The following is a 230,686-nucleotide window of genomic DNA, read 5'->3' as shown; positions in this document are numbered from 1 at the left end:
CCGGCCCGGCGCGGCACCTGGCCGGCCCGGCGCGGCACCTGGCCGGCCCGGCGCGGCACCCGACCTGGCCGACGGGGTACCCGGGCCGGCCGCCGGCTGACGACGCGACCCGGGCCCCGCCGGGCAGCGGTCAGGGGCGGTCCAGCAGGCGGCGGGGATTGCCGACGAGGATCGTGTCGACGACGGTGGGGTCGCCCCCGGCGAGGTCGGCGATCGCCGGGCCGATCCGGCGGAAGAGGTGGTCGTAGCCGTTGCCTCCGTTGCGGCGGAGGTTCGCCTGCGTCCAGACGTCCGCGCCGATCACGAGCTGCCCGCCGAACCCCTCGCTCAACAGCCACCCGACCATGTCGAGCCGCTCCGCGTCGGTGGGATTGCGCAGGGCCGGCGTGCCGTAGTAGAAGTCCGAGCCGAACGTGTCGTAGGCGAGCACGGCGCCCGCCTGGGCGATCTCGCGGTGGTAGCCGCGGTCCCACCGCTCGTCGAGGTGGCCGATGACCACGCGGTCCGCCGGCATCCCCTCCTCCAGCAGCGCCGCCAGCACCGGTACGCCGCCCGCGCCCCGGAAGGACAGGTGCATGTAGACGGCCGCGCCGGTGCGGGCGCCGGCCCGGCCGGCGGCGCGCACCATCCGCCACTCGGCGTCGGTGATCGGCCAGCTCGTGCCGATCTCGCCGAGCAGGGCGGGCCTGATGCCGGTGTCGCCGATGCCGTCGGTCAGCTGCGCCACGAGCAGCTCGGTGAGCTCGTCGACGCCCGCCGCCCGCACGTGCGCCGGCATCGTCTCCTCCACGTAGAAGCCCGAGCCGACGCAGACGTGCACCCCGGCGCGACGCGCGATCTCCGGCAGGTCCCCGACGCGCCGGCCCATCCCCTCCAGGGTGAGCTCCACGACGGCCGAGCCGCCGGCCGCCCGCACGTGGGCGAGCTCCTCGGCGGCGACGTCGGGGTCGTGCAGGATCAGGTTCTCCTCCAGCGACAGCGCGTTCCACCGCAGGTACGACGCGAGCTGCGGGCCCATCGGCACGCCCACGGGCGGCAGCTCCCGGGGCGGCTTCGACCAGATGCGCAGATCGCTCAGCAGGTGCTCGTGCATGGACGTCGGCCCGAGCTGCTCCGGCGCGATCGGCCCGAGGACGGTGTGGATCGGCATGATGCTCCTTCTGGTCGGACTCGGACTGTGGCTCGGACTACGACCCGGACGGTGGCTCGGACTGCGACCCGGACTCGGGCAGGGCTCAGGCTCGGGAGTGGGGGCCCGGGGCCCGGGCCACCACGGCCGCGCCGTCGGCGCGGGGGTCGCTGGCGGCCTGCAACGCCGCGCCGTCGCGCCCGGCGCGGCTGCGCACGACCTGGACGTGGCCGGCGGCGTCGGCCCGGCCCGGGAACCAGGCGACGGGCAGGCCGGCGGCCCGCGCCGCGTCGACCACCCGGTCGTCCACGCCCGGCTCGGCCACCAGGGTCAGGTCGGCGTGGCCCAGGTCGACGTCGCCGACCACCCAGCGCGGCCGGGCCAGCACCTCGTCGAGCGGGCGGGCCAGGTCCGTCGTCGCGGGGACCAGCTGGGCCAGGATCCACGGCTGGGCGCGGCCGCCCTGGCAGCCCGCGACGACCGTGGCCTCGGCGGAGTGGACGATGACCGGGCAGAGCGTGTGCGGGGGCCGGGCCCCGGGCACGAGCCGCGCCGGTGACGCGGGGTCGAGGCTGAACGCCGAGCCCCGGTTGTGCAGCACGACGCCGGTCTCCGGTTCGAGCAGGCCCGCGCCGAAGGTCTGGTAGACGCTCTGCACGAGCGAGACGCTCCACCCGGCGTCGTCGCTGGCCACCACCGCGACCGTGTCGCCGTGGGCGGGCGGCTCGGCCGGGCCGGCGGCGGCCGCAGGGGCGTCGAGCCGCAGCAGGGCCGCCAGGTCGGCCCCGCCCGTGCGGGGGTCGCCGAGGAACCCGGCCCGGGCGGCGACCCCGGCCAGGCTGGCGTCGAGCAGGCGCGCCGGGTCGGGTGCGCCGTCGCCGTCGGCCACCGCAGCCGCGACGCCGAGCAGGACCGCCCCGACGGACGGGGGCGGCGCGACCGACCAGGCGCGCCCGGCGATCTCCCGGGTCACCGCCGGGCCCGTCTGCGGCCGGTAGCCGGCGAAGTCGGCGAGCGTGTGGGCACCGCCCAGGGACCCCAGCAGCCGTACGATGGCCCGCGCCGTCTCCCCCTCGTACAGATCACGCGGGTCGGCGGCGAGCCGGCGCAGCGTGGCCGCGAGCGCCGGCTGGCGCACCGTCGCCCCCTGCCGCAGCGGCCGCCCGCCGGGCGCGAACACCGACCGCAGCCCCGGGTCGGCCAACACGGTGTCGCGGCGGCTGTCGAGCGCGCGTTCGAGCCCCGCGCTGACCCGGGTGCCGGCCTCGGCGACGGCCGCCGCCTCCCGCAGCGGCGCGGCGAGCGGGAGCAGCGCGCCGAGCCGGGCCAGCTCCAGCCAGCCCGCGACGACCCCGGGGACGGTGACGGAGTGCGCACCCTGCCCCGGCATGGTCCGCCACCGCGTCGCCGGCCGGTCGATCCCGCGCGGCGCGGTGCCCGCCGCCACCACCGCCGTCGTCTCCCCCTCGGGCGAGCGGACCACCGCGATGAGGTCGCCGCCGAGGGCGCACTGGTGCGGGTAGACCACGGTGAGCATGCAGGCGGCGGCGAGGGCCGCGTCGAGGGCGTTGCCGCCGGCCGCGACGGCGCGCTCGCCGGCGCGGACGGCCTCGTGGTGCGGGGCGGCGAGGGCGACGGTCATGACCCCGACCTGCGTCGCGCGGCGACGGTGGCAGCGTCGTGCGGTACGTCGTCGAGTCTGCTCACGCGGCCCCCACTTTCCAATCAAGGGATCCAAAAGTAGCATGCGTGGATCCAACCCGCGAGGGGAGCCGCCCCATGGACCACCACGTCAGCACGCTGCCGAACTACCGGCGTGACGACGTCGACGCCCACCCACCCCTGCTCAGCCCCGGCTACCGGTCGACGGTGCTCCGCGCGCCGAGCCAACCGCTGGTGTACCTGCCGCAGCGGCTCACGGAGGTCACCGGGCCGCTGCTCGGCGAGGGCCGGCTCGGCCCGCTCGACCACGACCTGACCCGGCAGCACGACGGCGAGCCGCTCGGCCAGCGGATCATCGTGCACGGCCGGGTCCACGACGGCGACGGGCGGCCCGTGCCGCACACCCTGGTGGAGATCTGGCAGGCCAACGCCGCCGGCCGCTACCGGCACGCGGTGGACAACTGGGCGGCGCCGCTGGACCCCCACTTCGACGGCGTGGGCCGGGTCCGCACCGACGAGCGGGGGCGCTACCGGTTCGTCACGGTGCAGCCGGGCGCGTACCCCTGGCGCAACCACGACAACGCGTGGCGGCCCGCGCACATCCACTTCTCGCTGTTCGGCCGGGCGTTCACCCAGCGCCTGGTGACGCAGATGTACTTCCCCGGCGACCCGCTGTTCTTCCAGGACCCGGTGCTCAACTCGATCCCCGACCCGGCGGCGCGCCAGCGGCTGATCGCCCGCTACGACCACGCGACGACCCGCCCCGAGTGGGCCCTGGCGTACGAGTTCGACATCGTGCTGCGGGGTCGGGAGAGCACGCCCTTCGAGAACGAGGACGACGATGAGTGAGCGCCACGGCGTGACCCCGGCCCAGACCGTCGGGCCGTACCTGAGTATCGGCCTGCGCTGGCCCGACGGCCCGCACGTGGTCCCGCCCGGCACCCCGGGCTCCTTCTGGGTGCGCGGCCGGATCACCGACGGCGCGGGAGCGCCGGTCGTGGACGCCCTGGTCGAGAGCTGGCAGGCCGACCCGGACGGCCGGTTCGACCACCCCGACGACCCACGCGGCGCGCGGGCGTCGTCGGTGGCCGACTTCCGGGGGTTCGGGCGCAGCGAGACCGACGACCAGGGGTGGTACGCGCTGCTGACCGTGCGGCCCGGGGCCCTGCCCGCGCCGGACGGCGGGACCGAGGCGCCGCACCTGAACCTGTCGGTGTTCGGGCGCGGGCTGCTGCACCGGGTCGTGACCCGGCTCTACTTCCCCGACGAGCCGGCGGCCAACGCCGCCGACCCCGTCCTGCGCGGTGTCGACGCCGACCGGCGGGGCACGCTCGTCGGCCGGGAATCCGCCGACGGGGTGCGCTTCGACATCCGGCTCCAGGGTGACGATGAGACCGTCTTCTTCGCCGTCTGACGGCCTGTTCTCGGGCCTGTCCGGCGACCCCGGGGTCGACGCGCAGCTCGCCGACCGGGCGCTGCTGCGGGCGCTGCTGGACGCCGAGGCCGCGCTCGCGGCCGCCGGGGCCGACTGCGGGGTGCTGCCCCGGGCGGCGGCCGAGGCGATCGGGGCGTGCTGCCGGGCCGACCTGTTCGACCCGGCGGCCCTCGGCCGGGCCGCCGAGGACGCCGGCAACCCGGTGGTGCCGCTCGTGCGGCAGCTCACCGCGGCCCTGCCCGAGCCGGCCCGCGCCTGGGTGCACCTCGGGGCGACCAGCCAGGACGTCCTCGACACCGCGCTGATGCTGGTCGCGGCGCGGGCGGCCGGGCCGCTGCTGGCCCACCTGGACCGGGCCGCCGACGCCGCGGCCCGGCTGGCCGCCGCCCACCGCGACACGGTCATGCTCGCCCGTACCCTCGGCCAGCAGGCCGCGCCGACCACGTTCGGCCTGAAGGCCGCCGGCTGGTTGGTCGGCCTGGCCGAGGCCCGGACCCGGCTCGACGCGGTCCGCGCGGCGCTGCCGGCGCAGCTCGGCGGCGCGGTCGGCACGCTCGCCGCGCTCGGCCCGGCCGGGCCGGCGGTCGCCGCCCGCTTCGCCGCCCACCTCGGCCTCGCCGCGAGCCCGCTGCCCTGGCACACCCGCCGCCAGCCGCTGCTCGACCTCGCCGCCGCGCTCGGCGGGCTGCTCGCCGCCGCCGGCAAGACCGCGCTGGACGTCGGGCTGCTCGCCCAGGTCGAGGTCGGCGAGGCGGCCGAGGGCGGCGCGGCCACGGATGCCGGGCCGGGCCGGGGTGGCTCGTCGGCGATGCCGCACAAGCGCAACCCGGTCGACTCGGTCCTCGTCGGCGCAGCGGCGCGGCGCGGGCCCGGCCTGGTCGCCACCCTGTACGCCGCCGCCGTGCAAGAGCACGAGCGGGCCGCCGGAGCCTGGCACGCCGAGTGGGAGCCGCTGCTCGACCTGCTGCACCTGGCCGGCGGCGCGGCCGCCCGCACCGCCCGGATGCTGGGCGGGCTGCGGGTCGACGCGCGCCGGATGCGGGCCAACCTCGACGCCACCGGCGGCCTCGTGCTGGCCGAGGCGGTGGCCGCGCGGCTGACGCCCGCCCTGGGCCGGGGCGCGGCGCACGACGTCGTCGCGCGGGCCGCGGCCGGGTACGACTTCCGCGCCGCGCTGCTGGCCGACCCCGAGGTCCGCGCGCACCTGGGTCCGCGCGAGATCGACGAGGCGCTCGACCCGTACGGCTGGCTCGGCTCCGCCGGGCTCCTCGTCGACCGGGCGCTGGCCGACCACCGCGCGCACCGGGCCGGGCCCTCGTGACGTCCCGCCTGCACGCCACCGTCGACGGCCCGCCCGACGCGCCGGTCCTCGTGCTCGGCAGCTCGCTGGGCACCACCGCCGCCATGTGGGAACCGCAACTGGCCGCCCTGACCGCCCACTTCCGGGTGGTCCGGTACGACCACCTCGGCCACGGCCGCTCGGCGGTACCGCCGGGCCCGTACACCATCGAACTGCTCGGCCGGGAGGTGCTGCGCCTGCTCGACGACCTCGACGCCCGGCGCGTGCACTACGCCGGGCTCTCCCTCGGCGGGATGGTCGGCATGTGGCTGGCCGCCCACGCGCCCGAGCGGGTCGGCCGGCTCGCGCTGCTGTGCACGTCGGCGGCCCTGGGCCCGGCGCGGATGTGGCACGACCGGGCGGCGGCCGTGCGCGCCGGCGGCCTGCCGGCCGTGGCCGACGCCGTGGTGGCCCGCTGGTTCACGCCCGGCTTCGCCGCCGCCCGGCCGGAGGCGGTCGCCGCCTGGCGGGCCATGCTGACCTCGACGCCGGCCGACGGGTACGCCGCGTGCTGCGCGGCGATCTCCACGATGGACCTGCGCGACGACCTGACCGGCATCCGGGCGCCCACCCTGGTCGTCGCCGGGACCGACGACCAGGCCACCCCCGTGCCGCACGCCCGGCTGATCGCCGAACGGATCCCCGGGGCCCGGCTGGCGATCGTCGCCGACGCCGCGCACCTGGCCAACGTGCAGCAGCCCGGGCAGGTCGGCCGTCTGCTGCGCGACCACCTCGCCGAGGAGACACACCGTGACGCCTGAACCGGCACCCGAGCCATCCGGTCCCCCGCCCGAGCGCGACCGGCACGCCGCCGGCATGGCGGTCCGCCGGCAGGTCCTCGGCGACGCCCACGTCGACCGGGCCGTCGCCGCCACCGATGCGTTCACCGCCGACTTCCAGGACCTGATCACCCGCTACGCGTGGGGCGAGATCTGGTCGCGCCCCGGGCTGGACCGGCGCACCCGCAGCGTGATCACCCTCGCGGTCCTCGCCACCCTGCACCACGACGAGGAGCTGGCCATGCACGTCCGGGCCGCCCTGCGCAACGGCCTCACCCCGCAGGAGATCAGCGAGGTCCTGCTCCAGGTCGGCGTCTACGCCGGGGTGCCGGCGGCGAACCGGGCGTTCGCCGTGGCCCGGCGGGCGTTGCGGCAGGAGGACGAGTGACCGACGCGGCACGACGTCCCCGTTGACGGCCTCCACCGCCGGGCACTACGTTCGACATGAGTACACCCGTCCGCATAGCGAACACGTTTGCGGACGACGACAGCACAGGAGGCGGAGGGCGATGGCGAAGATCGTCTCGCTGGCCGACGGAATCGCCGAGCTGGTGCACGACGGGGACGTGGTGGCCCTGGAGGGGTTCACCCACCTCATCCCGTTCGCCGCCGGTCACGAGATCATCCGGCAGGGGCGGCGCGGCCTGACCCTGGTGCGGATGACCCCGGACGTCATCTACGACCAGCTCATCGGGGCCGGCTGCGCCAGCCGCCTCGTCTTCTCCTGGGGCGGCAACCCCGGCGTGGGCTCGCTGCACCGCTTCCGCGACGCCGTGCAGCACTCCTGGCCGGTGCCCCTGGAGCTGGAGGAACACAGCCACGCGGGGATGGCCAACCGCTACGTCGCGGGCGCCTCCGGCCTGCCGTTCGCCGTGCTGCGCGGCTACACCGGCACCGACCTGCCCCGCCACACCGCCACCATCCGCAGCGTCGACTGCCCGTTCACCGGCGAGACGCTGACCGCGCTGCCCGCGCTGCGTCCCGACGTGACCGTGGTGCACGCCCAGCGCGCCGACCGGGCCGGCAACGTGCAGATGTGGGGCATCACCGGCGTGCAGAAGGAGGCCGTGCTGGCCGCCCGCCGGTCCCTGGTCACCGTCGAGGAGCTCGTCGACGAGCTGACGCCGGTGCCGGGGCAGGTCGTCCTGCCCGGGTGGGCGATCACGGCGGTGGCCCGGGTGCCCGGCGGCGCGCACCCGTCGTACACGCAGGGCTATTCGGTGCGCGACAACGACTTCTACCGCGACTGGGACGCGATCAGCCGGGACCGCGACACCTTCCGGGCCTGGATCGCCCGGCACGTGCTGACGACGGAGGTGCCGGCGTGAGCGCGGCGGACTGGTCGGCCGACGAGATGATGACGGTCGCCGCCGCCCGGCAGCTGCGCGACGGCACCGTCTGCTTCGTCGGGATCGGCCTGCCCAGCACCGCGGCGAACCTGGCCCGCGTCACCCACGCCCCCGGCCTCGTGCTGGTCTACGAGTCGGGCTGCCTCGGCGCGAAGCCCGACCGGCTGCCGCTGTCCATCGGCGACGGCATCCTCGCCGACACCGCCGACGCGGTCGTCTCCGTGCCGGAGGTGTTCAACTACTGGCTCCAGCCCGGCCGCATCGACGTCGGCTTCCTCGGGGCGGCCCAGCTCGACCGCCACGGCAACATCAACACCACCGTCATCGGCGGCTCCTACGCCGACCCGGCGGTCCGCCTCCCCGGTGCCGGCGGCGCCCCGGAGATCGCCGCGTCCTGCGGCGAGGTGGTCGTCATCGTCCGGCAGAGCCGACGCACGTTCACCGAACGCGTCGACTTCGTCACCTCCGTCGGCTACGGCGCGGGGCCGGGCGACCGGGCCCGGCTCGGGCTGCGCGGCGGCGGCCCCCGGACGGTGATCACCGACCTCGGCGTCCTCGAAGCCGACCCGGCCACCGGCGAGCTGACCCTCACCCGGCTGCACCCCGGCGTCACCGTCGAGCAGGCCCGGGCGGCCACCGGCTGGCCGCTCGCCGTCGCCGACGGGCTGACCACCAACGAGCCCCCCACCCCCGACGAGCTCGCCGCGCTGCGGGCCCTGCAGGCCACGCTGAAGGCGACGCCATGACCCGCGACGTGTACGTGCTCGACGCCGTCCGCACCCCCATCGGCCGCCACGGCGGCGGCCTGGCCGGCGTACGCCCCGACGACCTCGCCGCGCACGTGGTGCGGGAGGTCGTCGCCCGCAGCACCGGGCTCGACCCGGCGCGCATCGACGACGTGCTCCTCGGCGACGCCAACGGCGCCGGTGAGGACAACCGGGACGTGGCCCGGATGGCCGTCCTGCTGGCCGGCCTGCCGCCGTCGGTGCCCGGCGCGACCGTCAACCGCCTCTGCGGCTCCGGCCTGGAGGCCGTCATCGGCGCGTCCCGGGCCGTCGCCCTCGGCGACGCGTCGATCTGCCTCGCCGGCGGGGTGGAGTCGATGAGCCGCGCGCCGTGGGTGCTGCCCAAGCCCGAGGGGGCCTACCCCCGGGGGCACGAGACGCTGCACTCCACCACGCTGGGCTGGCGGATGGTCAACCCGGCGATGCCGCCGCAGTGGACGGTGGCGCTGGGCGAGGGCGCGGAGATCCTCGCCGAGCGCCACGGGATCACCCGCGAGCGGCAGGACGAGTTCGCGCTGGGCAGCCACCAGCGGGCCGACCGGGCCTGGCGCGCCGGCGCGTACGCCGACGAGGTCGTCCCGGTGCCCGGCACCGACGTCGACCGGGACGAGAGCATCCGGCCGACGACCACCGCCGAGGCGCTGGCCCGGCTCAAGCCGGTCTTCCGGCCCGCCGGCACGGTCACCGCCGGCAACTCGTCGCCGCTGAACGACGGGGCGAGCGTCCTGCTGATCGCCGACGAGGCCGGCGCCCGGGAGATCGGGCGCGCGCCGCTGGCCCGGATCGTCTCCCGGGCCGTCACCGGGATCGAGCCCCACCTGTTCGGCATCGGCCCGGTGGCCGCCGCCGAGGAGGCACTGCGCCGCGCCGGCCTCGGCTGGGCCGACCTCGACGTGGTCGAGCTCAACGAGGCGTTCGCCGCGCAGTCCCTGGCCTGCCTGGCCCACTGGCCCGACCTCGACCCGGCGATCGTCAACCCGCAGGGCGGCGCCATCGCCCTCGGCCATCCGCTCGGGTCCTCCGGGTCGCGCATCCTCGGGTCGCTGGCCTGGCAGCTGCACCGCCGCGGCGGGGGCCGGGGGCTCGCCGCCATCTGCATCGGGGTGGGCCAGGGCTTGGCCGTCGTCCTGGAGGCGTGACGGGACGACCGGTCCGGGGCGCCGACGCCGCGCGACCCACGGGGCACCGGTGCCTGCCGCCGCGGGCGGCGCGGCTACGCTGGCCACCGACGGTGACCGGGTGCGCCAGGCCGCCCCGGGCGACCCTGCGGCAGGAGACCGAGTGACCGAGGCGCGATCCGGGGAGTTCGTCCAGTCGCTGGAGCGCGGCCTGGCCGTGATCCGCGCGTTCGACGCCGAGCACCCCCGGCTCACCCTCAGCGAGGTGGCGCGGGCCACCGGGCTGACCCGGGCCGCCGCCCGGCGCTTCCTGCTCACCCTGGTCGAGCTGGGCTACGTGCACACCGACGGGCGGCTGTTCTCGCTGCGCCCGCGCGTGCTCGACCTCGGCTACGCCTACCTGTCGGGCCTGGGCCTGCCGGAGGTCGCCCGGCCGCACCTGGAGGCGCTGGCCGCGCAGGTGCGCGAGTCCTGCTCGGTGTCGGTCCTCGACGGCGACGAGGTGGTCTACGTCGCCCGCGTCGCCACCAGACGCATCATGACCGTGGGGATCAGCGTCGGCAGCCGCTTCCCCGCGTACGCGACGTCGATGGGTCGGGTGCTGCTCGCCGCGCAGCCCGCCGACTGGCTGGACGACTACCTCGCCACGGCGCGGCTGCGGCCGTTGACCCGGCACACCGTCACCGACCCGGCCCGGCTGCGCGCCGCCCTGACCACGATCGCCGCGCAGGGCTACGCGATCGTGGACCAGGAGCTGGAGGAGGGGCTGCGCTCGCTGGCCGCGCCGATCCACGGGGAGGACGGGTCGGTGGTCGCCGCGATCAACGTCTCCGCGCACGCCAGCCGCGGCTCGTCCGAGACGATCCGCACGGAGCTGCTGCCGCCCCTGCTGGCCACCGCGAAGCGCGTCGAGGAGGACCTGGCGGCCGGTCCGGGCCGGTGAACCGGCACCGGACCGGCCCGCCACCGCGCCGGCGGCGGATGCTCCGCCTCAGCGCGCCGGCACGGCGACCCGCTGCCTCGGGCCGAGGTGCCGGGCGTACGCGCCGGTGGTGAAGAACGCCGGCAGGTCCTCGCCGAACGCCGTGTCCTCGACGATGCGCGCGGCCCGCTCGGCGCGCTCCCGGTCGGCCGCCCCGCGACCCGTCACCAGCTCGGCCAGCTCCTGCGCGAGGATCGACCGGACCAGCTCGTCGGTGACGCAGCCGCCGTCGGCAAGCGGGGTGCCGTGGTGCAGCCACTGCCACACCTGGCAGCGGGCGATCTCGGCGGTCGCCGCGTCCTCCATCAGGTTCCACAGGGCGACCGCTCCGGCGCCGCCGAGCCACGCGTCGATGTAGCGCAGCGCGACCGCGATGTTGGCGCGCACCCCGGCGGCGGTGACCTGGCCGGGGGTCTTGTCGACGGCGAGCAGGTCGGCGGCGGCGACGCTGACGTCGTCCCGGAGCCGGTCGAGCTGGTGCGGGCGCTCGCCCAGCACCGCGTCGAACTCCTCCCGGCAGGTGGCGACCAGGCCCGGGTGGGCGACCCACGAGCCGTCGAAGCCGTCGCCGGCCTCGCGCCGCTTGTCCGCCCGCACCCGGTGCAGGGCCACCTCGTTGACCTGCGGGTCCCGGCTGGGGACGAACGCGGCCATCCCGCCGATCGCGTGCGCGCCCCGCCGGTGGCAGGTCGCCACCAGCAGCTCGGTGTACGCCCGCATGAACGGCACCGTCATGGTGACCTCGGCCCGGTCGGGCAGGACGAAGTCCGACCACTGCCCGAAGTTCCTGATCACGCTGAAGATGTAGTCCCACCGGCCGGCGTTCAGGCCCGCCGAGTGCTCGCGCAGCTCGTAGAGGATCTCCTCCATCTCGAAGGCGGCGGTGATCGTCTCGATGAGGGTGGTGGCCCGGATGGTGCCGCGCGGCAGGCCCAGGCGCTGCTGGGCGAAGACGAAGACGTCGTTCCACAGCCGCGCCTCGTGGTGGCTCTCCAGCTTCGGCAGGTAGAAGTAGGGTCCGGCGCCCGCGTCGAGCTGCCGCCGCGCGCAGTGGAACAGGTAGAGCCCGAAGTCGACCAGGCTGGCCGAGATGGGCCGCCCGTCCACCGCGATGCCCTTCTCCACGAGGTGCCAGCCGCGCGGCCGCACGACGATCGTGGCCAGTTCGTCGCCGAGGGCGTAGCGCTTGCCGCGCGCGTCGGTGAAGTCGATGCGCCGGTCCAGGGCGTCGATGAGGTTGAGCTGCCCGGAGACCACGTTGTGCCAGGTCGGCGAGGTGGCGTCCTCGAAGTCGGCGAGCCACACCCGCGCCCCGGAGTTGAGCGCGTTGACGGTCATCTTGCGGTCGGGCGGGCCGGTGATCTCGACCCGCCGGTCGAGCAGGCCGGGCGCGGGCGGGGCCACCCGCCAGGTCGGGTCGGCGCGGATCGCGGCGGTCTCGGGGAGGAAGTCGGGGAGCTGACCGGTGGCGTACCGGTCCCGGCGGGCCCGCCGGGTGTCCAGCAGGGCCACCCGGCGGGCGGCGAACTCGCTGTCCAGCTCGACCAGGAACTCCAGCGCCGCCGGGGTGAGGACCTCGTCGAACCGGTCGGCCATCGGGCCGATGATCTCGTACCTCATGCGAACTGCTCCTCCTCGGTGGAACCGCGCAGGGCGGTGGTCTCGGCGGCCGGGTTGAGCACGGTGCTGATCAGGTCGAAGTAGCCGGTGCCGACCTCGCGCTGGTGCTTGACGGCGGTGTAGCCGGCCGGCTCGGCGGCGAACTCCCGCTCCTGCAGCGAGACGTAGGCGGACATGCCGTCGGCGGCGTAGCCGCGGGCCAGGTCGAACATCGAGTAGTTGAGGGCGTGGAAGCCGGCCAGGGTGATGAACTGGAACCTGTAGCCCATGTGGCCGAGTTCCCGCTGGAACTTGGCGATGGTGGCGTCGTCGAGGTGCTTGCGCCAGTTGAACGACGGCGAGCAGTTGTAGGCGAGGAGCTGGTCCGGGTGCTCCGCCTTGATCGCCTCGGCGAAGCGCCGGGCGATCTCCAGGTCGGGGGTGGAGGTCTCCATCCAGAGCAGGTCGGCGTGCGGGGCGTAGGCCAGGCCCCGGGCGATGCACGGCTCGACGCCGTTGCGCACCCGGTAGAAGCCCTCGGCGGTGCGCTCGCCGGTGACGAAGGGCCGGTCCCGCTCGTCGACGTCGGTGGTCAGCAGCGTGGCGGCCTGGGCGTCGGTGCGGGCGATGATGACCGACGGCACCCCGGCGACGTCGGCGGCGAGCCGTGCCGCCTCCAGGGTGCGGATGTGCGCCCCGGTCGGCACGAGCACCTTGCCGCCGAGGTGGCCGCACTTCTTCTCGGCGGCGAGCTGGTCCTCCCAGTGCACGCCCGCCGCGCCGGCCGCGATCATGGCGGTCATCAGCTCGTACGCGTTGAGCGGCCCGCCGAAGCCGGCCTCGGCGTCGGCGACGATCGGGGCCAGCCAGTCGGTCCCGTTCTCGTCGCCCTCGGCGGTGGTGATCTGGGCGGCGCGCAGCAGGGCGTTGTTGATCCGGCGCACCACGGCGGGCACCGAGTTGGCGGGGTAGAGGCTCTGGTCGGGGTAGGTGTGCCCGGCGAGGTTGGCGTCGGCGGCCACCTGCCAGCCGGAAAGGTAGATCGCCTTGAGCCCGGCGCGGACCATCTGCACGGCCTGGTTGCCGGTGAGCGCGCCCAGGGCGTGGACGTAGTCCTCGCTGTGCAGCAGCCGCCACAGCCGCTGCGCCCCGTGCCGGGCCAGGGTGTGCTCCTCCTGGATCGCCCCGCGCAGGCGCACCACGTCCTCGGCGCGGTAGCCGCGGCGCACCCCCTGCCAGCGGGGGTCGGTCTCCCATTCGGTCCGCAACTTCTCCACGGCGTTCTGCATGATGTCGTCTCCTCGGCTGTCGTGACGCCGGCGCTCCGTCGTGCCGCCCAGCGGCGTGACCGCGGTGCCCGTCCCGGCGTGTCGCCAACGGTCACACGGCGTCGGCGGTGCGGTCGAGGGACGGAAGAAGCCAAGTTCTGAGAAGTTCGCGCCCCGTCTTGCGAAGTTGCGAAGGGTTATATTTGCAGCCTGCCAATGGCGCTGGGCTGCCGAAAGACCGACGAGGAGGTGAGGGCGATCAGCAAGACCTTCGCGGGCGCCCGGCTGCGCCGGATGCGCGAGGACCGCGCGCTGAGCCAGTCGCACCTGGCCCGCCTGCTCAACATCTCCCCCAGCTATCTCAACCAGATCGAGCACGACGCGCGCCCGCTGACCGTGCCGGTGCTGATGCGGATCACCGAGGTCTTCGGCGTCGACCCGACGGTGTTCGCCCCGCGCGACACCCCGCGGCTGGTCGCCGGGCTGCGCGAGGCGCTCCCGGGGCGGCCGAGCGTCGCCGACCTCACCGAGCTGGCCACCCGGCTGCCCGAGGTCGCCGAGGCCGTCCTCGACCTGCACCGGCGCTACCGGCAGGCCGACGAGCAGCTCGCCGAGCTGCTCGGCGACCGGGAGACGATCGGGCGCAGCCCGCACGACCGGGTGACCGAGTTCTTCTACCGGCGGCAGAACTACGTGCCGGACCTCGACGAGGCGGCGGAGCGGCTGGCGGCGACCATCGGGCTGCGCCGCGGCGAGGTGCGCTCCGCGTTGCAGGACCGGCTCGCCGAGCGGCACGGCGTGCAGGTGCGCCGCGACGACGCCACGCTGCTCGGCGACGAGCTGCACCGCTACCGGCCGCAGACGCGCACCCTGCACCTGTCGACGTCGCTGCGGGCCGGGCAGGAGGCGATGCGGATGGCGGCGCAGATCGCGCTGCTGGAGTTCGCCGACGTGATCGACGAGATCGTGGAGGAGGAACGCTTCGACGACGTGCAGACCCAGATCCTCACCCGGGTCGGCCTGGCGAACTACTTCGCCGCCGCGCTGATCCTGCCCTACGAGCGCTTCCTGGCGGCGGCGGAGCAGCGCCGCTACGACATCGACCTGCTCACGCAGCACTTCGCGATGGGCTGGGAGACGGTCTGCCACCGGCTCAGCACCCTGCAGCGGCCCCGCGCGCGGGGCGTGCCGTTCTCGTTCGTCCGGGTCGACCGGGCCGGCAACCTGTCCAAGCGGCAGTCCGCCACCGGCTTCCCGTTCTCGCTGACCGGCGGCACCTGCCCACTGTGGAACGTCTACGAGGCGTTCAGCTCGCCCGGCCGGGTCGTCGTGCAGGTCGCCGCGATGCCCGACGGGCAGCGCTACCTGTGGATCGCCCGCACCATCACCCGGCACCACGGCGGCTACAACCAGCCGGGGAAGGTCTACGCGATCGGGCTGGGCTGCGAGACCCGGCACGCCGAGCGGCTGGTCTACTCCGCCGGGATCGACCTGTACGCGGCCGACGCCACCACCTCGATCGGCCCCGGCTGCAAGACCTGCGAGCGGATGACCTGCCCGCAGCGCGCCGCCGCGCCGATCACGGGCCGGCTCGACCTCGACGAGAACCGCAGCACCTTCATCCCGTACCCGCTGAAGGGCTGACCCCGCCCGCCGGGCCGGTCCGGCGTACGCCGTCAGCCCGCCGGACGGTAGTCGAACCAGTCGAACGCCGCGCTGCCCTCGGTGACGTACATGCCGATGACCCGGCCGGTGAAGCCGGCGGCGACCTCGGTGGACAGGTAGCGCCCGTCGAGCTCGGCCAGCACCCGGGGGCCGTCGGAGGTCTCCACCTCGAAGGCCACCATGTCGCAGGCGGCGGCGCGTACACCGAAGGGCGCGGCACCGGGCGACAGGTCGGCGGCGCAGGTCACGGTCGGCGGACGGAGGTCGTGGGTCCGGGTGGCGATCGTCAGGACGAGCGGCCCCGGGGGCACGGCGAGCTCGGCGAAGACCTGCCGGAACGGGCCGACCCGGCCGACGACCCGCACGCGGCCGGCGGACACCTCCAGGTCGTAGTGGTGCGCCTCGTCGATGCGGATGGTCAGCCCGGCGGTGCCGCCGCCCGGGTCCAGGCGCGCGCTGGCGCGGCAGTCGTGGTGCCGCTGCCGGGTGGCCACGATGGTCGCGCCGGCGCGGTCCAGCGTCGTCCCCGTGGCGTTCAGGGTGAGCCAGCCGGGCCGCGCGGTCAGCGACCAGGCGGCATCGGGCCGGGAGCGCGGCGAGACCCAGCCGGGGGCGAGGACGGCCGCGTCGAAGTCGTCGTGGTACGCGCCCGCCTCGGCCGGGGCGGCGAGCGCCGGGGCGCTGCCGGCCGGGGCGGCCGTGACCTCCTCGACGGGGTCGACGACGGGCCACCCGTCGACCCAGCGCACGGGCACCAGGAAGGTCTCGCGGCCCAGGACGTGGTAGGGCGGCCACTGGCCCTTGGCCCGGATGCCGAGCAGGACCATCCACCAGCTGCCGTCGAGGCTCTGGACCAGGTCGGCGTGCCCGGTGGCCTGCACCGGCAGATTGCTGCCCCGGTGGGTGAGGATCGGGTTGGTCGGTGCGGGTGCGAAGGGGCCCCGGGGGCTGCGCGACCGGGCGACCGAGACGGCGTGGCCGGTGTGCGTGCCGCCCTCGGAGAGCAGCAGGTACCACCAGCCGTCGATGCGGTAGAGGTGCGGGGCCTCGGGGTACTGGCCGCCGGTGCCCGACCAGAGGGGGATCGGGCCCTCCAGCACCCGGCCGGTGTCCGGGTCGATCCGGTAGGACTTCACCCCGGAGGTGGTCAGCCAGCAGTTCCCCTCGTCGTCCCAGGCCAGCGACGGGTCGACGTGCGGCAGGTCGAGGTAGACCGGGTCGGACCACGGCCCGGCGGGGTCCTGCGCGGTGACGATCAGGTGCCGGCCCAGGCTGACGTTGGTGGTGACCACCCAGAACCGGCCGTCGTGGTGGCGGATGGTCGGGGCGTAGACGCCCTGGGAGGCCGGGGTGTCCGCGGGGAGTTCGAGCTGGCTCGGGCGGTCGAGGACGTTGCCGACCTGCCGCCAGTTGACCAGGTCGCGGCTGTGCAGCAGCGGCACGCCCGGGAAGTATTCGAAGCTGGAGCAGACCAGGTAGTAGTCGTCGCCGACGCGGCAGATGCTCGGGTCGGGGTAGAAGCCGGCGACGACCGGGTTGCGGTAGTGCGGGTCGGCGGACGGGCCTCCGGGCACGAGCACCACCTTCGAAAGTGTTCTCGATAACATTTCGGAAACTGGATGCTACGAGAAAGCCCCAGTGGACTCAAGCGCCCCCAGGGCGCCACCTGGCCGAAGTGGAGCCGCCTGCCAGCGCGGCGACACCGACCACACCCAGGGCATCCGCCACCCGCGACGCCGGGGGAAGAACTTCACGAAACCTAAACGTCATATCTTGACGGCGGGCACATGCATCCACGAGAGTCCATATGGGCAAGCTGGCGCGCCGTCGGGAGCTCGGACGCCGGCAGACATCCGCGCACGGCGGCGTCAGGACGCCGGACGTGGCCGTTGTTAACGTTAACGGCTTCGTTCCACCCGCTGTCCTGATCGCCGCACCGGCACGGGTGACCGGTCGGCGGATCGACGGGCTTCACCGGGTCAGCGCGAGTTCGAAACGCCAGCGACCGGGCAGGTACGCCACCCTCCACACACGCCCCGACCGTGGGCAGGTCAGCCTGCCGGGAACCGCTCCCGGCCGGATCGGCCACGTCCGGGCTATCAACAACGGCTCGCCGTCGACACCACCGCCCGCCCCGGCACGAAGGAGACGTCTGATGTCCACACCTGGATCCCGGCCGACATCCGTCGCGGCCGCGGTGCTGCTGACTCTCGGCATAGGCGCTGCGATGGTCGGCGGCACGCCCACGACGACGTCCCTGACCTGCGTCAGCCTCTGACCGGCACGACTTGGAGAGATCATGTCTGAAGTGACCCGAAGGAACGTGCTCAAGGCCGGGGCGGCGGGGGCCGGGGCCGCGCTGGTGCCGGCCGCCTGGAGCGCCGTCGCCCGCGCCGACTCGGCGGTGCCGCCGCAGGCGCTGGCCGCCGGTGACATGGCGCTGTGGTACGACGAGGGGGCCGGCACCGACTGGCTGCGCGCGTTGCCCATCGGCAACGGACGCCTCGGCGCCATGGTCTTCGGCAACGTCGACACCGAGCGGCTGCAACTCAACGAGGACACCGTCTGGGCCGGCGGCCCGTACGACTCCGCCAACACCCGGGGCGCGGCCAACCTGGCCGAGATCCGCCGCCGCGTCTTCGCCGACCAGTGGTCCTCGGCGCAGGACCTGATCAACCAGACGATGATGGGTACGCCGGGCGGCCAGCTCGCCTACCAGACCGTGGGCAACCTCCGGCTCGCCTTCGGCTCGGCCAGCGGCGCGTCGCAGTACACCCGCACCCTCGACCTCACCACCGCCACGGTCACCACCACGTACGTGCTGGGCGGCGTCCGCTACCAGCGTGAGGTGTTCGCCAGCGCCCCCGACCAGGTGATCGTGCTGCGGCTGACCGCCGATCGGGCGAACTCGATCACGTTCACCGCCACCTTCGACAGTCCGCAACGGACGACCATGTCGAGCCCGGACGCCAACACGATCGCCGTCGACGGCATCTCCGGCAACATGGAGGGCATCAACGGGTCGGTGCGGTTCCTCGGCCTGGCCCACGCGATCGCGACGGGCGGCACGGTCAGCAGCTCCGGCGGCTCCCTGCGGGTCTCCGGGGCCACGAGCGTGACCGTGCTGATCTCGATCGGGTCCAGCTACGTCAACTACCGCACCGTCAACGGCGACTACCAGGGCATCGCACGCACCCGGCTCAACGCGGCCAAGGGCGTGGCCATCGACCAGCTGCGCAGCCGCCACGTCGCCGACTACCAGGCGCTGTTCAACCGGGTGACGATCGACCTGGGGCGCACGGCCGCCGCCGACCAGCCCACCGACGTGCGGATCGCCCAGCACGCGAGCACCAACGACCCGCAGTTCGCCGCGTTGCTGTTCCAGTTCGGGCGCTACCTGCTGATCTCCTCCTCGCGGCCGGGCACCCAGCCGGCGAACCTGCAGGGCATCTGGAACGACTCCCTGGCGCCGTCCTGGGACTCGAAGTACACCATCAACGCCAACCTGCCGATGAACTACTGGCCGGCCGACACGACGAACCTGTCCGAGTGCTTCCTGCCGGTCTTCGACATGATCAAGGACCTGACGGTGACCGGCGCGCGCGTCGCCCAGGCCCAGTACGGCGCCGGCGGCTGGGTCACCCACCACAACACGGACGCGTGGCGGGGCGCGTCGGTCGTCGACGGGGCGCTGTGGGGCATGTGGCAGACCGGCGGGGCGTGGCTGGCCACGCTCATCTGGGAGCACTACCTGTTCACCGGCGACCTCGGGTTCCTCCAGACCAACTACCCGGCCCTGAAGGGCGCCGCGCAGTTCTTCCTCGACACCCTGGTCGCCCACCCGACGCTCGGCTACCTGGTGACGAACCCGTCGAACTCGCCGGAGCTGCCGCACCACTCGAACGTCAGCGTCTGCGCCGGCCCCACGATGGACAACCAGATCCTGCGCGACCTGTTCGACGCCGCGGCCAAGGCCAGCGAGGCGCTCGGCGTCGACACCACCTTCCGGTCGCAGGTGCGCACCGCCAAGGACCGGCTGCCCCCGAGCCGCGTCGGCTCGCGCGGCAACGTCCAGGAGTGGCTGGCCGACTGGGTGGAGACCGAGCGGACCCACCGGCACGTCTCCCACCTGTACGGCCTGCACCCCAGCAACCAGATCACCAAGCGCGGCACCCCGGCCCTGCACGAGGCCGCGCGCAAGACGCTGGAGCTGCGCGGCGACGACGGTACCGGCTGGTCCCTCGCCTGGAAGATCAATTTCTGGGCCCGGCTGGAGGACGCCGCCCGCGCCCACAAGCTGTTCAAGGACCTGGTGCGCACCGACCGGCTCGCGCCGAACATGTTCGACCTGCACCCGCCGTTCCAGATCGACGGCAACTTCGGGGCCACCTCCGGCATCGCCGAGATGCTGCTGCAGAGCCACGCCGGGGAGCTGCACGTGCTGCCCGCGCTGCCGACGGCGTGGCCCACCGGGCAGGTGGCGGGCCTGCGCGGCCGGGGCGGCTACACCGTCGGCGTGGCCTGGACCAACAGCCAGATCGACGAGATCGCCATCCGCGCCGACCGCGACGGCACGCTGAAGCTGCGCGCCCGGCTGCTCACCGGCAGCTTCACCCTCGTCGACGTCACCGACGGCAGCACGCCGGCCGTCACCCGCCCGGAGACGGACGTCGTCGCGCTCACCGTCCGCGCCGGCCACACCTACCGGGCGGCGCGGCCCGGGGTCACGCCGTCACCGACCCTGACCCCCACCCCGACGACCACGCCCACCCCCACCACCACGCCCACCGGGTCACCGACGCCGACGCCGACCCCGCCGCCGACCAGCTCGCCGCCGTCGTCCGGCGCGCGGGCGACGTACGCGGTGACGGGGTCCTGGTCGGGCGGCTTCCAGGGCGAGGTCACCGTCACCGCCGGCGCGACCGCGATCCGCGGCTGGACGGTCTCCTGGACGTTCCCCAACGGCCAGGTGATCAGCCAGATCTGGGGCGGCTCGCACACCCAGAGCGGGTCGAACGTGTCGGTGCGCAACGTCGACTACAACGGGGCGCTGGCCGCCGGCGCCTCCACCACGTTCGGCTTCATCGCCACGACGACCGGAACCAACAACCCGCCGACGAACCTCACCTGCACCACCACCTGACCGGCGCGGGGCGCGTCGTCGCGCCGGGCGGCCTTGGGCGCCGCCCGGGCGGGGGCGCGCCCCGCCCCGCCCACCCTCAGAGCGGCTTGAGGCGGGCCTTGAGCAGGCAGAACTCGTTGCCCTCGGGATCGGCGAGGACGTGCCAGGACTCCTCGCCGGTCTGGCCGACGTCGGCCCGGCGCGCCCCGAGCGCGAGCAGTCGTTCGAGCTCGGCGTCCTGGTCGCGGTCGGTGGCGTTGACGTCGATGTGCAGCCGGGGCTTCGCCCGCTCCGGCTCGTCGGTGGGGGCGAGGATGATCGTCGGCTGCGGGCCGCCGAACCCCTCGCGCGGCCCGATCTCGATGCTGCCGTCGCCCTCGCGGTCGAGCACCACGTAGTCCAGCACCTCGCACCAGAACCGCGCCAGCACCTCGGGGTCGCGGCAACTGAGCACGAGTTCGCTGATCCGACAGGCCATCGACGCCACCTAACAGTGAGGGGAACAAGCATCGCGCTCCCGACGGCGGGAACACGCCGGAGACCGTACCGGGCGGGGTGGGCCGACGCGACGGGTTTTCAGCCCTCGCCGGGCTCGCCGGTGAGGACCACGTGCAGGTTGCGGGGCCCGTGGACGCCCTCGACCCGGTCGAGTTCGATGTCGCTGGTGGCCGACGGCCCGCTGATCCAGGTCAGGGGGCGGCGCGGGTCGAGGCGGGCGAGGGCGTCCGGCACGGTGGCGACGACCTGGTCGGCCCGCAGCACGCACACGTGCACGTCGGGCAGCAGGGTGACGACCCGGCGGCCCTGGTCCGGGGCCCCGTCGAGCACGATGGTGCCGGTCTCGGCGACGGCCACGGCCGCCGCGGTGACCACGCCGTCGACCGCGGCGATCCGCGCGGCGTCGAGGCCGTCGTCGGTCACGGCGGTGACTCCGGGCGGCAGCCAGTGCGGGGGCAGCCCGGGCGGCACCACGACCCGCCGGCCGCCGAGCACCTCGTCGACGACCCGGGCGACGTCGGCGTCCGCGCACCGGTGCACGGTCGCCCGGTAGTCGGTGAGCCGGTCCGCGAGCACGTCCAGGTCGGCGGCCACGGCGCCGGCGGGACGGTAGTCCCGGGGCACCTCGGCCGGCGGGGGCGCGGGTGCGGCCAGCGCGGCCCGCAGGCGGCCGAGGATCAGGTCGCGGGCGGTCACCGGTCGGCCCACCACTGGCGGAAGGTCTGCGGCGGCGGCTCCGGCAGGTCGCGGCTGGCCGTCCAGCCCGACAGCGGCGGGGGCAGGCCGCGCCCGCGCGGGCCGGCGAGCCGGCTCAGCTTCGCGCCGCGCTGCGCGGCCGCATACAGCGCGGGGTGGTCCATCGTGTACGCGGCGGCGGCCATCGCCGCCGCCTCGCCCCTCGGGTGCGGCGCTTGGCCGCGCAGGTGGACGAGGATCGACGGGATGTCGATCATCACCGGGCAGGCGTCGTAGCAGGCGCCGCAGAGCGACGACGCGTACGGCAGGGAGGCGTTGTCGGCGACGCCGGTGAGCTGCGGGGAGAGCACCGCGCCGATGGGCCCCGGGTAGACCGACCCGTAGGCGTGCCCGCCGGTGCGCTCGTAGACGGGGCAGACGTTGAGGCAGGCCGAGCAGCGGATGCAGTGCAGCGCCTCCCGGCCGACCGGGTCGGCGAGCACGGCGCTGCGGCCGTTGTCGAGCAGCACCAGGTGGAACGCCTGCGGGCCGTCGCCGGGGGTGACGCCGGTCCACATCGAGGTGTACGGGTTCATCCGCTCCCCCGTCGACGCCCGGGGCAGCAGTTGCAGGAAGACCTCCAGGTCGCGCCAGGTGGGCACGACCTTCTCGATGCCCATAACGGTGATCAGGGTCTCCGGCAGGGTGAGGCACATCCGCCCGTTGCCCTCGGACTCGACGACGGCGAGGGTGCCGGTCTCGGCGACGGCGAAGTTCGCCCCGGACACGGCGACCCGGGTGCTCAGGAACGTCTCGCGCAGGTGCCGGCGCGCGGCGGCGGCCAGGGCCGCCGGCTCGTCGGTGAGCGCCGGGTCCACCCCGGGCATGGTGCGCAGGAAGATCTCCCGGATCTCGGCGCGGTTGCGGTGGATCGCCGGCACCAGGATGTGGCTGGGCCGGTCGTCGCCGAGCTGCACGATCAGCTCCGCGAGGTCGGTCTCGACCGGCTCGATGCCGGCGGCTTCCAGGGCCTCGTTGAGGCCGATCTCCTGGGTGGCCATCGACTTGACCTTCATCACCCGGTCGGTGCCGGCCGCCCGGACCAGGTCGGTGACGATCCGGTTGGCCTCGACCGCGTCGGCGGCCCAGTGCACCGTCCCGCCGGCCCGACCGACCGCCGCCTCCAGCTGCTGCAGCAGCTCGGGCAGGCGGGCCATGGTGTCCGTCTTGATCGCCCGGGCGGCGGCCCGCAGCTGCGGCCAGTCGGGCACCTCGCCGATCACGGCCGCCGACCTGGCGCGGATGGTGCTGGTGGCGTGGCCCACGTTGCGGCGCAGCTGGGCGTCACCCAACGCCCGCCGGGCGGCCACCGGGAACGGCTCGTCGCCGCGCAGGTGCCCGACGCCGGGCGGGGCGGTGGCGGGCATGCCGAGGAAGGTCTCGGTCATCGCGCACCTCCGGTGGCCGGCGTCGCGACCGCCCCGCCGGCCGGGTTCGCCTCGGTGCTGGCCAGGATCTCGGCCAGGTGCACGGTGCGCACGCCGGCGCGCAGCCGGGACAGCCCGCCGCCGATGTGCATGAGGCAGGAGGCGTCGCCGGCGGTGCACACGTCGGCCCCGGTGGCCAGCACGTGGCGCATCTTGTCGGCGAGCATCGCCGTCGACGTGTCGGGGTTCTTCACCGCGAAGGTGCCGCCGAAGCCGCAGCACTGCTCCGCCTGCGGCAGCTCCACCAGCTCCAGCCCGCGTACGGCGCGCAGCAGGCTCAGCGGCCGGTCGCCCACCCGCAGCATCCGCAGCGAGTGGCACGTCGGGTGGTACGTCACCCGGTGCGGGTAGTAGGCCCCGACGTCGGTGACCCCGGCCACGTCGACGAGGAACTCGGACAGCTCGTACGTGCGCGCGGCGACCTCCTCGGCCCGGCCGGCGAGCCGCTCGTCGCCCGCCCGCCGGGCCACCGTGGCGTGCTGGTGCCGCACCGATCCCACGCACGACCCGGAGGGCGCCACCACCACGTCGTACGGGGCGAAGACGCGCACGTGCCGGCGGACCAGCCGCAGCGCGTCGTCCGGGTAGCCGGTGTTGACGTGCATCTGCCCGCAGCACGTCTGGTCCTCGGGGAAGACGACCTCGTGCCCGAGGCGCTCCAGCAGCCGCACCGTCGCCACCGCCGCCTGCGGGAACAGGGTGTCGGCCAGGCAGGTCACGAACAACGCGACGCGCATCCTCCACCACCCATCCGCTCCTGCGCGGCCCGCCAGGCCGCCTGGTCGCCCCTCGGCTCGTACCGGACGAGGCGCTGCGTCGCACGCAGCAGGCCCCGCAGCGCGGACAGGTCGCCACCGACCGCGCCGGCCGCCCGGGCCTGCACGAGAATGTTACCCAGCGCGGTGGCCTCGACCGGCCCCGCGACCACCGGCAGCCCGCAGGCGTCGGCGGTCAACTGGCAGAGCAGCTCGTTGCGGGCACCCCCGCCGACCACGTGCACGACGTCGACCGACCGGCCGGACAGCTCCTGGGCCTGGCGCACGGCCCGCCGGTGGGCCAGCGCCAGGCTGTCCAGGACGCAGCGGACCGTGGCCGCCGGGGTGTCCGGCACCGGCTCGCCGGCGCGCCGGCAGGCGTCGGCGATCCGCGCCGGCATGTCGCCGGGCGGCAGGAACACCGGGTCGTCGGGGTCCACCACGGACCGGAACGCCGGCTGTTCGGCCGCCTGGCGCAGCAGGGCGGACAGGTCGACGTCGCCCCAGGTGCGCACCGACTCCTGCAGCAGCCACAGGCCCATCACGTTGCGCAGGTAGCGGACGGTGCCGTCGACACCGGCCTCGTTGGTGAAGTTGGCCCGCCGGCTCGCCTCGGTGAGCACCGGGGCGTCGAGTTCGACGCCGACCAGCGACCAGGTGCCGCAGGAGACGTAGGCGAACCCCTCGCCGGCCGCGGGCACGCCGACGACGGCGGACGCGGTGTCGTGGGAGCCGACCGCCACCACCTCGGGGGTGCCGGGCAGCCCCAGGTCGGGCCGGACCGGGCCGATCCGGGTGCCCGGCGGGTGCAGCGGCGGCAGCAGTCCGGCGGGAACCCCCGCCTCGGCCATCAGGTCGGTGGCCCAGGCCCGGCGGCGCAGGTCGTACAGCTGGGTGGTCGAGGCGTTGGTGACCTCCGCGCCGAGGCGGCCGGTGAGCCAGTAGGTGATCAGGTCCGGGATCAGCAGGAGCCGGTCGGCGGTGGCCAGCTGCGGCGTGCCGGCCGCCGCGACCAGCTGGTAGAGGGTGTTGAACGGCAGCCGCTGCAACCCTGTGGTGGCGTACAGCCGCTCCCGGCCCAGGTGCTCCTCGACCCGCTCGGCGACCCCGTCGGTGCGCGCGTCGCGGTAGTGCACGGGGTTGCCCAGCAGCGCGCCGGTGGCGTCGAGCAGCCCGTAGTCCACGGCCCAGGAGTCGACGCCGACGCTCGTCACCGGGCCGGCGGCGCGCAGCCCGGCGACGACCCCCTGCCACAGGCGGAGGATGTCCCAGTGCAGGGTGCCGCCGACGCGGACGGGCACGTTGGGGAACCGGTGCGCCTCGGTGAGCGCCACCCGCCCCGGGCCGACGCGGCCGACCATGACCCGGCCGCTGGACGCGCCGAGGTCGACCGCGGCGACATCGACGACGGCGCTCACCGGAGGAAGGCCGCCGCGACGCCGGCGTCGACCGGGACGTGCAGGCCCGTCGTGTGGGACAGCTCGCCGCCGGTGAGCACGAAGACGGCGTTGGCGACGTGCTCGGGCAGCACCTCCCGCTTGAGCAGGGTGCGCTGGGCGTAGTACTCGCCCAGCCGCTCCTCGGGCACCCCGTAGACGGCGGCCCGCTTCGCGCCCCAGCCGCCGGCGAAGATGCCGGAGCCGCGCACCACCCCGTCGGGGTTGATGCCGTTGACCCGGATGCCGTGGCCCCCGAGTTCGGCGGCGAGCAGCCGGACCTGGTGCGCCTGGTCGGCCTTGGCCGCGCCGTAGGCGACGTTGTTGGGGCCGGCGAACAGGGAGTTCTTGCTGGAGATGTAGACGATGTCGCCGCCCATGCCCTGGTCGACGAGCACCCGGGCGGCCTCGCGCGAGACCAGGAAGGAGCCCTTGGCCATCACGTCGTGCTGGATGTCCCAGTCCGCCTCGGTGGTGTCCAGCAGCGACTTCGACAGCGACAGCCCGGCGTTGTTGACCACGAGGTCCAGGCCGCCGTAGGCGAGCACCGCCGCAGCGACCGCGTCGGCCACGGCCCCGGCGTCGGTGACGTCGACCGGCACGGCCACCGCGACGTCGGCGCCGCCCAGCTCACGGGCCACGGTCTCGGCGGCGGCGGTGTCGCGGTCGGCGACGACCACGCAGGCGCCCTCGGCGGCGAGGCGGTGGGCGATGGCCCGGCCGATGCCGGAGCCGGCCCCGGTGACCAGCGCGATCCGGGTGGCGAGGGGCTTCGGCTTCGGCATCCGGGCGAGCTTGGCCTCCTCCAGGGCCCAGTACTCGATGCGGAACTTCTCCGCCTCGTCGATCGGGGCGTACGTCGACACGGACTCGGCACCGCGCATGACGTTGATGGCGTTGACGTAGAACTCGCCGGCGACCCGGGCGGTCTGCTTGTTGGGGCCGTAGCTGAACATGCCGACGCCGGGGACGAGGACGATCGCCGGGTCGGCCCCGCGCATCGGCGGGCTGTCCGGGCTCGCGTGCCGCTCGTAGTAGGCGCGGTAGTCGTCGCGGTAGGCCGCGTGCAGCTCCTTCAGCCGGGCGACGGTCTCCTCCAGCGACGCCGACGGCGGCAGGTCCAGCACCATCGGGCGGACCTTGGTGCGCAGGAAGTGGTCGGGGCAGGAGGTGCCCAGCGCCGCCAGGGCGGGGTGCCGCTGCCGGGCGACGAAGTCGAGCACGACGTCGCTGTCGGTGAAGTGGCCGACCTGCGGGCGGTCGGTCGACGCCAGGCCGCGCAGGACCGGCGCGAGCGCGGCGGCGCGGGCCCGCCGCTGCGCGGGCGGCAGCGGCTCGTGCCCGGCGATCACCGGGCCGAACGGCTCGGGTCGGCCGTGCCGGTCGAGGTACGCCTGCGCCGTGCGGATGATCTCCAAAGAGTGGCGTTCGCACTCCTCGCTGGTGGCCCCCCACGCGGTGATGCCGTGCCCGCCGAGAACGACCCCGATCGCCTGCGGGTTGGCCCTGGCCACGGCGGCGATGTCGAGGCCGAGCTGGAACCCGGGCCGCCGCCACGGCACCCACAGCACCCGGTCGCCGAAGATCTCCTTGGTGAGCGCGGGCCCGTCGGCGGCGGTGGCGAGGGCGATGCCGGCGTCGGGGTGCAGGTGGTCGACGTGCGCGGCGTCGACCAGCCCGTGCATGGCCGTGTCGATCGACGGTGCCGCCCCGCCCCGCCCGTGCAGGCAGTAGTCGAACGCGGCGACCATCTCGTCCTCCCGGTCGACGCCGGGGTAGACGTCGGCCAGTGCGCGCAGCCGGTCGAGCCGCAGCACCGCCAGCCCGGCCTCGGTCAGGGTGCCGAGGTCACCGCCGGAGCCCTTGACCCACAGCAGCTCGACGGGCCCGCCGGTCACCGGGTCGGTCGCCTCGCCCTTGGCCGAGGTGTTGCCACCGGCGTAGTTGGTCGTGGTCGGGTCGGCACCGAGCCGGTTGCTGCGGGCCACCAGTGCCTGAACCTCGGAGTGCATTCCTTGTTTCCCCTGTCTGCGTTTCTCGGCCGGCGCTCAGGCGTCCCAGCCGGCCTGCTGTCCGCCGACGCGTTCGGCGCGGATCTTGTCGAAGTAGCCGGAGCGGGCGTACGCGCCCATCGGGTCGGGGTCCAGGCCCGCGTCCGCGCGCAGTTCGGCGAGCAGGGGCCGCACGTCGGTGTGGTAGGCGTCCATCAGCACCGCGTTGGCGGCGAGCACATCACCGGCCTGCTGGGCGGCGGCGAGCGCGTCGGCATCGACGAGCAGGGCCTTCGCGGTGGCCTCCTGCACGTTCATCACCGACCGGATGACCGCCGGGATCTTCGGCTCGATGTTGTGACACTGATCGAGCATGAACGCGACGCCAGCCTCCGGACGCAGGGCATCGGCCAGCACGATCTCGTGCATGATCCGGAACAACTGGAACGGATCCGCCGCACCCACCATCAGATCGTCGTCGGCGTAGAACCGCGAGTTGAAGTCGAAACCACCCAACTTCCCGGCCCGCAACAGAACCGCCACGATGAACTCGATGTTCGTCCCCGGCGCATGATGCCCGGTATCGATCACCACCTGCGCCCGCGGCCCGAGCTGGAGGCAGTGCGCATACGCCGTGCCCCAGTCCGGCACATCCGTGGCATAGAACGCCGGCTCGAACAACTTGTACTCCAACAACATCCGCTGGTCGCCGCCCAGCCGGCCGTACGTCTCCCGCAACGCCTCCGCGAGACGGTCCTGCCGGGCGCGCAGGTCGTCCTGCCCGGGATAGTTGATGCCGTCGGAGAACCACAGCTTCAGATCCCGCGAACCGGTGGCGTCCATGACATCGACGCACTCCAGCAGGTGCGCGACCGCCTTGCGGCGCACCGCCGGGTCGGGGTTGGTGACCGAACCGAGCCGGTAGTCGTCGTCCTGGAAGACGTTGGCGTTGATCGCACCGAGGGCCACGCCCTGCTCCTTGGCATGGCGGGCCAGATCCGCGTAGTCGTCGACCCGGTCCCAGGGGATGTGCAGTGCGACGGAGGGGGCGACGCCGGTGAACCGATGCACGGTGGCCGCGTCGGCGATCTTCTCGTACGGGTCGCGCGGCACGCCCTCCTGGGCGAACACCTTGAACCGCGTACCGGAATTGCCGAACGCCCAGGACGCCGTCTCGATGCGCTGGGCGCGCAGGGCCTGCTCAAGCCGGTCGCGGGTCGCTCCGGTCTGGGTCATGGTGCTTCTCCCGTCCGGGCGGCGAGCTGCGCCCCGGGTTGGTCCAGCCGCCGTACGGCACGTCCGACTGCCTCGCGACGCACCTGAATCGTTTCATGCGCGTCCCGAGATAGGACCGTAGGGTGCGCGCCAGCGAACGTCAAGAGGTTCAAGCGCTTTCCCGACGTCATACGGCCGGCTGGCCCACGCCGCGGTGCCGGCCCTCGCGATCCGATCGTGTCAGCACAATTCCGACAGCAGACCCTTGCACCCCATAAAACGTTTTAGGCCGACGATCTCCAGCACCTCCGCGCGGACCTTCAGGTGTCCGGGGGTCGGGGTGGCGGCGCGGAGGCCCCAGGTCCGCCACCGCGAGGGGGCGGGCCACCGCGCGGTCCTCCCGAAACGCAGTCGAATGACAGAGGCCCCACGACGCCCGCCGCACCAGACTGACCGGCGAGCCGTCGCGGCGGGCTCCGCCCCGGCTCCGCACATCCCGATCCCCACCTGAGAGGACCCCCATGTCCGAGGAGAACAAGCGGATCGTCCGCGACTACTTCCGGGAACTGGACCGCGGCCGGACGACCCCGCTGCACCTGTGCACCGACGACTACCGCTTCCACCCTGCCGGGCTGCCGTCCATGGACCGGCAGGGGGTAAAGGAGTTCGGCGACGCGTTCTTCGCCGGCATGCCCGATCTGCGGCACCCCCTCGACGAGTTGATCGCGGACGGCGACCACGTGGCGCTGCGCTGTCGATACGAAGGCACCCACCACGGGGAACTGCTGGGTGTGCCCGCAAGCGGGCGGCGGGTGTCGGCGGTCGGCATCGGCGTCATGCGAATCGAGGCGGGCAGGATCGCGGAGTTCTGGGTCTCTCCGGACCGGTTGACCATCATGCAGCAGATCGGTGCCCTGCCGGCGTAGTCAGGCAACCGGCCCACGACGGGGTCCTGCCGACCATCCGGCCCGACCATGGCCGCCGCCCGCAGGAGCCGGACAGACAGGACCGCCGTCGCGTAGGTCACCGGCTCCCGTGACGGCCCCGGCGGGAAGTCGAATGACCGATGTGAGGCACCAGTTCGCCGAACAGGATTGGTTCGACAATCAGCCGAACGGGCGACAGGAGCCTTGCCATGCAGACAGTTCTCATCACCGGCGCCTCATCCGGATACGGGCGGGAAACCGCACGGCACTTCCTCGAGCAGGGGTGGAACGTCATCGCCACGATGCGGACGCCGCGCGCGGACGTCCTGCCCGAGTCGGACCGGCTCCGCGTCCTCGAACTCGACGTGACCAGGCCCGACACCATCACCGCCGCGTTCGCCGCGGCGGGGCCCGTCGACGTCCTGGTCAACAACGCCGGCGTCGGGCTGATCGGCGTGTTCGAGGGCACGCCCATGGCCCGGGTACGGGAGATCTTCGAGACCAACACCTTCGGGGTGATGGCCACCACCCAGGCGGTGCTGCCCCAGTTCCGCGAGCGCGGCTGCGGGGTCGTGGTCAACGTGACCTCCAGCGTGGTGCTCGGCCACATGCCGCTCTCGGCGGTCTACAAGGCCAGCAAGATGGCCATCGAGGGCTTCACCGCGTCCCTCGCCCTGGAGCTCGCCGAGTTCGGCGTGCGGGCGAAGACCGTCGAGCCGGGCGCCTGCCTGACGACGAACTTCGCCGCCGGGGCCACGAGTCACGCCGACCTCACCGGGTCGCTGGACGGGCTGGTCCCGGCGCCCTACGAGCCCTTCGCGAAGAAGGCCCTCGGCGGCTTCGTCAACCAGGACCTGTTCACCAGGGAGAGCGACGTCGCCGAGGCGGTGTGGCGGGCCGTCCACGACACCACCGGCCAGTTGCGGTTCCCTGCCGGCCCCGACGCCGTCTGGCTCGACCAGGCGAGGTGATCCAGCCGGACCGCGCGGTGAGGCGCGGTCCGGGCGGTCCGGCCCTGCGGCGTCCGGGGTCGGACCGCGTGCACCACGAAGACGCGCCGCCTCAGCGATAGGACCACCCTGTGAGCTGCCTGGCCAGTGAGCACGACACCGACACCCGCATCCGTGAGCTGCTCGCCGCGCACGGCACACCGCTGGCCCGGTTCGTTCGGGGGCTGACCATGGGCAACCGGCACACCGCCGAGGACGTGGTGCAGGAGACCCTGATCCGGGCGTGGCGCCACCTCGACTCGCTGCCGCCGGACAGCGGGGGCAGCAGCCGGCGCTGGCTGTTCACCGTCGCCCGGCGGCTGGTCATCGACGAGGCGCGGCGGCGGCAGGCTCGCCCGGTCGAGGTCGCCGCCCAGGCGGACCAGGAGTATGGCGTGACCGGCGACGAGACGGCCGGCACGGCGATCGCGAGCCAGGCGCTACGCCAGGCGGTCGCTCGGCTCAGCGCAGACCACCGCCGGGTGTTGCACGAGGTCTACTTCCGTGACCGGACAGTCGATGAGATCGCCGCCGAACTGGGCATTCCGGTCGGCACCGTGCGCTCCCGTGTCTACTACGCGCTGCGGGCCCTCCGTGCCGCGATGGGAGAGGGCTGACGGGGGCAGGGGCTGCCACACTCCCCCGGGTGCGTACCCGGCTCTGCCGTCGCCGGCGGTCCCGGCTGGCCGGCGGCGGGTGAGCCCGGAACCCGGATCGTGGTCACGGTGGTTCAATTGCGGCCATGCCGCTCGACGAGTTGCGCACCCTGCTGGACCGGCACGCCCGCCCCGACCTGAGCACCGGCATCGCCGACGTGCGCATCTTCCGCGCCGATCGGCCCAACCCGCCGACGCCGACCACCTACGGCAAGGTGCTGGCCCTCGTCGCGCAGGGCACGAAACGGTTCGCACTGGGCGACCGCGTGTACGAGTACCAGGCCGGCGACTATCTCGTCGCCTCGGTCGACCTGCCGGTGACCGCGCACTTCGCCCGGGCCAGCCCGGAGGAGCCGGCGCTCGGCTTCGGCCTGACCCTCCAGCCGGCCGCCGTCGCCGAGGTGCTGCTGCAGGCGGACCCCGCGGGCCTGCCGGCAGCCGGCCCCGGCGCACCGGCCGGCCTGGCCGTCAGCAGGGCCCCCGTCGAGCTGCTCGACGCCGCCGTCCGCCTGCTGCGCCTGCTCGACCAGCCCCGCGACATCCCCATGATCGCGCCCCTGATCAAGCGGGAGATCATCTGGCGGCTGCTCACCGGCGAGCAGGGCGGCGTCCTGCGCCAGTTCGGCCTGCCCGACAGCAGCCTCAGCCACATCGCCCGGGCCGTCCAGTGGATCCGCGACAACTACGCGCAGCCCTTCCGCGTCGAGGACGTGGCGCAACAGGCAGGCATGAGCGTCTCCGCGTTCCACCGCAACTTCCAGGCCGTCACCTCGATGAGCCCGATCCAGTACCAGAAGCAGATCCGCCTGCAACGCGCCCGGCTGCTGCTCGCCGCCAACCCCGGCGACATCGCCGGGGTCAGCCGCCGCGTCGGCTACGAGAGCCCCGCCCAGTTCAGCCGCGAGTACCGCCGGCAGTTCGGGGGCCCGCCCCGCCAGGACGCGGCCCGCCTGCACACTGGCACCGCCGCGCGGGTCGCGCCCCGCGACAGTTGACCGGAACTCGCGTTCTCTTGCCCGATCCTGCCCGCCTGCCCGACGAACGGCCGGACGACGGATCACCGCCGGTAGCCTGCCCGGGCAGAGGGTCGAGGTCGGCCGGGCCGACGGACAACGACGGGCGCGTGAGGTACGGGTGGCCGGTAGCGAACTGTTCGGACGCCACGACGACCTGGCTCAGCTCGCCGAGTTCCTCGACGGGGTGCGCCGTGGCGGCGGCACGCGACTGATCTGCGGCGAGCCGGGGGTCGGCAAGTCCGCCCTGATGACCGCCGCGACGGAACTCGCCCTCGCCGACGGTATGCGCGCGCTGCGGGCGTCCGGGTCGGAGTTCGAGGCCGACGTCAGCTACTCCGGCCTGCACCAGCTGCTGCTGCCCGTGCACGCAGCCCTCGACCGCCTCCCACCCGGTCCGCGCGAGGCCCTGTCGGTGGCGCTCGGCTTCGGTGTCGGCACGCCACCGGACGTCCTCCTGGTCTGCAACGCCGCCCTGCTGCTCGTCACCGAACTCACGGCCGACGGGCCGGTCGTGCTGGTGGTCGACGACGTGCACTGGATCGACCGCGCGAGCGCCGTCGTCCTCGGCTTCGTCGCCCGGCGGCTGGCGGGTCGCCGGGCCGGGTTGTTGGCGTCGACCAGGACGGGATCGGTGAGCTTCCTCGACCTGCGAGGGCTGTCCGAGCACGTCGTCGGGCCGCTCGACGACGGGGCCGCGGGGCGGCTGGTCGACGCCTGCCACCCGCAGCTGCCGGCGCGGGTACGTCGCCGCCTGCTCGACCTCGCCCAGGGCAACCCCCTCGCGCTGATGGAGCTGCCCGCCGCGCTGCTGGGTTCCGTGCGGCGCACGGGGACGCAACCCGAAGTGGTCCCCCTCAGCGACCGGCTACAGGCGATCTTCGCAGCCCGGTTGACGGGGCTGCCCGAGGCGACTCGGCGGGTGCTGCTGCTGGCCACCTTCGAGGGCACCGGCGACGTCCGGGTGCTCCGCGCCGCGCTGCCCGACCAGTCCAGCCTGGCCGACCTGGCCCCCGCGGAGCGGGCGCAGCTCGTCCGGGTGGACGACGCCACGGCCCGGATCGCGTTCCGGCATCCGCTGATCCGCTCGGCGATCGTGGCCATGTCCACCCACGAGGAGCGCCGCACCGCGCACGTCGCCCTCGCCGGAGCCCTGGTCGACGACGAGGAACGCCGCGCGTGGCACCTCGCGGCGGCCTCCGTCGGCCCGGACGAGGCGGTGGCGGAACTCCTGGAAGAGGCGGCGCACCGGGTGATGGGGCGCGGGGACGGGTTCGCGGCGGTGGCGGCCCTGGTCCGCGCCGCCGAGCTGAGCACCACGAGCGCCGGCCGGGGACGGCGGCTCGCCCAGGCCGCGTACATCGGCGCCGAGGCCAGCGGCACCATCGACGACGCGAAGACTTGGCTGACCGACGCGCGTCGGGCGGCTCCCGACTCGGCTGGTTCGCTGCACGCGGGCAACGCGACCGCCTTCCTCATGATCAACGGGGACGGCGACGTGAACACCGCCCACCGGCTGCTGGTGGGTGCCATCGAGACCGGCGACCACGGCTACCGGGCCGACGACCCCGCGCTCGTCGAGGCCATGCACACCCTGCTGCTGCTGTGCTGGTACGGCAGCACGCCGGAGTACTGGGAACCGTTCTTCGCGATGCTGCGCCGGATCCGGCCCCGGCCGCCGGACGTGCTCGCGCTGGCGAGCGACAGCTTCGCCGACCCGGTGCGCACCGGGAAGGCCGCGCTGGGTCGGATCGACGCGGTGCTCCGCACGCTGACCGAGAACGAGGACCCCACCCGCATCATGCGGATCGGCACGGCCTCGGTGTACCTCGATCGTCTCGGCGACTCGCGGGAGGCATCCTGGCGGCTGGTCGAGCACGGGCGCAACGGCGGGGCGCCCCGCCGGCACCTCGGGGCCCTGATGCACCTGTGCCTCGACGACTTCCTGACCGGCCGGTGGGACGAGGCCGAGGAACTCGCCGCCGAGGGTCAGCGGGTCTGCGACACCACCGGCTTCTCGTTCTTCGCGTGGTACTTCCGGTACAACCGGGCGATCCTCGCCGCCGGCCGGGGACGGTTCGACGAGGCGTACGCGCTCGCCGACGAGATCACCCACTGGGCGCTGCCCCGGGGGGTGGCCGCCGCCGCGCTGTTCGCGCAGCATCCCCGGGCGCTCGCCGCCTTGGGGCAGGGTGACTACGACGCCGCCTTCGGGCACGCCGCCGCGATGTGCCCGCCCGGTGTGCTCGCCTCCCACGTGCCGCACTGCACCTGGGTCATGTTCGACCTGGTCGAGGCGGCCGTACGCACCGGGCGCACGGCCGAGGCGCGGGCACACGTCCAGGCGATGCGGGACGCGGACGTGGCTGGATTGTCGTCCCGGATGGCCCTGCTCCAGGCCGGCGCGGAGGCCCTCGTCCTCGACGACGACGAGTCAGTGGCCGGCCTGGAGGTCCTGCTGGCCGACGCCGCGACCCGACGGTGGCTGTTCGACAGCGCCCGGGTGCGGTTGGCCCTCGGGGAGCGGCTGCGGCGGACCCGGTCGTCGGCGGATGCGCGGCGGCACCTGCTCGCCGCACGGGACGGGTTCGCCGCCATGGCGGCCGAGCCCTGGCTCGCCCGGGTGGAGGGGGAACTGCGCGCCTGCGGCTACCGACCGGTCCCTCGCCAGCGGGGTGGCCTGACCGCGCTGACCGCGCAGGAACTCCAGATCGCGGAGCTGGCGGCGAGCGGCATGACGAACAAGCAGATCGCCGAGCGCCTGTTCCTGTCCCACCGGACCGTCGGCGCCCACCTGTACCGGATCTTCCCCAAGCTGGGCGTCACGTCGCGGGCCGCGCTCCGGGACGCTCTGTCGTCGCCTGCTGCTGAGCAGACTGTGCGCTGAGCTCGTCGGCCTGCGTCTCCTTCGCCTCAAGCAGCCGCTCCAGGAGCCGGCGGGTGGTGGGGTCGTCGTCGCCGATCCAGCGCACCGCCTCCTGCAACGTCTGGACGAGAATTCGCGCCCCGACGAGGTTCTGCGTCACGATACCGACGACGTCACCGTCGGGAAACGCCCGGAAGGCGACCCGCGACCGGACGCTCAGGTGCTGTGGGTCGTAGTCGCCGACGCACCCGAGTTGCCGGATCCGGGTCGCGACCAGCCGCGCGTCGCCACGGTCGCGGTCGGCCCCGGCGAACAGAAGCTCCGCGAGCAGACGGGCCGACGGGGCGCGGACGCCCAGCGCGTGCTGCTCGTACTGCAACGAGGACACGACCAGGCTCGCCAGCAGCACGTTGAGCAGGCGCGTGATCGCCGTCAGGTCGGCCCGGTTCGACGGCGTGACCGGCCCGTCGTCGAGGTCGAACAGGGCGCGGTCGCGGACCTCGCGCATCCGCAGCACGGTGGGCGGCGATGCGCGGTGTTCCCGTCCTGGTGGCGTCACGCCGTCGATCGTGCGGCGCGGCTCCCGGCCCGCGCATCTGTCGAATGACCTAACCAACGGGCTGAGGCATCGACGCCGGGCGGCCCTCGCGGCTTCGGACCGGATCGCGTGACCCCTCGCACCCAGGGGCGGGGCCCGCCGTGCGCGGCACCACCGGCTAGGTCATCCACGGTCGGCGACCCACATTTCGGAAGTCGGATGACAGATGAAGGCCGACCGGCTGGCACCGAGAGTGGAGCCCAGCAGGCAATACCGTCGCCGCCGACCTCCGGTGGCAGCCGCCGAGGAGAGTGCCCGATGAGCATCAGCTACGGATTCCACGCCACCATGACCGCCCAGCCCGGCAAGGGCGACGAACTCGTCGACTTCCTGCTCGCCTCGCCGTCGCTGGCGAACGAGGACTGCGTCGTCTTCCTGATCGGCCGGTCCGCCACCGCCTCCGACATCGTCCACGTCACCGAGGGCTGGACGACCGAGGAGGCGCACCACCGGTTCTTCGCCACCGCCGAGGCACAGGCCCTGGTGGCGCAACTCCAGCCGCTGATCGTCGGCGAGCCGGCGTACCTCGACGAGGTGCCGGTCGGCGGCAAGGCCGCCATCTGAAACCCGCCCGCCCGTCTGTCCGTCCACATCGAACACGACAGGAAACCCCTCATGGCACTGACACGTCCCCCCTTCGACCCCGAGCTGCGCGCGCTCCTGGCCGACATGCCGCTCGTACCCGAGCTCAACCGCGAGGTGCTCCCGCAGATCCGGCAGTTCTCGACACTGCCGGTGGAGCCGCTGCTCGAAGGCCGGGCGATCGACCGGCGCGAGGTCGACATCGCCGGCCCGGACGGCACGGACATCCCGCTGTCCGTCTTCCGCCCCGCCGGCCCGGAACACACCGCCCCGGCCCCCTGCGTCTACTGGATGCACGGCGGCGGAATGGTGATGGGTGACCGCTTCTCCCAGCTCGACATCCCCCTGGAATGGCTCGACCGGTTCGGCGCCGTCGTGGTCTCCGTGGACTACCGGCTGGCCCCCGAAGCCACCGGCACCAGCCTGGTCGACGACTGCTACCACGGCCTGCTGTGGGTGGCCGAGCACGCCGACGAGCTGGGCGTCGACCCGGGCCTGATCGTCGTCGCCGGGATCAGCGCCGGCGGCGGCCTCACCGCCGGGATCGCCCTGCTGGCCCGCGATCGCGGCGGCCCGCCGCTCGCCGCCCAGGTGCTCATCTGCCCCATGCTCGATCATCACAACGACACCACCTCCAGCCGCCAGTACGCCGGCGAGCCCGGGGTGTGGACGCGCGAGATGAACGAGTTCGGCTGGCGGTCGGTGCTCGGCGACCTGGCCGACGACGCCGTGCCCGGTCACGTCTCCCCCGCGACGGCCGACGACCTGTCCGGCCTGCCGGACGCCTACGTCGATGCCGGCACCGCCGAGGTGTTCCGCGACGAGGCCGTCGCGTACGCCACCCGCATCTGGGCCGACGGCGGCCAGGCCGAGCTGCACGTCTGGGCGGGCGGCTTCCACGGGTTCGACGCCCTGTACCCGCAGGCGCGGATCTCGGCCCAGGCCCGCCGCGCCCGCACCGACTGGCTCGCCCGGGTCCTGGACCCCGCCGCCGGGCCGGCCCGGCCGCAGCTCTCCGGGCAGCGAGCCGGGCGATGAACGACAACCACCGGGTGGCGTTCCTGCGCGAGTTCCTGCGTGACCCGTTCACCGTCGCCGCGGTCGCCCCCAGCGGTGGGCCGCTGGCCGATCTCGTCACCGCGCCCGTGCCCGGCGTCGGCGAGCCGCTGGTGGTCGAACTCGGCCCCGGCACCGGGGCGTTCACGGCTGCCATCCAGCGTCGGCTCGCCGGCCGGGGCCGCCACCTCGCGGTCGAGGTCAACGAGCGGTTCGCCGGCCTGCTGGCCGCCCGGCACCCACGGCTCGACGTCGCCGTGGCCGACGCACGCGACCTCGGCGACGTGTTGGCGCAGCGGGGCCACGGCCGGGCGGACGTGATCGTGAGCGGGCTGCCGTGGGCGGCGTTCGCCGGGGGCCAGCAGGACGAGCTTCTACACGCCGTCACCGACGCGCTCACCCCGGACGGGGCCTTCACCACGTTCGGCTACACGATCGCCCGCTGGGCCCCGGCAGCCCGACGACTGCGGCGGGCGCTGGGCGACCGGTTCGAGGAGGTCGTGACCGGCCGCACGGTGTGGGCCAACCTACCGCCGGCCTTCGTGTACTTCTGCCGGCGGCCCCGGGCCACCGCGCGGCCACGCACGCTGGTGTCCCTGGCCCGCTGAGAACGGAACCCCGAGACGGGTTGGCCATGGGGAGCAGCGGACGTGTCCGGCGCGGGGTGGTCGCCAGGGGGCGGTGGCCATACCCCCCGGGAACGGCTCAGAACGCCCGGAAGGAGTGGTACTCGCCGGCCGGGAAGGTCCGCAGGGTGCCCAGGCCCACCGCCGCGCCCGCGCAGTCGGCGCTGCGGAACGCGAGGACCTGCTCCACACCGCCGGCGGCGGCCAGGGAGTCGGCGCCCGCCGGGAACGCCGTGCAGGCGCCGTCGGGCTCGGCGACGTGCAGCACCGGGGTGGCGAACGTGCCCTGGTAGAAGGTAAGGCCCGCAGCCGGCGCTGCGTGCGCCGGCAGCGCCATCGCGGCGGTGGCCCCCGCAGCGAGGGCCAGGCCGATGACGGTACGAATGATCCGCTTCCTCATGCTGCTGCCTCCTGTGCTCGACGAGCTGTCTGTGCGCTTCCGATCCACCATCCATCGAGATGCATGAGTTCTCAACGATCGCGCCCGGTGAGATACTCGACAGATCTATCTGCCCGAGCCGATGAATTCGACGGGCTCGCCTACGTGTCACCCGGCCGGAGGGCAGCACCTGCGGCGGGAACCCGGCGCGTGGGGGTTGACCGGGGGCTCAGCTCCCGGCCCGGCGCAGGAACTCCACGCTGTGCCGGGTCCACTCGTCCTCGACCGCGCAGGTGCGCTCGATCGAGTCCTGCCGGGGCAGCCAGTGCTCGACGATCTGGTTGATCCCGCGCTCGACCGGACGGACCCACGCCACCATCGCGGCGTAGTCCAGCAGGCCGGTGCCGAGCGGGCAGCCGACCAGCGAGAAGCCCACCCAGCCCGGGGCCCGGGTGAAGGCGAAGTCCTTGACGTGCAGGTTCACCACGTACGGCGCGGTGCGCTCCACGGTGGTGGCGGGCAGTTCGAGCCGGGCCACGCAGTTCGCCGGGTCGAGGCACACCCCCAGGTGCGGGTCGTCCACTCCGCGTACCACCGCGAGCAGGTCGTCGGTGGCCACCTGCTCGTAGGTCTCCAGGCCGATGGTGACGCCCCGGGCGGCGTACCCGGGCAGGGCGGCGGCGAGCAGGGCGACGGCCTCGGCGACGGTCGGCCGGTGCGCGGCGGTGTTCAGCATGGTGCGCACGAAGCCGACGTCGAGCCGGCCGGCCAGGTCCAGGTAGCGGGCCAGGTGCGGGCCATCGACGCCCCGGGTGCCCAGCTCCAGCCGGACGCCGAGGGCGGACGCCCGGCGGCGCAGCCGCTCCAGCTCCCCGTCGGACGCCTCCTCGATCGGCGGGTAGTCGCAGACCTGGAAGACGGTCGCGCCGGCCTCGGCGGTCCGCTCGACCATGTCGGTCAGGGACAGCGGGCGCTGCGCCGCCGTCCAGCGCCAGAAGAACGAGTACGTGCTCAGGCCGATGGCCACGGCGGCTCCCCGGTGCGGGCCGGCGCGCCACCGGCGGTGTCTGCGGTGTCCCCGGTGGCGGCACTGTCCCCGGCGGCACCGGTGAGGGCGGTCGCCTCGTCGAGGATCGCGGCCAGGGCCGCCGGGTCGTGGGCGAACCGGCCGAGGAAGAGCCCGTCGACCCGGTCGCCGAGCCGGCCGAGCAGCCCCGGTCCGGCGCTGCCGCCGTAGATCACCCGGCTGCCGGCCCGGCCCGGCTGGTCGGCGATCCAGTCGCGCAAGGGACCGGTGACGGCCCCGATGTGCTGCGGCGGGGCGGGCTCGGGCCGGCCGATGGCCCACCACGGCTCGTACGCCAACACCACGGGACCGGGCGGGGCGGCGGCGAGGGCGGCGCGGGCCTGGGCGACGCAGTCGGCGGCGGCCGCCGGGGCGTCGACCCGGTCGGGCTCGCCGACGCAGAGCACCGGCGTCAGGCCGTTGCGCAGCGCCGCCGTGGTCTTGGCGGCGACGACGGCGTCGTCCTCCCCGAAGAGGGTACGGCGCTCGAAGTGCCCCACCTCGGCGTAGCGGCAGCCCAGCTCGGCGAGCAGCGCGCCGCTGGTGCCGCCGGTGACCGCGCCCCGGTCGGTGTGGTGCAGGTCCTGGGCGCCGACGTGGACGCGGGTGCCGGCGAGGACGCCCCGGACCGGGGCGATCAGCGGCGTCGACGGCAGCACGAACAGCTCGACCCGTCCGGCCTGGACGGCGTCGTGGGCGCGGGCCAGTCGCGCCACGTCCGCGCACCAGCGCAGCGTCTCGCGTTGCCCGAAGTACATCTTGAGGCTGACCCCGACGGTCAGCGGCCGGTCGCGCATCGGCTCAGCACGACCCGGTCGACTCGTACGTCGACATCAGCCGGACCTTCGCCCCCGACGGCGACGAGTCGTCGAAGTCGTAGCCCAGCCACTCGCGGGCCAGCCGGCGGGCCAGCTCCGGCCCGATGACGCGCTGGCCGAAGGTGAGGACCTGGGCGTTGTTGCTCAGGATGGCCCGTTCGACGGAGTAGCTGTCGTGGGCGGTGACCGCGCGGATGCCGGCGACCTTGTTGGCGGCGATGGCCACGCCCAGGCCGGTGCCGCAGACCAGCAGCGCCCGGTCGGCCCGGCCCGCCGCGACGATCTCGGCGGCGGCGATGGCGACGATCGGGTACGCGGTGTGCCCGTCCGCGTCGACGCCCACGTCGATCACCTCGGCCACCCGCTCGTGGCCGCGCAGGTCGGCCTTGAGCATCTCCTTGTACTGGTAGCCGGCGTCGTCGGCGCCGACGACGATCCGCAGTCTGCTGGCGCTCATCGCGCGGTCTCCTCTTCACGGGTGGGTGCGGTGGCGGCGGCTCCGCCGACGGCGTCGGCGACGGCCGCCAGGATCAGGGCGAGCGAGACCGCCCCCGCGTCCGGGGCGCCGACGCTGCGGTGGGCCAGGGGGCGGGCCCGACCGACGCGGGGCACCAGGTCGGCGGTGGCCCGGGCCGCCACGTCGGCCACGGCGGCGGCCTCCCGCCAGGCGGCGGCGACCGGCTGTCCGGCCTGCACGCGGTCGGCCAGCGTGGCGGCGAAGGGCGCGAACGCGTCGACGAGGGTCTTGTCGCCGACGGCGGCCCCGCCGACCCGGGTGACGTCGGCCAGCGCCCGGGAGACCGCCCCGGTCACCCGCGCGGCGGTCGGCTCGCGGTCGTCGCCGAGGGCCACGGCCGCCCCGCGCAGGGCCACCCCCCACAGCGCGCCGGAGGTGCCGCCGCCGGCGTCGGCCCAGGCGTCCCCGGCCCGGGTCAGCGCGGTGCCGACCCCGGCGCCGGCGGCGACGGCGGCCACCGCAGCGGCCACCGCGGCGTTGACGCCCCGGCTCATCCCGATGCCGTGGTCGCCGTCGCCGGCCAGGGCGTCGATGCGGCCCAGCTCGTCGGCGTGGGCGTCGACGGCGTCCCGCGCCGCCACGAGCGCGCCGAGCAGGCGGCGGCCGGCGGCCCGCGACGCGGGGCTCGCGGGCGGCACGGGTTCCTCCGCCTCCTCGGCGAGGACCGGCGCGGGCGGCGCGGCGGCGGTGGCCGACAGGCCGCGCCGGAAGCCGGGGGCGTCGGCCGGGGCGCACCACAGCGGGACCAGCTCGTCGGTCAGCCAGCACACGGTCAGCGAGACGCCGGCCATCTCGAAGCTGGTCACCAGCTCGCCGACGGCTGGGGCGACGACCTGCACACCGGCGGCGGCGAGCAGCTCGGCGACCCGCCGGTAGACGACGAACAGCTCCTCGTACTTGACGCTGCCCAGCCCGTTGAGCAGGACGGCGGCCCGCTGGCCGGCGGGGGCGTCGATCCCGGCCGGCAGTTCGGCGAGGACGGTGTCGACGAGGAGCTCGGCCAGGCCGTCGGCGCTGGGGCGGTCCCGCTCGTCGATGCCGGGCTCGCCGTGGATGCCCAGGCCGACGGCCATCCGCCCGCCGGGGACCGCGAACAGCGGGGCGGCCGCGCCGGGCAGGGTGCAGCCGGTCAGGGCGACCCCGAACGAACGGGTCCGGGCGTTGGCCAGCCGGGCGATCCGCTCCACCTCGTCGAGGTCGAGCCCTCGGTCGGCGGCGGCAGCGGCCACCTTGAACACCACCAGTCCCCCGGCGATCCCCCGCCGCCGGTCGGCCTGTTCGGCCGGGGCGCTGGCCAGGTCGTCGGTGACGGCGACGGCGCGGCAGTCGACGCCCTCGGCCTCCAGGTGCACCCGGGCGGCGGTGAAGTTGAGGACGTCGCCGGCGTAGTTGCCGTATGCCAGCAGGATCCCGCCGCCGCCGGACGCGGCCCGCGCCACCGACCGGACCTGCCGGGCCGACGGGGACGCGAAGACGTTGCCGACGGCCGCGCCGTGGGCGAGGCCGTCGCCGACCAGGCCGGCGAACGCCGGGTAGTGTCCGCTGCCGCCGCCGACGACGACGGCGACCCGCCCCGGTGCGGGGGCGGCCGCCCGGACCACGCCGCCGCTCACCCGGCGCACCAGTCCCGGGTGGGCCGCGGCGAAGCCGTCGAGGGCCTGCTCGGCGAAGCGGGCGGGGTCGTTGGACAGGCGGGTCATCGGGCCGGCCGCACCGCGTCGATACGCAGCATCCGGGCGATGACGGAGTCCAGCTCGGCGTCGTCGAAGATGCGCTTCCAGTCGTCGCGCACGATGGTCTCCCGCCCGTAGTCCATGGCGATGAGGCACGCCTCGGAGAACGGGTTGGAGCCGCGCAGCGAGTTGCTCAGCGCCACCTGGATGTGGCCGAAGAGCATCGCCTTCGCGGCCGGCTCGGGCACGCCGACGGTGTGGACGGTCTCGTGCAGCGCGTCGCGGAGCAGGCCGCTGATCATGCAGGCGACGGTCTCGACCAGGGTCGGCTCCAGGACGGCGAGCTGCTTGACGGTGACCCAGTGCACGTCGAGCACCGGGCCGTACATGATGCGGACGACGTCCTCGACGCGCGCCCGTACGGCGTCGTCGCCGGACTCGAGCGCGGCGACGACGTCCTGGGCGGCGGCGACCCCGCCGAAGGTGTCGGCGTACTCCTCGCCGGTGGTGCGCTCCAGGAAGACCGACGGGTGGCAGGGGTGGGCGCAGGCGAGGTGGATGTCGTCGCGGCGGGCGAGGACGCCGGCGTAGGCGGCGGCCGGGTCGAGCGTGAGCACGACGGCGCCCGGCTTGAGCAGCGGCACGAGCTGCGCGGAGATCTCCCCGAGCAGCACGTCGGGAACGGCGAGGACGACGACGTCGCTGTCGGCGGCGGCGGTGGCCGTGTCGCTGAGTTCGCGGCCCTCGGCGGTCACCCGGGCCTGGGCCGGCGGGTGGTTCTCGCAGTAGCGGACGGTGTGGCCGCTGCGCTGGAGGTTGGCCGAGATCCGCAGGCCCATCTTGCCGCCGGCGCCGACGACGGTGATGACCAGGTCCGAGGTGGACATGAGGGGCTCCTCACGAGGGTGGCAGAGAGTTGGCGAAGGGTGGGGCCGGCGGGCGGCGGGAGGCGGGCGGTCCCGGGCGGATGCCACGGGGTCACGGCCCGACGAAATGAAACGTTACAGTAGATGGCGCGGGACGGTCAACGGGCCGCCTCGCGACGGCGACCTACAGCCGGTCGTACGCCACCAGGGTGAGGAATTCCGGCAGCTCGTCGGCGAGGGCGACGCGCGCGAAGACTTCCCGCGCGTCCTCCGGGCGACCCTGTCGCCACACCCGCTCGCCGACCTCGGCGGCGATCCGCGCCATCTCCTCGGCGAGGATGCCGGCCACCAGGTCCCGGGTGACGACCCGCCCGTCGGGGAGCTGCGCGCCGTGCCGGATCCACTGCCAGACCTGGGATCGGGCGATCTCGGCCGTGGCGGCGTCCTCCATCAGGTTGTCGATCCCGGCCGCGCCCCGACCGGTCAGCCAGAACGACAGGTATTGAAACGTCACACTGACGTTGCCCCGCAGCCCGGCCTCGGTGACCGACCCCGGGGTGGCCGCCACGTCGAGCAGGTCGGCCGGGGTCGTCGTGACGTCGTCGCGCCGCCGGTCGATCTGGTTCGGCCGCTCCCCCAGCACCGCGTCGAACGCCGCGCGGGCCACCGGCACCACGTCGGGGTGGGCGACCCAGGTGCCGTCGAAGCCGTCGCCGGCCTCACGGCGCTTGTCCGCGTCCACCGCCGCCACGGCCCGGGCGTTGGCCTCCGGGTCGCGGCGGGACGGGATGAGGGCGGCCATGCCACCCATCGCGAACGCGCCGCGCCGGTGACAGGTGGCCACCAGCAGCTCCGTGTACGCCCGCATGAACGGCACGGTCATCGTCACCGCCGTGCGGTCCGGCAGCACGAACCCCGGCCGATCCCGGAAAGTCTTGATCATCGAGAAGATGTAGTCCCAGCGGCCGGCGTTGAGCCCGTACGAGTGCTCCCGCAGCTCGAACAGGATCTCGTCCATCTGCAGCGCCGCCGGGAACGTCTCGATCAGCACCGTGGCCCGGATGCTGCCCCGGGGCACCCCGAGCGCGTCCTGGGCGTGGACGAACACGTCGTTCCACAGCCGCGCCTCCAGGTGGTGCTCCAGCTTCGGCAGGTAGAGGTAGGGTGCGCTGCCCCGCTCCAGCAGCCGGCGGGCGTTGTGGAAGGCGAACAGCCCGAAGTCCATCAGCGCCCCGGCGACGGGGACGCCGTCGACCAGCAGATGCTTGTCGACCAGGTGCCAGCCGCGCGGGCGGACCAGCAGCGTGGCCGGCGAGTCGACCAGCCGGTACCGCCGGCCGTCGGAGGCGTCGTGGGTGATCGTCCGGTCGATCGCGTCGGTCAGGTTGAGGTGGCCCTCGACCTGGTTGCGCCAGGTCGGGCTGTTGGCGTCCTCGAAGTCGGCCATGAAGCCGCAGGCCCCCGAGTTGAGGGCGTTGATCACCATCTTGCGGTCCGTGGGGCCGGTGATCTCGACACGGCGGTCGGCGTAGTCGGGGCGGGGCGCGGCGACCCGCCAGTCGCCGGCCCGCACGTCGGCGGTCTCCGGCAGGAAGCCGGTCGGCGCGGGTCGGGCGGTGCGGGCGGCCAGCAGCTCCCGCCGGCGCGGGTCGAAGCGGCGGTGCAGCTCGGCCACGAATTCCAGGGCGGCCGGGCTGAGCACCTCGGCCCGCGCGCGCTCGCTCAGCGGCGGCGCGGCGGAGTAGGAAACGGTCACGGTGGCTCCTCCAGTCTCGGCGGCGACCAGAGGGCCGCCATGCACCAGCTCTCGGCGGCCGGGGCCGCTGGCGCCCGGCCGGGGCGGTTCAGTCGGGTTCGCGGGGGACCAGTTCGTGGCGGGGGTGGTGGCCGCGGATCACGCGGATCACCTCGTCCACCATCAGGTCGAAGAAGCGCGGCTCGCTGGCGGCGGTGACCCCGGCGATGTGCGGGCTGAGGAAGACGTTGGGCAGGGCGCGAACGGGGTGCCCGGCCGGGATCGGCTCCGGGTCGAACACGTCGAGGCAGGCGACGATGTCGCCGGTCGCGAGCCGGTCGAGGAACGCGGCCGAGTCGACGACCGCGCCCCGGGACACGTTGACGAAGACCGCGCCGGGCCTGAGCAGGGCGATCTCGCGGGCGCCGAGCAGGCCCCGGGTGGCGCTGGTCAGGGGGGCCAGGCAGACCACCACGTCGGACCCGGAGAGCACGCCGTCGAGGCTGGTCAGGGTGAGGTCGTAGACGTCGGCGAGCACCCGGGGCGCGTACGGGTCGTGGGCGAGGACGTTGACGTGGAACGGGGCGAGCAGTTCCAGCAGCCGCCGGCCGATGTGGCCGAGCGCGATGATGCCGACCGTCCGGCCGGTCAGCTCGCCGTTGCGGTAGCCGGGGTCGTCGAGGAACACGCCGCGGTCAGGCCAGAGCACCTCGTCGGCGACGAGGCGGCGGAACAGCGCCCCGGCGTTGCGCAGGCCGACGAGCATCAGCGCGAGCGCCCACTCGGCCACCGGGTCGGAGGAGCCGTTGGTGGTGTCCACCGCCCAGACCCCCCGGGCACGGGCGGCGGCGACGTCGACGCGGTGGGCGAAGCGGTCGCCGTGGGTGTCGCCGACGAGACGCAGCCGGGGCGCGGCGGCCAGCACCTCGTCGGTGACCCGGGGGCAGCCATGGCTGACGACCAGCGCGTCGAGGTCGGCCACGAAGGCGGTCAGCCGGGCGACGGTCGCCGGGTCCGTCGGCGGCGGCGCGGTGGAGCGGTCCGGTCCGTCGAACTCCAGCCAGGCCACGTCGGCGACCCCGGCGAGGCGGGCCAGCGCGGCCTCGGTGACGAAGCGCTCCCGGGTCGCCCGGTTGCACGCGACGCCCACCCGGGGGCGGGGCGGCGGGGTCACGTGCGGGCGGGGCGGCGGGGTCACGTGCGGGCGGGGCGGCGGCGGGGTCATGCGCGGACTCCTTCCGGGTCGCCGAGCAGCCCGGCGAGGGTGCCGCCGAGGACCAGCGGCAGGTCGGCCGGCGCGATGAAGTCGCAGTGCCGCCGCACCGCCTCCAGCGACTGCCGGTACGTCATCGCCGCGCCGGAGGCCGGATGGTCCGAGCCCCACACCAGGCGCCGGGGGCCCCACGTCTCGTAGTACGCCCGGACGACGTCCAGCGCCGCCCGGTGCGGCACGTCCCAGGGGTCGGCCGCGCCGTACTGGAGGCCGGAGACCTTGACGATCAGGTTGGCGGGGGCGGCCGGGTCGAGCACCCGGGCCAGGGCGTCGGCGACGCCGCCGGGCCAGGGCGGCACCAGGGCCAGGTGGTTGCACAGGATGGGCAGGCCGGGCACGGTCGCGGCGAGCGCGCGCAGGTCGGCGTGCCAGGCCGGCCCGGCGGCCAGCCCCATGAGCAGGCCCCGGCGCTCGGCGGCGGCGAACAGCGCCCGGGCGTCCGCCGAGCGCAGCCACCCGTCGTTGTCGGGGCCGAGGTAGTGGCTGATCCCGGCGAGCGGGTACCGGTCGGCGAGCGCGGCGAGCCGGTCGGCGGCCCCGGCCGTGTGGTGCCGGGGGCTCCACCGGCTGTCCAGGTCGGCGAAGTGGTGGAGCCGCCCGGGGTGCCGGGCCACCGCCGCCGCGACGTAGTCGTTGTTGTCGGCGTTGCGGTCGATCTCGGCGGCCACCACGACCGCCCGGTCCACCCCGGCGGCGGCCATCTCGTGCAGCAGCACCTCGACCCCGCCCCGGGTGGCGTCGTCCGGCACGGGCGGCCGGTACGGCCAGCGCGGCCAGGCGTGGGTGTGCGCGTCGACGATCACCGGTTCAGCCCTTCAGCGACCCGGCCGCCAGGCCCTTCATGATCTGCTTGTTGATGAACACGTAGACGACCAGGATGCCGAGCACGGTGGTGCAGATGCCGGCGAAGAGCGGGCCGTAGAGGGTCGAGCCGTACTCGCCGTTGAAGTTGAGCAGGCCCACCTGGATGGTGCTCAGCTCCTTGCTGGTGTTGAAGGTCAACGCGATGAGCAGGTCGTTCCAGACGGAGAAGAACATCAGCAGGCCGAGGGTGAGCAGGCCGTTGCGGACCATCGGCAGGCCGACGGAGAAGAACGCCCGGAACACCCCCGCCCCGTCCAGCGTCGAGGCCTCGAACAGCTCCCGGGGCACGGCCCGGAAGTAGGCCGCCATCAGGAACACCGTCAGTGGCAGGCCGTGCCCGACGTAGGTGAGGATGAGCGGCAGCAGCGAGTCGGTGAGGCCGAGGCGGAAGTAGATCGTGAACAGCGGCAGCAGGATCAGCTGCAGCGGCAGCATCATCCCGCCGACGATGAGCAGCAGGACGGTGTTGCGCCCCTTCCAGACCATCACCTCCAGGGCGAACCCGGCCGCCGCGCCGAGGGCGAGGATGAAGAACAGCGACGGCAGGGTCACCAGCAGGCTGTTGCGGATGACGGTGCCGATGCCGCCGAGTTCCCACGCGTCGACGTAGTTCTGGAAGTTCAGCTCGCGGGGCAGCGACCACAGCGGCTCGGTGATGAACTCGTTCTCGGTCTTCAGCGAGCTGGCGAACATCCAGAACAGCGGGTAGATGGTGATCACCAGCAGGACGGCGATCACCAGGCCGGTCCAGGCGCGGTTGCCCACCCGACGCCAGTTGACGCCGCGGCGGCGCGACGGCGCGGGCGGGGCAGGTGCGGTCGCGCGGGTCGCCACCGGCGCGGAGGGGTCCGTACGTGTCGCCATGGTCAGCCCTTGGTGAGGTCTCGTCGGGAGGAGCGGAACAGGAAGAGCGTGACGGTCAGGCAGATGGTGGTGATCAGGATCGCCAGGGTGCTGCCGTAGCCGTAGTCGCTGTAGAAGAACGAGGTCTGGAACATGTAGAGGTTCAGCGGGGTGGTCGACGTCCCGGGGCCGCCGTTGGTCAGCGCCACCACGGAGTCGAAGACCTTCAGCGAGGAGTTCAGGCTGAAGATGATCGAGGAGATCAGCACCGGCAGCGCCAGCGGCAGCACGATGTGCCGCAGCAGCCGCCAGCCGACCGCCCCGTCGAGCCGCGCGGACTCCAGGACCTCGCCGGGGATGTCGAGCAGGCCGGTGTAGAGCAGCACCGCGTAGAAGCCCATGGTGCGCCACAGGTCCATCAGGATGATGACCCAGAACGCCTTGCTGCCGGTGGAGAACCAGTCGGTCGCCCCGAACCCCAGGACGTCGAGCAGGCTGTTGGCCGGGCCGGTCTGCGGCGCGATGGCGAACATCTTGGAGAACAGCAGGCCGACCGCGACGGTGGGCAGCACCACCGGGAAGAAGACCAGGGTACGGATGAGCGCGGAGGCCCGGCGCAGCACGAAGACGTAGAACAGGGCCAGCGCCAGGCCGAGCAGGATCTGCCCGACCGTGATGACCAGGGCGTAGGTCACGGTGAACCGCAGCGAGGTCGGGACGATCGGGTCGTCCAGGAGCTTGCGGAAGTTGTCGAGCCCGACCGGGCGGAAGCCCTCGATCACGTTGCCGGTGGAGAAGGCGTAGAACAGCGACCACACCGACGGCACCAGCATGATCGCCGTGTACATGAACAACGCGGGCCCGAGCAGGATCGCGATGGCCCTTTTGTCACCGAATACTCGGTCCATTGATTACCCGTCCCAACCAAGGATGCCTGACCGGTGGGGCCGTCCACCGGGCGGCGGTCACCCGCCGCCGCCCGGTGGACCGGCCCGCCGGAACTACTGTGCCGCGGAGAGGTCGTTCTGGAGCAGGCTCATGTACTGCTCGGGCTTCATGGCACCGGTGAGCAGCGGGGCGGCGTTGGCGCTGGCGTCGCCGGTCGCCTTGGTGTTGAACAGGGCCTCGAACCACAGGACCGTGGAGGTGCTGGCGTCGATGCGCTTCTGCAGGTCCTGAGTCAGCGGCGGGACGTTGGCCACCGGCTTGCCCATCTTGAAGCCGGAGAAGGCGCCCTGGGTCTCCATCAGCCCGCTGGCGTAGTTCTCGGCGATGCACTTGAGCCAGCCGCCGACCTCGGGGCTGTACTGCTTGGCGGAGATCGCCGTCGGCGCGCCGACGTTGGCCGGGTACTGGTCGATCGAGCCGCTGCCGCCGGTGACGGCGGGGACGGGCATGAACCCGATCGCGTCGCCGAGGGGGTTCTTCTTCGGGTCGTTGATGCTGGCCAGCAGCCAACTGCCCATGTACATCATGGCGGCCTTGCCGTTGAGCAGGTTGGCCGTGGCGGTGTCGTAGTCGACGGAGGTGACCCCGTCGACGAAGTAGCCGGCCTTGCCGAGGTCGGCGATCGCCTGGGCGGCCCGGACGTACTCGGGGTCGGTCAGCTTGGCCTGCCCGTCGGCGACCTTCTTCAGCGCGTCGGGGCCCAGGTCACGCAGGATGTACGCGCCGACCCAGCGGCTGATCGTCCAGCCGGTCTTGCCCGAGGCGGTGAACGGGGTGATCTTGGCGGCCTTCAGCTTCGCGGCGGCGGCGAGCAGCTCGTCCCAGGTGGCGGGGACGGCGATGCCCTGCTCCTCGAAGATCTTCTTGTTGTAGAAGATGCCTTCGATGTTGTACTGGAACGGGATGGTCGGGTACACGCCACCGCCGTAGAGCTTGTCGATCGTGTCGGACGCGGCCGGGGTGAGCTTGTCGGCGACGCCGAGGTCGGTCAGTGCCTTCTTGACGTCGACGAGCTGACCGGACTTCTGCAGCGCCCCGTCCTTGTTGATCAGGGCGTTACCCCCGGCGAACAGGACCGGGAGCGCGTCCTGGCCGGCGAGGAGCTGCACCTTCTGCTGCATGTTGCTGCTGGGGGTCTGCTCGATCTTGAGCGGCAGCGCGTCGTTCTGGGCCTTGCACTCGCCGGCGGCGAGCCGGTTGAGCTCGGCGGGGATCTGGGTGTTCTCGGTGGTGAACAGCGCCGAGAACGCGGTGGGCTTGGAGGCGGAACCGGACTTGGTGCCGGTGCCTGCCGCACTGCATCCCGAAACCAGCAGGGCGGCGGCGCTGACAGCCGCTACTGTGCGTAGTGTGGGGTGCGTGCGAGCAGCTCGCCAGGTTCTGATCACGGGTGCTCCTCGGGGGCAGGGATGGTCGTGCGAAGCAACGCGCATAGCCGGCCGGCCTTTAAATCGTTTCAACGGACGGATGCTACCTGCGTCACATCCGCAGTGTCAACAGGCTGTTTCCCGCTTGTAACGCGGCCCGGCCGCCGCCCCAGCTCTGCCGGTCGACGGGGCGACAGCAACACGGAGCAGGGCGGAATGCGCGCACGCCGGACAGGCAGCGGGTGGCGCACCGGCAGACGGGCTTGCCAGCACCGTTCTGAAACGTTATACATGCAGGGCCCCTCGCCGCCCGCCGCCGTCGGCCTCGTCCCGCCCCCGGGGCCACGAGGAGCAGCCGCGCGCCGTCCGGGCGCGCCTGCCCGCCACCGACCACGGAGTGCAGATGCCATGACCGACAGTGACGGCGACGCAGGTGTCTGCGTCCTCGTGCCCGATGAAGAGGGCGCGGCGGCGCTGACGGCGTACCCACTGCTGCGCCCGCAGCTGCTCGGGCCCGGCGGGGAGCCGACGGCCGGGCAGCGCGACCACGCCGTCGTCCTCGTGCACGGCTTCCACCCGGTGGAGCGCACCCTCGCCCTGCTTCCCCGGCTCCCCCACGTCCGGCTCGTGCAGACCCTCAACGCCGGCTACGACGGCTGGATCGGCCGGCTGCCGCCCGGCGTGGGCCTGTCCAACGCCCGTGGCGCGCACGGCGCGGTCGTGGCCGAGTGGGTCGTCGCGGTGCTGCTCGCGCACCACCGGGAGCTGGCCTTCTTCGCCGAGGCGCAGCGCCGGCGGCGCTGGGAGCGCCGGACCGGCCGGTCGCTGGCCGGCAGCCGGGTGGCGGTCCTCGGCGCCGGCGACATCGGCCGGCACCTCGCGGGCCTGCTGCGCCCCTTCGGCTGCGAGGTGACCCTGGTCGGGCGGCATGCCCGCGCGGGCGTCCTGTCGACCGTCGGGTTCGCCGCCGTCGCGGCCGAGCAGGACGTCGTCGTCCTCGCGCTGCCGGCCGGCCCGGACACCGACCGGATCGCCGACGCGCGGTTCCTCGCCGGGCTGCGCGACGGCGCGGTGCTGGTCAACGCGGGCCGGGGCACCCTGGTCGACACCGACGCGCTGCTGCGCGAGACCGGCGGCGGCCGGTTGCACGCGATCCTGGACGTCACCGACCCCGAGCCGCTGCCGCCCGGGCACCCGCTGTGGGACGCGCCGAACGTCACCCTCACCCCGCACGTGGCCGGGGTGACCGAGGGGATCGCGGCGCGCGCCTGGGCCGTGGCCGCCGCGCAGATCGACCTGTTCGCCCACGGCCGGCGACCCGACAACCTGGTCATCGACCCCACCTGAGCCAACCGGACACCTCCACCCGAAGGGAACCTCCCGCGACATGACAGCCCCACCCGCGCCGTCGGCCCGCCCGCTGGCCGGCCGCCGTGCCGTCGTCACCGGCTCCGGCGGCGCCCTCGGCCGCCGCATCTGCCGGGCCCTCGCCGACCAGGGCGCCGCCGTGGCCGGCCTGGACATCTCCGCCGAGGCCGCCGCGGCCACCACCGCCGACCTCACCGCCCGGGGGGCCACCGCCCGGCACGACGCGGTCGACCTGCTCGACTTCGCCGCCGTCGTCGCGGCGGCCGACCGCACCGCCGCCGAGTGGGGCGGCATCGACATCCTGGTCAACACCGCCGGTGGCGGCCTGGTCCGGCCGTTCGCCGAGCTGACGCTCGACGAGTGGCAGACCCAGCTCGACCGCAACCTCACCAGCGTGTTCACCTCCACGCGGGCGGTCCTGCCGCACATGCTGCCCGGCGGCTGGGGGCGGATCGTGTCGCTGTCGTCCATCGCCGCCGTGCGCGGCGGCCGGCTGGTGCGCAACGCCACGGCGTACGCGGCGGCCAAGGCCGGGGTGATCGGCCTGACCAAGGCGCTGGCCATCGAGCTGGCCGAGACCGGCATCACCGTCAACGCCATCGCCCCCGGGGCGCAGGCCACCCCGGGCCGGGACCGGGACACCCCGCAGCGCCGGGAGGAGCTGCTCGCCCAGATCCCCACCCGCACCCTCGGCCAACCCGACGACCTGGCCGCCTCGGTGGTCTTCCTGTGCCAGGAGTCGGCCGCGTACATCACCGGCGTCACCCTCGCCCAGGACGGAGGGCACTCGATTTGACCACGGAACCGACCGGGACGCCCGAGGCCGGACAGAGCCGGCTCGACCGGGGACGGCGGGCGTTCAACGAGATCTACGGGCCGGGCGCGGCCGACGTGTTCCTGCAGCGCCGCTCCGGCCTCGGCGCCGACCTGGCCCGCTTCGGGCTGGAGTTCAACTTCGGCGACGTCAACTCCCGGCCCGGCCTCGACCTGGCCCGCCGGGAGATCGCCACCCTCGCCGTGCTCATCGGCATGGGCGGCGCGGACCCGCAGATCGCCGGGCACACCAAGGCCGCGCTGCGGGTCGGCCTCACCCCCGCCGAGATCGTCGAGGTGGTGATCCACTGCGTGCAGTTCGTCGGGTTCCCCCGGGCGATCAACGCGCTCGCGGTGGTCCGCGCCGCGCTCGCCGACGCCGGGGTCGACGTCGACGACCCCGACCCGCCCGCCCCACCGCTGCCCGAAGGGAGCTGACATGTCCACCGCCCCGAAGGAGGCCGGCATGCCCACCGTCGTCCTCGTCGGCACCCTCGACACCAAGGGCCCCGACTACGCGTACCTGGCCGAGCGGCTGCGCGCCCTCGGCGTCGACGTCCTCGTCGTGGACGCCGGCACGGCCGCGCCGCGCGGCCTCACCCCGGACGTCACCGCCGACGAGGTCGCCGAGGCCGCCGGCACCACCGTCGCCGAGCTGGTCTCGGCGGGCGACCGGGGCGCGGCGGTCACCGCGATGGGCCGGGGCGCGGCGGCGGTCGTCGGCCGGCTGGTCGCCGCGGGCCAGGTCGACGGCGTGCTGGCCGCCGGCGGCTCCGGCGGGTCGTCGATCGCGGCGGCGGTGCTGGCCGCCTGCCCGGTCGGGCTGCCGAAGCTGCTGGTCTCGACCATGGCCTCCGGCGACGTCTCCCCGTACGTCGGGGCGAAGGACGTCACGATCATGTATTCGGTCGTCGACGTCGCCGGGGTCAACCGGATCTCCCGGCTCGTGCTCGGCAACGCCGCCGCGGCGATGGCCGGCATGGCCCGCGACCGGTCCCGCGCCGACACCGCCACCGACGCCCGGCCGATCGTCGCGGCCAGCATGTTCGGCGTCACCACCCCCGCCGTCGAGGCCGCCAAGGCCCGGCTGGAGGAGCTGGGGTACGAGGTGCTGGTCTTCCACGCCACCGGTGCCGGGGGCCGGGCCCTGGAGGGGCTGGCCCAGGCCGGACTGCTCGCCGGGGTGTTGGACCTGACCACCACCGAGCTGGCCGACGACCTGGTGGGCGGGGTGCTCACCGCCGGGCCGGACCGGCTCACCGCCGCCGGGGCGGCCGGTGTGCCGCAGGTGATCGCGCCCGGCGCGCTGGACATGGTCAACTTCGGGCCGGTCGACACCGTGCCGGAGCGCTTCGCCGACCGGCTGTTCTTCGTGCACAACCCGACCGTGACCCTGATGCGCACCACCGCCGACGAGATGGCCGAGCTGGGCCGGCGGATCGGCGCGAAGGCCGCCGCCGCGACCGGCCCGACCGAGGTGTTCTGGCCCGACGGCGGGGTGAGCGCGCTGGACGCGCCCGGTCAGCCGTTCGCCGACCCGGCGGCCGACACGGCGTGCCGCGACGCCCTCGCGGCGGCCCTCGCCGCGCACGGCCGGACGCTGCACCGCGTCGATGCGCACGTCAACGCGCCGGAGTTCGCGGCGGCGATGGCCGACACCCTGCACCGGCTGATCCAGAAGGGAGCCTGAGATGGAACGCGCGGAGGCGCTGCGGCGGCTGCGGGAACAGGCGGTCGCCGGCCGGCCGATCGTCGGCGCGGGCGCCGGCACCGGCCTGTCGGCCAAGTGCGCCGAGGCCGGCGGGGCCGACCTGATCATCATCTACAACTCGGGCCGCTACCGGATGGCCGGGCGCGGCTCGCTCGCCGGCCTGCTGCCCTACGGGGACGCGAACGCGATCGTGGTCGAGATGGCCGCCGAGGTGCTGCCGGTCGTGCGGGACACCCCGGTGCTCGCGGGCGTCTGCGGCACCGACCCGTTCCGGCTGATGCCCCGCTTCCTCGACGAGCTGGCCGCGATCGGCTTCACCGGGGTGCAGAACTTCCCCACCGTCGGCCTCATCGACGGGGTGTTCGGACAGAACCTCGCCGAGACCGGGATGGGCTTCGACCTGGAGGTCGAGATGATCCGGCTGGCCGCCGAACGGGGCCTGCTCACCTGCCCGTACGTCTTCGACCCCGAGCAGGCGGCGGCCATGACGGCGGCCGGGGCGGACGTGCTGGTGCCGCACATGGGGCTGACCACGTCCGGCACCATCGGCGCGCGGACCGCGCTGACCCTCGACGAGTCGGTCGAGCGGATCCAGGCCATGCGGGACGCCGCCGTGGCGGTGAACCCGGACGTGCTGGTGCTCTGCCACGGCGGCCCGATCGCCGAGCCGGACGACGCCGCGTACGTGCTGGCCCACACCACCGGCGTGGTCGGCTTCTTCGGCGCCTCGTCGATGGAACGCCTGCCGGTGGAGCGCGCCCTGACCGCCCAGGTCCGCGCCTTCAAGTCCCTGCCCACCTCCTGAAGCCAACCCCCGATCGGAGACCCCCATGCCATCCACCCACATCCCCGCGCACGACGTGGAGACCTTCAGCTTCGACTGGGGCACCATGAAGTGGTTCGTCTCGCCGGTGACCATCCCCGGGGCCGTCAACTCCCAGGGCGAGGTCATCATCAACCCGGGGCAGGGCCACGGCCGGCACCTGCACGCCGGCGCGGACGAGCTGATCTACGTGGTGTCCGGGGCGGGGGTGCAGACCGTCGGCGACGACGAGTTCGCCATCGCCGAGGGCGACATGGTCTACATCCCCCGTGGCACCCTGCACTCGACGATGAACTCCACCTGGCGCACCCTGCGGCTGCTGGTGACGTACACGCCGGGCGGCGAGGAGCAGGCGCTGACCGGGCTGCCCGACTTCTGCCGCCACCCGGCGGGTGAGGTCGTGGCCTGGCAGCGGCCGGGCGCGTGAGCGTCCTGCGGCTGGGCGCCGGCCAGCGGTGGACCGTGGACGGGCCGGCCTGGAGCGACCTGTCGGCGGTCGGCTGGTTCAGCCTGGAGCGGGCCGGCTTCCGGTTCGACCGGCATCACCACTCCTGCCCCGAGTACTGGGCGGTGGTCGAGGGCCGGGCCCGCGTCGCCGTCGGGGCGCAGGAGTACGACGTCGCCCCCGGTGACCTGGTCTGCACGCCGGCCGGGGTGGAGCACGACATCCTGCGGGCGTACACCGACGACCTGCGGCTGTTCTTCTTCGTCGCGGCCGTTCCCGAGGGCGAGCCGGCCGGGCACCTGCACCGGGAGCCGGAGTTCGCCCTGGGCCACGACGTCGGGCGACCCGGACCGCCGGCCGGCTGACCGGTCGCCACGACGATCGGGGCGGGGACCCTGCACGGGTCCCCGCCCCGATTCGTGTCCGGCAGCGGGTCAGGCGCGGGCGCGCAGGGTGTCGCCGACGGCGGCGAGGTTGTCCAGCCGCATCTCGGAGTACTTGCGGGACAGGATGATGCCGTCGGCGCCGCCGTCGAGCGCCGCGGTGACCGAGGCGCGGACCTCCTCGGGGCTGGTCTTCTTGACGTGCTCCGGGGTGGGCACGTCGAGGTCCAGCCCCGGGTACACGGCGGCCCGGCCGGCGACGGCGGCCACGGTGCGGCGGGTCTCCCGGGTGACGTAGTCGGCGGACAGGCCGGTGGCGGGCAGGTCGTCGAACCGGACGGCCTCGTCGTAGCCGAGCACGCCCCGGTAGAGGTCGTAGAGGGTCTGCTCGTCGACCCCGGCGAAGATGCTCCGGGCCACCTGCCGGATGTGGTGGTGCAGCCGGTAGCCGGCGCAGTTGTTGTAGAGCACCGGCTTGACGAAGTCGGCGTACTCGGCGAGGGCGGTGAAGTCGGTCTGGGCCCGGTAGAGCGGGGAGAACGAGTTGTGGTGCCAGACGTGCCAGCCGACCTGCACGTGCGGGGCGAGGAACTTCGCGGCGCCGTAGAGCTGGCGGCGCAGGGCCTCGAAGCCGTCGGTCCAGAGCTGCTCCCAGGCGAGGATCTCCGGGTACTCGGTGAGCAGGCGCAGGAAGCGCACGAAGCCGCTGTCGCCGCCGGGGTCGGCCCCGCCGTGGGCGAGCCGGTGCAGCGCGACGTACCCCTCGCGGGCCCGGCGCACGTCGATGCCGCGGCGGTGGCCGGCGGTCTCGCAGTGCGGGCAGAAGCAGTACGGGTTGCCGTCACGGGCGAAGCCGCCGTCGCCCAGGACGTTGCCGAGCGGGCCGTGCCGCTCGGAGCCGAACATGAGCCCGTCCAGCGGGTAGCTCTTGAGCTGGTCCTCGATCAGGCCGAGCCACCAGGCGACGTAGTCGGGGTTGCGCACGCAGGCGTACGGGTCGGCGCGGCCCCAGGCGTCGACCTGCAGGACCTTCGGCCAGTTCGGCACGTGCCGGGTCAGCCCGGAGTGGGTGTTCTCCAGGACGAACGAGTAGACCCTCATGCCGCGCCGCCGGGCGGCCGGGATGACCTGTTCCAGCACGTCGAAGCCGGCGACCTCGCGGTCCGGGGCGCGGAACGGCCCGAGCGCGGTGTTGGCGTAGAACTCCGGGTGCTGGGTGACGTACGAGCCGCCGACGTGGTGGTGGTCGAGTTCGCGGGCGCCGTGGCCGGGCCAGGGGCGGCTCACCACCTGCCGGCCCTGCAGGCCACGGTCGAAGGACTGGGTCGCCACGAACACGGCGTCGACCGCCGCGGCCTCGCCGACGATGTCGAGAACCTGGTCGACGCCCTCGTCGACGAAGGAGATGGCACCGATCTGGATTCCCACCAGGGACCCCACACGCTCTCCTCGGGGGTGCGCGCCCGCGGCCGTCCCGCCGTGGGGCGGACCGCGCGTCGGGGCGGGTCAGCGGCACGGCGGCGACGGAACCGGAGGCTGAGACGTTTCAATCTGCGACCCACGCTATGCCCGTCACCACCGCCGGTCAAGCGGCGTTACGACTCGACACCCTGCGGCACGACACTTGTGAAACCTTTCATTGACTCGTAACGTACCCGGTGCCACCGGACGGTCGAGAGGAAGCCCATGAGCAACGCCGACCCCGCGCCCCGGACGACGGTCCAGGCGCCCCGCGTCGCGCACGTCGACCCGGCGATCGGCATCGGCGAGCCCGCCCCCCGGCTCTCGTTCCGCGTCACCGACGCCCCCGCCGGCTGGCGGCAGGTCGGCTACGAGGTCGAGGTGACCGGGCCGGACCGGGCCGCCCACCGCAGCGGTCGCCTCGACTCGGCCGACTGCGTGCTGGTGCCCTGGCCCGCGCCGCCGCTGCGCCCCCGCGAGCGGTGCGAGGTGCGCGTACGGGTCTGGGGTGCCGACGCCGACGAGCCCACGCCGTTCAGCGACCCGACCACCGTGGAGGCCGGCCTCGACGCGGACGACTGGCAGGCGGAGTTCGTCTCCGGCGACTGGGCGGTCGACCCCACGGTCGAGCAGCCCCCGCCGCTGCTGCGCCACGAGTTCGACGTCACCGGCGAGGTCACCCGGGCCCGGGTCTACGCCACCGCCCTCGGCGTCTACGAGCTGGAGCTCAACGGCGCCCGCGTCGGCGACCAGATCCTCGCCCCGGGCTGGACCAGCTACCACCACCGGCTGCGCTACCAGACCTACGACGTCACGGGGCTGCTGCGGCCGGGCCGCAACGCCGTCGGCGGCTGGCTCGCCGAGGGCTGGTACGCGGGCCGCCTCGGCTTCCACGGCGGCCACCGCACCGTCTACGGCAGCCGGATCGGCCTGCTCGCCCAGCTGGAGATCGAGTACGCCGACGGCCGGCGGCAGCTCGTCGCCACCGACGGCTCCTGGCGGGCCGCGACCGGGCCGCTGACCGCCTCCGGCCTGCTCGACGGCGAGCACCACGACGCCCGCCGCGAGCCCACCGGCTGGTCCTCGCCCGGCTTCGCCGCCGACGGCTGGACCCCGGTGCGCGTGCTGCCCCGCCCGGCGGCGGCCCTGGTCGCCCCGACCGGCCCGCCCGTGCGTTGCGTGCAGGAGGTGCCCGTGGCCGAGGTGGTCGACGCCACCGGCGGACGGATCATCCTGGACTTCGGGCAGAACCTGGTGGGCCGGCTGCGGATCACGGTCACCGGCCCGGCCGGGCAGACGGTGCGGCTGCGCCACGCCGAGGTGCTCCAGGACGGCGAGCTGTTCGTCCGGGCGCTGCGCGGGGCGAAGGCCACCGACTCGTACACGCTGCGCGGCGGGGGCGTCGAGACGTGGGAGCCCCGGTTCACCTTCCACGGCTTCCGCTACGCCGAGGTCACCGGCTGGCCCGGCGAGTTCGATCCGGCGGCGGTGGTGGCCCGGGTCCACCACACCGACATGGTCCGCACCGGCACGTTCGAGTGCTCGGACCCGCTGGTCAACCGGCTGCACGACAACGTCGTGTGGAGCATGCGGGGCAACTTCCTGGACATCCCGACCGACTGCCCGCAGCGCGACGAGCGGCTGGGCTGGACCGGCGACATCCAGGTCTTCGCCCCCACCGCCGCCTTCCTGTACGACTGTGCGGGCATGCTCTCGTCGTGGCTGGTCGACCTGGCCGCCGAGCAGCTGCCCGACGGGACCGTGCCGTACTTCGTGCCCCGCATCCCCGCGCCGAGGTGGGAGCCGCCGCAGCCGACGGCGGTCTGGGGCGACGCCGCCGTGCTCACCCCCTGGACGCTCTACGAGCGCTACGGCGACCGCGACGTGCTGGCCCGGCAGTACGCCAGCGCGAAGGCGTTCGTCGACCTGGTCGACCAGCGGGCCGGCGCGGACCACCTGTGGGACAGCGGCTACCAGCTCGGCGACTGGCTCGACCCGACCGCCCCGCCGGACGACCCGGAGGACGCCAAGGCCGACCGCTACCTGGTCGCCACGGCCTACTTCGCCCGCTCCACCGGGGTCCTCGCCCGGATGGCCGAGGTGCTCGGGCGGCACGCCGACGCACAGCGCTACGCCGCCCTCGCCGCCGCCGTCACCGAGGCGTTCCAGCGCCGGTACGTGCTGCCCTCCGGGCTGCTCGACAACGACGCGCAGACGTCGTACGCACTGGCGCTGCGGTTCGGTCTAGTGCCGGCCGGCGGCCCGCGCCGGGCGGCGGCCCGGCGGCTGGCCGAGCTGGTCGAGGAGGCCGGCTGGCGCATCGCCACCGGGTTCGCCGGCACCCCGGCCATCTGCGACGCGCTCGCCGACAACGGCGAGGTGGAGACCGCGTACCGGCTGCTGCTGAGCACCGACTGCCCGTCCTGGCTGTACCCGGTGACCACCGGCGCGACCACGATCTGGGAGCGCTGGGACAGCCTGCTGCCCGACGGCACGGTGAACCCGGGGCAGATGACGTCGTTCAACCACTACGCGCTGGGCGCGGTGGCGGACTGGCTGCACCGCACGGTCGCCGGCCTCGCCCCGGCCGAGCCCGGCTACCGCCGGCTGCTGGTGCGGCCCCGGCCCGGCGGCGGTCTGCGGCACGCCCGCGCCGCGCTGCTGACCCCGTACGGGCCGGCGGCGGTGGGCTGGCGGCTGGCCGACGGCGAGCTGGCCGTCGAGGTGACGGTGCCGGCCGGCGCGACCGCGCGGGTCGAGCTGCCCGGCGCCGAACCGACGGAGGTCGGCTCCGGCGCGCACCGGTTCACCGTGCCCTGGAGCGAGGCGGCCTGACGGCCCCACGGCCCGGCCCCGGGGGCGGGGTCGGGCCGCCACCCCGCGCCCGGCGGGTCCGACACGTGGTCGGGGGGACGGTCAGACGCCCGGTGCGGTGGGCCGCGCCACCCGGGGCTTCGGCTCGCGGATCTCGGCCACGTCGATCGCGTCGAGGCGGGCCAGCACCTCCGCGTCCGGGATCAGGGCGGCGGCGCGACCGGCGGCGGCCACCTCCTCGGGGTTCTCCGCGCCGACGATCGCGGCGGCCACCGTGGGCCGGGACAGCAGCCAGGCGACGGCCAGCTCGTCGGCGCGGTGCCCGGCGGCGGCGGCGATCTCCTCCACCTGGGCGGCGGCGGCCTGCTGGGACGGGGTGAACGCGCCGCCGCCCCACCGGGACTCCCCCGCGTGCGCCCTGGTGCGGGCCGCCGCCCCGGCGAGCAGCCCTCCGGCGAGCGGGCTGAACGCCACCACCGACAGCCCGAACCTGTCGGCGAGGGGGACGATCTCCGCCTCCACGCCCCGGGCGAACAGGTGGTAGCGCACCTGGAGGGCGACGGGCGGGTGCAGCCGCCGGTCGTCGCAGATCCACAGCGCGTGCACGGTCTGCCAGGCCGGGAACGTCGACAGCGCGCAGTGCCGGGCCTTGCCGGCGCGGACCAGGTCGTCCAGCGCGGCGAGGGTGGTCTCCAACGGGGTGGCCGGGTCGGGGTGGTGGGCGTAGAAGACGTCGACGTGGTCGGTGCGCAGCCGGCGCAGGCTGCGGTCGAGCTGGGCGAACAGGTGCCGGCGGGACAGTCCCCGGTCGTTGACGCCCGGGCCGACCGGCTCCTGCGCCTTGGTGCACAGCACCACGTCGTCGCGGCGGCCGGCCAGGGCCCGGCCGAGGATCTCCTCCGCCGACTCCCGCTCGGCGGCCGGGGGCACGCCGGGGCGGTCGAAGTGCGGCAGGTTGCCGTACGCGTTGGCGGTGTCGACCAGGTTGATGCCGGCGTCGAGGGCGGCGCCGACGACAGCGTCGGCGCGGGCGGCGTCGGGCGCCACGCCGAAGGTCGCCGTGCCCAGGGCGATCCGGGAGACCCGGATGCCGGACGGGCCGAGCAGCGCGTACCTCATGGTTGTCCTCCTCGTGGCTGCCGGTCGACCACCACGCAGGGGGTGGGCGTGCCGGCGGTGCGGGCCGGTTCGCGGCGCAGCGTGCCGGCCACGGCGTGCAGCACCTCGGCGGTGGGCGGGAAACCGCCGGCGGGCGGGTCGTCGGCGAGGCAGGCCAGCAGGTCCAGCCCGCCGGCCGGGCCGCGCAGCCGCAGCCCGGTGGTGCCCGGCGGCGTCGCCCCGGGCAGCCGCCGCCAGCCGGCCGTGCCGGCCAGCTCCCGCAGCGCGAACCACACGGGGTACGCGGCGAACGCGTCGCCGGCCGGCTCGCCGACGCCGCGCAGGCCGGTGGTGTGGCACAGCGACACGCGGGCCACCCCGGCGGCGGCGAAGCCGGCGAGCGCGGCCACCGTCCAGGCGGCGTGGAACACCGACCGCTGCCGGGCGAGCCCCGGGCCCCAGCCGTACGCGGGGCCGGGCGTGGCCGCCCCCCACGAGTCCCAGTACGGCAGGTGACCGACCGGGCCGACCAGCAGCGGTCGGCCGCCCGCCAGCTCGGTGGCGGCGGCCAGCACGGCGGGGTGGCTGTCGAGCGACGATCGCACGGCGGCCCGGTCGACGTCGTGCGCGCAGGACGCGATCGGGAACGTGACGACGTCCAGCTCGTCGACCGGCGGCGCGGCGAGCAGGGCGGCCAGGTGGGCGCGGCTGCCGCCGCCGATCGCCACGCCCGCGCCGAGGCGGGGGCGCAGGGCGCGCACCAGCGCGGCGGAGGTGCGGGCGGTGCCCGCGTCGAACGCGAGGACGGTGGTCAGCCGGCCGTCGAGCAGGCCGGGCAGCTCGGCGGCGGGCCCGGGGTCGGTGGGGTCGGCGACGAGGGTGAGCACGACCGGCACGTCCAGGGCGCGGGCCGCCGTGGCGTCGGCGGCCAGCAGGTCCCGCCACCGGGGGTGGGCGAGGTCGGTGGTCAGGTGGAGGAAGGCCGGCCGCAGCTCGGCGACGGCCGCGAGGGCGGCCGGCGGCAGCGCTCCCCCGGAGTGCTGCAGCCCCAGCGGGGGCATGACGCCGGCCGGGGTGGCCGCGTCGGGCCGGCGGGGGCGGGCGCGGGCCGGGCTCGGCCGGCCCGGGGCGGCGGTGATCCGGAGCCGGTGGCGCAGCACGTCGCCGGGGCGCAGGACGATCGGGCGGGGCCCGGCCAGCGGCGGCGTGTAGGTCTTGAAGCCGTCGTCGGACCAGTCGCGGTGGTCCTCCACCTCGAACTCGCCGCCGTCGAGTTCCAGCACGACGCCGGTGGGGGCGAGGTCCAGCTCCATCCGGGCGCCGGCGGCGAACACCGGCGACCGGGCGACGTGCCGGGGGAACGCGAACCCGGCCGGGATCCCGCCCGGGTGGCCGCGCACCGGGCGTCCGGCCTGGTCCCCGGGGTGCAGGACGGCCGGGCCGACCCGGTTGACCCGCACCGTGCGGGTGCCGGCGGGCCGGGACTCGAACACGACGTCGAAGCCGTCGGGGACGGCCCGGATCTCGCCGCGCAGGTCGAGACCGTGCCCCGGGTAGCGCGCCGTGAACGTGGCGGCGGGCCCGTCCCGGCCGGGCGGGGCGAGGGTGTACGCCAGCGCCGCCCGCTCGGTCGACCAGTCGGTGGCCCGCACGGTGTGCAGGACGCGGGTGAGCACCCGCCGCCCGTCGAGACGGACGTCCTCGATCCCGCGCGCCGTGAGCCGGGCCGACCACCGCCCCAGCGCGAGGTCGTGCCACGGTTCGGCCGACTCCCGGTCCCCCCAGGCCAGCTCGTCGGCCCCGCCGGTGTCAGGCACCCCAGCCGGCCTGCTGTCCACCGACGCGTTCGGCGCGGATCTTCTCGAAGTAGCCGGAGCGGGCGTACGCGCCCACCGGGTCCGGATCCAGGCCCGCGTCCGCGCGCAGTTCGGCGAGCACGGGCCGCACGTCGGTGTGGTACGCGTCCATCAGCACCGCGTTCGCCGCGAGCACGTCACCGGCGTCCTGGGCGGCCCGCAACGCGGCCCGGTCGACCAGCAGCGCCTTCGCAGTGGCCTCCTGCACGTTCATCACCGACCGGATGACCGCCGGGATCTTCGGCTCGATGTTGTGACACTGATCGAGCATGAACGCGACGCCGGCCTCCGGACGCAGGGCATCGGCCAGCACGATCTCGTGCATGATCCGGAACAACTGGAACGGATCCGCCGCACCCACCATCAGATCGTCGTCGGCGTAGAACCGCGAATTGAAGTCGAAACCACCCAACTTCCCGGCCCGCAACAGGACCGCCACGATGAACTCGATGTTCGTCCCCGGCGCATGATGCCCGGTGTCGATCACCACCTGCGCCCGCTCACCGAGACTGAGACAGTGCGCGTAGGCGGTGCCCCAGTCGGGCACGTCGGTGGCGTAGAAGGCCGGCTCGAACAACTTGTACTCCAACAACATCCGCTGGTCGCCGCCCAGCCGGCCGTACGTCTCCCGCAACGCCTCCGCCAGCCGATCCTGCCGAGCACGCACGTCGTCCTGACCCGGATAGTTGATGCCGTCGGAGAACCACAACTTCAAATCCCGCGAACCGGTCGCGTCCATGACATCGACGCACTCCAACAGGTGCGCGACAGCCTTGCGGCGCACCGCCGTGTCCGGATTGGTCACGCTACCGAGCTTGAAGTCATCGTCCTGGAAGACGTTCGCGTTGATCGCGCCCAGGGCCACGCCCTGCTCCTTCGCATGACGGGCCAGATCCGCGTAGTCGTCCACCCGATCCCACGGAATGTGCAGGGCCACCGTCGGGGCCACCCCGGTGAACCGGTGCACGGTGGCGGCGTCGGCGATCTTCTCGTACGGATCCCGCGGCACACCCTCCTGCGCAAACACCTTGAACCGCGTACCAGAGTTGGCGTACGCCCAGGAGGCCGTCTCGATGCGCTGCGCGCGCAGGGCCTGCTCAAGCCGGGCCCGGGTGGTCGGGGACAGCTCAGGCATCGGGTGCCTCCCCCGGTGCGGGGGCGCCGGGGGATCCCGGGCCCGTCCCGGGCAGCAGCGGATTGGCCACCATCGCTCCGATCTCGGCAAACGCGTCGTGAAACGTTTCATGCACCTGTTACGCTCACGGTAGGTCGCCACGCACGGCACGTCAAGGAGTTCGGCCAACTCGCCCTGCGTGTAACCTGGGGGACGGCGTTTTCCCGCCCGACCGTAGTTGACACGTTTTAGAAGGCGGCTCCCTGCCGGGGTCGCACCGGTGCCGCCGGCTGACGGCGACCGGCTGGCAAGGCGACGAGGAGCGAGGGCGATGACGGCCAGCATCAAGGAGGTCGCGCGCCACGCCGGGGTGTCCATCGGCACGGTGAGCAACGTGCTGAACCGGCCCGACCTGGTCGCCGAGGCCACCCGGCGGCGCGTCCTGGACGCCATCGCCGAGCTGGGGTACGTCCGCAACGACTCGGCGCGGCAGCTCCGCGCCGGGCGCAGCCGCCAGATCGCCATCGTGGTGCTCGACGTCACCAACCCGTTCTTCACCGACGTGATCCGGGGCGCCGAGGCCGCCGTCGACAAGCACGGCGTGATGGTCGTCGTGTGCAACAGCGGCGACGACGACGAGCGCGAGCGCCGGCACCTGGAGCTGCTGGAGGAGCAGCGCGTACGCGGGGTGCTGATCACCCCCGTGGACGACTCGCGCGGCTCCCGGCTGGAGCAGCTCATCCGCCGGGGCACCCCCGTCGTGCTGGTGGACCGGGGAGCCGGCCGGCACAGCCTGTGCTCGGTGGCGGTCGACGACGTGCTCGGCGGTCGCCTCGCCGGCGACCACCTGGTCGAGCAGGGGCACCGGCGGATCGCCTTCGTCGGCGGTCCGCTCAGCATCGCGCAGGTCGCCGACCGGCGCGCGGGCGTCACCCAGGCGCTGGAGGGCAACGCGGAGCTGATCAACGTCGCGACCCCGAACCTGACCGTCGGCGCGGGCCGGTCCGCCGCCCGCGAGCTCACCGCCCTGCCCGCGGCCGACCGGCCCACCGCCGTGATGTGCGCCAACGACCTGATCGCCCTCGGCGTGCTCCAGGAGCTGACCCGGCAGGGCATCCGGGTCCCCCAGGACATCGCCATCGTCGGCTACGACGACATCGAGTACGCCGCCGCCGCGGCGGTGCCGCTGTCCTCGGTGCGGCAGCCCCGCGAGCAGCTCGGCCGCACGGCCGCCCAGCTGCTCCTGGAGGAGGTCGACAACGCCGGGCAGCACCAGCACCGGCACGTGGTCTTCCAGCCGGAGCTCGTCGTGCGGGAGTCCAGCGCCCGGCCTGCGCGGCGGCGACCGCGGCAGCCGTCGGTCGCCTCCTAGCGGCGGTCGCCGCCGCGCAGGCCCGGTCAGAAGTCCTCGTCGAAGCCGACCGTCCCGGTCACCCCCACCTGGTAGGCCGACACCCGTCGTTCGAAGAAGTTCGACAGCTCCTGCACGTCCTGCAACTCCATGAACGCGAACGGGTTGCGGCTGTGGTACATCGGCTCGATGCCGAGCGTGGCCAGCCGCCGGTCGGCCACGTGCTGCAGGTACTCGCGCATGTCGGCCAGCGACAGCCCGGACACCCCCTGCTCCAGCAGGTCGGCGGCGAACTGCACCTCGCACTCCACGGCCTCGGCCAGCATCTGCCGCACCTGCCGCTCCAGCTCCGCGTCGAACAGCTCCGGCTCCTCGGCGCGTACGGTGTCCACCACGTCGAAGGCGAACTCCATGTGCATCGACTCGTCGCGGAACACCCAGTTGGTGCCGGAGGCCAGCCCGTGCAGCAGCCCCCGGGAACGCAGGAAGTACACGTAGGCGAAGGCGCCGTAGAAGAACAGCCCCTCGATGCAGGCGGCGAAGCAGATCAGGTTGAGCAGGAACGCCCGCCGGTCCTCGCGCGTCCGCAGCTCCCGCAGGTCATGGATCGAGTTGATCCAGGTGAAGCAGAACTCGGCCTTGCGGGCGATCGACGGGATGTTCTCCACCGCCGCGAACGCCGCGAACCGTTCCCGCTCGTCCGGCACGTAGGTGTCCAGCAGGTTCAGGTAGAACTGGACGTGCACCGCCTCCTCGAACAGCTGCCGGGACAGGTAGAGCCGGCCCTCCGGGGAGTTGACGTGCTGGTAGAGGTTGAGCACGAGGTTGTTGGCGACGATCGTGTCGCCGGTGGCGAAGAACGCGACCAGCCGGGACACCAGGTGCTGCTCCGCCGGGGAGAGCCGGGCGAGGTCGGCGAGGTCGGAGTGCAGGTCGACCTCCTCGACGGTCCAGGTGTTCTTGATCGCGTCCTTGAACCGGTCGAAGAACCGGGGGTAGCGCATCGGCCGCAGGGTCAGGTCCATCCCGGGGTCGAGCAGCAGGTGCCGCCGGCCGGCGGTGGAGCGGGGTTCGGAAACGGTCGTCACTGGCACGCCTCGCAGCTCTCGGGGTTCTCCAGGGAGCAGGCCAGCGCCTCGTCGGCGCTCACGGCGACGACCGGCCCTGCGGTCGGGGTGACCGCGACGGTGGCCTGCTGGATGCGGGTCGCGGGACGCGAGCGCAGGTAGTAGGTGGTCTTGAGCCCGGACTTCCAGGCGTACAGGTACATCGAGGAGAGCTTGCCGATGGTCGGCGCGCTCAGGAACAGGTTGAGCGACTGCGACTGGTCGACGTACGGGGCGCGGGCGGCGGCCAGGTCGATCAGCGCGCGCTGCGGCAGCTCCCACGCCGTGCGGAACAGGCTCCGCACCGCCTCGGGCAGCTCGGTGACGCCCTGCACCGAGCCCTCGTCCCGCTTGATCCGCTCGCGGATCGCCGGGGTCCACAGCCCGCGCGCCTTCAGCTCGCGGACCAGGTACGTGTTGACCTGGAGGAACTCGCCGGACATGGTCTCGCGCTTGAACAGGTTGGACACCTGGGGCTCGATGCACTCGTAGCAGCCGGCGATCGAGGCGATGGTGGCGGTCGGCGCGATCGCGACCAGCAGCGAGTTGCGCAGGCCGTGCGCGGCGATCCGCGCGCGCAGCGCGGCCCACCGCGACGTCTGCGTGACCCGCGCTCCCCACAGGTCCGGGTGCAGCTCGCCCTTGGCGGCCCGGGTCTGGGCGTACGCCGGGTGCGGGCCGAACCGCTCGGCGAGCCCGGCGGAGGTCTCCAGCGCGGTCAGGAAGATCTCCTCCTGCACCCGGGTCGACAGCTCGCGGGCCTCCGGCGAGTCGAACGGCAGGCGCAGGGTGAACAGCGCGTCCTGCCAGCCCATCAGCCCGAGCCCGACCGGCCGCCAGCGCGGGTTCGACGCCGCCGCCTGCTCGGCCGGGTAGTAGTTGATGTCGATCACCCGGTCGAGGAACACCACCGCCGTGCGGACGGTCGCGCGCAGCCGGTCCCAGTCGACGCCGTCGGGGCCGACGTGCGCGCCCAGGTTGACCGAGCCGAGGTTGCACACCGCCGTCTCGGCGTCGTCGTTGACCTCCAGGATCTCGGTGCACAGGTTCGACAGGTGGATCACGTTGCCCGGCTCGCCGGTCTGGTTGGACAGCCGGTTGGACGCGTCCTTGAACGTCATCCACCCGTTGCCGGTCTGCGCGAGCGTGCGCATCATCCGCCCGTACAGGTCGCGGGCGCGGACCGTGCGGACGGCCTTCTTCTCCGCCGCCCGGTACGCGGCGTCGAACGCCTCCCCGTACAGGTCGGGCAGCTCGGGGGCGTCGGACGGGTCGATCAGCGACCAGTCGCCGTCGGCCTCGACCCGGCGCATGAACTCGTCCGGGATCCAGTTGGCCAGGTTCAGGTTGTGGGTGCGCCGGGACTCCTCGCCGGTGTTGTCCCGCAGCTCCAGGAACTCCTCGACGTCCGGGTGCCACGGCTCCAGGTAGACGCAGGCCGCGCCCTTGCGCCGGCCGCCCTGGTTGACCGCCGCCACCCCGGCGTCGAGCGTCTTGAGGAACGGCACGATCCCGTTCGACCTGCCGTTGGTGCCCCGGATCAACGCGCCCCGGCCGCGCACCCGCGACCAGGAGATGCCGATGCCGCCGGAGAACTTCGACAGCTTCGCCACCTGGTGGTAGCGCTCGTAGATGGAGTCGAGTTCGTCGCGCGGCGAGTCGACCAGGAAGCACGACGACATCTGGGTGTGCCGGGTGCCGGAGTTGAACAGCGTCGGCGAGCTGGGCAGGTACGCCAGGGCGGACATCAGGCGGTAGAAGTCGACCGCCTCCCCCGCCGTCTGCGACAGCCCGCAGGCCACCCGCAGCAGCCAGTACTGCGGCGTCTCCACCACCAGCCGGGTCTGCGGGTGCCGCAGCAGGTAACGGTCGGCGACCGTGCGCAGGCCGAAGTACTCGAACCGCAGGTCCCCGGCCGGGTCGACGGCGTCGTCCAGCTCGCGGGCGTGGGCGGCCACGAAGGCGGCCGTGCCGTCGCCGATCAGGCCCAGGCCGTGGGCGTACCGGATGGACTGGCTGAAGCTGTCCACCTCCTGCCCGCGGACCTCCTCGGCCACGTACGCGGCCAGCAGCCGCGCCGCCAGCTTCGAGTACTGCGGTTCCTCGCCGATCAGCTCCGCCGCCGTCTGGATCGACAGCTTGTCCAGCTCGGCCGTGGTCGCCCCGTCGTACAGGCCGCTGATCGTCTTCGTCGCCACCCGCAGCGGGTCGACCTCGTCCAGGTCGGCGACCCAGCGCTGCACCGCCTCGACGATCTTGTTGACGTCCACCGGCTCGGTGTCGCCGTCCCGCTTACGGACCTGCATGACGTGCCGGCGTTGCCCCGGCCCCGCCTGTTCGCGCGTCGCGCTCATGTTCGCCCTCCTCAAGCCCGTCCCCGAGGTCGAGGGCGCGCGGGAGGACGCCGCCGGACACCCGCGACGGCACAACCCGCCGCCGCTGCCGGCTGATGGCGTCGGCCGTCCCACGCGGCCTTCGACCGCCGCACGCGTCGCGTGCGGCACGCTGGCAGGTCTTCGGACTCGCGGGCGTCATGCTCGGTGCCTACTGGCCGTCGCTTCCCAGGCCCGGCCGGGCCCAGTGCTTCGTTGACGGCGGTCGTTCCCACTCACCGCTGCGGGGCAGCCCCGGAATCACACCGGGTTCCCTCTTGCCTCGACCACCGTGGACCGATGGCCGAACCAGCTACGGGTGACACCATATATGGGCGCAAGGCGAAGATGGCAACACCAGATGATGTGTCGGGCGAGTCGCCGCGCAGCGTGACCCCACCCTCGCGCCGGGTGAGCGGCGACCGCGGGCCACCGGCCGGACGACGGGCCAGCCCGCAGGTGCGCGGGCTGGCCCGGATCCGGGGTTGCGGCCGGCTAGGAGGTCTTCAGGCTCCACTGCTGGTTCGCGCCGCCGTTGCACGACCACAGGACGATCTTCGTGCCGTTGGCGGTGGCGGCGCCGCTGGCATCCAGGCAGAGCCCCGACGCCACGCCCGTGATGGTGCCGTTGGCGTTGACGTTCCACTGCTGGTTGCTGCCGCCGTTGCAGTCCCAGATCACGACCGTGGTGCCATTGCTGGTGCCCTGGCCGTAGGCGTCCAGGCACTTGTTGCCGTACACCTGGAGCTGGCGGCTCGACGTGTAGGTCCACCGCTGGTTGCTGCCGCCCCCGCAGTCGAAGAGCTGCACCTGGGTGCCGTTGGTCGTCGTCGAGTTCGGCACGTCCACGCAGCGGTTGGACTGGGTGCCGACGATGGTGCCCTGCTGGCCGTTCCCGCCGTTCGCCGGGGGCGGCGGCGCCACCACGGCCGGCGCGGCCGACACGACGGTGGCCCGGTCCAGCGCGACGGGGCCGTTGCCGACGACCCGTACCCGCACGACGTGTTGCCCCTGCGTGAGGGTGCCGCTGTTGTACAGCGCCACGTTGCCCCGACGGGCGGACGCCTGGAAGCTGACCGTCTGCTCCGGGCCGCCGTCGACCGAGACGGCGGCCGAGCCGTGCGACGGGTCCTGCACCCCGAACAGCACCACGCGGTTGCCGGTGACGGTGAGGGTGGCCGTGTCACCGGCCGTGCCGCTGCGGGTGTAGTCCTTGCTGAAGGTCTGGTTGTCCCCGACGGCCTGCCAGCTCCCCGCGTAGGTGAAGCTCTGCCGGTCGTTGACGTCGACCGGGAAGCCGAACGTGTACGCGCCGCTGGTCGGCACGATCGGGTCGGTGGACGCGGTCGTGTTCACGGTGACGTTCGCCGACGTCAGGCCCGGCGCCGACGCCGTCAGCGTCACCGCGCCGGTCTGGCCCAGCGCGCTCTTGAGGTACACCGCGCCGGTGCCGGCCTCCAGGGCCAGCGGGCTCTCCCCCACGACCGCCCCGGGCCCGGTGACGGTGAACGACACGGGGGCGCTGTTGGTGGGTACCACCTGGTTGTTGCTGTCGAGGGCCTTGACCACGACGCGGGTCATGTCCCCGCCGTCGGCCTTGATCGCGGAGTCGTCGGCCGTCAGCGTCAGCCGGGTCGCCGCGCCCGGGGTGTGCCGGGTGTCGGTGGCCACGACCTGCCCGCCGATCCAGCAGTCGGCCCGCAGCTGCCCGGTGCTCACGGTGATCCCGGTGAACTGGAACATCGGGTGCGGCAGGCTCGTGTACGCGTTGGGGTTGATGCGTCCCCGGGACGCGCCGTTGACGAACAGCTCGACCTGCTGGCAGTTGCCGCCGACGTAGACGGTGCCGCTGGAGACGCCGGGCGTCCACTGGCTGGCGATCGACACGTACGGCCCGTACAGCGCGGGGTCGCGCTGCGAGGCGTACGCGGCGGCGGCGATCTTCGGGATCCGGAAGATGTCCGAGACGCCGTGGTAGCAGGTGTAGTCCTGGCAGGACGGCGGGGTCACGAACGTGGTGTTGTAGTCGAAGGCCGCCCAGCCCAGCGCGCCGGCCATGTTCGACCTGCCGGCGGCGGTGTTCTGCACGTTCAGGTGCACCCGCATCGTGTTGACCTGCGTCTGCTCCGGGTCCCACGACTTGTGCGGGGAGGTGTGCCCGACCGCCTCGGTGACCAGCCACGGCAGCACGGTCGGCGCTTCGGCGGTGCCGGAGAAGTCGTTGTAGGTGTAGACGTCCTCCAGCAGCTCGCTGCCCTTGAAGTTGCGCACGCCGCCGGTGGGACGCGACGGGTCGAGCTGCCGGGCCAGGTTGTTGGTGCGGGTGTAGAAGTTGTGGTTGTCGCCGGACTCGTTGATCCGCACCCCCCACAGCACGACCGACGGGTGGTTGCGGTCGCGCATCACCATCTCGCGGACGTTCTCCACCGCGATGTCCTGCCAGGCGGTGTTGCCGATGTGCTGCCAGCCGGGGATCTCCTCCATCACCAGCAGGCCGATCTCGTCGGCGCGGTCGAGGAACTCCGGGTCCTGCGGGTAGTGCGAGGTCCGCACGATGTTCGCGCCGAGTTCGTACTTGATGATGTCGGCGTCCTTGGCCTGGAGCCGGTTGGGCGCGGCCCGGCCGATGTAGGGGTAGGACTCGTGCCGGTTGAGCCCGCGCAGCTTCAGCGCCTGGCCGTTGATGTAGAACTTGCCGTCGCTCTTGTTGAACTGGATGGTCCGGATGCCGATCCGGGTCTTGTGCTCGTCCACGTAGGTGGAGCCGTCGCGCACCTGCGTGTAGACGGTGTAGAGGTACGGGCGGTCCGGGTGCCAGGCGGTGGGGTTGGCGATCGTGCTGGTGTCGTAGGCGAACTCGACGGCCGACTGCGCCCCGATGGTCTGGGTGGCCGTGCCGGTGGCCACGACGTTGTTGGTGGCGTCCACGACCTGGGTGACGACGGTGACCGACCGGGACTGGGCGCTGTCGTTGCGCACCCGGGTCCGCGCGTTGACCGTGTTGGTGGTGGGGGTGGTGAGGTACGTCCAGTCCACGTGCACCGGGTCGGCGACGATCATGTTGACGTCGCGGACGATCCCGCCCCAGACGTAGTAGTCGATCGCGCCGCCCTCCGGCGGGATGTCGTTGCGGGTCATGGAGTCGACCTTCACCGCGATCACGTTGTCGGCGCCGCCGATGGTGAGGTACGGCGTGATGTCGTACGTGAACGACGTGTAGGCGCCCTTGTGCTGGCCGACGAAGGTGCCGTTGACGTAGACGTCGGCGACCTTCGCGACGCCCTGGAACTCGACGGCGATGCGGCGGCCGGCGTACTGGGTGGGCAGCGTGAAGTGGCGGCGGTACCACGAGGCGGGCACCTCGAAGTCGCCCTTGGGGAAGCCCTTGTGCGGGTGGGTCCGGTAGTAGGGCAGGGTCACGGGGACGAACCCGCTCTCGTCCAGCCCCACGGCCTGCCCGGCGCCGCCGGACACGTCACCGGAGAACAGCCAGTTGGTGTTGAAGTTGAGCACGGACCGGTTGGACCCCTGCGGAACGTAGGGGGCGGCGGACGCCGGTCCCGGCGGCCCGATCAGCACGAGCGCGGCGGCGGTGACCAGCGCCGTGAGGGCAGCGGCTAGCTTTCGCATTGTCCTCCCCATCTCTCGGGAATGCGGGTTGAAGAACCGGGCCGTCCGGGCACCAGCGCCCGGCACCGGAGTTGACATCGGCGTCCTCACCCCCGCGTGGCCGCCAGCACCGACCTGACCGGGGACGGCCAGCTTGACGACGCCCGTCCGGGTGCAGGCACGGCTGCTGCGGCACGTGCGCTCCCCCGCCTGGCGGAGGGTGACGGGAGCATGGCCAACGTAATTCGTATGACATCTGATGTCAATATCGTTACATGGGAGTACGTCGATGAATAGTGTGGCTCGTCCTGCGGTGCGACTTCGACTGCACCGCGTCGGCCACCGGCGGCACCAGCGGCTACCACTACACGTGGCAGCCGCTGATCCCGATCACGGTCTTCTACGACGACCAGGGCCCGGCGAGCAGCGGACACTGCTCGGCGTACGTCGACAACGTCGTGCGGGTGACGGTCACCAGCGGCACCGAGACCGCCAGCACGGACATCCGGTTCCCCTGCTCCTGAGGGATGCCCGGATCACCCGCCGAGCCGGGCCAGCCCGGCGGCGAGCAGGCCGGGCACGGCACCACCCACCGTCTCGAAACCGGATCCGACGGTCATCCCCTCCACGAACCGGCGGTGCACGCCCTCCGCGATCACGGCCAGCTTGTAGTAGCCCAGCGCCTCGTAGAAGGTCAGCTGCGTGAGGTCGCGGGACGTGCCGGCGGCGTAGCCCGCCACCAGCTCGTCGCGGGTCGGGAAGTGGTCGCTGCCGGTCACCGGGCAGCCGTGCGGCAGCACGGGCGCGCACACCGGGTCGGTGTAGACCAGCAGCAGACCCAGGTCGGTGAGCGGGTCGCCGATCGTGGCCATCTCCCAGTCGAGCAGCGCGGCCGCCCCGGACAGGTCCGCCGAATAGATGATGTTGTCCAGCCGGAAGTCGCCGTGCACGATGCCCGGCGCGGACTGCGGCGGCACGGCGGCCGCCAGGCGTCGGTGCAGTTCGTCGGCGTCGGCGGACGACCGCGTCGCGACGACGTCCCACTGCCGCTTCCAGCGGTGCACCTGTCGCAGCAGGAAGCCCTCCGGTCGGCCGAAGGCGTCGAGGCCGACGCTCGCGGGCGCCACGGAGTGCAGCCGCAGCAACAGGTCGATCATCGAATGCCCGACGGCGCGCACGGTCGACGGCGCGAGGACGGCGAGTTGCCCGGGGTCGCGGATCACCACGCCGTCCACCCAGGCCGCGAGGCTGAACGGCGCCCCGATCACGGCCGGGTCCGCGCAGTACAGCACGGGTGCCGCGACCGGCACGGTCGAGCCGGCCAGGGCGGCGGTGACCCGGAACTCGCGGTGGATGTCGTTCGCCGAGGGCGCGATGGTGCCGAACGGAGGACGCCGAAGCGCCCACGACCGGTCGCCGGCGTGGACGGCGTACGTCAGGTTGGAACGCCCGCCGTCCACGAAGTCCACCCGCAGGCCCCCGGTGAGGCCCGGGATTTTGTCGGCCAGGTACGCCCCCAGCGCGGGCAGGTCCAGCGAACGCAGATCGGCGGTCATGCCGGCAGCGCTCCCCGCACCGCCGCCTCGCGCTCCCGGGCCCGGCGCTTGACCGCCCGGCGGGAGATCGCCCAGCGATGGGTCTCGCTCGGCCCGTCGTAGATCCGGAACGGACGCACCTCCCGCAGGTAGCGCCCGAGCATGAGGTCGCCCGAGACGCCGAGGGAGCCGCAGATCTGCAGCGACCGGTCGACGATCCGCCACACCGCCTCCGCGACGAACGCCTTCGCGACGGAGGTGGACTGCGCGGCGCGGCCCCCGGAGTCGAGCTCCCACGCCGCCCGCAGGATGAGGGCGCGGCTGGCCTCGATCTCGATCTCGCTGTCGGCGAGCATCTGCTGGATCATGCCCAGGTCGGCCAGCGCCGACCCGAAGGCCCGCCGGCCGGCCGCGCGGTCCAGCGCGATGTCCTGAGCGTGGCGGGCCAGGCCGAGCCACCGCATGCAGTGCGTCAGGCGTGCCGGCGCGAGCCGGACCTGGGCGTTGTCGAACCCCTGGTCCACCGCGCCGAGGACCCGGTCGGCCGGGACGAAGCAGTCCTGTAGCACGAGCTCGCCGTGCCCGCCGACCATCGCCTCGTCGAGGGTCTCGATCGTCCGGACCAGCTCCAGCCCGGGGACGTCGGTGTCGACCAGGAACATCGTCGCGCCGCCCCGGTCGCCGGGCTGGCCGGAGGTGCGGGCCATGACGATGGCGAACGCCGCCCCGTCGGCGCCGGTGGTGAACCACTTGCGCCCGTTCAGGACCCACCCACCCGGCACCGGGCGGGCGGTGGTGACGAGCGCGCTCGGGTCGGATCCCGCCCCCGGCGCCGGTTCGGTCATGGCGAAGCAGGACCGGATCAGCCCGGCCGCGAGCGGGCGGAGGTATCGCTCCTGCTGTTCGGGGTCGGCAACCGCCGCCAGCAGGTGCATGTTGCCCTCGTCGGGGGCCGCGATGTTGAGCGCCAGCGGGCCGAACAGCGAGTAGCCGGCCTCCTCGAACACGAGCGCCTGTCCGCGCCGGTCGATGCCCAGGCCGCCCCATCGTGGGGGCAGGTGCGGACAGAAGACCCCCGCCTGTCTCGCCGCGGCCTGCAGGTCGAGCCGCACCTGTTCCGGCAGCGCATGGGCGCTGCCCCGGTGCTCGCGCTCGACGGCGAGCACCGTGTCCCGGACGAACGCCCGGGTGCGTTCGGCGACGGAGCGGGCGGCGTCGTCGGGGGTGAGATCCACGGCCAAGGCTGCCTCCGGTGCCATCAAACTGAGCTAACGCTCACTAGCCGATACAGGGAAGCAGGCTCGCGAGGGCGTGTCAACATGTGCCGGTGGAATTCCGGAAGATGGACGACCAGGCACGCCCGCACGGCCCCGCCCCCACCCCCGCGGGCGGTCGACCGGATCGGGGCGAGCGGGTCCGGGCTGCGGCGCTCGACCTGTTCGCCGCCCGGGGCTACCAGCTCACCACGATGGACGAGATCGGCGAACGCGCCGGGATCCGGGGACCCAGCGTGTACAAGCACGTGCGCTCGAAGCAGGACCTGCTCGCCGGGATCATGCTGCGCACCATGACGGCGCTGCTGGAGGACCAGCAGGTCGCCCTGGACGGCGGCACCGACGTCGAGAGCCGGCTGCGCCGGGCCGCCGAGGCCCACGTGCGCTACCACGCCCGGCACGCGGCGGAGGCGTTCGTCGGCAACCGGGAGATCAACAGCCTGGACGAGCCGCACCGCAGCGACGTTCTCGACCGGCGCGCCACCTACGAGCGGCGGCTGCGCCAGCTCATCACCGACGGCGTCGACCTCGGCCGGTTCCGGGTCCCGTCGGCCCGGCTCGCCTCGTACGCGATTCTCGACATGGGCATCGGCGTGGCGATGTGGTTCCGGCCCGACGGCGAGTTCACCGAGGACGAGGTCGTCCGCCAGTACGGGGAGATGGCCCTGCGGATCGCGGGGCACGACCACCAGGCCGGTTCACACATCTGAACCTGTTGACAGTATCTGGAACAGGCGGAAACAATGGCCGGACTCTCCAGCCGAACGAGACGGAACCCTCTGTTATGGCGAGCAGTGCCCGAGCGGGCCGTGCCGATCGGGACGGGCCCCACAGCAGCCTCAGCTTCGAACCCCTGACCCCGACCGCCTTCCTCGACCGGGCCGCGGCGGTGCACGCCGACCGCTTGGCGGTGGTCGACGGCGCGCTTCGGCTGACGTACCACCAGTTCCACGACCGGTGCCTGCGCCTGGCCGGCGCGCTGGCCGACCTCGGCGTCCGGCCGGGTGACCGGGTCGCCGTCCTGGCGCCGAACACGCACCTCATGCTGGAGGCACACTTCGGGGTCCTCTACGGCGGCGCGGTCCTCGTCACGCTGAACACCCGACTCTCCGCCGACGAACTGCGCTACATCCTCGACCACGCCGGCTGCCGGGTCCTGCTGCACGACCCGGATCTCGCCGGGTTCGCCGCCACGATCGTGCGGGCGCTGCCCGGGGTGCGGCTGGTCAACGGCGGCGCGGAGTACGAGCGACTGCTCGCCGCCGCGCCACCGCGCCGGGTGCCGGTGACCGACGAGCGTGCGCTGATGGCGTTGAACTACACCAGCGGCACCACCGGCCGCCCCAAGGGGGTGATGTACCACCACCGGGGCGCCTACCTCCAGTCGCTGGCGATGGTCGCTCACTTCGGGCTGGGCGCCGACACCGCCTACCTGTGGACGCTGCCGATGTTCCACTGCAACGGCTGGTGCTTCACCTGGGCGGTGACCGCGGCCGGCGGCACCCACGTCTGCCTCCCCCGGGTCGCGCCGGACCGGGTCTGGGAACTGATCCGCGACGAGCGGGTCACCATGCTGTGCGCCGCGCCCACGGTGCTCGTGTCCCTCGCCGAGGCCGGCGCGGCCGGCGCCGTCGCGGGCCGGCAGGTCACGGTCGCGGTCGGCGGCGCGCCGCCGTCGCCCAGCCTGCTGCGCCGGTGCGCGGCGCTCGGCTTCGACGTCACGCACCTGTACGGACTGACCGAGACCTTCGGCCCGGCGGCGATCTGCGACTGGCGGCCGGAGTGGGACGACCGGCCGGCCGCGGAGCAGGCGACGCTGCGCGCCCGGCAGGGCGTGGCCAACGTGGTCTCGTGCGAGCTGCGGGTGCTGGACGCCGACGGCCGCGACGTCCCTGCCGACGGCGAGACGGTCGGCGAGGTCGCGATCCGCGGCAACAACGTCATGCTCGGCTACTACCGGGACGAGGCGGCGACCCGGGAGGCCGGACCGGGCGGCTGGTTCCGCACCGGCGACCTCGGGGTCCGGCACCCCGACGGCTACCTCCAACTGCGCGACCGCGCCAAGGACGTGATCATCTCGGGCGGGGAGAACATCTCGTCCATAGAGGTCGAGGCGGTGCTGTGCAGCCATCCCGCGGTGCTGGAGGCCGCCGTGGTCGCGGTGCCCGACGAGCGCTGGGGCGAGCGGCCGGTGGCCTTCGTGACGCTGCGGCCCGGCGCGCCCGCCGACCCGGACGCGCTGCGCGCCCACGTGCGGGCCCACCTGGCCGCCTTCAAGGTGCCCGACCGCATCGAGTTCGGCGACCTGCCCAAGACGGCCTCCGGCAAGGTTCGCAAGGTCGAGCTGCGCGCCACCGCCCGGTAGGGCGGGGCCTGCCGGCACTCGACAGGCCCCGCCCGGCCGGGAGGGCCTACCGGCCCTCGGCCACCACCAGCACGTCCAGCGTGCGCGGACCGTGCACCCCCTCGACCCGGTCGAACTCGATGTCGCTCGTGGCACTGGGCCCGCTGATCCAGGTCATCGGCCGGGTGGCGTCGAGTCGGGCGACCGCGTCCGGCACGGCCGGCACGATCTGCTCGGCACGCACCACCACCAGGTGGTAGTCGGGAACCAGGGTGACCGCGCGCCAGCCCTGGCCCGGCCCCGAGTCCAGCACGATCGTGCCGGTGAGCGCGATCGCCAGGGCGCAACCGGAGACCACCCCGTCGAAGGCGTCGAGCGCGACCGGGTCCGGTGGCGCGCCGCCGCCGATCACCTGCCAACCGGGCGCGGTCCACCGCGCGGGCAGGCCGTGGGGGACGCAGATGCGGGTCCGGCCGCGCTCGCCCAGGATGCCGGCGATCGCCCCGCCGACCTCGTCCGCACCGCACCGGTACGCGCTCGCCCGGTAGTCGGTCAGCCGCTCCACGAACAACCCGACCGGGTCGTCGGCCGGACGCGCGCCGACGCCCCGGTAGTCCCGGGGCACCCCGACGCCGGGCGGCTGCGTCCCGACGGCGAGCCGGACCCGGCGCAGCACCTCGGCCCGCGCGGCGTCGGCGTCGCGTCCGGTCCCGCCGCTGGACACGTCGCGGCTCACCGCCGCCTGCCCCGGGCCCGGAACGGGCGGCGCGGCGGGCGGGGCGCGTCCCGCGACCTCGTCCACGCCGACATCGGCGGCGGCAACCGGCGGATCCAACCGGTACGCCGGCCCAGGACCCGCCCCAGCCACAGCGCCCGTAGGGCGGCGGACCAGCGCCCCGGGCTGGACATGAGCCAGCCGAGCACCGACATCGCGGCGGCCTCGGACGTCGGCAGCCGCCGCTGCCGCGCGCCCGCCGCCACCGCCTGCGCCCGCAGGTGCACCAGCATGCGCGGGATGTCGATCGCCACCGGGCACGCGTCGAAGCAGGCCCCGCACAGGGTCGACGCGAACGGCAGGTGGGGGTGGTCGGCCACCCCGGTCAGTTGCGGGGTGAGCACCGCGCCGATCGGCCCGGGATAGACCGAGCCGTACGCGTGTCCGCCCGTGCGCTCGTAGACCGGGCAGACGTTCAGGCACGCCGAGCACCGGATGCACCGCAGGGCCGCCCGACCAGCCGGGTCGGCCAGGGTCGCGGTGCGCCCGTTGTCGAGCAGCACGAGGTGGAACTCCTGCCCCTCCACCGCGCCGGTCCACATCGACGTGTACGGGTTCATCCGCTCGGCGGTCGACGAGCGGGGCAGCAGTTGCAGGAACACCTCGAGGTCGCGCCAGCTCGGCAGGACCTTCTCGATCCCCATGACGGTAATGAGGGTGCGGGGCAGGGTGAGGCACATCCGCCCGTTGCCCTCGGACTCGACGACCGCCAGGGTGCCCGTCTCGGCGATCGCGAAGTTCGCCCCGGAGACGGCCACCCGCGCCGTGAGGAACCGCTGCCGCAGGTGGGCTCGTGCCGCCTCGACCAGCTCGGCCGGCTCGTCGCCGAGCGCGGGGTCCACCCCGGCCATCTCGCGCCGGAAGATGTCGCGGATCTCCCGCCGGTTGCGGTGGATGGCGGGCACGAGGATGTGACTGGGGTGGTCCCGGCCGAGTTGCACGATCAGCTCGGCCAGGTCGGTCTCGACGGCACCGATGCCGCCTTGGGCCAGCGCCTCGTTGAGGCCGATCTCGGCGGTGACCATCGACTTGACCTTGACCACCTCGGTCGCGCCGGCCTGCCGGACCAGGTCGACGACGATGGCGTTGGCTTCCGCCGCGTCCCGGGCCCAGTGCACCGTGCCGCCCCGGGCGGTCACCGCCCGTTCGAGCTGGAGCAGGTAGCGGTCGAGGTGGTCGAGCACGTCGTCCTTGATGGCGGCTCCGGCGGCCCGGAGCTGCTCCCAGTCGTCGAGCTCGGCGACCGTCTGCAGTCGCCGGCCACGGATGGTGCGGGTGGCGTGCGAGAGGTTGCGCCGCAGCTGGTCGTCGCGCAGCGCCTCGGCGGCGGCGGTCGGGAACGGCGTCGCGGCGTGCAGGTTGCCGACGCCGGGCGACGCGGTGGGCAGGCCCAGGAACACCGTCACGGTCGTCTCCTCGGGTGCGGCGGAGCACCGGGCGGTGCCCACGGTCGATCTCGGGTCGCGGCCAGGATCTCGGCCAGGTGCACGGTGCGGGCCCTCGCCGCCGCGCGCGAGAGCCCGCCGCCGAGGTGGGTGAGGCACGAGGCGTCCCCTGCGGTGACGACAGTCGCCCCGGTCGCGTCGACCGCCCGCAGCTTGTCGGCGAGCATGGCGGCGGACACCGACGCGTTCTTCAGCGCGAAGGTGCCACCGAAGCCGCAGCAGGAGTCGGCGTCGGGCAGGTCCACGAGCTCGATGCCCTCGACCCGGTCCAGCAGTCGTCGCGCCCGGTCGCCGGTGCGCAGCAGGCGTAGCGCGTGGCACGCCTGGTGCAGCGTCACCCGGTGGGGGAACCACGCACCGACGTCCAGCACGCCGCGCACGTCGACGAGGAACTCGGAAAGCTCGTAGGTGCGTGCCGCGACGGCCGCCGCCTCGGCGGCCAGCCCCTCGTCACCGGCCGCCCGGGCGAGCTCGACGTGCTGGTGCCGGATCGCCGCCACACACGAGCCGCTGGCCACGACGACCGCCTCGGCGTCGGCGAACGCCGCGACGTGGTTGCGGACCAGGGCCAGCGCCTGGTCCGGGTAGCCGGAGTTCACGTGGAGCTGACCGCAGCAGGTCTGTCGCCGAGGCACGGCCACGTCGAGGCCCAGCCGTTCGAGCACCGCGACCGTCGCGGCGCCGACGCGGGGCACCAGCCCGTCCACGAGGCACGTGACGAACAGCGCCACCCGGACCGGGGACGGAGCTGACGCGACGGTACGGGCGCAAGGCCCGGCATCCTGGCCCAATCGATGTCCTTTCGGCGTGCCGCCCGACCCGGTGACCCACGGGCGGCGACGAGGTTGTATGGTACCAGTATCAAAACCACGGTTCATCTACATGAACAGGTCCGTTCCTATGAGCACTCTCGTCAAGTCGGCAGACCGCACGCTGGCGATCCTCGACCTGCTGACCGAGCACCGTGACGGGTTGACCCTGACCGAGGTCCAGCGCCGCCTGGAGTTCCCCAAGAGCAGCACCTACGTGCTGCTCATGACGATGACGGCCCGGGGCTTCCTCGAACAGGACCCGGACACCCGCCGGTTCCGCATCGGCATCCGGCTGTGGCAGGCCGGCCAGAGCTACGTCGCGATCAACGACCTGGAGAAGGTCGCGCTGCCGTACATGGAGACCCTCCGGGACACGCTGAACGAGACGGTCCAGCTCGCCACCCTCGACGGCACCGACAACGTCTACATCGCCAAGGTCGATCCGGATCACCACCTGCGCCTCGCCTCCCGGGTCGGCGTGCGCCTGCCGGCGTACGCGACCGGCATCGGCAAGGCACTGCTCAGCCAGCTCGACGAGGACGACCTGCGGGACCGCTTCGCCGACACGGAGTTCGTCCGGTACACGCCGCAGACCGTCGCCTCGCTCCCCGAGCTCGTCGCCGCCGTCCGGCAGGCCCGCACGCACGGGTACGCGATCGACAACTGCGAGTACACCCCGGGCGTCTTCTGCGTCGCCGCCCCGCTGAACGGCCTGCGGGCCACCACCCGGGCCGCCATCAGCGTCTCCATTCCCGAGGTCCGCAAGACACCCGAACTCATCCGGCGCACCATCGACACGCTCTGCTCCACGGCCCACCAGCTCTCGCTGCGCCTGGGCTACCGGGACGGCGCCGCACCCACGACACGAAGGGACTGACATGGAGTTGTTCCGCTTCGGCGCTCCCGGCAAGGAACGCCCGGCCGTGCGCCACGAGGGCCGGGAGTACGACCTCACCGGGCTGACCGCCGACCTGGACGGTTCCTTCTTCGAGACCGACGGCATCGAGCGGGTGGCCGCCGCCCTCGCCGCCGGCACGCTCGACCCGGTCGACACGGCCGGGCAGCGGATCGGCGCACCGATCGCGCGACCGCCCGCCGTGGTGTGCATCGGAATGAACTACGCGGCCCACGCCACGGAGTCCGGCGCCGCACCGCCGCAGCACCCGGTGGTCTTCCTCAAGCACCCCGGCTGCGTGGTCGGCCCCGACGACGACGTCGTCCTGCCGCTCGGGTCGACGAAGACCGACTGGGAGGTCGAGCTGGCCGTCGTCATGAAGCGCACGCCGCGCCACCTCACCGACCCGGCCGACGCCCTGGACTACGTGGCCGGCTACGCGCTCGCCAACGACCTGTCCGAGCGCGCCTTCCAGATCGAGGTCTCCGGCGGCCAGTGGTCCAAGGGCAAGTGCGCGGAGACGTTCAACCCGCTCGGGCCGGTGCTGCGCCCGGCGAGCGAGCTCGACCCCGGCCGGCTGCGGCTGCGGTCCTGGGTCAACGGTGAGCCCCGGCAGGATTCCAGCACCGCCGACATGATCTTCTCGGTGCCCGAGCTGATCGTCCACCTCAGCCAGCACATGCTGCTGATGCCGGGCGACGTCGTCAACACCGGCACCCCGGAGGGCGTCGCGCTGTCCGGCCGGTTCCCCTACCTCAGGGTCGGCGACGTCGTGGCCCTGGAGATCGAGGGCCTGGGCCGGCAGGAGCAGACCGTCGTCGGGCACCGAGCGGCCGGCTGACCCCGCCGCTTCCCGCTGTCCGGCCGGGCCGGACAGCGGGAAGCGCACCCCGGGCACGTCACCGCCCGGGCGGCTCGGCGACCAGCCCGTCCGGGTACGCGGTGAGCTGGTCGGCGTCGTAGAGGGTCAGCGGCACGTCGGCGACCCGTCGCACCCGCTCGTGCGCCGCCATGGCCTCGTAGATGTTCTCGCAGATCCCGATCGGATGGTCGGAGTCCAGGTTGCGGCGGGTGAAGTAGGCGTCGGTGACGGTGACGACGCCGACGGTGCTGTCGATCTCGACGGCCATCGAGGCGCGGTGGTGCGACCCGGTCCACCAGGTACGGATGCCGGGCACGACCTCGTCCTCGTCGGCGAGCAGCCGGACCCGGTCCCACGCCTCGTGGGTGAGGTGGTGCAGCACCTCCGGCGACAGGCAGGACCAGCGGTCGTCGTGCGGGTGCTTCGTCGTCCGGTGGAAGTGGGTCCACCCCCGCTCGGTCAGGCAGATCTGCGCGCGGGGGAAGAACGGCACGTTCGACGTGGTGTAGAGCTGCAACGGAGTGAGCAGGACGTGCGTGATGTCCTCGGGGGCGAGGCCATGGGCGGCCAACTGGTCGGGCAGCCACTGCCCGGGGGCCCGCCGCAGGGCGGCCCGCTCGCCGAGGAAGGTGGCCCACCGCGCGTTCATCGGGCCCAGATCCCGGGCCGGGCCGGTGCTCACCAGCGCGTTGACGCCCGGGCCCTGGATCAGGACCGCCTGGAAGGCGAGCCGGTACCAGCGGTCCCAGTCCGACATCCAGTACACCTCGGGCCCCGGCACGTCACCGTCACCGAGATGAAGTAGCCGCACGCCGTACATGGCGTTCCTCCTTTCCTTGGGGTCGGCCGGCTGGGGTCGTCGCCGCGCCGTCACGGCCGCAGCACCGCCTTGACCACGTCCTGGCGGCCCCGCATCAGCTCGGTGAAGATGGTGGCCCCGTCGGCGAGGTCGAACGGTGAGGTCCAGTCCAGCGCGACCGTCTCCGCGAGGGCGACCGCGTGGGCGAACTCGGCACCCGTGTAGCAGTACGAGCCCACGACGTGCTTCTCCTCCCGGACGATCTGCTGTCCGTCGAAGCCGGCGTCGCCGCTGAGCAGGCCCACCCAGACGGCCGTGCCGCCCGGACGCAGGCGCTGCACCGACAGCCGGTGCGTGGCCGCGGCGCCCACCGCGTCGATGATCACGTCGAACTCGCCGGTCAGGGTCGGGCCGACGGCCGCCGCGCCGAGGCGCTCGGCCACCGCCAGGCGGGCCTCGGACAGGTCGCAGACCGTCACCTCGTCCGAGTACTGACGGGCGACGAGCAACGAGACCAGGCCGATCGTGCCGGCGCCCAGGACCGCGATCCGCGCGCCCTCGGCCGGGCGGGCCAGGTTCAGGGCGTGCACGGCGTTCGCCAGCGGCTCGATCATCGCGGCCGTCTCGAACGACATCGTGGGCGCCAGCGGGTGCAGCGCGTGCTCGGGCACCGCCACGTGCTCGGCGAACGCGCCGGGCCGGTGGATGCCGAGGATCTGCCGGCGGCGGCACAACTGCTCGCGGCCGAGGCCACACAGGTCGCAGGTGCCGCAGCTCAGCAGCGGGTTCACCGTGACCCGACGCCCGTCGCTCGTGGTGCCGGAGAACTCGTGTCCCATGATCAGCGGCGGGCTGCGGAAGTGGGAGTCGCCGATGCCGTGCAGCTCGCTGCCGCAGATGCCGACGGCGCGGACGGCGACGACGACCTCACCGTCTGAGGGTACGGGCGGCGCGACGTCGAGCAGTTCCACCGTGTTCGGCCGGGTGAAGACGAGAGCGCGCACCGGTCAGCCCGCCGTGGTCAGCAGGTCGCGCAGGATCTCGGCGGCCCGCCGCTGCAACTGCGGCAGCGACACCGTCGACAGGTACGCGAGGTGGGGGGTCACCAGGGCCCGCGGGTGCCCGGCCAGCTTCGCGGACGTCTGCTCGGGTGGCTCGCTGGCCAGCACGTCGAGCGAGGCGAAGCCCAGCGTGCCGGCGTCGAGCGCCGCCAGCAGGTCGGTCTCGACCACGAGGGCGCCCCGGGCCGTGTTCACCAGGTGGCCGTCGGCCCCGAGCGCGTCGAGCACCGCGCGGTCGACGATCCCGCGCGTCTGTGGCGTCGCGGGCACGTGCAGGGTGAGGTGGTTGACCGCAGCGGCGAGCTCGACCAGCGTCGGGTGCGCCGTGACGCCGGCGGGCACGTCGGAGACGAACGGGTCCCACACGTGCACCGGGAAACCCAGGGCGAGGGCCCGCGAGGCGACCTCGCGGCCGATGCGGCCGAAGCCGGCGACACCGACGGGGTCCTGCCCGGGCGGCAGCGCGGGGGCGATGCCTGCGGTGGTCCACCCCACGTCGGCGCACGACCGGCTGGCCGTGGTGAGCCGGCGGTTGTGCGCGTAGACGGCCGCCATGCTGTGGTCGGCGACCTCCGCCAGGCAGTAGTCGTCGACGTTGCGCACCTCGACCCCCCGCCGGGCGGCGGCGGCCAGGTCGATGTTGTCCAGGCCGATGCCGTAGCGCACTACGGCACGCAGCCGGGGCAGCCCGGCCAGCACCCGGTCGGTGATGGGCGCCCACTGCACCAGCAGCCCGTCGGCGTCGCCGGCGACGTCGAGGACGGCGTCCTCGGTCCTGGCGTCGAACCGGCTGACCGCGAAGTCGCCGGCCAGCACGGCTCGTTCGATCGAGCCGTCCCCCAGGTTGGTGTCGGTGATGACGATGTTGGTGGTCACTGTCGTTCCTCGAATCACTAGTCGATGCGCCCCGCGGGGCGGGCGGTGCTACCGGGAGCCGGCGAAGGACGAGTCGTCCCCGAGCCCTTCGGGCCCCATGGCGAGGTAGCCGCCGTCCACCGGCAGTTCCGTGCCGGTGATGAAGCTGGCGTCGGAGGAGCACAGGAAGGCGATGGCGCGGGCCACCTCCACCGGCTCCCCGAGGCGGCGCAGCAGGTGGAACCGGCCCCAGACCGGCTCCCAGGCGGCCCGGTCGCCGCCCGCCGCCCGGCTGACCTCGGGGGTCCAGATCCAGCCGGGGCTGACCACGTTGACGCGGATGCCGTCGGGGGCGAGGTCCATCGCCATGCACCTGGTCAGCGTGACGATCGCGGCCTTCGTCGTGTTGTACGTCCACCGGGACCGCTGCGCGACGTGCGCCGAGATGCTGGCGGTGTTGACGACCGCCGCGCCCGGGGCGCGGGCCAGCAGGGGGTGGGCCGCCTGCACGACGTTGCTGATGCCCTGCACGTTGACCCGCAGCACGTGGTCCCAGTCGGCGCCGGTCACGTCGAGGCCACGGGCCAGGAACGTCGCGGCGCAGTTGACGACGAGGTCGAGGCGTCCGTGCCCCGCCGCCACACCGGCGATCACGTCCTGCACCGCGGCCCGCTCGGCGACGTCGACGACGGCGGCGGTCGCGGCGCCCCCGGCGGCCTCGATCGCGGCGACCGTGGCGGACAGACCGGCCGGGTCGATGTCCATCGCGACGACGTGCACGCCGCGGGCGGCCAACTCCTGCGCCGTCGCGGCCCCGATGCCCGAGGCTGCCCCGGTGACGGCACCGACCCGACCGATCCACTCCATGTGGTGTTCCCTTCCTCAGGCCGCCGGTCGCGTGACCGGCGGCGGCGTCAGTTCGTGACCCAGGCGTTGGCGAAGGTGGGGACGCTGTAGCGCAGCCGGCTCGGCTCGTCGTAGTCGGCGCTGTGCATTCGCTTCGACCAGATGAAGCCGATCGGCGCGCTGGTCGTCCACACCCAGGGCAGTTGGGTGGTCAGCACGGTGTCCGCCTCGTTCCACAGCTGCTTGCGCTTGGCCGGGTCGGACTCGGCGCGCGCCGCGGTCACCCGGGCGTCGAACGTCGCGTCGGTGAACCCGCCGGTGTTCAGGTCGCCACCGGAGTACAGGAACCGGTAGGGCAGCAGGTCCGGCGTCAGGAAGCCGGCCATGGTCCAGCAGATCGCCTGGTACTTCTTGCCGAAGAAGGCGGCCACCCACGCCGAGTAGTCCAGCGCGTCGAGCTTGACGTCGAAGCCGGCCGCCTTGAGCTGCGCGACGATGACGTCCGTGGCCGGGCGGATGGTGTTGCACGTGTAGGAGAAGCTCGGCTTCCGGCCCGTCGCCGTCTCGTACTCCTTGACCAGCGCCTTGGCTCCGGCCAGGTCGAAGCCCGGGTCGGCGGCCGTGCCGTGGAAGGCGTTCCCCTCGGGGAACAGGCTGACCGCCGGCTTGCCGAAGCCCTCGGTGGTCAGGTCGACGATCTCCTGCCGGTTGAGCGCCTTGGACACCGCCTGCCGCAGCCGCAGGTCGTCGAACGGCGGCTGGGTCAGGTTGAGGATGACGGCGTCCTGGTCGCCGCCCACCCCCTGGACGAAGTTGACCTGGCTGTCGGCCTTGGCCGTCTGCATCAGGGTGGGGTTGACCGTCGACATCAGGTCGATGTCACCCGCCTGCAGGGCCTGGTAGGCGCTCTGCGGGTCGGCGATCGTCTTGATGACGACCTGGTCCAGGTAGACCTGCCGGTCCTTGTTCCAGTAGTTCGGGTTACGCACCAGCTCGACCGGCTTGCCGGGCGACCAGGACTTCAGCTTGAACGGTCCGACGCCGGCCGCGTGGGCCGTGTAGTCGTCGCCGTGCTGCTTGAGGGCGGTGGGCGAGGCGATGTAGCCCGCGGTGCCGGAGCCGTCGTAGGCGAAGGCGTACGGCAGGCTGGCGAAGGGTTCCTTCAGGCGCAGCAGCACGGTGGTCTCGTCGGGGGCCTCCACCGACTTGACCGACGACAGCAGCGCCGCGGCCGTGGAGCCCTTGGCCATGCCGCGCTCCAGGTTGAACTTCACCGCCTCGGCGTTGAAGGGCGTGCCGTCGCTGAACTGGACCCCCGTGGGCAGGGTCATCGTCCAGGTCAACTTGTCCGGGCTCGCGGTCAGCGACTTGGCGAGATTGGGCTGGGGCTGGTCGCCGAGCTTGGGAACGACCATGAGGGTGTCGTAGATCGACGAGCCGACCAGCGCCATCGCGTTGGCGGATCCCTTGCTGGGGTCGAGGGTCGTCACCTCGACCGCCAGGGCGACCGTCAGCGTCCCGCCGGCCCGGGGCGCGGTGTCGCCACCGGTGTCGCCGGTGCCGGCCTTCGTCGTGCAACTGGTCAGGGCCACCGCCAACAGGGGGGTCAGCAGCAGGGCTGTCGCCCGGCCGAAGCGGCGGCGGGCTGGGGGAAAAGGCATGTCGGGGCCTTTCGGATGACGGGTTCGGGGGTGGTGGAACCGTGTCGCGGCGAGCCGACCGGGCAGCCCGGAGGCTGGGTCAGACCGTGTTGGACGGCTGCGCCGCGACACGCGGGGTGGTCGACGGGAAGGGATGGACGCAGGCCACCTCGTGGCGCGGCGCGATCTGCCGCAGCGGAGGCGACGACGTGGTGCAGGCGGTGGTCACCGACGGGCACAGCGTGGCGAACCGGCAGCCGGCAAGCTGGCGGCCGTCGACGTCCTCGGCGCCCGGGGTGGGCTGGACCCGGGGCGCCCGGGCGGCGGCCAGGTCAAGGGAGGGTACGGAGTCCTGCAACATGACGGAGTAGGGGTGGCGCGGGTCGTGCGCGATGTCGAGGGCGCCGCCCTGTTCCACCACCCGGCCGGCGTACATCACCGCCGTGCGGTCGCACAGCGACGCGACGACGCCCAGGTCGTGCGAGATGAACAGCATGGCCAGCCCCTGCTCGGCGCGCAGCTCGGCCAGCAGTTCCAGGATCTGGGCCTGGATCGAGACGTCCAGCGCGGAGACCGGCTCGTCGCAGACGAGGATCTCGGGGCGCAGGATGGTGGCGCGGGCGATCGCCGCGCGCTGGCACTGGCCGCCGGAGACCTCCCGGGGCCGGCGGTGGGCCAGTTGTTCGGTGATGCCCACCCGGTCCAGTTCGGCGAGGGCACGCCGACGCCGCTCGGCGGGGGTGCCGTGCCCGTGCACCCGCAACGGCTCGGCGACCGAGTCGAGCAGGGACCGCTTCGGGTTGAACGACGCCGCCGGGTTCTGGAAGATCGCCTGCACGGACCTGCGCAGCCGGCGGTCGTGACGCCGCACCGGCTCGCCGTGCAGGAGCAGGGTGCCGCCGCTGAGCGGGACGAGGCCCAGCATGGCCCGGGCGGTGGTGGACTTGCCGCAGCCGGACTCGCCGACCAGGCCGAGGATCTCGCCCCGGTGCAGTTGCACCGAGACCTGCGAGACGGCCTCGACCGAGCCGGTGCCGTAGCGGACCGAGCCGTCCCTGAGTTCGAACACCGGGGCGCTGCGCTCGGCGGTCATTCCGCCACCTCCCTGTCCTGGCGCGGCGCGACCGCCGCGCCGACCGCCGGTTCGCCGGGGTGCCAGCAGGCGAACTCGTGCCCGGCCCCCGCCGCACGAGCCGTCATCGGCGGCTGCGCCGTGCGGCACCGGTCGGACGCGAAGCCGCAGCGGGGCGCGAACCGGCAGCCGGGCGGCGGGTCCAGCAGGTTCGGCGGCAGCCCCGGAATCGGCCTGGGCAGGACCTGCCGCGCCACGTCCGCCCGCGGGATGGCGGCCATGAGGGCGCTGGTGTAGCGCATGCCGGGGCGGGCGAAGACGTCGGCGACGGGACCGCGCTCGGCGATCCGGCCGGCGTACATCACCGCCACCCGGTCGGTGTGCCGGCCCACCACGCCCAGGTCGTGGCTCACCATGACGAGCCCGATGCCGAACTCCCGGCACAGGGCGTCGAACAGGTCGAGGATGCGGGCCTGCACGGTGACGTCCAGGGCGGTCGTGGGCTCGTCCGCGAAGATCAGCTTGGGTCGACCGGCGACGGCCATGGCGATCGCCACCCGCTGCCGCATCCCACCGGACAGCTCGTGGGCCCGGGACCGGGCCCGCTGCGCCGCCAACGGGATGCCCACCGTTTCGAGCAGTTCGACGGCCCGGGTGGCGGCCTGCCGGCGGGTCACCCGGGGATCGCGCCGCACCGCCTCGGCGATCTGCTCCCCGATCGGGGTGATGGGGTGCAGGGCGCTGAGCGGATCCTGGAACACCATGGCGACCTCCCGGCCCCACAGGGCGCGGCGGCGCCGCTCGCTCAGATCGAGCACGGCGTGGCCGGCGAGCCGGACCTGGCCGGTGACCCGGGCCGCCCTGGTGCGGGTGAGGCCCATCGCGGTACGCGCCAGGACGCTCTTGCCCGAGCCGGACTCACCGACGATCCCCAGCCGCTCGCCGAAGCCGAGGTCGAGGCTGACCTGGTCGACGGCGCGCACCGGCCCGGCCGGGGTCGGAAACTCCACCACGAGGTCACGGATGCTCAGCAGGGCGTCCCCGGTCATCGCACACCGCCCGTCACGGCGTCCGCCCCGGACAGGAACCGGTCGGCGAGCAGGTTCAGGCTGAGGATCGTCAGCAGCATGAACACCGCCGGCACCACGATCAGCAACGGGTCGTTCGCGATGAAGGACCGACCAAGATTGATCATGCTTCCCCACGAGGGTTGAGGCGAGGGCACGCCCAGGCCCAGAAAGCTCAGACCGCCCTCGATGAGGATCGCGGTGCCGATGCTGACCAGCGCGTACGACAGCACGGCGGTGCGGATGTTCGGCAGCACGTCCCGCCAGAGGATGGACCGGGCCGGTGTGCCGATCACCAGGCTGGCCTCCACGTACTCGCGGCCGGCCACCGCCAGGGTCTGCGCCTTGGCCAACCGGACGAACACCGGTGTCATCGGCACCGTGATCGCGATCAGCACGTTGGTGATCGAGGCGCCGAGGAACGACGCCAGGGCGAGGGCGAGGATGAGACCCGGGAAGGCCAGGATCACGTCCACCACGAACGAGACGACCGCGTCGAACCGGCCGCGCAGGTAGCCCGCCAGCATGCCCAGCGGCACCCCGACGAGCGCGGCGGCGGCGACCGACCCGAAGCCGATGAACAGGGAGACCCGCGCCCCGGACAGCGCCCGGGCGAGCAGATCGCGCCCGTAGTTGTCCGTGCCGAGCAGGTGCGCGGCGGACGGCCCGCTCAACCGGTCGGTGGCCGCCATCTTCTGGTCGTCGAGGCCGAGCACGGTCGGCAGCAGCAGCATCGACAGGACCAGCAGCACCAGCCAGGCCATGGACAGCAGGTCGGTCACCCGCCACCGTCGGCCGGACCGCGCGGGGGTCCTCGGCGGGGCCGGGGCGACGGTGGCCGGGGCCGTGGGTGCGACGTCGAGGCTCATCGGGTCACCGCCTTGCTCCGCGCCCGCAGCCGCGGGTCGATCAGCCCGTAGATCAGGTCGACCGCCGCGTTGATCAGCACGAACGCGGCGGCGATCACCAGCACTAGGCCCTGCACCTCCGCGTAGTCGCGGGCGCTGACCGAGTGGGCGAGTTCGGCGCCGAGCCCGGGCAGGCTGAACAGGGTCTCCACGATCACGTCCGAGCCGATCAGCACCCCCACGGTGACACCGACGGAGGTGGTGAGGTTGAGCAGGCTCGGCCGGAAGGCGTGCCGCATGGCGGCGCGGAGCGGCGAGATGCCCTTGGCCCGGGCGACCTGCATGAACTCCTGGCCGTACGTCTCGACCAGGTCGGCGCGCAGCACGCGCTGGTAGAGCGCGAACGGTGCGGCGGCCAGCGTGAGCGAGGGCAGCAGCAGGGAGCCGAGGTGCTGGCCGATCCCCGCGCTGACCGGGACGTAGCCGTTCGCCGGGTAGAGCCCGAGCTGGACCGCGAACACCCAGATCAGGACGAATCCGACGACGAAGTTGGGCGTCGACAGGACGGTGAAGACCCACAGGCTCATCCCCCGGTCGACGGCCGAGCCGCGGCGGGCGGCGGCCGCCACGGCGGCGGGGATCGCGGCGGCGATCGCGATGAGCTGGCTGAGCACGATCAGCTCGATCGTGACCGGGGCCCGCTCGGCGATGATCTGGGCGACCGTCTGGTTGGTCGCGTAGGACCGGCCGAGGTCACCCTGCAACGCGTTGCCGAGCCAGCCGAGGAAGCGTTCCAGGAACGGCCGGTCCAGCCCGAGCTGCTCGTGCAGCGCGGCCACCGCCTGCGGCGACGCGGACTCGCCGAGGATCGCCTGGGCGGGGTCGCCGGGCAGCAGGCTGAGGCTGAGGAAGCAGAGCAGCGACACCACGAACAGCACCGCCGCGAGGCGGACGAGCTTCAGCAGCACGGTACGGGCCAGCGGCCACCCGGGGGTCACGGCGCGACCAGCCCGTGCACGGCGACGGTGTGCCGGCCGGGGCCGAGCCGCAGCTCGGTGCCGCCGACGCCGCCCTGGCCGGCCGCGACGAGCCGGGCGCCGGCCGGTGCCCGGACGGTGGCGTACGCGGTCGCGGGGATCCGCAGCTCGTGCTCGACCACGTCGCCCGCCCAGCGCCACGAGCTGCCGATCGGGCCCGCCGGGCTGTCGTAGGCGGCGCGGGCCCAGCCGAGCGCGGCGGAGTACGCGGCCCGCACCGTGATCTCCCCGGTCCAGGTGGTCTCGGTGGCGTCGATGCCGGCGACGTGCTCGAACAGGAACCGGCCCACGGCGCCGAGCGCGCAGTGGTTGAAGGAGTTCATCTCGGCCGTGGCGAGGGTGCCGTCGGGGCGGATGCCGTCCCACTTCTCCCAGATCGTGGTCGCGCCCTGGTCGACCATGTACAGCCAGCTCGGCATCTGCCTGCGCAGCAGGAGTTCGAGCGCGAAGTCCGCGTGCCCGTGCGCGCAGAGCACGGGCAGGACGTGCTCCACGCCGTGGATGCCGGTGGTGACGTGACCGACCCGTTCGATGGCCGCGCGCAACCGGTCCGCCGCCTCCTGGGCCTCGGCACCGGTGAGCAGCCCGTATCCGACCGCCTGCGCGTACGCGGCCTGGGTCGCATCCTCGACGCCGCCGGTCGCGAGCGGGAACGCGGCACGGTACGCGGCGCGGATCTCCGCCGCCCGGTCCGCCAGCCGGGCCGCCTCCCGGTCCCTGCCCAGCCAGGCCGCGATCTGGGCGAGCTGGACGAAGGAGCGGTAGCTGTGGGCGGTGTCGACGATGGCGGTCGGGGTGGTCGAGTAGGCGCCGGTGTAGGCGTACCCCGGGTGCAGCTCCAGGCCGTCGCGTTCCGGCAGCGACAGCCAGTCACCGAAGTCGGCCCCGACCTCGTTGACCCGCAGCCCGGCCGGGTTGGCCCGGTCGACGTGGTCGAGGAAGCGGACCATCGACGCGAACAGCCGCTCGGCGGTCGGCAGGTCCCCGTACCGCTGCACGAGCAGGTGGACGAGGCGGATGAAGCCGTCGGACCAGCCGGGCGCCCCGGGCCGCATGCTGGAGGGCGGAATCGCCGGGGCGTAGTTGCGGATCTCCCCGTCGGGGCCCTGGGTGTCCGCCGCGTCCCGGGCGAACTTCGCCAGGAAGGCGGACACGTCGAAGTGGTACGCGGCGGTCGGCGCGATCGCCCCCGCGTCCCCCAGCCAGCCGAGGCGTTCGTCGCGCTGGGGACAGTCGGTGGCCACTTCGAGGAAGTTGTCACGGATGGTCCACGCCACGTTGGCCGCGAGGCGGGTCAGGTGCTCGTCGGAGCAGGCGAACTCGCCGACCGGGCTGGGCAGTCCGGTGACGGAGACCGCCTCGATCGAGGTGTCGGGCAGCAGGGTGAAGTTGTGGTGCGGCAGCTGGCTGGGCAGGCCCCAGACCTCCGCGTAGCGGAACCCGTGCATGGTGAACGACGTGGCGAGCTGGTGCGGGCCGGCGTCGGGCACCACGAAGCGGTCCTCCTGGAAGGCCCCGCGCAGGTTGTCGCGGTAGACGAGCTGCTCGGGGGTCAGGATCTCGCCGTGGCGCACGATCAACTCGACCGACGGCAGGCATCTCGTGGTGAGCTTCGTCCAACCGACCAGGTTCTGCCCGAAGTCGAAGACGGCCGGGCCCCGGGCGTGTTCGTGCACGAGCCGGCCGGTGTGCACCTGGTAGGTCGTGATCGGGTCGTGGGGCTGCGGTTCGACCGGGGGCGTGACCCCGGCGAAGGGTTCGGCCGGCGCCCAACCGGCGTCGTCGAAGCCGGCCAGCCGCCAGCCCGGCGGCTCCTGCCGCAGGTCCTGGGACTCACCGCGCAGCAGGTCCGTCGCCTGCAGGGCCCCGTGTCCGGCGCGCCAACCGGCGCCGGTCGAGGCGACCGGCCTGCCGTCGATCTCCAGTTGGGCCAGCAGTGCCGGCCGGTCGCCGTAGAAGCCGGGCTCGCGCAGCAGTCCGAGGCGTCCGGCGTACCAGCCGTTGGCCAGGACGGCCGCCAGGGTGTTGCGGCCCGGACGCAGTGCCGCCCCGCAGTCGAAGGTCTGGTGGTAGACCCGGGTGCGGTAGTCGGTCCAGCCGGGGCGGTAGAGCGCGTCGGCGGTCAGCTCGACGCCGTTGAGCCACAGCCGGTACAGCCCGAGCGCGCTCGCGTAGACCCGGGCGGTGCCCACCTCGTCGACGTCGAACTCGTGCCGCAGGTACGGGCAGGGGTCCCAGCTCTCCCGCCGGTAGGTGGGCACGGGTGCGCTGATCCAGGTGGCCGACCAGTCCCCCGGGTCGGTCAGCCCGACCTCGAAGGCCGCCGTCGCGCTGCTGACCGGGCGGCCGGAGCGGTCGGTGGCGGTGACCCGCCAGTAGCGGCGGTCGCGCGAGGCCAGGGGCGGGCCCGCGTACACCGTCCAGGGCCGGGCGCAGGTGGCGGCCCAGGCGAGGTCCCTGTCCGACTCGACCGCCTGCCTGGAGGCCGCCACGGACACCTGGAACCCGCGATCCTGGTCGATCTCCGCACCGCCCGGCACCGACCAGGACAGGTGGGGTGCCGTGCCGGGCACGCCGAGTGGCGCGACCCGCCCACCGACCCGCATCCCGCGCGGCCCGCACCCCGGCTCGGCGGTCATCGCGCGCCGGCCGATGTCGGTTGTTGGCACCGATTGTTTACAGGGATTTTGCACACGCCCGGCATCGTCTGCCAGGCCGCGCTCGACTGTCAAGGATAAGAACATAAGTTCATATACATGAACCTCCCGCCCCGCTCCTCGCTGACCAGCGCATTCCCGAACTCCACCGGAACGTCGTCCGCGCTCCGCGACCGGACAGGAGGCGCCTCCACCGTCCGACCGACCCGGCCACCCTCCGTCGCCGGCATGTCCGGCCGGCGTCACCCCGCAGGCTGGTGGCGACACCCGAGTTCCGGATCCACCGCCCGATCGATGGTGTCGGTGCGACGATGACAGGCGTGGGAACTCCGAGAACCGCCCCGCCCGCCGTCTCGCCGCTCACCGGCGAGCCGATCAAGCGCGCCGACGCCGAGCGGCTCGCGGGGGTGCTGAAGGCGATCGCCGACCCGGCCCGGCTGCGGCTGCTCAGCCTGATCCAGTCTTCCCCGGAAGGCGAGGCGTCCGTCAGCGACCTCACCGCGCCGCTCGGGCTCTCCCAGCCGACGGTGAGCCACCACCTGCGGATCCTCACCGAGGCCGGCCTGCTCGAACGCGAGAAGCGCGGCGTCTGGGCGTACTACCGGCTGGTGCCGTCCGCGATCGCGGCGATCGCCGACCTGTTGACCCCGCCCCGCAAGCGGGCGACGCGGAAGACCCGCTGAGCGGAGCACCCGCCCGCGGCGGAGCGCAACCGGCGTCAGCCGGCACCTGGTGCCGGGCGCGCCTACCAGCTCGTCAGCAGCAGGTGGTTGATCGCCAGGGCCACCCCCGCCTGCACGGCGAGCCACGTGCGGCGGTCGGCGGGCGGGATCAGCGCCGCCCCGGCCATGAGCCAGGCGGTGAACGGCAGCCAGATGCGTTCGACCTCGGCCTTGCTGTAGCCGGACAGGTCCGCCGCGACGATCGCCGCCGTGGCGGCGAGGGGCAGCAGCCAGGTCGCCTGCTCCGCACCCGGCCGCCGCAGCGCGACGGCCCGCCGGCCGGCCAGCGCCGCGCGGCGCAGCAGCACGGCCGCCGCCGGACCGGCCGCGGCGACCACGAGCGCCAGGTTGGCCCAGACCCAGTAGCCGTACGCGCGGTCGGCGGCGATGCCCTGGTAGTAGCGCTCGACGACGAGATGGTAGCCGGTGGGCCACCAGAAGCCGGCGGCCGTGAAGACGGCCACGACCGGTGCCGCCCCGGCGAACGCCCAGCCCACGGTGCGCCGGTGCCGGCCCGCCAGCACGACGACCGCCAGGGCGACCGGGGCCATCAGGACGAGCCCGTAGGAGAGGTAGCAGCCAAAGGCCAGCAGCGCGCCACCGGCGACCGCGCCCACGGCACGCCCCCGGGTGACGCCGTGCGCCAGCAGGGCGACGCCGGTGGCGGTCACCCCGGCGAACAGCCCGTCGGCCGACACCCCGGACCAGACCGCACCGGGGAACAGCACCGCGAACGGCAGCACGGCACGGGCCGCCGCGCCGGTGCCGAGCAGGCGTACGGTGTGCGGCACGGCGACGGCGACGAGCGCCGCGGCCAGGATGCACAGCACCCCTGCCCAGCCGCCGCCGCCCAGCCCGACCCGGTCGAGCCAGACGAAGACGAGCAGCGCACCCGGCGGGTGGCCGGACACGTGCGTGGTCCAGGAGTCCGGCTGGAAGTCGAGGATCCGGGTGGTGAAATCCCCCAGCATGGCGGGGATGTCGGTGACGCCGGGAACCTCGTGCAGATACTCGTGGACGGTGGTCAGCCGGCCGGCGACGCCGCGCCGCCAGCCGTCGACCAGGGCGAGCGACAGCGTCCAGGCCACGGCGGTGGCGTAGGACAGCGCCAGCAGCGGCCGCCAGGGCAGCCGGGCGGCCAGCGCCGGCCCGCGCCAGCAGACCAGCGCGGCCAGCAGCAGCGCCGCCGGTGTGCCGGGGCCGGCGTGCGGCAGCCAGTGCGCCGACAGCGGCGCCGCGCTGGCGTACACCGGGCGGCCCAGCAGGTACAGCACGCCGCCGGTGACGGCGGCCGCCGCGAACAGGCCGAGCGCGACGGCGGCGGCGATCAGGTCGGCCCGCGGCGGACGCCGCCCCCGCTCCGTCGAGGGGGACGACACCGCGCTCGGCAGCCGGACGCTCATCCGCGCAGCGGCGCGTGGGCGAACTCCGTGATCCCGTCGGCGAGCCCCACGGCGGCCCGGAACCCGAGTTCGGCCTCGGCCCGGGCGGGCGAGGCGACCACGTGCCGCACGTCGCCGAGCCGGAACTCGCCGGTGACCACCGGCGGGGGCCCGCCGGCGGCCCGCGCCAGCTCCGTGGCCAACTGGCCGACGGTGGCCGGGCGACCGGAGGCGACGTTGTACGCGCGCCAGCCCGTGCGCGTGCCGGTCGCCTCCAGCGCGGCGAGGTTGGCCGCCGCCACGTCGCGGACGTGCACGAAGTCGCGGCGTTGGCCACCGTCCTCGAACACCCGCGGCGCCCGCCCGGCCTCCAGCGCGGAGCGGAAGATCGCCGCGACCCCGCTGTACGGCGTGTCGCGGGGCATGCCGGGCCCGTACACGTTGTGGTAGCGCAGCGCCACGACGGTGCCGCCGGTCTGCCGGGCCCAGGCCGCCGTGAGGTGCTCCTGGGCGACCTTCGTGGCGGCGTACACGCTGCGCGGGTCCAGCGGGGCCTCCTCGTCGACCAGTCCCGGGGTGACGGCGGCGCCGCAGCTCGTGCAGACCGGCTCGAAGTGACCGGCGGCCAGGTCGGCGACGCTTCGCGGCGCGGGGCGGACCGCACCGTGCCCGGCGCAGGCGTAAGCGCCCTCGCCGTAGACGACCATGGAGCTGGCGAGCACGAGCCGGTGCACGCCCGCGCGGGCCATCGCGGCGAGCAGGACCGCGCTGCCGAGGTCGTTGCAGCCGACGTACTCGGGCAGGTCGTCCAGGTCGACGCCGAGCCCCACCATGGCCGCCTGGTGGACCACCACGTCGACGCCGGCCAGGACGCCGGCGACGGCGGGCCGGTCCCGCAGGTCGAGCCGGACGAGCGGGGCCCCCGCCACGGTGTCCGGCAGCGGCAGGCGGTGTGCGCCGGGATGGCCGGCGTCCACGACGGTCACCCGGTGGCCGGCGTCGTGCAGGGCGGTCACGACGTGGGTTCCGATGAATCCGGCGCCGCCGGTAACGAGTACGTGGGTCACGGCGCCGACGGTAGAGCCGGGACGCGGCGATCCGCCCCGGCCGCGGCCTACCGTCAGCGGTTCGTAAGAACTCCGGGCCGGGTCACCGTTCCGTAAGACTCTGTCACCGTCAGGTAAGGATTTCCGGGCGGATCAGGTCCTAGCGTCCGCGGCATGACCGATGTGGTTCTTCCCTGCCGCAACGAGGCCCCGGCCCTGCCCGACCTGTTGGCCCGGATGCCGGCCGGCTACCGGCCGATCGTGGTGGACAACGGCTCGACCGACGGCTCGGCGGAGGTGGCCCGCGCCTGCGGTGCCGAGGTGATCAGCGTCGCCGAGCCCGGCTACGGCGCCGCCGTACACGCCGGTGTCCTGGCGGCCGACCCCGGCGACGGCGTGGTGTGCGTGATGGACGCCGACGGGTCCTTCGACCCGGCGCAGCTGCCCCGGCTGGCCGACCCGGTGCTGGCCGGCGAGGCGCACCTGGGCACGGGGCGGCGCCGCCCGGCCGCGCGGGGGGTGTGGCCCGCGCACGCCCGGGTCGCCAACGCCGTCCTGGCCCGTCGGCTGCGCCGCACGACCGGCCTCGACATCCACGACATCGGGCCGATCCGGGCCGTGCGCCGCGCCGACCTGCTGGCGCTGGGGCTGCGCGACCGCCGGTTCGGCTACCCGTTGGAGCTGCTGATCGCGGCGGGCCGGGCCGGCTGGCGGGTCGTCGAGGTCGACGTCGACTACCACCCCCGGGCGGCCGGCACCCGCTCGAAGGTGACCGGTACCGTGCTCGGCACCGTCCGCGCCGTCCGGGACATGAGCGCGGTGCTGGCCCGGTGAGCGCCCCCCAGGTGCTGGTGCTGGCCAAGGCCCCGGAGCCCGGCCGGGTCAAGACGCGGCTCTGCCCGCCCTGCACCCCCGAGCAGGCCGCCCGGATCGCCGCAGCGGCCCTGGCCGACACCCTCGACACCGTCGCCGCGGCCACGGCCGGCGCGCGGATCCTGGTCGTCGACGGCGACCATCCGGCCCCGGCGGGCTGGGCGCGGCTCGCCCAGCGCGGCGGCCCGCTCAGCGACCGCCTCGCCAACGCGTTCGCCGACACCCGCCCGGTCGCCGACACCCGCCTGGTCGCCGACCATTGCGGGACGGCTGCGGCGACCCTGCTGATCGGCATGGACACCCCGCAGCTCACCGCCGCGCACCTCGACGCCGCCGTGGGGCTGCTCGGCACGGCGGACGGGCCGGACGCGGTGCTCGGCCCGGCCGACGACGGCGGCTGGTGGGCGCTGGGCCTGCGCGAGCCCGGCCACGCCGAGGCCCTGCGCGCGATCCCCACCTCGACGGCGCACACCGGACGGCTCACCCTGGCCGCGTTGCGCCAGCGCGGGCTGCGGGTCCACCTGCTCCCCCGCCTGCGCGACGTGGACACCGCGCCCGACGCGCACGCCGTGGCCGCGCTGTGCCCACCGGGCAGCCGGTTCGCCGTCGCCGTCGACGCCGACGTGCCGTCAGCGGCGGCGGTCGGCCGGTGAACGCCGTCGCGGTCTTCGACGCCGTGTTCGACCGGGCCGCGTCGGGCGTCCCCGCCGCGTTCACGGCCCGGCACTCCAGCGGCGGCGAGCTGCGGTTCGACCCGACCGTCTGGTGCCGGGACGCGACCGCCGGGGACTCGACGCTGCTCGCCCGCTGCACCGGGCCCACCCTCGACGTCGGCTGCGGACCCGGCCGGCTCACCGGCGCGCTGATCGCCGCCGGCCGCCCCGCCCTCGGCATCGACATCAGCGCCACCGCCGTCCGCCTGGCCCGTGGCCGCGGCGCGGTCGCGCTGCAACGCGACGTCTTCGACCCGGTGCCGGGCACCGGCCGCTGGCAGCATCTGCTGCTGGCCGACGGCAACATCGGCATCGGTGGTGACCCGCACCGGCTGCTGCGCCGCTGCCGCCGGCTCCTGACGGCCGACGGCCGGCTGCACGCCGAGGTCGCGCCGCCCGGCACGCCCGCCTGGTCCGGCACCGCCATGGTGCAGGCCCCCGGCGGCGTCGGCAGCCCGCTGAGCTGGGCCTGCGTGCCCCTCGACGACCTGCCCGCGCTGGCCGACGCCACGGCGCTGCGCATCCTCGACACCTGGACGGCGGCGGGCCGATGGTTCGCCACCCTCGGCCCCGCGTGACCGGCCGTCCGACCGCGCTGCGGCGGTTCGCCCGCTGGTGGTCGACGCCGCTGCCGGCACCGCCCGCGGCGCTGCGGCGGGGACCCATGCGCGCCGGCGCGTTCCCGTCCCGGCTGCGGTCGACGCGGCTGACCAGTCAGCTCGGCGTCGCCCTCGGCGTGGCGTTCGCCGTCTGCTTCCTCACCGGGCTGCTCAGCCACCTGGTCCAGGATCCGCCGGGCTGGTTCCGGTGGCCGGCCCGCCCGGTGGGGCTCTACCGGTTCACCCAGGGCCTGCACGTGGCGACCGGGCTCGCCACGGTGCCGCTGCTCGGCGTCAAGCTGTGGTCGGCCTACCCGCACCTGTTCGCCTGGCCGCCGGTCCGCTCGGTCGCCCACGCGCTCGAACGCGCCAGCGTCGGCGTCCTGGTCGCCGCCGCGCTGTTCCAGGTGGTCGGCGGCGTCCTGAACGTCTCCCGCTGGTACGCGCCGATGCCGTTCTTCTTCACCGCCGGGCACTACTGGGTGGCGTGGCTGGCGGTCGGCGCGCTGCTGGTGCACGTCGGCGTACACCTGCCGACCGTGCGCGGCGCGCTCGCCCGCCCCGCCGCCGGGACGCCGCCGGACCGGCTGAGCCGGCGCGGGCTGCTCGGCGGCGTCGCCGCCGCGGCCGGGCTGATCACCCTGACCACGGTCGGGCAGACCGTCCGGCCGCTGTCCGGCCTGGCGGTGCTCGCGCCCCGCCAGCCGGACGTGGGGCCGCAGGGGCTGCCGGTCAACAAGACCGCGGACAACGCCGGGGTACGCGCGCGGGCGCTCGACCCGTCCTACCGGCTGGCGGTCGTCGGCCCCGCCGGGCGGGCCGACCTGGATCTCGCCGCCCTGCACGCCTTCGCGCAGCACACCGCCGACCTGCCGATCGCCTGCGTGGAGGGGTGGAGCGCCACCGGGCGGTGGACCGGCGTGCGACTGCGGGACCTGGTGGCCCTCGTGGGCGGCGACCCGGACCGCGCGGAGGTCCTCGTCGAGTCGCTGGAGGCCGCCGGCCGGTACCGCGCGTCGACCGTCGCGCCGGCCCATGCCCGCGACCCGCTGACGCTGATCGCCCTGCGGCTCGACGGTGCGCCCCTGCACCCCGACCACGGCTACCCGGCGCGGCTGATCGCCCCGAACCGGCCCGGCGTGCTCCAGACGAAGTGGGTCGCCAGGATCACCGTGCGGGAGCCGCGATGAGAGTCCGCAGCGCGCTCGTCGCCGTCGGCGTCCTGCTGATGGGGTACGCCGTCGTGGGCGGCAGCGCCGACCCCGACCTGAAGCCGGCGGGCGTGCTGCTCTTCCTGGCCGGGGTGCTGGCCGGTCACGACCTCGTCTGGATGGTCGTGCTGCTGGCTGGGGGCGCGGCGGTCGCCCGATTCGTCCCGCGCCGGCACCGGCCCGTGGCGCGTGCCGCCGCCGTCAGCGCCGCCGCGCTCACCGTCGTGGCGGTGCCGCTCGTCCTCGGCTTCGGCCGGCCCCCGGACAACCCCTCGGTGCTGCCGCTGCCGTACGGCCGCAACCTCGCCGCCGTCCTGCTCCTCGTCGCCGGCGCGGCACTGGCGGGGGGCCTGACGGCGGACCGGCGACGGCGGTTGACGGCGGGCCGTGGGAGGGGCCGGCCGGCGGCGGGCCGTAAGCAATCCGAAAGACCCGGCGGTGGCGGCCCGCCGCCCGCCGGTCGGTAGCGTGGCCGGGATGGGACACCGGGTGCTGGTGGTCGACGACGACCCCACGGTCAGCGACGTCGTGCGGCGCTACCTGGAACAGGACGGCTGCGAGGTCCGGCTGGCCGCCGACGGCGCCGACGGCCTCGCGGCGATCGCCACCCACCGGCCCGATCTCGTGGTGCTGGATCTCATGATGCCCGGCATCGACGGCCTCGAGGTGTGCCGCCGGATCCGCAGGCAGCTGCCGGACCTGCCGGTGATCATGCTCACCGCCCTCGGCGAGGAGGCCGACCGGGTCCTGGGGCTGGAGGTCGGCGCCGACGACTACGTGACCAAGCCGTTCTCCCCCCGCGAACTCGTCCTGCGGATCCGTTCGGTGCTGCGTCGCGCCAGCGGGCACACCACCGGCCCGGCCGACCTCACCCGGCTCGTCGATGCGGAGCTGACCGTCGACACCGCCCGCCGCGTCGCCGAGCGCGACGGCGCGCCGCTGGCGCTGACCGTCCGGGAGTTCGACCTGCTGGCCTTCCTCATGCGCCACCCCGGGCGCGCGTGGTCCCGCGCCGATCTGCTGGACAAGGTGTGGGGCTGGCAGTTCGGCGACCAGTCGACGGTGACCGTCCACGTCCGCCGGCTGCGCGAGAAGATCGAGTACGAGCCGGCCGAGCCGCGCCGCATCCGCACCATCTGGGGCGTCGGCTATCGCTACGACCCGCTCGACGGGGGACCCCAGCGGTGACCGACATGCTGCTCATCGGGCTCTACGCCCTCGTCGCCGGAGGCGTCGTCGGGCTGGCCGGCGCCGGGGCGCTGCGGCTGCTGCGCGGCCGGTCCATCCTCGTCCACGTGCTGGTGCTGCTCACCGTCACCGTGCTCGCCGTGGTCGTCGGCGTCGCCACGGTCGCCCAGGCCATGTTCCTGTCCCCGCACGACCTGTGGGTCGTCCTCGTCACCGTGAGCGCCTCCGCGGTGATCAGCCTCGCCGTCGGCGCCGTCTTCGGCAGCCGGCTGGCCGCCTCCGCGGTCTGGGCGCAGGCGGCCCGGGACCGGGAACGGCGGCTGGAGGCCGGTCGGCGCGAACTCGTCGCCTGGGTGTCGCACGACCTGCGCACCCCGCTCGCCGGGCTGCGGGCGATGGCCGAGGCCCTCGAGGACCGCATCATCGACGACCCGGCCACCGTCGACGAATACCACCGGCGCATCCGGGTCGAGACCGACCGGATGACCCAACTCGTCGACGACCTGTTCGAGCTGTCCCGGATCAACGCCGGCGCGCTGCGGCTCGCGCCCACCACCGTGCCGCTGCGCGACGTCGTGTCCGACGCGATCGCCGGCGTCGCCCCGCTCGCCGCCCGCCGCCGGATCCACCTGGTCGCCGCGGACAGCGGCTGGCCCCTCGTCCGCGCCGGCGAACGCGAACTCGCCCGCGTCGTCAGCAACCTGCTGATCAACTCCGTCCGGTACACCCCGGAGGACGGCACCGTGCACATCGCGGCCGGCCACGAACGCGACGCCGTGTGGCTCGCCGTCTCCGACACCTGCGGCGGCATCCCGGAGGAGGACCTGGACCGGGTGTTCGACGTCGCCTTCCGCGGCGAGCGCGCGCGCACCCCGGGCGCGGCCGGCTCCGGTGGCGGCGGAGGGCTCGGCCTGGCGATCGTGCGCGGCCTCGTCGAGGCACACGGCGGCCGGGTCGACGTGCGCAACACCGGCCGCGGCTGCCAGTTCGAGGTACGTCTCCCCGCAACCTGATCCCGGGTGCTCGAAGCTACCGGGCAGGGCCGTGTCGGAAGCGGCGTACGGGCGGTGGGATCACGGTCGCCGGCAGAGGGCTCGCGTTCCGCGCCTGCCGAGCCGCGCGGGCTCAACCGGTTCCCTGTCGTTCACACCCGAGCCGCTGCGCAGGTGGTCTGGGCCATCAGTGCCCGCTGTCGTACTCGTCATGTGGGGCGTTCTACCTGGCGGACGCACCGGACGCGGGTCCCGCCTCGACGATCGTCTCCGCGTACGTCTGTCCGGAGACGGGGACCGACACCCGCAGGCCGGGTCGCCGCCGAAGGGTGGTTGCCCTCCGGCGGCGCCCGATGGTGGGGTCAGTTCCGGTTGATCGTGAAGGTGGATGTGGTGTTCTTGATGTCCTGCGCGTTGTTGCTCAGTCGCAGGTTGGTGAAGGTGACGGAACCGACGGCCGGACCCTGGCCCGCTTCCGGCATCTCGTTCACCCAGATCCCGAAGCCGGACTTGGCGTCGAACGCGTCACCGCTGCGACGCGCGCCGCTGATCGAGATGTTGGTGAAGACCGTGTCGGTGACCGGGAACTGCGGCTGGCCGCCGACGTAGTTGGTCTGGAACATGATGCCGCTGTAGGTCGGGTCGACGATGTCGACGTCACTGACCCGGATGCCCTGGAACACCTTCGACGCGGAGAAGACCCAGATCGCGGGGAAGGTCTGGGCGCCCCAGAAGTGCCCGCCGGCCCGGACGATGGAGATGTTCTCGAACCGGGTGGGCGGGTTGGCGCCGAAGCCGTTCATCGGATAGCCGAAGTCGAGCGAGCTGATCGTGATGCCGGAGTAGACCAGCGTGTCGGCGATGTAGATGTTGCGGAACGTGTTGCCGTAGCCGCCGTAGACGGCCACCCCGGCGGCCCGCCAGGTCAGGGTCGAGGTCAGGTTCTCGTAGACGTTGTCCTTCATGTCGGCGCCGCCGGCGTCGATCGCCGAGAACAGCGCGAAGCTGTCGTCGCCGGTGGCCCGCGCGTCGTTGTTGCTGACCAGGTTGTTGGTGCTGCCGTTGGTCATGTTGACGCCGTCGGCGAACATGTTGCGGATCCGGGAGTTCTTGATGGTCATGTAGTCGGTGTTCGCGCCCCAGTAGAGGCACACCATGTGCTCGTTCCAGATGTTGTCGATCACGATGTTCGACACGTTGGCGAAGTCGAACACCTTGCCCGGGCCGTCGATGCGTGAGGTGTAGTTGCCGAAGTAGGCGAAGTTCGCGAAGGACGAGCCGGCCGCCGAGTTCTCGGCGCGGAAGCCGATGTCGGTGTTGTCCTGGCCCGGCGGGGCGGTGAACCGGGTGTACCAGGGGCCGGCCCCGGTGACCTTGACCGCCTTGCCGTACACCTGGAACTTCGACGCCGTGGAGTAGGTGCCGGCGGGCAGGTAGACGCCGACCAGGTTGCCGGTGGTGTCCATCCGCACCCGGTCCAGGGCGTTCTGCACGTCGGAATGGGTGAAGCCGGCCGGCGTGGTGTACCTCGCCGGGTCCGGGTTGGCGATCGGCGCGACCTGCTCCGTGTTGATGAAGTCGATCGCGTACGTGGTGGTGTTCGCCGGGTCCTTCTGGAGCCGGATCCGGCTGCCGGCCGGGACGGTCGAGTTGAGCATGACGTTGGCTTCGTCGTAGATGTGCCGCGGGCCGCCCGCGCCCGGCGAGTTGCCCGGGCTGGCCTCGGCCCCGTAGAGCCAGGCGTAACGGGAGGTCAGGTCGATGGCCTTGTGGAACGTGCCGTTGACGTAGATGTTCAGCGTCGAGTCGATCCCGCCGCCGCCCGGGGCGTCCGGGATGGAGAAGCGGGTGACCAGCGTGTTGGTGCTGGCCCGGGTGGTCCACTCGACGTAGCTGCCGGTCGAGTTGAGGGTGACCGCGCGACGGCCGGACGCCTCGCCGGCCAGGTCGCCGACGGTCCGGTTCGGCCCGACCACGGCAGCGCCGCCGCCGACCACGCCGTCCTCGGCCTCGTACATGTCGTACGGCATGTTCGCGCCCCGGCCGACGAACAGCGGCCGGTCGCTGGTGTTGTTGGCCTGCTTGACCGGCAGCTCGTTGCCGTCGGCGGCGAGCGCCACCCGCACGGTGTACTTGCCGTTCGCGGCGGTCCAGGTGCCCAGGTCGACCGGGGCGACCGTGGCCCCGGCGTTGATCACACCGGAGTGCGAGCCGGTCAGCGTGCGCACGACGGTGCCGGCCTCGTTGAGCACGGTGAGCGTGATGCCGTGCGCGCCCGACGCCGAGGCGACGGAGCCGGCGTTGCGCAGGGTCACCGAGAACGTGACGACGCTGCCCGCCGACGGGTTGCCCGGGGCCCAGCCGACCACCGAGGCGACCAGGTCCGAGCTGGCGACCGGGTTCACCACCAGCGCCGAGGGGTGGGTGTAGCTGTTGTTCGTCTCGTCCTGCTCGATGACGGCGTTGGCCTCGTCAGCCTTGGCGCTCAGCGGGTAGCTGCCCGCCGCGCGGGTGCCGATGTCGGCCGAGACGGTGGTCGACGCGCCGGCGGCCAGGGCGCCGACGGCGGCCGTGCCCACCCGGACGCCGCCCAGGTACAGGTTGACGTTGGTGGCGGCGGACGTCGCCGTGCCGGCGTTGCGCACCGTGGCCGACACGGTGACCGCGTCGGTCTCGGTCGGGCTGGCCGGGCTGGCCGACATGCCGGTGACGGTCAGGTCCGGGTTGGCCGCCGGGACGCCGATCACCTGGAACTCGGCCACCTGGCCGCCCGGGGCGCCGGAGTTGGCGGTGAAGGTCAGTCGCACGTCGGCGGCGGTGGCGGAGACCGGGATGGTCACCGTGTTGCCCGAGCCCGGGTTGAAGGCGTAGCCGGCCGCGCCGACCAGGCCGGTGAACCCGGAGGCGCTCTGCTCGCGGCCGAGCACCTGCACGGTCTGGGTGCGGGCGCCCCACGTCGAGTCGGGGTTCAGCTTCAGCACCACGGCGCTGACGGCGGCGTTCGACCCGAGCTGCACGGTCAGGGTGCCCGGCAGGCCGTTGCTCTCCCAGTACGTCGCCGTGTCGTTGTCGTTGGCGTTGGCCGGCATGAAGGTGTGCACGTACCCGGAGGCGGTGACCGGCTTGCCGACGGCGAGGTTGGTGCCGGCGGTGCCGGTGCCCGTGCGGGTCACCGGGTTGCTGTTCGCCGACTGGTTACCGGCGGCGTCGCGGGCCCGCACGTGGTACGTGACCGTGGCGCTGGCCGGCTGGTCGTCGGTGTAGGTGAGCACGTTCCCGGCGACGCTGCCGCGCAGGGCACCGTTGGCGTAGACGTCGTACCCGGTGACGCCGGTGTTGTCGGAGGAGGCGCTCCAGGTCAGCCGGATCTGGCCGCTGGCCGGCTGGGTGTAGGCCAGGTTCGCCGGGGCGGTCGGGGCCTGGGTGTCCCCGGAGGTGTTGCCGTAGACCTCGAACTCGGAGACCTGGCCGGCCGGCCAGCCCGTGTTGGCGGTGACGTTCAGCCGGACGTACCGGCTGGCGGCGGCGGTGAACGTGATGGTCACCGTGTTGCCGGTGGCCGGGTCGAAGGTGTAGCCGGCGGACGCCTTCAGGGTGGTGAAGGTCGAGCCGTTCGTGCTGCCCTGCACGGACAGCGTCTGGGTGCGGGTCTGCCACGCGGCGGCCGGCGGGAGCTTCAGCACCACCCGGTCCACGGTGACGGTCGAGCCGAGGTCGGCCTGGAGCCACTGCGGGAAGGCGTTGTTGGCGCTCTCCCAGTAGGTGCTGGCGTTGCCGTCGTTGGCGTTGCCCGGGCCGTAGTTCTGGCTGACGCTGCTGGCGGTCATGGTGGCGGAGATGCCGGCGAGGGCCGCCGCCGTCGCGGGGGCCGGCGCGGGCCCGGTGGCACCGGCGCGCGGCGCGGCCTCGGCGTCCGTCGCGGGCGCGGCCCCGGCGGGCCCGCCGGGGACCAGCAGGCCGGCGGCGAGCAGGCCGGCGGCCAACATCCGGCCGGGGGTACGTCGTCTCGTGCTGTTTCCGGGCATGGCGGAGCTGCACCTTCTTTCGGGGGTGGTGGTGCCCGCCGGTGGGCGGGGGTGCCACGGCGGGGTGGGGCTGCCGGGGCCGGTCGGTCGTGGGGACGCACCGACCGGCCGGGGCTGGCGCGCTGGCGGTGACGCCGTCGGGCCCGGTGACGCCGTCAGGCCGAGTGGACCTCGAACTCGGAGAGCTGGCCGGCCGGCCAGGCGGTGTTGCCGGTGAAGGTCACCCGTACGTGCCGCCGGGTGGTGGCGGGGAAGGTCACGGTCACGGTGTTGCCGGTGGTCGGGTCGAACGTGTACCCAGCCGAGGGCTTGAGCGTGGTGAACGCCGAGCCGTCGGTGGAGCCGAGGACGGAGAGGGTCTGGGTGCGGGTCTGCCAGGCCGCCGCCGGGGGCAGCCTCAGCACCACCCGGGACACCGACCGAGCGGCGCCCAGGTCCACGGTCAGCGACTGCGGGAAGGCGTTGTTGGCGCTCTCCCAGTAGGTGTTGGCGTTGCCGTCGACGGCGTTGCCGCCGCCGTACACGTCGGCGTGGCTGGTCTCGCTGACCGGACGTCCCTGCGCCAGGTTCCCGGTGGGCGGCGGCGTCGTGGGCGGGGCGGTGGTCGGCGGCGGAGTCGAGCCGCCGCCGTACACCTCGAACTCGGAGACCTGGCCCGCCGGCCAGCCGGTGTTGCCGGTGAAGGTCAGCCGCAGGAACCGCCGGCTGCCGGCCGGCAGGGTGATCGACACGGTGTTGCCGGTGGCCGGGTCGAACGTGTACCCGGCAGAGGCGAGGATCGTCGCGTACGCCGAGCCGTCCGTCGAGCCGGCGACCGCGAGGGTCTGGGTCCGGGTCCCCCAGCCGGCCGGGAGCCTCAGCGCGATCCGGTTGGTGCTGACCGCCGCGCCGAGGTCGACCGTCAGCGTCTGCGGGAACGCGCCGTTGGCGCTCTCCCAGTAGCTTGCCGCGTTGCCGTCCACCGCGTTGCCGGCGACGTAGTTCTGCGACACGCTCGACGCGGTCACCGGCCGGCCCTGGGCCAGGTTCCCGTTGCCCGGCGGGGGCGTGGTGGGCGGCGGGGTGGTGGGCGGGGCCGTGGTGGGCGGCGGGGTGGTCGGGGTGCCGGTGGGCGGGGTGGTCGGCCCGTTGCCCCACTGCGGCGTCGGCCACGGCCCGCAGTACGGGGTGGCGGTGTACCAGCCGGAGTTGCCGGAGCCCTGGGTGACCTGGAATCCGCTGCCCACGCAGTTGTGCACCGGGTTGCTCTGCGCGATCCCGGTGGCCCGGACGCCGGTGAACGACACCTGGCTCGGCGCCTGCACCTGGAGCGCGTACGTTCCCGCGCCGTCGATGCGCACGTTGGTGAGGTTGATCCCGCTGCTCTGCCCCTCGATCCAGTGCAGCGCCGCGTAGGAGCTGTCCAGGATGTCGGTGTCGGTGATGTTGACCGTGGCGCCCTGGATCGCCTCGTTGAGGGCGGAGAACCAGATCGCGCCGACGCCGAAGTTCCAGTTGTAGTCGGAGTTTCCGTTGCGGATCAGGGTGTTGCGGGCGATCGTCCAGGTGCCCTTGACCGCGGTGTCGCCCTGCACCCCGGGGTAGCGGTTCGCGACGTGGATGCCGCCGCCGTTCGTCACCGAGTCGGCCGTCACGTTGTCGGTGATCTTGATGTCCCGGCCGCCGTAGCTGACCAGGTGGTTGGCCAGGATGGTGACGCCGATGGTGTTGCGGGTGAACGAGTTGTTGACGTTCGGCACGCTCTGCGCCCACATGGCGAGCGCGTCGTCGCCGGTGTTGCGGACGAAGGTGTTGGTCACCGTCGAGTTGGTCACGCCCCAGTGGAAGTTCACCCCGTCGGCGGTCTGGTCGAGGATCCGGCTGTTGCGGATGGTGAAGTTGTCCATCGGGCCGTCCATCCAGGCCCCGACCTTGGTGTGCTGCATCCAGACGTTGTCGACCACCGAGTCGGTCATCGCCCCGCCGATGGCGTTGACCTGGTCGTCGTCGATCCGCTCCCGGACGTCGCCGATGATCGCGAAGTCCCGCAGCGTGACGTTGCGGCTCGGGCCGCCGGCCTCGTGCGGCCGGATCTCCCCCGTGTAGCCGCCGCCGGGGACGTACTTGCCGTAGACGCCGGCGGCGCGCTTGCGGTCGGTGGGGTGCCGGCCGCCGAGCACCGAATACCACGGACCGGCGCCGCGCAGGGTCACCCCGTCGACGACGACGTGATCCCAGAGGGTGAAGGTCCCGGCCGGGATCCAGACCGCGCGGCCCTGGGCCCTGCCGGCGTCGACGGCGGCCTGGAACCTCGCCGTGGAGTCGGTGGCCCCGCTCGGGTCCGCGCCGAAGTCCGTGACGACGTCGAGCACCCCGGCGGGCTTGGCGATCGGCGTGCCGACCAGCTCGAAGTCGGCCAGGTCGATGGTGAACGTCGGGGACTGCGCGGTCGAGGAGACCTGCAACCGGATCTTCGTGCCCGCCGGGTAGGTGGTCCCGAACATGGTCCGGGTCTCGTCGTAGAAGTGGTGCGGGTTGGTGTCGCCCGGATTGTTGTTGAACGGGTAGCCGCCGTAGTACCAGCCGTACCGGGAGGTCACCGGCACGGCCTTGACCAGGCTGCCGTTGGCCCGCAGGTCGATGCTGGCGTCCCGGCCGGTGCCGGCGGCGTTGTCGGGCAGGCTGTAGCGGAAGGTCACCGCGTTGGCCGGGGCGGTCAGGGTGAACTCGACGTACTCGCCGACGGCGTCGAGGGTGACCGCCTCCCGGCCGGACGCCTCGGACGGCAACTGGCCGTAGTAGCGGGTCGGGCCGATCCGGGTGCCGTTGTGCGCCGCCTGCTCCGCCTCCTGCTCGACGAACGGCACGGTCGCGCCCCGTCCGGGGATGTCGAACGGGGACAGCCCGGCGGCGCGGGCGGGGGTGGCGGTGGAGAACGAGACGACCGATACGGCCGCCGCCACCAGCGCGACGCCGGCGAACGCGGCCAGCACGGCACGGGCGGGTCTTCCGAGGGATGCGACGGTGGTGCCGGTGTTGCCGGTGGTGTGGTGGGCCATGCGGGAAGTTCTCCGTTTCGTCATCAGGCCAGGTCCCCCTGGACTGGGCGGTTCGCGGTAGCTGCCTCTCCTTCGGGTCGGGCTTGTGGTCCTCGCCGGCCGCGGCGGCAGGCCGAGGGCGGGTCGGGACGCCGAAGTGGGGGGTGGGTGGCGCCGGCCGGGCGGGACGGACCGGCCGGCGCCATGGCCGGGTCGGGTCAGCCGGCCGACGTGGGACCGGCGGCGGGATCCTCGGCGGTACGCAGCCAGACGGCGGTGTCCGGCGGGAGCAGGTCGCCCTCCAGCGGCCCGCTGGCGAGCAGCCGCGCCTCGTGCGGGGGCAGCGGCACCGGGGCCCCGCCCAGGTTGACCAGGCAGGCGAAGCCGGCCCCCCGGGCGAAGCCGAGCACCCCGTCCGGCGCGGCCAGCCAGCGCATCTCCCCGTCGCCGAGGCCCGGCTCCGCACGCCGGATGCCGATCGCCGCCCGGTACAACTCCAACATCGAGTACGGGTCGCCGGTCTGCGCCCGGACCGTGCGGTCCTTCCATTCGGCGGGCTGCGGCAGCCAGGGTGTCCGCACCGCGTCGTCGGGGCTGAACCCGAACGGCGGCGCGTCGGCGGACCAGGGCAGCGGCACCCGGCAGCCGTCCCGGCCGTGCCCGGAGCGGCCCCACATCGGGTCCTGGCGCAGCTCGGTCGGGATGTCCTCGACCTCCCACAGGCCCAGCTCCTCGCCCTGGTAGACGTAGACCGCGCCGGGCAGGGCCAGGGTGAGCAACGCCGCCGCGCGGGCCCGTACGGTGCCCAGCTCCAGGTCGGTGGGGACACCCTCGCGTTTGGTGGCGAAACTGAACGTGGTGTCCGCCCGGCCGTACCGGGTGACGTGCCGGGTCACGTCGTGGTTGGACAGCACCCAGGTGGCGGGTGCGCCGACCGGGGCGTGCGCGGCGAGGGTGTCGTCGACGCACCGGCGCAGCGCCGCCGCCTCCCAGGCGCAGCCGAGGAAGTCGAAGTTGAACGCCGAGTGCAGCTCGTCGGGGCGCAGGTAGTTGGCGAACCGCTCCCGGTCCGGCAGCCACACCTCGCCGATCAGCGCCCGGTCGCCCGGGTACCCGTCGGCGATCCGCCGCCAGTCCCGGTAGACGTCGTGCACCGCGTCGAGGTCGACGAAGGGACTGGGCGCGCCGTCGACCACCTCGGGCAGCGCCGGATCCTTCATCAACAGGGCGGCCGAGTCGATCCGGATCCCGTCCACCCCCCGGTCGAGCCAGAAGCGCAGGATGTCCTCGAACTCGGCACGCACCCTCGGGTGGTCCCAGTTGAGGTCGGGCTGCTCGGGAGCGAACAGGTGCAGGTACCAGTCGCCGGGGGTGCCATCCGGGTTGGTGGTCCGGGTCCAGGTGCCCCCGCCGAACTGGGACACCCACTCGGTGGGCGGCCGGTCGCCGCCGGGGCCGCCGCCGGGGCGGAACCAGAACAGCTCCCGCTCGGGGGCGTCCGGGCCGCCGGCCAGCGCCGCCCGGAACCAGGGGTGTGCGTCGGAGCAGTGGTTGGGCACCACGTCGACGATGATCCGGATGCCCCGGTCGTGCGCCTCGGCGATCAACTCCTCGGCCTCGGCGAGGCTGCCGAAGACCGGGTCGATGTCCCGGTAGTCGGCGACGTCGTAGCCGGCGTCGGCCATCGGCGAGGGGTACCAGGGGCTCAGCCAAACGGCGTCGACGCCGAGGCCGGACAGGTGGTCCAGGTGTGCCCGGATCCCCTCGATGTCGCCGATTCCGTCGCCGTTGCCGTCGGCGAAGCTGCGCGGATAGATCTGGTAGATCACCGCACTGCGCCACCACGGACCAGCAGCTGATGTGGACACGGACACCTGCTTTCTCAGTCGTACCGGCTGTCTCGGTGGGGTCGGGGTGCCGGCGCGGGTCAGCCCTTCACGCCACCGGCCGACAGGCCGCTGACGATGCTGCGCTGGAAGACCAGGAAGGCCACCACCATCGGGATGCTGGCGATCACCAGGCCGGCCATCATCTCGGTGGGCGGCACCTGGCTGACGTTGGAGAGGCGGCTCAGCGCGACGCTGAGGGTCTGGGCGTCGGTGTCCTGGAGCACCAGCAGCGGCCAGAGGAAGTCCTTCCAGATCGCGATGATCGAGAAGATGGAGACCACGGCGAGCACCGGACGCGACAGCGGCAGCACGATCGACCAGAGCACCCGCAGCCGGCCCGCGCCGTCCAGGCTCGCCGAGTCGAGCAGGTCGTCGGGGATCTGGTCGAAGAACCGCTTCAGCACGTAGACGTTGAACGCGTTGGCCGCGCCCGGCAGCCACAGCGCCCACGGGGTGTTCAGCAGGTTGACGTGGAGGATCGGCACGTCGGTGACCGTGAGGTAGGCCGGCACCAGCAGGGCGGCGGCCGGCAGCATCAGGCTGGCCAGCATCCCGGCCAGCACCACGTTGCCGAAGCGCGGTCGCAGCTTGGACAGCGCGTACGCGGCGGTCACCGCGACGACGAGCTGGATCAGCCAACCGCCGACGGCGTAGTAGACGGTGTTGGTGAAGTACCGCAGGATCTGCATGTGGTCCCACGCCTCGGCGTAGGTCTGCGGGTGGAACGACTCCGGCACGAAGGTCGGCGGTGTCTGGGCGAACTCGGCCGGCGACTTCACCGCGCCGGTCACCATCCAGTAGAGCGGGAAGAAGAAGACCAGCGCGAACACGACGGTGACCACGCCGAGGACGACGAGGTAGACGACCCTCCCCCGGCCCCGGCTCAGCTCGGTTTCCGAGATCAGGGTACGGGTGGCCGGTGGCCCGCCGCGCCGCTGGCGGCCCCGCCGGTTCTGGTCGGCCGGCGCGGCGACCGGTGGCACCGGCGGCGCGGGCGGAGCGGTGAGTGTCATGGCGGGCTCCCTCAGTCGGCGCGGCGGGTGAGCCGGAGGTAGATGGCGGAGAAGGCGCCCAGCACCACGAAGAGCAGCACGCTCATCGCCGCCGCGAGGCCGAAGTCGTTGTTGACGGTGAAGGCGTACCGGTAGATCAGGATCATCACCGTCACCGTGTCCGGGTTGGTGGTGCCGGTGAGCTGGTACGGCTCGATGAACACCTGCATGGTGGCGATGACCTGGAGCAGCAGCAGGACCAGCATGATGAAGCGCAGCTGCGGGATGGTGACGTGCCGCAACCGCTGCCAGACCGAGGCGCCGTCCAGCTCGGCCGCCTCGTACAGCTCGCCGGGGATGCTCTGCAACGCCGCGAGGTACATCAGGGTGGCACCGCCGAGGTTCGCCCAGGTGGAGACCAGGACCAGGGAGATCATCGCGGTGCCGGAGGACTGGGTCCACTGCGACTCCGGCAGGTGCGCCCCACGCAGCAGGGTGTTGAACAGGCCGTTGCCCGGGTCGTAGAAGTACTTCCAGAGCAGCACCACCACGATCGGCGGCAGCATCACCGGCAGGTACACCGCGATCCGGAAGAACCCCTTGAAGTGGCGCAGCTCGTTGAGCAGGATCGCCAGGGCCAGCGGCACCAGGTAGCCCAGCACCAGCGCCAACCCGGTGAAGACCAGGGTGTTCTTCCACGCCGTCCAGAACAGCGGGTCGGCGAAGAGCGCCTCGAAGTTGTCCAGCCCCACCCAGTACGGGTCGGTGACGAAGTTGACCTGCTGGAAGCTCAGCAGGACCCCGCGCGCCAGCGGATACCAGGAGAACAACGCGAAGCAGGCGATGCCGGCCGCCAGGAAGGCGTACGCCAGGAGGTTGTCGGAGATCGAGCGGCGGAGCCGTGCGCCGCGCGGCCCGCGCGAACCGGCCGTGACGACCGCCATGCCATGTCCTTTCGTGCTCGGGAGGGCCCCAGCCAGCCGCTGCGTGCGGGGGCCCTCACCGGTCGTCGGCTCGGCTACTTCACGCCGGCCAGGATGGTGTCGACCTGCTTCTCCGCGTCGGCCAGCAACTGGTCGACGTTGGCGTCACGGTCGGTGAGCACCTTGAGCATCGCCACGTCCAGCACCGCGTAGACCTGCTGTGCGTTCGGCGGCTCGAACTTCACCGGGATGGAGTCCATCGCGGCGACGAAGGGCGCGTAGTTCTCCTGCGGCACGTTGGCGTACTTCTTGTCCGCGGCGGCCTGGGTCGCGGCGGCCTCCCCGGTGAAGATCTGCGGCTCGGGGAGCCCGACCGGCAGCTTGTTCTCCGCCGCCCACTTGTTCTCCGCCTCGAACCGCTCGGCGCTGGTGAACCAGAAGGTCAGCCACTTCAGGCCGGCCCTGATCTTCTCCGGGGTGGCCTTGGCGTTGAACATGTAGCCCTCGCCGCCGCCGAGGGTGCCCTTGCCGTCGGGGATCGGGCCGAGGCCGTAGTCGGCGAAGTTGCCCTTGTACTGGTTGACGATGGTGGGGATGTTGTCGGCCGGCGCGACGTACATGCCGAGCTTGCCGGAGCCCATCAGCTGGAGCAGGTCGGCCCACTCCAGGGACTGCCGGGCACCCATGCTGTCGTCGGTCCAGCGCATCTCCTTGAGCTGGTTCAGCACCTGCCTGCCCTGGTCGCTGTTGAACGCGGCCTTCCAGGTGCCGCCGTCGTGGACGGCGACGTCGCCGCCGACGGAGTACAGCTCGGTGGTGAAGTGCCAGCCGCCGGTGTTGGACTTGCTGTACTCGCCGTAGCCGACGGTGCCGTTGCCGAGCGCCGCGATCTTCTTCGCCGCCACGCGCACGTCGGCCCACGTCTTCGGCGGGTTGTCCGGGTCCAGCCCGGCCCTGGTGAACAGGGGCCGGCTGTAGAGCAGGCCGGAGGAGTAGTTCTTGTAGGGCAGGCCGTACAGCTTGCCGTCGGCGCCGGAGAACACCTTGCGCAGGTCCGGCTTGACCTGGTCGACGACCGGGAAGTCCTTGGCGTACGTGCTGATGTCCGCGACCTGGCGCTTGGCGATCAGGTTGGCCGGGTCGGTGAAGTAGACGTAGAAGACGTCCTCGAGCTGCCCACCGGCCAGCTTCGCGGAGAAGGTCTGCGGGTCCATCTTGCCCTCGCGGGCGTCGATGTCGATGTCGGGGTTCAGCCGCTCGAACTCTGCGACGTTGTCGAGGAAGCGCTGGTGGTTGGCCGCCTCGGTGGCGGGCGGCAGCCCGTTCACCGTGATGGTGACCTTGCCGCCGGAGGCCGACTTCTCGTCGTCGTCACCGCACCCGGCGGCCGACAGCGCCACCCCGGCGACGAGGAGCAGCCCGAGCGCGCTGCGCAGGCTGGTTCTGGTCATGGAGACACCCTTCCTGGGCGAATGTGATCCGACTCTCAAAGCTGCCATGTTTCGTGGCGATGACGATACAAAGTCGAACCTCTTGCCGCAAGAAGTAGACGGCAAAGCGAAAAAAGAGGACTGGGCTCACCCTGGGTCGCGTCGGGGAGGATTCGCGGGCTCTCCACCAGGTTCTTCGCATTGATCCTGTCGAGTGTCCGGTCGCCTCAGCCCCGACCGCACGGAGTTCGCGCAGGGTGCCGCGGCACCGGTCCGGACACCGGGAGCTGACGCCGGAACGGCGGGCAGCGAGGGCCGGCCCGGCGGGACGCCGGGCAGCGAGGGGACGCCGCGCACAGGGGGACGCCGGGCACGCCCCTGCGCGGACGCGATCGGGCAGCACCGGGGGCAGGACTACCCGGCGGCGGGGTCAGCGCCGGCCGCCGCCGTCGGGCTCAGCGCCGGGCCACGAAGTCAACGCCCCCGGCGGGTCAACGCCCGGGTGCCGGGCCCGTCGAACCGCGGACCACCAGCTCCGGCTCGAAGAGCAACTCGTCGCGCAGCACGCCGGCGCCGTCGATCTGGGTGACCAACAGGTCGACCGCCGCCTGACCCATCGTCTCGATCGGCTGGCGCACCGTGGTCAGCGGCGGGTCGGTGCAGGTCATGAACGCCGAGTCGTCGAAGCCGACCACCGACACGTCGTCGGGCACCGACAGCCCGAGCCGGCGCACCGCGCGGATCGTGCCGAGCGCCACGACGTCGCTGGCGCAGATCACGCCGGTGACGCCCCGGTCCACCAGCTTGGCGGCGGCCACCCGGGCACCTTCCATGGAGAAGCTGGACCGCTCGACACACTCGTCCGGGTCCCGCCAGCCGGCGATCCGGGCCAGCGCGGCCAGCTTGCGCCGGGAGGGCACGTGGTCCTCCGGGCCCAGCACCATGCCGATCCGCTCGTGGCCGAGCGACCGCAGATGCCCGTACGCCTGTTCCACCGCGACCGCGTCGTCGGTGGAGACCCGGGGAAAGTTCAGCTCGTCGATGCCGGCGTTCACCAGCACCACCGGGAGCCCTCGATCGGTCAGCCGCCGGTAGTGGTCGTGCGAGGCGGCGGCGAGCGCGTACGAACCGCCCGCGAAGATGATGCCGGACACCTGGTGATCGAGCAGCATCTCGACGTAGTCCGACTCGGACACGCCGCCGATGGTGCGGGCGCAGAGCGCCGGGGTGTAGCCCCGCTGGGCGAGCGTCCCGGTGACCACCTCGGCCAGCGCCGGGAAGATCGGGTTCTGCAGCTCCGGGAGCACCAACCCGACCAGCCGCGCCCGCTCCCCCCGCAGCTTGGTGGGCCGCTCGTAGCCCAGCACGTCCAGCGCGGTGAGCACGGCGGTGCGGGTGGACTCGGAGACTCCGCCACGGCCGTTGAGCACTCGGCTGACCGTCGCCTCGCTGACGCCCGCCTTCCGGGCCACCTCGGTCAGTCGCTTCGCCACGCCGCAATGCTACGACATCGCGCTGCAAAAAATAAACAAGCCGATGACGTGCGCAGTCATCGTCCTGACGTCATCCGTCCATTTCCGGGTGACCCGCATGCTTGCGGTCGGCATTGGTTGATCGGCCCCCGGGGCCGCCGCGCGTCACGCAACCCCACCCGCACTCCGGCAGCCCCGGGCGCACGTTCAGCGCGGCGGCCCCGGGGGCCGATCAACGCGCGTCCAGCTCCGGCTGGTCGGCGTCGGCGATGGCGTGCTCCTCGTCCACCCATCAGCAGCATCCGAGGATCTGGGCGGCTCCGGCCCACCCGAACGGCGGATCATCAAATCGTCAGCTATGGATTTACGGTAGGCAGGCAGTCAGTCGCCGCTCCGGAAGGACTCTCTATGCCCCAGCCGCTCCGCCGCCGGCTCACCCGCCTCGCGATTGTCGCCACCGCCGCGGCAGCCGTCAGCTTCACAGTCCAGCCGACCCCGGCCGTCGCCGTGCCATTCGATTGGAACGGCTACTTCACGACCTACGAAGAGTGCGAGGCCTACCGCATCCAGGCCAGCTACTGGGGCGAGGTAAGCAACAGCTGCGAGTACCGCACCCTGCCCGACAGCGAATACAACGGCTGGTACTTCCGGGCCTGGCTGCCGGGGTAGGACCACCGGGGCGACCGGATCAGGTGGCGGCAGCGCGGGCCGGGCTCGCGCGTCCCGCCCTGCCGCCACCGAGGCCGTCGACCGCAGCCGGCACACCCGCCGAGCGACCGCCACGACACGGGAGGACGCCCCCGCAATCCTTCCGATGATCTCCCGCGAGGACGCCCAGCCCAGACCACCGCGCCAGGTGGTCGCGCCCCCTGGACACCCGGGCACGAAGCCGTTCCACCTCGCCGATCGGTCACCGCCCGGCAGGCGCCCTCCCACGTGCTTGACCGCTCAACTTTTCGGCGATAGCTTTGATGTCCATCGATCGATATCCCTCGAAGCAGGTGGACCATGCTGTGGAAATCCATCGCCGTCGCCGCGTCCGTCGCAGGCGTGCTGGCCACCGCCCCCGCCGCCTCGGCAGCACCCTCTCAGGTATCAGCCGAAAGTTGGGGAGCCGGCAACTGCCCGCAGGGCATGCTCTGCATCTGGCCGAACTGGAATCACCCGCCGGAGGGCCCCACGGCGACCCCGTCCCTGACGACCAACAGCGAGTGGTCCGGCAACGTCCCGGCGTTCAACTTCTACAACTACACGTCCAAGAAGGCCGAGATCACCTGGTCCTACACGTATCTCGGATCGCCGCTCTCTGGCACGATCTGTGTCTACCCCGGCGGCGACGGGGACCTGTACGTGCCCATGTACGTGACGAAGGTGACCTGGCAGCCGCGCACCTGCTGATCCCGCCGGGGCGCTGACGTCCCGCACCTGAGCCCCGCCCCGCTGTTTCGGCGAAGCCGTCCACGGACGGCCGGACGATCATCGGCGTCACACCACAAAGGGCTGACCCGCTTTCCCGGGGCAGCCCTTTGAACTGCGTCCAAACGCAACCAGTAGCGGCTCCCGCTGGTTCCGTCGTGGCACCGGTCGCCGCCCGCACGCAGTGCCCCGGGCCGGCCGACCACTCGAAGGAGGCTTCGATGCCCAGGTTGAACCCACTGCCGAGGGTGGGCCCGCGGCGGCATGCCTGGCGGGTCGGGTTGGCCACCGGCACGGCGGCGACGATGCTCGCGGGCACTGCGGTGTTCGGCCTGCCGTCGGCCTCGGCAGCGACGGTGGACACGTCGGCCTCGTACGTGTTCGTGAACCGGCACAGCGGCAAGGCGATGGACCTCTACGACTGGTCGACGGCGGAGAACGCGCCGGTGAACCAGTGGACGCGCAACGACCTCGCGGTGCAGCAGTGGCAGTTCGTCGACGCCGGCGGCGGCTTCTACAAGGTGCGGTCGCGGCACAGCGGGAAGGTGCTGGAGTTGCCGAACGCCGCCGACGGCACCCAGTTGGTGCAGACCACCGACCGGGGCTCCGCCACGCAGCAGTTCCGGTTGCAGGACTCCGCCGGCGGGTTCGTGAGGTTCGTCAACCGGCAGTCGAGCAAGGTGATCGACCTGTGGGAGTGGTCGACGGCCGACGGGGGCCGGTTGGCCGGATACTCCAACGTGGACGGGGCCAACCAGCAGTGGCAGCTGGTGCGCCCGGGTGGCGGGACGCCGACCACGCCGCCGGCCTACCCGCAGCCCGGCAGGGTCGCCGGGGACGTCGGCGTCCACGATCCGACCGTGGTCAAGCGGCCCGACGGCACCTACCTCGTCGCGCACACCGGTGACGACATCACACTGAAGACCTCGCCCGACCGGACCACCTTCCGCAACGCCGGCACGGTCTTCCCCGGTGGCGCGCCCTGGACCACCACCTACACCGGCGGCTCACGCAACCTGTGGGCGCCGGACCTGTCGTACCGCAACGGCCGCTACTACCTCTACTACTCGGCGTCGACCTTCGGCTCCAACCGCTCGGCCATCTTCCTGGCCACCAGCACCACCGGCGCGTCCGGAAGCTGGACCAACGAGGGACTGGTCATCGAGTCGCGCACGTCGGACGACTTCAACGCGATCGACCCGAACCTCATCGTCGACGACCAGGGCCGCTGGTGGCTGAGCTTCGGTTCGTTCTGGTCCGGGATCAAGATGATCCAGATCGATCCGGCCACCGGACGCCGGCTCGGCACGTCGATGCACAGCCTCGCCAGCTACGGTCCCGGCATCGAGGCGCCCGTCATGGTCAAGCGTGGTGCCTGGTACTACCTGTACGTCTCGTTCGACCGCTGCTGCCAGGGCGCCAGCAGCACCTACCGCGTCATGGTGGGCCGGTCGGCGAGCCCGACCGGGCCGTTCGTCGACCGGGCCGGACGCGCCATGCTCTCGGGTGGGGGCACCGAGATCCTCGCCTCGCACGGCAGCATCCACGGCCCCGGCCACCAGGCGGTCCTCGGCGACAGCGACGGCGACTGCCTGTTCTACCACTACTACGCCGACAACGGCGCGTCGCTGCTCGGCATCAACCGCATCGGCTACGACGCGGCCGCCTGGCCCTACGTGTACTGACGCGGCAGCCGCCCCCCGGTGCCCGGCGCGGGCCGGCTCCGTCTGCTCGCCCCGAACGTGCTGGGCGTCGGCGGGCCCGCCGGCGAGTCCAGCGCGAGGGTGCCGGCGGGTCCTACGGTGGGCACGGACCGCCGACCGAGGGAGAGACGTTGTCGCCGTCGCACCGCCCAGCCCGTTGGAGTGTCGCCGCCCTCGTCCTGAGCCTGGTCGCGGGGCTCCTCGGCTGCACCGCGCCCGGGGCCGAGCGGACGGATCGACCATCCGTGCGGGTCGAGAAGACCCAGGAGAGCCTGCGGCACAGGGTCACGTCGCCCGCCGAGGGCCCGCCGCCAGCCTGGTCGGTGCCGCTCCGGCGGCTCGACCAGGAACTGGGCGAGATCGATCCGGTGATCCTGGTCCCCGACACGAGGGACCTGCGGGCCGTGGACCGCGCCACCGGCCAGGAACGGTGGCGTCATCCGTTCACCACGGGCTACCAGTATGTGATCGCCGGTGAATCGATCGTGGCCGCCGACAGCGACGACGGCGGCATGGAGGTGCTCGACGCGGCCACCGGCGCCACCCGGTGGCGGACGGCGGAGAGCCAGGACGTCGTCGTCCACGAGCAGACCGTCTACGCCAGGGAGTGCGCCGGCACCGGCGGTTCCGCGACGTGCACGATCGTCGGCCGGGACGTGCCGAGCGGCCGCCAACTCTGGGAACGGCCCGCCGACCGGTTCGCCAGGGTGAGCGACGTGACCCTCGGTGCCCGCACGCCGTACGCGCCGGTCAGCGGCCGGTACGTCGCGGTGCGGCTGAGCACGTCCCCCCGGTCAGCCGCCTACGCCCCGGTCGCTCCCACCACCGGTCGGGTCGGCGCCGGACGGCTGCCGAACCGGGCCTGGTACGGCTTCGTGGCCGGGGACCTGCTGGTGACCACCGACAACGACCCTGCGCGGGGTGAACAGCGTTGCACGGTCAGCATCGCCACCGTCAACGCGGCCACCGGAGACAAGGGCTGGTCCGGCGTGGTCTTCAGCGGACGCAGGGAGGACGGCGAGTGCGGCAAGCGGTTGGCCCACCACCACAGCGGGCTGACCCTGATCGGGACCGGCACCCGGCTTGTCGCGGTCACCGCCGACGGACGGCCGCAACTGGTCGACCTGCGCACCGGTCGGACGGTCTGGAAGGGTGCCGCCGCCGGGGTGCCGATCGACGGTGACGACCGGTCGGTGCTGGTGCGGGGCAACGTCGATACGGGTGGGCTGGCGTTGCTGGACCTGTCCACCGGCGTGACCCGCTGGACAGCGCCGGATCCGATGCTGTCGGGCGCGTCGGCGAGCTGGCGGTCGGCGGTGACCGAGGGGCTGGTGGCGGTGAGCGCGGCGGAGGACGACCGGCCGATCGTGCTCGTGTACGAGGCTCGCACCGGCCGTCAGCTCGGCCGCTATCCGGGCTGGCTCGCCGGAGCCGGAGAGGACTGGGTCGCGGTCAGCCACACCGGTCCCGACGGCCTCGCGGTGGACCTGCGCGCCTTCTGACCGATCAGCCGGTGCCGCCCAGCGAACCCACACCGACGCCCGTCGATATTGCCAGGGCCGATCCATACGTGTTGGAATAGCTCATATCGCCGCAGCGCGGGGGCAACCGCGCTGAGCACGGCCAGCACGGGAGCATCGCAGTGTCGGCAGTGCGCCGCTTCGGCGGACGCTCGCCTGTCACCTCGCCGGGCCATCGCCCCGATGAAGGGCACCATGCCGGGCGGGCGCTCCCGCCCGCCACACATGTCCCCGGCAGATGCCCCCGACGGCCGACGCGCCCGACGCCTGGCACTCGGGGGCATCCGATCGGCCCGCCAGCACACCACGAACGGCAACGAGGTGAGAAGCGATCATGGTTTCCCGAGCGAACTTCGCGGGGTGGTATCGCCACCGCCTGGTGTGGGTGGCGGTGATCCTGCTGGCGGTGGCGGCCAGCGCGGTCGCACTCAACCGGGCCGCCGGTCAGGAGGCAGAGCCGGCGGATCTGCAAGCGCAGATCGTGGCGCGGATGCGCACCACGCTCGAACAGGCGGACCCGGGGCAGCACAACCACGCCGGACACACCGTCCAACAGGGCGCCACCGAGGAGAAGCCGCCGGTGATCTGCGGGGTCCGCGTCTACGGCTACGAGCCGGCCGAGGCCACGACGCTCGCCGACGTCCAGAAGGTCTACGGCTTTCACCTCTGCGGAATCGCCGAGCAGAAGCGCCCCTGGGACGTGGCGGTCAAGCTGGCCGGACCCTTGATCATGGACATGTCCACCGAGCCCCTGGGCATCCAGGTCGTCGAGGCGACAGAGGGCGTCAGGTTCATCGACCGGCTGTGGCAGATGTTCCCGGCCAAGTACGCGACGTTGGCGCAGGAGGAGGCGCTGGCCGCCAAGGAGATGGCCGACCTGCGCCGCCGGTACGACGCCGCAGCCGGGCTGTGACCACATCCCGCCGGCGCCGCCCGCGCTGACGTACGCGCTGGCCGCCGCCGGGGACGCGCCCCGTTCGCTGACCAGTCGCACCGACACCCGTGCGGCTGAGCCGGAGGAACCGGGTGACACGCGGTCGCGTGTCACCCGGTGGTGGCCTTACCGAGGCACCCAGGCACTTTCGGGCGTGAACCCTCCGAATCCGGCAGGAAGCTGTTGCCAGGGACTTCGAAGGCCCCCCGGCGCAGTCGTCGTTCATGAACATCGCAGCACTCCGACTGTTGGTGTTGATCGCGGAACGCGCACGGTCTCCCCAACCGGCGTCCACCAGACTTACGCACGTACCGGGCGATACCAGAGAGCTCAGGGTGAGCCGCTCACCGGTGAAGTTGGTGCCCTCGAAGAGGCAGAGCATGTTAGGGAACGGGCAGGCGTCAACGGCTGGCGTGCTACGTGCGACGGGGTCCGGACTCGCCGTGGCGGGGGCCGAGACGGCACCCAGAAGCGCTGCCAGGAGGCCGAACACCACCAAGGTGTGTGACAGCCGCCGAACGGTCGGTGGAACAGACTGAATCATCATCCCCATACCTTTCTCTGCTCCGACTGGTCTCGATGCCGCACCTTCGGCTGCGGTGGCGCGGACGGATGACGAACCCGGGTCGGGCGGGTTCAAGCCGAGTGAAGACGCGCTGAGGTTGGTCTTCCAACGGAAGGCGGGCGTCATGTCGCTGAGGGACTGCGTTCAGTGTTGTGCGCGGGTGACGCCTGATCGGGTGCGGGACCAACGTCCGAGAAAGTCGAGTCGTCCACTGACGATTGCCGAGGGTAGGAGTAGTACGCTCCGGGCAGCGCGTCTGCGGTGTCGGTAAATCAGGACTTGCACCAATTGCTCCGCAATCATCGCTGCTAGTCGATGTGGTGCCGAGTCGCAACTTTTGTGGATGGCCTTCGGACGGTCGCCTCATCGGGGCTGGGGCGGCGGTCCGACCATCACGGCCCGGGCATCGGTTTCGAGTCGATCGATGCGTACACCACGCCGCGGAGCGCCGCCCCGGCCACCTCCAGCCGCCGGCATGTCGACCCCGTCGTGGTCACCGGGAACGGCTGCTCGGCCGCGTGTACACCAGCTCGGGGGCCCGGGGCGGACCGGGCCCGCCACACGTCGGCACCGGCGGCGGCCCGCATGGCGGTGGCCAGGCGGGGCAACTGCCAGCACTCCCCCGTCATCGGGCAGCCGGCCGCGCAGGTGCAGGTCGCGCAGCCGGCGCAGCGGCGTCACGCCGGTCGGCCAGTGTGCGAGCGACCGGCGGTAGCACTCGGCGGCCAGGTCGGCCCGGCCCAGCTGCCCGTGCACCTGGCCGGCGCCGAACCAGGAGACGTGACCGTACGGGAACTGCAGGTGCGCGGCCCGCAGGTACGTGCCGAACACCCCTGGCGGCCCTGCCGACGTCTTGACGAAAACCTTTTCGGGGGCCAGTCTGGTCGACGAACACGTCAATCGATGCACATCGTTTTCAACCTGGCCGGCACGGCGGTTCGCCCCTCGCCGTCACACCGGCCGAGAGGAGAACCCATGGTTCCACCGATGAACGGCGCCCGGCTGGCGGTCGTCCTGGCCGCTACGCTGGCCACCACCGCCGGTGCGGCGCTCATGGTCACCGGAGCGCAGGCCGCCGCAGCCGGCTGCCGCGTCGACTACCGAGTGACCAGCCAGTGGTCGGGCGGTTTCGGCGCCGACGTGACGGTCACCAACCTCGGCGACCGGGTCGACGGCTGGACGCTCGCCTGGTCCTACACAGCCGGCCAGACGGTTTCGCAGGCGTGGAACGCGAGCGTCAGCCAGAGTGGCAGCCGGGTGACCGCGACGAACGCCTCCTACAACGGTTCCCTGGGCACGGGTGCCGCGACCTCGTTCGGCTTCAACGGCACCTTCTCCGGCACCAACCCGGCGCCCGCCTCGTTCACCCTGAACGGCACGACGTGCACCGGAGCGCCGACGACGCCAACGCCGAGCACGCCTGCGCCGACCACACCGACGCCCACTCCCACCTCCGGCCCCACGACGCCACCGCCCACCTCCGGCTGGAACCCGCCGGCGAACCTGGCCGGCCCGCTCAACCAGGTCTGGCAGCACGTGGAGCAGACCTACAACAACGGCAACCCGCTCGGCTTCCGCAACTACGGCTGGGACCAGCTCTTCGCGAACCGGGGCGCGATCAACTACTGCGTCCGGTGGGACTCGTCGGCCACCGTGACGGCCGCCCAACGCGACCAGATCCAGGCCGCATTGGCCCGCCAGTACAAGAAGTGGATCAGCGTGATGGTCGGCCACAACGGCTTCCCCTACACCGACGTGCCGGTGAAGGTGGTGGGCTGGGCGGTGCGGGACCGCAACCAGTTGCAGTGGTCGGACAACTCGGTCGACATCTACGTCAACAACATCCGGGAGAACGCGCCGCAGTGCAGCGAGCCGTGCGGCCGGTACTTCAACCAGAACGGCCAGTACCCGAACTGCCCGGGTGGCGCCGCCCACCACTACGACCACTCGCTCTGGCTGACCGACGGCTTCGCCGGTGGTGCCGGCGGCGACTGGGGGCAACGGATCGGCCGCGAGTACTTCATGGGCAGCCTCGGCAGCGACAACATCCACATCCTGCTGCACGAGATCGGCCACACCTACGGCCTCGACGACTTCTACGACTGGGATCCGCTGCCCGGCCAGGGGTTCATCATGAAGGCCGGCAGCGCCACCACGATCACCGAGTTCGACACCTGGATGTTGCGCGACTGGTGGCGGCACCTCAAGAGCCGGTACGGCTACTGACGAAGGACGGCCAACCGATAGCACCCGAAGGAATCCCTTCCGTCCCGCGGCGGCGGCGCTCGCCGTGGTCCCGGCCGGTGCCGACGTGGCGTCCGGCGGCACCTCGCCGAGCCCGCAGCGCCCGACCGGCAACCCGGCACCCACACCGACCGCGCCGCTTCCCCCGCGACGGCACACCGCCGGGCACGGGAGTACCCGGACCCGCACCGGCCCGCATGGCGCCTTCCTGACCTGCTGTCCGCCGACCGGCCCGACCCCGAGCGGGTCGGGCCGGTCGAGGCCGGACCGCTGCGCACCTCAGGGGCGCGACCGGCAGCCACCCACGGTTCGGCGCACGACACGAAGGCGCCGAGGTCGCCGGCCGGGATGGTGGAGTCGCCGCCGACCACGCCGCCGAAATGCCGAACGACGCCGCAGCCGGAGGACCGGTTCCGAAGAGGGTTTCGAGAATCCGTTCGCATCACCCACACCGGCCGCTCGCGGGAGTCGTGCTGATCCACGACACCAAAAGGTTTTCGGGCTAGTTCGGACCTTCGGCATGTTGTCGAGCGCAGCAGAAGCAGCCATCGAGCAGCGCGAAGAGTTGACACTTCCCGATCCAGTGATATCTTCCTGAAAAGGTTTTCGGCTCAGGTCGGTAGGGCAGCCGGCAGGGCGAGCCGGTGGTCGACGGCCGGGCGTCGACCACCGGAGGGCGGCCCCCTCCCGCCGCCGCAGGTCACCACCACCCCCACCCCCGTCACGGACCGGATGTCCGACCTGTCACGACGCACCTCCCACCCCGACAACGAAAGGTCTCGGTGAGTACCCATGGACACGTGGGATCCTCCCGGAAAGCCATCCCCCGCCCGGACCCGGCGGCTCGTCGGCGCGGCGCTCGCCACAGTGGTCGTCGCCGCGCTCACCCCGGTGACCGCGAGCCCCGCACAGGCCGCGCAGCCCATCGGCTATCCCACCTTCGGCGGCCCGGCGGTGCCGCCACCGCCGGTCGGGTACACCACCGGCGACATGATGCGGTCCATCTACGACGCGGAGAAGTCGGGCACCGACTTCTGGATCGACCGGCTCCTGTCCCGCTCCGGCGGCAGCGACCCGTCCGACGCCGACGGCGGGATCCTGATGACCCGCGGCCGGGCGCTGTTCATGAAGCAGCACGACCCCGCGGTGATCGGCTTCGGCGGCCGGGTGGCGTACTGGGAGAGCATCAGCGACGCCGCCGCGTACTCGATCGCGCTGAGCCCGGGGACGTTCACCGAGCAGAGCAGCCAGCGCTGGCAGGCACCCAGCCACTTCCGGAGCGTCTACGCCAGCGGCTCGGTGCAGGCCACCGTCACGAAGTTCATCACCGACAACAACGTCGCGGTCACCAACCTCGCCATCCGCAACGGCGGCAGCGCGCCGACCACACTCACGCTGCGGGCCACATCGCCGTACGCCTCGTCGGGCAGCGGCAACGAGCTGACCGGGTCGACCGGGGTGAAGAACGGTCTCACCACACTCACCACCCGGCTCGCCGGAGACGGCTTCGCCGTCTCCGGCGGCGCGCTGACCCGCTCGATCACGATCGCCGCGGGCGCCACCGTGCAGACGAAGGTGGTCATGGGGTTCACCGCGCGGGAGATCCCGCAGTCGGCCACCGACTACGCCAGCTACCGCGACGCCACCCCCGACGCGGCGTTCGCCACGCACGTCCGCGCCTACCACAAGTGGTGGGCCGACAACGTCCCCTACATCGACGTGCCGGAACCGGCGATCAAGAAGAACATCTACTACCGCTGGTGGCTGATGCGCTTCAACAGCCTCGACGCCAACATCCCGGGGCAGACGTTCCAGTTCCCGACGTCGGTCGAAGGCGCGCTGGGATACAACAACGCGATCGCGCTGACCCAGCCGATGCACATCGACGACCTGAAGTACCTGCGCGATCCGAAGTACGCCTACGGCGACTGGCTCTCGGTCGGCCAGGTGTCCCGGGGCGGCCGCTTCGTGGACAACCCCGGTGACCCGGAGAACTGGTCCAACAGCTACACCCAGTACATCGCCGAGGCGGCCTGGCGCAGCTACCAGTTGCACGGCGGCCAACCCGCCATCGCCGCGAGCCTGGCCCGCTACGCCGAGGGCGACGTCAAGGGACAGCTCGGCTACTACGACCGCGACGGCAATGGGATCATCGAGTACGACTGGGGCGCGTTGACCGGCAACGACGCCGACGCGGTCTCGTTCCACTGGCGCTCCGGCAACCTGGACCGGGCCGAGGGCGCATACCAGTACAGCGGCGCGCTGGCCGCCGCCCAGGCGTACGACGCGGTCGGCAACGCCGCGAAGGCCGCCGAGATGCGCACGTTGGCCACCCGGATCCAGAACGCGATCGTCAACGTGCTCTGGAACCCGTCGAACAACCTGCTGGAACACCGGCACGTGGCCACCAACGCCCACGTCCCGTGGAAAGAGATCAACAACTACTACCCGTACGCGGTCGGCCTGATGCCGGCGACGGACCAGTACAAGCAGGCGCTGCGGCTGTTCGCCGACCCGGCGGAGTACCCGATCTTCCCGTTCTACACCGCCAACCAGCGGGACAAGGCCGCCGCAGCAGCCGCGGGCAACCCGGGCAGCAACAACTTCTCCACCATCAACTCGACCGTGCAGTTCCGGCTCTACTCCTCGGTGCTGCGCAAGTACCCCAACCAGTGGATGAGCGCCGAGGACTACAAGAAGCTGCTCTACTGGAACGTCTGGGCGCAGTACGTCAACGGCGACACCCGCTGGCCCGACGCCAACGAGTTCTGGGCCAACTGGAACCCGGGCAGCCAGCGCATCGACTACCGCTCCTGGATCCACCACAACATCCTGGGCAGCAGCAACTGGACCGTGATCGAGGACGTGGCCGGCCTGCGACCGCGCAACGACAACAAGGTGGAGCTGTCGCCCATCGCCATCGGCTGGCCCAACTTCACCGTCAACAACGTCCGCTACCGCAACAGCGACCTGACCATCGTCTGGGACGACCCGGGCGACGGCGTCGTGAAGTACCCCGGCGTCCCCGAGGGCTACTCGATCTACGTCAACGGCAGCCGGGCCGTCACCGTCGACAGGCTGGTCCCGTTCGTCTTCGACCCGGCGGGCGGCACGGTGAGCTTCCCCGGCGCGACCGCCGGCGTCACCTTCAGCACCGCAGTGCCCGGGATGCGGGCGCCCAACCAGGTGGTCCTCAGCGACGCCAGCACGGTGGACCTGCTCGCCAAGGCCGGGGTGGACCTAACCGCCGCCCTGCCCAACCTGGCCGCCGGCGCCACCGTGACGGCATCGACCACCGCGAGCGGCACCAGCGCCACCGCGGCGATCGACGGTTACCCGACCAACGAGCCGTTCTGGGGTGCCGGCGGGTCCAACGCCCAGGACTGGTACGAAATCAACCTCGGCTCGGCGAAGACGGTGGACGAACTACGGCTGTACGTCAAGGACAGCCGGCCGGCCAGCACCACCTACCGACCGCCGGCGTCGTACCAGGTCCAGTACCACGACGGCAGCGGCTGGGTGAACGTCACCTCGCAGGTCGGTACGCCGGCCACGCCGCAGGGCAACTACAACGACGTCAGGTTCACCGCCGTGACCGCCCAGCGGATCCGGGTGCTGCTGACCCATGCGGCCGGCTCCCGGTCGGGCCTGACCGAGGTGCAGGCATACCGCCGGGGCGGCACCACCCCACCCCCACCGGCCGGCAGCTCGTACGAGGCCGAGGCGTCCGGCAACACGCTGTCCGGCCAGGCCGCGACGCGGTCGTCGGCCGGCGCGTCGGGCGGCGCGCTGGTCGGTTACGTCGGCAACGGCGCCGGCAACACGGTGCGGTTCAACAACGTCACCGTGGACACGGCCGGCCCTCGCACGGTCACCGTCTCCTACGCCTCGGCAGAGGCGAGGTCGATGCAGATCAGCGTCAACGGCGGCACCGCGGTCACCGTGAACGCACCGGGCAGCGGCGGCTGGGACACCATCGGCACGGTCGCGGCGACCGTGACCCTCGCCGCCGGAACGAACACGCTCACCTTCGGCAACACCGCCGGCTGGGCACCCGACCTCGACCGGATCCAGATCGGCTGACCGCGGTGGGTGGGTGGGGCCACCACCCACCCACCCGCCTCCTCACCCCACCGAAAGGAACGCCATGAAACCGTCCCGGCACCCCCGTCGGCACACCGGTGGGGCCGCCGCCGCGGCGCTGTTGGTCACCGCGCTCCTGCCCCTGCTACCCGGCACACCCGCCCAGGCCGTCGACGCCTTCGGCACCACCATCGTCAACCAGGCCAACGGAAACTGCGTCGAGGTGCCCGGTGGTGCCGCCACGAACGCACTGCAACTCACCCAGGCCGGCTGCAACGCGGGCACCCGGCAGACCTTCACCGTCACGCCCGTCGCCGGCACGACCGACCGGTACACCGTCACGACCCTCACCGCCGGTAGTTGCGTCGACATCTCCGGCGCGTCCACGGCCGACAACGCGGCGGTCATCCAGTACACCTGCCACGGCGGCGCCAACCAGCAGTTCCGGCTCGCGGCCAACGGCACCGCCGGGACCGTGAACCTGGTCTCCGTCGCCAGCGGCAAGTGCGTCGCCGCGGCCAACGACTCTCCCGCAGCCAACACCGCGCTCGTCCAGCTGCCCTGCACCACCGCCACGAACCGGACCTGGCGGCTCACCGGCTACCCGGGTGGCGGACCGAACCCCGCTCCCCGTACGTACGCCAACCCGATCAAGGCGAACGGGCCCGATCCGTGGCTGACCTACCACGAGGGCTACTACTACCTGGCGACTACGACCTGGAACAACACCGTCACCATGCGGCGGTCCCGGACGCTGGACGGGCTGGCCAGCGCGGCCGACACCGTGCTGTTCACCCTCACCCGGCCCAACGGGGCGGGCACCATGTGGGCCCCCGAGTTCCACCTGCTCGACGGCCCCAACGGCAGGCGCTGGTACCTCTACTACGTCGCCGGCCGCGAACCGTTCGACCTCGGCACCCAACGCATCCACGTGCTGGAGAGCGCCGGCACCGACCCGATGGGGCCGTACACCTTCAAGGCCGACCTGCTGGACCCGACGGCCGACAACACCTGGGAGCTCGACCCCAGCGTCATGCGGCTCAACGGCAAGCTCTACCTGCTCGGCACCTACTACAACGGCGCACAGCCCAACTTCATCCGCGAGCTGAGCAACCCGTGGACCGCCGCCGGCACCCGCCACCTGCTCTCCACCGCCACCTACGGCTGGGAGACCGTCGGCGGCTCGGTCAACGAGGGCGCCGAGGTCCTGCAACGCAACGGCAAGACGTTCATCATCTTCTCGGCCAGTCACTGCAGCACCCCGGACTACAAGCTCGGGATGCTGACCTACAACGGCGGCGATCCGCTCAACTCCTCGTCGTGGGTCAAGTCGTCGCAACCGGTCTTTCAACGCAGTGACGCCAACCGCGTGTACGGGCCCGGGCACAACGGGTTCTTCAAGTCCCCGGACGGCACCGAGGACTGGATCGTCTACCACGCGAACAGCTCGGCCTCCGGCGGCTGCGACATGAACCGGAGCACCCGGGCACAGAAGTTCACCTGGAACGCCGACGGCACACCCAACTTCGGCACCCCGGTCGCCGCCGGGGTCCGGCTGCCGGCCCCTTCCGGCGAGCCGACCGGCTGACCCGACCCATGGGGCACTCGATCATGCGCGACGTCGCGCGGCTGGCGGGGGTGTCGAACCAGACGGTCTCCCGGGTGCTGAACGCGCACCCGCACGTACGGGACGACACCCGCCGCCGGGTGCTGGCGGCGGTGCAGGCGCTGAACTACCGCCGGAACCAGGCGGCCCGCACGCTCGTCACCCGCCGCTCCGGGACGCTGGGGATCATCGCGTACGAAAGCGCCCTGTACGGGCCGACCTCCCTGCTGTACGCGATCGAGGGCGCGGCCCGGTCCGCCGGCTACTTCGTCACCGTCGCGGGGCTGCGTGACCTGGACAGCCGGTCGGTGCGGGACGCTGTCGACCGGCTGCGGCAACAGTCGGTCGAGGGAATCATCGCGATCGCCCCGAAGCCGGTCGTGGCCGACACGCTCGCGCAGGCGGCCGACGACCTGCCGGTCGTCGGGGTGGGCGGCGGACAGGACAAGGCGGTGCCGAGCGTCCAGATCGACAATGCCGCCGGCGCCGGGCTGGCCACCCGGCACCTCCTCGACCTGGGGCACGCCACGGTGCACCACGTGGCGGGTCCGGCCGACTGGCCGGAGGCGACCGAGCGGTCCGACGGATGGCGGGCCGCCCTGCACGCCACCGGTCGCCCGTCCCCCTACGCCACGCCGGGAGCGTGGACCGCCCGGGCCGGCTACGCGCAGGGCCGGGGGCTGGCCCGGGACCGGTCCGTCACGGCGATCTTCTGCGCCAGCGACCAGATCGCCCTGGGGGTGCTCCGCGCCCTGCACGAGGCGGGCCGGCGGGTGCCGGACGAGGTCAGCGTGGTGGGCTTCGACGACATGCCCGACGCGGGTTACTTCCTGCCGCCGCTGACCACCGTCCGGCAGGACTTCGCCGAACTCGGCCGGCGCAGCCTCGACATGCTGCTGGCCCGACTGGTCGCGGCGGGCCCCCAGGCAGCGCCCGAGCGGGTCCTGCTGCTCCCCCGGCTCGTCGTCCGGGGCAGCACGGCGCCGCCGCCGCGCTGAGCCGGGCCGCCGGCCGGCGGGGCCCGACATCGACGGGCCCTGCCGGCGGCGGTGCCCGTCGAGCCACGACGGTCAGCCCAGCGGCAGGGACGACTCGCGCATCACCAGGCGGCCGGGGAACTGCTCCGAGGTGGGCACCGCGCCGCCGATGGCAGCGAAGAGCCGCTGGCCGGCCACCGAGCCGAGGTGCTTGAGGTTCATGTCGATGCTGGTCAGACGCGGACGGGAGTGCGCGGCGATCGCCTCCCAGTTGTCGAACCCGATCACCGAGGTCGTGCCCGGCACGTCACGCCCGAGGTCGCGCAACGTCTCCAGGACGCCCCGGGCGATCTGGTCGCTGCCGCAGAAGATCCCGTCGACCTCGGGATGCCGCTCGACGACCATGCGGGCCGCGGCGCGCCCCCACGCCTCGTCCCACGACCCGAAGTACGGTCGGTCGCCCACCATGGTCAGGCCGGCGGCGGCGAGCGTGGCCGCCGCCCCCTCGGCGCGGTCCCGGGCGGCCCGGTAGACCGCGTCGCCGGTGATGTGGGCGATGTTGCGCCGGCCGCACGCCAGCAGGTGCTCGACGGCCAGCCGGCCACCGCCGACGTTGTCGACGGTGAGCGAGATGTCGGCCGGATCGGCGGAGGGATCGTAGACGTACACGACCGGCACCGGGATGTTCCCGGCCAGCGGCGGGCGGGGATCGGTGCGAGAACCCACCACGATCAGGCCGTCCACGCGCCGGGACAGCAGCGCCTGCACATGATGCTTTTCCCGGATCGCGTCGCCGCGGGCGTCGCAGAGGAAGACCGAGACCTGCCCCGCCCCGAAGGCGTCCTCCACGCCCATCAGGATGGGAATCGAGAAGCGCCCCTCCAGGTCGCTGGTCAGCAGGCCGACGGTGCCGGTGCGGCCGCTGAGCAGGCCACGGGCGAGGGCATTCGGTGCGAAGGACAGCAGCTCCGCGGCCTCCAGCACCCGTACTCTCGTGGTCGCCCGCACCTCGCCGCGCCCGTTGATGGCCTTGGACGCGGTCGCGACCGACACCCCGGCCAGTTTGGCGACGTCGGTGAGCGTGGGCGTGCGGTTGGCGGGGCCCTCCGGCTCGTTGGTCATGTGCTGCTCCCTCCCGGCGAGCGCGCGGGGGCCCACCGCCTCCCGAGCGCCGCGCACTCCCTCACGGAAGAGTAGACCGGCAAACCTTTTCGAGGATGCTTCGGTGTGGTTAATCATGGCTCAGGCCGACCGCTACCTAGCCTCTCACGTAGCCAAACACTACACCGGAACGGCCCGCCGACGGTTGCCGGCAAGGTCACCTCCGGGCTGCCAGGCCGAAAGGGTTACCGAAAGATCGCGACGTGGTGGTGGCGGCGGTTGGTCCCGCCGCCACCACCCGACCTAGTCGCAACTGGTCACGCCGTAGGGGGACCCGACCTGCGTGGTCACCGGACTGCCGTCGACCGTCCCGGTGGCCCGGACCAGCGCGGTGTCGGCCGCCACCGACGTAGCGCGGGCCTTGAACGTCTGGTAGGCGGTGGCGCCGGGGGCCACGTCGACCACCGTCCGGGAGCCGTACGGGGTGATCAACTCGATAGTGAGCGGCACCTCGTCGGCGTTGCGGGCGCTGATCGCGAGGTAGGCGCTGCCGCCGGTGCACCGGATCCGGGTCTCGACCTCGACGTTCCAGCCCGGGGCAGGCGACAGTTCCCGGTCCGCCTGCCCGGCGCGCGTGACGACGAGCGCGCGTTCCGCCTCGGTGAACACGCCCGCCACGGCGAACGCTTGGGCGATCCGGGTGACGGCCGCGACGAACTTGCTGTGGTCGGCGAAGGGCGCCTCGTCCCAGAGCAGGTCGAGGAACGTGGGGCCGTCGTCACCGGGCGACACGATGCCGGTGACCGGGACGTCGTAGTTCGGCAGGTTCTCGTCGCGCTTGCGGTTGGGCACCCCGGTGTCGATCGACCCGAACACGACCGTCGGCTCCACCCGGCGGAAGTAGGACGAGGCGGGCTGGGTGTCGGCGATGTAGTAGGGCCGCAGGCTCAGGCCCTGGACGGCGAAGAGCGGGTCCCCCGCCGCCGTGCTGCCGGCGCGGGTGATCGCCGCCCGGGTGAAGTCGCCATCCCGCTTGAGGTGGCGGTACAGGGAGAGTTGCCGGTAGTTGCCGCTGCCCGGGTTGCCGAGGATCTGCAGCAGCAGCGGCCCCCAGAAGATCGACTGGGTGTCGGGGCGGTCCAGCGCCCGCTCGATCCGGATGCTGAACGGCATGCGGATCTCCACCCGGTCCCCCGGCCGCCAACTCCGGTTCACGGTCGCGTAGCTGCCGGGTGCAGCGTCGACCTGCTGGGCCACACCGTTGACCGCGACTGAGAAGCCCTTGCGCGCCCAGTCCGGGACACGGAGCTTCAGGACCAGCGGGCCGCTGCCGTCGATGACCAGCGTGCTGCGGTCCTCGCGCGGATAGGCCGTGGACTGGGTGACGACGAAGCCCTTCTCGGCCCAGTCCAGGGTCGACGACGCGTACAGGTTGACCCAGAGCGTGCCGCCGTCGGCCGACTTGAAGTAGATGGTCTCCTGGTATTTGGTGTGGTTCTCGAAACCCGTCCCGCCGCAGCAGGTACCGATGTTGCCGTAGCTTCGCACAGTTCCCGGGGTCAGGGGCTGGAAGTAGGTGACCTGGGGGTCGGCGACGCTCGTGGTATCGGCGCGCGAGCCGAGGATCTGGTTGAGCAGGCCCCGCTCGTAGTAGTCCAGGTACGCCGGGTCCTGCTCGTGCAGGAACAGGTTGCGCGCCAGCTTGAGCAGGTTGTACGTCGTGCAGGTCTCCGCGCCGCCCTGAGCGATCGAGTTGGCGATGTTGCCCCGGTTCTGGAACAGCTCGGTGTTGTTGTTGGACCCTGGGTAGTTGCCGCCGATCCCCCCGTGGGCGTACATGCGGTGCGGCACGACCATGCCGTAGAAGTTCTTGGCGGCCCGGAAGTAGTCGGCCTCACCGCTGTGCTCGTAGACGCGCAGGTAGCCGATGAACTGCGGCACGTGCGAGTTGGCGTGCAGCCGGTCGGGGCGGCGACGTCCGGGGTTGGTCTGCGGCGTGGTGACCAGAATGTCACGGTTGGCGACGCAGGCACCGAAGAGCGACTCCCGGTTGTCGAAGAGCTTGGCGGTGACGAGGTGCCGCGCGTCGCCGGTGAGCGCGTAGATCTCGGGAAACACCTCGTTGGCGCCACCGGTCTCACCGGCGATGTACAGGTCCCACATGTAGTTGAGGTTGTCCCGGGTGATCGGGCCGCCGTACGCGGGGTGGTTCCTGTCGCCGACGGTCAGGGCGAGGTGCGCCCACTCGGCCATCCGGACGACCACGTCGAGGGCCTTGCGGTTGTCGGTGTGGTAGTACGCGTCGAGCAGGCCGCGCATGATCTTGTGCTGGGTGTACCACGGGGCCCAGGTGTTGGTGTCCGCGTTACTGCCGTAGACGGCCCACCTCGGCGGCCCGAGCCGCAGCACCGCGTCCTCCGGGATCGCGCCCAGGTAGCCCGGGTGGGTGGGGATCCACATGGTGCCCGGACCGGTCTGCGACGCCACGATGCCGCCGTCACGCCGGTTGGGTGAGGAGTCGAGGATCGTGGATCCGCCCGCCTCCTCGAACCGGTACCAGGCGATCGACCCGCCGCCGGTGGTTCCGGCCGCCGCGGTCGTCAGCGACTGCACCTCCGACTGGCTGAGCGCCCGGTCGAAGATCTGGAACTCGTCGACCGTGGCGTCCAGGTACGGATCGCCGTACTGCGACCGCCCGATCCAACGGTTGCCCGGATTGCCGAGGTTGGCCGGGCTGAGCGTCATGGCCGTGTTCCGGCCGGCCTGCTGGCCGTTGACGTACAGGGTGCCGGTGTTCTGGGTCAGCGTGACGGCCAGGTGCACCCACTGGTTGGTGGGCAGCGCCGCGGTGCCGTCGATCCGCTGCTCCCCGCCGCTGCCGCCGACCGTGATCGCGAACCTCGGCACGTTGCCGGTGGTCCCGGCCCGCGGGGTCAGGAACATGTTGACCGTCGTGTTCTGCCCGAAATCGAACAGCCGGCTCCAGCTTCCCGTGCCGGCCAGGTTCACCCAGGCTGCAATGGTGAAGTCGGTGAGCTGGCTGATCGCCTCCTGGGGCAGGGTCACGTACTGCGCCCGGCTCGGGCCGTTGAGCCGAAGGCCGGTGCCGAAGCGCCCCGGCACCCGGTCGATCGCCGGCTCCTCCGGCTCCGGGCCGCCCGGGCCACCTGCGCCCATCCGGGCCGTGATCGCCGCCTGGCACGCGGCGAGCTCGTCGACCATCCAGTCGAGCTTGCTCTTGAAGATCGGCTCGCCGAGATCGGCGTACCCCTGCGCCAGGGCCGTCAGGAAGTGCCCGGCCCAGTGGCCGCTGAGCAGCCCGCCGTCCTCCCAGCCCCCGGGGACGGAGACGCCCGCCGGGTTCGGCCGCCCGGCCTGGTTGTTGAACAGCACGAGGAAGCGACGCTCGTCGAACTGCCGCAGGTAGTTCTTCATCCGGTCGCGCTTCTCCTGGAACAGGCCGCTGCCCAACGTCACGTCCCGCAGCGGGAACGGCCGCACCGGCGCGGTGCCGCCGGGACCGGGCTCGGCCGGGATCGCGGCGCTGGGGGTCGAGCCGGCCGCCCCGGTGGGGGCCACGGCCGCAGCCGCGCCGACGGGCAGCCCACCGGCGGTGGCGGCCACGGTGGCCCCGATGGCGGATGCCGCCAGCACCTGCCGGCGGCTGACGGGCAGTCGATCGAGCTCGGTCATGCAGCTTCGTCCTTCCACGATGGCACCGAGGTCGGCGCCGTTGGGGCGGTACGGGCTTCCGCCCGGTCCTCGTCGCGGGCGTCGACGAGAAGCTGGGCGATTCGCCGACGACGTCGTCGGCTGGTGAACAGGTGGGGGCCGTGTTCCCACGGCCCCCACCGGACCGTCACTCGAACAGCGACAGGGTCAACGTCGAGGTGTACGCGCCGGCCGCGACCTCCGCCGGCGTGCGCAGGAACAGGTCCGCGTCGACGGAGTACGCGTCGTTCGCCACCGCCTGAGAGTCGAAGGTCGACACCAGCAGCTCCTGGTCCACCAGGCCCACGTTGTTGCCCGGCTGGGTCGGCTCGTCGAGGACGGTCACGACCTCCTCGCCCTCGCTGACCAGACCGTCGTCGTCGCCGTCCAGCAGGCGCGGCTTCCACCCCAGGTGGGCGGCGCTGATCGGGGCCTGACCGGCGTCACCGGTGAAGTCGGTGGCGCTGCCCAGCACGGCCCAGGCCGCGCCGGCGGGCACCTCCTCGGCGGTACGGGTGTCGGTGACCGTCACCCTGGGCAGGGTGCCGACGAACTGGCGCACCAGCAGGGTCGAGCCGTCCTCGGACAGCGCGACCGAGTCCGCGGCGACCGACAGGGCCAGCACGCCCGGCTGGTCGGGCTCCTCGATCTCGACCGTCACCGTCACGTCGGCGTTGTCGCCGGGCGCGGCCACGGCGGGCGACTGCGCCAACGCTGTGACCATCAGGGCGCTCGCGGCGCCCGCCGCGACCAGCCGGGTGCGATTCCATGTGTTCATTCGATGCTCCGTGATTCTCGTGGTTGCTGAACTCGGAGAGATCAGCCGGCGCAGGTGACGCCGGCGTGTGTTGCGGTGAGGACCGTGGTCACGTCCCGCCCGTCGACGGGGCCGCTGGCGCGGACCGTCGTCGAGCCGGCCGCCACCGCGGTGGTACGGACGGCGAACGACTGGTACGCGTTCGCCTTCGGCGCCACGGCCACGAAGGACCGCTCGCCGTACGGCGACTCCAGGGCGATGTCCACCGGCTTGTCGTGGTCGTTGCGCACCTGCACGGCGACGTAAGCCTTTCCGGCGAGGCAGCGCGCCTGCGCGGTGGCCGTGACGGGCACCCGGGCCTGGACGCCCGGGTCGTCGGCGAAGACCCGCCACTCGGTTGCCCCGACCGCCGAGTAGGTGTCGCCGTTGCCGTTGGCCCGGATCGTGGCCCGCACCCGGGACGTGGTCACGGGGTCGAACGAGACCGTGTTGAAGGCGGTGGTGCTCGTGCCGTAGGCGGACGCCCCGGTCACGTCCCGCCACGCTGAGCCGGCCTCGTCCCAGTACTGCAGCACCCACCCGTCGGGCTGGGCGACGCCGTTGCCGGTGCCCTGCTCGCTGTCCCGCCAGAACTTCAGCGCCGTGCCGGTGATCCGCACCGGTCGGGCCCAGTCGTACTGGACCCACTGGCTGGCCGGACGGGTGCCCGACCAGGTGCCCCAGAGCTGCGCCTGGCCCGGGTTGGTCGGGTCGGCGTCGTCGTTGAGCGCGGCGACGCTGTTCCAGCCCGCCGTGTAGGAGGCGGTCGGCGTGGCGATCGGGCCGACGTTGCCGGTCAGCCCTCCGGACAGGTCGGCCGGAATGGTGACCGTCCTGGCGGTCTCCACGTTGCCGGCCACGTCGAGCGCCCGGTAGGACACGGTGTGCCGGCTCGCGTCGGGGGGCCCGACGGCACCCGTGTAGGTGGTCCACGCGCCGGAGTCGATGGCGTACTCGATGCGGTCGACTCCGGAGGTCGCGTCGGTCGCGGTGACCGTGACCGCCCGGGTGGTGCCGCCCACGGCCGCCGTGCTGACCGGCGTGGTGGCGTCGATGCGTACGGCGCGTTCCGCCTGTGGCGAGACGTTGCCGGCGCGGTCGGTCGCGGTGGCGGTGACGGTGTGCCGGCCGTCCCCGGTGACGGTGACGTCGGCGTACCGCACGTCGGTCGCCACGACCGGCTCGCCGTCGTCGACCTTCGTCGAGATGGTCAGCCGGCCGCCCCGGTCGTCGACGCCGGCGGCCCGCACCCGCACCGCGGACCGGAACCAGTCGGCGCTGCCGGCGCTGCCGCTCGGCGTCAGGGTCAGCGTCGGCGCGGTCTCGTCACCCTCGACGTCGTCCGGGGAGACGACGGTGACCGGTGCGGAGATCCGGCCCGCCGCGTAGCCGAGCACGGTGCCCGCGACGCTGAACGTGCCGGGCGCGGCGACCTGCTGCGGCGTCACCGGGTCCCAGAAGACCGGCACCCGCAGGGTCTCCGCGCCGAACGGCACGGCGACGGTGTCGGGCAGGTCGGTCTCGCCGACCTCCACGGTCACCGCCGGCGCGGCGACCGCGGCCGGCGGCTGCGCGGCGAGGACCTTCCACTCCTCGACCGCCACGGCCGAGTAGGTGCTGCCGTTGGTCGAGGCGTCGAATACAGCACGGACCTGGGTGGTGGTGACCGGGTCGAAGGTGGTGTTCTGGAAGCCCTGCGTGCCGGTCGGGTAGCCGCTCGGGTTGGGCACGTCGGCCCACTGCCCGGTGCCGGACCTCCAATACTGGATGCGCCAGCGGGCGGGCGCGGCGACGCCCGCGCCGGTGCCCTGCGGCTGGTCGTTCCAGAACTCGATCTGCGAGCCGGAGATCCGCATCGGCTGGTCCCAGGTGTACTGCACCCACTGCTGCGGCGGGTTGTTGCCGGTCCAGGTGCCCCACATGTCCGGCGGCAGCGGGTTGGACCGGACGATCTCGTCGTTGAGCGCTTTCACCCAGTACTGGGTGGGCACCGGGTCGTTGGAGACGGTGACCCGGGCCTCCTGGGCGATGTTCGGCCGGGGGGTGAGGTCACGCCCCTTGGCCGGGGTCGGGGTGACCAGCTTGATCCGCGGCGGGGTCTGGGTGTCGTCCCATTCGACCGGGTCGATCGCCACCGACCGGCGGAAGTGCCCGCCGCCCACGGCGTCGGCCGTGTGGTAGGCGAGGTACCACGTGCCGTCGAACTCCAGGACGCCCGGGTGGCTCGTCGTGGAGGAGACCGGCCGCAGGAAGGTCCCCCGGTAGGTCCACGGCCCCTCCGGCGACGACGCCGTGCCGTAGGCGAGGCAGGCGTGGTAGTTCGCCGGGGTGCACGGCGACGTCGGGCCGGCGTTGTTGCCGGCGTACGCCAGGTAGTAGGTGCCGTTGCGCTCGAACGCCCACGCGCCCTCGAAGAAGCCGGTCAGGCCGGTGACGGTGCGCGGCGTGCCGATCGGCGTCTTCATGTCCTGGCCGAACTCGAGCATCCGCAGCTGGCCGAACGAGCCCCACCAGACGTACACCCGCTGGTGGGGGGCCTCGCCGTCGATGAGGATCGTCGGGTCGATGTTGTGGATGGTGTTGGCCGTCGGCACCCGCTGGGAGATGATCGGCCCACCCGCGTGATCGGTCCACGGGCCGGTCGGGCTGTCCGCGACGGCCACGCCGATGGCGAACTTGTCGGACGCCGGGCTGTCCCGCTCGTGGATCGGGACGTACCAGTAGTAGCGGCCGTCGACGCCCCGGACGACCTGACCCGCGTACGCCCGGCCGGGGGTGGCCCAGGAGAAGACCTGCTCGGGGCGCATCAGCGACGGGAAGTGGGTCCACTGCCCCGAGGCGACGTCGGTGGTCCGCAACGCCCCCCACCCGTTCATGATGAAGTCGTTGGTGGACGGCCCGGCCTCGTCGTGGCCGGTGTAGACGTACAGCTGGTCCTTGCCGGTGTCGTTGCCGGGCGCGCCCGCCGGCACGACTACCGGGGCCGGGTCGGCCGAGTAGTAGCTGCCGTCGCCGATGATCGGGTTGACGGTGTTGGTGAAGGTGCGCGAGGGGGGCTCGGCGGCGTGAGCCGGGGCGGGGCCGGCCACGCCACCGGCGACGAGCCCGGCTACCGCCGCCGCGGCGACCGCCCGGCGGAGGCGGCCCGCCGGCCGGTGCGATGGTGGGGCGGTGCCGCGCCCCACGGTGGTGTTCACGATGTCTGTCTCCTAGCTCGGGGAGAGGGTGGTGGCGGCGCCGCTGCCGACGCCGCCACCACGGGGCGGGCTAGCCGCAGGAGAGCGCGCCGTACGGCGCGGGGATCTCGGTCGTGACGGCCTTGCCGTCGACGGTGCCGGTGACCTTCACCGTCGTGGTGCCGGCCGGCACCGACGCGGCCCGGCTGTTGAACGCCTGGAAGGCGGACTTGCCGGGGGCGACGTTCGCCATCGTGCGTGATCCGTACGGGGTGACCAGCTCGATGGTGAGCGACACGTCGTCGGCGTTGACCGCGTTGACCGCGACGTACGCCCTGGCGCCGGTGCACTGGGTGCGCGCCTGCACCTGCACGTCCCACATCGGGATCTGACCGGGGTCGCCCACGGTGAGGGTCAGCGTGGTCCGGGTGGTGCCGGCCTGGCTGACGTACGGGGGCAGGATCAGGTCGCCGATGACGGTGTAGCGACCGGCCTTGTCGACGATGGCCCGGTCGAAGTTCCAGCGGACCCCGACGGCCTGGTTGTCCCGGGAGCCGTCGTTGTAGGAGACCTCCACCTTTGTCGGCAGGTACGGCAGCTCGCCCATCTCGACGGACTGCGCGAAGGTCTCCGCGCCCTGGATCGAGATGCCCCCGTCGGACATCTCCGGCCGCACGTAGACGCGGGCCTCGGCGATCAGCCCGTACGCGTCGTTGGTGCCGTAGACCACGAACGGGTCCACGTTGGCCTCGGCGACCTGCGCGGGGGTGATCTCCTGCCAGTTGAACGCGACGGTGCCCCGCGCGCCGCTGGCGTAGACCGCGTCGAGGGTGGCCGGCAGGGTCGGGACCTGGCCCACGCCGGTGCGGATGAGCACCGGCGAGCGCACCGAGTCGACGGTCTCGCCGTTGGCGCGCCAGCGCAGCACGCCGGTGCCCGCGCCGCCGCTCATCAGACCCCAGATGCGGATGCGCAGGTGGCTGGCGGTGATCGGCTCGAACGTGAGGCGGTTGTAGGTGTTGGTGGCCAGGGCGTCGGCGTACGCCGAGCCGGCGGCGAGCTTCACCGGCGTCCAGGTGGTGCCGTCGGTGGAGCTCTCCACGACGTACGTGGTGGCGGTGGGGCGGCGGGTGCCGCCGTTGTCGTCGTACCAGTAGATGTCGGTCGACGACAGCCGCACCGGCGCGGTCCAGCGGTACTGGATCCACGCCTCCCGCTCGGTGCTGGTGCCGTTCTGGGTCTGCCCCCAGTTGCCCCAGCCGTTGCCCGCGCCCGGGTTCGAGCTGGCGGGGGTGGTGGCCTCGTTGACCCGGGAGTGGTTCTCCCAGGACGCGGTGCCGCTGGTGCTGATCGTCGCCGAGGAGCCGAACTCGGCGCTGACCTCCCGCTTGGCGAGGTTCACCGCCACGGTGGCCGTCGACCGCTTCGCGCCGTCGTCGGCGAAGAACCGGAACACGTAGTCGCCGGCGACGGTGCCGGTGACCCGGGTGGCCAGCGCCTTGGGGTCGGCGAAGACGACGCCCGCGCCCTGCGGCGCGGAGACGGTCTCCCAGCCGAAGGTCAGCTCGCTGTCGTAGGGCACGCCGTCGTCGGCGGCCGTGCCGACCAGCCGGGTCGACAGGTTGCCGTCGGCCGAGCCGTCGCGGGTGGCGGTGACGGCGGGAGCCTGGTTGGTGACCTCCGGCACGTCCCGCCCGGAGTCGAACACCTGGATCTCGGAGATCGCGGTGAAGAACGTCGGGCTGTTGGTGAACGCGATGCGCACCTTGCTGGCGGTCACGGTGCCGAACAAGGCCTCGTTGAACTTCGCCGACGGCACGGTCGGGTTCTTGAACTGGCCGGGGACCTCCTTCCAGCCGCCGTTGCCGTCGGGCACCTGGACCCACCAGCGGGCGGGTTCGCGGTAGCCGCCGGCCTGCCGGTCGCTGACGAAGAACGCCTTGACGTTGTCGAACGACTTGGCCGATCCCAGGTCCAGCTCGACGAAGCCGGCGCGGTCGGTGGTGCCGTAGTTGCCCCAGTACGGCTCGTTGGCGGTGACACCGTCGGTGACGGCGGCCAGCGACACGGGCCGCTCGGTCTGGGCGATGGCACCGGGGGCGTAGTTCATCGAGGTGCTGCTCCAGCCGGGGGTGTGGAACTGCCGCCACGGCGTCGGCCGCACGCCCTGCTGGGTGTACGACGAGGTGACCTGGGCGCCCTTGGCCAGGTTCGGCGCGTCCTCGGTGAGGTCGACGCCGGCCGTCCTGAGGTAGTCGACGACCCGGTCGTCGGCGATCGGGGTGTCCACCGCGCTGGGCAGGTCGGCCCCGGTGGCGGCGGTGAAGGTGACGGTCACGCCGGCCGCGGCCTGGACCTGGTTGGTCTTCGGGTCGTAGGTGAGCTTGCCGATCTTGTCGGTGCTGACCTTCTTCGCGCCGTTGACGAACAGGCTGTAGCCGGCGCCCAGGCCGTACTCGCTGCCGTCGGGGTCCCAGACGATGGTGACGTCCTGGCCGTGGTAGCGAAGGTTGTTGACCATGAAGTGGCCGTAGCCGAAGTCGATGGGCCACAGCTCGATCTTGTCGTCGGAACGCGGCTGGAGGCCCGCCATGTCCTCGACGAAGATGTAGTTCATGTTGCCGAGCATCACGTGGTTCGGGTTGTTGCGGTTGTAGGTCTTGGTGGCCGGGTTCCAGTTCGAGTAGTACTCGGCCTGGTTGGGCGCCCGCAGGTCCGCGTTGGGGTAGACGCTCCACGCCATCCAGTCCAGGAGCCGCTTGGCGTACGCCGGGGTGACGTACTTCTGCTCCGGGTCGTAGTGGCGCAGGGCGGAACGGACGCCCCGGTACTGCACGGTGAAGTTGATGTTGGAGAAGTTGTTGGAGCCACCGATGCCGTAGGCGGCCCGGTCGTACTGGTCGGCGGTGTAGAACGGGAAGATCGGGAAGTTGTCGCCGTAGGTCAGGAAGCGGAACCCGTCGACGTACTTCCGCCACTGGTCGGTCGGGATGAGGTTCTCGGCGTAGATGTCGTAGAGGTTCGACTCCTTGGCCGGGATGAGGGTGCGCGCCGACTCGGGCAGCGGGTTGGGCGTGCCGTTGGCGCTGGCCGCGCTGGTGGCCCCGTGCGACGTGCCCGCCAGGAACATCCGCATGTCCGGGCTCCACAGCCGGGTCAGGATCGCGTTGCGGACCTCGTCGGCCTTGGCGCCCATCTGGTCGACCTTGGCCTGGTCCGCGCCGGAGAGCTGGTAGAGCTGCCGGGCGGCGTCGAGCGCGCCCCACACGTACGCCGACTCGGGGCGCTCGATGGTGCGCGCCCCGGGCGCGCCGGCGTTGGCCTTCGGGTAGCCGAAGGTGATCGCGTCGGCGTCGTTGCCCGGCATGTAGTTGGTGTCGTAGGCGATCAGCTTGTCGTTGTTGCCGTCGTAGTGTTCGAGCTGGCCGACGCCGTCGCCCTCGAAGTACCCGGCGAACTTGCGGGCGATCTCCCGGCCGCCGCCGTGCACGTTGTACGCCTCGAGGCCGGCCGTGCCGAGGTACTGCGAGTAGTGGTTGTTCCAGCTCGTGTGCCCCGGGCTGTCCAGGAACGCCGACGAGCCGGACAGCTCACCGATGTTGAGGACCTGCCCGTACGGCAGGTACGGGGTGCGCAGCCACTTGGTGTCCTGCAGGTGCATCGGCTGGGTCAGCGCGACGGCGTTCTGGTAGAGGTTCGACCCCTCGACCGTCGTCGGGTACTGGTAGACGTGGCCGGACGCGTTGGCGTCGAGGGTGTTGTAGCGCTCGCCCCACCACCGGTAGACGATGGCCTTCTCCAGCGCCGGGTCGGGCACGTCGATGTAGGGGATGTCCTGCGCCCAGCGGCGGTGGAACTCGGTGATGCCGGTGCGCACGGCGGTGGCCGGCGGCAGCTCGGCGTACTCGCGGAAGCTCTGCACGGTCGCGGGCAGCGTGGGCGAGGAGACCGCGCCGACCACCGACAGCGACACCGAGCCGCCGGCGGGCACGGTGACCTCCCGGTCCAGGTTGGTGCCGGTACGGGTGAATCCGGCGCCGGTGAGGTCGACGCGGATCGTGTCCCAGGGGGTGTCGACGAGGCCGTTGTTGGCGCCGCTGGTGATGGTGCGGGTGCCGGTGAGCGTGGCGTCGCCCGTACCGGCCTGGGTGGCCAACGGCGAGGCGGCGCGGACGGTGAGGTTGGCCGCCGAGCCGCCGGGGTTGGTGAGGGTGACCGCGGTGACCGCGACGTTGTCGTATGTGATGAACTTGGTCAGGTCGGCGGTGACGCCGGTGGTGCCGATCGTGTAGCGGCTGCGGGCGTGGCTCGGTGCGTTGAACCGGTTCGCGTTGACCTCGGTGACGGTCTGCCCCGGCACGGTGACGGTGTAGAGGTTGCCGAGGTTGTTCGGGCCGCCGACGAACGCGCTGCCGGCGAAGCCCATGACGGTGAAGTTGTTGTTGCTCGCGCCCCGCAGGTACAGGGAGCGGCCCCGGGTCATCAGCACCGCCGAGCCCAGCGTCCCGCTCACGCCGAGGACGCGGTCGAGGTAGTAGTCGGTCCCACCGGCGGCGAGGTCCTTCTCGAAGATCGACTGGTGCATGCTCGCCGCGGTGAACGGCACCCCGGGCTTGAGCTGGTTGGCGACGTCGCCGACGTTGGCGTAGACCGGGTCGCCGATCTCCATGGCGTGGCTCTGGCCGTCGGTGTAGACGCCGACGTCCCCCTCGTTGCCGGGCAGGACCGGGCCGGCGGCCCGGGCCGGGGACGGTACGGCGACCGTCCCCACGACCAGCGCGGCCAGGGCGGCCCACAGGGGCCCCTCCGCACGCGTCCAGGGGTCATGTCGTCTCCTCAGTGTCGTTGTTAGCGTTAACACCCCGTGAGTTCTCGGCCGACCCCGAAGCCTCGGGGCCGGTAGGGAGCCAGACGCGCATCGTGGAGGGGCCCCGGTTGGCCCAGGCGTGGTACTCCACCAGCGCCACCTCGTCGAGCAGCCCGTCGACGGCCGACACCGCCTCGGCCGCGTCGCCGCGGTAGGGCCACCCGGGCTCCGGCGGACGGATTCGCACGCAGCGCACCGTGACCCGGCCGTCGACGAGGCGCGGCGGCCGGGCGGCGTCGACCCGGAGTTCGTCGACGCTGGCGACGCCCGGCACGTCCACCGACTCCAGGGCGTACACCAGCGGGCCACGCTCCACGGCGACGCAGCCCCGGACCGCGTCGATGCGGGTGTCCGGGTAGCTGAACCGGGGCGTCATCGGCAGGGACAGCACGACCTCGTCGCCGCGCCGCCACGCCCGGTGCTCGGTGACGTAGCCCGGGCCGACCGGTCGGATCCGCCCATCGACGGTCAGCGTCGCCCCGGCGGTGGCCCACCCCGGCACCCGCAGCGACAGCGACCACGGCAGGTCGGCGTCGCGGTCGACGCACACCCGGATCTGACCGTCGTGGGGGTACCCGGTCTCGACACGCACGCCGACGTCCCGCCCGTCGGCGAGCCGGTGGGTGACCGTGCCGGGCAGGTACTGGTGCAGGTGCAGGCCCGCGTCGTCGGCGGTGGCGACGTACGCCGTCAGGCTGGCCAGGGTGCGGGCGACGTTGGTCGGGCAGCAGGAGACCTCGAACCAGGGCGCCCGCAGCGAGGCCGCCGCCCGAAGGCTGGGCCGGTCGGGGTCGGGCCGGGTGCCCAGCTCACGGCGGTGCAGGGTGTTCGTGTAGAAGAAGCTGCGCCCGTCCGCCGCCGGGGAGGTCGACACCACGTTGAACAGCGTCCGCTCGATGAGGTCGGCGTAGCGGGGGTCACCCTCGGCCAGCAGCAGCCGCCACGCGAGCATCACCGAGCCGATCCCCGCGCACGTCTCCGAGTACGCCCGGTCCGGCGGCAGCGCCCAGTCCTCGCCGAACGCCTCGTCCTGGTGCCGGGAGCCCTGCCCGCCGGTGACGTAGGTGCGGCGGGACACCGTGGTCTCCCACTGGCGGCACACCGCCTCCAGCAGGCTGGCGTCCTTCAGCTCGACGGCGACGTCGACCGCGCCGGCGGCGAGGTAGTTCGCCCGTACCGCGTGGCCCCGTAGGGCCGTCGCCTGCCGGACCGGCAGGTCGTCCTGGTAGTACTCCCGGCCGAACTCCACGTCACGCAGCCGGCCGTGGCCGCGGCGGTCGACGAAGAGGGCCGCCTGGTTGAGGTACCGCTCCTCGCCGGTGGTCCGGGCGAGTTCCACCAGCGCCACCTCGATCTCCGGGTGGCCGCAGACGCCATCGACGCCGTCCGGCCCGAACGTCTCGCACACGAGATCGGCGACACGGCGGGCGGCTGCGACCAGTCCGTCGTCCGCGTCGGGCCGGGTGCGGGCGCGGGCCACCGCGGCCTGGATCAGGTGACCGGCGCAGTAGAGCTCGTGGCCCCACTCCAGATCCGACCAGCGGGGTGCCTGCCCTGGCCGGCCGAAGTTGGTGTTGAGGTACCCGTCGGGCTCCTGCGCCGCCACCACCCGGCGCACCAGGGCACGGAACCTCGACTCCAGGTCGGCGTCACCGGTGCGGCCGATCTCCCAGGCCATCGCCTCCAGGAGCTTGTAGACCTCCGAGTCGGAGAACTCGCGGCCCCGGCGCTGCGCGGACACGTCCCCCCGGACGGCGAGGTCGAAGTTGCGGATCCACCCCTCCCGGTCGAGCCAGTGCTCGATGTGCGCGAAGGTCGCAGCCGCGTTGATCGACTGACGCTCGGCCCAGAAGCCGCCCGTGACCCGCACTGCGTCCAGGCCGAGTGGCCGCAGCCGGCCCCGGGCCGGCAGGACGGGTGCGGCCGTGGGTGCGGTCCCGCTCATGTTCATCCCTTCAGCGCGCCGGACATGAAGCCGCGCACGTAGTGTCGTTGGAGCAGCAGGAACAGCAGGACGCACGGCAGGGCGAGCACCACGACACCCGCCTCGGTCGCCCCGTAGTCGACGACGCCCTGGACCTGGCCACGCAGGTTGGACACCGCGAGCGGAAGGGTCATGCGCTCGGTGTCGTTGATGAGGATCAGCGGTGCCATGAAGTCGTTCCAGGCGTTGAGGAACGCGAACAGCCCGACGGTGATCAGGCCCGGCTTCACCGCCGGCAACAGCACCCGCCACAGCGCGGCGAACGACGAGCATCCGTCGACCAGCGCGGCCTCGTCGAGTTCGCGCGGCACCGCCTCGAAGGAGATCCGCATCAGGAAGGTGGAGAACGGCAGCTGGAACATCGTGAGCACCAGGGCCACCCCGACCAGGGAGTTCTGCAGCCCGACCTCGTTGAGCAGCACGTACAGCGGGATCAGCAGCGTCGCGTACGGCACCATGAGGATGGCGAGCGTGACCAGGAACAGCAGGTTCCGGCCCGGGAAGCGGAACCGCGCGAACGCGTAGCCGCCCAGGAAGGAGGTGAGCAGCGTCAGGGCGACCGTGAGCAGCGAGACGAACGCCGAGTTCGCCACGTAGCGCCAGACGCCGGCCTGGTAGTTGGCCAGGGTCTCGTAGTTGCCCAGTCCCCAGCCCTCCACCTGGTTCGTGCCGGGGTGCGGGGAGACGGAGGCGACCGCCGTCCAGAGCAGCGGAGCGAGGAAGATCAGCCCGAGCGCGCCCGTGAACACCCAGTACGGCGTGCGCAGCGCGATGCCCGCGATGGTCGTGCCGGACGGCCGCCGCGTCGGGGCGGCGGGTGCCGGCGGCGCCGGGTCGACGGTCGGATCGGTGGTCGGCTGGCTGGTGCTGGATACGGAGACCATCGGCTCAGTTCTCCCCGGACCGGAATGCGCGCAGTTGCAACGCATTGATGCAAACGAGGGCCGCCAGGACGATGACGGAGATGGCGGCCGCCACTCCGAGGTCGTTCTGCCCCTGGAAGGCCACCATGTAGATGAGCTGGACGACGGTGATCGTGCTGTTGTCCGGGCCGCCCTTGGTCAGGATGTAGAACTGCTCGAAGGCGAGCAGGGAGCCGGTCACGCAGAGCACCGTGGTCAGCGCCAGCGTCGGACGCAGCAACGGCAGGGTGACCTTCCGGAAGGTCTGCCACCGGCTCGCACCGTCCGTGCGGGCAGCCTCGTACACCTCTGCCGGTATGCCCTGCAGGCCGACCAGCATGAGCACCATGTAGAAGCCGGCATACCGCCACACGATGAGAAAGGTCGTCGAGAGCAACGCCGAGGTCGGGCTGTCGAGGAAGCTCAGGCCCAGTCGTTCCATCACCGGCGACAGCGGGCTGGCGTACGGCGAGTAGAACACGTAGAACAGCAGCGACGCCGAGGCCAGGCCGAGGGCGCTGGGGATCAGGAACGAGGCCCGCAGCAGGTTGTTCCACCGGCTCGACTCCTGCACGAGCAGGGCGAGCCCCAACGCGAGCGCCAGCAGCAGCACGGTCGCGAGCGCCGTGTACTTGAGAGTGAACAGCACCGAGTCGGCGAAGAAGCGGTGCTCGACCGCCTTGACGAAGTTGTCGGGGGCGTTGACGCCCTGGTCGCCGGCCAGCAGCGGCCACTTCGACAGCGACATCCTGAAGACCAGCAGCAGTGGCACGGCGAACAGCGCGATCACGAACACCGCTGTCGGTGTCGCGTAGAGCCAGCCGAGCAGGGCTTCACGTCCGCGGGGACGGGCGCGGCCCCGCCTCGCCGCGCGGGACGGGCGAGACGGTGCGGTGACGCTCATGGGAACGGACCTTCCGTTGAGGGGTGGGCAGGCGTCGACGGATCCGGGGCGGGTTCGGCCGCGGGCGTACCCCGGCCTTGCGGAGCCGTCGGCGTACGCCCGCGGGAAACCACTACTGCTTGAGCACGGCGGTGATCTCGCCGTTGTCCTTCTGCACGTCACCGCTGCCGTTGAGCACCTGGTTGCGCACGAGGGTCAGCCAAGGGCTGTTCGCCGCGTTGAACGCCTGCTGGAAGTTGAGGGCGACGGGGGTGTCGCCCTTGCCGGCCACCTCGTTGATGGTGACCAGCCGCGGGTCCTCGGCGGCGTACTTGTTCTTCGCGAGGTCGTCGCGCGACACCACGTCCTTGTTCTTAGCGAGCACCTCGACCTGGGCGTCCTCGGACATCATCCAGTTCAGGAAGTTCCAGGCCTGGGCGGCCTTCTTCGAATCCTTGGACACCCCGAGCCCGTCGCCGCCGACGAAGGTGGAGGCGCCGCCGTTGGGGCCGGGGATGCCGGCGACGCCGACGTCGAACTTGGTCGACGAGAGCAGCGTCGCCGGGTAGAACATCAGGCCGATCTTGCCCTCGGTGAACGCCGCGGTCCAGGTCGGGCCGGTCTCGCCCGCCGAGGCGGGCAGCACGGCACCGGACTTCCACAGCTCACGCCAGGTGCCGTAGACCTTCTGGGCGGTGTCGTCGGCGAGCTTGGCCTCGGTGCCGTCCTCGCTGAGCACCTCACCGCCGCCGGCCCAGATGGAGGGGAACCAGGTGAAGACCAGGCATCCGCCGCAGTTGAGGCCGGCCGCGGTGCCGTAGACGTCCTTCTTGCCGAGGGCCTGGACCGCCTTGGCCGCCGCGGCGTACTCATCGAGCGTGGCCGGGGCCTTCTCCGGGTCCAGGCCGGCGTCGCGGAACAACTGCTTGTTCCAGAACAGCATCGACAGGTCCAGCACGAAGGGCAGGACGTGCTTCCTACCGTCCACCGTGCCAGCCGCGAGGTGGCCCTTGTTGATCGAGTCCTTGAACCCGAGGCCGTCGATGTTCGCGCTGATGTCCTGGAACAGCCCCTGCTTGACCCAGTTCGGCACGTACACGATGTCCGCGGCGAAGAGATCCGGCAGGCCGCCCGAACCGGCGGCCGCGCCGACCTTCGCGACATAGTCGTCGTTGGGGACCACGGTCAGCTTGACCTTGTTCTTGTGGCTGGCGTTGTACGCCTCGACGAGCAGCTTCGCCTGCCGCTCCAGCGGGGCGCGGGTCCACATGGTGAGCTCGCTGCCGTCGTCGAGGCCGTTCGGTCCGGCCTGCGCGGCGGTGGTGCCGCCCGGCTCGTCGCCGCCGCACGCGGCCACGCCGACGGTCAGCGTCGCCACGAGGACTCCGGCCAACGCACGTAGGGCGACGCGTCTGCCCAGGATTCTCCTCATTATGTCTCCTCGATGGGTTCGGTCGGACCGCTCGGGTGCTGTCGACGCCCACGTATCCGGGCTGCGGCGTCGGCATACGCCGGGCCGCTGAACTGGGTGGAGGGTCGTCAGGGCGTCGATCCGTTGACCGCTCGGCAGGGGGTCGGGTTCACTCGTTGACGTCGTGGTGCGCGCCCCCTCGGCGCGGTACCGGGTGCGTCCCGTTGCCGTCGTCCGCCGGCTGGGGCGCGGCCCGTGCCGCACGTCGCTACCGCCGAGGTGGCGCCTGTCCCGTTCTGCGGATAGCGTGTCGCACGAAAACGATTTCGGCAAGATGCCGGACGGAGGAAACCCGATCATTCTTCGGCGGAGCCCTCGCGCCTGCTCGTACCCAGTCTGGCCAGCATGGCTGCTGCGGAGAGTCGACGAGCGGGCAGCAACGGCAGTGCTGAAAAGCTTGCGAAAGCCTTTCGGTCACCGGGCAGCGCCCGGCGGCGGGGCCCGTCCGACGGCGGCACCCGGGCGAAAGAACGAAGGACGTGGCCGGCGGAAGATCCGCCGGCCACGTCCTCACGGTCGCGGGGTCAGGAGAAGAAGCTGCCGTAGGGGCCGTTCAGGATGGCGTTCTTCTGGGCCTGGGTGAAGTGGGTGTTCGGGTAGTTGTAGAACGACCCGGACATCGGCGTGCCGTCCGTGCTGGTGGAGTCCGGCAGCCCGAGCCCGTGGCCGATCTCGTGGACCATGCCGCCGTACCAGCGGTTCATCGGGCCGTTGATGCCCGCCGCGCCGTCGGCGTCGTGGCCGCTGAGGACCACCCAGCCGGTGCTGGCGCCGCCGCCGGACTGACCGGGCTCCTCGGCGCTGATCTCACCCACGTTGAGCCACCGGTTGTCCGGGTTGCGGATGCCGAACCTGCGCATCAGCTCCTGGTGCATGTTGCCCACCACGCACCAGTAGCGGTCGCCGCCGGGCGTGCAGTTGGTGTTGATGTACCAGTTGGAGTCGTGCTCACCGGTGACCACCTCGACTACCGGGTTGTTCAGGGTGAACGTCTTGCCCAACTCCTGCTTGTAGTAGCGCTGGGCCTCCCGCACGACGTTCGCGATGCCGTCGGGGTAGCGCTGGTCGTAGGGGACGTCCGTGGGCCTGAGCCAGAAGACCCGGACCGTGCCGGCCGGGGGCGTGGCCGGCGGGGCGGTGGGACCAGGCGTCACGGTGGGCGTGGGGTTCGGCGTCGGCGGCTTCACGGTCGGGGTCGGCGTCGGGCCCACGCCCCCGGTGCACGCGGTGTTGTTGAGCGTGAAGCTGGTCGGCACCGGGTTCGCGCCGGTCCATGAACCGTTGAAGCCGAACGAGGTGGTGGCGCCCGTGGCCAGCGAGGCGTTGTGGCTCACACTGACCGCCGTCACGGCGGCGCCGCTCTGGGTGACCGTGGCGTTCCACGCCTGGGTGACCGCCTGCCCGGAGGCGAACGACCAGCGCAGGGTCCAGCCGTCGACCGGATCGCCGAGATTGGTGACCGTCACGTTGGCACCGAAGCCGCCCTGCCACTGCGAACTGATCGTGTACGACACTCTGCAGCCGGCGGCGGCGGCGCTGGCCGGCGCGGTGCCGACCGCCGCGGCCACGGCCGCGGTGGCCACCATCGCGACAGCCAAGCCGCCGCGGAATCGTTGATGACGCATCGTTGTCCTTTCCGAGCTCTGGCCAGGGGGACGCTGCGGCCGGTCGCCGCAACCGCAGCTGTCGGTACGGACACCCTCACATTTCATCGACAGCCATCGATATTGAAGGGTGGAGGGCACCCGCTCGACAGCTGCGGGCATGTCGCCCACAATGCCTCACGAAAAGGTTTTCGGCAAGCCGCAACCAGGTGGCCCGTCATGCGTCTGTCACTCACACAGGTTGCTGCTACGGCCCACCCTCGCCCGCCGCGGCGACCAGGCGCAGCACCGTTTGCCGGACCGAGTCCTGCCCAGCCTCACCCGGCAACCGGCTGCCCGGCCCGCCACAGCGGTGGACCCCCGGGCCCGACCGTCTGCTACATCGCGGGTCGGCCCTGCACAGCCTCACATTCGGGATCTCAGCACGTCGACCTCACAGCCCGGCGCGAAGGGGTCGAAGCCGTGCTCGATCAGCCAACGCACTGCCAGCAGGCTTCGCAACGACCACCATGCGTGGATCACGTCGAGGTCGACGTCGGTGCCGTAGCCGGCGATGACGTCGTCGAGGTGCTCCTCGTGTCCGAGCGTGAAGGTGGCGAGGTCGTACAGGGCGTCGCCCTGGCCCGCCTCGGACCAGTCGATGATGCCGGTGACCTCGTCGCCGTCGACGAAGACGTGTGCGATCTGCAGGTCGCCGTGCGTGAACGCCGGGGTCCACGGCCGGAACGCGGCCTCGGCGACCTGGCGGTTGCGGGTGACCAGGTCAGCGGCAAGGACACCGCTCGTCACGAGCAACTCGCACTCGTCGTCGAGTTCCGCCGCCAGCGCGACGACGCTCCGGCCGGCCCGGCCCGGCAGGGGCGGCAGGGGTGCCTGGTGCAGCTTTCGGATGGTGGCGCCCGCCGCGGCCCACGCCGCTGGCGACCCGGTCGACGGACCGCCGAGGCGCCCGAGCGTCGTCCCCGGGAGCGCGGCGACCGCGAGCACGGGCGGCTTGCGCCACAGGACCGCCGGGGTCGGGACGGGCGCGAGGGACATCGCCTCGACCTCGACGTCGATGCGTGCCTGATCGGCGTCGACCTTCAGGAACACGTCACCGACGCGCAGGGTCGCACGCTCGGAATGGGCGACGACGACTTCGACCTCATCCATGGGCGACCAGTATCCCGCGGATGCTCGCCGACGTCGTCTCCGGCGTGGGTTTGCCCGAACGCACGAACGGAGTCGTCGACCACCCCGGCCACCAGGTCGGCGGCGCTGTCGGGTGCGTCGGCCACGCAACTCTGCCCGCCGCGTGGTGTCACTGGCCGCGTTCCGACGCGTGGGTAGCCTGGACCTCACCCATGTGCGAGGCAGGACGGAAGTCAGGATGACCGCCACCATCCGGATCGGTGAACTCGCCGCCCGTACCGGGGTCAGCGTGCGATCCCTGCGCTACTACGAGGAGCAGGGGCTGCTCACCAGCCTGCGCAGTCCGCGCGGTCACCGCCGCTACCTCGAGGGCCAGGTCGAACGGATCCGCTTGATCCAGCGGCTGTTCTCGGCGGGCCTGAGTAGTCGGACCATCGTCGACCTCCTGCCCTGCGTCGAGTCTCCGAGTGCGGACACCTCCGAGGCGGCCCTGGAGCGCATGGGGCAGGAGCGTGACCGCCTCGATCAGCACATCGATGAACTGGTCAGGACCCGAGCGGTGCTGGACGATCTGATCGCCGCGAATCTGGCGCACCGTCGGGAGATCGCGAGCGCGTGAGCCGGATGTGAGTCGGGTCACGCGCTCTTGTTTCTGACACCGGTGTCAGTAATTAGCGTCGGCGGTCGACATCCAGTGAGGGAGTACGACAATGAGCCGCGCTTTTGGATACCGCGCCTTCGGCGGCCCGGAGGTCCAGTTCCACTTCGACCGGCCCGATCCGCAGCCCGGTGTCGGGGAGGTCCTCATCAGGGTCCGGACCGCGGGAGTAGCGCGCCTCGATCCCCTTCTCCGGTCCGGACATGTCCGGGCGCTGAACGGACACCTACCGTTCCCGCAGGTGATGGGCATGGAGGCCGCCGGGGACGTGCTCGCGACCGGTGCCGACGTCACCGACCTCGCGGTGGGCGACGCGGTGTTCGGGTTCGCGCTCAGCGGCGCCGGCACGTACGCCGAGACGACGGTCCTGCCGGCGGCGAACGCGGCTCGTAAGCCGGAGACCCTGCCCTACGAGTGGGCGGCGACCATACCGGTGTCCGGCACGACCGCCCTCGACGCACTCGACTGGCTCGACCTGCCGGAGGGCGCGACGCTGCTGGTCAACGGCGTCGGGGGCAGCACCGGCCAGATCACCGCGCAGCTCGCGCGTGCGCGGGGGCTGACGGTGATCGGGACCGGCAGCGACAGCAAGCGTGCCGGGGCCGAGGCTCTCGGCGTGACCTTCGTCAGCTACACCGCCGGTGACGTCCCCGGACAGGTACGGCAGCTCGCCCCGTCCGGTGTCGATGGCCTGATCGACCTCGTCGGCGGCGACGCGCTGCGGTCGGTCGCCGCGCTGGCGACGGACCCCAGGCAGCTGTTGTCGGCCGCCGACGACACCGTGCGCGAACTGGGCGGCGAGTTCCTGCCCCGCCGCCTCGACCGGGCATCGCTGGAGACCGTCGCCGCGCTGATGGTGGACGGCACCGTCGACCCGCACATCACGCGCGTGTTCGCCTTCGAACAGAGCGCGGAGGCGGTAGCCGCCGTGGAGACCGGTCACACCGCCGGAAAGCTGGTCCTCACCGTCTCCGCCTGACCCCAGCCGGCACGGTAGCTTCGGGCGTCGCCTCTCACCGCCTACGGCGGTGTCTTCGTCGCCGGGTCACTCGCCTGGGCGATGCTCATCGGAGGGTTCCGGCCCGAACGCCACTACCTCGTCGGCGCGGCGATCTACGCGATCGGGGCGGCCGTGATCAGCACACCTGACCATGACGGGCCGGAACCACGACGGATCAGGCGCCGGACGGCGAGGCGACGTGATCGAGGCGGCCCGCCCGGACGCCGGAGCGGCGGCGGACCCGGGCCGGCGGAGGGGGCAGCGCCCGCCGGTCGACCTTGCCGTTGGCCGTGGCGGGCAGCTCGGGCAGGAGGACGTAGCGTACCGGCACCATGTGGTCAGGTAACGCCTCGGCGAGGAAGGCGCGCAGCGCCGGCTCGGTCAGCCGGGCCGGGTCGGCGTCGCGCTCGGCGACCAGGTACGCCACCAGGGTCGGCGCGGCGCCCAGGTCCTCGCGGAGCAGCACGACGCTGTTGGCCACGAGCGGGTGCCGGTTGAGGGTCGACTCGATCTCCCCCAGCTCCACCCGCTGCCCGCGGATCTTGACCTGGGTGTCGACCCGGCCGACGTAGTTGAGGTGGCCCTCCGGCGACCACCAGACCAGGTCCCCGGTCCGGTACACCCACTGCGGCCGGCCGGCGACCGTCACCTCGACGAACCGCTCGGCGGTCAGGTCGGGCCGGCCGGCGTAGCCGCGCGCGAGGCAGTCCCCGCCGACCACCAGCTCCCCCACCTGGCCCAGCGGGGCGAGATCGCTCCGGTCGTCGAGCACGTACGCGACGACGTTGCTGATCGGCCGGCCGATCGGCACGGTGTCCGCCGGTTCGGGCCGGCGGCACTGCCAGGCGGTGACGTCGATGGCCGCCTCGGTGGGGCCGTACAGGTTGTGCACCCGCACCCCGGGTAGCACGGCGGTGAGCTTGTTGACCAGCTTCGGCGGCAGCGCCTCCCCGCTACAGATCACCCGGCGCAGGTCGGCGCAGCGGTCCAGTCCCGCCTCCTCGACGAAGAGGGCCAGCATGGAGGGCACGAAGTGGACGGTGGTCACCGACTCCCGGGCGATCACCTCGACCATCTCCTGCGGGTCGCGGTGCGCCTGCGGCTGCGCCGTCACCAGGGTGGCGCCGGTGAGGAAGGGCCAGAGCAGCTCCCACACCGAGACGTCGAAGGTGTACGGCGTCTTCTGCAACACCACGTCGCCCGGGCCGATCCGATAGGTGTCCTGCATCCAGACCAGGCGGTTGGCCAGCGACAGGTGCGTCATCTGCACGCCCTTGGGCGCGCCCGTCGACCCGGAGGTAAAGATCACGTACGAGAGGCCGTGGACCACCTCCTCCGGCGCCCGGTAGCCGCGCCAGTCGACCGGCGGGGCAGGCCGGTCACCGCCGTCCAGCGGGCGGACGGGCACGGTCGGCGCGGCACCGAGCGCGGCCTGCCCCGCCGGGTCGGCCAGCACCAGCGCCGCCCCGGCGGTGCCGAGCATGAGGTCCAGCCGGGGCCGCGGGTGCGCCGGGTCGAGCGGCAGGTACGCCGCACCGGCCAGCAGCACGCCGAGCACCGCGACCACCAGCTCGGGGCTGCGCTCGGCGCAGAGCCCGACCACCGACCCCGGCCCCACCCCGTCCGCGCGCAGCCGCCCGGCCAGCGCTGCCGCCTCGTCCAGGAACTCGCGGTAGCTGAGGTGGCGGCCGTCGCCGCGCAGCGCGACGGCGTCCGGGGTGCGTGCCGCCTGCCGGCAGATCAGCTCGTGCACCGGGGTGCGCGGGGCGGGCGTCGGCGCGGGGTTGAAGCCGAGCAGGGTCCGGCGTTCCTCGGGGCCGACCAGCGTCGCCTCCCGTACCGGCCGGTCCGGGTGGGCGGTGAGCCAGGCGTGCAGGGTGCGCAGGCGCTCCGGCAGCCACCGGGCGTCGCCGTGGTGGCGCAGGAAGCGCACCGGCAGGGCGCCCAGGGTGGCCGCGACGCCGCCGGCGGTGGTGGCCGGTGCGGGCAGCAGCACGTCCGGCTCCGCCGCCGCCGGGGACAGGCTGCGCGCCTGCGTGCGTACCTGGTCGAGGGTGTGCTCGGGGCCCACGCGCAGCCGCAGCTCGCCGCGCGGGCCGTGCACCGCGACCTCGGTCGCGCCGCCGAGCCGGTGGCAGAGCACGGCCGCCACCGCGGCGGCGAGGTCCAGGTCGTCGTGACGGCCGGTCACGCGGTCACCAGCCCGGCGAGCACGCGCGGCGTGGCGTCCGCGGTGAGGGTGTCGATCGGCACCCGCACCCCGTAGCGGCGCCGCACCTGGCTGATCATGCGGATGAGCAGCAGCGAGTCGCCGCCGACCGCGAAGAAGTTCGTGTCCGGGCCGATCTCCGGGACGCCGAGCAGGTCGGTCCAGAGCGCCACGATCTCCCCCACGAGGCCGTCCTCGCCGCCGGCCGGCGACGCCGGGAGGTCCGGGACCGGTGCCGGGTCGTCCGGGACCGGCGGTGCGGCGTCGAGCCAGTGCCGGGTGGGGGCGAACGGGTAGCCGGGCAGCGCGACCCGCCGGCTGCCGGTGTCGCCGCGCAGCGCCGGCCAGTCCACGCCCACCCCGGCCGTCCAGAGCGCGCCGATGCCGGCCAGCACGTCACCGGCGTCCGGGCGGGCCGTCGGCCGTGGCTGCAGGGCGTAACCGGGCACCGGCCGGCCCTGCGGGGTCTGCCGGGCGGCGCCGGTCAGCGCGCTTCCCGGCCCCACCTCGACCAGGACCGGGTCGGGCAGGCCGAGCGCGGTCAGCAGCGCGTCGTGGTAGCCGACCGGGCTGCGCAGCTGGGTCGCCCAGTAGCCCGCCGGGCGGGACAGCCCCTTGCCGAGCAGCGCGCCGTCCACTGTGTTGATCACCGCAACGGTGCGGGGACGCCGGCCCACCCGGTCGGCCTCGACGCCGAACCGCCGGGCCGCGTCGGCCATCATCCGGCTGTGGAAGGCCCGCCGGGCGGGCAGCGCCCGCCAGTGCACGCCCGCCCCGGTCAGCCGCTCCCGCAGCGCGTCGAGCTGCGCCACCGGCCCGGCCACCACGGTCAGGTCGGGGGCGTTGCGTGCGGCCACGTCGAGCTCGTCCAGGCCGGCCAGGTGGGGGGTGAGAACGGGCGGGGAGGCGAGGACGGCCAGCATGCCGCCCTCGGGTGCGTCGTGCATGAGCCGGCCCCGGATCGCCACCAGGCGCAGCATGTCGTCGCCGGCCAGCTCCCCGGCCAGCGCGGCGGCGGCGAACTCGCCGACGGAGTGGCCGACCAGCGCGGCCGGGCGTACCCCCCAGGAGAGCAGCAGCCGGCCGAGGGCCAGCTCGTGCAGCGCCAGCACGGGCTGGGTCACGTCGGTGCGGTGCACCACGTCGTGCGGGTCGTCGTCGACCAGCACGTCGCGCGGGTCCAGCCCGAGGATCGGGGTGAGCAGCCGCGCCCCCTGGTCGAGGTCGGCCCGGAACGAGGGGTAACGGTCGTAGAGGCCCCGGGACATGGCGGGGAACTCGGTGCCCTGGCCGGGAAAGAGCAGGACCACGCTGGGCCGGCGGGCCGCCGCCCGGGCCGGGGCGCGGCGCAGCCGGGTCGCCGTCTCGGCGAGGTCCCGGGCGGCCACCGCGAGCCGGTGCGGGAAGTGCCGGCGGTACGACTGCAGGGTGCGGGCGACGTCGGCCAGCGGCAGGTCGGGGCGCTGCCGCAGGTGCTCGCCGAGCTGCTCGGCGGCGGCCCGGACCGCCTCCGGGGTACGCCCGGAGAGCACCACCAGCTCGGTGCGCTCCCCGGGCGGGACGGTCGGTTCCGGCACGTCCGGCCCGTCCCCCTCCTCCAGCACCACGTGGACGTTGGTGCCGCCGAGGCCGAACGCGCTGACCCCGGCCCGGCGCGGCGTGCCGTCGGTCTCCCAGGGCCGGGCCACGGTGTCCACCGTGAACGGGGTGGAGCCGTCGAGCAGCTCGGGCCGGGCCTGCTTCAGGCCGGCCAGCGGCGGGATCTGGCGGAAGTGCAGCGCCAGCGCGGCCTTGACGAGCCCGGCGACGCCGGCCGCCGCGTCGAGGTGGCCGACGTTGGCCTTGACCGAGCCGAGCGAGCAGGGCCGGGTGCCCCGGGTGAAGACCTCGGTCAGCGCGGACAGCTCGATGGCGTCGCCGACCTCGGTGGCGGTGCCGTGCGCCTCCAGGTAGCCGACGGTGGCGGGGTCCACCCCGGCGGCGGCGTACGCGCGGGTCAGCACGTCGATCTGGCCGGCGACCCCGGGGGCGGTGTAGCCGACCTTCAGGTTGCCGTCGTTGTTCACCGCCGAGCCCCTGATCACCGCGTAGACGGTGTCGCCGTCGCGGCGAGCGTCCTCGGCGCGCTTGAGCACCACCAGGGCGACGCCGTTGCCGGGCACGGTCCCCTCCGCGGTGGCGTCGAACGGGCGACAGGTGCCGTCGGCCGACATGATGCCCTTGGTCTCGTACAGGTAGCCGGAGTGCTGCGGCACGGCCACGCAGGCCCCGCCGGCCAGCGCGACGTCCGAGTCACCGGCGCGCAGGCTCTGCGCGGCCAGGTGCACCGCCACGAGCGAGGTCGAGCAGGCGGTCTGCACGGTGACGGCGGGCCCGCCCAGGCCCAGCCGGTAGGCGATCTTCGCGGCCAGGTGGTCCTTCTCGTTGCCGAGCACCACCGACAGCAGCCCCTGCGCGTCGACCAGGCCGGGCCGCGCGAAGACGTGGTTCAGCGCGTAGTAGTTGAAGCCCGCGCCGGCGAAGACGCCGACCCGGCCGAAGGGCGCGTCGGTGGTGAGCCCGGCCGACTCCAGCGCGGCCCAGGCGGTCTGCATCAGCAGGCGGTGCTGCGGGTCGGTGGTCTCCGCCTCCCGGGGGGTGATGCCGAAGAAGGCGGCGTCGAAGAGCTCCGGGTCGGCCAGCATCCCGCGCGCCGGCACGTACGCGGGGTCGTCCAGCCGGTCGGCGGGCACCCCGGCGGCCAGCAGTTCGCTGCGGGTCAGCGAGCTGATGGTGATCCGTCCGGCGGCCAGGTTGGACCAGTACTGCCAGACGTCGGCGGCGCCGGGGAACCGGCCCGCCATGCCTACGATCGCGATGTCGCCGTTCATGAGGGTGCGCCTGCTCCTTCGGTCTGTGCGTGCAGATGCCGGGCCAGCGTCTGGACGGTCGGAAAGCGGTAGAGGTCGGTCAGCGGGATGGTCCGGCCGGACAGCCGCTCCTGGAGCAGCCGGCGGACCACGGCCAGCCGCAGGGACTCCCCGCCGACGTCGAAGAAGGCCTCGTCCAGGTCGAAGTCGTCGGTGCCCAGGGCCTCCACCCACGCCCCCGCGACCAGCTCCTCGAACTCGGTCAGCGACGCCGAAGCCGAGGCCGGGGACGACGCCGAGGAGGAGGCCGGGGAGTTCGCCGCGGCGGCCGCGGTGGGGGGCGCGGTGGCGACCAGGGCGGCCAGCGCCCGCAGGTCGACCTTGCCGTTGCGGTCCAGCGGAAACTCGGCCACGGTGTGCCACTGCTGCGGGCGGGCGTACGGGGCCAGCTCCGGCTCCACCGCCCGGCGCACCTCGGCCACGTCGACGCCGTCCGCGTCGGGCTTCAGGGCGGCGCACAGGCGCACCCCGGTCGCCGGGTCGCCGACGGTGAAGACCACCGCGTCGCGTACGCCGGGGCGGGCGCGCAGCCGGCGCTCGATGTCGACCAGCTCGACCCGGTGGCCGGCGATCTTCACCTGGCGGTCGTTGCGGCCGAGGAACCGCAGCTGCCCGTCCGCGCCCCAGCGCACCAGGTCACCGGTGCGGTACAGGCGCGTCCCCAGCTCCGCGGAGCGGACGAACGAGGCGTCCGTACGGGCCGGGTCGTCGAGGTAGCCGTCGGCGAGCCCGGTCCCCGCCGCCCACAGCTCGCCGACCGCCCCGGGCGGAACGAGGCGTCCGCCCGGACCCACGACGTGCAGGTCGGTGCCGCGTACCGGCCCGCCGATCGGCAGCGGGTCCGGGGTGGCCTCGGCGTGGTCGACCGAGTACGTGGTGGTGAACGTGGTGTTCTCGGTCGGACCGTAGCCGTTGGTGAGCCGCAGCCCCGGGCAGGCGGCCAGCGCCCGGCGCACGTGCGCCGGGGAGACCACGCCGCCGCCGGTGAAGAGCTGCCGCAGCCCGGCGAAGGCATCCGGCCGGTGGTCGGCGACCAGGTGGAAGACGCCCGAGGTGAGCCAGGCGTGGCTGACGGCCTCGGCGCGCAGGAACCCGGTCAACGCGCTGGGCGTCGGCTCCCCGGCGGGGAAGACCACCACGGTGTCCCCGTTGGCCAGCGGCACCAGCAGCTCCAGGGTGGACGCGTCGAACGCCAGCGGGGACAGGCGCAGCATCCGCATGCCCGGCCGGTCGACGAAGAGCCCCGGGTCGTCGGCGAGGCGCAGCACCGCCCGGTGCGGGACGACGACGCCCTTCGGCACGCCGGTCGAGCCGGAGGTGAACGAGGTGTACGCGGTCCGGTCCGGCCCGGCCGGTGCCGTCTCGGGGCCGGCGTCGACGACCGGGGCCGGGTCGTGGAGGTCGACCAGCGGGCAGTCGGCCACGCCGGAGCGGTGCGGTCCGGGTGCGTCCACGCCGAGCCGGGCGCGGGGTGCGACCGCCTCGACCAGGTGTGCCCGCCACTCGTCGGTGGCGTCGCGGTCGACCGCCACGTAGTACGCGCCGAGGCGCAGCACGCCCAGCACCGCCACCGCCTCCGCCGCCGAGCGCGGCAGCTCCAGCAGCACCCCGTCGCCGGCCCGTACCCCGCGGGCGTGCAGCAGGCCCGCCTGGGCGACGGCCCGGTCGTGCAGTTCGCGGTAGGTGAGGGTGAGCCCGGCCTGCGGGTCGACCAGCGCGATCTTCTCGCCCGCGTCGCGGGCGTGGCGGGCGAACCGGTGCCACACGTCGTCGGTGGTGTGGTGGGGGCCACCGCCGCCCAGGGTGCGCAGCCGGTCCCGCTGGGCCGGCGAGAGGGTGCCGACCTCGCCCAGGGGCGCGTCGGGGTCGGCGGCGAGCGCGGCCAGCGCCGCCCGGAACGACTCGACCAGCTCGCCGGCCTCGGCGGCGGTGAGCGCCGACGTCGCGTACTCCAGGGCCAGCCGCGGGCGCGCCGACCAGGACTGCAGGTAGAGCAGGGCGTCGAAGACCGCCCCGTGGCAGTGCCCCTCGTGCAGCCGCCAGCGCCGGCCGCCCCCGGTCAGCTCGTCGGGGACCAGCTCGTGGTGGGCGGCGAAGCCGAGCTGCGCCAGCGGGTTGCGCGCCGGGTCGGTGGGGACGTCGAGCGCCGCGACGACCCGCTCGAACGGCACGTCGGCGTCGGCGGCCGCCTCGCCCAGCGCCCCGGCCAGGCCCCGGACGTGCTCGCGTACGGTCAGCGCGTCGCGGCTCGCGCAGCGCACCGGGACGACCCGGGTGCACAGGCCCACGATGTCCGCCATGCCCGCCTCGAAGCGGCCCGCCGCGGGGACCCCGAGGACCAGGTCGTCCAGCCCGGCGTGGCGGGACGCGGCCAGCGCCCAGCCCGCCATGACCACCGACGTCACGGTCACCCCGCACCGGCGGGCCAGGTCGGTCACCGCGCCGGCCGTCGCCGGGTCGAGGTGGAAGTGCAGGCGCGCGCCCCGCCCGTCGGCCTCGGCCAGCGGGGGCAGGTCGGTGGCGAGGGCCACCGTGGCCGGCGCGCCCGTCAGCCGGGCCCGGATCCGGGCCAGCGCGGCGTCCACCTCCCCGGCCGCCTCCCGCGCGGCCAGCCGGCTGCCGATCCAGTCCGGGGAGGGCGCGGGCGCGGCCGCGGGCGCGTCGTCGCCGGGTGGTGCGGTGCCCGCCGCGTCGGCGGCGTAACGCGCGGTGAACTCGCGCCAGAGCAGCCCGATGCTCCAGCCGTCGCTGACCACGTGGTGCACCAGCAGGGTCAGCAGGTCCCGGTCCCCCGCCCGGGTCAGCACGAACACGACCGGTGGCTCGTCGAAGGGGCGCAGCAGCCGCCCCGCCGCGGTGCCGTACAGGTCGTGCACGGTGCGGACCGCGTCGTCGCCGGGCAGCGCCTGGTGCAGCAGCCGCGGCTGGTACGGCGCGGGCAGCACGATCCGGGCCTGCCGGGGCTCGTGGACGAAGCGGGTGCGCAGCGCCTCGTGCCGGGCGGCCAGCTCCCCCAGCACCCGGCGGACGCGGGCCGGGTCCAGCGGACCGTCCGCCTCCAGGGTGAACATCAGGTGGTAGGGCGCGTCCCGGTCGAGCAGGTGCGCGGCGAGCATGGACCGCTGGCCGGGCAGCAGGTCCCGTTCGGCGGGCCGCCGCGCGAGCACCGGCGGGGCGGTGTCGACGTACTCGACCGCGTCGGCGAGCACCTGCGCCAGCGGCAGCGCGGACAGCAGCCGGCCCGCCTCCACGTGCGCCCGCAGCTCCCGCTGGCCGAGCGCGACCAGCGCGATGGCCTGCAACGAGGTGCCGCCCAGGCCGACGAAGGACTCGGTGGCCGCCGCCTGACGCAGGTGCTCGGGCGCGACGCCGAGCACCTGGGCCGCCAGCGGCGTCCAGGCGGCCAGGTCGGGGCGGTCCATCACACCGCCTCCGCCGCCGGCCGGTCCGCCGACACCTGGCCCGCCACCGTACGCAGGTCGGCGAAGCGGGGATTCTCCAGCACGTGACCGAACATCACCGCGAGGTTGAGCTCCTGGCGGATCAGGGTGCTGAGCCGAAGCGCGCTCAGCGAGTGGCCGCCGAGGTCGAAGAAGTCGTCGTCGTCGTCGACCGTGTCGACGCCGAGCACCTCCTTCCACAGCTCCTCGAACTCGGCCACCCAGGTCCGGTCGTCTACGTCGCGCATCAGTGGTGCCTCTCTGTGTCCAGGTGGGTAGCGGGGGCGTCCAGGTAGTGCCGGGTGGCGGCGAAGGGGTAGGTGGGGGCGGGCACCCGCCGCCGCCCCGTGTCGTACGCGGGATCCCAGGGGCCGGCCAGGCCGAGCTGCCACAGCGCGCCGACGGTCGCCAGCAGCCGGGCGTGCCGGTCGGTGGGCAGCGCCGACGGGTCCGGCCCGAACCGGGGGGTGACGCTCGTGCCGACCTCGATCCAGAGCAGCCGGTCCGCGTCGGGTGGGAGCGGCTGCGGCGCGGCCGGGGCGAGCGCCGCAGCCCGCCAGCGGGTCGGATCGGCGCACTCGGCGTCGGTGAGCGGTTCCCCGCCGGCGGCCCGCAGCGGCAGCTCGGCGGGGCGGGGCCGGGCCGGGTCGCGGTCGCCGCGCAGCAGCGCCACCGCCTCCGGCAGGGTGAGCACCCCGGCCACCACCGCGCCGGCCAGCAGGCCGAGGCCGGTGCCGGCCAGTTCGCGGGGCGCGATCCCCCGACCGTGTAGCGACCGGGCCAGGCCGACGCAGGCGACCAGCCGGTTGACCCGCTCCCGGGCCGGCTCGTCGAGGGGCTGCCCGCGCAGCAGCGCCGCCCCCTCGTCGGCGGTGGCCCGGTAGACCGGGTCGGCGTCGTAGTTCGGCCGGTTGCCGGTCAGCTCGCCGGCCGCGGTGAGGTACAGGCCCACGCCCCGCGCCCGCGCCTTCGCGTCGACCTGCCGCACCGCCGGCCCCGGCACGCCGGTCCCGGCCGCCGGAGCGTGCTGGCCGGTGAGGAACGCCGCCCGCCAGGGCAGCTCGGTGCGGCCGGTGCGCAGCGTGTACGCGATGTCGGCCAGGTCGCCGGGGGCGGTCCGGGCCACGAAGTCCACCGCGCGGTCGACGCTGTCCTGGGCCGCGGTGGCCGTCTTCGCGGAGACGAGGACCAGCTCGGTGACGTGCCGACGGCGGCGGGGCGCGGGGTCCGGGGCGGCTTCGAGGACGACGTGGGCGTTGGTGCCGCCGATGCCGAAGGCGCTGACCCCGGCCCGCAGCACCCCGTCGATCGGGGTCCAGGGCCGCGCCGCCACCGGCAGGTCGAAGACGGAGCCGGTCAGCTCGACCCGGGGGTTGGGGGTGCTCAGGTGGGCGATCGGCGGGACGGTCCGGTGTTTCAGTGCCAGCACCGCCTTGACCAGCCCGATCACGCCGGCTGCGGTGTCCAGGTGCCCGACGACCGACTTGACCGCGCCGAGCGCGCAGGGGGCGCGGTCGGGCCGGTCGCTGTCGAAGACCTGCCGCAGGGCGGCCACCTCGATCGGGTCGCCCAGCGCGGTGCCGGTGCCGTGCGTCTCGATCAGCCCGACGGTGTCCGGGTCGACGCCGGCCACCTCCAGCGCCGCCGAGATCACCGCGGCCTGGCCGGTGGGGCCGGGCGCGGTGAAGCCGGCCTTGCGCAGGCCGTCGTTGTTGATCGCCGACCCCCGGATGACCGCGTGCACGGTGTCGCCGTCCCGGCGGGCGTCGGCGAGGCGCTTGAGCACCACCACGCCCGCCCCGTCGCCGGGCACGGTCCCGTCGGCGGCGGCGTCGAAGGCCCGGCACCGGCCGTCGGCGGAGAAGATGCCGCCGGGCTCGTACCGGTGCCCGCGCCGCGTCGGCGGCGCCACCGTCGCCGCCCCGGCCAGCGCCACGTCGGCGTCGTACGTCAGCAGCGCCTGCACCGCCTGGTGCACCGCGACCAGCGAGGTCGAGCAGGCGGCCTGCACCGTGACCGCCGGGCCCTGCAGGTTCAGCTTGTACGCGATCCGGGTGGCCGCGAAGTCCTTGTCGCTGCCGATGATCAGCCCGAGGCCGCCGGCCGCCTCGACGGCGCGCTGGTTGGGCCAGACGTTGTCGAGCAGGTAGACGTTGAGCCCGGTGCCCACGTACACCCCGATCCGGTTGCCGTCGGCGGCGACCGGTGGCTGGCCGGCGTGCTCCAGCGCGGCCCACGCGCACTCCAGCAGGACCCGCTGCTGGGGGTCCATCAGCGCGCTGTCCGACGGCGAGTAGCTGAACAGCCGGTGGTCGAAGCGGTCCGCGCTCTCCAGCACCGCCCGGGCCGGCACGAAGTCGGGATGCTCGACGAGGTCCTTCGGCACGCCCCAGCCGAGGAGCTGCTCCGGGGTGAAGAAGCTGACCGCGTCGATGCCGTGCACCACGTGGTGCCAGAACCGGTCCAGGTCCCGGTCCGCGCCGGGGACGCGCACGGCCAGGCCGACCACGGCCACCGCGGCGTCGTCGTCGGGCTCAACCACGGCCGCCTCCGGCACCGCGCCGCCGACCGGCGAGCAGGGCCCGCCCCTGGTGGCGCTGGGCGACCCGCGCGTCGGCCAGCACCGGGGCGGCCTCGCGCAGCCGCGCCGCGCAGCCGGCGACCGTGCCGGCCCGGAACAGGTCCGTCACGGAGACCTCCAGCCCCTCGTCGGCGAGCCGCTGCTGCAACGCGATCAGCGCGAAGCTGTGCCCACCCAGGTCGAAGAAGTTGTCGTGCAGCCCCACGTCGGAGCGGCCGAGCACCTCGCTCCAGCAGGCCCGTACCCGCTCCTGGAGGTCCGTGCCGGCGGCGCGGTCGGCGGCCGGGGCCGGCGCGGCGGCCGTCCGGGCCGCGCGGGTCTCGGCCAGCAGGCGGGCGGTGTCCACCTTGCCGTGGGCGGTGAGCGGGATCGCCTCGACGGTGAGGATCCGGGCCGGCACCATGTAGGCGGGCAGCGTCTGCCGGACGTGGCCGCGCAGCTCGCGTTCGGTGTCCGGGCCGGTCCCGCCGACGACGAAGGCGACCAGTTGGTCGTCCTCGGCCGCCACCGCGCACGAGCGCACCGCCGGGTGGCTCAGGAACGCGCTCTCGACCTCGGCCAGCTCCACCCGGTAGCCGCGCAGCTGCACCTGGGTGTCGTTGCGGCCGAGGTAGATCATGTTGCCGTCGGTGCCCCACTTGACCACGTCGCCGGTCTTGTACATGGCTCCCCGCCCGTACGGGTCGGGCAGGAAGCGGGCGGCGGTCAGCTCGGGGTTGTTCACGTAGCCGTGCGCGACGAGCACCCCGCCGCAGTACAGCTCGCCGGGCACGTCCACCCCGGTCGGGCGCAGCCGTTCGTCGAGGACGTAGCACCGGGCCGAGGGCAGCGGCACGCCGATGGTGCCCTCCCGGACCCGGGCCAGCTCGGCGGTGGGCGCGGCGAAGATCGTGCAGTGGATGGTGCCCTCGGTGATGCCGTACATGTTCACGAAGACCGTGTCCAGCTGGGGCGCCCCGCCGACCAGCTGGGTGAGCCGGGCCCAGCTCAACGCCTCGCCACCGAGGACGACGTAGCGCAGCCGGGACCACCCGCCGCCGAGCTGCCGCAGGTAGGGCGGCAGCAGCCGGTAGAGGGCGCCCGGGGTCTGGAACACCGCCGTGACCGCCTCCCGGTGCACCAGGGCGGCGAGCCGCTCCCGGTCGACCAGGTCCGCCTGGTCGGCGACGACCAGCCGGCCGCCGGTGGTCAGCGCCCCCCACATCTCCCACACCGAGGCGTCGAACGAGAAGGAGCTGGCCGCCAGCCACACGTCGTCGGCGGAGACGTCGAGACCACCGGGGGTGGGGGTGTTCAGGGCGTCCAGGCCGCCGTGCCCGACCAGCACGCCCTTGGGCACCCCGGTCGAGCCGGAGGTGTAGATGACGTAGGCCGGGTCGTCCCCGGCGGGGTAGGCCCGTGGCACCTCGGCGGCCCCGTCGAGGGTGTGCGGGTCGGCCAGCCGGATGCCCCGGTCGGCGGTGAGCGCCCCGGCGGTCCCGGCGGTGCCGGGCTCCGCCAGCATGATCCGCAGCCCGGCGCTGGCGGTGATCAGGTCGAGGCGCTGCCGGGGATACTCCGGGTCCAGCGGCACGTAGACGGCGCCGAGCCGCCACACGCCGACGATGGCCGCGATCACCGCGGGTGAGCGGCCGAGCAGCAGCCCGACCCGGTCGCCGTGGCCGATCCCCAGGTCCGCGAGGCCGGCGGCGATCCGTCCGGCCCAGCGGTCCAGCTCGGCGTAGGTCACCGTCGCGTCGCGGTGCCGCACCGCCACCGCGTCCGGGGTACGCGCCACGTGCTCGTCGAAGCGGCGCAGCACCGACGGGTAGCCGATCGGCTCGGCGGTCAGCGGCGGGTTCACCTCCTCGACGAGCAGCCGGTGCTCGGCCGCGTCCACCATGGACGGCTCGGCGTCCGGCTCGTCCACGATCGCGCGCAGGAAGGTCAGGTAGTGCCGCAGCAGCGTGGCGACGGTCTCCTCGGTGAACAGCTCGGTGCTGTACTCGGCGCGCAGGAACGGGGCGTCGGTGGAGACGTCGAGGGTGAGCCCCACGTCGAACTTCGTGACGTCGACCTCGACGTCCACCTCGGTCAGCTTCACCCCGTCGAACTCGGGAAAGGCGAACGGGAAGTTCTGCACGGTCAGCGAGGTCTGGAACAGCGGCGCGTGGCTGAGCTGCCGCTCCCCCACGGTGGCCCGCACGATCTCCTCGAACGGCACGTCCTGGTTGGCGAAGGCGGCCATGCTGGCCCGGCGGGCCCGGTCGACCAGCTCGGCGAAGCGGGGCCGGTCGGCCAGGTCGAGCCGGATCGGCAGGGTGTTGACCAGGCAGCCGACCAGGCGCTCCTCGGCCTCGTCCATCCGGTTGGCCACCGGGACCCCGATCACCACCTCGTCCTGGCGGGCGTAGCGGGACAGCACCGCGGCGTAGGCGGCCAGGGTCACCGCGAACAGCGTCGCGCCGTGCTCCCGTGCCCACGCGGTCAGCCGGTCGACCAGCCCGGCGTCGACCGGCCGGCGCAGCACCGCGCCCCGGTTGCCGAGCACGCTCGGCCGGGGGAAGTCGGTGAGCAGCGCGAGCTGCGGGACGTCCCGCAGCGTGGTGCGCCAGAAGTCCAGCCCGGAGCCGTCCCGCTCCCAGTCGGCGCGCTGCCGCTGCGCGTACGCCAGATAGGACTCGGCGGGTTCGGCGTGGCCGGCGCCGTCGGCCCCGGCCAGCGCGGCGTTGTACTCGGCGGCGAGGTCGCGCAGCAGCAGGCCGACCGACCAGCCGTCGCAGGCGATGTGGTGGACCAGCACCGCCAGGGTGTGCTCGTCGGGCCCCCAGGAACGCAGGTACGCGCGCAGCACCGGGCCCTCGTCGAGCGCGAACGCCCGACGCGCCTGCTCGGCGACCAGGGTCCGCAGGAACCCCTCCTGGGTGTCCCGGTCGGCCCACTCCCCGGCCTCGATCTCGATCTCCGCCTGCGGGGAGTCCGCCACCAGCTGGACGAGCACCCCGTCCACCAGCGCGAACGTGGTACGCAGCGCCTCGTGCCGAGCGGTGACGCGCAGCAGGGCCGCGCGCAGCGCCTCGGGGTGAAGCGTGCCGTGCAGGTGCACCCCGAAGGCCACCACGTAGGCCGGGTTGCCGGGTTGCAGCTGGTTGAGGAAGTAGAGCCGTTCCTGAGCGAACGAAGCACGACCGGTACGAACCATGCACCGATCGTGGCCGCCCGGGCACCCCGCCCGACAGAGCGGGCTTTCCCGCCCCGGCAGGGAAAACCTCCCGGTCGGCTGGCGGACAGATCCGCCGGACCCGGCCCGCCGGCGGGCCCACGGTCACCGTCCCGGCCACCGCCGCGGAGCCAGGGTTACGCGAGGTCGGGGTGGCACCGCGCGCGGTGCCACCCCGACCTGGGACCCGACCGGGGGTCAGTACTCGCCGCGCCCGAAGGCGGCCAGCTCGGCGGAGTGCGCCGGGTTGCTGACGTACGTGGCGCCGATCGGCGCGGTGACCCGGCACCACATGTCGAGCCGGTCGACGTCGATCCCGGCGGCGGCGGCCAGCTCGTCGCGGCGGCGTACCATCTCCACGCGATCCAGCCCCTCGAGCACGTAGTCGACGGCGTCGAAGCAAGGGTCGCCGGCGCAGGCCATCGGGTCGATCGCCACCAACCCCCGGGCGCCGCCGCTGAGCACGTTGCCCAGGTGCAGGTCGCCGTGGAGCAGCACGGTCTCGGTGGGCACCGCGAAGAGGTCGTCGCGCAGCCGCTTCGACCCGGCGAGGTCGGCGCCCCGCCGGACCGCCGAGTTGAACAGCACGTCGATCCAGTCGGTGAGCTGTCGGGGCGCGGCGGCCGGGTCACCGGCGGCGTGCAGGTCGGTGAGGAAGCCGGCGTAGTCGGCGGGGGTGGGCGGCTGCGCCATCTTCTCCACCAGCGTGCCCGGCCGGATCGACTCCAGCAGCACCGCGCCCCGGGCCGCCGCCAGCACCACCGGCACCCGCCCGCTGGGCCCGAACTGACGCAGCATGTCGACCTCCTCGCGCACCGCGTAGCTGTCCGGTGACAGCTTCAGCACCGCCTCGCCCTGCGGGCCGGTGCAGCGGAACACCACCGAGGAGTTGCCGGACTTGAGCTGCTCACCGAGGGTGAGCCCCCACTCGGCGACGAGATCGGTCAGCCGCTGCGGCAAGGTGCCGGCCCAGCGGTGGGCGGCCTTGCCGAAGCGCGGCTCCAGCCGGTTGGCGATGGCCTCCAGGTCCAGGGTCATACGGTTCATCCCTCCACCGAGCGCAGGCTGGCCAGTGCCGCCGGGCCGCCCGCACGGCGCAACGGCATCGCGCCAGCGCCGTGCAGGCGGGGACTCCCGCCGCCGGCCACCAGGTCGAGCCCCGGCCGGTACGGCCGCGGGCGGGCGAACCGGGCCTCGCGGGCCACCTCGATCGCCTCGTACCGGTCCGACACGTTCAGTTTGTTGAAGATCGTCGAGATGTGGTTGCTGATCGTCTTCGGGGACAGGTTGAGCCGGGCGGCGATCGCGGCGTTGCGCATGCCCGCCGCGATCAGCTCCAGCACCTGCCGCTCGCGCTCCGTCAGCTCCGGGAACATCTGCTGGTTGCGCGGCTCCCGGCCGAGCTGCCCGATGAGCAGGTCGGCCACCCGGGGACCGAGGATCACCTCGCCGGTGGCCAGGCCCCGGACCGTCCGCACGATGCCGTCGCCGGGGCAGCTCTTGAGCACGTACCCCCGGGCGCCGGCACGCATGGTGGTGACCACGACGGCCTCGTCCTCGACGGCGGTGAAGACCAGCACCGCGGTCGACGGCGAGACCCGGGTGATCTCCTGAAGAGTGCCGGCCTGGAAGTCCGGCATCGCGATGTCGAGCACGAGCACGTCGGGGCGGACCGACGCCGCGCTCCGCAGCGCCGCCTGCGCCGATCCCGCCTCGGCCACCACGTCGATCTCAGTCGAGGTGGACAGCAGGGCGATGAGCCCCCTGCGCACCACCGGCTGAGCGTCGGCCAGCACCACCGTCACGACCCGGGGTTGTGCCCCGTCCGCGACCTCCTCCGGATCCCGACTCATCGTATGAGCCAGGTCCGTGGACGAGCCAACGCCGACCATTGCCACACCTCACCCCGTCCCCAAGCAGCCCGCGACGCCTCCCGGCGGGAGGGCGTCGCGGGAACGGATCGCCTCATCGGCGTGAACAGCTACCTACATCTACTAGAACAACACATATACACGATCGGCGGGCCCCCCTGTCAATCATCCGACCTATTTTCCGAGGTCAATTACGTAAACGAAGATGGATCGCAGCTACTGTCAGTCAGAAACATTTCAGCGCCGATGGTGGATTCCAAGGTCACGACCTGCGCCTACGGTCGTCCGGCCGGCGGGATCCGCCCCGATCTGCGCCTACGCCTAGCGCAGCGGCCCCGGGTTGTCCAGCGGAAAACTTCCCGGACGGCCGGGAAGTCGTCCCGCCCGCCGCCGCCCGCAGGCCCTGTCCATCCGCCACCCCGATCACGATTATTGATGACGACCGCGCCATTACACCAGGATGTGGGAACATGCCCTTTTCGCGATTGATTGATTATTCGTTCCGTTTGGTGCCGACCGATCCGCTGCGCAGGAAACTGATCGCGATCCGGCTGGCCGAGTCGATCGGCAAGGGCGTCTTCCTCAGCGGCAGCGTCGTCTACTTCACGCTCCGCGTCGGGCTCGACGCCAAGCAGGTCGGCCTGGGCCTCTCCGCGGCCGGCCTCTCCGCCTTCGTGTCGTCGGTGCTCTTCGGGGTGATCGCCGACCGGGTGGGCGCGCGGCGGCTGCTGATCGTCCTGTTCACCACCCTGGCGGTCGGCTTCGGCCTCTACACCCTGGTGGGCAGCGCGGCGCAGTTCTACGCCCTGGTGGTCGCCGTCGGGTTCATCGAGTACGGCACCGGACCGACGAACGGGGCCCTGGTCGGCAACCTCGTGCCCGCCGACGAACGGGTCAAGCTCAAGGCGATGATGCGCTCGGTGTTCAACATCGGCTTCAGCATCGGCATCGGGGTGGCCGCCGTCGCCGCCCTCAGCCAGCGGCTGCTGGTGCTCATCCCGCTCACCACCGCCGCGCTGATGGTCGGCGCCGCGCTGCTGGTCACCCGCCTGCCCGACGCGCCGTCACGGCCGGTGCCGGTGGGCTTCAAGCGCTTCGCCGCCGTACGCGATCCGCGCTTCCTCGCGGTCATCGGCGTCTCCACGATCCTGGCCTCGCACGTCAGCGTCATCCTGGTCACCATGCCGCTCTGGGCACTCAACCGCACCACGCTGCCGCACTTCCTGGTGCCACTGCTGCTGATCTTCAACACCGTGTTCGTCATCCTGTTCCAGGTCCGGGCCAGCCGCGGCGCGGACACCGTGGCGGGAGCCGGCCGGCTCGCCCGACGCTCCGGCTACTGGCTCGCCGGCGGATGCCTGGTCATCGCCCTGACCGCGCTTGAGGACAACGTGGCGCTCGCCTGCGTGGCGATCGTCGCCGGCGTGCTGATCCTCTCGGTGGCCGAGGTGATGCAGGCCGCCTCCGGCTGGGGACTCGCCTTCGGGCTCGCCCCCGAGCACGCCCAGGGCGAATACCTGGGCGCGTTCGACCTGCACGTCATCACGCAGAACATCGTCGGCCCGGCGGTGCTCTCCGGCCTGGTCATCACGTTCGGGTTCTGGGGGTGGCTGGGCATCGCCCTCGCCGCGCTCGCCGCGTCGGCGTTGATCGTCCCGGTCGCGCACCGCAGCCAGGTCACCCTCGAGCCCGAGCCCGCCCCGGCGACCAGCCGCTGACGGGCACGGCCAGCGCGGCTGCCACCGCACCGTCCCGCCCTTCTCCTGACCTGCCCCGATCCGTCGTCCACTCGTTGTCCACAAGGCACACCTAGCCTTTCACCAGTGCTTCGAGGGCATCGGACGACAGGGGGCCCACGGTGACAGAGCTACGCTCGACGGGTCGCTCGGTGCAGACGATCTACGACTCGATCGCGAGCACGTACGACCACGTCACCCGACGCAACGACTACGACCGCTGGGTCGCGCTCTACCTGGACCTGATCGGGCGCCACGGCGCAGCCGGACGACGCCTGCTCGACCTGGGCGCCGGCACCGGCCAGGCCGCCATCCGCTTCGCGCAGGCGGGATACCAGGTCACCGCGGTCGACGTCTCGCCGGAGATGCTCCGGCAGGCAGGGGCGAAGCCGGGCGCCGAGCAGGTCCGCCTCGTCGTCGCGGACCTGCGGGAGCTGCCCGACCTCGGGGTGTTCGACGTCGCGGTGACGCTGGGCGAGCCGTTCATCTACCTGCGCGACGAGCAGGAGCTGTCGGCCGCGCTGCGCGGGGTGTCCGCCCTGCTGGCGCCGGGCGCCCTGTTCGTCTTCGACCTCGGCACCGCCGGATTCCATCGGCGGCACCCGTCGCGCGTGGTCGTGGAGGACAGCGAGGACGAGTTCACCGTCGTACGCGGGGCGTCGTCGCGGCGCGACCCGCACGGCTCGGACTACCTGATCGACCGGTTCACGACCGACGACGGGATCACCTGGCGGCGGTTCCACCAGCGGCACGAGTTCTCGTACTTCGCGCCGGACGTGGTCGAGCGGCTGCTGGCCGAGGTGGGCCTGACGCACCTGGCCACCCACGGGCTGCACCTCGGTGAGCTGACCGACAACGCCGACGAGGAGCTGCACCGCAAGAGTTTCGTCGTCGCGCGCAAGCCGGGCTGAAAGCTTGCCCAGGCCGCCGCATGCCGTGCGGCACCGGGTCGGGGCCGGTGCCGGCGAGCCCCTGGAGGCGAGAGGAGGTGTCCGATGAAGATCGCCGACTGGAGCGAGTGACCCGCGGTCCCGTGGCGGGCCGCCTCCCGCGCCGGCCGCAGGAGCGGCCCGCCACGGACCGGGCACGCGCAGGGCCCCCGGGTGCCCCGGGAAGGGGACGCCGGTGGACGCGGACCGACCTCCCGGCGCACGTGGCGCCGCTGCGGGTGCCGTCGTTCCGGCGTTACTGGGGCGCCGTGAGCGTCTCGACCGCCGGGGACGGGGTGCTGTCGGTGGCGGTGCCCATCGCCGCCGCAGTGCTGCTCGGCGCGGGCCCGGCCCAGATGGGCTGGCTGACGGCGCTGGCGTGGATCCCGAGCGTCCTGTTCGCCATTCCGGCGGGAGGGTGGGTGGCCCGCTTCCGGCACCCGCTGACCCCCATGATCGGCGCCGACCTCGTCCGCTTCGCGGCGACCGCGTCGCTGCCGGCGGCCTGGTGGCTGGGCTGGTTGAACCTGCCCGCCCTGTACGCGCTCACCGCGGTCGTCGCGAGCGCGTCCGTGGTGTTCGTCGTGGCCGATGCCGCTCTCTTCCCCACCCTCCTCGACCACGACCGCCTCGTCGCCGGCCAGTCGCTGGTCTACAGCGCCCGCACGGTGGCGTCCGTGGCGGGATCCGGTGCGGGCGGTCTCCTGGTCCCGGTCCTCTCCGCCCCCGTCGCGGTGGCCGTCGACGCGCTGTCCTACCTCTGGTCGGCCGCCCTGCTGACCAGGATCGACCGCCCTGCGGCACGGACGCCGCCACCACGGACCGCACCGGCCTCCACCACGGGGCTGCGCTTCATCACGGCCAGCCCAGCCCTACGTGGCGCGCTCGGCGTCACCACCACCGCCAACTTCTTCAACCTGATGTTCCACGCTCTCCTCGTCCTGTTCCTCACCCGGACGCTGCACCTGTCCGCAGCCGTGACCGGGCTCGTGCTCGGTGCCGAGGCCGCCGGGGCCCTGGCGGGATCCCTGGCGCTCCCGGCGGTCGCCCGGCGCCTCGGGATGCCCCGGAGTCTGGTGGCCGGCAGTCTGCTCTCCGCCGCGCCGCTGACGGCCATCGCGGTCGCGGCCGGTCCGACGGCGGTGGTCGTGACCGTCGTGCTCGTCGCCTCGTTCCTGTCCGGGGTGGGCCGCTCGGTGCAGGACATCAGCGTCGCCGCCACCTTCGTCGCCACCGTGCCGGTGCCGCTGCGCACCCAGGTCCGGGGGGCCTACCAGACGATCAGCTTCGGGGTACGCCCGGTCGGCGCGGTGCTCGGCGGGCTGGTGGGGCAGTCGGTCGGGCTGCGGCCGGCGGTCGTCCTCGCGACGGCCGGTGGCCTGCTCGCGTTCCTCTGGGCGCTGCCGTCCCTGCGGTCCCCGCGCGAGCAGCGAGGGGCACCGGAAGCCTGACGGCGGCGCGAGACCGTCAGGCCGCGCCCCTGCCGGTGCCGCGCACCGGGACTTCACGCCGACGACTGGAATCGATGATGTCGCGGCGGAGCAGGCGGCCGAATCCGGCGCGGTCGAGTCGTCGGATCAGCCCGTCCCGGTCGGTGCGGAGCGCGGCGGCGGTGGCGTCGAGGTCCCAGTCGGTGGCGGCGAGTTGAGACAGCAGGTGTCCGCGGCGGGTCTGCGCGGCTGACAGCCGAAACGTCTTGAGGTACGCCAACGCGCCGGCCTCGTCGGTGATGGTCTCGCCGATGTGGTTCTCGGCGTCGGGGTCGAAGGCGGGCAGGAACCGGGACAGGGTGAAGCGGCCCATGCGCTGAACCGGGGTGCTGGTGAGTCGCTCGGCGGTGAGCAGCCCGTCGGCCATGAGGACGTGCGACGCCGCCCAGTCGGCGTTCACCCGGGCCAGTTGCGCGCGCAGGTCGGCGATGCTGGCGATGCGGGTGTCGTCGAGACGGAAGGTGAATTCCGGTACGGCTGGATACAGCTGGGTGTAGTGGAACAGCAGTTCGCCGTAGAAGTCCTGCAACAGTGTGGGGTGCAGGGCGCGGTAGTCGTCCGGGTGCGGGACGACGAACGCGGCGGCGAGCGCGTCGGCGACATAGAGCAGCATGCCGCACTGGTCGGGGTGGATCTCGAAGACGCGAAGTGCCTCGTCGAGGCCGGTGATGGTGGCGCCGGTGTAGCTGGCCTCCACGCGGGGGGACAGCCCTCGGGTGACGGCGTCGCGGGTCCATTCCTGCCAGGCGACGGGCGGGCCGCCGAACTGCAGCGTGAGGTACCCCTCCATGGCCAGGTGCAGCGGCAGGAACCGCAGCCGTTGCCTGTCCTCACGGCGAGCCATGCGGCGGCGCGACGCCAGCCGGATGCCGGTGGGAGCACCGGTGTCGGCGGGGTCACGCAGCTGGGTGCCGTACGCGGCGGCCGGGGTGGCGTCGGTGGTCCAGGTGGCGACGAACGCGTGCGGGAGGTAGGAGAGGTACCCGGTGCGTGGCCCGGTGCGGACCATCGACAGTTCGTCGGGGTCGTAGAGGCGGGCGTGCAGACGCAGGTCGGTGATGGGGACCGGCCGCAGTAGCGGGACGAGGCGGACCGCACCCCACGTCTGGGAGGGGCCGGCGGCCAGCCCGGTCAGGTCGATTCCGCCGGCTACGGCCGTCACGACGCTGCCTGCTCGGCGTTGAGGAACCGTTCGACCCGGTCGGCGAGGTGGCGGCGTAGCTCGTCGAAGCCGGCACTGCCGGTGGCGAAGCGGGCCAGCTCGACGAGCGCGGCGGCATCCTCGGCGTCGCGGACACCTACCGTGGCCACGCCGGCGGCGAGACGACGCACGTCGAAGGTGTCGGCGTCGTAGACCGGGTTGAGGTGCACGACGCTCGTGGCCTGGTGGGGATCGAGGCGGGTACGCCAGACCCGCAGCACCTCGGCGGCCTGCCCGGGTGGGTCGTTGTCCCAGCCGTCGGAGACGATGACGAGCCGGTCGGGGCGACGCTCGAGGGCGTCGACGAGGCGCAGGCCCAGCCCGGTGGCGCCGACGGGGTGTACCAGCAACGGTTCGCCGCGGTGGTGCAGCCACAGCCCGGCGTAGTCGGCGGCGAGGGCCTCCAGCAGATAGTGCGTGGCCAGGGCGACGGCCAGCGGCCGGCCGCGCTTCACGCCGGAGCCGGCAGCGGAGTAGCTGTCGTCGAGGACGGCCACCACCCGGCCCCAGGTGCCCGCCTGCCGGCGGGCGGCGCGGCGCGCGGCGGCCCGCAGCGCTCCGGTGAGCTCGTCCCGTCGCCGGGCGCGTTCCGGGCGAGGCAGTGACAGCGCGTAGATCGCGAGACGCGTCAGGGGCGCGGTGGCCAGGTCCAGGGCGACCGCCGCGACCTTGTGCCGTGCGGCGGCCCCCTGCAACCGCAACCGTTCGCCGTCGGTGAGCTTGGGCGCGATGCCGGACAGGAACCGGGTCCGGTCGATGCCGTGCTGGGCGGCCAGTCCCTCGGCGACGGTGTACGGCAGCTCGTACAGGGCGCGCTGGTCGTAGTGGGCGCGTCGCCACGCGTCCAGGATCGGGGTCTCGTAGCGCTTCGGACGGCGCCAGTCGAACAACACCGTACCGACCTCGCCGGGAAGTGGGAGGTGGGCGTGGCGGGCGGCGACCGACAACGATCGGCGGTACTTGACCGCGTCGAAGGCCGGGTCGGGCCGGGCGGCCACCCAGTCGCGCACGATGGCGCGGGTACGCCGGTTGTTGATCCCCAGCCGGCGCAGTTCGCGGAACACGCCGTACACCCGCTGCGGCGGCAACGTCCGCAACCGTGCGGCGATCAGCCGCCCTTCCGTCGCGCGCTGCTGGTCGCTCGCCTCCCGGGCGGTGCGTAGCAGGTTCGTCACGACCATGCCGGTGTTGAAGTGGTTGACGTCCAGGGCCAGGGTCGCGGCGTACAGGTCACGGTAGTTGCCCAGCACGTACTCGTGGAGGAACGCCAACGACAGGCGCTGCGTGGCGGCTCCGGAACGGAACTCACGCTGGCCCGTCGAGGCGATCGCGGCGTTGACGAACATCACCACGTCCTCGCACGCGACCCGATCCGCCCGTGACATGACCGCGGCCCGCCTTTCCACACCGTACTGATGGGGCCGGCCGGGGATTGGGGGCACGAACTGCGAAGCATCGCTTCAGAGGCGGGTTCCGGAAGTCGCACCGAAGTCCCGCGACCGGCCCGGCCACGATACCCGCCACGATCACCACGACGCGACGAGAAAACCGCTCCGAGCCCCGAGGTGGGGACACTCACCACCGCCCCGGCGAAGCCGTGACGAGGCGCTAGTTGCCGACGCCGAGGCTCGACATGAACGCCGCCGGGTAACGGTCACCGCGCGCGGCGCCCTTCGGCACGGCCGCCTCGATTTCTTCGAGGTCATCGGCCGACAGCTGCACGGCCAGCGCCGGCAGCGCCTCGGCCAGCCGCTGCCGGGTGCGCGCACCGACCAGCGGTACGATGGACGGGTCCTGCGCCGCCACCCACGCGATCGCCAGCTGCGCCACCGTGCAGCCCTTCGCGTCGGCGACCCGGCGCAACGCCTCCACCAGGGCGAGGTTGTGTGACGCGTTCTCGGTGGAGAAGCGGGGACTGTGGTTACGCGGGTCGTCCGCCCGCCCCGGCACCCAGTTCCCCGAGAGCAGGCCGCGGCCCAGTACCCCGTACGCGGTCAGCCCGATGCCCAGTTCCCGCAGCGTGGGCAGCACGTCGGCCTCGACCGCCCGCGACAGCAGCGAGTACTCGATTTGAAGATCAGCAACCGGGTGTACGGCGTGCGCCCGCCGGACGGTCTCCGCGTCCACCTCGGAGAGCCCCACATACCGTACGTAACCGGCGTCGATCATCTCCTTGATCGCGCCGATCGTGTCCTCGATCGGCACCGACCGGTCGAGCCGGGCCGGCCGGTAGATGTCCACGTGGTCGACGCCGAGCCGGGTCAGCGAGTAGCTCAGGAAGTTCCGCACCGAAGCCGGGCGGGAGTCCTGACCGGCGAACCGCATGCCCGGCCCCACCTGCTGCCCGAACTTCACGCTCAGCAGATAGCTGTCCCGGTCGCGTCCCCGCAACGCCTCCGACAGCAGCAGCTCGTTGTGCCCCATGCCGTAGAAGTCACCGGTGTCGACCAGCGTGACCCCCGCGTCCAGCGCGGCCCGCACGGTGGCGATGCTCTCCCCGCGATCGGCCGGACCATACGTCCCCGACATGCTCATCGCCCCCAGCCCCACCGCGGAAACCGTGGGACCCGTGTCGCCCAGAGTGCGTGTCTGCATCGAAACTCTCCCTCGTCGGTCGATCTCGGCTCCACCCTGCGCCGCTTCCCGGCCCGCCGGCAGCGGAGCGCTTGTCGTGGGAGCGCCGCTCCCTGGCTCCGTGCCCGGTCCCGGGGGCAGCATGGAGGCATGCAGCGCAAGCAGCTCGCCGACTTCCTGCGTCGCCGGCGCGAGGCCATCCGCCCCACCGAGGCCGGCATCGCCGACGGCCCCCGCCGCCGCACCGCCGGCCTGCGCCGCGAGGAGGTCGCCATGCTCGCCGGCATGTCCGTCGACTACGTCGTCCGCCTCGAGCAGGGCCGCAGCAGCCAGCCGTCGACCCAGCTGCTCGGCGCCCTGGCCCGGGCCCTGCGCCTGACCGACGACGAGCGAAGCCACCTGTTCCACCTGGCCGGCCACCAGCCGCCGCCCGCCGACGGCATCGCCCGCCTGGCCCGGGCCGGCCTGGTCCGCCTGCTCGACCTGGTGGGCGACACCCCCGCCATGGTCCTGTCCGACCTCGGCGAGATCCTGGCGCAGAACCGCATGTCGATCCTGCTCAGCGGCGACCACACCGGGCTGACCGGCGACCGCCGCTACGTCGCCTACCGCTACTTCACCGACCCGGCCGTCCGCGACCTCCACGGCCCCGATGAATGGCAGCGACACGCCCGCCAACAGGTCGCCGACCTGCGCGCGGTGGCCGGCCGGCGGGCCGGCGACCCGGCCGTGACCGGCCTGATCGAACGGTTGCGGGCCGCGAGCGACGACTTCCGGCGGCTGTGGGCCGAGCACGAGGTCGCGGTACGCCGGGCCGACCGCAAGACGTTCCTGCACCCGCGCGTGGGCCGCGTCACGATGGACTGCGAAACCCTGGTCACCCCCGACCTCGGCCAGCAACTGCTGGTGCTCACCCCGGCCGACGCCGGGGACCGGGAGAAACTCGACCTGCTGCGCGTGCTGGGGGTCGAGGAGTTCCCGGCCCGGGTGCCCCACTGACGGAGACGCCCGTCGTGGGCACCTCCCGGCGGGTCCGGCCCGCCGCCGGCATCCCCCGGCGTTCCCGACGGCTCAGCGCCTGCCCGACCGCCCGGCCGGATTTCGGGTGGATCCCGCCGTCGTTCCTCCGGCACGATGCCCGGGTGATGATGCTGGTGCCCGCGAACCCGCTACGCCCGCGCCTGCCCGACGACCACTTCGCGCCCGAAGCCCACGCCGCCCGGGAGGCCGGGATCACCGTCGCGGTGGTCGACCACGACGCGCTGACCCGCGACGACCCGCACCGCGCCGTCGCCACCGTGCCCGCCGGCGGCGTCGCGGTCTACCGCGGCTGGATGCTTCGCAGCGACCAGTACGCCGCCTTCGCCGAAGCCCTCGCCGCCCGAGGCGTGTCCCTGCGCACCAACGGCGACCAGTACCGCCGCGCCCACGAACTTCCCGGCTGGTACCACCCGCTCGCCCCGGTCACGCCGACCTCCACCTGGACCACCAGCGCGGAGCGGGCCGCCTTCGACCACGCCCGGACACAACTCGGCACCGGTGCCGCCGTACTGCGCGACTACACCAAGTCGATGAAGCACCACTGGAACGAGGCGGCCTTCATCCCCGACCTCGGCGACTCCGCCGCCGCCTGGCAGGTCGCCACCCGTTTCCTCGAACTACGCGCCGACGACTTCACCGGCGGGTTCGTCCTGCGTGCCTTCGAACACTTCACCACCGCCGAAGTACGCACCTGGTGGATCGACGGCGCCTGCGCACTGATCGGCGCCCACCCCGACACCCCCGACGACCTGCCATCCCCTGCCCTCGACCTGGCCACGCTCACGCCACTGGTCGCCGCCCTCGACCTTCCCTTCGTCACCGTCGATCTCGCGCAACGCCACGACGGCACCTGGCGCGTCGTCGAACTCGGCGACGGCCAGGTCAGCGACCGACCCGACTCCATCAGCCCGTACGACTTCGTCGCCACACTCCTCGACGGCGGCCTCTCCGACGACGCCCGCTCCCGGATCGGCCGGTGAGGATCAAGCCCACGAACACGCCCGGCACGGGACATCGGGCCGGCCGTCGCGCATGACGACGAGCGGATTCCGTCCCCACCGGCGACACCTCCCGCCTGAGTTCGGGCACGGCCCGGTCGACGAGCGGTCGGGGCCGCGCTCCGTCGGCCCTACCGGCCGTAGTGCAGGTAGGGCGCCCACGCACCGACGTCGGACGGCCGCTCGCGGCGCCACCGACGAAGCGCCTGGTGCAGCGCATACGGCGCCCGGTCGACGAGCACCGTGCCCTCGGGCGCGAGATCCCGGTAGACGGCTGTCACGAACTCCTCCTCGCCGGGGAGCGTCACGAGGTCGTGGTCCACGACCTGCCAGAGCGTGGCGATGACATGGCGGCCGCCGGCCAGTTGCAACGCGGAGGCCACGTGGATTCCCTCGTTGAGAACGTCGGTGCCACCGATGGCGGTGTGGCAGGCGTCGAGGAAGACGAGGTCGGCGCCGACGGGATGGGCGGCGACGTCCTGAAAGGTCGTGGCTCCGTCGGACGCGGCGACGCCGCCGCGTAGCGGTTCGCTGACATCCTGGTGGCCGTGGCCGGCGATGTGGACGATGCGGTGGCTGCCCAACGCCTGGAGGAGCCGGTCGCGGGTGACCTCACGGCCGTCGAGTCGCACGGGCACCGGGTCGAGCAGCTCGTCGAGCCGGCGGGCCTGGCGTTCGGGGCCGACCAGCGGCGGCAGGCCGGGCGGCTGCGCGATGGTGATGACGCAGGGCCGTTCATCCGTGACGCCCGCTCTCGTCGGCGTGCGGCCGGCCGAGAGGCTGAGATGCGTCAGGGTCAGCGTGTACGACGACACCACCCGTTCCAGCACGGCGTCCGGCGAGCCGTGCCCGCGTTGCGCGGCGTGTATCGGGAGCATGGTCAGTGGGCCGGTGAGGCACCACCACACGCGTGGTGGCTCGTTCTCGGAGGCGGACGAGTGCCCTAGGGCGGTCAGGACCGGCTCGGCCGTCGTTTCCCACAACCACGCCAGGACCTCGCTCATCGCCTCCTGTGCCCGCCACATCGGCATCCGGCTGTTGCCTGCGGGGCCGCTCAGGGCTTCCGCGTACTGCTGGACCGCCTGGATGTACTGCTGCGCCATCGAGGCGGCGGCGTGGAGGGTGAGCCGGGGCAGCGGGACCGCCCGCAGGCCGGCGGCGTCGACCAGCAGGGCATCACAGCGTTGCAGGCTGACGTTGACCAGGACGGCCGCACCCGCGCCGACCGACTGTCGCAGCTCCGCGAGCGTGGCCGGGCCACCGAACAGGTCACGACCGAGCAGGGCTGTGGCCTGGTCCAGGAGCTCGGCGAGGACGCGGCGGACGCGGGAGCGCAGTTCGGAGGCAGGCTCCACGACGTCGTCCGGGCGTTCCCACCACCGGCGGGGTTCGGCCGCCGGCCGTACCCGCGCCAGCCGGTCCAGCTGGCGGGTCATGGCCTCGATCCGTGACGCCAGGTCGGGATCGATGCGGGCGAGCTCGGCCAGGGCATGCCGGCGGCGCAGCGCCGCGCCCCAGCTGAGGAACCGGGCCCGTTCGGAGAGTTCGAGGGCCAGCGCGGCGTCGCCTGCCTCCAGTGCGGCGCTGGCGGCCTCGGTGGGCAGGCTGGCGACCGACCCGGCGAGCAACTGCCGGTCGGGGTCGGCCAAGCCGTGGGCGACATCGGCGGTGAGGTCGACCGCCAGGCGATAGTTGGCCAACGACCGGGCGAGGTCGGGCGGGTTGGTGCGCAACGCCAGCCGACCCGCCGACATCGCGGCTTCGCGTCGGTGCGCGGGCCGCGCCGCGGCATGGCCGACGACCTCGCCGAACAGGCGGGCCGCTTCGGTCTGCGCCGCCGGGTCGGCGCTGCGCAGCCCGATGTCGCCGAGGTGGGAGCCGAGGCGCAGGGTGGCCTCGACCCAGTCGACGGAGGTGGTGCGCAGCAGGCCACGGGCCGACCGGGTCAGCTCGGCGAGCCGCATCGTGACGGCGATGTCCATGGGGACTGTCCGGTGCTGTCCGGCTTCGAACTCCGCCTGCAGCAGCAGGGCGGTGCCACGGACGTCGTCGGGAAGATCGTCTTGACCGAGGAGGCCGAGCAGCAGCGTACGGGCCTCGGTCAGGTCGGCAGGCCTGTCCCACACGGCGGCGGCCGCACCGAGCGTCCGGGCCAGCAGGAGCGCGCCGTGCGCTCCGGCGCGTGCGGCGGGGTCTGCGGCTGCGGTGACCGCCCGGGCGCAGGCGAGAGCCTGCCGCAGGTCGTCGTCCGAGCGCGTGCGCCCGAAGGCGGTGAGCAGCGCGCCGGCCAGGTGACGGCACTGGTCGCCACCGGGGTGCGGTACGTCGATGCGGGTGTGGGCCGCCCGGAACAACCCGACGGCCTCCGCAAGGTCACCCGAGTCGCCGGTGACGGAGAAGCGGTCGGCCAGCGCCAGGCCGAGCACCGTCCGCACGTCCTGCTCGCGCCGTGCGGCCTCCCGGAGCGCGGCGACGGCCTCGTCGAGGTCGGCGAGGTCGCCGGTGGCGACGAACCGGTCGTGCAGGGCGGAGCCGAGGCCGCCGACGTGTTCCGCGGAGTGCCCGCCGAGATAGAGGCCGATCGCCTCGTCGATGTCGGCGGTGCGCCGGTAGACGCGGAACCGGTGGGCGAGGACACCCGCGCGCATCAGGCGCCGGTGGGTGCGCTCGGAGGAGCCGGGTGTGGCCTGGTCGGTCGCCTGGTCGATCCAGTCGAGGGCGCGGGCGAGGTCGGCTTCGTCCCCGGTGAGGACGAACAGCTCCTGGTGCAGCACGCCGGCCATCTGCATGCGCAGCCCGCGTTCGTCGGGCCCGGAGGCCACGGCCAGGGCCCGCTCGACGAACGCGACAGCGGCGGTGATGTCGGCGGGGTCGCCGTGCTGCCGACCGCGTATCGCGGCGCAGCCCGCACGGGTCTCCAGCAGCCAACCCAGGTCGCCGCCGAGCTGCCCGGACGACAGGGCCTGGTCTGCCGCGTGCACCGCCGCGTCGAGCAGGGCGGGGTCCCCGGCGTGTTCGTGGTGCAGGACGAGCGCCCGGGCGAGAAGCGCCCGTACGACCGCGGCGTCCTGCGGTGACCGCGCCTCGGTTTGCTGGCGCAGGAAGCCCACGAGCGCCCCGGTCAGCGCACCGGCCCGGTCGCGTTGCACATGTGACGAGAGCGTCGACACGGCGTCAGCCGCGCGGCGGACCTCGACCAGGTGCAGGTCACCGGGGCTGTGCATGCCCCGCCAGAGCGGCCCGGTCGCCCGGTCCGGATCCCAGCGGTCGGCGGTCAACGCGTAGTGCGCCAGGTAGGCGGCGCCCGCGTCGATCGCCCGGGCCCCGCCGCGCGGGTGGTCCACGGGCGTCGCCCGCAGGACGGCGTCGAGCTCCTGCACGACCAACTCGGCCGTGCGCCGGATCCCCGCGCCGTGCCGGCGGCCCGGTGGGGCCCGCCCTTCCCAGGACCGCAGCCAGGCCGATGCGGCGGCATGGCGCAGCGCGGGTTCGGCGGGCGGCGCCGAGCGGCGGCGCAGGCATCCGGCGACGCCAAGCAGGTCACGGTCGTCGCCACTGTGCTCGTAGCGACGCAGGTAGGCGGTGGCCACCGCGTCCAGCCAGTCGTCGGGCAGCTGTGCCGGCCCGCGCCCCAGGGCCCGGTCCAACTGGTGGGCGGCGGCGTCGAGGGCGTCGGCGGTCAACGGGCCCCGACCGGTGTCCCGCAGCGCGGACAGCGCACGGTGCAGGTCGTCGAGGGCAGCCCTCGCATCGCCCGCGGCCCCGTGTCGGCGCGACGACTCGTCCAGCTCGGACCGTTCGCCGGTGGCGGCGTACCGCTGCGCCGCGTCGTCGCTGGCTCGGGTCACCGGCGTGCTCACGGCCCCTATGCTGGCATACACGATCGGGAGCGTGGCCAACCGAAGAGGTGGTTGATGAGCGGTCCGTCCGAAAGGGAGTTTCTCGCGACCTTCTGCCGGGACACACCGCATCTGCGGCGGGAGCTTCCCGAGAGTCGGCGTCGGCTCCTGGAATCGGGCCTGGCGTCCTTGCGGTCGGGCACCACGTCACTGGTGGAAGTGTGCCGCTCGATCGGCTACCCGACCGCCGGCAGCCAGCGGGGAGAGGAGTCGCAGAACCAGAATCCGGGGTACGCACCACTTCCCGGCGGGCTTGCCGGGTTGCCACCCGGAAGTTATGTCTGTCCGGCCACGGCGTGCAGCCGGGTCGAACCGCGCGACAGCGAGGGCGTGGTCCCGGAGTGCGCCGTGTACGACCGCCGCCTGCGGCGCGGCGCGGATCACTAGGCCATGGACGCGATCCTCGGGGAGATCAGCAGACGGCTGACCGGGCAGTGGATCCAGATCGCGCTCTCCGGTGCGCTCTTCCTCGGCGTCGGGTGGGTGGCGCTCACCCTCGGCCAGCGGCACGCTCTCGACCACGGCCTGCTGCTGAGCCGTGTCGACGCCCTCGTCGCCGGCATCGACGGCACCACCGCGCTGATCATCCGCGCCGTCCTGATCACGGCGCTCGGCTATCTGGTGGGCATGACCGCGCACATGGCGGGGTCGCTGCTGCGGCGGCTCTGGACCGACCGGTGGCCGCCGCCGTTGCACTGGATCGAGAAGGGCATCGTCCGCCTCCGGCGGGCGTACTTCGGTAGGCGGTGGCCGGACCGGACGCGGGAGTTGCCCGCCCGCTACCTGCCGGCCCGGGCCACCCAGGTCGCGGACCGGATCCGGCTGGCCCACGAACGGGTCGACGCCGAGTACGGAGCCCATCTCGGGCTGCTGTGGCCCCGGCTGTGGCTCATGCTCACCCCCGACGAGCGGGGCCCGATCGAGCTCAGCCGAGCGGGCCTGGACAGCGCGGCCGTTCTCGCCGTCTGGGGCGCCGCGCTCGTGGGGCTGGGCTGGTGGTGGTGGCCGGCCGCGCTGATCGGGCTGGCCGTGGTGCTGCTGGCCCGGCACCGGGCCCGCACCGCGGTGAGTGCGCTCGCCGATCTCGCCGAGTCGACCGTCGACAGCCAGCAGCACGTGCTGGCGGAGCGGTTCGGCGTGGCCCTGGTCGAGGGTCGGATCAGCCGGGAGGACTTCCGGCAGATCAACGACCGGCTCACGAAGGGAGCGTGACGTGCGGCGACTGATGGTGCCGTGCACGTTCGACACCGGCGAGACGGCGATGTTCCCGTTTGTCGTCGGGCAGCCCTGCGCCGACAGCCACCCGCTGGAACAGCAGCTGGCGTGGCTCGCCAGGGAGCGGGGTGGCCAGGCACCCCAGGAGGTCGTCGACTCGCTCGCCCAGGTCCACCGGCTCGCGGTGGAGCAGTCCACGAAGTTGGAGGACCTGGTCGCCTACGCCATGCGGGAGGCGGCGGTCGTCTCCGCCGCCGACTCACCGCCGTAGCGAGGCGAGCAAGGCATCGAGCGCCTCGGGCACCGCGACACCGTGCTCGTGTGCCGCGGCCGCCACGGAATCGATCACGATGGACAGCCCGCCGGTCACCGAGGCGTCGACGCGTCCGTCGAGAGCGGACATCTGGCGACCCACCGTGACCCGCCGCGGCGTCACCCGGTCCGGGATGACGAGTTCGACCGCGTGCCCGCCGCCGAGCGGCACGACCAGCCGGGCGACCGGGATCTCTGGCCCGACGACGCTGCCGCCGCGCAACTGCGCGGCGGTGTCGCCCAGCGCCTCGGCGACGGTGCCGGCGTCACGGAGACCGTCGTCGAAGACCTGCGGGGAAACGGCCACGGTGGACGGGTCGGGCCGGTCGAGCGCGTCGGCGATCGCCAACCGGGCTTCGCCGGCGAGCAGGTCGCGGGATGCCAGCACCCGGATCAGGCGGGCAGCCAGGACCGCGATCGTCGGTGACGGGCCGGTGGCGGCGGTGACCAGCGCGGCGACCGCGTCCGCGGGGATCCGGTCGAGCGCGGCGACCGCGTCCGCCAACCCGTCCTCCAGCGCCTGCGCCCCGGCGACGGCCGTCAGGACTCCGGTCATGGTCGCCGCGTCGGGTTCCAGCAGGACGAGCAGGCTCACCGCCTGCTCGGCCAGGGCAACGCTGCCGCCGGTGAGCCCGTCGCGGATCCGCCCGGTCAGCCCCTCCCGGTCGCCGATCGCCTGTCGTACCAGGTCGGGGGCCTGCTGGCCCAGCACGGCGAGGGAGGCCAGCGCCGACACGAGATCCGGGGTTTCCGGGGCCGGTACGGTGCCGGCGAGCACCGCCGGATCGGTGCGGTCCACGGCCGTGGTGGCCAGGTCGGTCAGGACGCCGGCCAGCCGCAGGCTCCGATCGGCGTCGCGGGTGACGAGCCGTGCCGTTTCGGGAAGCCACCGCTGGTGGGCCGCGAACGCCGTGGTGCTGGCCGCGACGACGAGGGCCCGGACCGCGAGTTCGTCGTCGGGCAGGGATGCGACGTCGGCGCCGGCGTGCGCCAGAGCCGCCAGGATGCCCGCAGCCAGCGGGCTCGCCCCGGACAGGGCCGAGTTCAGCCGCTGGGAGAGCACCTGGACGGCCCGGGACTGCTCGTCGGGTCCGAGCCCGCCGCCGGCGAGCAGATGCCCGAGGCCCGTGGCGGCACCCGCGGCGCGCCGGTCGGTGAGGTCCGCGCCATCGGCCTCGGTGCAGAGCGCGGCCACCACCGAGGCGTCGCCGGGCGCACACCGGCCGAGAAGTGCCATCGCCGAGCCCGCCACGGCCGGGTCCTCGTCGGCTGCCAGGTGGATCGCCACGGAGGCCAGGTCGCGTACCCACTCCGGCGACACCCCGCAGCGCCGGGGCTCCTCGGCGACGACGTGCAGCGCGTCCAGCAGGGCCCACCGCTCGCCGGCGGTGAGCGAAGCGGCCAGCGCGACCAGCGCGTCCACGGGAAAGTCCCGGAACCGGCGCAGCCCGCGCAGCACCGTGATCCGTGCCTCCGGCTGCTCGGACAGCTCTCTTAGCGCGTCGTGCAGAACCGACGGGGCGTCGTGGCCGACGTTGCGCAGCATGATCTGCAGGCCGGCGGCCACCGCGGGGCGCGTCTCGGCGGTGAGCGCCCGGGCGAGCGCGGCGACAGCGACGGCTCCGGCCGCGCCGGCCAGCGCCCACGGGCCCGACCGTCGGCCGGCATGAACCGGCCCGGTCGCCTGCGCCAACCGCCGGCGGACCACGGAGTCGGGATGGGCGAACAACCGGGCGGCGGCCGCCGCCGTCCCCGTGTCTACCTCGCCCCACTCGACGCTGATCAGGGTGGCCAGATCGGCCACCTCCGTCGTGGCGTCGGCGCGCCACCGGCGGACCGCCGGTTCGCGTACGTACGACCGGGACAGCGCCAGGACCGCGGCGACGGTGTCGGCCTCTCCGCTGGCCAGCAGCCGATCGAGAACCGCGACGGCCGTCGGGCCGAGGGCGAGCAGTTCCGTCGTGCCGCGCCGGGTCAGGGCGGCCAGCGCGGCAGCCCGCGTTCCCGGCGTCAGCAGGGCCAGCCAGGCGGCATCACCGTGCAGGGTGGTCGCCGACCCGGACCGGTCCAGCTCCCGCAGGCCGTCGACACACACCGCCGCGGCGCTGACGATGCTCCATCGCAGCGGCAGCCGGTTGTGCGGATTCTCCGTCCACCCCCGTGGGGGACGGTGGTCACGTTCGACGCTCAGCAGCGGCTCGGCGAGGCGCTGCTCGGCGCGCGCCCGCAGCTGCGGTGCCGTCAGTCTGTCGAGGGCGGCGGCCCGCACCGCCGCCTGGTCGTCGTCGAGCGGGGCGGGCAGCCGGGACAGCAGATCGGCAGCCTCCTCCGGCGGCACCTGGCCCAGGTGCGCCACCGCGCAGGTCAGGATGTCCTCACCGGTGAGGCGGGCGAGCCGGACCGCGGCGAGTGCCCGCTCGGTGGGCGAGACGAGCTGCGGCACCAGCGACGTGAGGGCGGTGACGACCGCGGCGGCTTCGTCGGTCACGCCGAGGTCGAGGGCCAGCTCCCACATCCGTATGCGGTCGTGGACGTCGCCGATCTCCGCCGCGTCGGCCAGCAGCCGGCCCGCGGTGATCCGCTGCCCGGTGTACTGCGCCAGCCGGAGCCGGACCCTCGCCCTCGCGTAGCTGTCGACGACGCGGCCGGCCAGGTACTCGACGGACCGCAGGACCGCCGACGGTGACACCGGCTGCCCCTCGCCCGCCGGGTGCAGGCGCAGCCGGTGGAGGGTGCGGGTCGCACTGACCGGATCGAGATCCAGATCCTGCAGCGCGAGGCAGGCCGCCTCGGCCACGAACTGGGCCTCCGTCAGCTCGCCGGCCAGCCGGTCGATGATCCAGCAGCGGAGGAACGCAAGCGACGGGTGCAGTGACCGCACAGCCGTCAGCGTCTCCGCCAGCGGATGCCCCGCACGGGGCGCGAAGGGATCCAACGGCCAGCGGACGCCTGCGCCCCCAGCACCGCCGGCCCGGAAGGCGATCGTCGCGATCAGCGCCGCCAAACCCTGCCCCTGCGCCTCGACCAACCCGGCGCCGGCGCTGTCGAGGTAGACGGCCATGTTGTACGTCAGGTCCTCGGAGTGGCCGTTGACGTTCTCGACGAGCGCGACCGGGAGATGCCCGTCCATCAGCCCGGTCCAGGCGTTACGCCGCCCGCTCACCGCGGTCAACGCCCGTACGACGGCACTGTCCAGCGCATGCTGGCGGGCACCCGGTAGCCGAAGCGCGTCGAACGCGCCGGCCACCGGCCCCGGGGTCAGCCGGCGTGCCGCGTCACCGAGCACCAGCAGCGCGCGTCCCAGCCGCCACCGCACCCGCCGAATCACGGCGTCGTCGTCGACCATCCGTGGCCACGACGCGGGCTGTCGCCCGAGCAGCGCCCACGCGACCAGCGCGTCCCCGCGCAGGCTGGCGTCCTGGCCGGTGTCCGACGCAAGCTCGATCAGGGTGTCGCCCACCAGGGCCAGGTCGGTGCCGTCGCGCAACCAGGCCAGGAGCCGGGAGGTCAGCGGCGAGTCGGCGACGATCGCGGCGGGGTCGATCCGCGCATCGTCCACGCCCGGATCCGACCCGTCGGCCCCGGCGGTCAGCAGGTCGAGGACGACAGCTGCCTGTGCCCGCCGCGAACTGCCCATGGCCTCGTCCTCGAAGTCCGCCGTCAGGCGCAGCCGCAGGGTCTCGTGTCGGCGCGCCTCGGGAAGCGGGACACCGCCGTAGAGGACCAGCACGACGCGGCTCCATGCCGGCTCGGCCATGATCCGGGCGGCGACGTCCGGATCCGCGGCCAGCGCCGCACGCAGGGGCAGCACCGACGGCGGCAGGAACGGCGACACCCGGAGGACGGGTGGCGTCCGCGCCCGCTCGACGCGGGCGTTCCCCAGCAGTTGGCGCACCCCGTGCATGCCCCCTTCCAGGAGCCGACCGGCCACGGCCTCGACGACCTGCCGCGCGGAACCCCGCCGGCCGGTCAGCATCCGGTCCTGCCAGTCCCGGGAGGCTCGGTACAGCGTCCGGGTCCCGTGCCAGTGGTTGTCCTCGGAATCCAGCTCCTGTGCCGTCACGAGATCGATGGCGGCAGGCTGGGAACTCGATGTCACGGCGACAAACTCCTGAGGGGCCTCGCGGTGAGCTGCGCATGCCAGCCGAACGCTACCGCCTCGGCGGCAGGGAGATCCAGCGTCACGCTCCGGGTACGCCCGGCGACCCCGTGCGTGGTGGCCCCCTCGCAGCCGCACACGCCGGTGGCTCAGTGGTCGCCTCGTTCCTGCAGTCGATCAGCCTGATCGCCAGCCCCACAGGTCGGCCTCCCGGTGCAGCCCGGTCCTGTGGTCGAACGGACAGCCGTCGTCGGGCCGATGGTTCTATCCTGCCGAGTGCTCAGTCTGTGAGCGGATCTGCCTGAATTTCTCCCCTGGGTCGTCCGCTCCAGTGAGGCCACCGAAATGGATCATGCCGAGGGTCTGTGCGGATGCCCAGACGCAGACATCGATGCGGAGATCCTTGCTCCGGCCGACGCCGCACCGTGCCTTCCCTCCGAGCGGACCGGACGGGACCGGCTCTACATCGTCGACAGCCGTCAGCCCGGCGAACACCGCGTCCAACACGGCATCCGGAGCGGTGACGGTTCCCGACACCCCGCTGAGGAGGATGAACCGATCGTCATCGCGATAGACCCCGAGTTCAGGAGAGTAGTGCTCCTTGGCTGCCACATAGGCGGTGCCTACTGCACTGGTCGGCTCTCCCCGGACAAACCCCTTGAAGAAACCCATGTTCTTCTCGGCCAGCCCGATCAGTCGTCGATCGACTGACTCGTTCCAGCGCCCGAGCAGTCTCTCCGGCTTGTCGAGGCGCATCGCCGCAGTTCCGAGGCTGGGCGAGGGCTGGGTCGAGGTCCGCGACTCGACGGTGTCCGCAGAGCGCGAACACCCGACTGTGCTCAGCACGGCCACCACGACGAGGATGCCGAGTCTCGCGGTGTGTCGTACGCCGTCGATCGACGGTCTTCCCATCATGTGTGCCGATCTCCGAAGCAGTTGTCGGCGCAGAGTATCGCAAGCCTCCCGCCGCTCGTCGGTGCGGCACCGGGTCGATCCGCTGGACGACCACGCCCGCCGAAACCAGACCTGGCCGCGTGCACGACAGCATGGGCGCTTCCGGCTGGGCCGTCACCACCCCGGTCGAGGAGCCCGCCGTCGGCCGGAACTGCCACCGGGCGGGGCGTGAGGCTCCGCGACGGAGTCGAGGTGGGCCTTCTGCCGAACTGCAGCATCGTTGGATGCCGATCGGGTGGGAACAATCCTCACCAGAGGTGCACTAGCGTGGCCACCGCCACGAGCAGGAACGTCGGCGACGTGGCGGCGGTGCCGAGCACCACGGCCGACCTGATCCGGTCTCCCGCCAGGAGACTCCAGAGCCAGAACAGCCCAGCCAGCAGGGTACCGAGGAACACCGACGCGCTGTAGACGCCGAGGATCACCATGTCCTCCCACGGCGAGTTGCCGTACGACGGCCCCCGCAGCGACGACTGCCGGTCCAGGACGGCGAGATAGGCGGCAATCACCAGGCCGTGCCAGCAGAGTAGAACCAGATGCGCGACTACGCGGTTCGCGACCGTCCGGTTCTCGGACGGCGTCACCCAGCCTCGTCCGGCGATGCCACGCTCGCCGCCATCCGGCTCGTCGCCGCGCCCGGCGTTCGACCAGGACCCGGGTCGAAGGGTCGCAGCTGTGGCAGTTCTCCTGCCGGCGGCCCGACCCCGCCTGCGGCGAGCCGCCACCCGAGGACCGGTCGACCGTACGCACCGACGAACCACCGCCACCGCTCCCGCCCCGACCTCCGCCGCTCTTGGTCGCTGCGGCGCGGGCCGAGGAGCCGCCACCGGCCTTCACCGCGCTGCCGCCAGGCATCCGGCTGCCCAGGCTCGGCAGCCGGCCGGCGGCGCCGCCGAGCGCCCGGGTCCCGAACGCTCCCCCGAGTCGCCCGAGACCAGCGGACGCGGCACCGTCGAGACCACCCTCGATCATCGTGCCGGCCAGGCCGCTCCAGGAGAACTCCTCCGCGACGTAACTCCTACTCGCACTCCACCAGTGCTCGGGCACGCTCATGGGCCCTTCCTTTGCTGTCGCCGGCAATAGCGATTGGACGGCTCAATCTTCGACAGATGATTCACGTTATAGATAGATCGATCGAGTGGCTACAACGGCCGCTCGATCGGGGTAGCCGTTCGGTGCTCCCACCATTGTCGAGGCCACAACCAGGCGCCAATCGCAAGGCAGTGAGACTCTTGTCTCCGCCGGTAGTGAGCATGGGCGGTCCAGGAAAACTGCCCCTATGCTGGCCGCGAAATACCTACGATCCGATGCCAATACGAGGATTCGCGAATGCGCCGGATTTCTGCTCTGGACAACGGCACGGCGTCCGCCGCGATCGCCGAGGAACAGGAGTTTCTCGACCAGGCCACGGCCCGGCGCGACAAGCTTGCCGACCACCTGCTGGCCGGGCTCTCGGTGAAGGCTCTGGACGCGCTGGAGCAGGCGCGGCTGCGCTTGCTCCGCCAGCAGTACGAGGATCTGCGCCGAGCAACCGAAGGGCTGGTCTTCGGCCGCCTAGACGGGCTGGACGGCACCGTGCGGCACATCGGCCGGGTCGGCCTCCGCGACGACGAGGGCAGCGAGGACGACGAGCCACTGCTGGTGGACTGGCGCGCCCCGGCGGCGCGGCCGTTCTACACCGCGACCGCCGTCGACCCGCAAGGTCAGGCCCGGCGCCGGCACATCCGTACGACGGGATCGGCCGTCGTCGGCGTGGACGACGAGCCGCTCGACGGGGCCATCACGACGGATCTCGTCGGCGAGGGCGCCCTCCTGGCGGCCCTGGACCAGCGGCGCACCGGCCGCATGTCCACGGCGATCTCCACGCTGCAACGCGAGCAGGACGACATCATCCGGGCCGAGGCGAGCGGCCCGCTGATCGTGCAGGGCGGTCCCGGCACCGGCAAGACCGTGGTGGCCCTGCACCGCGTCGCCTACCTGCTCTTCGCCCACCCGACGATGGCCGAGCAGGCGGTCCTGGTCCTCGGCCCCTCCCCGCGGTTCCTGGAATACATCGGCCAGGTGCTGCCCGCGCTCGGTGAGACAGCTGTCGTCCCGGCGACCTGCGACACCCTGCTGCCCGGGATCAGCGTGGGCCGCGACGAGAGCCGGGCGCTCGCCGAGATCAAGGGCCGCGCCCTCTGGCAGCCCGCGCTCGAGGACTATGTCGCGTCGCTACTGCCCCGGGCCCGCGACCTCAAGCTGCGCTGGGAGGGCGAGTTCTACGTCATTCCCGCCGCGACGGTGGCACAGGCGCTCGGCGCGGTGCGCAGACGGCCGTACCATCCGGCTCGCCGGGTCTTCGCCGAGCAGCTGCACCGCATCCTGGCCGATGCCGTCGTCGAGCAGCGTGAGGCGCTGATGAACGAGATGGAGGAGGGCTTCGAGGACATCCTGGCCCGCGTCGACCGGAGCATGCACTACGACCCCGATGCCGCCGCCGGCAGCGACGTCGACGGCCTGTTCTCCGATGAGGAGGTGGATGACCTTCGCCGGCGCATCGCGGAGAACGCGGCCATCGCCCGGTTCGTCGAGGCCTGGTGGCCCACCCTGGACGCCGAGACCCTGCTGCGCGACCTCCTGGCCGACGGTGACCTGGTGGCCCGGTTCGCCCCGCGGCTGTCCGCGGCGGAGATCGCCGCCGTCGTGGCCGAGCCCGCGCCGTGGGCGTCGAGCGACATCCCCCTGCTCGACGCTGTCGCCGACCTGCTCGGCGACAGCGACGCCCCGCAGCAAGAGGGCGAGTTCGTCGCCGACCGCGCCCGCCGGCAGCGCGGCTGGGTGTACGGCCACGTCGCCGTCGACGAGGCGCAGGAGCTGTCCGAGATGCAATGGCACATGGTCGTGCGGCGGTGTCCCAGCCGCTCCATCACTGCGGTCGGCGACATCGACCAGGCGGAGGCGGCGCACCGGCACACCAGCTGGGCCCAGGCGGTACAGGCCGTTCTCGGCGACCGCTGGACCCCCGCGGAGCTCACCATCTGCTACCGGACGCCACGCGAGGTCATGGAGCTCACCGCACCGGTCCTGCGGCGAGCCGGCAGCCACAATGCGCCGCCCCGGGCCGTACGCGCCTCCGGCATCTCGCCCTGGGAGCGCATGGTGACGCCCGCCGAGCTCAGCGACGCGGTCGCCGAAGCCGTGCGCGAGTTGCGCGAGCGATGGCACGGTGGCACGGTCGGCGTCATCGCGCCGGTCGGTCGCATCGCCGAACTGCAGGCCGCGGTGGGTGACGACGGGCCGGTGCTGTCCGCGGCCCAGTCCAAGGGCCTCGAATGGGACGCGACCCTCCTCGTCGACCCCGACGGCATCACCGCCGAACCACGCGGCTGGAACGGCCTCTACGTGGCACTCACCCGCTGCACCCAGGAACTCGGCCAGCTGGTGCTTGCGTAGCCACGCTGCTTCTCAGAGCCCAGCTACCAAGCAGGAAAGTTCTTCGACAAGCTCCTGACCGTCCCCGGCTGGGAATCGATGCCACTCACCCAGGCCGCCCAGACGGTCCAAGTCTCGGCCTACCCCGACGCGTACGCCAAGTGGACCGACGACGCGACGATCCTTGTGGACCAGTTGACCAGCGCCCTTACCGACTGCCCACCGACGCGCTCAACATCCTCCCGGCTCGGTTCGCCCATTTTGACGACACCCCACCCGGGTAGCGGCCCACCAGACGGCCCGGGTACGGCACTGCGCCTGGGCACCCGGAGTCAGGCTCAGAAGTGGTTCAGACTTTCTGCACATTCTCAAGGCGGCCCGGTCGGGCCGCTCGTGCCGGTCGACAGGGACGCGCGGCCGGAGGCGTTCCGCTGTCGCTGCACACCCCGGCCGCGCCGGATGGGCCCCGTCGATGGACACGACCAGGAGGCGCGCGCGTGGGGGCCGGGGTCGAGACTGGTAAGACCGCCTATTCAACCGTCGCCAGTTCGTCGTGAAAACACCGTCGGATGGTCATGGCTCTCACTGTCCGTGGTTGCCCGGGGCGTAGCTGGACCAGGTGGTGCCGGCCTCGGTGGCGAGACGGGCGGTGGTGGCATGGTGGTAGCCGAGCGCCGTCGCGACGGGCATGTCGAGGACGTGCTGGCGGATCGCGGCGGCGCGGCCGGCGGTGGTCGGGACGCCGAGGGAGTGGACCAGCGCGGCGGGGGTGTTGGGGTGCAGTGGCTGACACCACCGCACGGACCAGGTCGTCGAGCCGGTAGCGGGCGTAGACGTCGAGGGTCGCCGGGTGGGCCAGCTCCCGCCAGGTCGGGTCGTCGGCGGCCAGCCGCAGCAGCACGTCCCACGGGCGGGCGGGAGGTGGGTCGACGTCGGCCTCCACCCCGGCGATCGGGAACCCCAGTCGGGCGTACATCGCGGCGACCTGCGGGGTCGAACAGGCGACCACGGTGTCCGCCGGGGTCAGCTCCAGACCGGCGGTGGCCGCCACGTTCTTCAGGGTCACCTCGGCGCACCGGTCGGTCTCGGCGGTGTCGAAGACCGGCACCACCACCGAGCGCAGCCCGGCCAGCACGCTGAACCGTTCGATCACCGCCTCCCGCCGGTGGTAGGGGACCGGGTTGCGGCGGGTGTTCTCGTGGTTGGCCGAGGTGACCGCCCAGACCACCGTCTCCTCGTCGCCGGAGGTGGCGGTCGGCCCGCCGTCGGGGGTGGCGTGGTCGCCGTCCGGCGCGTCGTGGTGACCGGCGGTGGCGAGCCGGTGCAGATAGTCGGCCTGGAACCGGGTCAGCAGGTGATGTCAGCCGGGAAACAGCAGGTAGCGGGGCATGCACCGTTCCTAGCCGACGCGGCCCGCCCGGCTCCGCGCGGGGTGGGTGGGGGCGGCACCCGCAGGTGCCGCCCCCACCCGCCGGTGTCAGCCCACCACGGAGCGCAGCGGGATCTGTTCGGCCCGCAGGGTCCGCACCAGGTCACCCAGGAACGGGTGCTCGTCGATCTGGAGACCCTCCGGGTTCGGGATCACCAGGTACGCCGAGCCGTGTGCCACCGAGACCCGCGCGGTGTCGGTGTACCGGTCGACGACCGCCTCGGTGCGGGCCAGGTCGCCGGCCGCCACCTGGATGGTGAACGGCCGCCACTCGCCGCCGAGGTTCTCGGCGACCGGGGTGGCCGCCGCGGCGGCGCGGTCCGGGTCGACCCGGACCGGCGAGGCGGTCCGGGCCGCCGTGCCGCTGCTCGGGTACAGCAGCGCGTTGGCCACCAGGTGCAGGCCACTCTCGTTGTACGCCCGGAACAGCGGGTTGAACGCGAACAGCACCGCCCGACCGGCGCCGGTCGGCTCGTCCACCACCGCGACCGTGCCCTTGAGCGCGTCACCCTGCACCGTGTAACCGTTGGCCCAGAAGGTGTCCCCGCTCGGGTAGCGCAGCACGTTGCGGCCGGTGCTGCTCGGGGTGAGGATCGGGTCGTTGTTGTTGAACTCGAAGTCCTCCGCCGGCCGGCCCAGCCCGACCGGGCTGTCGGCGTCCACGTCGACCCGCAGGTGCGAGCCGATCACCGTGTAGCCGGTCGGCTTCGGCTTCTCGGTGGTCGAGGTGAGACCGGCGGCGCGGGCCATCCGGGTGCCCTCGTTGCGCAGGCCCAGGTAGGTGTGGCCCTGGGCGATCCAGTTGCGCAGGTTGGCCTGCCCGGTCGCGGTCAGCCCACCTGTCGCGTTGCTGCCGTCCGGCACCAGCAGCACCGTCCGGCCGGTGAAGGCGGGGGTGTTGTCGTTGATGTCGGCGGTGGTGACCGGGGTGAGGTCCAGGCCCCACCGCTTACCCAGCACGTACCGGGCCTCGCCGTGCGAGCCGGAGGTGGTGGAGATGCCGGTGCCCTGGAACAGGCCGACGTCCGGCCGGCTGATCGGGGTGCCGACGGCCGCCGTGGTGTACGGGGTGAGGGTCACCCCCAACTTCTTGGCCGTGGTGTTCAGCTCCGGCGTCAACGCGCCGGCCGGCATCCCCACCTGGCCGTTGTCGAGGTCCCGGACCAGGTTCACGCCCCGGCCCAGCAGGGTGAAGGTGAACTCGGCCGCGGCGGCGGAGTCCAGCTCGTAGGTGTAGGAGCCCTTCAACGGCGGCGCGGCCAGGATCTTGCCGCCACCGGTGTTCTGGATCTTGTCGATCAGCTCCGCGTTGGGCTTGACGTCCGCGCCGGTGTAGACGGCGTTCACGCCCATCAGCAGCGGGTTGCTCCACGACGACACGTCGTAGAAGTACGGGAACGGCGTGTACGGGTCCTCACCCATGATCGCCTGGATCCAGTGCTTCTGCGGCTGGTTCATCGGGATCCAGTACGACCCGACCGGCACGGTCAGGTTGGTCGCCGACCGGCCACCGAAGAGCTTCGCGGTGGGCAGCTTGACGGCCTTGCGGACCTGGTAGACCTCCACGTCCATCCGGCGCAGCCGCTCGACGAGCTGGCGGGCGTCGGCGAGCTGCCGGTCGGGCAGGAGGAAGTACGACCGGATGGTCTGGTTCGGCACCGGGAACTGGACGGTGTTGGTCGGCTGGACCACCTCGTTGGGCTCCAGCGTGCCGGCCCGCCCCTGGGCGAGGGCGTCCTTCCAGACCTTGAACCAGCCGTTGAGCACCTCCTGCTTGTGCGTCGCCGCCCAACCCAGCGTCGACCACTGGGTGTGGAACTGCTGCTGCACCCGGTCGGCCACCGCCGACGAACTGCCCTTCTCGAAGGTCATGCCGGCGGCACCGAAGCCGGCGGCCGGTACCGTGTCGCCGTACCCCATGAAGAACAGGTCGTAGGTGGAGTAGTTGAAGTAGCACTCGGTGGTCACCGCGCCGCCGCACGCGCCGTTGTAGCCGAAGCCGGCCTTGTTGGCCTCACCGATCCGGTTGATCCAGTCGACCGCCTCGCCGGCGATCTCGTGGTGGATCGGGTCGGCGTTGGGCGGAAAGAAGTACTGCCTGCCGCCCATCTCGTGCGCGTCGATGAAGACCTGCGGCGGATACCTGCGCATCAGTTCGAGCTTGCCGTCGGTCTCCTGCTGGGTCCGGGCGAACCAGTCCCGGTTCATGTCGAAGCCGTACTCGTTCTGCCGGCGGCTGGCGTCGCGGCCGTCCGGGTTCTGCGTCGGCACGATGATCGTGATCAGGTTGTCGTTGCGCTGCTGGACCTCGCAGGAGAGCCCGGCGGCCAGCTCGTACAGCGTCTTGAGGGCGGCGTCGGTGCCGCTCTTCTCGCCGCCGTGCACGTTGGCGGTGACCCAGACGATCGCCGGCGCCGCCTCGGCGATCTCCCCGGCCCGCTGCTGGTTGACCACCCGGGGGTCGCGCAGCGAGCGGACGTCCTCGGCGATGCCCTTGAGCACGGCCGGCCGCACGTTGCGCTCGTTCGACACGATCGCGTACGGCAGCGGCTGGCCGAGCACGCTGGTGCCCATCACGCCGGTGACGACCCGCTTGGAGGCGGTGTCCACGGCGTCGAGGTAGCCCCGCACCTCCTCGTTGGTGACGACCCGTTCCTGGCCGGTGCCGAGCGGGAAGCCGAGGTAGCTCTCCGGGCTGGGCACCGAGGCCAACCGGTCGGTGGGATCGGTACTACAGGTTGTCGGGGGCGCGGCGGCGGCCGAGGGGCCGACCACCAGAGGGGTCATTCCGGCCAGTAGTACGATTGCGGTGGCGCTCGCCAGCCGTTTACGGGAATGCAATGTGGAGCGGAGTGGGGCAGTTCGCATGGGTGTCCCGTTTCCCTTCCCGGGAAATGAATCAAGGGTGCCCGGAGCGTATGACCTGCGCTTTCGGGTGGTCAAGATTCACAACCGGCGGCCGGTACACGATCCGTCAACTGCCCCACACCCGGCCTAATGTGGGCGTTTGGTGACGAGTTTGCGCGTCCACCGTGGACCCGGCTTCCCGGTGCCGGCGGTCCCGGCCCACCGACGGCGGGCCGGGACCGGTCGGTCAACGCACCCGGACGAACACCGGGTTGGAGTAAACCCCACAGATCGCTCCACGGGCTCTCCAGCCCGTCGGCCAGCGGCTCGGCCTCGTCGGTGCTGGTGCCACGTACCCGCAGGTAGCTGTCGGCCCCGACGTCGCGCAGGGTGTGCCGGATGACGTACTGGGCACCCTGCTGCCGCCAGTCGCGCGGACCGAAGCGGGCCACCACGGCGGTGGTCGGGTTGGTGTCGGCGTCCCGGTCGGCGCTCGGGCCGGTCACCCGGCCGACATCAGGTCCACCCGGCGGACCTGCGGCCGGTCCCCGTTGGCGTTCGTGCCGGCCGGCGGCCGGAACCTGATCTCGACGTCCACGTCGGTGCGGTCACGGCGGCTGACGGTGATGATCTCGCCCGCCCCGGCCGCGCGCCCCTGGCCGCTGGCGGTGACGTCGAGCCGGGTGATCAGGTCACCGGTGGTGACGAAGATCCGCCCGTGCCGCAGCCCGTCCATGATGTCGTGATACTCCTGGCGGGCCAGCACGTAGGTCTTGCTGTACTCACCCGGCCAGAAGTCGCTGCCGCCCCGGGTCCAGTGCACGTGCGAGTCGGAGATCGCGGTGATCCACCAGCGCCGCCCCTCGCCGAGCAGCGCGTCCCACAGCCCGCCGACCCGGGCGGTCGCCTGGTCGTAGCCGCCGTAGGTGGGGTGGTTGCCGTAACCGCCCCGCGCGCTGCCGTTGAGCGGGCCCGCCTGGTGGCCCGGGGCGCACTCGAAACCGACGTACACGTCCGGGGCCGCATCGTTGCCGTTGCGGAACTCGTGCGGGAGATCCTGCCCGTACACCCCGAGCTCGGTCGCCGAGCGGGAGGTGTGGTGGGTGATCACCAGCGGCTTGTGCGGCATGTTCCGGGTCACCCGGAGGAACTCCACCATCTTGGCCTCGGTGTCGCGGCCCGGGTCCGCCGGGAACGGGTCCCGCTTGGCGAACCGGCTCTCCAGCTCGAAGAGCTGATTCGCCTCGTCGGCGTGCCGGGGAATCACCAGGGCATGAGCAGGTCTGGATCCGGGAACGCCCGAACGTCGGCGGCGCGACCCCGAGTCGGCGAGATCGGTCGGGACAAGAGCGTCGGCCGACGCCTGCGGGTCGGGGACGTCGACGAGAGCCACGTGTGGGCCCACGTCTCGTACTCCAGCGGCCCAGCCGCCGACCGGCACGGTCGACTCGGATCAGACTCGCCAGTTGGCCACGCCGCTTCGTCCTTGAGCGCGTGCAGGCCTCCGGGGTTGGAAGATCCGTACAGGAATTAGCGCTAAGGATGATCTTGTGGGCGGGGTAGCGGATTCATCGCCCGATGGGTGACCAGTCGGCAGATGCCGGATGTGCGGGCGTTCTGGCTAGCCAGTTGGCGACACCCGGGCAGCCGGCACCGGCGCGCGGCGGTACGCGGGTAGGTCCGCTCAGCTGCGTCGGGGTGGGGTGATGTCGAGTAGTTCGGTGACCTCGGCGACGGCTTCCCCGCCGGGCTTGACGTGGCGCATGGCGGTGCGGGGGTTGCGCCACCGCCCCTTGGCCATGATCAGTTGGAGGCCGACGTTGGCTTCGCCGAGGTGGGTGGCGGCCGAGTGGCGCAGCTGGTGAAGATCCCACCCTGGCCGACCCTCGCCGGGTGAGGTGTAGCGGTCCAGCAGGATCCGGGCCCGGTCGTAGCCCAGTCGGGCCCGGCCGGTGTGCGGGCACAGGTCTTTGGCCTGGGGGCGGCGGGCCGGGCCCGGGCGGCGCTCGGAGAGGAACACCGGGCCGCGGTCGCGACCGCGAATGAGCCGGGGCAGCAGGTGCGCCGTACCGCTGGCCCAGTACACGTACTCGGTGGCGCCACCCTTGGCGGTGATCCGGGCGCGGCGGGCGTCCACTTCCAGGTTCTCGATGTTCAGTGCGAGGATCTCGTTCGCGCGGGCAGCGGTCTCGTAGAGCATCCGCCACAGAGTCTTCTTCCGTAGCGGGATGTCCCGGCGGGTCAGCAGCCGCTCGATGGCGGCGCGGTCTACGGCGCGGGTTTCGTCGCGCTGCTCGGGCTGGCGCTCGACGCCGGCGGGCAGCATCGGCGCCGGGTACCCGTTGCGGGCACACCAGGCGAGGAACGAGCCGACTGCGGCGCGGCGCTGGTTCCAGGTCGACGCTGCGGCGGTGCCCCACAGCCGGGTGAGGGTCTGGCCGAGCTCATCACCGGTGATCTCGCGCAGCGGCCGGTTCGGGCCAGAATGAATCAGAGGCCGTTGGCCAGGGCATATGCCCCGGTCGACGGCCTCTCTACGTGCTGTCGGGACGGCCGGATTCGAACCGACGACCCCTTGACCCCCAGTCAAGTGCGCTACCAAGCTGCGCCACGTCCCGATGCTCCCGCGAGGCACTTGCTCCCTGCGACAGCCGGTACAGCTTAACGCACGATCTTCCGCACGCACGCATCGGCCCCGCCCTCGATTGCCGACCCACACCCGCCAGGGCATCCTAGGAGGATAGGGGGAAGCTTCTCCGAAGGGCGGTGGTCGGATCTCGGGCCCCACGCGCCCGTGGGGCGTGTCAGATTGGCCGGGCGGGCACCACTCGCTGGGCCTGACCATGCCAGGCCGCCCATGCTTCCCGCCTGGGCCCCGGCGCTCCGCCGCCCGCCGCGCCTCCACCACCCGCCGCGCATTCTCGCCCGCCACGTCACGGCCCTTCTGAACGTGGACAGTTGCCGTTCATCCGCGACATCCGCGACGACAACTGTCCACGATCACATCGGCAGGGGTTTGGCGGCACCGGCGGGAGCAGGGGCGTTCGGGGTGCGGGGTGTCCTGGCCGAGCATGCCCGGGGGACGTAGGGACGCAAGCCCGGCCCCGGCTCGAAGGACAGGCAGGACCGCGCCGGCCCGGGATTAGGACGCGAACGGCACGTTGAGCCAGCTGAAGACGCAGACGGCACAGCAGCCGGACGTAGACGTAGACGGCACGCCACGCCAGACAAAGGCACAGACGGGCACACCAAGGCACCGGGCAGACGCCCGGCCCCGCTACGCGGGGCCGGGCGTACCCGGCGGCAGGTGGATCAGCGAAAACGGCAAGCAGGCAGGGCCGAGGGGAACAGGGGGCGGTGCGCCGTCAGCCGTGCGCCTTGCCCCGACCGCCCGGACCGAGCTTCTTGCGCGGGCGTACCGAGATCTCCACCGGGCTGCCCTCGAAGCCGAACTCCTCGCGGAGCTTGCGCTCGACGAACCGCTGGTAGCCGGCGTCCAGTGGCGCGGTGGTGAAGAGCACGAACCGCGGCGGGGCGACCCCCGCCTGGGTGGCGAAGAGGATCTTCGGCGCCCGGCCGCCGCGCACCGGGTGCGGGGTGGCCTGCACCAGGGCGGTCAGCCAGGAATTGAGCTGCGCCGTGGGCACCCGGGTCTCCCAGCTCGCCAGGGCCTTCCGCAGCGACGGGGCGAGCTTGTCGACCGCCCGGCCGGTCTTGGCCGACAGGTTGATCCGCAGCGCCCAGGGGATGCGGCGCAGCTCGCGCTCGATCTCCTTGTCCAGGTAGTACCGGCGGTCGCCGTCGACGAGGTCCCACTTGTTGAAGGCGATGACCAGGGCCCGACCGGCCTCGGTGACCATGGACAGGATCCGCTGGTCCTGCTCGCTGATCGGCTCGCTGGAGTCGAGCAGCACCACGGCCACCTCGGCGGCCTCGATCGCCCCCGCGGTGCGCAGGCTGGCGTAGTACTCGGTGCCGCTGGCCTTGCCGACCCGCTTGCGCAGCCCGGCGGTGTCGACCAGTTGCCAGGTCTCCCCGCCGATCTCGACGAGGCTGTCCACCGGGTCGACGGTGGTGCCGGCGACGGAGTCCACGACCGCCCGCTCCTCGCCGGAGAACCGGTTGAGCAGGCTGGACTTGCCGACGTTGGGCCGGCCGACGAGGGCCACCCGGCGCGGGCCGCGAGGGCGGTTCTCCACGATCGTCGGGGCCTCCGGCAGCGCCTGGAGGATCCTGTCGAGCAGGTCGCCGGAGCCCCGGCCGTGCAGTGCCGAGACCGGGTGCGGCTCGCCGAGGCCGAGCGACCACAGCGAGGTCGACTCCATCTCGATGGTGGTGTTGTCGGCCTTGTTGGCCACCAGGATGACCGGCTTGGCGCTACGCCGCAGCATCTTGACGGCGGCCTCGTCCACGTCGGTGGAGCCGACCATGGCGTCGACCACGAACAGCACCACGTCGGCGGTGGCGACGGCGATCTCGGCCTGCGCGGCGATCGCCGCGGCGCGGTCCTTAGCGTCCGGCTCCCAGCCGCCCGTGTCGACGACCGTGAACGCCCGGCCGGACCACTGGGCGTCGTAGGGGACCCGGTCCCGGGTCACCCCGGGGATGTCCTCGACGACCGCCTGACGCCGGCCGATGATGCGGTTGACCAGGGTGGACTTGCCGACGTTGGGACGGCCGACGACGGCCACCACCGGCACCGGCCCGGTCGGCTCCTCGGTGTCCGCGTCCGGCTCGCGCAGCTCCACCCAGCCCTCGTCTGTGGTCACGCCACGCCCCGCTCGGTCAGCAGCGCGCGCAGCCGGTCGACGACCTGGTCGATGCCCAGCTCCGTGGTGTCCAGCACCACCGCGTCGGCGGCCTGCTGCAACGGGTCGGCCTTGCGGGTCGAGTCGAGCCGGTCGCGACGGGCCAGGTCGGCGGCGGTGGCGGCCACGTCGGTGGCGTCCTCCGCGCTGCGCCGCTGGGCGCGCGCGGCCTCGGAGGCGGTCAGGTAGACCTTCAGGTCCGCGTCGGGGGCGACGACCGAACCGATGTCGCGGCCCTCGACGACGATCCGGCCGGCCTTCGCGATCAGCTCCCGCTGCCGGGCCACCAGCAGGGCCCGCACCGACGGTACGGCGGCCACGGCGGAGACCGCGCCCGTGACCTCGGGGCCCCGGATCTCGGCGTCGACGGTCACGCCGTCGGCGGTCACGGCGTACCCCTGGGGGTCGGTGCCGATGCGCAGGTCGACCTCGGCGGCGACCTTGCCCACCGACTCGGCGTCGGTCAGGTCGACCCCGGAGCGCAGCACGGCCCAGGTGATCGCCCGGTACATCGCACCGGTGTCCAGGTAGCGGGCCCCGAGGCTCACGGCGAGCCGCCGGGAAACGGTGGACTTACCCGAACCGGACGGCCCGTCCACAGCGACCACGCAGCGCCCGGCCCGTACGTTTTCCTCCACCGTGATCCTCCTCAGCCCGTGCCTCGCGGGGCCCGGCGGCCCGTCGCGAGCGGTTTGTCGTCGTCGTCAATCATGCCCGCGGCCCGTCGAGGGGCTGCGCGCGACGCCGTCGGTGGCGACCCACGCCACCGTGCGTCCCGTCCGGGACGTCACGGAAGCCTACCTGTTGGGGTACCCCGTCCTACGGGGTCAGTCACCCACCGCCTTGAACAGGGCGGCGACCTCGGCGTTGGTGAGCCGCCGGGTGCGGCCGGCGCGCAGGTCGCCGAGGCGGATCGGTCCGATCGAGGTACGCACGAGGCGCGACACCGGGTGCCCGACCTCGGCGAGCAGGCGTCGGACGATGTGCTTGCGCCCCTCGTGCAGGGTCAGCTCCACCTGGGCGGTCTTGCCCAGGGTGTCCACCACCTTGAAGGAGTCGACGGTGACGGGGCCGTCCTCCAGCTCGACGCCGGCGGCCAGCCGCTTGCCGAGGTTGCGTGGGATCGGCCCGGCCACCTCGCACAGGTACGTCTTCGGCACCCCGTACGACGGGTGGGTGAGCCGGTGGGCGAGGTTGCCGTCGTTGGTGAGCAGCAGCAGGCCCTCGCTGTCGGCGTCGAGCCGCCCGACGTGGTAGACCCGCTGCTCCACCCGGTGGCCGACGAAGTCGGACAGGGCGGTGCGGCCCTTCTCGTCCGCCATGGTGGAGACGACCCCGCGCGGCTTGTTCAGGGCGAGGTAGACCAGCCGGGTGTCGGCCTGGAGGCGCTCGCCGTCGACGAAGATGACGTCGCGGGTCGGGTCGGCCCGGTCGCCGAGCTGGGCCACCTTGCCGTTCACGGTGACCCGGCGGCGGAAGATCAGGTCTTCGCAGGCGCGGCGGGATCCCACGCCGGCGGCGGCCAGCACCTTCTGGAGGCGTTCGGCCCCCTCGAAGACGGGCGCGTCGGTCTTGGGGGCACGGTCATCGCGTCGCATCGGCAAGCTCTTCTACGTTGTCGGGGAGGAACGGGGCGAGCGGGGGCAACTCGTCGACCGAGTTCAGCCCCAGCTTCTCCAGGAACATCGTGGTGGTCCGGTAGAGGAAGGCGCCGCTGTCCGGTTCGGCGCCGCACTCCTCGACCAGCCCGCGGGAGACCAGCGTACGGAGCACCCCGTCGCAGTTGACACCCCGGATGGCCGAGATGCGCGAACGGGTCACCGGCTGCCGGTACGCGACCACGGCGAGGGTTTCCAGCGCCGCCTGGGTCAGCCGGACCGACTGCCCGTCCAGCACGAACCGCTCCACGTACGTGGCGTATTCCGGGCGGGTGTAGAGCCGCCAGCCGCCAGCCGCCCGGCGCAGCTCGAAGCCGTGCCCGGCGGCGGTGTAGCCGGCCGCGATGTCGTCGAGCAGCGGGCCGATGCGCTCCGGGGACTGTTCGAGGACCTGGGCCAGGGTCAGCTCGCTGACGGGCTCGTCCACCACCAGCAGGATGGCCTCCAGCGCCCCGCGCAGTTCCGCGTCGTCGAGCTCGGGGGCCGGCGGGGGTACGGGAGCGGCCCGCCGCCGCGAGGCCCGCTGCTTCCGCTCCCCCGCAGTCCCGCTCTCCCCGGCACCCGCGCGTTCCCCCTGGTCCCGGCTTTCCGCCTCGACCCGGTTTCCCGCCTCGACCCCGGGCGTGCCGTTGTCCCCGGCCTGGCCACCGTCGCCGGCCTCGCCACCGTCGGCCCTCTCGGCGGCCTCCGACGCCTCCCCCACCAAGGAGATCTTGGAAGAATCCGGCCCCTCCGTGGGCCGTTCGTTTCCAAGATCTTCCCGGGCGGCCGGCGGCGGGGCGGGGGGTTCCGGTGGGGCGGGGGGACGGGGGCGGTTCCAGGGCGGGACCCAGGCGGCGGCCTGGTCGGCCAGGGAATCCCGGCGCTCCTCGTCACTCATCGCGCTGCTCCTCGCCGTCCATGGCCTCGCCGTCCACGGCCACGCCGTTGCCGTCCGTATCGTTGCTCGTGCCCGGCTCGGGCGGGGCGCCGGCGTACTCGTCGACGTGCAGCTCGGTGCCGCCGTCGGCGGGGCCGGTCCAGCGGACGGTCAACTCCTCCAGGGCCTGTTCCTGCACGAAGGACACGAGGCCCTCCCGGTACAGCTCCAGCAGCGCCAGGAACCGGGCCACCACCTCCAGGGTGGCCTCGCAGTCGGCGCAGAGCAGGGAGAACGTGGCGACGCCGGCCCGGCGCAGCCGCTCGGCAATGATCCCGGCGTGTTCCCGGACGCTGACCCGGACCAGGTGCACGTGCGCGATGGACACCTCGGGCACCGGCTTCGGCGTCATCGCCCTGACCGCCAGCTTCAGCAGCCGCTCGGGACCGATGCCGAGCACCAGGTCGGGCAGCGCCTCGGCGTAGCGGGCCTCGAGGGTCACCGCCCGGGGGTAGCGCCGGCCGCCGACCGCCTCCAGCTCGGCGATGTGCGCGGCGGCCTCCTTGAACGCCTTGTACTGCAGCAGCCGGGCGAAGAGCAGGTCCCGCGCCTCCAGCAGCGCCAGGTCCGCCTCGTCCTCGACCTCGGCGGTGGGCAGCAGCCGCGCCGCCTTCAGGTCCAGCAGGGTGGCGGCGACCAGCAGGAACTCGCTGGTCTCGTCCAGGTCCCACTGGTCGCCCATGGCCCGCAGGTAGGCGATGAACTCGTCGGTGACCCGGTGCAGGGCGACCTCGGTGACGTCCAGCTTGTGCTTGCTGATGAGCTGGAGCAGCAGGTCGAACGGGCCGGTGAAGTTGTCCAGCCGGACGGTGAACCCGGTGGACTCCCCGCCCGCGCCGTCGCCGGCCGGGCCGCCGCCACCGGCCACGCCAGTATCACCGCCACCTGCCACGCCACCGGAACCGGCCACAGGGGGCGGCGGTGCGGCGGGCGGGTCCAGGGGCGGCGCGGTCACCGGACGACCGTAGTCCACGCCCCGGGCACCGCGACGACAAGGCCGCCCCGGACGACGAGGTCACCCCGGGCGACAAGGCCGCCCCGGACGACAACAAGGCCACCCCGGCGGCGCGCGGCCGCCGACCGCTGGTGCGTACCCGGCCGGGGACGCGCGCGCCGACGACGGGCCACCCGGCCTACCGCTCCGCCTGCGCGGCGATCACCTCGCGGGCGAGCTGCCGGTAGTTGCGGGCACCCGACGACGCCGGGTCGAGGGTGGTGATGGGCGCCCCGGCCACCGTCGACTCGGGGAACTTCACCGTCTTGGTGATCACCGTCTGGTAGACCTTGTCGCCGAACGCCTCGACCACCCGCTGGAGCACCTGCCGGCAGTGGGTGGTGCGGCTGTCGTACATGGTGGCGAGGATGCCCTCCAGCTCAAGGTCGAAGTTGAGCCGCTCGCGCACCTTGTCGATCGTGTCCAGCAGCAGGGCCACGCCCCGCAGGCTGAAGAACTCGCACTCCAGGGGGATGAGCACGCCGTGCGCGACGGTCAGCGCGTTGATCGCCAGCAGGCCGAGGGAGGGCTGGCAGTCGATGAGGATGTAGTCGTATTCCTTGCGGATCGACCTGAGCACCCGGGCGAGGGCCATCTCCCGGGCGACCTCGTTGACGAGCTGTATCTCGGCGGCGGAGAGGTCGATGTTGGCCGGCAGCAGGTGCAGCCCCGCCACGTCCGTCTTGATCAGGACGTCCTCGGCGGTGACGTCGTCCTGCATGAGCAGGTTGTAGACCGACAGGTCGAGGTTGTGCGGGTTGACGCCGAGGCCCACGGAGAGCGCGCCCTGCGGGTCGAAGTCGACCAGCAGCACCTTGCGGCCGTATTCCGCGAGCGCCGCGCCCAGGTTGATCGTGGTGGTGGTCTTGCCGACGCCGCCCTTCTGGTTGGCCATCGCGATGATCCGGGCCGGCCCGTGCCGGTCGGTGGGCATCGGCTCGGGGATCGGCTTGCGCATCGTGTAGGCCGCCGGGTCCGCCGGCCCGAGGTCCGCCCCGAGCGTGGCCTGCTGCTCGCGGAGCTCCGTCGTCCAGGTCTCGGCACGGTCACCGTTGCCAGCCATGTCCTCGTTGCCCCCTCCCGACGACCACCTGGCGTCGGAGCCGTCCGACGTCCCTCGCGGCGCCGCTGCGCACCCCGGTCCTGTCGCCCCGCAAGGTCCGCGCCATGCCGACTGTACGCCACCGGTCAGCAGGGCGTTCGGCACCGGTACGGCGTGTCGGCCCCGACCGGCCGGTCCCGGTGGGCGGGGCCGGTCGACGCGTCCCTCGGTCAGCCGCGGGCGCGGGGGTGGGCGGTGGCGTACACCTCGCGCAGTCGCTCCACGGTGACCAGCGTGTAGACCTGGGTGGTGGTCACCGAGGCGTGGCCGAGCAGTTCCTGCACCACCCGCACGTCGGCCCCGCCGTCGAGCAGGTGGGTGGCGTACGAGTGACGCAGGGTGTGCGGGGAGACGGCGTTCGCCCCGTCCACCGGCAGCCCGGCCCGTTCGGCGGCCCGCCGCAGGATCGTCCACGCGCCCTGCCGGGTCAGCGCGCCCCCGCGCGCGTTGACGAACACCGCCGGGGTGCCCCGGCCGGCGGCCACCAGGGCCGGTCGGCCGCGCACCAGCCAGGCGCGCAGCGCCTCGACGGCGTACCCGCCGACCGGCACGAGGCGGGTCCGGCCGCCCTTGCCGCGCAGCAGCACCGCCGCCTCGCCGCTGTCGAGGCCGTCGAGGTCGTCGATCGCCGCGCCGACGGCCTCGGAGATCCGCGCGCCGGTGCCGTACAGGAACTCCAGCAGCGCCCGGTCGCGCAGCGCGAGGGGCGCGCCGTCGCCGGTGGCGGTCACCGGGCCGGCGGTCTCCAGCAGCCGCACGACCGCGTCGACGGGGAGCGCCCGGGGCAGCCGGCGCGGCGGGGCGGGCGGCCGGACGTCGCGGCTCGGGTCGGCGCCGGCCAGCCCCTCGCGCAGGGCGAAGCGGTGCAGCCCGCGCACGGCCGACGCGGCCCGGGCGGCGGAGGAGACCGCCAGGGGCGGGTGGTCGTCGTCGCCGGCGCGCAGCCGGGCCAGGTGCGCCTCGACGACGCCCGCCCCGACGGTGGCGAGGTCGGCGATCCCGGCGGCGGCCAGGGTGGCGAGGTAGCGGTCCAGGTCCCGGCGGTACGAGGCGAGGGTGTTCGCGGACAGGCCACGCTCGACGGTGAGGTGGTCGAGGTAGCCGCGCAGGGCCCGGCGCAGGGCCGGCGAAGGTTCCGCGCCGGCCCCGTCCGGTGCCCCGCTGCGCTGCCCGGTCAGGCCAGCACCTCGGCCAGCGGCAGGGTGGGCATGCCGTGCGCCTCGGCGACCGGCCCGTAGACGACCTGCCCGTCGTGGGTGTTCAGGCCCAGCGCCAGGGCCGGGTCGCGGCGCAGGGCCTCGCGCCAGCCGTGGTTGGCCAGCTCCAGGGCGTACGGGAGGGTCACGTTGGTCAGCGCGTAGGTGCTGGTGTGCGGCACCGCGCCGGGCATGTTCGCCACGCAGTAGAAGATCGAGTTGTGCACCTGGTAGGTCGGCTCGGCGTGCGTGGTGGGCCGGGAGTCCTCGAAGCAGCCACCCTGGTCGATGGAGATGTCGACGAGCACGCTGCCCGGCTTCATCCGGGAGACGAGCTCGTTGGAGATCAGGGTCGGGGCCTTCGCACCGGGGACGAGGACCGCGCCGATGACCAGGTCCGCGTCGAGCACGGCCCGCTCGATCTCGTACGCGTTGGAGGCGACCGTCTGCAGGTGGCCGCGGTAGATGGCGTCGGCCTGGCGCAGCCGGGCCACGTTCTTGTCCAGCAGCAGCACCTCGGCCTGCAGGCCGAGCGCGATCGCGGCGGCGTTCATGCCGGACACGCCCGCGCCGATGACCACGGTCTTCGCCGCGTACACGCCGGAGACGCCGCCCATCAGGATGCCGCGCCCGCCGCCCTGCCGCTGCAGGTGGTACGCGCCGACCTGCGGGGCGAGCCGGCCGGCCACCTCGGACATCGGGGCGAGCAGCGGCAGCGACCGGTCGGGCAGCTCCACGGTCTCGTACGCGATGCCGGTGACCCCCCGGTCGACCAGCGCGTCGGTGCACGCCTTGGACGCGGCCAGGTGCAGGTAGGTGAAGAGCACCTGCCCGGCGCGCATGCGGTGGTATTCCTCGGCGACCGGCTCCTTGACCTTGAGCACCAGTTCGGCGGTGTCCCACACCTCGTCGGCGGTCGCCAGGATCTTCGCGCCGGCAGCGGCGAACTCCTCGTCGGTGATGCTCGACCCGACTCCGGCGCCGGACTCGACGAAGACCTGGTGGCCGCTGCGGGTGAACTCGTTGACGCCCGCGGGCGTGATGGCCACGCGGTATTCGTGGTTCTTGACCTCGCGAGGGATTCCGACCTTCACGATGCAGACACCTCTCTCCGGGGCCGACCCGCCCCGACCGCCCGGTGCGCGGAGGCTCCGTTGCCGCCGCGGTCCACCGTCCCGCCGGCGGCAGTCTAGGCGGGCCGCCCGTTTCGCGGCGCCGACACTGTGCCATCCCGTGCCCGGGGGTGCTGACGATGTGTCAGGCATCGATGGGGCCGGCGGTGGAGAGCGGATCAGCCGTTCCGCCAGTGTTCGCCTCCCATCGTCCCACCGGTGGGGTGCCGCTGCGGACAGGACGCGAGTCGATCACTATGGTTTCGCCCCATGACCACTCCTTACCAGCAGTACCCGCAGGGCGTCTCCGACAAGAGCAAGGTCGTCGCGGGTGTACTCGGCATCCTCCTCGGCGGCTTCGGCGTCGGGCGGTTCTACATGGGCGACACCAAGACCGGCGTGCTCCAGCTCGTGGTGACCCTGGTCACCTGCGGCTTCGGCGCCCTCTGGGGCACCATCGACGGCATCCTGATCCTGGTCAACGGCGGCGTCGACGGGCAGGGCCGCCCGCTGCGCGACTGATCTCCACCTCGTCTCGAAGGGGCCGTGCGGCGCGCCGCACGGCCCCTTCCCGTCACGTTCCGTCCGCCGGCCGGCGCGGGCCACCGTCGGGCCGCCGGCCGGCCCGGCTCAGCGCGGCAGCGGCGCGTCCGGGCGGCGCAGCGCCGACCAGCCGACGTCCCGGCCGCGGGCGGCGGCGAGCAGCCCCGCCACGGCGGAGGCGTTGGTGATCTCCCCGGCCAGCACCATCCGCACCGCCTCGTCGAGGTCGACCCGGACGACCTGGAGGTCGGCCTCCTCCTCGCTGCGCTCGTGGCGCTGCCCGGCCGGCACGTCGGCGAGGTCCCGGGCCAGGAACACCCGCACGACCTCGTTGGAGAAGCCGGGCGAGCTGTGCAGGTCGACCAGCACGTCGATGGTGCCGGCGGTGAGGTCGGCCTCCTCTGCCAGTTCCCGGGCCGCGGCGGCGGCCAGGTCCTCGCCGGAGACGTCCATCAGCCCGGCGGGCAGCTCCCACAGGTGCCGGCCGACCGGGTGCCGGTACTGGCGGATGAGCACCACCTGGCCGGCGTCGTCGAGGGCCACGACGGCGACCGCGCCGACGTGCCGGACGTAGTCGCGGGCGGCGGTGCCCCCGCCGGGCATGGTGACCTCGTCGGTGACCACGGAGAAGATCCGCCCGGCGTAGCGTTCCCGCCGGTCGGTCACCTCGTAGCGGTGCTCGACGGCGCTCACGACGCCGACGCCGTCTCGCGCCCGGCGGCCGCGCCGCCGTTGTGCTCGGCCCTGCCCGCCGCCTCCGCCGCGCCGCCGAGGGCGTCCAGGTCGACCGGGAGCTGGTCGGCCTCGGAGTAGGCGACGGCGGCCTTCACGAACGCCGCGAACAGCGGGTGCGGCCGCGTCGGGCGGCTCTTCAGCTCGGGGTGCGCCTGGGTGGCCACGAAGAACGGGTGCAGGTCGCGGTCCAGCTCGACGAACTCGACGAGCCGGCCGTCCGGGGAGGTGCCGGAGATGTGCAGCCCCGCCTTGGTGAGCTGGTCGCGGTAGGCGTTGTTCACCTCGTACCGGTGCCGGTGCCGCTCGCTGACCTCGGTGGCGCCGTACGCCTCGGCGACGATCGACCCCCCGGCCAGCTTTGCCGGGTACGCGCCCAGCCGCATGGTGCCGCCCAGGTCGCCCCGGCCGGCGACGATGTCCTCCTGGTCGGCCATGGTGGCGATGACCGGGTGGGTGGCCTCCTCGTCGAACTCCAGGGAGTTGGCCCCGTGCAGGCCGGCCAGGTGCCGGGCCACCTCGATGGTCATGCACTGCAGGCCGAGGCAGAGGCCGAGCAGCGGTACGCCGTTCTCCCGGGCGTACCGGGCCGTGCCGATCTTGCCCTCGATGCCGCGTACGCCGAAGCCGCCGGGGATGACGATGCCGTCCACGCCGGCCAGGGCCGCCGCCGCGCCGGCCGGGGTGACGCAGTCGTCGCTGGGCACCCAGCGCAGCTGCACCCGGGCCCGGTGGCCGAACCCGGCGGCCCGGATCGCCTCGCTGACCGACAGGTACGCGTCGGGCAGGTCGACGTACTTGCCGACCACCGCCACGGTGACGGTGTGCCGGGGCTGGTGGACCCGGTCGAGCAGGTCGTCCCAGCTGGCCCAGTCCACGTCGCGGAAGGACAGGCCGAGGCGGCGCACCACGTACGCGTCGAGGCCCTCGCGGTGCAGCACCTTCGGGATGTCGTAGATGCTCGGGGCGTCGGGGGCGGCGACGACCGCCTCGGTGTCGACGTCGCAGTAGAGCGACAGCTTGACCTTGACCTTCTCCGGGATCTCCCGGTCGCAGCGCAGCACCAGCGCGTCGGGCTGGATGCCGATGCTGCGCAGCTGCGCCACCGAGTGCTGGGTGGGCTTGGTCTTCAGCTCGCCCGACGGGGCCAGGTAGGGCACCAGGGAGACGTGCAGGTAGAAGCAGTTGTCCCGGCCCAGGTCGTGGCGGACCTGGCGGATCGCCTCCAGGAACGGCAGCGACTCGATGTCGCCGACGGTGCCGCCGACCTCGGTGATCACCACGTCGGGGATCTGGCCCTCGGCGTCCGGGTCGGCCATGCCGAGGATGCGGGCCTTGATCTCGTTGGTGATGTGCGGAATCACCTGGACGGTGTCGCCCAGGTATTCGCCGCGCCGCTCCTTCGCGATCACGTCCGAGTAGATCTGGCCGGTGGTGACGTTCGCCTTGCCGGACAGGTCCCGGTCGAGGAAACGCTCGTAGTGCCCGACGTCGAGGTCGGTCTCGGCGCCGTCCTCGGTGATGAAGACCTCGCCGTGCTGGAACGGGTTCATCGTCCCCGGGTCGACGTTGAGGTACGGGTCCAGCTTCTGCATCACCACGCGCAGCCCGCGGGCCGAGAGGAGGTTGCCGAGGCTGGAGGCGGTGAGGCCCTTACCCAACGAGGAGGCGACGCCCCCGGTGACGAAAATGTGCCTGGTCGTCCGTGCTGAAGGGGCCAAGGCCTGCTCCCGTGTCGTCCGTCGCGGTCGTGCAGACCGTCGTGCCGATCAGTGCCGAACAACCGGCCGTGCCGGCTGCGGGCCAAGTGATCACGCGATCCACGGGACTCCACGGTAACACCTCCCCTGGCCGGGTCCGCAGGCCGCACCCGAGGTCGCCCGGCCGGGCGGCGCACCAGGTCAGGCCGTCGCGACCCCCGTCGATGCGCGGGCGGCCCGCCCGGTGGCCCGGTCCGGCGCGTCCCCGCCGCCGCCCGCGACCCCGTCGGCGGGGGGCGGGTCGGCGGGCGGCGACGCGGGCGCGTCGCCGGTCGACGTCTGCTCGCCGGCCCCGGTCCCGGCGTCGGCGTCGGGACGGTCCGGGCCACCCGGCGGGGCGACGCCGAGCCGGCCGTTGGCGGGGCCGCCGTCGCCCGGCTGGGTCCGGTCGGTGGAGTGGTCGAGCACCCGCAGCGCCGCGAGCGCCGCCATCGGCACCACCAGCGCGCCGGCGGCGCCGGCCACGTCGAGCGCGGAGCCGCCGAGCAGCCCGCCGAGGCCGGCGGCCACGCCCGTGCCGGCCATCGCGGCCCGCATCGCCGGGTAGATGCCGAACAGCCGCATCAGCCCGCCCCACGGCTGGAGCAGCGCGAACCAGACCAGCAGGGCACCGGCCAGGGCCAGCACCGTGAGCGGGCTGTTGACCAGGGTCTCGAAGTTGGCCGTGCTGGACCGGTGGACGGTCAGCCCGCCGGTGCCGTCGCCGAGGGCGGCCAGGAACCGGCCGAGGCTGCCCCGCTCGGTCGCCGGCCGGCGCAGGTCGAGCACCGCGAAGCCGATCGTGACCGCCAGCCCCGCCATGCCCGCCCAGACCAGCCGGCTGACCGTCAGCCAGCCGCCGGTGCTGATCGCGGCGGCCACGCTCACCCCGGCCGTCAGCGCGATCGCGCCGATGGAGTCCGCGCCGAGGTAGGGGCTGCCGACCACCACCACGGCGGCCCCGCCGACGGCGACGACGACCATGGGCCGCCACCGGCGGTGGACCCGCTGGGCCAGCCAGCCGGCGCACAGCAGCGACCCGGCGGCGAACACGCCGAGCCCGACGGTGCCCAGGCCGGAGAACCGGCCGCCCTCCAGCGCCGAGTAGCCGGTCACCCCGTTGAGCTGCAACCGGGCGCCGGTGAGCACGTCGGCGGCGACCACGAGGGTGGCCAGGCCGGCGACCGCGCCCAGCGGCCCGAGCGTCGCGTCGTGCCCGGGGGCGAACCGCACGGCGGCGGTCGCCCCGACCAGCAGCAGCACGGTGGTCGCGGCGAACCACCAGCCGGCGTGGTCGCCGCGCCACCACGGCACCACGTCGGCGAGCAGGGCCGCCGGCACCGCGAGGGCGGCGGCGATCAGCAGCAGTTCGACCACGGCCACCACCCGCCGGGGCACCGGCGCCGGGCCGACGGGCCCGGCGTGGCGGCGGGCGCGGCGCAGCAGCGGCAGCACCGCCACGGCCAGCAGCACCTGCGCGCCGGCGAGCAGGGCGAAGAACCAGCCGGCGACCCGCTGCTGGGCGGCGGCCTCCCGGTCGGCGTCGGCCGGCGCGGCGAGCGCGGTGGGCAGGTCCGCCGGGCGGCCGCCGACGGAGAGGGCGGGTCGGCCGAGGAACAGCCGTTCCGGCATCGGCCGGCCCAGCGCGGCGAGCGCGGTCGGCGCGAGGTCGACCAGTTGCAGGTATCCCTCCCGGCCGGTGGTCGGCGAGGTGAGCCAGCCCCGTTCCCAGCCCGGCCCGTCGGCGACGGCGACGTGCAGCCGCGACGGCAGGTCGGTGTCGGAGATCCCGGCGACCAGCACCAGGGAGCGCGGGGGCCGGCCGGCGAGGACCCGGGCCAGGTCGGCGTCGGCCCGGCGGGCCTGCTCGGCCCGGGCCGAACGGTCGTCGCCGGCGACGGTGCCGAGGTCGACGACGCTCAGCACGCAGGAGCCGAGCAGCGGGGCCGGGTCGTCGGGCAGCGCCGCAGCGTACCGGTCGACGCGGCCGAACGGGCGGGCGGCGGCCACCGCCGCGCCGGGGCCGACGGCGACCGAGCAGCGCACCGACTCCGCCAGCGCGCCGGGCACCGCGCCCCAGGGCAGGCGCTGCTGGTTGTGCTGCACGACGCTCTCCTGGTCGGGCAGGTTCGCGCCGATGCCGTCGGGCTGCTCGACCGTCACCCCGGCCGGCGGGCACACGCCGCCGCCCCTGCTGCCGTTCCAGGCGGCGAAGTTGCCGGCGCCCAGGGTCAGCCAGCCGTCGACGGGGCAGGTGGGCCGGTGGGCGGAACGCACCGACAGGGAGCCGATCGAGCCCTGCTGGGCCATCCGCCACAGCGTCGGGGTGGTCTGCGGGTCGACGTCGTCCCAGCGCAGGCCGGCCACCCCGACGAGCACCACGAAGTCGGCGGTGCGCCGGGGCGTCTCGGTGGCGGGCCGGGCGGCGAGCGCGGTCACCCCCAGCACCACGACGAGCAGGGTCAGCAGGACCGGCGGCAGCCTGCGCAGCAGCACCGGCTTCAGTGCGCGCAGCATCACCGGCGTCCCGTCGACGGGGCGTCCGCGCCGGGGGCGGCCGGACCGCTGGTGTCGCCGGCCAGCTCCGCGTAGAGCGCGGTCAGCTGGGCGACGGTGTCCGCCTCGGTGGGCCACGTCGCCGCCCGCGCGGCACCGCGCCGGCCCAGCTCGGCCCGCCGGTCGTCGTCGTCGAGCAGCGCGCGCACGGCCGCGTCGACCGCGTCGACGTCGCCCGGGGACACCAGCACCGCGGCGTCGCCGACCAGCTCCGGCAGGCCGCCGACGGCGGTCGCGATCAGCGGTACGCCGGCCCGCAGCGCCTCCTGCGCGAACAACTGGCGGGCCTCCCAGTCGCTGGTCACCACGGCAAGGTCCGCGCCGGCGAGCAGGTCGGCCACGTCGGTGCGGTGCCCGAGCAGGGTGACCGGGGCCCGCGCGGCGGAGATCCGGGCGGCGAGGGGCAGGTACGCCGGGCCGCTGCCGGCGATCACCACGACCGGCGGCGGGGTCCGGCCGCGCCACCGGGCGGCGGCGTCGACCAGCACGTCGTACCGCTTCTGGGGGTGCAGCCGGCCCACGGAAAGGATCAGCGGCTGGCCGGCGGCGACCGCGAACTCGGCGCGGACGGCGGACCGGCGGCGACGTGGCGCGGGCAGCGCCGGCGCGGCGACCGGGGCCAGCCGGGCGTCGGCGGCGCCGAGGGCGGCGGCGCGCCCGACCAGGTCGGCGCTGGCGCCGAGGGCGACCCGGGCGCCCCGGGCGACGAACCGCTCGGCCAGCCGGGACAGCCCGCCGCGCAACCCCCGGGCGAGCACCGCGTTGTGCCAGGTGACCACGACCGGGGCCGCCGGCCGGGCCAGGACGGCGACGAGCCCGGCGCGCAGCCCGTGCGCGTGCACGACCGCGACCGGTTCGGCGGCCAGCGCGCGGCGCAGCGCGGCCACGGCCCGGGCGTCGGCGGGAGTCGGGCTGGCCGGGATCTCGACGGGCTGGAAGCGGGCGCCGGCGCCGGTGAAGTCGAACTGCTCCTCGGTGGCGGCGGGCCCGCAGACCAGCACGGCGCGGCCCGCCGCGGCGAGGCCCCGGGCGACGGAACGGACGTGTTGGCCGACGCCGCCGGTGCTGGAGGCGAGCAACAGCGCCACGGTGCCGTGCCGCCCGGGTGCCGGTGTCGCGCCCGTCACCGCGACCACCTCCGGTCCACCGCCACCCCCGGTCGGCCGCCCGTCGTCCCGCTCACCCGGACACCGTCTCCTTCCCGTCGCCCCGTTCCGGACCGACCACGTCCTGCTGCCGGGGCCCACCGGAGCGCCCGCCGCGCCGCAGCGCACCGGGCAACCGGCGACCCACGGCGGCGAGCAGCGGCCGCACGTCCCGCCGGTCGGCCAGGTACGCCACGGCGAGGAACACGACCCCGACCACGGCTGCAGACAGCATGCCCTGCACGAGGGCCGCGAGTGTCGTCGGGGTGCCGGCCCCGGCCCCGGCCAGGGCATGCGCGGTGGCCGCCCCGGCGAGCGCCGCGAGCGCCCCGCCGAGCAGCCCCGCCGCCCCCGCGCGGGCCGCCCCGGCCAGCGCGGCAGGCCCCGCCGCGCGGCGCGCCGCGACGACCAGCAGGACACCGAGCAGCAGCATGCCGGCGGAGTTGGCCAGGGTCACCGCGAGCACCCGGTCGGCGCGGGGCAGCAGCGCGGCGAGGGGGACGACGGCCAGCGGCACCGCCAGCCAGCCGACGGTGATGGCCACGGTGGCCGGCCGGGTGTCGCCGCGGGCGTACAGGGCGCGGGAGAGCACCGCGAACAGCCCGTAGCCGAGCAGGCCGGGGGCGAAGCCGGCGATCGCGGCGGCCACCGGGGCCGGGTCGTCGGGGTAGAAGAACGCGGCGACCGGGGCGGCGGTGCCGGCGAGGGCCGCCGCGCCGAGGCAGCTGAACAACAGCACCCCCCGGGTCGTGGCGGCGAGGGTGTCCCGGTACGCCCGTTCGTCGCCGGCCGCCGACGCCGCCGCCAGGGTCGGGTACGCGGCGACCGCCAACGGCACGGCGAGCACCGCCCAGGGCAGCAGGTACATCGTCTGGGCCAGGTTGAACACCTGCGGGGAGCCGGTGGGGCCGCCGGAGGCGCTCTTGACGACCACGGCGAGGGCGAGCTGCTGGGCGGCGACGGTGACCGCCCCGGCCGCCGCGAGTCCGCCGACCCGGGCGCGGGCGTCGGCGTCGAACGCGTACCCGAAGCGCAGCCGCAGGCCGAGCCGGCGCAGCGGGATCAGCAGCGACAGCGACAGCACGACCACGCCGAGGGTGGTGCCGCCGGTCAGGATCAGCTCGCCGCCCCGGCTCACCCCGGCGATGCTGGCCCCCCGGCCCTCGACGCCGCCGAAGGTCAGGTAGACCACGATCACGGTGAGGCTGGACAGCAGCGGGGCGATGACGGGCCAGGCGAAGCGGCGGTGTGCCTGCAGGACGCCGGTGAGCACGATCCCGATGCCGTAGAGCGGCAGCTGAGGGGCGAAGATCCGCAGCATGCGCGCCCCGGCGGCCAGCTCGGCGGGGCTGCGGCCGGAGCTGAGCGCCTCGACGATCGGCCCGGCCAGCAGCGCCACCAGCGCCGCGAGGGGCACCAGCAGGGTCAGCGTCCAGGTCAGCAGGGCGCCGGTGGTCGCGCCGACGGCCCGCCGGTCGCCCGCCGCGACCGGGCCGGCCAGCAGCGGCACCACCAGGCTGGCCAGCGCCCCACCGGCGACGATCTCGAAGATGATGTTCGGCGCGATGTTGGCGACCACGTACATGCCTCCGAGGTCGCTGCGCTCCACCACCCAGGTGAACACGGCCGTGCGGCCGAAGCCGGCGAGCCGGGCGACGACGGTGAGCACCGCGATGAGGGCGGCCGCCCCGGCCACCCGGCCGGCGCCGGCGAGGGGTGCCGGGTTCTTCACGTCAGCAGGGGGCCTTCCCGTCGGTCGCGGCGGCCCGCACGTCGGCCGTTCGCCGCGCCGGCATTGCCGGGCTCATGGGCACCGGGCGCACGTCAGTCGGTGCGCCGGCCCAGCGCGTCCAGCTCGCGCAGGCCCGGGGTGGCCTGGATGACCTGGGTGAAGCTGACCTTCTCGCTGGCGGCGGTGAGCCCGGCGAGCACGGCGAGCAGGCCGGCCCGGCCCAGCGGCCCGGTGCGGGCGGCGAGGGCCACCCCGAGCACCGCGCCGATCGCGTTGGCCCCGCCGTCGCCGACCATCACCTGCTCGTCGAGGTCGTCGGCGAGCAGGCCGGCGGCGGCGCCCACCGCCCCGGCGGCGATCCCACCGTGCGGGCCCCCGGTCAGCGGCGCGCCGAGCAGCAGCGCGGACTTCAGCGCCCGCCCCGGCCGCAGGTCCAGCAGGTTGAGCAGGTTGGCGGTGCCGGCGATCACCCCGGCGCCGAGGAGCACGTCGGCGGTGCGGCCCACCGCGCCGTGCCGCTGGCGGCGGGGGTGGGCGGCGACGGCCCGGTCGGCGGCGAGCAGCGCCGACGCGGCCAGCCCCGCCGCGCCCACCCCGACGATCTTGACGAGCCCGGCGGTGACCCGGCCCTCACGCAGGGCGGCGAGGTGCCCGGCGAAGCCCTTGGCGGCCTTCTGCTCGGGCCGGGCGCCCACCACGTCGTCGTAGACCCCGACCGCTCCCCCGCCCACGCCGGCCACGAGCGCGGCGGCGCCGGCGGGGGCGCTGGACGCGCCGAACGCCCCGGCCGCGGCGGCGCCGGCGGCGAGCGCCGGCCCGGCGGCGAGGGTCACGGTGCGGCCCCGGAAGTTGGTGCGCTCCAGCGCCGGGGCGGCCGGCGAGGTACGCACCTCGCGCAGCGCGTACCGGGCGGCGGCGGCACCGGCCCCGACGATCAGCAGGCGGCCCAGCAGGCTCACGCGGTCACCCCGTTCGGTACGCCGCACGCACGGCGGGAAGGATCGGACACCCGGGTACGTCGTTCGCTCACTGGGGCAGTCTAGGCAGCAGCGCGGACGCGTTGTCGCCCACGCCGTACTGGCCCGCCTTCTTCTCCACGAGCTGCTGCACCAGGGCGAGCGTGGTGACCAGCTGCCCCTGGGTGGTGTTGGCGTCGTCGACGGTGGAGATGGTCTGCGACAGCACCGGGTCGCCCCGGACGACCGCGACGACGTTGCCGCCGGCCGAGCCGTTGCCGGCCACCACGATCGCCCCCGTCCGGTCGAACTGCTCGGCGACCTTGACCACCGACTCGTCCTTCTTGGCGGAGTCCTTGTCCACGTACGGCTGGCCGCTGACCAGCACCACCGCCTCGGCGGGCCCGGTCACCTTTTCGTCGGTCGTCAGGTAACCGGCGTTGCTGTACGACGCCAGCACCGCCCGGCGGTCGGCCTCGGTGGCCGGGGACGCGCCGTCGGCGCGGTCCAGCAGCACGCTGGCCAGCAGGGCGCTGGACGTCTCCACCCCGTGCCCGTTGCCGGGCAGCCCCGAGGCGGGGGCGCTCGGCCGGGCGGCGGTCACGGCCAGCTCCATCAGGTTGTTGTTGTTGTCCGGGTTGATGAACTTGTCCTGCAGGTCGACCCGGCCGGTGACCTGGGCGCCGCCGAGCTGGAGCATCTTGAGCACGCCCTCGGTGTGCTCGCGCCCGCTGGGCAGGGTGAGCAGCAGCACGCGGCGCCCGGTGAGCTTGCCCGGCAGGACGACCTGGGCGATCTCGGCGGCGAACTGCTCCTCCAGCTCGATCTCCTTCTGCATGTTGTTGACCGCCTGGCGCATCTGCTGGTTGTCCTTGCTCAGCCCGTTGACCCGCTCCTTGAGCGAGTCGGCGACCGGGCCGTTGAGGGCGGCCGTGCCGACGACCAGGCCGATGGCCAGCGCCAGGAAGACCGCGGTCAGGGACACCACGTGGTAGCGGAAGTTGATCACGCTTGCAGCCTCTTGATCGGTCGGGGAGCTAGAAGAGCTGGCCGAGCTGGAACACGAAATTGTTCCACCATTCACTGACCACGCCCAGGTACGCCTTGCCGACGGTGGAGACCGCGACGGCCGAGGCCATCGCCGCCACCGCCGACAGGACCAGCAGCAGCAGCGACGAACCGGAGATGCTCTGCCGGTAGAGCCGGCTGACGCCCTTGGCGTCCACCAGCTTCCCGCCGACCTTGAGCCGGGTGAGGAACGTCGAGGCCATCCCGCCCCGGCCCTTGTCCAGGAACTCGACCAGGGTGGCGTGCGTGCCCACCGCCACCAGCAGCGAGGCGCCCTTCTCGTCGGCCAGCAGCATCGCCAGGTCCTCGCTGGTGGCCGCCGCCGGGAAGGTGATCGCCTCGACGCCCAGCCCGGTGACCCGGGGCAGCCCCGGGGCCCGGCCGTCGGGGTAGGCGTGCACGATCACCTCGGCGCCGCAGCGCAGCACGTCGTCGGTCACCGAGTCCATGTCACCGATGATCATGTCAGGGGTGTAGCCGGCCTCGACCAGCGCGTCCGCCCCGCCGTCCACGCCGATCAGCACCGGCTTGAACTCCCGGATGTACGGCCGCAGCACGTCCAGGTCGGCCTTGTAGTCGTAGCCACGGACCACGATCAGGCAGTGCCGACCCTGGATCTGGGTCTGGATCTCCGGCACGCCCACGCCGTCGAGGAGCAGGTCACGCTCCTGCTTGAGATAGTCCATCGTGTTGGCGGCGAACGCCTCCAACTGCACCGACAGCCCCTCGCGGGCGTCGGCCATCGCCTTCGCCACCGACTCGGCGTCCTGCAACGCGCCGTGCGCGACCGGCTCGCCGCCGACGAACACCGTGTTGCCCTCGATCCGGACGGTGTCGCCCTCCCGGACCCGCTCGAAGATCCCCTCGCCCAGGTCGTCCAGGAGCGGGATGCCGGCGGTCACCAGCACCTCCGGCCCGAGGTTCGGATAACGGCCGGAGACCGACGGCTTCGCGTTGAGGACGGCGGCGACACCGACCGCCACCAGCGAATCGGCCGCCACCCGGTCCAGGTCGACGTGGTCGATGACCGCGATGTCGCCCGGACGCAGCCGGCCGACCAGGCGCTTCGTCCGGCGGTCGAGGCGCGCGGTGCCGAGGACTGTGTCCGGCTCGGTGTTACGGGTCCGGCGCAACGTGGGTAGACGCATCGTGACCATCCTGGCATGTGAGGCAGGCTTTTCTGTCGCGACATGCCTGAGCAGGGCCGCCTACCCAGGGAAGCACACCGGAGCGCGCCACGGTGTGCGCGCGCTCACAATACCCGCCGTCACGGCCGCCTTTCGCGCGCCGCCACGGCCAACAGCTCCTCGGCGTGAGCGATACCCAGATCCGAATCCGGCAAACCCGCCAGCATCCGGGCCAGCTCCCGGGCCCGCTCGGTGTCCTCCACCACCCGCACCCCGCTGGTGGTCACCGCGCCACCCGTGTCCTTCGCCACCACCAGGTGCCGGTCGGCGAACGCCGCCACCTGCGGCAGGTGGGTGACCACCAGCACCTGGTGGCTGCGGGCCAGTCGGGCCAACCGCCGGCCGATCTCCACCGCCGCCTGGCCGCCCACGCCCGCGTCGACCTCGTCGAAGACCAGCGTCGGCGGGCCACCCGAGCCCGCGAACACCACCTCGATGGCGAGCATCACCCGGGACAGCTCACCGCCGGACGCGCCCCGCTGCAACGGCAGCGACGGGGCCCCCGGGTGCGCCAGCAGCCGCAACTCCACCTCGTCGCCGCCGTCCGGGCCGACGCCCACCTCCACGCCGTTGACCGCCAGGCTCGGCTCCGACCTGCCCGCCGGCCGGGGCAGCACCGCCACCTCGATGCGGGCGTGCGGCATCGCCAACCCGGCCAGCTCGACCGTCACCTGCTCGGCGAACCGGGACGCCGCCTCCTGCCGGGACGCCGACACCCGCCCCGCCAGCTCGGCCACCTCACCGGCCAGCCGGGCGGCCTCCCGGTCCAGCTCGTCCAGCACGTCGTCGGAGGTGTCCAGATCGGACAGCCGCGTCCGCGCCCGCTCCGCCCACGCCACCACCCCGTCGACGTCGTCGGCGTACTTACGGGTCAGCGCCCGCAGCGCCGCCCGCCGCTCGTAGACGACCTGCAACCGGGCCGGGTCCGCGTCCAACGCCGCCAGATACGTCGACAGCTCCGCCGACACGTCCGCGACAAGCGTCGCCGCCTCCTCCAACCGGGCCGCCAGGTCACCCAGTGCCGGATCGGTGCCCGCCTGGGCCTCCAGGGTGCGCCGGGCCAGCCCCAGCAGCGCCGTGGCGTCCGGCGTCTCGTCGGTCGGCTCGGTGCCGCCCGCGACGCACTGGTGCGCCGTCTGCGCCGCCGTACGCAGCCCCTCCGCGTGCTCCAGGCGCTGCGCCTCGGCCCGCAACTCGTCGTCCTCGCCCGGCTGCGGATCCACCCGGCTGATCTCGTCGAGCCCCAGCCGGAGCAGGTCCGCCTCCTGATGGCGCGCCCGGGCGTTGCGCCGCCGGTCGGCCAGGTCGTCGACCACCGCCCGCCACCGGGCGTACGCCTCCCGCAGCGCGTCGAGGAGCTTCTCGTGCTCCGGGCCGGCGAACCGGTCCAGCGCGGCCCGCTGCTCGGCTGGCCGCAGCAGGCGCAGCTGGTCGGACTGACCGTGCACCGCCACCACCTGCTCGCCGACCTCGCCGAGCATCGCCACCGGCATCCCGCGCCCGCCCAGGTGCGCCCGCGAGCGACCCTCCACGGTGACCGTGCGGCTCAACAGCAGCGAGCCGTCGTCGTCAGGCTCCCCACCGGCGTCGGTGACCCGGGCGTGCACGGCGGCGGCCACCCGGCCACCGAGCCGCAGCCGCCCCTCGACCACCGCCCGGCCCGGCTGGGCCCGCACCCGGCCCGCGTCGGCCCGGCCGCCGAAGAGCAGGCCGAGGCCGGTCACCACCATCGTCTTGCCCGCACCGGTCTCGCCGGTGATGACGTTCATCCCGCCGGCCAACGGCAGCGTGGTGTCCTCGATGACGCCCAGTCCGGTGATGCGCAGCTCTTCCAGCACAGCACCCGACAGTAGACGCGGGCCCCGACAGTTGACCAGCCGGCACGGCCGGGACGCGGTGACCGCCCGCCGGCGGCCGCCCCCGTCACCTCCGCCGGCACCCCGGCCGACCAGCGGTCGACCCGCGCCGCCGGGCCGCCCCGGAGACGTCGCTCACCTGCGGTTGCCCCGCCAGCCGTGCACCGGCAACCCGAACTTCGCCACCAGGCGGTCGGTGAACGACCGGGCCCGCAGCCGCACCACCCGCACCGGCAGCGCACCCCGCCGCACCGTCACCTGCGCCCCCGGCGGCAGGTCGTAGACGCGCCGGCCGTCGCAGCACAACACCGCGAGGGTGGTGAACGGGTCCACCGTGATCGAGAACGTCGACGTGGGCGCGGTCACCAACGGCCGGCTGAACAGCGCGTGCGCGCTGATCGGGACCAGCAGCAGCGCCTCCACCTCCGGCCAGACCACCGGCCCGCCGCCCGAGAACGCGTACGCCGTCGAGCCCGTGGGGGTCGCGCAGACCACGCCGTCGCAGCCGTACCGCGACAGCGGTCGGCCGTCCACGTCGACCAGCAGCTCCAGCATCTGGGCCCGCTCGCCCTTCTCGACGCTGATCTCGTTGAGCGCCCAGGACTCGATCGTCGGGCCACCGTCGAACTGCGCCGTCACGTCGAGGGTGAGCCGCTCGTCCACCGTGTAGTTGCGGTCCACCACGTCGCGCACCGCCACGTCCAGGTCGTCGATCTCCGCCTCGGCGAGGAAGCCGACCTTGCCCAGGTTGATGCCGAGCAGCGGCACCTTCGCCGGCCGGGCCAGCTCCGCCGCGCGCAGGAACGTGCCGTCCCCGCCCAGGGCGAAGACGATCTCGGCCCCCTCGGCGGCCTCCGGCCCCGTCACCGGCACCACGCCCGGCAGGTCCAGGTCGTCGGCCTCCTCGGCCACCACCCGCACCTCGAACCCCGCGGCGATCAGGTCCGCCGCGACCGCCCGGGCGTGCTCCGTGCTGCGACGCCGGCCGGTGTGCGTCACCAGCAGCGCGGTACGACTCAACGGATCCACCTTCCGTTCGCGACTGCGGGGCTCGCAAGCTCACTCCTCGCGCTCACCCCGCCGCCTCCGTTCGCGACTGCGGGGCTCGCAAGCTCACTCCTCGCGCTCACCCTGCCACCTCCTCCGGGGCCGCGTCCGGCACGTCACCGGACGGGCTCGCGCCCTGCGGGCCGGCCGCCACGACGGCCCGCACCCGCTCCGGGTCGGCCGCCGGCGCGCCCCGGCGTAACCATACGAAGAACTCGACGTTGCCGCTGGGCCCCGGCAGCGGGCTGGCGGTCACGCCCGCGAGCCCCAGGCCTAGCTGGGCCGCCGCCGCCGACACGTCCAGGACCGCCTCGGCGCGCAGCGCCGGATCGCGCACGACCCCGCCCGCGCCGACGCGTTCCCTGCCGACCTCGAACTGGGGCTTCACCATCAACGCCAGGTCGCCGTCGGCCCGGGTGCAGGCGGCCAGCGCCGGCAGCACCAACCGCAGCGAGATGAACGACAGGTCCGCCACCGTCAGGTCGACCTCCCCGCCGATCGCCTCCGGCGTCAGCGTGCGGACGTTGGTCCGCTCGAACACCCGTACCCGGTCGTCGGTGCGCAGCGCCCACGCGAGCTGCCCGTAGCCGACGTCCACGGCGACGACCTCGGCCGCGTCGGCGCGCAGCAGGACGTCGGTGAAGCCGCCGGTCGACGCGCCGGCGTCGAGGCAGCGCCGGCCCGCCACCCGCAGCCCGTCCGGGGTGAACGCGGCCAGCGCCCCGGCCAGCTTGTGGCCGCCCCGGGAGACGTACTCCGAGGTGGGGTCGGCACCGGTGACCAGCAGCGGATCGGCGGGGTCGACCAGCGCGGCGGCCTTGCGGGCCGGCACCCCGCGCAGCTGGACCCGGCCGGCCTCGACCAGCGCGGCGGCCTGCTCGCGGGACCGGGCCAGACCGCGACGGACGAGTTCGGCGTCGAGCCGGTTGCGACGTGCCATGGGGTGGATCTCCGGTCGGTCAGGCCTGGTCGATGGTGGCGAGGGTTTCCCGCAGCGTCTGGTACGCGGCCTCGTACTGCGGGATCTGGTCGGCCGGGGACAGCGACGCGGCGTTCGCCATCGCCTGCACCGCGGCGTCCACGGCCGGGTGCCGGGCGTCGCCGTCGTCGGCGTCGGTCACCGGGCGAGGTGGCGGACCCGGCCGGGGCCCCGGCGGCGGCGCGGGCCGACCGCCGGGCGGTGGACCCGGCCGGAACGGCCCACTCACCGCCGGCCCCGACCCGGCACGGGCACCCTCACGCCGCACCGCCCGGCTGCTGCTTGCGGGCCGGCGCCTTCTTCGCCGGGCGGGCCGGCTCCGCCGCCCCTGCCTCCGACTCCGTGCGGCTCACCGTGGCGGGCGCCTTCTTCGCGACGGCCTTCTTCGCGACCGCTTTCTTCGCGACCGCCTTCTTCGCCACGGGGGCAGGCGACCCGGACGGCTCCGCCCCGGGCGACTTGGGGGCCGACGCCTGCGGGGCGGCTGACTGCGGGGCGGGTTCGGCGGGGCCGGTCCGGGCCTCCCGCAGCTGGCGTTCCAGCTCGTGCACCCGACGGGTCAGCTCGGCCACCTCGTCGGCGGTGGCCAACCCGACCGCGCCGAGCGCGCGGTCGACCTCGAAGCGCACCAGCTTCGTCAGCGCCTCCCGGTTGGCCGCGCCGGTCGAGACCAGCTCCTCGGCGAGGGCCTGGAGTTGGGTCGCCGTCGCCTCGCCGGAGCCGACGACCCGACGCACCACGTCCTGTGCCTTCTTCCGGGGCGCCTCCGTCAGGCCCATGGCCAGTCCGAGGTAGGCGCGCCACGCGTCCTGCATGCCTGAGTCCTTCCGCGGGGTGGGGGTTGCGGGTCTCACGCTACCGGGCGCCGTGGGACGCCCATTGCGGTACGGTGCCGGGAAACGGACGTGGCGTGCGTGAGGAGACAAAGTGGCCAGCGTGGACGAGTGCCGGCAGGCGTTGCAGGATCTGGCCGCCCGGCTGGACCGCAACGCCGACGCCGTGCGGGAGCGGGTCGACCTGGACCGCACCCTGGCCTGCCGGGTGACCGACCTGGACACCGCCTTCCACGGCCGGCTCACCGACGGACGGCTGCTCGACCTGACCGACGGCGACGACCCCAAGGCGAAGATCGCACTGAGCACCAGCAGCGACGACCTGCTCGCCCTCGTGCGCGGCCAGCTCGACGTGACCAAGGCGATCGCGTCCCGCCGGGTGTCGATCAAGGCGAACCCGTTCGACCTGATGAAGCTCCGCAAGCTGCTCTGACGGCCCCGGGACGGGCGCAGCCCGCGCCACCGGACCCGGAACGACCGGGGTCGGCGGCGCGGGCTGCGCCCGTCGCTCGGTGGGTCAGTCGGCCAGGCCGAGGGCAGCCAGGGCGGCCTCGGCCTCCGGCGCAGCCGCCCGTACCCGCGCGCCCGTGCCGGTCGTCCACGCGACGGCACAGAGCGCGGCCAGGGCGTCCAGCGGCCGGCCGGCGCCGGCCAGCTCCAAGCCGCCGTCGGTCGCGCGCACCGACCAACCGCCCGTCTCGGCGGCACCCGGCACCCGGACCACCGCCGCCGGATCGAACAGCCCGGCGAGGTCGACCGAGACGTACGTCGGCCGGCGCGCCGCCGGGGCGGCCAGCAGTTCGGGCACGTCGCTGACGCCGGTCAGCACGAGCAGGCTGTCCAGGCCGGCCCGCCGGGCGCCCTCGATGTCGGTGTCGAGCCGGTCGCCCACCACGAGGGTGCGCCCCTGCCCCGCCCGACGGGCAGCGGTGGCGAACAGCGCCGGCTCGGGCTTGCCCACGACCACGTCGGGCTCACGGTCCAGCGCGGTCCGCAGCACGGCCACCAGCGACCCGTTGCCCGGCAGCGGTCCCCGCCCGCTGGGCAGGGTCCGGTCGGTGTTCGTGGCGATCCACTGCGCCCCGGCCCGCACGGCCAGGGACGCCTCGGCCAGGTCCGCCCAGCCGACCTGCGGGCCGTACCCCTGCACGACGGCGACGGGGGACTCGTCGACGCGGGACACCGGGCGCAGCCCGGCGGCGGTGATCTCGGCGCGCAGCGCCTCCGCCCCCACCACCAGGACCGGCGAGCCGGCGGGCAGCCGCTCCGCCAGCAGCTCGGCGGAGGCGCCCGCGGAGGTGAGCACCTCCTCCGCTGCGGCGGGCACACCCATTCCGGTGAGCAGGTCGGCGACCTCGCTGGCCCGCCGCGACGCGTTGTTCGTGGCGTACGCGACCGCCCGCCCCTCGGCGTGCAGCCGCCCCACCGCCTCGACCGCGCCGGGGATCGGCCGGTCGATCAGGTAGATGACCCCGTCCAGGTCGAAGACGACCAGCGAGTATCCGTCGACCAGCCGGTCCCCGGTGTCCGTCGTCACCGCAGATCCGCGCCCGGCTCGGGCGAGGCCGCGGACTCCGCGCCCCGCTCGGTCTCCACCGGCGCCGACCCGGTCCGGGCCGCAGCCGCCCGGGCCGCGCCGTCCTCGTCGACATCGGCGTCGTCTTCGTCGTCGTCCTCGGCGTCTTCGTCCTCGTCGAAGTCGCCGTCTTCGTCTTCAGCGTCGTCTTCGGCGGCGTCGGCGTCCGCGCCGCCGGTGCGGTCGGCATCCGGCTCGTCGTCCACGTCGTCGCCCTCGATCAGCACCCCGTCGAGTTCGAGCAGCCGCTCGGCTGCGTCGGTGTCGCCCTCGGCGTCGATGTCGGCCGCCCGGGAGAACCACTCCCGGGCCTCCTCGCGCCGGCCCACGGCGAGCAGCGCGTCGGCGTACGCGTACCGGAGCCGGGCGGCCCACGGCTCGGCCGCGTCGTTGGTCAGCTCGCGGACCTGGAGCATGGCCACGGCCGCGTCCTTCTGGCCGAGGTCACCCCGGGCCCCGGCGGCGACGATCAGCAGCTCGATCGCGACGGCCTGGTCGAGCTTCTCCCGGTCGGCGCCCCGGAACAGGTCGATCGCCCGCTCCGGGCGCCCGAGCGCCCGCTCGCAGTCGGCGAGCACGGCCAGATGGCTCTGCAAGCCGGTCATCCGGTGGTACGTGCGCAGCTCGGCGATCGCCGTCTGCCACTCCCCCGCGTGGTACGCGGCCAACCCGACCGCCTCACGCACGGCCGAGATGCGCGACGCGAGCCGACGCGCGGCGAGCGCGTGCGCCAGCGCCTCCGCCGGGTCCTCGTCGATCAGCTGGCCGGTCGCGACGAGGTGCCGGGCGACGGTGTCCGCCACCGGCTTGGCCAGCGACAGCAGCTCCGCGCGGACGGCCTGGTCCAGGTCGGACGCGACGATCTCGTCGGGCAGCGCCGGGGCGACAGCCCCCGACTGCTCGCCACGGTCACGCCGATCGTCCCGGCGGTCGCGCGACGCGTCCCCGCCGCCGTAGCCGCCGTCCCGGCGTCGGTCCTCGAATCCCGGCCGGTCGTCCCGGCGCGGGCGGTCGCCGTGACCGCCGGTCCGCTCGCCGCTGCGGAAGCCGCCCTCACGCGGCGGACCCGAACGGAAGCCACCCTCGCGCGGCCCGGAACGGGCATCACCCTCGCGACGGTCCCCACCGCGGAAACCACCCTCACGGCGGTCCCCGCTGCGGAAGGTGCCCTCACGGTCGCCGCCGCGGAAGCCGCGCTCGCGGGTCTCCCCGTCGCGGCGGAACCCGCCCTCGCGCGGACCACCCTCACGACGGTCACCGCCACGGAAGCCGCCCTGGCGGGCGTCGCCGTCGCGGCGGAAACCACCTTCGCGGCGATCGCCGCCGCCGAAACCGCCCTCACGACGATCCCCACCGCGGAAGCCGCCCTGGCGGGCGTCGCCGTCGCGGCGGAAGCCGCCCTCGCGACGGTCACCGCCGAAACCGCCCTCACGACGGTCACCGCCGCGGAAACCACCCTCACGCGGCGGACCCGAACGGAAACCACCCTCGCGCGGACCACCCTCACGACGCTCCCCGCCACGGAACCCGCCCTGACGGGCGTCGCCGTCGCGACGGAAACCACCCTCGGAACGGTCCCCACCGCGGAAACCACTGTCACGCGGGCCGGAACGGAAACCGCCCTCACGGCGATCCCCACCCTGGAAGCCACCCTGGCGGCCGTCACCGTCGCGGCGGAAACCACCCTCACGACGGTC

General features: G+C 73.4%; 173 protein-coding genes, 1 tRNA gene, 3 pseudogenes and 1 riboswitch (1 of these 178 cut by a window edge). Of the genes and pseudogenes, 65 read left to right on the top strand and 112 right to left on the bottom strand.

Annotated features, from left to right (window positions below):
• Nucleotides 1-100: the final stretch of an MFS transporter gene (locus LPU61_RS22140; RefSeq protein ID WP_229405970.1), read on the top strand. It extends 1,178 nt beyond the left edge of the window; only the last 100 of its 1,278 coding nucleotides appear in the window; its start codon lies beyond the left edge, outside the window; it ends in the stop codon at nt 98-100.
• Between the two features lie 30 nt (nt 101-130).
• Here LPU61_RS22140 and LPU61_RS22135 read toward each other — a convergent pair whose 3' ends face one another.
• Together LPU61_RS22135 and LPU61_RS22130 are read right to left on the bottom strand one after the other, a co-directional pair.
• Nucleotides 131-1,150 carry a phosphotriesterase gene (locus tag LPU61_RS22135; RefSeq protein WP_043968429.1) on the bottom strand — a complete coding sequence of 340 codons (1,020 nt, stop codon included), beginning with the start codon at nt 1,148-1,150 and terminating at the stop codon, nt 131-133.
• A gap of 85 nt (nt 1,151-1,235) precedes the next feature.
• Entirely contained in the window at nt 1,236-2,771 is a 1,536-nt protein-coding gene (locus tag LPU61_RS22130) for a gamma-glutamyltransferase (protein ID WP_229405969.1), read from the bottom strand.
• A gap of 137 nt (nt 2,772-2,908) precedes the next feature.
• On the opposite strand from LPU61_RS22130, the gene pcaH reads away from it, so the two are divergent.
• The 9 genes from pcaH (at nt 2,909) to LPU61_RS22085 (ending at nt 10,539) form a co-directional block, all read left to right on the top strand.
• Complete coding sequence (gene pcaH / locus LPU61_RS22125) at nt 2,909-3,640, top strand: protocatechuate 3,4-dioxygenase subunit beta (RefSeq protein WP_229405968.1); 732 nt, start codon at nt 2,909-2,911, stop codon at nt 3,638-3,640.
• Entirely contained in the window at nt 3,633-4,205 is a 573-nt protein-coding gene (gene pcaG, locus LPU61_RS22120) for a protocatechuate 3,4-dioxygenase subunit alpha (protein ID WP_229405967.1), read from the top strand. The genes pcaH and pcaG overlap by 8 nt, the downstream gene beginning before the upstream one ends.
• The gene (gene pcaB, locus LPU61_RS22115; RefSeq protein WP_229405966.1) at nt 4,180-5,547 is read left to right on the top strand and encodes a 3-carboxy-cis,cis-muconate cycloisomerase; all 1,368 of its coding nucleotides are present in this window, start codon (nt 4,180-4,182) and stop codon (nt 5,545-5,547) included. The genes pcaG and pcaB overlap by 26 nt, the downstream gene beginning before the upstream one ends.
• The gene (gene pcaD / locus LPU61_RS22110; RefSeq protein WP_229405965.1) at nt 5,544-6,326 is read left to right on the top strand and encodes a 3-oxoadipate enol-lactonase; all 783 of its coding nucleotides are present in this window, start codon (nt 5,544-5,546) and stop codon (nt 6,324-6,326) included. The genes pcaB and pcaD overlap by 4 nt, the downstream gene beginning before the upstream one ends.
• A gap of 55 nt (nt 6,327-6,381) precedes the next feature.
• The gene (pcaC, locus tag LPU61_RS22105; protein WP_043969478.1) at nt 6,382-6,732 is read left to right on the top strand and encodes a 4-carboxymuconolactone decarboxylase; all 351 of its coding nucleotides are present in this window, start codon (nt 6,382-6,384) and stop codon (nt 6,730-6,732) included.
• 121 nt (nt 6,733-6,853) lie between these two features.
• Entirely contained in the window at nt 6,854-7,672 is an 819-nt protein-coding gene (locus LPU61_RS22100; RefSeq protein ID WP_043968418.1) for a CoA transferase subunit A, read from the top strand.
• Between the two features lie 26 nt (nt 7,673-7,698).
• Nucleotides 7,699-8,439, top strand: a complete 741-nt coding sequence (locus tag LPU61_RS22095; RefSeq protein ID WP_082106860.1) for a CoA-transferase — start codon at nt 7,699-7,701, stop codon at nt 8,437-8,439.
• Nucleotides 8,436-9,617: a thiolase family protein gene (locus tag LPU61_RS22090; protein WP_229405964.1), complete on the top strand. Its 1,182-nt coding sequence runs from the start codon at nt 8,436-8,438 to the stop codon at nt 9,615-9,617. Before LPU61_RS22095 ends, LPU61_RS22090 begins: the two co-directional genes overlap by 4 nt.
• A 142-nt stretch (nt 9,618-9,759) precedes the next feature.
• A complete protein-coding gene (locus tag LPU61_RS22085; RefSeq protein WP_229405963.1) occupies nt 9,760-10,539 on the top strand; it encodes an IclR family transcriptional regulator in 780 nt (259 codons plus the stop codon).
• Nucleotides 10,540-10,587: 48 nt separating this feature from the next.
• Here the strand turns inward: LPU61_RS22085 and aceB (LPU61_RS22080) are convergent, their stop codons facing one another.
• Nucleotides 10,588-12,198, bottom strand: a complete 1,611-nt coding sequence (aceB, locus tag LPU61_RS22080) for a malate synthase A (protein WP_229405962.1) — start codon at nt 12,196-12,198, stop codon at nt 10,588-10,590.
• Complete coding sequence (gene aceA / locus LPU61_RS22075) at nt 12,195-13,466, bottom strand: isocitrate lyase (RefSeq protein WP_229405961.1); 1,272 nt, start codon at nt 13,464-13,466, stop codon at nt 12,195-12,197. The genes aceB (LPU61_RS22080) and aceA overlap by 4 nt, the downstream gene beginning before the upstream one ends.
• Nucleotides 13,467-13,694: 228 nt before the next feature.
• Here aceA and LPU61_RS22070 point away from each other — a divergent pair, with 228 nt between their 5' ends.
• A complete protein-coding gene (locus LPU61_RS22070; RefSeq protein WP_077939760.1) occupies nt 13,695-15,089 on the top strand; it encodes a short-chain fatty acyl-CoA regulator family protein in 1,395 nt (464 codons plus the stop codon).
• Nucleotides 15,090-15,121: 32 nt separating this feature from the next.
• Here the strand turns inward: LPU61_RS22070 and LPU61_RS22065 are convergent, their stop codons facing one another.
• A complete protein-coding gene (locus tag LPU61_RS22065; protein ID WP_229405960.1) occupies nt 15,122-16,684 on the bottom strand; it encodes a glycoside hydrolase family 43 protein in 1,563 nt (520 codons plus the stop codon).
• A gap of 725 nt (nt 16,685-17,409) precedes the next feature.
• Here LPU61_RS22065 and LPU61_RS22060 point away from each other — a divergent pair.
• Nucleotides 17,410-20,253 (top strand): glycoside hydrolase N-terminal domain-containing protein, encoded by a 2,844-nt coding sequence (locus LPU61_RS22060; protein ID WP_229405959.1) that lies wholly within the window; start codon nt 17,410-17,412, stop codon nt 20,251-20,253.
• A 76-nt stretch (nt 20,254-20,329) separates the two neighbouring features.
• Here the strand turns inward: LPU61_RS22060 and LPU61_RS22055 are convergent, their stop codons facing one another.
• The 7 genes from LPU61_RS22055 to rhaI (LPU61_RS22025) form a co-directional block, all read right to left on the bottom strand.
• Nucleotides 20,330-20,710 (bottom strand): VOC family protein, encoded by a 381-nt coding sequence (locus LPU61_RS22055; protein ID WP_043969475.1) that lies wholly within the window; start codon nt 20,708-20,710, stop codon nt 20,330-20,332.
• Between the two features lie 98 nt (nt 20,711-20,808).
• Nucleotides 20,809-21,426, bottom strand: coding sequence for an LUD domain-containing protein (locus LPU61_RS22050; protein ID WP_229405958.1), 618 nt, complete (start codon nt 21,424-21,426; stop codon nt 20,809-20,811).
• Nucleotides 21,423-22,853, bottom strand: a complete 1,431-nt coding sequence (locus LPU61_RS22045; protein ID WP_229405957.1) for a lactate utilization protein B — start codon at nt 22,851-22,853, stop codon at nt 21,423-21,425. Before LPU61_RS22045 ends, LPU61_RS22050 begins: the two co-directional genes overlap by 4 nt.
• Nucleotides 22,850-23,629: a (Fe-S)-binding protein gene (locus tag LPU61_RS22040; protein WP_229405955.1), complete on the bottom strand. Its 780-nt coding sequence runs from the start codon at nt 23,627-23,629 to the stop codon at nt 22,850-22,852. The genes LPU61_RS22045 and LPU61_RS22040 overlap by 4 nt, the downstream gene beginning before the upstream one ends.
• Nucleotides 23,608-25,065 (bottom strand): rhamnulokinase family protein, encoded by a 1,458-nt coding sequence (locus tag LPU61_RS22035; protein ID WP_229405954.1) that lies wholly within the window; start codon nt 25,063-25,065, stop codon nt 23,608-23,610. The genes LPU61_RS22040 and LPU61_RS22035 overlap by 22 nt, the downstream gene beginning before the upstream one ends.
• The gene (locus LPU61_RS22030; RefSeq protein ID WP_229405953.1) at nt 25,062-27,095 is read right to left on the bottom strand and encodes a bifunctional aldolase/short-chain dehydrogenase; all 2,034 of its coding nucleotides are present in this window, start codon (nt 27,093-27,095) and stop codon (nt 25,062-25,064) included. The genes LPU61_RS22035 and LPU61_RS22030 overlap by 4 nt, the downstream gene beginning before the upstream one ends.
• A 36-nt stretch (nt 27,096-27,131) precedes the next feature.
• Entirely contained in the window at nt 27,132-28,310 is a 1,179-nt protein-coding gene (rhaI, locus tag LPU61_RS22025) for an L-rhamnose isomerase (protein ID WP_229405952.1), read from the bottom strand.
• 500 nt (nt 28,311-28,810) lie between these two features.
• Here rhaI (LPU61_RS22025) and LPU61_RS22020 point away from each other — a divergent pair, with 500 nt between their 5' ends.
• The 5 genes from LPU61_RS22020 (at nt 28,811) to LPU61_RS22000 (ending at nt 34,760) form a co-directional block, all read left to right on the top strand.
• Nucleotides 28,811-29,215, top strand: coding sequence for an ester cyclase (locus LPU61_RS22020; protein WP_229405951.1), 405 nt, complete (start codon nt 28,811-28,813; stop codon nt 29,213-29,215).
• A 209-nt stretch (nt 29,216-29,424) separates the two neighbouring features.
• Nucleotides 29,425-30,186: an SDR family oxidoreductase gene (locus LPU61_RS22015; protein WP_043968402.1), complete on the top strand. Its 762-nt coding sequence runs from the start codon at nt 29,425-29,427 to the stop codon at nt 30,184-30,186.
• 110 nt (nt 30,187-30,296) lie between these two features.
• The gene (locus LPU61_RS22010) at nt 30,297-30,821 is read left to right on the top strand and encodes a sigma-70 family RNA polymerase sigma factor (protein ID WP_043968401.1); all 525 of its coding nucleotides are present in this window, start codon (nt 30,297-30,299) and stop codon (nt 30,819-30,821) included.
• Between the two features lie 125 nt (nt 30,822-30,946).
• Nucleotides 30,947-31,855, top strand: coding sequence for an AraC family transcriptional regulator (locus tag LPU61_RS22005; RefSeq protein WP_043968400.1), 909 nt, complete (start codon nt 30,947-30,949; stop codon nt 31,853-31,855).
• 139 nt (nt 31,856-31,994) lie between these two features.
• Nucleotides 31,995-34,760, top strand: coding sequence for an AAA family ATPase (locus tag LPU61_RS22000; RefSeq protein WP_229405950.1), 2,766 nt, complete (start codon nt 31,995-31,997; stop codon nt 34,758-34,760).
• Here LPU61_RS22000 and LPU61_RS21995 read toward each other — a convergent pair.
• On the bottom strand, nt 34,696-35,298 hold the full coding sequence (locus LPU61_RS21995) for a ferritin-like domain-containing protein (RefSeq protein ID WP_144420422.1): 603 nt from the start codon (nt 35,296-35,298) through the stop codon (nt 34,696-34,698). The genes LPU61_RS22000 and LPU61_RS21995 overlap by 65 nt on opposite strands.
• Nucleotides 35,299-35,595: 297 nt before the next feature.
• On the opposite strand from LPU61_RS21995, the gene LPU61_RS21990 reads away from it, so the two are divergent.
• The 3 genes from LPU61_RS21990 to LPU61_RS21980 are packed head-to-tail and all read left to right on the top strand — an operon-like array spanning nt 35,596 to nt 37,583.
• Nucleotides 35,596-35,901: a putative quinol monooxygenase gene (locus LPU61_RS21990; protein WP_229405949.1), complete on the top strand. Its 306-nt coding sequence runs from the start codon at nt 35,596-35,598 to the stop codon at nt 35,899-35,901.
• A gap of 51 nt (nt 35,902-35,952) precedes the next feature.
• Nucleotides 35,953-36,957: an alpha/beta hydrolase gene (locus LPU61_RS21985; RefSeq protein ID WP_043968393.1), complete on the top strand. Its 1,005-nt coding sequence runs from the start codon at nt 35,953-35,955 to the stop codon at nt 36,955-36,957.
• Complete coding sequence (locus LPU61_RS21980; protein WP_043968391.1) at nt 36,954-37,583, top strand: class I SAM-dependent methyltransferase; 630 nt, start codon at nt 36,954-36,956, stop codon at nt 37,581-37,583. Before LPU61_RS21985 ends, LPU61_RS21980 begins: the two co-directional genes overlap by 4 nt.
• A gap of 97 nt (nt 37,584-37,680) precedes the next feature.
• Here the strand turns inward: LPU61_RS21980 and LPU61_RS21975 are convergent, their stop codons facing one another.
• The 12 genes from LPU61_RS21975 to LPU61_RS21920 all read right to left on the bottom strand — a co-directional run bounded on the left by LPU61_RS21975 (nt 37,681) and on the right by LPU61_RS21920 (nt 49,971).
• The gene (locus LPU61_RS21975) at nt 37,681-38,001 is read right to left on the bottom strand and encodes a hypothetical protein (RefSeq protein WP_229405948.1); all 321 of its coding nucleotides are present in this window, start codon (nt 37,999-38,001) and stop codon (nt 37,681-37,683) included.
• A 208-nt stretch (nt 38,002-38,209) separates the two neighbouring features.
• Nucleotides 38,210-39,007: a sugar phosphate isomerase/epimerase gene (locus LPU61_RS21970; RefSeq protein ID WP_229405947.1), complete on the bottom strand. Its 798-nt coding sequence runs from the start codon at nt 39,005-39,007 to the stop codon at nt 38,210-38,212.
• Entirely contained in the window at nt 38,992-39,843 is an 852-nt protein-coding gene (locus LPU61_RS21965) for a triose-phosphate isomerase family protein (RefSeq protein ID WP_229405946.1), read from the bottom strand. Before LPU61_RS21965 ends, LPU61_RS21970 begins: the two co-directional genes overlap by 16 nt.
• 4 nt (nt 39,844-39,847) lie before the next feature.
• The gene (locus LPU61_RS21960) at nt 39,848-40,321 is read right to left on the bottom strand and encodes a ribose-5-phosphate isomerase (RefSeq protein WP_043968385.1); all 474 of its coding nucleotides are present in this window, start codon (nt 40,319-40,321) and stop codon (nt 39,848-39,850) included.
• Nucleotides 40,318-42,081, bottom strand: coding sequence for a dihydroxyacetone kinase family protein (locus tag LPU61_RS21955; protein ID WP_229405945.1), 1,764 nt, complete (start codon nt 42,079-42,081; stop codon nt 40,318-40,320). Before LPU61_RS21955 ends, LPU61_RS21960 begins: the two co-directional genes overlap by 4 nt.
• Complete coding sequence (locus LPU61_RS21950) at nt 42,078-42,941, bottom strand: phosphogluconate dehydrogenase C-terminal domain-containing protein (protein WP_043968380.1); 864 nt, start codon at nt 42,939-42,941, stop codon at nt 42,078-42,080. The genes LPU61_RS21955 and LPU61_RS21950 overlap by 4 nt, the downstream gene beginning before the upstream one ends.
• A gap of 163 nt (nt 42,942-43,104) precedes the next feature.
• Nucleotides 43,105-44,676 carry a malate synthase A gene (aceB, locus tag LPU61_RS21945; protein ID WP_229405944.1) on the bottom strand — a complete coding sequence of 524 codons (1,572 nt, stop codon included), beginning with the start codon at nt 44,674-44,676 and terminating at the stop codon, nt 43,105-43,107.
• Nucleotides 44,677-44,764: 88 nt separating this feature from the next.
• Nucleotides 44,765-45,880 (bottom strand): hydroxyacid dehydrogenase, encoded by a 1,116-nt coding sequence (locus tag LPU61_RS21940; protein ID WP_229405943.1) that lies wholly within the window; start codon nt 45,878-45,880, stop codon nt 44,765-44,767.
• Nucleotides 45,877-46,731, bottom strand: coding sequence for an amidohydrolase (locus tag LPU61_RS21935; protein ID WP_229405941.1), 855 nt, complete (start codon nt 46,729-46,731; stop codon nt 45,877-45,879). The genes LPU61_RS21940 and LPU61_RS21935 overlap by 4 nt, the downstream gene beginning before the upstream one ends.
• Nucleotides 46,732-46,735: 4 nt before the next feature.
• Nucleotides 46,736-47,656: a carbohydrate ABC transporter permease gene (locus LPU61_RS21930; RefSeq protein ID WP_043968377.1), complete on the bottom strand. Its 921-nt coding sequence runs from the start codon at nt 47,654-47,656 to the stop codon at nt 46,736-46,738.
• A 2-nt stretch (nt 47,657-47,658) separates the two neighbouring features.
• Nucleotides 47,659-48,543 (bottom strand): carbohydrate ABC transporter permease, encoded by an 885-nt coding sequence (locus tag LPU61_RS21925; RefSeq protein WP_043968375.1) that lies wholly within the window; start codon nt 48,541-48,543, stop codon nt 47,659-47,661.
• Between the two features lie 93 nt (nt 48,544-48,636).
• The gene (locus LPU61_RS21920; RefSeq protein WP_199486155.1) at nt 48,637-49,971 is read right to left on the bottom strand and encodes an ABC transporter substrate-binding protein; all 1,335 of its coding nucleotides are present in this window, start codon (nt 49,969-49,971) and stop codon (nt 48,637-48,639) included.
• Between the two features lie 387 nt (nt 49,972-50,358).
• On the opposite strand from LPU61_RS21920, the gene LPU61_RS21915 reads away from it, so the two are divergent.
• Genes LPU61_RS21915 through LPU61_RS21885 form a run of 7 tightly spaced genes read left to right on the top strand, consistent with a single transcriptional unit; the run spans nt 50,359 to nt 55,475 of the window.
• A complete protein-coding gene (locus LPU61_RS21915) occupies nt 50,359-51,297 on the top strand; it encodes an NAD(P)-dependent oxidoreductase (RefSeq protein WP_229405940.1) in 939 nt (312 codons plus the stop codon).
• A 40-nt stretch (nt 51,298-51,337) separates the two neighbouring features.
• Nucleotides 51,338-52,114, top strand: coding sequence for an SDR family NAD(P)-dependent oxidoreductase (locus LPU61_RS21910; protein ID WP_229405939.1), 777 nt, complete (start codon nt 51,338-51,340; stop codon nt 52,112-52,114).
• Nucleotides 52,111-52,569 (top strand): carboxymuconolactone decarboxylase family protein, encoded by a 459-nt coding sequence (locus LPU61_RS21905; protein ID WP_043968372.1) that lies wholly within the window; start codon nt 52,111-52,113, stop codon nt 52,567-52,569. Before LPU61_RS21910 ends, LPU61_RS21905 begins: the two co-directional genes overlap by 4 nt.
• 1 nt (nt 52,570) lies before the next feature.
• Nucleotides 52,571-53,821, top strand: a complete 1,251-nt coding sequence (locus LPU61_RS21900) for a Tm-1-like ATP-binding domain-containing protein (protein WP_229405938.1) — start codon at nt 52,571-52,573, stop codon at nt 53,819-53,821.
• 1 nt (nt 53,822) lies between these two features.
• Nucleotides 53,823-54,647 (top strand): phosphoenolpyruvate hydrolase family protein, encoded by an 825-nt coding sequence (locus LPU61_RS21895; protein ID WP_229405937.1) that lies wholly within the window; start codon nt 53,823-53,825, stop codon nt 54,645-54,647.
• 25 nt (nt 54,648-54,672) lie between these two features.
• The gene (locus tag LPU61_RS21890; RefSeq protein ID WP_229405936.1) at nt 54,673-55,092 is read left to right on the top strand and encodes a cupin domain-containing protein; all 420 of its coding nucleotides are present in this window, start codon (nt 54,673-54,675) and stop codon (nt 55,090-55,092) included.
• Nucleotides 55,089-55,475 carry a cupin domain-containing protein gene (locus LPU61_RS21885; RefSeq protein WP_043968368.1) on the top strand — a complete coding sequence of 129 codons (387 nt, stop codon included), beginning with the start codon at nt 55,089-55,091 and terminating at the stop codon, nt 55,473-55,475. Before LPU61_RS21890 ends, LPU61_RS21885 begins: the two co-directional genes overlap by 4 nt.
• Before the next feature lie 69 nt (nt 55,476-55,544).
• On the opposite strand, the gene LPU61_RS21880 is transcribed toward LPU61_RS21885, so the two are convergent.
• Nucleotides 55,545-56,933 (bottom strand): hypothetical protein, encoded by a 1,389-nt coding sequence (locus LPU61_RS21880; RefSeq protein WP_229405935.1) that lies wholly within the window; start codon nt 56,931-56,933, stop codon nt 55,545-55,547.
• A 246-nt stretch (nt 56,934-57,179) separates the two neighbouring features.
• Here LPU61_RS21880 and LPU61_RS21875 point away from each other — a divergent pair, with 246 nt between their 5' ends.
• The gene (locus tag LPU61_RS21875) at nt 57,180-59,789 is read left to right on the top strand and encodes a glycoside hydrolase family 78 protein (protein WP_229405934.1); all 2,610 of its coding nucleotides are present in this window, start codon (nt 57,180-57,182) and stop codon (nt 59,787-59,789) included.
• A gap of 81 nt (nt 59,790-59,870) precedes the next feature.
• Here LPU61_RS21875 and LPU61_RS21870 read toward each other — a convergent pair whose 3' ends face one another.
• The 3 genes from LPU61_RS21870 to rhaI (LPU61_RS21860) are packed head-to-tail and all read right to left on the bottom strand — an operon-like array spanning nt 59,871 to nt 63,857.
• On the bottom strand, nt 59,871-60,887 hold the full coding sequence (locus tag LPU61_RS21870; protein WP_043968364.1) for an aldo/keto reductase: 1,017 nt from the start codon (nt 60,885-60,887) through the stop codon (nt 59,871-59,873).
• Nucleotides 60,884-62,683, bottom strand: coding sequence for a hypothetical protein (locus LPU61_RS21865; RefSeq protein WP_229405933.1), 1,800 nt, complete (start codon nt 62,681-62,683; stop codon nt 60,884-60,886). The genes LPU61_RS21870 and LPU61_RS21865 overlap by 4 nt, the downstream gene beginning before the upstream one ends.
• Entirely contained in the window at nt 62,676-63,857 is a 1,182-nt protein-coding gene (gene rhaI, locus LPU61_RS21860) for an L-rhamnose isomerase (RefSeq protein WP_229405932.1), read from the bottom strand. The genes LPU61_RS21865 and rhaI (LPU61_RS21860) overlap by 8 nt, the downstream gene beginning before the upstream one ends.
• A 310-nt stretch (nt 63,858-64,167) precedes the next feature.
• On the opposite strand from rhaI (LPU61_RS21860), the gene LPU61_RS21855 reads away from it, so the two are divergent.
• Nucleotides 64,168-65,208 carry a LacI family DNA-binding transcriptional regulator gene (locus LPU61_RS21855; protein WP_043968359.1) on the top strand — a complete coding sequence of 347 codons (1,041 nt, stop codon included), beginning with the start codon at nt 64,168-64,170 and terminating at the stop codon, nt 65,206-65,208.
• A 26-nt stretch (nt 65,209-65,234) separates the two neighbouring features.
• On the opposite strand, the gene LPU61_RS21850 is transcribed toward LPU61_RS21855, so the two are convergent.
• The 3 genes from LPU61_RS21850 to LPU61_RS21840 all read right to left on the bottom strand — a co-directional run bounded on the left by LPU61_RS21850 (nt 65,235) and on the right by LPU61_RS21840 (nt 72,295).
• Nucleotides 65,235-66,212, bottom strand: coding sequence for a ribonucleotide-diphosphate reductase subunit beta (locus LPU61_RS21850; RefSeq protein WP_229406069.1), 978 nt, complete (start codon nt 66,210-66,212; stop codon nt 65,235-65,237).
• 59 nt (nt 66,213-66,271) lie between these two features.
• Nucleotides 66,272-68,647, bottom strand: coding sequence for a ribonucleoside-diphosphate reductase subunit alpha (locus tag LPU61_RS21845; RefSeq protein WP_229405931.1), 2,376 nt, complete (start codon nt 68,645-68,647; stop codon nt 66,272-66,274).
• A 135-nt stretch (nt 68,648-68,782) separates the two neighbouring features.
• A riboswitch (cobalamin riboswitch) is annotated at nt 68,783-68,994 on the bottom strand.
• Between the two features lie 166 nt (nt 68,995-69,160).
• Complete coding sequence (locus tag LPU61_RS21840) at nt 69,161-72,295, bottom strand: glycoside hydrolase family 2 TIM barrel-domain containing protein (protein WP_052503962.1); 3,135 nt, start codon at nt 72,293-72,295, stop codon at nt 69,161-69,163.
• A gap of 275 nt (nt 72,296-72,570) precedes the next feature.
• Here LPU61_RS21840 and LPU61_RS21835 point away from each other — a divergent pair, with 275 nt between their 5' ends.
• On the top strand, nt 72,571-72,798 hold the full coding sequence (locus LPU61_RS21835) for a hypothetical protein (RefSeq protein WP_229405930.1): 228 nt from the start codon (nt 72,571-72,573) through the stop codon (nt 72,796-72,798).
• 12 nt (nt 72,799-72,810) lie between these two features.
• Here the strand turns inward: LPU61_RS21835 and LPU61_RS21830 are convergent, their stop codons facing one another.
• Together LPU61_RS21830 and LPU61_RS21825 are read right to left on the bottom strand one after the other, a co-directional pair.
• Nucleotides 72,811-73,830, bottom strand: a complete 1,020-nt coding sequence (locus LPU61_RS21830; protein ID WP_043968350.1) for a phosphotransferase family protein — start codon at nt 73,828-73,830, stop codon at nt 72,811-72,813.
• A complete protein-coding gene (locus LPU61_RS21825; protein WP_229405929.1) occupies nt 73,827-75,044 on the bottom strand; it encodes an acyl-CoA dehydrogenase family protein in 1,218 nt (405 codons plus the stop codon). Before LPU61_RS21825 ends, LPU61_RS21830 begins: the two co-directional genes overlap by 4 nt.
• Before the next feature lie 92 nt (nt 75,045-75,136).
• Between LPU61_RS21825 and LPU61_RS21820 the strand changes: the two genes are divergently transcribed.
• Together LPU61_RS21820 and LPU61_RS21815 are read left to right on the top strand one after the other, a co-directional pair.
• Nucleotides 75,137-75,793 carry a TetR/AcrR family transcriptional regulator gene (locus LPU61_RS21820; protein ID WP_199486153.1) on the top strand — a complete coding sequence of 219 codons (657 nt, stop codon included), beginning with the start codon at nt 75,137-75,139 and terminating at the stop codon, nt 75,791-75,793.
• 74 nt (nt 75,794-75,867) lie between these two features.
• Nucleotides 75,868-77,448, top strand: coding sequence for a long-chain-fatty-acid--CoA ligase (locus tag LPU61_RS21815; RefSeq protein ID WP_229405928.1), 1,581 nt, complete (start codon nt 75,868-75,870; stop codon nt 77,446-77,448).
• A 46-nt stretch (nt 77,449-77,494) separates the two neighbouring features.
• Here LPU61_RS21815 and LPU61_RS21810 read toward each other — a convergent pair whose 3' ends face one another.
• Genes LPU61_RS21810 through LPU61_RS21800 form a run of 3 tightly spaced genes read right to left on the bottom strand, consistent with a single transcriptional unit; the run spans nt 77,495 to nt 80,378 of the window.
• Nucleotides 77,495-78,163, bottom strand: coding sequence for a lactate utilization protein C (locus LPU61_RS21810; RefSeq protein ID WP_229405927.1), 669 nt, complete (start codon nt 78,161-78,163; stop codon nt 77,495-77,497).
• Complete coding sequence (locus tag LPU61_RS21805; protein WP_043969462.1) at nt 78,160-79,608, bottom strand: lactate utilization protein B; 1,449 nt, start codon at nt 79,606-79,608, stop codon at nt 78,160-78,162. The genes LPU61_RS21810 and LPU61_RS21805 overlap by 4 nt, the downstream gene beginning before the upstream one ends.
• Entirely contained in the window at nt 79,605-80,378 is a 774-nt protein-coding gene (locus tag LPU61_RS21800; RefSeq protein WP_229405926.1) for a (Fe-S)-binding protein, read from the bottom strand. The genes LPU61_RS21805 and LPU61_RS21800 overlap by 4 nt, the downstream gene beginning before the upstream one ends.
• A gap of 169 nt (nt 80,379-80,547) precedes the next feature.
• On the opposite strand from LPU61_RS21800, the gene LPU61_RS21795 reads away from it, so the two are divergent.
• Complete coding sequence (locus LPU61_RS21795; protein WP_052503961.1) at nt 80,548-81,336, top strand: IclR family transcriptional regulator; 789 nt, start codon at nt 80,548-80,550, stop codon at nt 81,334-81,336.
• A 1-nt stretch (nt 81,337) separates the two neighbouring features.
• Entirely contained in the window at nt 81,338-82,195 is an 858-nt protein-coding gene (locus tag LPU61_RS21790) for a fumarylacetoacetate hydrolase family protein (protein WP_229405924.1), read from the top strand.
• Nucleotides 82,196-82,253: 58 nt separating this feature from the next.
• On the opposite strand, the gene LPU61_RS21785 is transcribed toward LPU61_RS21790, so the two are convergent.
• The 10 genes from LPU61_RS21785 to LPU61_RS21740 form a co-directional block, all read right to left on the bottom strand.
• Nucleotides 82,254-82,973 (bottom strand): hypothetical protein, encoded by a 720-nt coding sequence (locus tag LPU61_RS21785; protein WP_229405922.1) that lies wholly within the window; start codon nt 82,971-82,973, stop codon nt 82,254-82,256.
• 113 nt (nt 82,974-83,086) lie between these two features.
• The gene (locus tag LPU61_RS21780; protein WP_043968337.1) at nt 83,087-84,019 is read right to left on the bottom strand and encodes a zinc-binding dehydrogenase; all 933 of its coding nucleotides are present in this window, start codon (nt 84,017-84,019) and stop codon (nt 83,087-83,089) included.
• A 3-nt stretch (nt 84,020-84,022) separates the two neighbouring features.
• The gene (locus LPU61_RS21775) at nt 84,023-84,952 is read right to left on the bottom strand and encodes an NAD(P)-dependent oxidoreductase (protein WP_043968336.1); all 930 of its coding nucleotides are present in this window, start codon (nt 84,950-84,952) and stop codon (nt 84,023-84,025) included.
• Between the two features lie 48 nt (nt 84,953-85,000).
• A complete protein-coding gene (locus tag LPU61_RS21770) occupies nt 85,001-85,798 on the bottom strand; it encodes an SDR family oxidoreductase (RefSeq protein WP_043968334.1) in 798 nt (265 codons plus the stop codon).
• A gap of 47 nt (nt 85,799-85,845) precedes the next feature.
• Entirely contained in the window at nt 85,846-87,438 is a 1,593-nt protein-coding gene (locus tag LPU61_RS21765; RefSeq protein WP_144420420.1) for an ABC transporter substrate-binding protein, read from the bottom strand.
• A gap of 79 nt (nt 87,439-87,517) precedes the next feature.
• Nucleotides 87,518-88,510 (bottom strand): ABC transporter ATP-binding protein, encoded by a 993-nt coding sequence (locus LPU61_RS21760; protein ID WP_043968329.1) that lies wholly within the window; start codon nt 88,508-88,510, stop codon nt 87,518-87,520.
• Nucleotides 88,507-89,538, bottom strand: a complete 1,032-nt coding sequence (locus LPU61_RS21755) for an ABC transporter ATP-binding protein (RefSeq protein WP_229405920.1) — start codon at nt 89,536-89,538, stop codon at nt 88,507-88,509. Before LPU61_RS21755 ends, LPU61_RS21760 begins: the two co-directional genes overlap by 4 nt.
• Nucleotides 89,535-90,425 carry an ABC transporter permease gene (locus tag LPU61_RS21750; RefSeq protein ID WP_043968326.1) on the bottom strand — a complete coding sequence of 297 codons (891 nt, stop codon included), beginning with the start codon at nt 90,423-90,425 and terminating at the stop codon, nt 89,535-89,537. The genes LPU61_RS21755 and LPU61_RS21750 overlap by 4 nt, the downstream gene beginning before the upstream one ends.
• The gene (locus LPU61_RS21745; RefSeq protein ID WP_052503960.1) at nt 90,422-91,402 is read right to left on the bottom strand and encodes an ABC transporter permease; all 981 of its coding nucleotides are present in this window, start codon (nt 91,400-91,402) and stop codon (nt 90,422-90,424) included. Before LPU61_RS21745 ends, LPU61_RS21750 begins: the two co-directional genes overlap by 4 nt.
• Nucleotides 91,399-94,110, bottom strand: a complete 2,712-nt coding sequence (locus tag LPU61_RS21740; protein ID WP_229405919.1) for an alpha-L-rhamnosidase — start codon at nt 94,108-94,110, stop codon at nt 91,399-91,401. The genes LPU61_RS21745 and LPU61_RS21740 overlap by 4 nt, the downstream gene beginning before the upstream one ends.
• Nucleotides 94,111-94,409: 299 nt before the next feature.
• On the opposite strand from LPU61_RS21740, the gene LPU61_RS21735 reads away from it, so the two are divergent.
• Nucleotides 94,410-94,781 (top strand): helix-turn-helix transcriptional regulator, encoded by a 372-nt coding sequence (locus tag LPU61_RS21735; RefSeq protein ID WP_043968323.1) that lies wholly within the window; start codon nt 94,410-94,412, stop codon nt 94,779-94,781.
• A 62-nt stretch (nt 94,782-94,843) separates the two neighbouring features.
• Here the strand turns inward: LPU61_RS21735 and LPU61_RS21730 are convergent, their stop codons facing one another.
• Nucleotides 94,844-96,223, bottom strand: coding sequence for a hypothetical protein (locus LPU61_RS21730; protein WP_229405917.1), 1,380 nt, complete (start codon nt 96,221-96,223; stop codon nt 94,844-94,846).
• On the bottom strand, nt 96,220-97,269 hold the full coding sequence (locus tag LPU61_RS21725; RefSeq protein WP_229405916.1) for an NAD(P)-dependent oxidoreductase: 1,050 nt from the start codon (nt 97,267-97,269) through the stop codon (nt 96,220-96,222). Before LPU61_RS21725 ends, LPU61_RS21730 begins: the two co-directional genes overlap by 4 nt.
• 153 nt (nt 97,270-97,422) lie before the next feature.
• On the opposite strand from LPU61_RS21725, the gene LPU61_RS21720 reads away from it, so the two are divergent.
• Genes LPU61_RS21720 through LPU61_RS21690 form a run of 7 tightly spaced genes read left to right on the top strand, consistent with a single transcriptional unit; the run spans nt 97,423 to nt 102,845 of the window.
• A complete protein-coding gene (locus LPU61_RS21720; protein ID WP_043968320.1) occupies nt 97,423-98,082 on the top strand; it encodes a glycosyltransferase family 2 protein in 660 nt (219 codons plus the stop codon).
• The gene (locus LPU61_RS21715; RefSeq protein ID WP_043968319.1) at nt 98,079-98,774 is read left to right on the top strand and encodes a DUF2064 domain-containing protein; all 696 of its coding nucleotides are present in this window, start codon (nt 98,079-98,081) and stop codon (nt 98,772-98,774) included. The genes LPU61_RS21720 and LPU61_RS21715 overlap by 4 nt, the downstream gene beginning before the upstream one ends.
• Complete coding sequence (locus tag LPU61_RS21710; RefSeq protein ID WP_043968318.1) at nt 98,771-99,412, top strand: methyltransferase domain-containing protein; 642 nt, start codon at nt 98,771-98,773, stop codon at nt 99,410-99,412. Before LPU61_RS21715 ends, LPU61_RS21710 begins: the two co-directional genes overlap by 4 nt.
• A complete protein-coding gene (locus tag LPU61_RS21705) occupies nt 99,409-100,623 on the top strand; it encodes a molybdopterin-dependent oxidoreductase (protein ID WP_229405915.1) in 1,215 nt (404 codons plus the stop codon). Before LPU61_RS21710 ends, LPU61_RS21705 begins: the two co-directional genes overlap by 4 nt.
• The gene (locus LPU61_RS21700) at nt 100,620-101,111 is read left to right on the top strand and encodes a hypothetical protein (RefSeq protein ID WP_229405914.1); all 492 of its coding nucleotides are present in this window, start codon (nt 100,620-100,622) and stop codon (nt 101,109-101,111) included. Before LPU61_RS21705 ends, LPU61_RS21700 begins: the two co-directional genes overlap by 4 nt.
• A 10-nt stretch (nt 101,112-101,121) precedes the next feature.
• A complete protein-coding gene (locus LPU61_RS21695) occupies nt 101,122-101,832 on the top strand; it encodes a response regulator transcription factor (RefSeq protein ID WP_052504056.1) in 711 nt (236 codons plus the stop codon).
• Nucleotides 101,833-101,837: 5 nt separating this feature from the next.
• Complete coding sequence (locus LPU61_RS21690) at nt 101,838-102,845, top strand: sensor histidine kinase KdpD (RefSeq protein ID WP_229406068.1); 1,008 nt, start codon at nt 101,838-101,840, stop codon at nt 102,843-102,845.
• 341 nt (nt 102,846-103,186) lie between these two features.
• Here the strand turns inward: LPU61_RS21690 and LPU61_RS21685 are convergent, their stop codons facing one another.
• From LPU61_RS21685 to LPU61_RS21655, 7 genes are all read right to left on the bottom strand, one after another.
• Nucleotides 103,187-106,849: a discoidin domain-containing protein gene (locus LPU61_RS21685; RefSeq protein WP_229405913.1), complete on the bottom strand. Its 3,663-nt coding sequence runs from the start codon at nt 106,847-106,849 to the stop codon at nt 103,187-103,189.
• A 155-nt stretch (nt 106,850-107,004) separates the two neighbouring features.
• The gene (locus LPU61_RS21680; RefSeq protein ID WP_374199706.1) at nt 107,005-109,911 is read right to left on the bottom strand and encodes a discoidin domain-containing protein; all 2,907 of its coding nucleotides are present in this window, start codon (nt 109,909-109,911) and stop codon (nt 107,005-107,007) included.
• A 173-nt stretch (nt 109,912-110,084) separates the two neighbouring features.
• Nucleotides 110,085-111,734, bottom strand: a complete 1,650-nt coding sequence (locus LPU61_RS21675; protein ID WP_229405911.1) for a glycoside hydrolase family 13 protein — start codon at nt 111,732-111,734, stop codon at nt 110,085-110,087.
• Nucleotides 111,735-111,793: 59 nt separating this feature from the next.
• Nucleotides 111,794-112,768, bottom strand: coding sequence for a carbohydrate ABC transporter permease (locus LPU61_RS21670; protein WP_229405910.1), 975 nt, complete (start codon nt 112,766-112,768; stop codon nt 111,794-111,796).
• 11 nt (nt 112,769-112,779) lie between these two features.
• Nucleotides 112,780-113,691, bottom strand: coding sequence for a carbohydrate ABC transporter permease (locus LPU61_RS21665; RefSeq protein ID WP_052503958.1), 912 nt, complete (start codon nt 113,689-113,691; stop codon nt 112,780-112,782).
• A 74-nt stretch (nt 113,692-113,765) separates the two neighbouring features.
• Nucleotides 113,766-115,121 carry an ABC transporter substrate-binding protein gene (locus LPU61_RS21660; RefSeq protein ID WP_229405909.1) on the bottom strand — a complete coding sequence of 452 codons (1,356 nt, stop codon included), beginning with the start codon at nt 115,119-115,121 and terminating at the stop codon, nt 113,766-113,768.
• A gap of 470 nt (nt 115,122-115,591) precedes the next feature.
• A complete protein-coding gene (locus LPU61_RS21655) occupies nt 115,592-116,593 on the bottom strand; it encodes a LacI family DNA-binding transcriptional regulator (RefSeq protein ID WP_229405907.1) in 1,002 nt (333 codons plus the stop codon).
• A 387-nt stretch (nt 116,594-116,980) separates the two neighbouring features.
• Between LPU61_RS21655 and LPU61_RS21650 the strand changes: the two genes are divergently transcribed.
• The 5 genes from LPU61_RS21650 (at nt 116,981) to LPU61_RS21630 (ending at nt 122,124) form a co-directional block, all read left to right on the top strand.
• A complete protein-coding gene (locus LPU61_RS21650; protein WP_043968300.1) occupies nt 116,981-117,241 on the top strand; it encodes a hypothetical protein in 261 nt (86 codons plus the stop codon).
• A gap of 339 nt (nt 117,242-117,580) precedes the next feature.
• Nucleotides 117,581-117,970 carry a hypothetical protein gene (locus LPU61_RS21645; protein ID WP_043968298.1) on the top strand — a complete coding sequence of 130 codons (390 nt, stop codon included), beginning with the start codon at nt 117,581-117,583 and terminating at the stop codon, nt 117,968-117,970.
• Nucleotides 117,971-118,209: 239 nt separating this feature from the next.
• Entirely contained in the window at nt 118,210-119,673 is a 1,464-nt protein-coding gene (locus LPU61_RS21640) for a family 43 glycosylhydrolase (protein WP_082106857.1), read from the top strand.
• Nucleotides 119,674-119,936: 263 nt separating this feature from the next.
• The gene (locus LPU61_RS21635; RefSeq protein WP_229405905.1) at nt 119,937-121,193 is read left to right on the top strand and encodes a PQQ-binding-like beta-propeller repeat protein; all 1,257 of its coding nucleotides are present in this window, start codon (nt 119,937-119,939) and stop codon (nt 121,191-121,193) included.
• A 352-nt stretch (nt 121,194-121,545) separates the two neighbouring features.
• Nucleotides 121,546-122,124: a hypothetical protein gene (locus LPU61_RS21630; protein WP_043968296.1), complete on the top strand. Its 579-nt coding sequence runs from the start codon at nt 121,546-121,548 to the stop codon at nt 122,122-122,124.
• Between the two features lie 235 nt (nt 122,125-122,359).
• Here the strand turns inward: LPU61_RS21630 and LPU61_RS31880 are convergent.
• Nucleotides 122,360-122,689: pseudogene (locus tag LPU61_RS31880) on the bottom strand (peptidase inhibitor family I36 protein); the annotation flags it as partial.
• A gap of 996 nt (nt 122,690-123,685) precedes the next feature.
• On the opposite strand from LPU61_RS31880, the gene LPU61_RS21625 reads away from it, so the two are divergent.
• The 4 genes from LPU61_RS21625 (at nt 123,686) to LPU61_RS21610 (ending at nt 131,641) form a co-directional block, all read left to right on the top strand.
• Complete coding sequence (locus tag LPU61_RS21625; RefSeq protein ID WP_043968289.1) at nt 123,686-124,936, top strand: cellulose-binding domain-containing protein; 1,251 nt, start codon at nt 123,686-123,688, stop codon at nt 124,934-124,936.
• Nucleotides 124,937-125,746: 810 nt separating this feature from the next.
• Nucleotides 125,747-129,037, top strand: coding sequence for a discoidin domain-containing protein (locus LPU61_RS21620; RefSeq protein WP_229405904.1), 3,291 nt, complete (start codon nt 125,747-125,749; stop codon nt 129,035-129,037).
• Nucleotides 129,038-129,101: 64 nt separating this feature from the next.
• The gene (locus tag LPU61_RS21615) at nt 129,102-130,625 is read left to right on the top strand and encodes a family 43 glycosylhydrolase (RefSeq protein ID WP_229405902.1); all 1,524 of its coding nucleotides are present in this window, start codon (nt 129,102-129,104) and stop codon (nt 130,623-130,625) included.
• 23 nt (nt 130,626-130,648) lie between these two features.
• Entirely contained in the window at nt 130,649-131,641 is a 993-nt protein-coding gene (locus tag LPU61_RS21610; RefSeq protein WP_199486151.1) for a LacI family DNA-binding transcriptional regulator, read from the top strand.
• Nucleotides 131,642-131,713: 72 nt separating this feature from the next.
• Here the strand turns inward: LPU61_RS21610 and LPU61_RS21605 are convergent, their stop codons facing one another.
• The 11 genes from LPU61_RS21605 to LPU61_RS21555 all read right to left on the bottom strand — a co-directional run bounded on the left by LPU61_RS21605 (nt 131,714) and on the right by LPU61_RS21555 (nt 153,267).
• Nucleotides 131,714-132,742 carry a LacI family DNA-binding transcriptional regulator gene (locus LPU61_RS21605; protein ID WP_043968282.1) on the bottom strand — a complete coding sequence of 343 codons (1,029 nt, stop codon included), beginning with the start codon at nt 132,740-132,742 and terminating at the stop codon, nt 131,714-131,716.
• A gap of 282 nt (nt 132,743-133,024) precedes the next feature.
• Nucleotides 133,025-136,414 (bottom strand): beta-L-arabinofuranosidase domain-containing protein, encoded by a 3,390-nt coding sequence (locus LPU61_RS21600; protein ID WP_229405901.1) that lies wholly within the window; start codon nt 136,412-136,414, stop codon nt 133,025-133,027.
• Between the two features lie 166 nt (nt 136,415-136,580).
• The gene (locus LPU61_RS21595; RefSeq protein ID WP_229405899.1) at nt 136,581-137,210 is read right to left on the bottom strand and encodes a hypothetical protein; all 630 of its coding nucleotides are present in this window, start codon (nt 137,208-137,210) and stop codon (nt 136,581-136,583) included.
• Between the two features lie 41 nt (nt 137,211-137,251).
• The gene (locus LPU61_RS21590; protein ID WP_229405898.1) at nt 137,252-140,425 is read right to left on the bottom strand and encodes an OmpL47-type beta-barrel domain-containing protein; all 3,174 of its coding nucleotides are present in this window, start codon (nt 140,423-140,425) and stop codon (nt 137,252-137,254) included.
• A 70-nt stretch (nt 140,426-140,495) separates the two neighbouring features.
• Complete coding sequence (locus LPU61_RS21585; protein WP_229405897.1) at nt 140,496-145,175, bottom strand: Ig-like domain-containing protein; 4,680 nt, start codon at nt 145,173-145,175, stop codon at nt 140,496-140,498.
• A gap of 52 nt (nt 145,176-145,227) precedes the next feature.
• Nucleotides 145,228-147,216 (bottom strand): glycoside hydrolase family 127 protein, encoded by a 1,989-nt coding sequence (locus tag LPU61_RS21580; protein WP_229405896.1) that lies wholly within the window; start codon nt 147,214-147,216, stop codon nt 145,228-145,230.
• 2 nt (nt 147,217-147,218) lie between these two features.
• Nucleotides 147,219-148,139: a carbohydrate ABC transporter permease gene (locus LPU61_RS21575; protein WP_229405895.1), complete on the bottom strand. Its 921-nt coding sequence runs from the start codon at nt 148,137-148,139 to the stop codon at nt 147,219-147,221.
• Nucleotides 148,140-148,143: 4 nt separating this feature from the next.
• Complete coding sequence (locus tag LPU61_RS21570) at nt 148,144-149,061, bottom strand: carbohydrate ABC transporter permease (protein ID WP_043968274.1); 918 nt, start codon at nt 149,059-149,061, stop codon at nt 148,144-148,146.
• A 112-nt stretch (nt 149,062-149,173) separates the two neighbouring features.
• Nucleotides 149,174-150,472: a sugar ABC transporter substrate-binding protein gene (locus LPU61_RS21565; RefSeq protein ID WP_043968272.1), complete on the bottom strand. Its 1,299-nt coding sequence runs from the start codon at nt 150,470-150,472 to the stop codon at nt 149,174-149,176.
• Between the two features lie 563 nt (nt 150,473-151,035).
• Entirely contained in the window at nt 151,036-152,097 is a 1,062-nt protein-coding gene (locus tag LPU61_RS31770) for a cellulose binding domain-containing protein (protein WP_308102587.1), read from the bottom strand.
• A 423-nt stretch (nt 152,098-152,520) separates the two neighbouring features.
• Entirely contained in the window at nt 152,521-153,267 is a 747-nt protein-coding gene (locus LPU61_RS21555) for a phosphotransferase family protein (protein ID WP_043968268.1), read from the bottom strand.
• A gap of 229 nt (nt 153,268-153,496) precedes the next feature.
• On the opposite strand from LPU61_RS21555, the gene LPU61_RS21550 reads away from it, so the two are divergent.
• From LPU61_RS21550 to LPU61_RS21540, 3 genes and pseudogenes are all read left to right on the top strand, one after another.
• Entirely contained in the window at nt 153,497-153,865 is a 369-nt protein-coding gene (locus LPU61_RS21550; RefSeq protein ID WP_229406067.1) for a MerR family transcriptional regulator, read from the top strand.
• A 91-nt stretch (nt 153,866-153,956) separates the two neighbouring features.
• Nucleotides 153,957-154,883, top strand: coding sequence for an NADP-dependent oxidoreductase (locus LPU61_RS21545; RefSeq protein WP_229405894.1), 927 nt, complete (start codon nt 153,957-153,959; stop codon nt 154,881-154,883).
• A 33-nt stretch (nt 154,884-154,916) separates the two neighbouring features.
• Nucleotides 154,917-155,042 (top strand): annotated as a pseudogene (locus tag LPU61_RS21540) (hypothetical protein); the annotation flags it as partial.
• Nucleotides 155,043-155,079: 37 nt separating this feature from the next.
• Here the strand turns inward: LPU61_RS21540 and LPU61_RS21535 are convergent.
• The 8 genes from LPU61_RS21535 to LPU61_RS21500 form a co-directional block, all read right to left on the bottom strand.
• A complete protein-coding gene (locus LPU61_RS21535; protein WP_229405893.1) occupies nt 155,080-157,095 on the bottom strand; it encodes an amino acid adenylation domain-containing protein in 2,016 nt (671 codons plus the stop codon).
• Entirely contained in the window at nt 157,092-159,983 is a 2,892-nt protein-coding gene (locus LPU61_RS21530) for a type I polyketide synthase (RefSeq protein WP_229405891.1), read from the bottom strand. Before LPU61_RS21530 ends, LPU61_RS21535 begins: the two co-directional genes overlap by 4 nt.
• Nucleotides 159,980-163,444, bottom strand: coding sequence for a non-ribosomal peptide synthetase (locus LPU61_RS21525; RefSeq protein WP_229405889.1), 3,465 nt, complete (start codon nt 163,442-163,444; stop codon nt 159,980-159,982). Before LPU61_RS21525 ends, LPU61_RS21530 begins: the two co-directional genes overlap by 4 nt.
• A complete protein-coding gene (locus tag LPU61_RS21520) occupies nt 163,444-163,710 on the bottom strand; it encodes a phosphopantetheine-binding protein (protein WP_229405887.1) in 267 nt (88 codons plus the stop codon). Before LPU61_RS21520 ends, LPU61_RS21525 begins: the two co-directional genes overlap by 1 nt.
• Nucleotides 163,710-166,004: a polyketide synthase gene (locus LPU61_RS21515; RefSeq protein ID WP_229405886.1), complete on the bottom strand. Its 2,295-nt coding sequence runs from the start codon at nt 166,002-166,004 to the stop codon at nt 163,710-163,712. The genes LPU61_RS21520 and LPU61_RS21515 overlap by 1 nt, the downstream gene beginning before the upstream one ends.
• Nucleotides 165,997-169,224: a non-ribosomal peptide synthetase gene (locus LPU61_RS21510; RefSeq protein WP_043968263.1), complete on the bottom strand. Its 3,228-nt coding sequence runs from the start codon at nt 169,222-169,224 to the stop codon at nt 165,997-165,999. The genes LPU61_RS21515 and LPU61_RS21510 overlap by 8 nt, the downstream gene beginning before the upstream one ends.
• A gap of 216 nt (nt 169,225-169,440) precedes the next feature.
• The gene (locus LPU61_RS21505; protein ID WP_052503952.1) at nt 169,441-170,280 is read right to left on the bottom strand and encodes an aminoglycoside phosphotransferase family protein; all 840 of its coding nucleotides are present in this window, start codon (nt 170,278-170,280) and stop codon (nt 169,441-169,443) included.
• Between the two features lie 5 nt (nt 170,281-170,285).
• Complete coding sequence (locus tag LPU61_RS21500) at nt 170,286-171,095, bottom strand: response regulator transcription factor (protein WP_229405885.1); 810 nt, start codon at nt 171,093-171,095, stop codon at nt 170,286-170,288.
• A 527-nt stretch (nt 171,096-171,622) separates the two neighbouring features.
• Here LPU61_RS21500 and LPU61_RS21495 point away from each other — a divergent pair.
• The 3 genes from LPU61_RS21495 (at nt 171,623) to LPU61_RS21485 (ending at nt 175,229) form a co-directional block, all read left to right on the top strand.
• Entirely contained in the window at nt 171,623-172,831 is a 1,209-nt protein-coding gene (locus LPU61_RS21495) for an MFS transporter (RefSeq protein WP_043968262.1), read from the top strand.
• 140 nt (nt 172,832-172,971) lie between these two features.
• Nucleotides 172,972-173,760, top strand: coding sequence for a class I SAM-dependent methyltransferase (locus LPU61_RS21490; protein WP_229405884.1), 789 nt, complete (start codon nt 172,972-172,974; stop codon nt 173,758-173,760).
• 20 nt (nt 173,761-173,780) lie between these two features.
• On the top strand, nt 173,781-175,229 hold the full coding sequence (locus tag LPU61_RS21485) for an MFS transporter (protein ID WP_255700181.1): 1,449 nt from the start codon (nt 173,781-173,783) through the stop codon (nt 175,227-175,229).
• 16 nt (nt 175,230-175,245) lie between these two features.
• Here LPU61_RS21485 and LPU61_RS21480 read toward each other — a convergent pair whose 3' ends face one another.
• From LPU61_RS21480 to LPU61_RS21470, 3 genes are all read right to left on the bottom strand, one after another.
• Entirely contained in the window at nt 175,246-176,430 is a 1,185-nt protein-coding gene (locus tag LPU61_RS21480) for a hypothetical protein (protein WP_229405882.1), read from the bottom strand.
• On the bottom strand, nt 176,427-177,854 hold the full coding sequence (locus LPU61_RS21475) for a hypothetical protein (RefSeq protein ID WP_043968256.1): 1,428 nt from the start codon (nt 177,852-177,854) through the stop codon (nt 176,427-176,429). The genes LPU61_RS21480 and LPU61_RS21475 overlap by 4 nt, the downstream gene beginning before the upstream one ends.
• Nucleotides 177,855-178,077: 223 nt before the next feature.
• Entirely contained in the window at nt 178,078-179,064 is a 987-nt protein-coding gene (locus tag LPU61_RS21470) for an aldo/keto reductase (protein ID WP_229405881.1), read from the bottom strand.
• Between the two features lie 129 nt (nt 179,065-179,193).
• Between LPU61_RS21470 and LPU61_RS21465 the strand changes: the two genes are divergently transcribed.
• Together LPU61_RS21465 and LPU61_RS21460 are read left to right on the top strand one after the other, a co-directional pair.
• Entirely contained in the window at nt 179,194-180,042 is an 849-nt protein-coding gene (locus LPU61_RS21465) for a helix-turn-helix transcriptional regulator (RefSeq protein WP_229405880.1), read from the top strand.
• A 14-nt stretch (nt 180,043-180,056) separates the two neighbouring features.
• Nucleotides 180,057-181,064 (top strand): ATP-grasp domain-containing protein, encoded by a 1,008-nt coding sequence (locus LPU61_RS21460; RefSeq protein WP_229405878.1) that lies wholly within the window; start codon nt 180,057-180,059, stop codon nt 181,062-181,064.
• Nucleotides 181,065-181,213: 149 nt separating this feature from the next.
• Here LPU61_RS21460 and LPU61_RS21455 read toward each other — a convergent pair whose 3' ends face one another.
• The gene (locus LPU61_RS21455) at nt 181,214-184,942 is read right to left on the bottom strand and encodes a CHAT domain-containing protein (protein WP_229405877.1); all 3,729 of its coding nucleotides are present in this window, start codon (nt 184,940-184,942) and stop codon (nt 181,214-181,216) included.
• A 429-nt stretch (nt 184,943-185,371) separates the two neighbouring features.
• Between LPU61_RS21455 and LPU61_RS21450 the strand changes: the two genes are divergently transcribed.
• Both LPU61_RS21450 and LPU61_RS21445 read left to right on the top strand, forming a co-directional pair.
• Entirely contained in the window at nt 185,372-186,193 is an 822-nt protein-coding gene (locus LPU61_RS21450; protein ID WP_229405876.1) for a hypothetical protein, read from the top strand.
• A gap of 1 nt (nt 186,194) precedes the next feature.
• Nucleotides 186,195-186,467: a DUF2610 domain-containing protein gene (locus tag LPU61_RS21445; protein WP_229405874.1), complete on the top strand. Its 273-nt coding sequence runs from the start codon at nt 186,195-186,197 to the stop codon at nt 186,465-186,467.
• Here LPU61_RS21445 and LPU61_RS21440 read toward each other — a convergent pair.
• The 3 genes from LPU61_RS21440 to LPU61_RS21430 form a co-directional block, all read right to left on the bottom strand.
• Nucleotides 186,456-190,571, bottom strand: coding sequence for a hypothetical protein (locus LPU61_RS21440; protein ID WP_229405873.1), 4,116 nt, complete (start codon nt 190,569-190,571; stop codon nt 186,456-186,458). The genes LPU61_RS21445 and LPU61_RS21440 overlap by 12 nt on opposite strands.
• A 300-nt stretch (nt 190,572-190,871) precedes the next feature.
• Nucleotides 190,872-191,459, bottom strand: a complete 588-nt coding sequence (locus tag LPU61_RS21435; RefSeq protein WP_229405872.1) for a hypothetical protein — start codon at nt 191,457-191,459, stop codon at nt 190,872-190,874.
• Nucleotides 191,460-191,809: 350 nt separating this feature from the next.
• On the bottom strand, nt 191,810-192,070 hold the full coding sequence (locus LPU61_RS21430; protein WP_229405871.1) for a hypothetical protein: 261 nt from the start codon (nt 192,068-192,070) through the stop codon (nt 191,810-191,812).
• An 820-nt stretch (nt 192,071-192,890) separates the two neighbouring features.
• Here LPU61_RS21430 and LPU61_RS21425 point away from each other — a divergent pair.
• Nucleotides 192,891-194,996, top strand: a complete 2,106-nt coding sequence (locus tag LPU61_RS21425; RefSeq protein ID WP_229405870.1) for a UvrD-helicase domain-containing protein — start codon at nt 192,891-192,893, stop codon at nt 194,994-194,996.
• A 508-nt stretch (nt 194,997-195,504) separates the two neighbouring features.
• Here LPU61_RS21425 and LPU61_RS21415 read toward each other — a convergent pair.
• The 14 genes from LPU61_RS21415 to ald all read right to left on the bottom strand — a co-directional run bounded on the left by LPU61_RS21415 (nt 195,505) and on the right by ald (nt 211,022).
• The gene (locus LPU61_RS21415) at nt 195,505-196,203 is read right to left on the bottom strand and encodes a hypothetical protein (RefSeq protein ID WP_229405869.1); all 699 of its coding nucleotides are present in this window, start codon (nt 196,201-196,203) and stop codon (nt 195,505-195,507) included.
• A gap of 249 nt (nt 196,204-196,452) precedes the next feature.
• On the bottom strand, nt 196,453-199,191 hold the full coding sequence (locus LPU61_RS21410; RefSeq protein ID WP_229405868.1) for a M14 family zinc carboxypeptidase: 2,739 nt from the start codon (nt 199,189-199,191) through the stop codon (nt 196,453-196,455).
• A gap of 152 nt (nt 199,192-199,343) precedes the next feature.
• Nucleotides 199,344-199,757, bottom strand: coding sequence for a hypothetical protein (locus LPU61_RS21405; protein WP_229405867.1), 414 nt, complete (start codon nt 199,755-199,757; stop codon nt 199,344-199,346).
• A complete protein-coding gene (locus LPU61_RS21400; protein ID WP_229405866.1) occupies nt 199,754-200,518 on the bottom strand; it encodes a hypothetical protein in 765 nt (254 codons plus the stop codon). Before LPU61_RS21400 ends, LPU61_RS21405 begins: the two co-directional genes overlap by 4 nt.
• Nucleotides 200,519-200,935: 417 nt before the next feature.
• Nucleotides 200,936-201,577 (bottom strand): site-specific integrase, encoded by a 642-nt coding sequence (locus tag LPU61_RS21395; RefSeq protein WP_229405865.1) that lies wholly within the window; start codon nt 201,575-201,577, stop codon nt 200,936-200,938.
• Nucleotides 201,578-201,795: 218 nt separating this feature from the next.
• A tRNA-Pro gene (locus LPU61_RS21390) sits at nt 201,796-201,869 on the bottom strand.
• A gap of 747 nt (nt 201,870-202,616) precedes the next feature.
• Complete coding sequence (gene der, locus LPU61_RS21385) at nt 202,617-204,020, bottom strand: ribosome biogenesis GTPase Der (protein ID WP_043968105.1); 1,404 nt, start codon at nt 204,018-204,020, stop codon at nt 202,617-202,619.
• Nucleotides 204,017-204,697: a (d)CMP kinase gene (gene cmk / locus LPU61_RS21380; RefSeq protein WP_229405864.1), complete on the bottom strand. Its 681-nt coding sequence runs from the start codon at nt 204,695-204,697 to the stop codon at nt 204,017-204,019. Before cmk ends, der begins: the two co-directional genes overlap by 4 nt.
• Nucleotides 204,698-204,886: 189 nt before the next feature.
• Nucleotides 204,887-205,657, bottom strand: a complete 771-nt coding sequence (locus tag LPU61_RS21375) for a pseudouridine synthase (protein ID WP_043968101.1) — start codon at nt 205,655-205,657, stop codon at nt 204,887-204,889.
• The gene (gene scpB, locus LPU61_RS21370; protein ID WP_229405863.1) at nt 205,644-206,597 is read right to left on the bottom strand and encodes an SMC-Scp complex subunit ScpB; all 954 of its coding nucleotides are present in this window, start codon (nt 206,595-206,597) and stop codon (nt 205,644-205,646) included. Before scpB ends, LPU61_RS21375 begins: the two co-directional genes overlap by 14 nt.
• Nucleotides 206,590-207,591 carry a ScpA family protein gene (locus LPU61_RS21365; protein ID WP_374199705.1) on the bottom strand — a complete coding sequence of 334 codons (1,002 nt, stop codon included), beginning with the start codon at nt 207,589-207,591 and terminating at the stop codon, nt 206,590-206,592. The genes scpB and LPU61_RS21365 overlap by 8 nt, the downstream gene beginning before the upstream one ends.
• A gap of 178 nt (nt 207,592-207,769) precedes the next feature.
• The gene (locus LPU61_RS21360; RefSeq protein ID WP_043968099.1) at nt 207,770-208,693 is read right to left on the bottom strand and encodes a ParA family protein; all 924 of its coding nucleotides are present in this window, start codon (nt 208,691-208,693) and stop codon (nt 207,770-207,772) included.
• Between the two features lie 209 nt (nt 208,694-208,902).
• Nucleotides 208,903-209,910, bottom strand: coding sequence for a site-specific tyrosine recombinase XerD (locus tag LPU61_RS21355; RefSeq protein WP_043969403.1), 1,008 nt, complete (start codon nt 209,908-209,910; stop codon nt 208,903-208,905).
• Nucleotides 209,907-211,022, bottom strand: coding sequence for an alanine dehydrogenase (ald, locus tag LPU61_RS21350; RefSeq protein WP_043968097.1), 1,116 nt, complete (start codon nt 211,020-211,022; stop codon nt 209,907-209,909). The genes LPU61_RS21355 and ald overlap by 4 nt, the downstream gene beginning before the upstream one ends.
• A 225-nt stretch (nt 211,023-211,247) precedes the next feature.
• Here ald and LPU61_RS21345 point away from each other — a divergent pair, with 225 nt between their 5' ends.
• Nucleotides 211,248-211,562: a TM2 domain-containing protein gene (locus LPU61_RS21345; protein WP_043968096.1), complete on the top strand. Its 315-nt coding sequence runs from the start codon at nt 211,248-211,250 to the stop codon at nt 211,560-211,562.
• Between the two features lie 108 nt (nt 211,563-211,670).
• Here the strand turns inward: LPU61_RS21345 and LPU61_RS21340 are convergent, their stop codons facing one another.
• From LPU61_RS21340 to LPU61_RS21280, 13 genes are all read right to left on the bottom strand, one after another.
• Nucleotides 211,671-212,276 carry an NUDIX hydrolase gene (locus LPU61_RS21340; protein WP_229405861.1) on the bottom strand — a complete coding sequence of 202 codons (606 nt, stop codon included), beginning with the start codon at nt 212,274-212,276 and terminating at the stop codon, nt 211,671-211,673.
• The gene (locus LPU61_RS21335; RefSeq protein WP_077939454.1) at nt 212,273-214,036 is read right to left on the bottom strand and encodes a CTP synthase; all 1,764 of its coding nucleotides are present in this window, start codon (nt 214,034-214,036) and stop codon (nt 212,273-212,275) included. Before LPU61_RS21335 ends, LPU61_RS21340 begins: the two co-directional genes overlap by 4 nt.
• 180 nt (nt 214,037-214,216) lie before the next feature.
• The gene (locus tag LPU61_RS21330; RefSeq protein WP_229406065.1) at nt 214,217-216,547 is read right to left on the bottom strand and encodes a hypothetical protein; all 2,331 of its coding nucleotides are present in this window, start codon (nt 216,545-216,547) and stop codon (nt 214,217-214,219) included.
• Nucleotides 216,548-216,570: 23 nt separating this feature from the next.
• Nucleotides 216,571-217,737: a glycosyltransferase family 4 protein gene (locus LPU61_RS21325; protein WP_229405860.1), complete on the bottom strand. Its 1,167-nt coding sequence runs from the start codon at nt 217,735-217,737 to the stop codon at nt 216,571-216,573.
• 52 nt (nt 217,738-217,789) lie between these two features.
• A complete protein-coding gene (gene murJ / locus LPU61_RS21320; protein WP_229405859.1) occupies nt 217,790-219,487 on the bottom strand; it encodes a murein biosynthesis integral membrane protein MurJ in 1,698 nt (565 codons plus the stop codon).
• A 92-nt stretch (nt 219,488-219,579) separates the two neighbouring features.
• Nucleotides 219,580-220,446: a hypothetical protein gene (locus LPU61_RS21315; protein ID WP_043969400.1), complete on the bottom strand. Its 867-nt coding sequence runs from the start codon at nt 220,444-220,446 to the stop codon at nt 219,580-219,582.
• Between the two features lie 67 nt (nt 220,447-220,513).
• On the bottom strand, nt 220,514-221,452 hold the full coding sequence (locus LPU61_RS21310) for a copper transporter (protein ID WP_043968089.1): 939 nt from the start codon (nt 221,450-221,452) through the stop codon (nt 220,514-220,516).
• Nucleotides 221,453-221,480: 28 nt separating this feature from the next.
• The gene (gene steA, locus LPU61_RS21305) at nt 221,481-222,659 is read right to left on the bottom strand and encodes a putative cytokinetic ring protein SteA (RefSeq protein ID WP_007075891.1); all 1,179 of its coding nucleotides are present in this window, start codon (nt 222,657-222,659) and stop codon (nt 221,481-221,483) included.
• A gap of 119 nt (nt 222,660-222,778) precedes the next feature.
• The gene (gene recN, locus LPU61_RS21300) at nt 222,779-224,536 is read right to left on the bottom strand and encodes a DNA repair protein RecN (RefSeq protein WP_043968087.1); all 1,758 of its coding nucleotides are present in this window, start codon (nt 224,534-224,536) and stop codon (nt 222,779-222,781) included.
• Nucleotides 224,537-224,689: 153 nt separating this feature from the next.
• Nucleotides 224,690-225,574: an NAD kinase gene (locus LPU61_RS21295; protein ID WP_043969399.1), complete on the bottom strand. Its 885-nt coding sequence runs from the start codon at nt 225,572-225,574 to the stop codon at nt 224,690-224,692.
• Nucleotides 225,575-225,680: 106 nt separating this feature from the next.
• On the bottom strand, nt 225,681-226,541 hold the full coding sequence (locus LPU61_RS21290; RefSeq protein WP_043968085.1) for a TlyA family RNA methyltransferase: 861 nt from the start codon (nt 226,539-226,541) through the stop codon (nt 225,681-225,683).
• 19 nt (nt 226,542-226,560) lie between these two features.
• Nucleotides 226,561-226,809 carry a hypothetical protein gene (locus tag LPU61_RS21285; protein WP_043969398.1) on the bottom strand — a complete coding sequence of 83 codons (249 nt, stop codon included), beginning with the start codon at nt 226,807-226,809 and terminating at the stop codon, nt 226,561-226,563.
• A 28-nt stretch (nt 226,810-226,837) separates the two neighbouring features.
• Nucleotides 226,838-227,395, bottom strand: coding sequence for a phasin family protein (locus LPU61_RS21280; RefSeq protein WP_043968083.1), 558 nt, complete (start codon nt 227,393-227,395; stop codon nt 226,838-226,840).
• 112 nt (nt 227,396-227,507) lie between these two features.
• Between LPU61_RS21280 and LPU61_RS21275 the strand changes: the two genes are divergently transcribed.
• Nucleotides 227,508-227,846, top strand: coding sequence for an SCP2 sterol-binding domain-containing protein (locus LPU61_RS21275; protein WP_043968081.1), 339 nt, complete (start codon nt 227,508-227,510; stop codon nt 227,844-227,846).
• Between the two features lie 84 nt (nt 227,847-227,930).
• On the opposite strand, the gene LPU61_RS21270 is transcribed toward LPU61_RS21275, so the two are convergent.
• Together LPU61_RS21270 and LPU61_RS21265 are read right to left on the bottom strand one after the other, a co-directional pair.
• Nucleotides 227,931-228,950: an HAD-IIA family hydrolase gene (locus tag LPU61_RS21270; RefSeq protein WP_043968079.1), complete on the bottom strand. Its 1,020-nt coding sequence runs from the start codon at nt 228,948-228,950 to the stop codon at nt 227,931-227,933.
• Entirely contained in the window at nt 228,947-229,792 is an 846-nt protein-coding gene (locus LPU61_RS21265; protein ID WP_229405858.1) for a Replicase polyprotein 1ab, read from the bottom strand. Before LPU61_RS21265 ends, LPU61_RS21270 begins: the two co-directional genes overlap by 4 nt.
• On the opposite strand from LPU61_RS21265, the pseudogene LPU61_RS21260 reads away from it, so the two are divergent.
• A pseudogene (locus tag LPU61_RS21260) lies at nt 229,769-230,686 on the top strand (hypothetical protein); the annotation flags it as partial. The gene LPU61_RS21265 and the pseudogene LPU61_RS21260 overlap by 24 nt on opposite strands.

The sequence above is a fragment of the Micromonospora sp. NBRC 110038 genome (genome assembly GCF_020884815.1).
GTDB lineage: Bacteria > Actinomycetota > Actinomycetes > Mycobacteriales > Micromonosporaceae > Micromonospora > Micromonospora haikouensis.
The sequence above is the reverse complement of the archived record's forward strand: the minus strand, read 5'-3'. Positions and strand labels throughout refer to the sequence as shown.

Coding starts and splice junctions, on each gene's coding strand:
- LPU61_RS22135 (WP_043968429.1), bottom strand. CDS start 1,150: ATGCCGATCCACACCGTCCTCGGGCCGATCGCGCCGGAGCAGCTCGGG.
- LPU61_RS22130 (WP_229405969.1), bottom strand. CDS start 2,771: ATGACCGTCGCCCTCGCCGCCCCGCACCACGAGGCCGTCCGCGCCGGC.
- pcaH (WP_229405968.1), top strand. CDS start 2,909: ATGGACCACCACGTCAGCACGCTGCCGAACTACCGGCGTGACGACGTC.
- pcaG (WP_229405967.1), top strand. CDS start 3,633: ATGAGTGAGCGCCACGGCGTGACCCCGGCCCAGACCGTCGGGCCGTAC.
- pcaB (WP_229405966.1), top strand. CDS start 4,180: ATGAGACCGTCTTCTTCGCCGTCTGACGGCCTGTTCTCGGGCCTGTCC.
- pcaC (WP_043969478.1), top strand. CDS start 6,382: ATGGCGGTCCGCCGGCAGGTCCTCGGCGACGCCCACGTCGACCGGGCC.
- LPU61_RS22100 (WP_043968418.1), top strand. CDS start 6,854: ATGGCGAAGATCGTCTCGCTGGCCGACGGAATCGCCGAGCTGGTGCAC.
- LPU61_RS22095 (WP_082106860.1), top strand. CDS start 7,699: ATGATGACGGTCGCCGCCGCCCGGCAGCTGCGCGACGGCACCGTCTGC.
- LPU61_RS22090 (WP_229405964.1), top strand. CDS start 8,436: ATGACCCGCGACGTGTACGTGCTCGACGCCGTCCGCACCCCCATCGGC.
- aceB (WP_229405962.1), bottom strand. CDS start 12,198: ATGAGGTACGAGATCATCGGCCCGATGGCCGACCGGTTCGACGAGGTC.
- aceA (WP_229405961.1), bottom strand. CDS start 13,466: ATGCAGAACGCCGTGGAGAAGTTGCGGACCGAATGGGAGACCGACCCC.
- LPU61_RS22060 (WP_229405959.1), top strand. CDS start 17,410: ATGTCTGAAGTGACCCGAAGGAACGTGCTCAAGGCCGGGGCGGCGGGG.
- LPU61_RS22055 (WP_043969475.1), bottom strand. CDS start 20,710: ATGGCCTGTCGGATCAGCGAACTCGTGCTCAGTTGCCGCGACCCCGAG.
- LPU61_RS22045 (WP_229405957.1), bottom strand. CDS start 22,853: ATGACCGAGACCTTCCTCGGCATGCCCGCCACCGCCCCGCCCGGCGTC.
- LPU61_RS22040 (WP_229405955.1), bottom strand. CDS start 23,629: ATGCGCGTCGCGTTGTTCGTGACCTGCCTGGCCGACACCCTGTTCCCG.
- LPU61_RS22030 (WP_229405953.1), bottom strand. CDS start 27,095: ATGCACTCCGAGGTTCAGGCACTGGTGGCCCGCAGCAACCGGCTCGGT.
- rhaI (WP_229405952.1), bottom strand. CDS start 28,310: ATGACCCAGACCGGAGCGACCCGCGACCGGCTTGAGCAGGCCCTGCGC.
- LPU61_RS22020 (WP_229405951.1), top strand. CDS start 28,811: ATGTCCGAGGAGAACAAGCGGATCGTCCGCGACTACTTCCGGGAACTG.
- LPU61_RS22015 (WP_043968402.1), top strand. CDS start 29,425: ATGCAGACAGTTCTCATCACCGGCGCCTCATCCGGATACGGGCGGGAA.
- LPU61_RS22005 (WP_043968400.1), top strand. CDS start 30,947: ATGCCGCTCGACGAGTTGCGCACCCTGCTGGACCGGCACGCCCGCCCC.
- LPU61_RS21990 (WP_229405949.1), top strand. CDS start 35,596: ATGAGCATCAGCTACGGATTCCACGCCACCATGACCGCCCAGCCCGGC.
- LPU61_RS21985 (WP_043968393.1), top strand. CDS start 35,953: ATGGCACTGACACGTCCCCCCTTCGACCCCGAGCTGCGCGCGCTCCTG.
- LPU61_RS21980 (WP_043968391.1), top strand. CDS start 36,954: ATGAACGACAACCACCGGGTGGCGTTCCTGCGCGAGTTCCTGCGTGAC.
- LPU61_RS21975 (WP_229405948.1), bottom strand. CDS start 38,001: ATGAGGAAGCGGATCATTCGTACCGTCATCGGCCTGGCCCTCGCTGCG.
- LPU61_RS21965 (WP_229405946.1), bottom strand. CDS start 39,843: ATGCGCGACCGGCCGCTGACCGTCGGGGTCAGCCTCAAGATGTACTTC.
- LPU61_RS21960 (WP_043968385.1), bottom strand. CDS start 40,321: ATGAGCGCCAGCAGACTGCGGATCGTCGTCGGCGCCGACGACGCCGGC.
- LPU61_RS21955 (WP_229405945.1), bottom strand. CDS start 42,081: ATGACCCGCCTGTCCAACGACCCCGCCCGCTTCGCCGAGCAGGCCCTC.
- LPU61_RS21950 (WP_043968380.1), bottom strand. CDS start 42,941: ATGTCCACCTCGGACCTGGTCATCACCGTCGTCGGCGCCGGCGGCAAG.
- LPU61_RS21940 (WP_229405943.1), bottom strand. CDS start 45,880: ATGACCCCGCCGCCGCCCCGCCCGCACGTGACCCCGCCGCCCCGCCCG.
- LPU61_RS21930 (WP_043968377.1), bottom strand. CDS start 47,656: ATGGCGACACGTACGGACCCCTCCGCGCCGGTGGCGACCCGCGCGACC.
- LPU61_RS21925 (WP_043968375.1), bottom strand. CDS start 48,543: ATGGACCGAGTATTCGGTGACAAAAGGGCCATCGCGATCCTGCTCGGG.
- LPU61_RS21915 (WP_229405940.1), top strand. CDS start 50,359: ATGACCGACAGTGACGGCGACGCAGGTGTCTGCGTCCTCGTGCCCGAT.
- LPU61_RS21910 (WP_229405939.1), top strand. CDS start 51,338: ATGACAGCCCCACCCGCGCCGTCGGCCCGCCCGCTGGCCGGCCGCCGT.
- LPU61_RS21900 (WP_229405938.1), top strand. CDS start 52,571: ATGTCCACCGCCCCGAAGGAGGCCGGCATGCCCACCGTCGTCCTCGTC.
- LPU61_RS21895 (WP_229405937.1), top strand. CDS start 53,823: ATGGAACGCGCGGAGGCGCTGCGGCGGCTGCGGGAACAGGCGGTCGCC.
- LPU61_RS21890 (WP_229405936.1), top strand. CDS start 54,673: ATGCCATCCACCCACATCCCCGCGCACGACGTGGAGACCTTCAGCTTC.
- LPU61_RS21875 (WP_229405934.1), top strand. CDS start 57,180: ATGAGCAACGCCGACCCCGCGCCCCGGACGACGGTCCAGGCGCCCCGC.
- LPU61_RS21870 (WP_043968364.1), bottom strand. CDS start 60,887: ATGAGGTACGCGCTGCTCGGCCCGTCCGGCATCCGGGTCTCCCGGATC.
- rhaI (WP_229405932.1), bottom strand. CDS start 63,857: ATGCCTGAGCTGTCCCCGACCACCCGGGCCCGGCTTGAGCAGGCCCTG.
- LPU61_RS21855 (WP_043968359.1), top strand. CDS start 64,168: ATGACGGCCAGCATCAAGGAGGTCGCGCGCCACGCCGGGGTGTCCATC.
- LPU61_RS21850 (WP_229406069.1), bottom strand. CDS start 66,212: ATGGACCTGACCCTGCGGCCGATGCGCTACCCCCGGTTCTTCGACCGG.
- LPU61_RS21845 (WP_229405931.1), bottom strand. CDS start 68,647: ATGAGCGCGACGCGCGAACAGGCGGGGCCGGGGCAACGCCGGCACGTC.
- LPU61_RS21840 (WP_052503962.1), bottom strand. CDS start 72,295: ATGCGAAAGCTAGCCGCTGCCCTCACGGCGCTGGTCACCGCCGCCGCG.
- LPU61_RS21830 (WP_043968350.1), bottom strand. CDS start 73,830: ATGACCGCCGATCTGCGTTCGCTGGACCTGCCCGCGCTGGGGGCGTAC.
- LPU61_RS21815 (WP_229405928.1), top strand. CDS start 75,868: ATGGCGAGCAGTGCCCGAGCGGGCCGTGCCGATCGGGACGGGCCCCAC.
- LPU61_RS21795 (WP_052503961.1), top strand. CDS start 80,548: ATGAGCACTCTCGTCAAGTCGGCAGACCGCACGCTGGCGATCCTCGAC.
- LPU61_RS21790 (WP_229405924.1), top strand. CDS start 81,338: ATGGAGTTGTTCCGCTTCGGCGCTCCCGGCAAGGAACGCCCGGCCGTG.
- LPU61_RS21785 (WP_229405922.1), bottom strand. CDS start 82,973: ATGTCGGACTGGGACCGCTGGTACCGGCTCGCCTTCCAGGCGGTCCTG.
- LPU61_RS21770 (WP_043968334.1), bottom strand. CDS start 85,798: ATGGAGTGGATCGGTCGGGTCGGTGCCGTCACCGGGGCAGCCTCGGGC.
- LPU61_RS21765 (WP_144420420.1), bottom strand. CDS start 87,438: ATGCCTTTTCCCCCAGCCCGCCGCCGCTTCGGCCGGGCGACAGCCCTG.
- LPU61_RS21760 (WP_043968329.1), bottom strand. CDS start 88,510: ATGACCGCCGAGCGCAGCGCCCCGGTGTTCGAACTCAGGGACGGCTCG.
- LPU61_RS21755 (WP_229405920.1), bottom strand. CDS start 89,538: ATGACCGGGGACGCCCTGCTGAGCATCCGTGACCTCGTGGTGGAGTTT.
- LPU61_RS21750 (WP_043968326.1), bottom strand. CDS start 90,425: ATGAGCCTCGACGTCGCACCCACGGCCCCGGCCACCGTCGCCCCGGCC.
- LPU61_RS21735 (WP_043968323.1), top strand. CDS start 94,410: ATGACAGGCGTGGGAACTCCGAGAACCGCCCCGCCCGCCGTCTCGCCG.
- LPU61_RS21730 (WP_229405917.1), bottom strand. CDS start 96,223: ATGAGCGTCCGGCTGCCGAGCGCGGTGTCGTCCCCCTCGACGGAGCGG.
- LPU61_RS21720 (WP_043968320.1), top strand. CDS start 97,423: ATGACCGATGTGGTTCTTCCCTGCCGCAACGAGGCCCCGGCCCTGCCC.
- LPU61_RS21700 (WP_229405914.1), top strand. CDS start 100,620: ATGAGAGTCCGCAGCGCGCTCGTCGCCGTCGGCGTCCTGCTGATGGGG.
- LPU61_RS21695 (WP_052504056.1), top strand. CDS start 101,122: ATGGGACACCGGGTGCTGGTGGTCGACGACGACCCCACGGTCAGCGAC.
- LPU61_RS21690 (WP_229406068.1), top strand. CDS start 101,838: ATGCTGCTCATCGGGCTCTACGCCCTCGTCGCCGGAGGCGTCGTCGGG.
- LPU61_RS21685 (WP_229405913.1), bottom strand. CDS start 106,849: ATGCCCGGAAACAGCACGAGACGACGTACCCCCGGCCGGATGTTGGCC.
- LPU61_RS21680 (WP_374199706.1), bottom strand. CDS start 109,911: ATGACGAAACGGAGAACTTCCCGCATGGCCCACCACACCACCGGCAAC.
- LPU61_RS21670 (WP_229405910.1), bottom strand. CDS start 112,768: ATGACACTCACCGCTCCGCCCGCGCCGCCGGTGCCACCGGTCGCCGCG.
- LPU61_RS21665 (WP_052503958.1), bottom strand. CDS start 113,691: ATGGCGGTCGTCACGGCCGGTTCGCGCGGGCCGCGCGGCGCACGGCTC.
- LPU61_RS21660 (WP_229405909.1), bottom strand. CDS start 115,121: ATGACCAGAACCAGCCTGCGCAGCGCGCTCGGGCTGCTCCTCGTCGCC.
- LPU61_RS21650 (WP_043968300.1), top strand. CDS start 116,981: ATGCCCCAGCCGCTCCGCCGCCGGCTCACCCGCCTCGCGATTGTCGCC.
- LPU61_RS21645 (WP_043968298.1), top strand. CDS start 117,581: ATGCTGTGGAAATCCATCGCCGTCGCCGCGTCCGTCGCAGGCGTGCTG.
- LPU61_RS21640 (WP_082106857.1), top strand. CDS start 118,210: ATGCCCAGGTTGAACCCACTGCCGAGGGTGGGCCCGCGGCGGCATGCC.
- LPU61_RS21630 (WP_043968296.1), top strand. CDS start 121,546: ATGGTTTCCCGAGCGAACTTCGCGGGGTGGTATCGCCACCGCCTGGTG.
- LPU61_RS21625 (WP_043968289.1), top strand. CDS start 123,686: ATGGTTCCACCGATGAACGGCGCCCGGCTGGCGGTCGTCCTGGCCGCT.
- LPU61_RS21620 (WP_229405904.1), top strand. CDS start 125,747: ATGGACACGTGGGATCCTCCCGGAAAGCCATCCCCCGCCCGGACCCGG.
- LPU61_RS21615 (WP_229405902.1), top strand. CDS start 129,102: ATGAAACCGTCCCGGCACCCCCGTCGGCACACCGGTGGGGCCGCCGCC.
- LPU61_RS21610 (WP_199486151.1), top strand. CDS start 130,649: ATGCGCGACGTCGCGCGGCTGGCGGGGGTGTCGAACCAGACGGTCTCC.
- LPU61_RS21605 (WP_043968282.1), bottom strand. CDS start 132,742: ATGACCAACGAGCCGGAGGGCCCCGCCAACCGCACGCCCACGCTCACC.
- LPU61_RS21600 (WP_229405901.1), bottom strand. CDS start 136,414: ATGACCGAGCTCGATCGACTGCCCGTCAGCCGCCGGCAGGTGCTGGCG.
- LPU61_RS21595 (WP_229405899.1), bottom strand. CDS start 137,210: ATGAACACATGGAATCGCACCCGGCTGGTCGCGGCGGGCGCCGCGAGC.
- LPU61_RS21580 (WP_229405896.1), bottom strand. CDS start 147,216: ATGAGCGGGACCGCACCCACGGCCGCACCCGTCCTGCCGGCCCGGGGC.
- LPU61_RS21575 (WP_229405895.1), bottom strand. CDS start 148,139: ATGGTCTCCGTATCCAGCACCAGCCAGCCGACCACCGATCCGACCGTC.
- LPU61_RS21570 (WP_043968274.1), bottom strand. CDS start 149,061: ATGAGCGTCACCGCACCGTCTCGCCCGTCCCGCGCGGCGAGGCGGGGC.
- LPU61_RS21565 (WP_043968272.1), bottom strand. CDS start 150,472: ATGAGGAGAATCCTGGGCAGACGCGTCGCCCTACGTGCGTTGGCCGGA.
- LPU61_RS31770 (WP_308102587.1), bottom strand. CDS start 152,097: ATGGTGGCCACCGCGGCCGTGGCCGCGGCGGTCGGCACCGCGCCGGCC.
- LPU61_RS21555 (WP_043968268.1), bottom strand. CDS start 153,267: ATGGATGAGGTCGAAGTCGTCGTCGCCCATTCCGAGCGTGCGACCCTG.
- LPU61_RS21545 (WP_229405894.1), top strand. CDS start 153,957: ATGAGCCGCGCTTTTGGATACCGCGCCTTCGGCGGCCCGGAGGTCCAG.
- LPU61_RS21530 (WP_229405891.1), bottom strand. CDS start 159,983: ATGAACGGCGACATCGCGATCGTAGGCATGGCGGGCCGGTTCCCCGGC.
- LPU61_RS21525 (WP_229405889.1), bottom strand. CDS start 163,444: ATGGACCGCCCCGACCTGGCCGCCTGGACGCCGCTGGCGGCCCAGGTG.
- LPU61_RS21520 (WP_229405887.1), bottom strand. CDS start 163,710: ATGCGCGACGTAGACGACCGGACCTGGGTGGCCGAGTTCGAGGAGCTG.
- LPU61_RS21510 (WP_043968263.1), bottom strand. CDS start 169,224: ATGGTTCGTACCGGTCGTGCTTCGTTCGCTCAGGAACGGCTCTACTTC.
- LPU61_RS21505 (WP_052503952.1), bottom strand. CDS start 170,280: ATGACCCTGGACCTGGAGGCCATCGCCAACCGGCTGGAGCCGCGCTTC.
- LPU61_RS21500 (WP_229405885.1), bottom strand. CDS start 171,095: ATGAGTCGGGATCCGGAGGAGGTCGCGGACGGGGCACAACCCCGGGTC.
- LPU61_RS21485 (WP_255700181.1), top strand. CDS start 173,781: ATGCCGTGCGGCACCGGGTCGGGGCCGGTGCCGGCGAGCCCCTGGAGG.
- LPU61_RS21475 (WP_043968256.1), bottom strand. CDS start 177,854: ATGTCACGGGCGGATCGGGTCGCGTGCGAGGACGTGGTGATGTTCGTC.
- LPU61_RS21470 (WP_229405881.1), bottom strand. CDS start 179,064: ATGCAGACACGCACTCTGGGCGACACGGGTCCCACGGTTTCCGCGGTG.
- LPU61_RS21465 (WP_229405880.1), top strand. CDS start 179,194: ATGCAGCGCAAGCAGCTCGCCGACTTCCTGCGTCGCCGGCGCGAGGCC.
- LPU61_RS21450 (WP_229405876.1), top strand. CDS start 185,372: ATGGACGCGATCCTCGGGGAGATCAGCAGACGGCTGACCGGGCAGTGG.
- LPU61_RS21425 (WP_229405870.1), top strand. CDS start 192,891: ATGCGCCGGATTTCTGCTCTGGACAACGGCACGGCGTCCGCCGCGATC.
- LPU61_RS21410 (WP_229405868.1), bottom strand. CDS start 199,191: ATGACCCCTCTGGTGGTCGGCCCCTCGGCCGCCGCCGCGCCCCCGACA.
- LPU61_RS21395 (WP_229405865.1), bottom strand. CDS start 201,577: ATGCTGCCCGCCGGCGTCGAGCGCCAGCCCGAGCAGCGCGACGAAACC.
- LPU61_RS21375 (WP_043968101.1), bottom strand. CDS start 205,657: ATGCGACGCGATGACCGTGCCCCCAAGACCGACGCGCCCGTCTTCGAG.
- scpB (WP_229405863.1), bottom strand. CDS start 206,597: ATGAGTGACGAGGAGCGCCGGGATTCCCTGGCCGACCAGGCCGCCGCC.
- LPU61_RS21360 (WP_043968099.1), bottom strand. CDS start 208,693: ATGGCTGGCAACGGTGACCGTGCCGAGACCTGGACGACGGAGCTCCGC.
- steA (WP_007075891.1), bottom strand. CDS start 222,659: ATGCGTCTACCCACGTTGCGCCGGACCCGTAACACCGAGCCGGACACA.
- LPU61_RS21290 (WP_043968085.1), bottom strand. CDS start 226,541: ATGGCACGTCGCAACCGGCTCGACGCCGAACTCGTCCGTCGCGGTCTG.
- LPU61_RS21280 (WP_043968083.1), bottom strand. CDS start 227,395: ATGCAGGACGCGTGGCGCGCCTACCTCGGACTGGCCATGGGCCTGACG.